The organism is Escherichia sp. MOD1-EC5990, assembly GCF_002965285.1.
GTDB lineage: Bacteria > Pseudomonadota > Gammaproteobacteria > Enterobacterales > Enterobacteriaceae > Escherichia > Escherichia coli_F.
Window position 1 is genome coordinate 230,686 of sequence record NZ_PTRV01000001.1, and the last position, 200,002, is coordinate 430,687.

The window sequence follows — 200,002 nt, forward strand, 5'->3', positions numbered from 1 at the left end:
CTGCCAGCCACTGTTCGCGGAATATGCCCAGGCTACGCGCACTGTTATCCAGCATGATGATTTCTGCTTCTGTTTGCGAAACGAGATCGCGCTCATCATCCCAGTCAGGCATGACACGGTGGGTTAAATCATAAACGCGCTGGAAGTTGCGCCGTTCAATCACCATCACCTTTCCGGCAGTAAATAAACCTTCCAGATGCCGTTTATGCGGCTTCCATTCCCACCAGCCGCTTGCACCTTTACGAGAATGCTCGAAATCGGCTGAACGTACCGGCCCCTTATCATGAATATGTTGAATTAACTGTGCAATTTCTGCCGCATGTTCCTGCATCCAGGCGTCTTTGTATTTCCAGCCCATTTTTTCAGGTGCCAGCATGCGGTGGCGAATAAGACGAAAATCGCTACGTGGCATAAAGCAGGCTTCATGCGCCCAGTATTCCATTAATTCGCCACGCGCCAGAGACTCATCCAACCACTGCGCAGGATAATTTCCCAGACGACTGAAAAGCACCAGATATGGGCTACGGGCAACAATATTGATGGTATCAATTTGCAGCAAGGACATGCGGGAAATCGTTGCCAGAATATCTTCCAACGACGCTCGACGGCGGGGTTTGTTTAACAGGCCTTGCGCAGCAAGGTGAAGATTACGCGCATCAGCAAGGGAGAGGTGCGGCAGCGACATTCATGACTCCATCAATCGAACGCTGCCGCGGCGTAACTAGTTGCCAGAAGCCAGCGAGGTTAGTTGCGCAAGCAGTTTCGCTGGTTCATCGCCTGAAAGCTGTGCGTCAACAGGCAAATACCACCAATTTTCATCTGCAAAGGCCCGGCATTTCACCGCATCTTTTTCAGTCATTACTAGCGTTTGCCCGTCGCTTACCAACGCGCTGACATCCTTATAATTCAAAGACTGATGATCGGCCAGTGGTACACATTTTTCCGGTTGTACGCCGCACATCTTCAGCGTGGCAAAAAAGCGAGGCGGATGCCCAATCCCCGCCATCGCCACCACATGTTCAAGTTGAGCAACGTCACAACGCGTACCGGTACGTAAATTCACCGCCTGCCCCGGCAGCAGATGCATGGGGATTTCACCGCTGCGGGGGACACCGCCGTTGACGATTACCGCATCAACCGACTTTAAGCGCCCCGCTCGCTCACGCATTGGCCCCGCCGGCAACCACCAGCCATTGCCAAAGCGACGCACGCCATCAATAACGACGATTTCCACATCACGCGCCAGACGATAATGCTGTAAACCGTCGTCGGTTACGATGATCTGCACATCAGGGTGTTGCGCCAGAATGGCTTTTACCGCATCAGAACGCACGGGAGAAACCGCAACAGGCGCACCAGTGCGTTGATAAATCAACACAGGTTCATCACCCGCCTGTGCTGTGGTGGTATCTGCCGACAATAACAGCGGATAAGATTCAGCCTTACCACCATATCCCCGCGATACGACCCCCACGTGAATACCGCGCTGTTGCAGCTGTTCCACCAGCCAGACAACGACCGGGGTTTTTCCATTGCCGCCAGCGGTGAGATTACCAACCACGACAACCGGTACGGGGGCACGCCAGGCGCGCTTCAGTTTTAGTTTATAGCAAAGACGGATCGCGCCACTCACCAGACCATACAACCAGGAGAGTGGCAGCAATAGCCGCCACAAAGGGGATTCACCAGACCAGATTTTTTCGATCATTGGCCAAACTGCATTTTGTGAAGTTGCGCGTAAACGCCACGGTGCTCAAGCAAATCGTTATGCGTACCGCGTTCCACAATGACACCATCCTCGACGACCACGATTTCGTCTGCCTTTTCAATAGTAGACAAACGGTGGGCAATCACCAGAGAGGTACGGTTTTTCTGCAACTCATCCAGTGCCGCCTGAATCGCACGTTCAGATTCGGTATCCAGCGCCGAGGTAGCTTCGTCCAGAATCAGAATCGGGCTATCACGCAACAAGGCTCGAGCGATGGCAATACGCTGACGCTGACCGCCAGAGAGCAGCACGCCGTTTTCACCAATCACTGTATCGAGACCGTTATCCATCTTATTGATGAAGTCCATGGCGTAGGCCATACGCGCCGCTTCTTCAATTTGCTCACGGCTGTACTGTTCTGTCCGTGCGTAAGCAATGTTGTTGGCAACCGTATCGTTAAACAGATGGACATTCTGCGACACCAGAGCAACCTGGTTACGTAAAGACGCCAGGGTATACTCGCGCAGATCGTGACCATCCATCAGGATTTCGCCTTCATCAATATCGTAAAAACGTGTGATTAGGCTGGCGATGGTTGATTTACCTGAACCAGAGCGTCCAACCAGAGCGACCGTTTTTCCTGCCGGAATTTTCAGGTTGATGTTACGCAATGCGGGTACATCACGTCCCGGATAAGTAAAGGTGACATTGCGGAATTCTACGTCACCAGTCGCACGTTCGAGCACACGCTTACCTTCGTCTTTCTCCTGCTCACTGTCCAGAATGGTAAACAGCGTCTGACAAGCCGCCATACCGCGCTGGAATTGGGCGTTAACGTTGGTCAGCGACTTCAGCGGACGCATCAGCGCAATCATTGAAGAGAAAACAACGGTAATCGTACCGGCAGTCAGGCTATCCATGACGCTAGGGAAGCTCGCCGCATACAGAACAAACGCCAGCGCTAAAGAGGCGATCAACTGAATGATCGGATCAGAGATAGAAGAGGCTGAAACCATTTTCATCCCCTGAAGACGCATTCGGTTACTGACTTTGTCGAAGCGTTTGGTCTCCACCTCCTGACCACCAAAAATCAATACTTCTTTGTGGCCCTTCAGCATCTGTTCTGCGCTGGTGGTCACCTGACCCATGGTGTTCTGCATGTTTTTACTGATGTTGCGAAAACGCTTCGATACGACACGAATCGCAATCGAAACAATCGGTGCCAGCACAATTAAAATGATCGACAGTTGCCAGCTGTAATAGAACATCATGATGAACAGGCCGATGATCGACGCACCTTCACGCACAACAGTAATCAATGCGCCAGAAGAAGAAGAAGCAACCTGTTCGGAATCGTAGGTGATACGTGACAACAGCGTACCCGTTGACTGTTTGTCAAAGAATGAAACTGGCATTCCCATCATGTGACCAAACAGGCGGCGACGCATGGTCATTACCACCTTTCCTGATACCCAGGAGATACAGTAGCTGGAGACATAGCTGGTGATACCACGTAAAATCATCAGCCCGATCACCACCAGCGGCATCCACACCAGCACGGAGCGATCTGTTTTACCAAAGCCATCATCAAGAAGTGGCTTAAGGAGCGATAACATGAAGGTATCGCTGGCTGCGTTGAGGATTAACGCTACGCCCGCCACGATCAGACCCGCTTTAAAAGGCGCAATGGTTGGCCACAGTCGGCGGAACGTCTGCCACGTAGAGAGATCTTTGTCGTTATGCATTCAAAAAACCAGCATTTGTTGAAATAGCCGCATATTCTACCCGTTATCCACTGGCACGCCAAACCACTGATGATACCAACGAGGTAAAATTTGCTCTCTGAGGCTGCTAATCCGCCAGCCTTGCGCTGAAAAATTGACCGTTATTTGACCCTGATGTGGAGTATCAAGCCACTTATAACCCTGTTGTTGATAGCGATGTTTAACTTTGCTTGAGGGCAGTCGCCATGCGTTATAGCGCGATGCCGATGCGAGTGCCACTTTTCCATTCACTCGCTGAATTAATGGCAACGATGATGAGGTATTACTGCCATGGTGAGGTACCTGAAGTAATATTGCTTGTACTTGCTGCCAGTAACGGCTTAGCATCTTTTGTTCAGCGGGGGCTTCAATATCACCGGTTAGAAGAATGCTATTCGTCCCGTCATCAATCTTAACCACACAGGAATGGTTATTTCCTTTATCGTTGCTACCTTGTAAAGGCCAGTGCGCGCTGAAACGCAATCCTTGCCATTGCCACGCTTCGCCACGCACACAGGGCTGATGATGTTCCCAGTTTAACGGACTTCGGATCCATAACATCGGCCATGTGTGCAATATTGAGTCCAGCCCTCCCCGGTGATCCAGATGTTCATGACTCAAAATAACGCCTTCCGGTTCAAGATTATGCCAGTGGAGCCAGGGGATAATCAGTTGTTGCCCACTATCCCCATCGGGCCAGGCCAGTCCCGTGTCATAGAGAATCGCTTTGCCGTTTCGCGCAATGACCATTGCCAGCCCTTGCCCGACATCAAGCATGTACACTTGCCACTCGTCAGGTCGAGGTTTTTGCCACAGCGGCAAGCACATCAGCAAGCCTACAGCCACACACATTGCTGGCAACGTTCGCCAGGCGTTTAATCGCCATACCACCAGTAAGAACCATGGGGAAAATGTTAGCCATTGCCAACGTTCAGCAATGTTGATCCACCCTTCCGGCAAACTCTTTAACCCCCAGAAAAGTAAAGCCAAAGACCGGTCGGCAAGAAACCATACTCCTTGTTCCACGATTAACGGCCCGCTTAAATGCACAACCATCGCGGCGAGAATCAACGGAACCGTGATAAATGTCACCAGGGGAATTGCAAATAGGTTTGCAATAAACGAGGTCAGACTAATGCCATGAAATATGACGATTTGCACAGGCATTAGCAGGAGCGTGATTCCAAGTTGTAGATGGATGAGGGAAACAACCGCGCGCAATACCGGCGGCAGCTGCCACTCCGGACAGGGAAACCACTGATACCAAAAAATCAGTGCCGCGACCGCAGCGGCAGAGAGCCATAAACTTTGCGAGAGAATGGCAACAGGATCCATCAGCAAAATTGCCGCCAGACAACATATCCATACATCCCAGCCACTCCATTGTCGTCCACTTAACTTAAGCATTCCCCAAATGGCAAGCGCCACCACGGTACGCAATGCAGGAGGTTGCATTCCCGTTAGCCAGGCATAAAAAGCAGCACAGCAGATTCCACCAATTAATGGCATTTGCCAGTGGATCCAGCACCCAGGCAGAAAAACTTGCCCACCGCGAATGAGTCCTGCAGCCAGCAACGCCGCAAAAGCGATGTGCAATCCTGATATCGCCATTAAATGCGCCGTTCCAGTATCACGCATGATATTTTTGATTTCTTTGGGGACGGATAACCGTTCCCCCATACCTAATCCAAGAATAACCGCGTTCCACATATAGGGTTGCAGCGTTGTTTGTAGTGACGCCAGATACTGTGCACGCAGGCTACAATTCGGTTCAATGACACTTGCCTGCAGAAAACGGCCGGTGAGCGGTTGATGCTGGGCAATGGCATAACGCTGGCTATCAAAGCCGCCATCATTAAGTTGGCCATGAACTGCACGAACTTTGAGTTTCATTGACCATACTTGTCCGGCACAAACCGCTTGCGGAAGATATTCGCCATACAGTACGAGGCCTGGCGCAGGGAATATACGTCGACCTTGTAGATGAGTAATTTGACCGTAATGAGTGGTCATGCCGTCAGTAGCAATGATCTCAACAATTGCATCCTGCGTCGAGCCAGTTAAGGTTTCTCCTGCCCACAAAATTTGCTTTGCTGCTAATATGCCCCAAACGAAAAACAGCAACGTCAGCGCGATATAACGGACGGCTTTAACACGAATAAATGCCAGTACGCAGGCGAAGACAGTCAGAAACGCAAGGGTTAATGTCCCAGGCAATTGGGGCAAAACCAGCAACGGAAAAATTCCGCAAATTATGCATACGCCGACTGTCGTTATTTTCATGCACCCCTCCCTGTTTATGGAAAGTGTGCAACTTTGTTGAGCGGTTGTCTGGTGGGAGTTTTGCGTTCCCCGAGGCACGTTCAGAAGAATTTAACGAGAGGGTGAAAACTGTTCAAAACTCTGCGAGGCAGCTTCCAGTTCCAGATTAGAGAAATGAAAAAAGCACCCGACAGGTGCTTTTCTCGCGTTCAAGTTTGAGTAAAAACTTAACCGTAAATATTGGCGCGATCGCGCAGTTCTTTACCTGGTTTAAAGTGAGGAACGTATTTTCCTTCCAGTTCTACTTTATCGCCAGTCTTCGGATTACGTCCGGTACGTGGTGCGCGGTAGTGCAAAGAGAAACTGCCGAAACCGCGGATTTCAATACGCTCGCCCTGCGCAAGAGTCGAGGCCATATGCTCCAGCATCTCTTTTACTGCATCTTCAACCGTCTTGGCGGGAATGTGCGATTGCTGGGTGGCAAGTCTTTCTATCAATTCTGACTTGGTCATGATTCCTCCGGTTCCTTAAAGGCAAATTTAGCGGCTGCTGTTGCTGCATTGATTAAGGGCGGCCGTAGCCGCCCTTAGTGCTTGATTACAGGACGAAACCTGCAATCTGTCAAGTAAACTCAACAAACTTCGGAATAAAAATCCCGAAGAGTCAGAGAATTACTCGCCTTTAGCTGCTTTGAAAGCTTCAGCCATTGCGTTGTTGGAGAAGTTTGCATCTTCCTGTTTGTTAACAGTTGCGATTGCATCTTTCTCGTCAGCTTCGTCTTTCGCACGAACAGACAGGCTGATTGCGCGGTTTTTACGATCAACGCCGGTGAATTTAGCTTCAACTTCGTCGCCAACGCTCAGAACCAGGGTAGCGTCTTCAACGCGGTCACGGGATGCTTCAGAAGCACGCAGGTAACCTTCAACGCCGTCAGCCAGTTCTACGGTTGCGCCTTTAGCGTCAACTGCAGTTACTTTACCGGTTACGATAGCGCCTTTCTTGTTCAGAGCAACCCAGTTGTTGAACGGATCTTCTGCGAGCTGTTTAACGCCCAGGGAGATACGTTCACGTTCTGCGTCAACCTGCAGAACAACTGCAGCGATTTCGTCGCCTTTTTTGTATTCACGAACTGCTTCTTCGCCTGCAACGTTCCAGGAGATGTCAGACAGGTGAACCAGGCCGTCGATGCCGCCGTCCAGGCCGATGAAGATACCGAAGTCAGTGATAGACTTGATTTTACCTTCAACACGGTCACCCTTGTTGTGGGTTTCCGCGAACTGCTGCCACGGGTTAGCTTTGCACTGTTTCAGACCCAGGGAGATACGACGACGTTCTTCGTCGATATCCAGAACCATAACTTCCACGACATCGCCAACGTTAACAACTTTGGACGGGTGGATGTTTTTGTTGGTCCAATCCATTTCGGAAACGTGTACCAGGCCTTCAACGCCTTCTTCGATTTCAACGAAGCAGCCGTAGTCGGTCAGGTTGGTCACGCGACCAGTCAGTTTGGTACCTTCCGGATAACGTTTAGCGATAGCTACCCACGGATCTTCGCCCAGCTGTTTCAGGCCCAGGGATACACGGGTACGTTCGCGGTCGAACTTCAGCACTTTAACAGTGATTTCGTCGCCCACGTTGACGATTTCGCTTGGATGCTTAACGCGTTTCCAGGCCATATCAGTGATGTGCAGCAGGCCGTCAACGCCGCCCAGATCAACGAATGCACCGTAGTCAGTGAGGTTCTTAACGATACCTTTAACTTCCATGCCTTCCTGCAGGTTTTCCAGCAGCTGATCGCGCTCTGCGCTGTTTTCGGATTCGATAACGGCACGACGAGAAACAACAACGTTGTTGCGCTTCTGATCCAGCTTGATTACTTTGAATTCAAGCTCTTTGCCTTCCAGGTGCAGAGTGTCACGCACCGGACGAACGTCTACCAGAGAACCTGGCAGGAACGCACGAATACCGTTCAGCTCAACAGTGAAGCCGCCCTTAACTTTGCCGTTGATAACACCGGTAACAGTTTCAGCATCTTCGTAAGCTTTTTCCAGCGTGATCCAGGCTTCGTGACGTTTAGCTTTCTCACGGGACAGCAGAGTTTCACCGAAGCCGTCTTCTACTGCGTCCAGAGCAACGTCAACTTCGTCACCTACCTGGATTTCCAGCTCGCCCTGGGCGTTTTTGAACTGCTCAGCCGGGATGGCGGACTCAGATTTCAGACCAGCGTCAACCAGTACTACGTCTTTGTCGATAGCAACAACAACGCCACGAACGATAGAACCCGGGCGGGTTTCGATTTCTTTTAAGGACTCTTCAAAGAGTTGAGCAAAAGATTCAGTCATGTTTAATCTTCAGGTTTATATTTAACGTCCACCTGGCTCCATGCCGGATGGGGTTGTTTAACATACCCGCTGTCATTCCATTGCAACGGGGGTACTGCAAATTCGGTCGCTTATGCGAGAGCCAATTTCTGGCGCGCGTATTGTAGCGCTTTTTCAATCACTTGCTCAATGCTTAAGGTGGTGGAATCCAACACTAAAGCATCGGCTGCCGGAACCAGTGGCGCTACCGCTCGGTTACGATCGCGGTCGTCGCGTTCTTTGATCTCGGCCAAAAGGCGCTCAAAGTTAACACTAAAGCCCTTCTCCTGCAACTGTAGCATGCGGCGATGCGCACGTTCTTCCGAGGAGGCGTCAAGGAAAATTTTCACTGGCGCATCAGGGAATACCACCGTTCCCATATCGCGGCCATCGGCAATCAAGCCTGGTAATTCGCGAAACGCGCGTTGGCGACGCAATAATGCTTCACGAACGCGTGGGAATGCCGCGACTTGTGAAGCAGCATTCGCCACTTCCTGAGTACGAATTTCGCCGCTGACATCTTCCCCTTCGAGGATCACTTCCAGATTGCCATTGGTCGACACAAAACGGACATCCAGATGGGATGCCAGCGGCACGAGCGCATCTTCCGATGCAACATCAACATGGTGATGTAATGCCGCCAGTGCCAGTACGCGATAAATTGCACCCGAGTCCAGCAGATGCCATTGCAACGCTTCCGCCATAGCCTTACACAAGGTGCCTTTCCCTGCACCGCTTGGGCCATCAATGGTAATAACCGGGGCAATTGCCGTCATCTTTATCTCCTTAAAACAGGCGTACCGTTAACATAACCGCGCGCATTATACGCGCCGACGCCACAAATCGTTAACGTTGTGTGCAAAAACCAGTTTTGTCTGTATTCAGATGGGGATTTATTGCGCAATTATAGCGGGCTGGCAGAAGACCAGCCCGAAAGATGACAATGATTTACTTACCAGAGGCGATACGATCACGGATGTGTTGCGCACGCTCTGTTGATGGTGGGTGAGAGTCAAACATGGACTGGGTACGGCCGCCATCCAGGCTGGCCAATTTTTCAAAGCTGCCAACCAGCCCCTGGGTGCTGATGCCACGTTTCTTCAACAGATCAAAGGAGAAATCATCTGCTTCGGACTCTTTATCGCGGGAGTATTTAGCATTGATCGCGCCTTCTGCGATATCACCTAATTGTGAGCGAGAAAGCTGGGAAGCCACACCGCTGGTAGCGGAAATCGCATCACGTGCGGCAACGATCGCATAAGAAGCTTTCATTTCAGCCAGCGAGTGACCCAACGCGACGTGGCCCAGTTCATGACCCAGAACGCCTTCAATTTCGTTGTCGTTCATCATGTCCATCAGGCCACTATAGACACGAACACAGCCGTTCGCCATCGCCCATGCGTTGACGTCGCTGGTCATATAAACCTTATAGTTGACCGGCGTGCCATTAATATTGTTACCCAATGCTTTGGCGATTTTTGCCAGACGTTTACCGTACTTGCTGGATTTACTTGCGACTTGATTGCCGCTGTCCATTTCGGCACAGCCCTGATTGGCAATCGCTTTTGCATCAGCATCGCTTAACGTTGCTGCTTTATAGGCATTTAAACCTGAGCTGATAGCCATATTGGTATCAATACCGTGGGTATTCTGACACCCTGTCAGTAAAGCTGCAGAGGCCGCAATCGCCAGCAGTAATTTAGTATTCTTCATGTGAATCATCCGTTGATTAATCATATATAAATATTATGTATCAATAACTTACATTGACAAACGACGCTACCATTAATCAAAATGACTCACAAGGTCCGAAAAAAACGCCGGCAATGTGCCGACGTTTTGATAAAGAAAGATTTGGCTATTTATTGCACGTTGTTCATTCAGGCTGCCTGGCTAATCCGCGCCAGCTGCTCGAAATAATCCGGAAATGTTTTGGCCGTGCATTTGGGATCAAGAATCGTCACTGGTGTATCTGACAACGCCACCAGCGAGAAACACATCGCCATCCGGTGATCATTGTATGTTGCGATCTCGGCAAAGTTCAGTTTTTCCGGTGGAGTGATACGAATGTAATCGTGCCCCTCTTCTACTTCCGCACCAACTTTACGCAGTTCTGTTGCCATCGCAAACAGGCGATCGGTCTCTTTAACACGCCAGTTATAGATATTGCGCAGCGTGGTGGTGCCTTTTGCAAATAACGCCGCCGTGGCAATGGTCATCGCCGCATCAGGAATATGGTTCATATCCATATCAATAGCGTTCAGTTCACCCCGCGTGCAGGAAATATAATCATCGCCCCAGCAAATGGTCGCGCCCATTTTTTCCAGCACATCAGCAAAGCGAATATCACCCTGCATACTGTTGCGTCCAATGCCGGTCACTTTTACAGTGCCGCCTTTGATTGCTGCTGCTGCCAGGAAGTAAGAAGCCGAAGATGCATCGCCTTCGACCAAATAAGTACCCGGAGACTGATAAGACTGCCCGCCTTTTACGACAAATTGTTGATAGTGCTGATTTTCAATTTCAACACCAAACGTCTTCATCAGATTGAGTGTGATGTCGATATAAGGTTTAGAGACCAGATCGCCTTTAATACGAATCACCGTATCTTCCGGCGCAAGAGGCGCAGTCATTAACAGTGCGGTGAGAAACTGACTGGAAACGGAGCCATCAACGTCAACGTTGCCGCCAGTAAAGCCGCCCTGTAAACGCAATGGTGGATAATTTTCTTGTTCCAGGTAAGTGATCTTCGCCCCACCCAGGCGCAGCGCATCCACCAGATGACCAATGGGGCGTTCTTTCATACGCGGTTCACCGGTCAGCACAATATCATTGCTACCCAGACAAAGAGCTGCCGCCAGCGGACGCATTGCCGTTCCGGCGTTACCGAGGAACAACTCCAGGGCACTTTTTGCGTGTAATGGACCGCCGTTACCGATGATTTCGCAACGCGTACGATCGGCTGAAAGTGTATAGCTTACCCCTAACGCTGTTAATGCATTCAGCATATGGCGCACGTCATCGCTATCCAGCAGATTGGTTAATACTGTTTTGCCGTGTGCTAATGCCGCCAGCAATAAAGCGCGGTTAGAAACGCTCTTGGAACCGGGCAGATTAATGGTGCCATCGACACGAGCGATGGGTTGTAACGTCAGGGATTCCATGAACTCAACTCTCTACAACAGAAATAAAAACCCACAGGCTGGCTGTGGGGATTAAGCAAAATTTCGGCATTAGCCGTGACGGCGTTCGAACTCAATCATGAAGTCTGTCAGCGCTTTAACGCCTTCCAGAGGCATTGCGTTATAAATTGACGCACGCATACCGCCGACCACACGATGCCCTTTCAGGGCATGCAGCCCCGCAGCAAAAGACTCTTCAAGGAACAATTTGTCAAGCGCACTGTCCGCCAACTGGAACGGCACGTTCATCCGCGAACGGTTAGCTTTCGCCACGTCATTGCGGTAGAAATCGCTGTTATCAATCACCCCATACAGCAGTTCTGCTTTTTGCTGATTGATTTTATCCATTGCAGCCACGCCGCCGTTCGCTTTCAGCCATTTGAATACCAGACCGGACAGGTACCAGGCAAATGTCGGCGGCGTGTTAAACATGGAGTCGTTATCGTTAAGGATGGAATAATCCAGAATCGACGGACAAGCGATATTCGCTTTACCCAGTAAGTCTTCACGAACGATGACGATTGTCAGGCCCGCCGGGCCGATATTTTTCTGTGCGCCAGCATAAATCACACCGTAACGACTGACGTCAATTGGACGGGAAAGAATCGTTGAAGAGAAGTCGGCTGCAACCACCACTTCTTTACCAAAGTCTGGCGTTTCGTCGATGGCGATACCATCGATGGTCTCATTTGGGCAGTAATGCATATAAGCGGCATTATCAGAGAGCTGCCATTCACGCATTGGCTTAACCGCACGAAGACCATCAACAGTCACTTTGGCGTCAAAGACATTTGGCTTGCAGTATTTTTTCGCTTCTTTAATGGCACTTGCCGCCCAGTAACCGGCATCAACATAATCTGCAGTGGTTTTATCACCAAGAATATTCAACGGTACTGCAGCAAATTGACCGCGACCACCGCCGTGGCAGAACAATACTTTATAGTTGGAGGGGATATTAAGAAGATCGCGAAAATCCTTCTCGGCTTCCTCTGCAACCTGAATGAACTCTTTACCACGGTGGCTCACTTCCATCACCGACGTACCAAGACCGTTCCAGTCGCGCAGTTCCTGTTGAGCCTGTTTAAGCACCTCTGCCGGTAGCATTGCCGGACCAGAACTAAAATTGAAGATTTGAGCCATTTCCCCTCACCACGTTGCGTTGCCATTAACCCACGGACAATCGATTGCGACCGCGGGTAATACATTATTCCTGTGGCTATCGGTTTTATCATTCAGTGGCGCGCATCGCAATGGGTAAAACAGTCGAGGGCAAAAATGCGGCACGCGTCACACAATAGAATCTCTCGGATTATTGTCCAAAAACCGATTTTTTTGCTGTCAGGTCACCCGTTTAGCCCGACTTGCCTTCGTCCATTCTGGATTTGCACAGCGCGGACATAATTGTTTTTCCCCTGCATTCATATGAATGATCTCACTGCAACGGATGCAAGCATAGTCCGCCGACTCAGGCACCACTTTGTAACGCTGAGTACAGTCACTGGGTAAAATAAGTAATCCCGGTTTGACCTTGTCATCTTCAAAGAAATAGACACTGATTTGCCCGTTGGTTTCGAGAATCGCCAGACGTACCTGCCCCAACTGCTCCACTCCACGCAGTCGCAGCTCCATAAAGAACTCAAATTCCGTCATGTTGGAGTTATTAAGTTTCGACCAGGCCAGCTCACCATCCTCAATAATGACAACCGGCTTGCCTTCCAGAAGATCCTCCAGTTTTTCACTGTGCGCCATCAACCACATTACCAGACGGTATAACAACGCCAGAGTAATAAAGACGATAAGCACCGGAACCATCGGCACATCATCATAAAACGCCACATCCCCCGCCGCTGACCCCAGCGTCAGAATGATTAACACTTCAAACAGCGACATCTGCCGCACACCGCGTCTGCCGGTCATTTTGAGGAACAAAAAAACCAGTACAAAGGTATAAAGACTACGTAGTGCAACTTCGCCAAGGAAATCAAAAGGCACTTTATCAAATGCCATACGGTGGAGATCGAATGCCTTCATTTTTATGCTCTTATCGTGGTTTATCCGCTAAAAGCATAGTCAACAGTTCATCTGCCTGGCGGCGGTGATAGCGCCTTTGAGATAAAACCCGTATTATTGCGCGCTTTCCGTACGACTAAAGTGATTTTCATGACGCAAACATTTATCCCCGGCAAAGATGCCGCCCTGGAAGATTCCATCGCTCGCTTCCAACAAAAACTTTCAGACCTTGGTTTTCAGATTGAAGAGGCCTCCTGGCTGAATCCCGTGCCTAACGTCTGGTCAGTGCACATTCGCGACAAAGAGTGCGCACTGTGTTTTACCAACGGTAAAGGCGCAACCAAAAAAGCGGCGCTGGCATCTGCCCTCGGTGAATATTTCGAGCGTCTGTCTACCAACTACTTTTTTGCTGATTTCTGGCTGGGCGAAACCATCGCCAACGGTCCATTCGTGCATTATCCCAACGAAAAATGGTTCCCACTGACCGAAAACGACGATGTACCAGAAGGGCTGCTCGATGACCGTCTGCGCGCATTTTACGATCCGGAGAATGAACTGACCGGCAGCATGCTGATTGACCTACAATCTGGTAACGAAGATCGTGGTATTTGCGGTCTGCCGTTTACGCGCCAGTCCGACAATCAGATCGTTTATATTCCGATGAATATCATTGGTAACCTGTACGTTTCTAACGGTATGTCCGCTGGCAATACCCGAAACGAAGCACGCGTTCAGGGGTTGTCCGAAGTTTTCGAACGCTACGTGAAAAACCGCATTATTGCTGAAAGCATCAGCCTGCCAGAGATCCCGGCAGACGTGCTGGCGCGTTATCCAGCGGTGGTTGAAGCGATCGAAACACTGGAAGCGGAAGGTTTCCCGATCTTCGCTTATGATGCCTCGCTTGGCGGCCAGTATCCGGTGATCTGCGTGGTACTGTTCAATCCAGCTAACGGTACCTGCTTTGCCTCTTTCGGTGCGCATCCTGATTTTGGCGTAGCACTGGAACGTACCGTGACCGAGCTGCTGCAAGGTCGTGGCCTGAAAGATTTGGATGTGTTTACTCCGCCAACCTTTGATGATGAAGAAGTTGCTGAACATACCAACCTCGAAACGCACTTTATCGATTCCAGCGGTTTAATCTCCTGGGACCTGTTCAAGCAGGATGCCGATTATCCGTTTGTGGACTGGAGCTTCTCAGGCACCACGGAAGAAGAGTTTGCTACGCTGATGGCTATCTTCAACAAAGAAGATAAAGAAGTTTATATTGCCGATTACGAGCATCTGGGCGTTTATGCTTGCCGTATTATCGTGCCTGGCATGTCCGATATTTATCCGGCTGAAGATCTGTGGCTGGCGAATAACAGTATGGGCAGCCATTTACGTGAAACGATTCTTTCGTTACCAGGCAGCGAGTGGGAAAAAGAAGATTACCTGAACCTCATCGAGCAACTGGATGAAGAAGGTTTTGATGACTTTACCCGCGTGCGTGAGCTATTGGGTCTGGCAACCGGGCCGGATAACGGCTGGTACACTCTGCGTATCGGTGAATTAAAGGCTATGCTGGCGCTGGCTGGTGGCGATCTGGAACAGGCTCTGGTCTGGACTGAATGGACGATGGAATTTAACTCATCAGTGTTCAGTCCGGAACGCGCCAACTATTATCGCTGTCTGCAAACGTTGTTATTACTGGCACAGGAAGAAGACCGCCAACCACTGCAATATCTGAATGCCTTCGTTCGTATGTATGGCGCAGATGCCGTAGAAGCCGCCAGTGCGGCAATGAGCGGTGAATCGGCGTTTTATGGCTTGCAACCCGTAGATAGCGATCTGCACGCGTTTGCTGCACATCAGTCGTTGTTGAAGGCCTACGAAAAGCTGCAACGCGCCAAAGCAGCATTCTGGGCAAAATAAAATCAAATAGCCTACGCAATGTAGGCTTAATGATTCGTCTGAGTTATATTACGGGGCGTTTTTTTAATGCCCCGCTTTACATATATTTGCATTAATAAAATAATTGTAATTATAAAGTTAAATATAGGTAATTTGTATTTAATAAATACGATCGATATTGTTACTTTATTCGCCTGGTGCTCCCTTTTAATTAACTGTTTTAGCGGAGGATGCGGAAAAAATTCAACTCATTTGTTAATTTTTAAAATTTATTTTTATTTGGATAATCAAATATTTACTCCGTATTTGCATAAAAACCATGCGAGTTACGGGCCTATAAGCCAGGCGAGATATGATCTATATCAATTTCTCATCTATAATGCTTTGTTAGTATCTCGTCGCCGACTTAATAAAGAGAGAGTTAGTGTGAAAGCTGACAACCCTTTTGATCTTTTACTTCCTGCAGCAATGGCCAAAGTGGCCGAAGAGGCAGGTGTCTATAAAGCAACGAAACATCCGCTTAAGACTTTCTATCTGGCGATTACCGCCGGTGTTTTCATCTCAATCGCATTCGTCTTCTATATCACAGCAACCACTGGCACAGGAACAATGCCCTTCGGCATGGCAAAACTGGTTGGCGGCATTTGCTTCTCTCTGGGGCTGATTCTTTGTGTTGTCTGCGGAGCCGATCTCTTTACTTCCACAGTGTTGATTGTTGTTGCTAAGGCGAGTGGGCGCATCACCTGGGGTCAGTTGGCGAAAAACTGGCTAAATGTCTATTTTGGCAACCTGGTCGGCGCACTGCTGTTTGTACTTTTAATGTGGCTTTCCGGCGAGTATATGACCGCGAATGGTCAATGGGGACTAAACGTCCTACAAACCGCCGACCACAAAGTGCACCATACTTTTATTGAGGCCGTCTGCCTTGGTATCCTGGCAAACCTGATGGTATGTCTGGCAGTATGGATGAGTTATTCTGGCCGCAGCCTGATGGATAAAGCGTTCATTATGGTGCTGCCGGTCGCGATGTTTGTTGCCAGCGGTTTTGAGCACAGTATCGCAAACATGTTTATGATCCCGATGGGTATTGTAATCCGCGACTTCGCATCTCCGGAATTCTGGACCGCTGTCGGTTCTGCACCGGAAAATTTTTCTCACCTGACCGTGATGAACTTCATCACTGATAACCTGATTCCGGTTACGATCGGTAATATTATCGGCGGTGGTTTGTTGGTTGGGTTGACATACTGGGTCATTTACCTGCGTGAAAACGATCACCATTAATGGTTGTCGAAGTACGCAGTAAATAAAAAATCCACTTAAGAAGGTAGGTGTTACATGTCCGAGCTTAATGAAAAGTTAGCCACAGCCTGGGAAGGTTTTACCAAAGGTGACTGGCAGAATGAAGTAAACGTCCGTGACTTCATTCAGAAAAACTACACTCCGTACGAGGGTGACGAGTCCTTCCTGGCTGGCGCTACTGAAGCGACCACCACCCTGTGGGACAAAGTAATGGAAGGCGTTAAACTGGAAAACCGCACTCACGCGCCAGTTGACTTTGACACCGCTGTTGCTTCCACCATCACCTCTCACGACGCTGGCTACATCAACAAAGCGTTGGAAAAAGTTGTTGGTCTGCAGACTGAAGCTCCGCTGAAACGTGCTCTTATCCCGTTCGGTGGTATCAAAATGATCGAAGGTTCCTGCAAAGCGTACAACCGCGAACTGGACCCGATGATCAAAAAAATCTTCACTGAATACCGTAAAACTCACAACCAGGGCGTGTTCGACGTTTACACTCCGGACATCCTGCGTTGCCGTAAATCCGGTGTTCTGACCGGTCTGCCAGATGCTTATGGCCGTGGTCGTATCATCGGTGACTACCGTCGCGTTGCGCTGTACGGTATCGACTACCTGATGAAAGACAAATACGCTCAGTTCACCTCTCTGCAGGCTGATCTGGAAAACGGCGTAAACCTGGAACAGACTATCCGTCTGCGCGAAGAAATCGCTGAACAGCACCGCGCTCTGGGTCAGATGAAAGAAATGGCTGCGAAATACGGCTACGACATCTCTGGTCCGGCTACCAACGCTCAGGAAGCTATCCAGTGGACTTACTTCGGCTACCTGGCTGCTGTTAAGTCTCAGAACGGTGCTGCAATGTCCTTCGGTCGTACCTCCACCTTCCTGGATGTGTACATCGAACGTGACCTGAAAGCTGGCAAGATCACCGAACAAGAAGCGCAGGAAATGGTTGACCACCTGGTCATGAAACTGCGTATGGTTCGCTTCCTGCGTACTCCGGAATACGATGAACTGTTCTCTGGCGACCCGATCTGGGCAACCGAATCTATCGGTGGTATGGGCCTCGACGGTCGTACCCTGGTTACCAAAAACAGCTTCCGTTTCCTGAACACCCTGTACACCATGGGTCCGTCTCCGGAACCGAACATGACCATTCTGTGGTCTGAAAAACTGCCGCTGAACTTCAAGAAATTCGCCGCTAAAGTGTCTATTGACACCTCTTCTCTGCAGTATGAGAACGATGACCTGATGCGTCCGGATTTCAACAACGATGACTACGCTATCGCTTGCTGCGTAAGCCCGATGATCGTTGGTAAACAAATGCAGTTCTTCGGTGCGCGTGCAAACCTGGCGAAAACCATGCTGTACGCAATCAACGGCGGCGTTGACGAAAAACTGAAAATGCAGGTTGGTCCGAAGTCTGAACCGATCAAAGGCGATCTCCTGAACTACGATGAAGTGATGGAGCGCATGGATCACTTCATGGACTGGCTGGCTAAACAGTACATCACTGCACTGAACATCATCCACTACATGCACGACAAGTACAGCTACGAAGCCTCTCTGATGGCGCTGCACGACCGTGACGTTATCCGCACCATGGCGTGTGGTATCGCTGGTCTGTCCGTTGCTGCTGACTCCCTGTCTGCAATCAAATATGCGAAAGTTAAACCGATTCGTGACGAAGACGGTCTGGCTATCGACTTCGAAATCGAAGGCGAATACCCGCAGTTTGGTAACAACGACCCGCGTGTAGATGACCTGGCGGTTGACCTGGTAGAACGTTTCATGAAGAAAATTCAGAAACTGCACACCTACCGTGACGCAATCCCGACTCAGTCTGTTCTGACCATCACTTCTAACGTTGTGTATGGTAAGAAAACTGGTAACACCCCAGACGGTCGTCGTGCTGGCGCGCCGTTCGGACCGGGTGCTAACCCGATGCACGGTCGTGACCAGAAAGGTGCTGTAGCATCTCTGACTTCCGTTGCTAAACTGCCGTTTGCTTACGCTAAAGATGGTATCTCCTACACCTTCTCTATCGTTCCGAACGCACTGGGTAAAGACGACGAAGTTCGTAAGACCAACCTGGCTGGTCTGATGGATGGTTACTTCCACCACGAAGCATCCATCGAAGGTGGTCAGCACCTGAACGTTAACGTGATGAACCGTGAAATGCTGCTCGACGCGATGGAAAACCCGGAAAAATATCCGCAGCTGACCATCCGTGTATCTGGCTACGCAGTACGTTTCAACTCGCTGACTAAAGAACAGCAGCAGGACGTTATTACTCGTACCTTCACTCAATCTATGTAATTAGTTTTGACTGAAATCGTACAGTAAAAAGCGTACAATAAAGGCTCCACGAAAGTGGGGCCTTTTTTAGCACGAGAGCCTTTTTTGTCAGCTATCTATACTTTAAGGTGACTGCCAAAACAGACTCGACGTAGCCTTCGAGCTGCGCACCAACACGGCCTCAGATGGGCCACATCTGGAGAAACACCGCAATGTCAGTTATTGGTCGCATTCACTCCTTTGAATCCTGTGGAACCGTAGACGGCCCGGGTATTCGCTTTATCACCTTTTTCCAGGGCTGCCTGATGCGCTGCCTGTATTGTCATAACCGCGACACCTGGGACACGCATGGCGGTAAAGAAGTTACCGTTGAAGATTTGATGAAGGAAGTGGTGACCTATCGCCACTTTATGAACGCTTCCGGCGGCGGCGTTACCGCATCCGGCGGTGAAGCAATCCTGCAAGCTGAGTTTGTTCGTGACTGGTTCCGCGCCTGCAAAAAAGAAGGCATTCATACCTGTCTGGATACCAACGGTTTTGTTCGTCGTTACGATCCGGTGATTGATGAACTGCTGGAAGTAACCGACCTGGTAATGCTCGATCTCAAACAGATGAACGACGAGATCCACCAAAATCTGGTTGGAGTTTCCAACCACCGCACGCTGGAGTTTGCTAAATATGTGGCGAATAAAAATGTGAAGGTGTGGATCCGCTACGTTGTTGTCCCTGGCTGGTCTGACGATGACGATTCAGCGCATCGCCTCGGTGAATTTACCCGTGATATGGGCAACGTTGAGAAAATCGAGCTTCTCCCCTACCACGAGCTGGGCAAACACAAATGGGTGGCGATGGGTGAAGAATACAAACTTGATGGTGTTAAACCACCGAAGAAAGAGACCATGGAACGCGTGAAAGGCATTCTTGAGCAGTACGGTCACAAGGTAATGTTCTAATTTCCCCGTAAAGCGGCAACTTTATTGAGTTGCCGCTTTGTTATTCCGCGCTTCATTCTGCTACAGCGTTTTTAACACATCTTATAGTGCATCTACCATATCCCGTACCTGAGATAATAACGACTGATAATAGCTCGCGTGAAGTTCTTCCCCATCGAATACCACTGTATTACACAAGAAAGTGACATCGGCATCTTCAATACCAAGATAACTGCACATATTTATCAAATATTCGCTTATATTTTTTTCCCAGCCCATCTGGACAAATGATTCTTTGTCTCCTCCAACCAGCGCCACCCAACGAACTTTATTGAATGGTAATTTGTGCCCATCTCCATAAGCCAGCCCATTATTCCATACTCTGTCAATATATCCTTTTAGCATTGCTGGGAAGCTGTACCACCAGAGAGGAAAAACCACCACTAACGTGTCATGTTCAAGCAGCTCTGAATAAAGCTGATGAACCTCTGGAGAATAACGTTTATCCATATTCTTCCAGTCTGGTTCATCTTCCGGCGTCATCACCGGGTTGAAATTACGCCGATATAAATCGAGTTCCGTCACCTGTATTTTCCGCTCCATTGCCCGCTGATGGATCGCATCAGCAATATGTGCGGTCAATGAATCATGACGAGGATGGGCCCATACCAAATAAATACGTTCAGACTGCATAATTTTACCTCCACGTTAAGTTCTGGAGCGCACTTTACGCAGGCGGCATCATCCTGTAAACGTGATGATTCAGGATGAGTTAATGAAGGATTTTCACTAATGCGGATGAATATGTCTGACTTTGCCACTTTCTTTGCCGTGGCCCGTAATCAAAGCTTTCGCGCAGCAGGCGATGAGTTAGGCTTATCTTCGTCCGCCATTAGCCATAGTATTAAAACACTGGAACAACGTCTTAAAATTCGCTTATTCAATCGGACAACCCGAAGCGTATCGTTAACGGAAGCGGGTTCTAATCTCTATGAACGATTGCGCCCAGCTTTCGACGAAATTCAGATCATGTTAGATGAGATGAATGATTTTCGTCTGACACCGACAGGTACGCTCAAAATCAATGCCGCCCGGGTAGCTGCACGTATATTTTTAATGCCTTTACTGGTTGGTTTCACACGTGAATATCCTGATATTAAAGTCGAGCTCACAACTGACGACTCTCTTGTTGATATCGTCCAGCAGGGCTTTGACGCTGGCGTTCGACTTAGTGGCATCGTCGAAAAAGATATGATCAGCGTGGCGATCGGCCCGCCAGTGAAATTATGTGTAGCAGCAACGCCAGAGTACTTTGCAAGATATGGCAAACCCCGCCATCCTCATGATCTGCTTAATCATCAATGTGTTGTTTTTCGTTATCCCAGCGGCAAACCTTTCCACTGGCAATTTGCAAAGGAGCTGGAAATTGCTGTCGCAGGAAATATCATTCTGGATGATGTTGATGCTGAACTGGATGCCGTTTTGATGGGTGCTGGTATCGGGTATCTGCTCTATGAACAGATCAAGGAGTACCTTGATACCGGTCGTTTAGAATGTGTACTGGAAGACTGGATCACAGAGCGTCCAGGCTTCCAGATCTATTACCCAAACCGCCAGTATATGTCCTGCGGCTTGCGCGCATTTCTCGATTATGTAAAAACGGGTCAGATCTGCCAGAGTCAGCGTCACCGACCACAATAATTATTTGCTATTCGCTTTACGCGCCAGCAGCGGGAATATCAGCCCTAATCCCACCAGCACAAACGGCGTTGCAACATTCAGCGCCAACTGGAATGTCCACTCTGCGGTGAAGGCTTCCATTTTCGGGAAAATACCCGTCAGGCAGGCAAAAGCGGTAAAGGCAAAACACCAAATTCCGACGGTCATTGCCAGCGGCTTATTACGAATAAAAACATATTCCGGCTTATATTTCTGCGCCAGGCGAACAACTGCAATAAATGCAACAAATACCCATAAATAACGCAGCGGCATCACTACCGAGTTAAGGTTCAACAGCCATTTATAGAGATTGTTCATATCACCGATGCCGAGAGTCGGCAGCATAATCAGGATCGCCACCAGCACCAGGGTCAGAAAATAGCCATTAACGGGCGTACCAGATGCGTTGGTACGACATAAACTGGCAGGAATATATTTGCTGTCAGCATCGCCTAATAATACTTTAAGCGGCGCATCAATCGAGAATACCAGCGCAGCTACTTGACCCAGAGTATTCGCAATGGCGTAAATCACCATTAAAGTATTACCCATGCTGTAATACTCGCCCAGCTTCTGGAAGGCGTAATACTGGCCGTTGGTCATTAAGTCATCGGGAATATTGCGGGAGTCAAACATCATCCCCATTGCAAGCGATCCAAGGATCGCGCACACCGCAACCATCACCGCCAGGCATAACATCCCTTTTGGAAATTCTTTTCCTGGGTTGCGCGTTTGATTAACGTAGGGAGAAATCTTCTCTGCTCCACCAACCGCAAAGACCAGCATTGAAATAGTGGTAATGTAGGTAAAGTCGATATGAGGAATAAACGTTTCCCAGGTAATGTTTGTGGTCGCAATATGCACTTCAGTAATCGCAGGCGCGGTTACCGCCATCGCCACATACAGGAGCGACATAACAAACATCGCAATCCCTGCCACAGAACCGACGATTTTCAGCGATTTCATACCGCGTGAAGCAACCCACATAAAGAAGACAAACAGCACCAGCGTTAACCCCTGTAACGCTACGACTGAATATTCTTTGATTAGCGAACCGTCGCCTTTCATCGCCCAACCGAGCGCAATCAGTATTGCCTGGGGTTTTTGTGCCAGATAGGGAATATGCACTACCCAGTAGGTCCACGCGGCGAGGTAAGCCAGTCCGGGTCCCATCGTGTGTTTAATCCAGGTACTGACCCCGCCCTTCCCATCTTTGAAGGTCGAGCCTAACTGACCAACAATTAGCGCATAAGGTGTGAAATAGAGCGCAAAGATAAACACCCATGAAAAAACAACCACCAGCCCCTGGTTGGCGTAGTTATTAACAACGTTGCCAAAACCCCAGACAGTGATAAAAGACATCAGCGCAATGTTGTACCATCGCAGCTGTTTTTCCTGAACATTCCCAGCCATAGACAAATCCTTCGCCAAAATTAAAGGGGCATCTGTAAAACGAGGGATTATGCGCGGCAAATAAGAAGTGCGGAAATAGCGAAATGCAAAATTATAACCTGCTGCACATTTTATTTTGAAACGAATAAAATTTTGAAAAAAGCAAGTCAGAGAGAAGAAACAAAAAAGCAGAGTGTGAAACAGTAAGTTCACACTCTGCGTTAATTCATTTACACGTGAGCAACGGGTTTCGGCGTATGACCGGCGTTGCGAAGCAGCATCAGCAAATAGATAAACGATACGCTGGCGATCATGATAAACAATAAATTATCGGAGAAATTCTGCATTAGCATGGCAGTAAATGACGGGCCAAGCAGACTTCCCACAGTATAGCTCAACAGTAAGGCCTGGTTCATCGCCACCAGTTGATGATGTTCAACTTTCTCGCAAGCCCATGCCATCGCCACCGGATATAGCGTAAAGCCAGCGGCACCGAGGATGAATAACGCTGGGGCCATCGCCGCCTGGCTAAGCATCGCGATACTGCCGAGAATGACGACAAAGACCTGAACACGCAACACCAGCAGTCGACCAAACTTATCGACCAGACGTCCAATCGGCCATTGTCCAAGGATACCCGCACTGACCAGTACCGCCATCCAGAAACCAATGCTGGCATTGCTCACCCCTTTGTGATTGAGGTACAGCGGCATCAGGCCATATAGAGATCCCAGAACGATTCCTGAGATAATGCAGCCATTCACGCCAAGCCGCGCCTGACGGAGTTTTAGCATTGACGTAATTGACGTCGAATCATGGTTTTCAGCCTGCTGATTCAGCACACGCGTAAACAACAGCGGTAAGATCCCTGCCAACGTCAAACCTGTAACCCACGGCAATACGGACATCAGCTCGGTTGAAACTTTGCTGACCAGTAACTGGCCTAAAAACGTTCCCACGTAATAAACCATCATATACGCAGCAAGCAAACGACCACGGTTACGTGACGTCCCACTGCACATCAGCGCGCTCTCAACGACCACCCAAATCATGGCACAGCCGACACCCGCTACAAAACGCCACGCCAACCAGCTCCAGAAACCAATCATCAGGCCAAGACCTGCACAGCCAGCGGCAAAAATGAAGGAGGCCAGATAATAGCTGCGGTTAAAGCCAATGCGCTTAATGACATACCCTGTCAGCAATGTACCGACCAGGTTGCCGGTAAAATAGGATGAGCTGACAACGCCTACCTGCCATGTGGACATATGTTCCTGGGCGAGCCAAAGCGGCACGAGTGTATTTAACACTGCGATCGCCAAAGTCAACAAAAGCAGGCCAGACAGCAAAAGCATGACAGGCCGGGTATACGTGGACATGAATTAAAACCGTGAGGAAGTTCAAATTTCATGCGCATCATGCCACCGCCAAAAACATTGTCAATGGGTGAAAATACGCGCATATCGCAGCTGAGGTATTATCGATTTATATTACTCATTCATAACGCTAATGCTGGAGAGACGATTAATCTCATCTGATTGTTTTTATTGATCTAACACAAATTTCATACGCTTCGTTCAGTCGAAAAATTTCATGGTCACAGCAAACTCATATTTCCCGTCTATGCTTTCAGAGCAATGCATCGCGTCTGACCGATTTCAGACGTACCGCTGACTCTCGAAAGGAGAAGAGGATGACCAAACCGTATGTTCGTCTCGATAAAAATGATGCTGCCGTTTTGCTTGTTGATCACCAGGCTGGTTTACTTTCCCTTGTACGGGATATTGAACCCGATAAGTTTAAAAATAACGTGCTGGCGCTGGGTGATCTGGCTAAGTATTTCAACTTACCTACTATTCTTACCACCAGTTTTGAAACCGGCCCTAACGGCCCATTAGTTCCGGAACTGAAAGCACAGTTCCCTGATGCACCTTACATTGCTCGCCCGGGAAATATTAACGCCTGGGATAACGAAGATTTTGTGAAAGCGGTAAAAGCGACAGGTAAAAAACAATTGATTATCGCTGGTGTGGTAACCGAAGTTTGCGTTGCGTTCCCGGCACTTTCGGCAATTGAAGAAGGGTTTGATGTCTTTGTCGTGACTGACGCGTCAGGAACCTTTAACGAAATTACCCGGCACTCGGCGTGGGATCGAATGTCGCAAGCGGGTGCGCAATTGATGACATGGTTCGGCGTGGCGTGCGAGCTGCATCGCGACTGGCGTAATGATATTGAAGGACTGGCGACGTTGTTCTCTAACCATATTCCTGATTATCGTAATTTGATGACCAGTTATGACACGTTAACGAAGCAGAAATAAAAGAGAACCGGGGCCGAAACCCCGGTTGTTATGATTAGCTTGCGACGGCCATTCCCACGGTCATATGCAAACCATAGAATACGCCACGACCGATTAATTCCCCTGCCAGAAGCAGAATGAATGATACGGAAAGTAGCGGAACCGCAGGCTGATAACCTTTTAGCTGTGGGGCAATCCACAAGCACAGGGCAACAGCCAAAAGCACGATCCGCCAGGACATCAGCGCACCATAGTCCGGCACCAGCGCTGCGGCCTGCTGCACAGAGCTATGAATAGTCGCCAGCTCTGCGCCCTGCATCACTGACACCACGCCACTCACTACCAGGGCCAGTACAGAAATAGCTGGCAGCAGACGCATCGCCCAGCCATCGACGCCAGCCAGACTCAGTAACAGGTAACCCAGTAACGGGCCGCCCATGAACATCGTCAGGAAGAAGCCCATCGGTGTCCAGATGCTGTACCAGGTGGGTACGGTATCGATGCTGTTATAGACACGCACCATCATCCAGACAAAGACTACGCCAAGAACCATCGTCACCACCAGCCACAGCGTACGCAATGCCGGTGACAGCTTTTTCAGCATTGCCAGTAACCAGCCGATGCCACCAACAGCAAAAAAGATCGAACCGCTGGCGATTTCGTTACTGAGTGCTGAAGCCCCTACCCGGTTGAGCGAGTTAAAGGCGCGCATCGGTGAACCAAGATGAAGCATAGAGGCGATAAAGCCAATCCCCATCAGCACCCATAAGCCAAACATGCAGGCGATAACACGCTGCTGGGCTTCTGCTCGCAGGTCGCCTTTGAGCAGCGCCAAAGCCAGAACGATAAAACCACCTGCTACACATTGCCCGAAGACCGTGAAGATCATCAGCGGCCATTCATGCCATCCACTTCCCATCTCACACCTCCTTCGGGTTTGCCAGATAGCCAGTGGTATCCCCGGTCGGGCGGCTGTTGGCATTGGGTTTGATCACAATATTCGGTTTGGTAAAGTGAGCTCGCGGCAACGGCGCAACAGCCGCCAAATCGCCATGTTTTTTACGCAGCTCGTCGATAGGGCCGAAATCCAGCGCCCGCAGCGGGCAAGATTCAACACAGATCGGCTTCTTCCCCTCCGCAACACGGTCATAACAACCATCGCATTTGGTCATATGGCCTTTCGTTTCGTTATATTGCGGTGCGCCATACGGGCAAGCCATATGGCAGTAGCGGCAGCCAATGCACACATCTTCATCGACCACAACAAAACCATCTTCACGTTTATGCATCGCACCGCTCGGGCAGACTTTAGTACAAGCCGGATCTTCGCAGTGGTTACATGAAATCGACAGATAGTAGGCAAACACGTTCTGATGCCAGACACCGTTATCTTCCTGCCAGTCACCGCCAGCATATTCATAAATGCGGCGGAAGCTGACTTCCGGCGTCAGATCTTTATAGTCTTTACAGGCCAGCTCGCAGGTTTTGCAACCGGTGCAACGGCTGGAATCAATAAAAAATCCATACTGGGTTGTCATCGGTTACTCCTTACACCTTTTCAACCTGAACCAGGTTTGTATGTGACGGATTCCCCTTAGCGAGAGGAGACGGACGTTGAGTGGTCAGTACGTTAATACAACCGCCCTTATCGACACGTTTTGCATCCGGGTCATACCAGGCACCTTCACCCAGTGCGACCACACCCGGCATCATTCGTGGCGTCACTTTTGCCTCAATGTGAACCTCACCACGGTCGTTAAAGATCCTGACCTTATCGCCGTTGTTGATACCGCGTTTTTGTGCATCAAGCGGGTTGATCCACATTTCCTGACGGCAAGCTGCTTTCAGCACATCAACGTTGCCGTAAGTTGAGTGAACGCGAGATTTGTAGTGGAAGCCAGTAAGCTGCAGCGGATATTGTTTGTTCAGCGGATCCTGATAACTTTCAAAGCCCGGCGTGTAGATCGGCAGTGGATCGATCACGTCGCCTTCTGGCAATTCCCAGGTCGCGGCAATGTCAGCCAGCGCCTGCGAATAAATCTCAATTTTACCCGATGGCGTGGTCAGCGGATTTGCCTGCGGATCTTCACGGAAAGCTTTATAAGCAACGTGATGCCCTTGTGGGTCGCGCTTTTTAAAGATCCCCTGCTTGCGGAACTCTTCAAACGTTGGCAGTTCAGGAATCGCTTCCCGCGACTGGGCATACAGATGCCGCATCCACTCTTCCTGTGTACGGCCTTCAGTAAACTGTTGCTCAACGCCAAGACGTTTTGCCAGTTCGCTGGTCATTTCATAGATGGTCTTACATTCAAAGCGCGGTTTAATCACCTGATCGTTGAAAATCACGTAAGACATATTCCCGCAGGATGCATCCAGTGCAAAGTCCATCTGTTCGGAAGCAGTGCAGTCAGGCAGCAGGATGTCAGCATATTTCGCCGATGAAGTCATGTGGCAGTCGATAACCACAATCAGCTCGCACTTCTTATCATCCTGAAGGATTTCATGGGTACGGTTGATTTCAGAATGCTGGTTAATCAGGCAGTTACCGGCATAGTTCCAGATCATTTTGATCGGCACATCCAGCTTATCTTTCCCGCGCACACCATCACGCAGCGCTGTCATTTCCGGGCCACGTTCAATGGCATCGGTCCACATAAACATCGAAATGCTGGTCTGGATCGGGTTTTCGAGGGTCGGCATACGGACAAAAGGTAAGCTGTATGAACCTTCACGCGCGCCGCTGTTGCCCCCGTTAATACCAACGTTACCGGTCAGAATCGCCAGCATCGAGATAGCACGGGTTGCGATTTCACCGTTAGCGTGACGCTGCGGGCCCCATCCCTGGCTGATAAACGCCGGTTTGGTACTACCGATTTCACGAGCCAATTTGATGATTTTGTCTGCCGGAACACCGGTGATTTGCGAGGCCCATTCCGGCGTTTTAGCCACGCCATCTGGCCCTTCACCCAGAATATAAGCTTTATAGTGGCCATTTTTCGGTGCACTGGCTGGTAGGGTTTTCTCGTCGTAGCCAACGCAATATTTATCGAGGAATGCCTGATCCACCAGGTTTTCGGTGATCATGACATACGCCAGACCGTTAACCAGTGCGGCATCTGTTCCCGGACGAATAGGGATCCACTCATCTTCGCGCCCGGCACCGGTGTCAGTATAGCGCGGATCGATGATGATCATGCGAGCATTAGATTTCTGGCGCGCCTGTTCAAGATAGTAAGTCACCCCACCGCCACTCATTCGCGTTTCGCCAGGGTTATTACCAAACAGCACTACCAGTTTACTGTTTTCGATATCCGACGGGCTGTTACCATCTGCCCAGCCGCCGTAGGTATAGTTCAAACCTTCCGCAATTTGCGCGGAAGAGTAGTCACCGTAATGGTTCAGATAACCGCCGCAGCAGTTCATCAGGCGAGCGACCAGGGTATTTCCCGGCGGCCAGGAGCGGGTCATGGTGCCGCCCAGCGTACCGGTACCATAGTTCAGATAGATAGACTCGTTGCCGTACTCTTTGATCAGGCGCTGCATATTGGTCGCGATGATGTCGTAGGCTTCTTCCCAGCTAATGCGCTCGAATTTGCCTTCACCGCGCGCCCCGACTCGTTTCATCGGATATTTCAGGCGGTCCGGATTGTAGACACGGCGACGCATGGAACGCCCACGCAGACAGGCGCGCACCTGGTGCAGGCCGTCATAGTTGTCATCGCCGGTATTATCCGTTTCAACATATTTAATTTCACCGTCCACAACGTGCATACGTAGCGGGCAGCGGCTACCACAGTTAACTGTACAGGCGCTCCAGATTACCTTTTCGTCTGACTTTGCCGGAAGGGCACTATCAACAGCGTGCGCAATCCGACTAAAAGGTAATGTTAATGCGCTGCTGGCCATTGCCAGGCCGCCGATCGCTGTCGTTTTTACCAAACCACGGCGACTCACCTCAGCAGCCAATACCGCATCAGGGATTTTCGTTTTCATAATGGCTCACTCAAGCTTGCTCACGATTGATTCCAGTAACAAACCGTATTGTGTAATTATTTCTATAGCAGTTCGCTATATAGGCTTGTATATATCGAATGATTTGAAAATCAAAGAGATAGGTAGATTTTCACTCGAAAGTAGTATTACGTGTTAGTGAGGAGTAATTATTGTTCGGTATCAAAGGGAGACAAAAAAAGCGCCCGCAGGCGCTTTTTAGATTCAGAAAAATTGGGTATTAGCCAATATATTCCAGTCCGTTCATATACGGACGTAGAACTTCTGGTACTTCAATACGACCATCAGCCTGCTGATAGTTTTCCATTACCGCAACCAGCGTACGGCCAACAGCCAGACCAGAACCGTTCAGGGTATGAACCAGACGGGTTTTCTTGTCCGACTTGCTGCGGCAACGTGCCTGCATACGACGCGCCTGGAAATCCCAAACGTTGGAGCAGGAAGAGATCTCGCGGTAGGTGTTCTGTGCCGGGATCCATACTTCCAGGTCGTAAGTTTTACAAGCGCCAAAGCCCATGTCGCCGGTACAAAGGATGATTTTACGGTACGGCAGGCCCAGCAACTGCAGGACTTTTTCCGCATGACCGGTCATCTCTTCCAGCGCCGCCATTGAGTCTTCCGGGCGAACGATCTGCACCATTTCAACTTTGTCGAACTGGTGCATACGGATCAGACCACGGGTGTCACGACCATATGAACCTGCTTCAGAACGGAAGCATGGGGTGTGGGCGGTCATCTTAATTGGCAGATCATCTTCATCAATGATTTCACCGCGTACCAGGTTAGTCAGCGGAACTTCTGCCGTTGGGATCAGTGCATAGTTACTGGTGTCTGCTTCTTCTTCCAGCGGACGAGTATGGAACAGATCGCCAGCAAATTTCGGCAGCTGACCCGTACCGTACAGCGTGTCCTGGTTAACCAGGTACGGAACATAGTTCTCACTGTAGCCATGCTGTTCGGTATGCAGATCCAGCATAAACTGCGACAGTGCGCGGTGCATGCGAGCAATCTGCCCTTTCATTACCACAAAGCGGGAACCAGTCAACTTAACTGCGGCTGCAAAGTCGAGGCCAGAGTGCATTTCACCCAGCGTCACATGGTCACGAACTTCAAAGTCAAACTCACGCGGGGTGCCCCAGCGGCTGACTTCAACGTTGTCATTTTCATCTTTACCTACCGGCACTTCATCTGCAGGCAAGTTAGGGATGGTTAGCGCGATATCGCGAATTTCAGCCTGTAAAGCATCCAGCTCGGCTTTTGCTGCATCCAGCTCTTCGCCCAGTTTGTTCACTTCCAGACGTAAAGGCTCGATATCTTCCCCGCGCGCTTTCGCCTGGCCAATGGATTTCGATCGGGAGTTACGCTCCGCTTGCAGGTTTTCCGTTTTGACCTGCAATACTTTACGACGCTCTTCAAGAGCGCCCAGCTTATCTACATCCAGCTTAAAGCCCCGGCGTGCCAGTTTTTCAGCGACTGCGTCTGGCTCATTACGCAGCAGATTGGGATCGAGCATGCTTATCCTGTGCTTATCGAATTAAATGGGAGATGTGGCCACAGCCTGCGACCACAGGGATACAGTAACAACATTACCGCAACGATAACATTAACGGTAGCGTTTTATGGGGCTATTTTGATCCTGTTCAGCCAGCCAGGCGAGCTTTTCGCCAATCTTGCCTTCAAGGCCCCTGTTTGTCGGGAAATAATAGCGTGTTTGTGCTATTTCCGGCGGGAAGTAAACCTCACCGGCAGCATAAGCGTTTGCTTCATCATGAGCATAACGATATTCCTGACCGTAGCCCATTTCCTTCATTAATTTTGTCGGCGCATTACGCAAATGAACCGGCACGTCATAATCCGGACGTTCGCGAGCATCGGCCAGCGCGGCTTTAAATGCGGTATAGACAGCGTTACTTTTTGGCGCGCAGGCCAGGTAAACAATCGCCTGAGCAATGGCACGTTCACCTTCAGCCGGACCAACGCGAGTAAAGCAATCCCAAGCCGCAATTGCCACCTGCATCGCTCGTGGATCAGCATTACCCACATCTTCCGACGCTATCGCCAGACAGCGACGCGCGACATATAACGGATCGCCTCCGGCGGTAATAATTCGCGCATACCAGTACAGCGCCGCATCGGGTGCGCTACCACGTACCGACTTATGCAGTGCGGAAATGAGATCGTAAAAGCGATCGCCTTTGTTATCAAAGCGGGCGCTACGTTCACCGGCGATTTCGGTCAGTAATTCAGGTTTCAGGACCCGCTTACCGCTATCATCGACTTCGGCCATATCCGCCATCATTTCCAACGTATTTAACGCCCGGCGCGCGTCGCCATTCACCAGTTCAGCAATGGCGCGTCGTGTTTCATCTGGCAGAACAATATCCTGACCACCATAGCCACGGGTTTTGTCTTCCATCGCCTGAGTCAGTACTTGCTCAATATCCTCTGTACTGAGGGATTTCAGCAGATAGACACGGGCACGGGAAAGCAGTGCCGAATTAAGCTCAAATGACGGGTTTTCAGTGGTTGCACCAATAAAAGTGATGGTACCGTCTTCAATATGTGGCAGAAATGCATCCTGCTGACTTTTGTTGAAACGGTGAACTTCGTCAACAAAAAGAATAGTGCGGCGACCAGCATTGCGGTTTTGCCGAGCGCGCTCGATCGCCTCACGAATCTCTTTCACGCCAGAGGTGACGGCAGAAATACGTTCCACATCAGCGTTCGCATAACGGGCTATAACTTCAGCGAGGGTTGTTTTGCCGGTACCCGGTGGCCCCCAGAGGATCATAGAATGCAAATGCCCGGCTTCGATAGCGCGCGGCAATGGCTTCCCGGCAGCCAGCAAATGTTGCTGGCCGATATACTGTGCTAAATTTTCTGGCCGCATACGCGCGGCCAGAGGTTGAAAAGTATTATCCGAAAAATCGAGCGACAGATTGCTCACTCAGGTGCCTCTACTTACGTTGATCATCTACCGTGACGCCTTGCGGCGGGGTGAAGGTAAATTTCGCTGCATCCACAGCCCCATTTTGCTGGGATTTCAGCTGATAACTGCTGCGCTGATCGTCCTGCTCCACCGCGCTAAACTGATGGATTGTGCCATCACGCCCTACGTTAATGGTGAACTGCTTCAAATTGCCATTGCTGGCTTTCGGCGTCAGGACAAAGTCATCGCCATTCTGTTTGATATTGTACTGCTGCCAGTCGCTGGACTGGTTGCGGGCAATCAGCATAAACGGCGTATTACCGGTGGCATCTTTCAGCCAGGTTGCCGTAGCTTGCTCAACGAACGGGTTATAGAACCACAGTGTTTTACCGTCAGAAACCAGAATGCTTTCGTCAGGTTGAGTCATATGCCAGTTGAATAAGTTTGGACGTTTCACCCACAGATCGCCCTGACCTTCCTGCACCGCCGCACCGCTACCGTCAGTCACTTTTTGTGTGAAGCTGGCGTGGAAGCTGCTGACTTTATCCAGACGGCTTTTCAGATCGCTTGCGGCATCAGCCCAAACGCTGCTTGCTACTAAGCTTGAGAGTAATGCACAGGTGATGGCAATTTTTTTCATCATTATTCCTCAAATTACGTCACTCCCGACCGGGAGCTCCCTCTACTCTCTATTCCAGGCTAATAATCAGCTTGAGGAAAGAAGAAAATACTGAATTTTCAGTTACCAGATTGCCGGATGCGACGCTACCGCGCCTTATCCGGCATACGATGCATTAATTAGTCAAACGGCGGTGGGGCCAGCACTTCACGATTACCGTTGTGCCCCTGTTCGCTGACAATCCCTTGCGCTTCCATCTGTTCGATAATACGCGCTGCACGGTTATAACCAATGCGGAACTGACGCTGTACGCCTGAAATTGACGCTTTGCGTTTTTCAATGACAAACTGCACCGCCTGATCGAACAACGGATCCAATTCTTCAGCGCCATCGAAACCACCCGCACCACCTTCGCTTTCGCTGTCGGAGGTGATGCCGTCAACATACTGTGGGCGACCACGCGCTTTCCAGTCCTGCACCACGGCATGAACTTCCTGATCGCGAACAAAAGCACCATGAACACGTACCGGCAACGTGGAGTTCGGCCCAGAGTAAAGCATATCCCCCATACCCAGCAGTGATTCCGCGCCAGCCTGATCAAGAATGGTACGTGAGTCAATCTTACTGGATACGGTAAAGGCGATACGGGTCGGAATATTCGCTTTAATCAGACCAGTAATAACATCAACCGATGGACGCTGAGTTGCCAGTACGAGGTGGATACCCGCGGCACGGGCTTTTTGCGCCAGACGTGCTATCAGCTCTTCCACTTTTTTACCTACCGTCATCATCAGGTCGGCAAATTCGTCCACCAACACCACAATGTACGGTTCCTTTTTCAGCACCGGATGCTGCGCATCCATACTGTCACCCGGCTTCCAGTACGGGTCTGGAATCGGACGCATCATGCGATCGGCTTCAGCAATTTTTTCGTTATAACCCGCCAGATTACGCACACCCAGTGCAGACATCAGTTTATAACGACGCTCCATCTCGTTAACACACCAGCGCAGCGCGTTGGCGGCATCTTTCATATCGGTAACGACTTCCGTTAACAGGTGCGGAATGCCTTCATAAACCGAAAGCTCCAGCATTTTCGGGTCGATCATGATGAAACGCACATCTTCTGGCTGTGCTTTATAAAGCATGCTCAGGATCATCGCGTTCACACCGACAGACTTACCGGAACCGGTAGTCCCCGCAACCAACAAGTGCGGCATTTTCGCCAGATCGGCAACCACCGGCTCACCGGCGATATCTTTACCCAGCACCACGGTTAATGGCGACGGATTATCGCGGAATTTGGCGTTATCCAAAACTTCGCGCAGATAAACGGTTTGTCGTTTTTTATTCGGTAACTCCAGACCTACATAGGGTTTGCCAGGAATAACTTCAACGACACGCACCGCCACCGTCGAAAGTGAACGGGCAAGGTCACGAGACAAGTTAGAAATGCGCGCCGCTTTTACGCCCGGTGCCAGGTTTAATTCAAAGCGAGTGATAACCGGCCCCGGAGAGTAATTGACGACATCGGCTTTAATACGGAAATCAGCCAGACGCGCTTCCACCAGACGCGCCATTTGTTCAAGCGCAAAGGTATCTACCGGCTCCACTTCGCTCGGCGGCGGTGTCAGCAAATCCAGAGAAGGCAGCGGCGTCGTCGGTTTATGCAACGGACGGCTGTCGCCATTACGCATCAACAGCGGATGAAGCAGGGTATCCTGCGGCTGCGGCGCAACCGGTTGTTGTGGCTGCTGATACTGCGGCTGCGGCGCAACTGGCTGTTGCGGCTGCTGATATTGCTGCTGTGGTGCAACCGGCTGTTGCGGCTGCTGATATTGCTGCTGCGGTGCAACCGGTTGTTGTGGCTGCTGATATTGCGGCTGCTGATATTGTTGCTGCGGTGCAATCGGTTGTTGCGGCTGCTGTACAGGTTCAACAATTGGCGTAAACAACGGTTCGTGTGGACCATCATCCAGCAACGCTTTCATTGGCGAAAATTCAAAATCATCCAGCGAGAACGGATTCGCCCCAGCCGGTTGTTCGCCCGAATAACGTTGCTGTTGAGTTTGAGCAAACTGACGAGCCAGTTCTGCCTCTGCTGCAGCATCTGTATCTTCTGCGTTGACTGGCACATCATGTTGATACTGTTCGCCATAGCGTTGCTGCTGCGTCTGGGCGAACTGACGCGCCAGTTCATCCTGCTGCATCGCATCGATTTCATCATCGTTATACTGATCGCCGGAATCGTACTGATTGCGCTGGGCTTCACGGGCTTTTTCTTCTGCTGCACGCTGTGAGGGCAGCTTAATACCGTAAGACGCCAGTTCACGACGAGTTGGCACGCGGATGCGTTTCGGTCGTGGCAACTGCGGGCCAATCCCCTCTTTGACCTGCGGACGCGGTCCAGCGCTATTTGCCAGACTGAAAACTGGCGCGGCAACGGTTGCGGCAGCCCCCGTCGCCAGTGTCGCTTTTTTCACACCAGATGCCAGCGGAGAAACAGCGGCAGCGGCTTCTACTGGAGGTACTGCTGCAACAGAAGGTGCTTTCAGCGAAGATTTGATCGATTCCGGTTCTTTAACCGGTTCTGGAATCGGTTGATACCAGGCCGCAAGTTGTTCACGTTCACGGGCTCGCTTCTCTTCCACTTCTTCAAAATAGTAAAGCGGCGGACGCGTGGGTTTTGTCTCTTCTACAACGGGTTCAGGCTCCACAACAGGCTGCTGTTCAACGGGTTGCGGCTGTTGGTACAACGGCTCCTGAGCGGCTGGCTGCTGATAAGTTTGCTCAGTCTGGTATGTAGACTGTGGAGCAAAAGTGGATTGCTGCTCTTCGGCTTGCCAGGCGTTACCTGCCATCGATTGTTCTGGCGCAGGGGCGTAATACGGCTGTTGCGCAGACTGTTCCGCCGCAGTTGTGTAATACGGCTGCTGAACAGGTTGTTCCGCCGCAGGAGCGTAGTAAGGTTGTTGCACAGGTTGTTCCGCCGCAGGCGCATAATACGGCTGCTGTGGCTGTACAGGTTGTTGCAGCGGCTCATTATATTGCACTGCAGGCTGCGCATATTGTGGCTGCTGAGGGTAACCTTCCGGTGCAGGAGCAATAACCGGCTCTCCCGTTTGTGGCCCCGGTACAGGCTGCCAGGCTACTGTAGGTTGCGCAGGTGGAACATCAACAGAGGCAACTGGCGGCGTCTGAGTCACAGGTTCAACCGGTGCAGCCCAGCTTTGTGTCGCCGTGGAAGCAGCAGCTGCTACAGCAACAGGTTCGGTAATTGGCGCACCGTTTAATAATGGATCGTATTCGTCATATTCTGGCTGCGTTGCACGATTGCCCGAAAAGAGGACGTCGTCAGGGTCGGCAGCCACACCGCGTGCAGTGTAGGTAATCTCTTCTTCATCATCCATCCGCTTACCGGAGAACAACGCAGCATCTGTTTGCCGCCCCATCGGATTAATAAATTTTTCCGCCAACCGTTTACGACGCGCTAACGCGCCGCGAAGAATACGGGCACGGCGCGATTCATGCTGTTTGCCGTGATTTTCATCTTCATATTCTTCGTCGTCTTCATACTCATCTTCATCGACCCAGGTATCATCGCGACGGGTACGATTACTGGCGAAGGTGAGAATGTTTAAAATCCAGCCGCCAAGTTTTTCAGCAATGGTCACCCATGACCAACCGGTAAACAGTGTCAGGCCCGCCGCCCAAACGCAGAGCAGCGCAATAGTTCCCCCGCTACTGTGTAGCAGTGGTTGTAGCGTAGTGCTTAGTAAGCTGCCGATGACGCCACCGGAGGCAAAATACCAGATATCGTCAGCGTTGATTGCCGCCAGACCACAAGAGGTAAGGATGAGCGCCAAAACGCCAATGATGCGTAGCGAAACGGCAAAATAATCAATGTATTCGTCACTGGACTGATGACGCCAGGCAAACCAACAGCCGCCGACGATAATGACGGGAATGGTGTAAGCCATCACGCCAAAAATAAAGAACAGCGTATCTGCCAGCCACGCACCGGGCATCCCACCTAAATTATGGATAGGTTCATGCCAGGCCGTTTGCGACCAGCTGGGGTCCGAAGGGTTAAAGCTTAGTAAGGCAGCCATCAACCAGACGGCAAACAGGACAATAAGGATCAGCAACGCCTCCAGAAGGCGGCGGCCGCTACTTAACTTTGTCAATGTGACTTCTTTGTCTTCAGTGTATTCCTGGCTCAAGAAAGGCTCTCCAGGTTACAGGCTTTTCCTGCCCGATGCTAAAACGGACAACAGTACCAGGTTACCCCAGTACTGTTGCTGTATGGATTAACAGGAGTGTAATCAAAATACGCCGATTTTGCACCTGTTCCGTGTTAGCGCGTCTTAATAACCAGACGATTACTCTGCTTGACTTCTTCCATAACAACGTATGTCCGCGTGTCATTGACGCCAGGCAGACGCAGCAGGGTTTCCCCTAGCAACTTACGGTAAGCCGACATATCCGGCACGCGTGTTTTCAACAGGTAGTCGAAATCACCGGATACTAAATGACACTCCTGAATTTCTTCAAGTTTTTGTACAGCGGTATTGAATTGTTCAAACACATCCGGTGCGCCACGATTCAGAGTAATCTCAACGAATACCAGAAGTGATGCATCCAGATAATGGGGGTTCAGCAGCGCTGTATAGCCCTGAATAAACCCTTGTCTTTCCAGCCGACGCACACGCTCAAGGCACGGCGTTGGGGAAAGTCCCACACGTTTAGAAAGCTCGACGTTAGAAATACGCCCATCCTTTTGCAACTCATTAAGAATGTTACGATCGATACGGTCGAGATCTTTGCCAGGGCGCTTCTTGCTATCTACCATTATTATTGTCTCTCTGTATTCCTTCCCTACTCCTGTCTGACCCTGAAACATCACTGTTCAGAGTCGCTACCCGTCACGATAGACCGAAATCATTAAGATTCACGGCGCGCAATGCCTGGTCTACGGTGAGAAGACCGTTGCCTGGTGGCAGCTATCGACATCACGAATGGCGTCTGTCCACGCCATACGTAGATTTCACTAGCACGGTAAACATGGTATTTACATGCATGGTTATGCGCATATAAGAATACTGTTTTTTTTCTTCCTCGAATGTTTTCGCAAAACACCAGGGGATTGTCAAAGCAAAACATCGATTTTTAGTACAACATGCCAGATATTCATTAACAGGGGCGTTTATTCATCATTTAATCGGCTTATAACGCGGGAAATTTAAGTAGCAGAGGTGATAATGCCGGAGGGAGTTTGACCTGCTTATCGATACTGCCGATTGCACAAATTGTTAACAAAATCGTCATACTCTTTTTTTACGTCTGTAAATTCCCTACAATCCTGCCCATTGTCTGCCAACAACTATGGGGATCTCATGGGCACGACCAAACACAGTAAACTGCTTATCCTGGGTTCAGGCCCGGCGGGATACACCGCTGCTGTCTACGCGGCGCGCGCCAACCTGCAACCTGTGCTGATTACCGGCATGGAAAAAGGCGGCCAACTGACCACCACCACGGAAGTGGAAAACTGGCCAGGCGATCCAAACGATCTGACCGGTCCGTTATTAATGGAGCGCATGCACGAACATGCCGCTAAATTTGAAACTGAAATCATTTTTGATCACATCAGCAAAGTAGATTTGCAGAATCGTCCGTTCCGTCTTACTGGCGATAGCGGCGAATACACTTGTGATGCGCTGATTATTGCCACTGGAGCTTCTGCTCGCTATCTCGGCCTGCCCTCTGAAGAAGCCTTTAAAGGGCGTGGGGTTTCTGCTTGTGCAACCTGCGACGGTTTCTTCTATCGTAACCAAAAAGTTGCGGTCATCGGCGGCGGCAATACGGCGGTTGAAGAGGCGCTGTATCTGTCTAACATCGCTTCGGAAGTGCATCTTATCCACCGTCGTGACAGTTTCCGCGCGGAAAAAATCCTCATTAAACGTCTGATGGATAAAGTGGAAAACGGCAACATCATTCTGCACACCAACCGTACGCTGGAAGAAGTGACCGGCGATCAGATGGGCGTCACTGGCGTTCGTCTGCGCGATACACAAAACAGCGATAACATCGAGTCACTCGACGTTGCCGGTCTGTTTGTGGCTATCGGCCACAGCCCGAACACGGCTATTTTCGAAGGGCAGCTGGAACTGGAAAACGGCTATATCAAAGTGCAGTCGGGTATTCATGGTAATGCCACCCAGACCAGCATCCCTGGCGTATTTGCCGCAGGCGACGTGATGGATCATATTTATCGCCAGGCTATTACCTCGGCCGGTACAGGCTGCATGGCGGCACTTGATGCGGAACGCTACCTCGATGGTTTAGCTGACGCAAAATAATTTTACAAATCAGTAACAAAAGTAAAGAAGGCGACACCATGCGACTATGGGTCGCCTTTATTTTTTCCCCGTTGTAACATTGCTCTGCAAATAATTCTGATAACTCACCTGCTAAGCGTGCAATGAATAAATCCCGTCAAAAAGAGTTAACCCGCTGGTTAAAACAGCAAAGCGTCATCTCCCAACGTTGGCTGAATATTTCTCGTCTACTGGGCTTTGTGAGCGGCATATTGATCATTGCCCAAGCCTGGTTCATGGCGCGTATTCTGCAACATATGATTATGGAGAGTATTCCCCGTGAAGCCCTGCTGCTTCCCTTTACGTTACTGGTTCTGACCTTTGTACTGCGCGCATGGGTGGTCTGGTTACGAGAACGGGTGGGTTATCACGCCGGGCAGCATATCCGCTTTGCCATCCGACGTCAGGTTCTCGACCGTCTGCAACAAGCAGGGCCAGCGTGGATTCAGGGTAAACCGGCGGGGAGCTGGGCGACGCTGGTACTCGAGCAAATTGACGATATGCATGATTACTATGCACGCTACCTGCCGCAAATGGCGCTGGCAGTGTCGGTGCCGTTGCTGATTGTGGTGGCGATCTTCCCCTCTAACTGGGCTGCGTCGCTCATTCTGCTGGGCACTGCTCCGTTAATTCCGTTATTTATGGCGCTGGTTGGAATGGGGGCTGCCGATGCTAACCGACGCAACTTTCTCGCTCTTGCTCGCTTAAGTGGGCATTTTCTCGATCGCCTGCGCGGCATGGAAACATTGCGTATTTTTGGTCGTGGTGAAGCTGAAATTGAAAGTATTCGTTCTGCTTCGGAAGATTTCCGCCAACGGACAATGGAAGTGCTACGGCTGGCGTTTTTATCCTCCGGCATTCTCGAATTTTTTACCTCGCTGTCAATTGCTCTGGTCGCGGTCTACTTTGGTTTTTCCTATCTCGGTGAGCTGGATTTTGGGCACTACGATACTGGCGTGACGCTGGCTGCGGGTTTTCTGGCCCTGATCCTTGCGCCGGAGTTTTTCCAGCCATTGCGCGATCTGGGTACGTTTTATCATGCTAAAGCCCAGGCTGTTGGCGCGGCAGACAGTCTGAAAACGTTTATGGAAACCCCGCTCGCCCATCCGCAGCGCGGTGAGGCTGAATTAACGTCGGCCGATCCGGTGACCATTGAGGCCGAGGATCTGTTTATCACGTCGCCGGAAGGTAAAACGCTGGCAGGTCCGTTGAACTTTACTTTGCCAGCAGGCCAACGAGCGGTGTTGGTTGGTCGTAGCGGTTCAGGTAAAAGCTCACTACTGAATGCGCTTTCCGGTTTTCTTTCATATCAGGGATCGCTACGAATCAACGGAATAGAATTACGTGATTTATCACCGGAATCATGGTGTAAGCATCTCTCCTGGGTTGGTCAAAATCCACAATTACCAGCAGCAACACTACGAGATAACGTACTGCTGGCACGACCTGATGCCAGCGAACAAGAGTTACAAACAGCACTGGATAACGCGTGGGTCAGTGAGTTTCTACCGCTCCTGCCACAAGGAGTTGATACGCCTGTTGGCGACCAGGCTGCCCGCCTTTCCGTAGGCCAGGCACAACGTGTGGCGGTGGCGCGTGCATTACTGAATCCCTGTTCGCTATTACTGTTGGATGAACCCGCAGCAAGCCTTGATGCTCACAGTGAACAGCGCGTAATGGAGGCGCTGAATGCCGCCTCTCTGCGCCAGACAACGTTAATGGTCACCCACCAGTTAGAAGATCTTGCGGACTGGGATGTCATTTGGGTAATGCAGGATGGTCAGATTATCGAGCAAGGACGTTACGCGGAATTAAGCGTGGCTAACGGTCCTTTTGCCACATTGCTGGCCCATCGTCAGGAGGAGATTTAAATGCGCGCTTTGCTACCCTATCTGGCTCTGTATAAACGTCATAAATGGATGTTAAGCCTTGGCATTGTGCTGGCAATTGTCACACTGCTCGCCAGTATCGGTCTGTTGACACTTTCCGGCTGGTTCCTCTCCGCCTCAGCGGTGGCGGGCGTTGCAGGACTGTATAGCTTCAACTATATGCTACCCGCTGCAGGCGTGCGTGGCGCAGCAATCACCCGTACCGCCGGGCGTTATTTTGAACGTCTGGTGAGCCATGACGCGACTTTCCGCGTGTTGCAGCATCTGCGCATTTACACCTTCAGCAAATTGCTCCCCCTCTCCCCTGCCGGACTGGCGCGCTATCGTCAGGGCGAATTGCTCAACCGCGTCGTGGCGGATGTTGATACGCTCGATCATCTTTACCTGCGCGTTATCTCGCCGCTGGTGGGCGCTTTTGTGGTGATTATGGTGGTGACAATCGGGTTAAGTTTCCTTGATTTCACCCTCGCCTTTACGCTGGGCGGCATTATGTTACTGACGCTTTTGCTGATGCCACCGCTGTTTTATCGTGCGGGGAAAAGCACCGGGCAAAATCTGACTCATCTTCGCGGGCAGTATCGCCAACAACTGACAGCCTGGCTGCAAGGGCAAGCTGAGCTGACCATTTTTGGTGCCAGCGATCGTTATCGCACGCAATTAGAGAATACTGAAATTCAGTGGCTGGAAGCGCAACGCCGTCAATCTGAACTGACAGCTTTGTCGCAAGCAATAATGCTGTTAATTGGCGCGTTAGCGGTGATCCTGATGCTGTGGATGGCGTCTGGCGGCGTTGGTGGCAATACTCAACCAGGCGCGTTAATTGCCCTGTTTGTCTTCTGTGCGTTAGCCGCGTTTGAAGCACTGGCACCAGTAACGGGTGCATTTCAGCATCTGGGGCAAGTCATTGCCTCTGCCGTACGGATCACCGATTTAACGGATCAAAAACCTGAAGTCACCTTCCCTGATACCCAAACCCGTGTTGCCGATTGCGTTTCGCTGACGTTACGGGATGTTCAGTTCACTTATCCGGAGCAGTCCCAACAGGCACTTAAAGGGATTTCTCTTCAGGTAAACGCCGGAGAACATATGGCGATTCTCGGGCGAACCGGATGCGGTAAATCAACATTGTTACAACTGCTGACCCGCGCATGGGACCCGCAACAGGGCGAGATTTTAATTAACGATAGCCCCATAGCCAGCCTGAACGAAGCAACTCTACGACAGACCATCAGCGTTGTGCCACAGCGAGTGCATCTGTTTAGCGCCACACTGCGTGATAATCTGTTACTCGCCTCGCCTGGCAGTAGTGATGAAGTTTTGGCGGAGATCTTGCGTCGAGTTGGTCTGGAGAAGCTGCTCGAGGATGCAGGTCTCAACAGTTGGTTAGGTGAAGGCGGACGCCAGCTCTCCGGTGGTGAACTGCGCCGTCTGGCTATCGCCCGTGCGCTGTTACATGATGCGCCACTGGTATTGCTGGATGAACCTACCGAAGGCTTAGATGCCACAACTGAAAGTCAGATCCTTGAATTACTTGCAGAAATGATGCGTGAGAAAACGGTGTTAATGGTCACCCATCGACTTCGCGGGCTCTCTCGTTTCCAGCAAATAATAGTGATGGACAACGGGCAAATTATTGAGCAAGGTACTCACGCAGAACTGCTTGCCCGACAGGGGCGTTATTACCAGTTTAAGCAGGGTTTGTAAGCTATTATTGAACGATCCGACTTGCGTGGAGTTTTGCGGTCATGCGCCTGGTTCAGCTTTCTCGCCATTCAATAGCCTTCCCTTCCCCGGAAGGCGCATTACGTGAGCCTAACGGCCTGCTGGCACTGGGGGGCGATCTTAGCCCTGCGCGCCTGTTAATGGCTTATCAGCGTGGTATTTTTCCGTGGTTTTCTCCAGGCGACCCCATCCTGTGGTGGTCGCCCGATCCCCGCGCGGTGCTATGGCCTGAATCATTACATATCAGCCGTAGTATGAAACGATTTCATAAACGCTCACCCTATCGCGTCACGATGAATTACGCCTTTGGTCAGGTCATTGAAGGCTGTGCCAGCGATCGCGAAGAAGGAACCTGGATCACGCGTGGCGTGGTCGAAGCCTACCATCGCCTTCACGAACTCGGTCATGCCCACTCCATCGAAGTCTGGTGTGAAGATGAGCTTGTTGGCGGTATGTACGGCGTGGCCCAGGGAACGCTATTTTGTGGCGAGTCCATGTTCAGCCGGATGGAAAATGCGTCTAAAACGGCGCTTCTGGTATTCTGTGAGGAATTTATTGGTCATGGCGGTAAACTTATCGACTGCCAGGTACTTAACGATCACACAGCGTCGCTTGGTGCCTGCGAAATTCTCCGCCGGGATTATCTGAATTATCTCAACCAAATGCGCCTCGGACGATTGCCGAATAATTTCTGGGTACCACGATGCTTGTTTTCACCACAAGAATGAATGTTTTCGGCACATTTCTCCCCAGAGTGTTATAATTGCGGTCGCAGAGTTGGTTACGCTCATTACCCCGCTGCCGATAAGGAATTTTTCGCGTCAGGTAACGCCCATCGTTTATCTCACCGCTCCCTTATACGTTGCGCTTTTGGTGCGGCTTAGCCGTGTGTTTTCGGAGTAATGTGCCGAACCTGTTTGTTGCGATTTAGCGCGCAAATCTTTACTTATTTACAGAACTTCGGCATTATCTTGCCGGTTCAAATTACGGTAGTGATACCCCAGAGGATTAGATGGCCAAAGAAGACAATATTGAAATGCAAGGTACCGTTCTTGAAACGTTGCCTAACACCATGTTCCGCGTAGAGTTAGAAAACGGTCACGTGGTTACTGCACACATCTCCGGTAAAATGCGTAAAAACTACATCCGCATCCTGACGGGCGACAAAGTGACTGTTGAGCTGACCCCGTACGACCTGAGCAAAGGCCGCATTGTCTTCCGTAGTCGCTGATTGTTTTACCGCCTGATGGGCGAAGAGAAAGAACGAGTAAAAGGTCGGTTTAACCGGCCTTTTTATTTTGTACGAAGAACGTTGGAAGTATAAGTACATAACTTGTCTCGATGTAGATATACTGCACAACTTGTTTACAGTATGAGCAAACGAGAATTGTCAGTAAAATTCTTCTTGACCGTTTTACTCCAACTCCCTATAGTAGCGCCCCGTTGCCCCCCATGAGGTCAGGCAGCAAAACAATTTGGTGAGGTGTCCGAGTGGCTGAAGGAGCACGCCTGGAAAGTGTGTATACGGCAACGTATCCGGGGTTCGAATCCCCGCCTCACCGCCATATTCAAGAAAGAGCTCGTACGAAAGTACGGGCTTTTTTTTCGCATGTTGCACAGTCTGGCGGGGATGAGAAGCCCGGACCGGGGTTCGACAACTGGCGACAGCCAGTTGGACAGACCGCGAACGCAGTGAACGGGCTGCCCGCAGGGCGAGCGAAGCGAGTCAATCCCCGCCTCACCGCCATATTCAAGAAAGAGCTCGTAGGAAAGTACGAGCTATTTTCGCATTTTAGCTGCCTGTCCGGCAGTGAACTCAAATACTACACGCTTAACCCGTTGTTAATAAAGCGAAACCATCAATATTCCCCGCTCAGACCCTTTTTTATCCCTATATCCCAGCGAATATTATTATCAATAACTTACGTCACCCCCACAAAAAAAGGTCAAATCTGCTCCACCGAAGCACAAAAAAAGCCCGTAACCCCATATTGGATTACGGACTCAGATTGTTGACAACGTGCGATTTGTTTATGTCAGATGCGGCGTGTTCACCTTATCCGACCTACAAAATCATGCAAATTCAACAGATTGCAGTTACCTTGTAGGCCTGATAAGCGCAGCGCATCAGGCATTTTTCCTTCGCCATCAGATTAATGCGCTGCTTCCGCCTTGTGCTTTTGTGCACTCTGAAATCCGTAAGTCAGCTCATTTTTCTCTTTATCCAGCGCAACCGTCACCTGACCGCCGTCCACCAGCGAACCAAACAACAGTTCGTTGGCGAGCGGTTTTTTCAGGTTGTCCTGGATGACACGCGCCATCGGACGTGCGCCCATCGCCCGGTCGTAACCTTTCTCGGCCAGCCAGTTACGCGCTTCCTGACTCACTTCCAGGGAAACACCTTTCTGATCCAGCTGAACCTGCAACTCGACGATGAACTTATCCACCACCTGATGGATCACGTCGGTTGACAGATGATCGAACCAGATAATGTTGTCGAGACGGTTACGGAATTCCGGTGTAAAGATCTTCTTGATCTCTTCCATCGCATCGGTGCTGTTATCCTGGTGGATAAGACCAATGGATTTACGCTCAGTTTCCCGTACCCCGGCATTAGTGGTCATCACCAGCACCACGTTACGGAAGTCCGCTTTGCGTCCGTTGTTATCGGTCAGCGTACCGTTGTCCATCACCTGCAACAGAATATTGAACACGTCCGGGTGCGCTTTCTCGATTTCGTCCAGCAGCAGCACCGCATGAGGATGCTTGATGACCGCATCAGTCAGCAAACCGCCCTGATCAAAACCAACGTATCCCGGAGGCGCACCAATCAGACGGCTGACGGTATGGCGTTCCATATACTCGGACATATCAAAGCGCAGAAGCTCAATGCCCAAAGCTTTCGAAAGCTGTACCGTCACCTCTGTTTTCCCGACCCCGGTAGGGCCGGCAAACAGGAACGAACCGACTGGTTTATGTTCGTGACCTAAACCTGCACGCGCCATCTTAATGGCTTCAGTCAGCGCCTCAATGGCTTTATCCTGACCGAAGACCAGCATTTTCAGGCGATCGCTGAGGTTTTTCAGGGTATCGCGGTCACTCTGAGAAACACTCTTCTCTGGAATGCGCGCAATACGGGCCACCACGGACTCAATATCCGCCACATTAACGGTTTTCTTGCGTTTGCTTACCGGCATCAGGCGTGCGCGAGCGCCCGCTTCGTCGATAACGTCAATGGCTTTATCCGGCAGATGACGATCGTTAATGTATTTCACCGCCAGCTCTACCGCTGCACGCACCGCTTTTGCGGTATAACGCACGTCATGGTGCGCTTCGTACTTCGGTTTCAGGCCGTTGATGATCTGTACGGTTTCTTCAATCGACGGTTCAGTAATATCAATTTTCTGGAAGCGACGCGCCAAAGCACGGTCTTTCTCGAAAATGTTGCTGAACTCCTGATAGGTTGTCGAACCAATTACGCGAATTTTACCGCTTGAGAGCAACGGTTTGATCAGGTTAGCCGCATCAACCTGACCACCAGAGGCTGCCCCCGCACCGATAATGGTGTGGATCTCATCAATAAACAGGATGCTGTTAGTGTCCTGCTCCAGCTGCTTGAGCAACGCTTTAAAACGTTTTTCAAAGTCGCCGCGATATTTTGTGCCCGCTAACAGAGAACCGATATCGAGAGAGTAAATCGTACAGTCAGCCATCACTTCCGGCACATCGCCCTGAACAATTCGCCAGGCAAGACCTTCCGCAATCGCGGTTTTGCCGACACCGGATTCCCCCACCAGCAGCGGGTTGTTTTTACGGCGACGGCAGAGAACCTGAATAGCACGCTCCAGCTCCTTCTCACGACCAATCAGTGGGTCGATTCCGCCCACACGCGCAAGCTGATTCAGGTTCGTCGTGAAATTCTCCATACGTTCCTCCCCACCAGCTTGTTCTTCGCTGTTTGGCTGGCTGCCAGGATCAGAAGACTGTGTCGGCTCGTCTTTACGCGTGCCATGAGAGATAAAGTTCACCACATCGAGACGGCTGACTTCATGTTTGCGCAACAGATATGCCGCCTGCGACTCCTGTTCGCTAAAGATAGCGACCAGAACGTTTGCACCGGTAACCTCATTGCGACCGGAGGACTGGACATGGAAGACCGCACGTTGCAGTACACGCTGAAAACTCAGCGTTGGCTGTGTGTCGCGCTCCTCTTCACTGGCAGGCAGAACGGGTGTGGTTTGTTCAATAAAGGCTTCCAGTTCCTGACGGAGCGCAACCAAATCCACGGAACACGCTTCCAGCGCCTCCCGGGCAGATGGGTTACTGAGCAGCGCCAGTAACAAGTGCTCGACGGTCATAAACTCATGACGGTGCTCGCGCGCTCTGGCGAAAGCCATATTTAAACTGAGTTCCAGTTCTTGATTGAGCATAGGCACCTCCCCCAATTTTTATGCCTGCATTCAGGCTTTTTCTAGCGTACACAGCAATGGATGCTCATTCTCCCTCGCGTACTTGTTCACCATCGCCACTTTGGTTTCTGCAACCTCGGCGGTAAAGACTCCGCAAATGGCCTTCCCCTGGTAGTGAACAGCGAGCATCAATTGCGTTGCACGTTCTACATCATAAGAAAAGAATTTTTGTAACACGTCAATAACAAACTCCATCGGAGTGTAATCATCATTGACTAATATCACTTTATACATAGATGGCGGTTTTAGCGCGTCGCGAACTTTTTCTTCCGCCAGTTGATCAAAGTCCAGCCAGTCGTTCGTTTTACCCATTGTCAGTTATCATCTTCGGTTACGGTTATCGGCAGAACGCCCTGCCGCTGACAAGAGCTTATTTGCCTGACCAATCTACTCCACATGATAGATAACTATCATCTATCGTTGGCATCAGCGACATCTGTCACATTCCTGTCAATAGCGTTAACTGCTTCAAATTTTTGATTCATACCTGCCCCCTGGCCCCTGTCAAATGCTTGACGGCTCGCCCTAATTCTCTAAATTGTATTTCTAGAGTTGGCGAGGTTTTGAACAGCCCCCTCTCTGACCCCGGTTTATTCCATCTTACTTGTATAAGATTTGCGAAGGATGTCGAAGCATGGAAAAGGGTACTGTTAAGTGGTTCAACAATGCCAAAGGGTTTGGTTTCATCTGCCCTGAAGGCGGCGGCGAAGATATTTTCGCTCATTATTCCACCATTCAGATGGATGGTTACAGAACGCTAAAAGCTGGACAATCCGTTCAGTTTGATGTCCACCAGGGGCCAAAAGGCAATCACGCCAGTGTTATTGTGCCCGTCGAAGTAGAAGCGGCAGTCGCATAGCTCTTCTGTCTCATTGTGTACATCCTACAGGCAAAATGCCAGCCCGATCGGCTGGCATTTTTATCTCAAAAATTACTCTCGTGCCAAAGCATCTACTGGATCCAGTCGTGCCGCATTTCGTGCGGGTAACCAGCCAAATAAAATCCCGGTGACCGTCGAGCAGAGAAACGCCAGCAGCAGCGCCAACGGTGAAAAACCGATCTCCCAACCGGGTAAGAAAAGCTGCAAGGTGAAAGCAATTAACAGTGACAGTGTTATTCCCAACGCACCGCCGACCAGACAAACCAGCACGGCTTCGATCAGAAACTGTTGCAAAACATCGCTTGCTCGCGCACCTACAGCCATGCGAATGCCAATTTCCCGCGTCCGCTCGGTCACTGACACCAGCATAATATTCATTACACCAATACCGCCCACCACCAGCGAAATCACCGCCACCAGCGTCAGAAACAGTTGTAAAGTACGTGTGGTCTTTTCAACGGTTTTCAAGACGCCGTCCATGTTCCAGGTAAAGAAATCCTTCTTACCGTGGCGCAGTGAAAGTAAACGCGTGAGTTGCTGTTCCGCCTCAGCGCTGTCAAATCCTTCTTTCACCCTGACAGTAATGGAGTTCAGCCACGACTGGCCCATAACTCGCCCGGACATCGTGCTGTAAGGTAGCCAGACACGCAGCACTTTACTGCTACCAAACATCGACTGTTTTTCTTCCGCCACACCAATGACTCTGGCGGGCATATTGCCGACCAGAATCACCTCGCCAACCACATCTGCTTTATGGGGGAAAAGCTGGCGGCGAGTATTACTGTCGAGAACCACCACCTGCGCACGACCGTTCAGCTGCTCCTGATTAAAGGTGTTCCCTTCACTGAAGGTCATGCCATAGACATTAAAATAATCGCCGCTCACGCCATTGGCACTGGCAGCCACATCGACATTGTTATAACGCAGGCGCAGATTTTGCGAGACGGCAGGTGTGGCTGAGGCGACCCACGGTTGTTTTTGGATGGCGATTAAGTCGTCGTACTTCAGCGCCTGCTGATATTGCGGATCGTCATCGCCAAAATCTTTCCCGGGATAGACATCAATAGTATTCGTACCAATAGAACGAATATCCGCCAGCACCATTTGTTTGGCGGCGTCGCCGACCACGACAATGGAAACCACCGACGCAATACCGATAATAATCCCCAGCATGGTCAGTAAAGTACGCATTTTATTCGCTGCCAGCGCCCGCCACGCCATCGTCAGCGCCTCGTTAAAACCGCTGACAAACTGCCGCCAGCCAGACGCCGTATTGATAACAGGCTCCGTCCCGCCAGCAACATTCACTTTTTCAATGGCGGGAGGATTGCGCACAATTTCGCCGTCGCGAATTTCGATCACCCGCTCGGCCTGAGCAGCGACCTGCGGATCGTGGGTAACGATAATCACCGTATGCCCGCGATCGCGCAGCTGATGCAGGATCGCCATCACCTCTTCGCCAGAATGACTGTCCAGTGCGCCGGTTGGTTCATCGGCAAGAATTACCTGACCGCCGTTCATCAATGCCCGCGCGATGCTGACGCGCTGTTGCTGACCACCCGAAAGCTGTGCCGGGTAATACTCTGTACGGTCTTCCAGCCCCAGTCGTTGCAGTAACTCCTGGGCGCGAAGCAACCGCTGTTTCCGCTCAAGACCGGCATAGACGGCGGGTACTTCAACGTTCTGCTCGGCGGTTAAATGTGAAAGCAAATGGTAACGCTGGAAAATAAAGCCGAAGTGTTCGCGACGCAGTTGCGCCAGCGCATCGGCGTCCAGCATGGCAACATCCTGACCGGCGACGCGATAGGTGCCGCTGGTGGCCTTATCCAGGCAGCCGAGAATATTCATCAGGGTCGATTTACCGGAACCCGAAGCGCCGACAATCGCCACCATCTCACCAGCATAAATATCGAGGGTGATGCCCTTCAGCACCTCAACCTGCTCATCACCGGCAGGATAGCTGCGACGAATATCCTTTAATTCGAGCAAGGGCGTCATTGTGCAGCTCCTGGTTTGGCCTCACCAATCACCACTTCATCGCCCGCTTCCAGCCCTTTGACAATCTCAACATCGGTATCGTTACGTGCGCCAATCGTCACTTCACGCTCGCGTGTTTCACCATTACGCAACAATTTGACTTTATAACGATTATCGCCAACCGGATCGCCTAACGCCGACAGAGGGATCGTCAGCACATTTTTCACATCGGTGAGCTGAATATGCACTTGCGCGGTCATATCCAGCCGCAGCAAACCATTGGGGTTGGGTACTTCAAAACGGGCGTAATAGAAAATAGCGTCGTTAACCTTTTCCGGCGTCGGTAGCACATCCTTGATTTGCCCCTCATAGCGCGTCAGCGGATCGCCAAGCACCGTAAACCAGGCTTTTTGCCCCGGCTTCAGGTGGATTACATCCGCTTCAGAAACCTGCGCTTTTACCAGCATGGTGCTCATATCTGCCAGCGTCAGAATGTTCGGTGCTTGTTGTGCGGCAATCACCGTCTGGCCTTGCAGAGTGGTGATTTGCGTGACTTCCCCGGCCATCGGGGCAACGATGCGGGTGTAATCGAGATTGGTTTTAGCCGTATCGAGTGAGGCCTGATTGCGCTTGATTTGCGCGTCAATGGTGCCAATTTGCGCCTGTTTCACAGCCATCTCCGTCGCGGCAGTATCGAGATCCTGCTGTGAAACCGCCTGCGTTTGTGCAAGACGTTGCTGACGGGAATACGTCACCCGCGCCAGTTTCAGCTCCGCTTCCGCCTGCTGCCGCTGCGCGCGTAGCTCCATCAGCGTTGCTTCCACCTCCTTGATCTGGTTTTCAGCTTGTTCAGGATCAATAACCCCTAAAAGCTGGTCTTTTTTTACTTTATCGCCAATCGCCACCGACAGCGTTTTCAACTGACCGCTGACCTGTGCACCCACGTCAACCTTACGCAGCGCGTCCAGCTTTCCGGTCGCCAGCACGCTTTGCTGTAAATCACCGGGGCGCACAATCAGCGTCTGATAAGTCGGCACGGGTGCGTTAAGAATTCTCCATAACGCAATCAGTCCGGCAATGATTATCACCAGCGCAATAACGTAACGCTTCTTCACGGTTTTCCGCTTTTTCATAAATATTCTGAATACTCCATATGCCAATCCGGGTCATTAACTTCAACGAAATATCAACAAAACCCTAAAATTTACGTTAGTAATCACACTATTGATGTTTGGTTAAGATACGCCATGGTGAAATCGACGTTATGTATAACCATTGATTTCATGAATATGTCGCAGCTAACTGAACGGACCTTTACGCCATCTGACTCTCTCAGCAGCCTGTCACTTTTTCTTAGTCTGGCACGTGGACAGTGTCGGCCGGGTAAATTTTGGCATCGCCGTAGTTTTCGCCAGAAATTTTTGCTGCGCTCGTTGATTATGCCGCGTTTAAGCGTTGAGTGGATGAACGAACTTTCCCACTGGCCGAATCTCCATGTGTTGTTAACGCGCCAGCCGCGACTGCCTGTGCGTCTGCATCGCCCTTACCTTGCGGCGAATCTTAGCCGCAAGCAATTGCTGGAGGCGTTACGTTACCATTATGCATTGCTTCGTGCCTGCATGTCGGCAGAAGAATTCAGCTTATATTTGAATACTCCCGGGCTGCAACTGGCGAAGCTGGAAGGCAAAAACGGCGAGCAGTTCACACTTGAGCTGACCATGATGATCTCAATGGATAAAGAAGGTGACAGCACAATCCTGTTCCGCAACAGCGAAGGTATTCCTCTGGCAGAGATCACCTTTACTCTGTGTGAATACCAGGGGAAAAGAACAATGTTTATTGGCGGGCTGCAAGGTGCGAAATGGGAAATTCCACATCAGGAAATCCAGAATGCGACGAAAGCCTGCCACGGGCTATTTCCCAAACGCCTTGTGATGGAAGCGGCCTGTCTGTTTGCCCAACGTTTGCAGGTAGAGCAGATCATTGCCGTCAGCAATGAAACACATATTTACCGCAGCCTGCGTTATCGCGATAAAGAAGGCAAAATCCATGCTGATTACAACGCGTTCTGGGAGTCGGTTGGCGGCGTATGTGATGCTGAACGCCATTACCGCCTTCCGGCACAGATAGCACGAAAAGAGATTGCCGAAATCGCCAGTAAAAAACGGGCTGAATATCGTCGGCGCTATGAGATGCTCGACGCTATTCAGCCACAAATGGCCACGATGTTTCGCGGTTAATCCGCGCGACCGCGCGCCAGCCACAGCACGCGTGAGAACATTTTTTTCAGCAGCGTCGGTACGGAATCCACACCACGACGGCCGGCCTCCATTGCCACTTCAATGGCAAGATCGGGTTTGGAAGAGCGATGGATCGCTTTCGAGATAATTTTGCGCAAATTCATCGGCACATTTTCCGGGATCTGCGCCACGCGGTGGAACACATCAGAAAATCCCTGGCGATACATAAAATGTTCCATATCCAGCGCCGGTAACGCCGTTAAATGTTCTCGTTCGGCTTCCCGATCGTTATTCAACAGGCTGCGTACCGTAGCGGCATACTTCTTCCCGGCTTCATCGCCATCGACCAGCACATGCCATTCAATCCCCATTCGACGGGCGAATTTAACCAGTGGCTTTAGCCCGGACTGGGCAAACTCAATGACCTTGATCCCTTCGGCATCAAAATGATGTCCACACTGACGCGCCAGTTCATTGATAACCCAGGTTTCCGTTTCGCCTTCCACCAGCAGCCAGCAGCGAGCAAACAGCGATGACGGACGGTTAAAACGAATGTGGAAAGAGATACGTCGGCTGTCTTCGGTACTCAAGCCACTCGGACCCAGACGCCAGGCTGCAACGCGAGAGGACTCACGTACCAGACGGCAAACATGCTCTACCGGCGTTAACGAAAGCAACTCACCCGAGTTGGTGGTGGCAATGCGCTGCAATGGCAGAAGATTCAACAGATGCCAGGCAACTGAAAGCATAATGGGGTGTAAACGGGTTTCTGGATCTTCGATCAGCAACAATGGACGGGCGTCTTTATCCAGTCGCAATGTGCCTTTTGCCTGCAATAAAGTAGCAAACAGGCCGAGCAAAATAACCCGATACGAGCGCCCTCCAGGCCGGTCAATCATCCGGTTGATGATATCCAGATAGCGCCAGCTTCGTTGCTCATTACTGGCTCGCCGCCGCATTAAACGATATCGCGCCTGTCCGGCCCCCTGCTCAGAGAAATAATGCTCAAGCAGCTGCACCATTGCGGAAAGTCCCTGACGAATCTGTCCATCAGAGAGATTTTGCGGATGTGAGGATAATTCACGGGCGAGGAAATCGAGCTGGCGCGCGGTGACTTCCACATTAGGGACATTTGGCACCGTGCCGTTACGAATACGGCGCATAAAACGGGCATCACGCAAGCGCAACACCGGCATTAAACGCACCAGATGGCGTGCCTGATCGTTAATATCCTCGACATCAATCGGATGTCCGTCTTTATCGAGAAAACTGCGGAGTGTCATCACACTGCCATCTTCCGCACTCTCCCCTTCCAGGCGATAAAAAATTCGATGATAACCATCGGTGCATGGCGTCCAGCATGCTTCCAACGGTCGATAGCGGCGTACCCGATGACGGCCTGGCAGCGATTCGCGGAAGGTCAAAATAATATGCAGATGATGTTCCCGCCCGTTGATATCTCCCGGCGGAAACCAGAAATCGTCGCGCTCAAAATGGTAGAGATCTGATTCTGGCGATAGCAGCAGGGTTAAGGCGTCCAGCAAGCTGGATTTACCCCACGCGTTCTCCCCAATCAGGACGTTGTTTTGTTCCAGCATCAACGATAAACGGTTGATACCGCGAAAACCCACAATTTCAACGCGCTCAAGAATCATATCCCCTCCAGAAATATGTGACTTATCCTTTACGCTGGCAGTATAACGGGAAAGGCCTTGCTAATACGTGATGACATCACATTTAAGCATGGCAAATGTCTGAAAAATGAGCGAATAATCGCGTTATACTCCCTCTTGCTGATAAGTCTGCAAAAACAACAAAATCAAATAATTAGCATGATAAATTATTTTTTATTACGCCTAAAGGATTAAATCTTTTGCTTGCACTACACTGTCAATCAGACAAATGACTATATGGGGCAACCCGCTGTTGCCCTAAATCAAATTTACTGGATTTATTTATCTGGTGAATGACTCGCCTTCGTTTTTAAAATAGCCGCGCATTATTTCCGTCGTCACTTTTTTACGACGACCCTATAAAACGACCATATTTTTCACAGGGTCAATTTTTAATTGAGGTGGATATGTTCAGAAAATTAGCAGCTGAATGTTTTGGTACTTTCTGGCTTGTTTTTGGTGGCTGTGGTAGTGCCGTACTGGCCGCAGGCTTCCCGGAATTAGGTATTGGTTTTACCGGCGTGGCGCTGGCATTCGGTTTAACCGTTCTGACGATGGCCTTCGCTGTTGGTCATATTTCTGGTGGTCATTTTAACCCGGCGGTCACTATTGGCTTATGGGCTGGCGGACGTTTTCCGGCAAAAGAAGTCGTTGGCTACGTAATTGCCCAGGTTGTCGGCGGTATTGTTGCAGCGGCGCTGCTGTATTTAATTGCCAGTGGTAAAACGGGATTTGACGCGGTAGCCAGCGGTTTTGCTTCTAACGGTTATGGCGAGCATTCACCAGGCGGTTATTCCATGCTTTCCGCGCTGGTAGTTGAACTGGTATTGAGTGCAGGTTTCTTGCTGGTGATCCACGGCGCAACCGACAAATTCGCTCCGGCGGGTTTTGCACCAATTGCCATTGGTCTGGCATTAACGCTGATTCACTTAATCAGTATTCCGGTGACTAACACTTCCGTTAACCCGGCGCGCAGTACTGCGGTTGCCATCTTCCAGGGCGGCTGGGCGTTAGAACAACTGTGGTTCTTCTGGGTGGTGCCAATTGTCGGCGGCATTATCGGTGGTCTGATTTACCGGACTCTGCTGGAAAAACGTAATTAATTAACGCAGAAGGCCTGGCGCAATGTCAGGCCTTTTTTAAATATATTGATTCATCTTCCTGTTGCGCTCCTTGATGTGTTAAGCCACATATAGTCACTGGCGCAGGGAGCGCGCAGGGGGCGGCCAATCGCCGCCGCCCCCTGCACCCCCGGGCTCTGGCGAACAAAATCGCCGCTGCGCGGTGCCCTCGACTTATCCCTTGCGGCTACCGGGTCGGGCGCGAGGTAACATCCCGGTAAAACGCGCCCTCAGCCCACATCCATGTGGGCTGCCCCGGCCTTCAGGGAACACCTCGGCGATTTTGACGCCACCAACACCGGTGCGGTTTGTAATTAAAGCGCAAGAATATCTTTAAATGAAAATGAATACCCTACCGATCCTTATGCATAACATTTCCTTTTAATTGCAACTTTACTCGTCCTTCTGCTTTCAGTAGTGTGTCATCGCGCATTTCGAATCTTCTTTGCAAGGACTGGGTTTTCATGTTTTCTGGGCTGTTAATCATTCTGGTTCCCCTGATTGTGGGTTACCTCATTCCGCTTCGCCAAAAAGCTGCATTAAAGGTTATTAATCAGCTATTAAGCTGGATGGTTTACCTTATTCTCTTTTTTATGGGTATCAGTCTGGCGTTTCTCGATAACCTCGCCAGTAACCTGTTGGCGATTCTGCATTATTCCGCCGTCAGTATTACCGTTATTTTACTGTGTAATATTGCCGCCCTGATGTGGCTGGAGCGAGGCCTACCGTGGCGCAACCACCATCAGCAAGAAAAACTCCCGTCGCGTATTGCGATGGCGCTGGAGTCCCTCAAGCTCTGCGGTGTGGTGGTGATTGGCTTTGCTATTGGCCTTAGCGGATTAGGTTTCTTACAACACGCTACGGAAGCCAGCGAATACACGTTAATTCTGCTACTTTTCCTCGTCGGTATTCAGTTGCGCAATAATGGCATGACCTTAAAGCAGATTGTCCTTAATCGCCGGGGAATGATTGTCGCCGTGGTGGTGGTTGCCAGTTCATTAATTGGTGGTTTAATTAACGCCTTTATTCTTGATCTTCCCATCAATACCGCGCTGGCAATGGCCTCCGGTTTCGGCTGGTATTCTCTTTCCGGTATTTTATTGACCGAATCTTTTGGTCCGGTAATCGGGAGCGCGGCGTTTTTTAATGATTTGGCCCGTGAGCTGATTGCTATTATGTTGATCCCTGGGCTGATTCGCCGTAGCCGCTCGACTGCACTGGGCTTATGCGGTGCGACGTCGATGGATTTCACCCTGCCCGTTCTTCAACGTACTGGCGGGCTGGATATGGTCCCGGCGGCGATTGTTCACGGTTTTATTCTTAGCCTGTTAGTGCCGATCCTCATCGCCTTTTTCTCTGCATAATACCTCTCTGGCGGTAGATCCCTGCCGCCAAAATTGCGCTAAATCAATCTCCCTTAAAGTTGCATGAAAAATCCCTTTTATCCCCGCGTTAAGCGTCTTAACCTTAAACATGTATATTAAATATAACTTTAAAAGGTGTGATCATGTTTTGTGTGCAATGTGAACAAACTATCCGTACTCCGGCAGGAAACGGCTGCTCATACGCGCAGGGGATGTGTGGTAAAACGGCGGAAACCTCTGACCTTCAGGATTTACTCATCGCGGCGCTGCAAGGGCTTTCGGCCTGGGCAGTAAAAGCGCGTGAATACGGCATCATCAACCATGACGTTGACAGCTTCGCGCCGCGCGCATTTTTCTCAACCCTGACCAACGTTAATTTCGATTCTCCGCGTATTGTCGGCTACGCCCGTGAAGCAATTGCCCTGCGTGAGGCGCTGAAAGCACAGTGCCTGGCTGTAGATGCCAACGCCCGCGTCGATAACCCGATGGCTGACCTGCAACTGGTGAGTGACGATCTCGGCGAGCTGCAACGTCAGGCGGCGGAATTTACTCCCAATAAAGATAAAGCGGCGATTGGCGAAAACATTCTCGGCCTGCGTCTGCTCTGCCTGTATGGCCTGAAAGGTGCTGCCGCCTATATGGAACACGCGCACGTTCTCGGTCAATATGACAACGATATTTACGCCCAGTACCATAAAATCATGGCATGGCTGGGTACCTGGCCTGCCGATATGAACGCACTTCTCGAGTGCTCCATGGAAATCGGCCAGATGAACTTCAAAGTGATGAGCATTCTGGACGCAGGCGAAACCGGTAAATACGGTCACCCGACGCCAACTCAGGTCAACGTCAAAGCGACGGCGGGTAAATGCATTCTGATTTCCGGTCACGATCTCAAAGATCTCTACAACTTGCTGGAACAGACCGAAGGCACGGGCGTTAATGTCTACACTCACGGCGAAATGCTGCCTGCCCACGGCTACCCGGAGCTGCGTAAATTCAAGCATCTGGTCGGTAACTACGGCAGCGGCTGGCAGAATCAGCAAGTAGAGTTCGCTCGCTTCCCTGGACCTATCGTGATGACCTCGAACTGCATCATCGACCCAACCGTAGGGGCTTATGACGATCGTATCTGGACCCGCAGCATCGTTGGCTGGCCGGGTGTGCGTCATCTGGATGCTGATGATTTCTCAGCAGTTATTGCCCAGGCACAACAAATGGCGGGCTTCCCGTACAGCGAAATTCCGCACCTGATCACCGTGGGCTTTGGTCGTCAGACGCTGCTTGGCGCGGCGGATACGCTGATTGATCTGGTGAGCCGTGAAAAACTGCGTCATATCTTCCTGCTCGGTGGCTGTGACGGCGCACGCGGCGAGCGCCACTACTTCACCGATTTCGCCACCAGCGTGCCAGATGACTGCCTGATCCTGACTCTCGCCTGCGGTAAATATCGCTTTAACAAACTTGAGTTCGGCGATATCGAAGGTCTGCCGCGTCTGGTAGATGCTGGTCAATGTAACGATGCTTACTCAGCGATTATTCTGGCTGTCACTTTGGCAGAAAAACTGGGCTGCGGTGTCAACGATCTGCCGTTGTCGCTGGTACTCTCCTGGTTCGAACAAAAAGCGATTGTTATTCTGCTGACGCTGCTTTCTTTGGGCGTGAAAAATATCGTTACCGGCCCGACTGCACCTGGCTTCCTGACGCCAGACCTGCTGGCGGTACTGAACGAGAAATTCGGCCTGCGTTCTATCACCACTGTTGAAGAAGACATGAAGCAACTGTTGAGCGCGTAAGGAGTTTGTCGATGACGATGCCAACCAATCAATGCCCGTGGCGGATGCAGGTTCATCACATTACGCAAGAAACGCCGGATGTGTGGACGATTTCCCTGATTTGCCACGATTACTACCCGTATCGCGCCGGGCAATATGCGCTGGTCAGCGTGCGTAACTCAGCGGAAACGCTGCGTGCTTACACCATTTCCTCCACGCCAGGCGTGAGTGAATACATCACTCTGACCGTGCGGCGGATTGATGACGGTGTCGGTTCCCAGTGGCTGACCCGCGATGTAAAACGCGGTGACTACCTCTGGCTTTCGGACGCGATGGGGGAATTTACCTGCGACGATAAAGCAGAAGATAAATTCCTGTTGCTGGCGGCCGGCTGCGGTGTCACACCGATTATGTCGATGCGTCGCTGGCTGGCGAAAAATCGCCCGCAGGCTGATGTGCAGGTGATCTACAACGTGCGTACGCCGCAGGATGTTATTTTCGCCGATGAATGGCGTGACTATCCGGTGACACTGGTGGCGGAAAATAACGTTACCGAGGGTTTCGTTGCCGGACGTCTGACACGTGAACTGCTGACAAGCGTTCCTGATTTAGCCTCTCGTACTGTGATGACCTGTGGCCCGGCTCCGTATATGGATTGGGTAGAGCAGGAAGTGAAAGCGCTCGGCGTGACGCGTTTCTTTAAAGAGAAGTTCTTTACGCCAGTGGCGGAAGCAGCAACCAGCGGTCTGAAATTCACCAAACTGCAACCGGCGCAAGAATTTTACGCACCTGTTGGCACCACACTGCTGGAGGCTTTGGAAAGCAACAAAGTTCCGGTTGTCGCCGCCTGCCGTGCAGGTGTTTGCGGCTGCTGTAAGACGAAAGTAGTTTCCGGTGAATATACGGTGAGCAGCACGATGACGCTGACCGACGCCGAAATCGCAGAAGGTTATGTACTGGCCTGCTCCTGCCATCCGCAGGGGGATTTGGTTCTCGCATAATCGTATTATGCCCGATGATATACCTGTCATCGGGCAGTTTAACCGTTAGTGCCTCATTTTTCTCCCATCTCTTCCCCCTCCGTCAGATGAACTAAACTTGTTACCGTTATCACATTCAGGAGATGGAGAACCATGAAACAAACGGTTGCAGCTTATATCGCCAAAACACTCGAATCAGCAGGGGTAAAACGCATTTGGGGAGTCACGGGCGACTCTCTGAACGGTCTTAGCGACAGTCTTAATCGCATGGGCACCATAGAGTGGATGTCCACCCGTCATGAAGAAGTGGCGGCCTTTGCCGCTGGCGCTGAAGCCCAACTTAGCGGGGAACTGGCGGTCTGCGCCGGATCATGCGGACCTGGCAACCTGCACTTAATCAACGGTTTGTTCGATTGTCACCGTAATCACGTTCCGGTACTGGCAATTGCCGCTCATATCCCTTCCAGCGAAATTGGCAGCGGCTATTTCCAGGAAACCCACCCGCAAGAGTTATTCCGTGAATGTAGCCATTATTGCGAGCTGGTTTCCAGCCCGGAGCAGATCCCACAAGTGCTGGCGATTGCTATGCGTAAAGCGGTGCTAAACCGTGGCGTTTCGGTTGTCGTTTTACCGGGCGACGTGGCGCTAAAACCTGCACCGGAAGGGGCAACTACCCACTGGTATCACGCCCCCTTACCCGTTGTCACACCTGAAGAAGAAGAGTTACGCAAACTGGCGCAACTGCTGCGTTACTCAAGCAATATCGCCCTGATGTGCGGTAGCGGCTGCGCGGGGGCGCATAAAGAGCTCGTCGAGTTTGCCGGAAAAATTAAAGCGCCAATTGTTCATGCCCTGCGCGGTAAAGAACATGTCGAATACGATAATCCGTATGATGTCGGAATGACGGGATTAATCGGCTTCTCGTCAGGTTTTCATACCATGATGAACGCCGACACGTTAGTGCTGCTCGGCACCCAATTCCCCTACCGTGCGTTCTACCCGACCGATGCCAAAATTATTCAGATTGATATCAACCCGGCCAGCATCGGCGCGCACAGTAAGGTGGATATGGCACTGGTCGGTGATATCAAATCGACTCTGCGTGCATTGCTGCCTTTAGTGGAAGAAAAAACCGATCGAAAATTTCTGGATAAAGCGCTGGAAGATTACCGCGATGCCCGCAAAGGGCTGGACGATTTAGCTAAACCGAGTGAGAAAGCCATTCACCCGCAATATCTGGCGCAGCAAATTAGCCATTTTGCTGCCGATGACGCCATTTTCACCTGTGATGTCGGCACACCAACGGTATGGGCGGCGCGTTATCTGAAAATGAACGGCAAGCGCCGCCTGTTAGGTTCGTTTAACCACGGTTCAATGGCCAACGCCATGCCGCAGGCGCTGGGTGCTCAGGCGACAGAGCCAGAACGTCAGGTGGTCGCCATGTGCGGTGATGGTGGTTTCAGTATGTTGATGGGCGATTTTCTCTCAGTGGTACAAATGAAGCTGCCAGTGAAAATTATCGTCTTTAACAACAGCGTGCTGGGCTTTGTAGCGATGGAGATGAAAGCCGGAGGCTACCTGACAGACGGCACCGAACTGCACGACACCAACTTTGCCCGTATCGCTGAAGCGTGCGGTATTACGGGCATCCGCGTAGAAAAAGCCGCTGAAGTCGATGAAGCCTTGCAACGCGCCTTTTCCATCGACGGCCCGGTGCTGGTGGATGTGGTAGTCGCGAAAGAAGAGTTAGCCATTCCGCCGCAGATCAAACTCGAACAGGCCAAAGGATTTAGCCTGTATATGTTGCGCGCAATCATCAGCGGACGCGGTGACGAAGTGATCGAACTGGCGAAAACGAACTGGCTAAGGTAAAAAGGGTGGCATTTCCCGTCATAATAAGGACATGCCATGATTGATTTACGCAGTGATACCGTTACCCGACCGAGCCGCGCCATGCTCGAAGCAATGATGGCCGCCCCGGTTGGGGACGACGTTTACGGAGACGACCCTACCGTTAATGCTCTGCAGGACTATGCGGCTGAGCTTTCCGGTAAAGAAGCCGCCATTTTTCTGCCTACCGGCACCCAGGCTAACCTGGTCGCGCTGCTCAGTCACTGCGAACGCGGCGAAGAGTATATTGTCGGTCAGGCCGCGCATAACTATCTGTTTGAAGCCGGTGGCGCAGCGGTGCTGGGCAGTATTCAGCCGCAACCCATCGATGCTGACGCCGACGGTACGCTACCGCTGGATAAAGTGGCGATGAAAATCAAACCCGACGATATCCATTTCGCCCGCACCAAATTACTCAGTCTGGAAAACACCCACAATGGAAAAGTGCTGCCGCGGGAATACCTGAAAGAAGCATGGGAATTTACTCGCGAGCGCAATCTGGCACTGCATGTTGACGGTGCGCGTATCTTTAATGCCGTGGTGGCTTACGGCTGCGAACTGAAAGAGATCACGCAATATTGTGATTCGTTCACCATTTGTCTGTCGAAAGGTCTTGGTACGCCAGTCGGTTCATTACTGGTCGGCAATCGTGATTACATTAAACGCGCCATCCGCTGGCGGAAAATGACTGGCGGCGGGATGCGTCAATCCGGCATTCTGGCTGCCGCAGGGATGTATGCGCTGAAAAATAACGTCGCACGCTTGCAGGAAGACCACGACAACGCAGCCTGGATGGCGGAGCAGTTGCGTGAAGCAGGCGCGGATGTGATGCGTCAGGACACCAATATGCTGTTTGTTCGCGTCGGACAAGAAAATGCTGCCGCGTTAGGCGAATACATGAAAGCGAGAAACGTACTGATTAACGCCTCGCCGATTGTCCGCCTGGTAACCCATCTTGATGTCTCGCGTGAACAACTGGCAGAAGTCGCAGCCCACTGGCGCGCTTTCCTGGCGCGTTAAGGAGCGAAACGTGCCGCAACGCATTTTAGTTCTCGGTGCCAGTGGCTACATTGGTCAGCATCTGGTGCACGCGCTTAGCCAACAAGGGCATCAGACCCTGGCGGCGGCACGTCACGTCGACAGGCTTGAAAAGCTGCAACTGGCAAACGTCAGTTGTCATAAAGTCGATCTCAGCTGGCCGGATAACCTTCCGGCCCTGTTGCAGAATATCGATACCGTCTATTTTCTGGTGCACAGCATGGGCGAAGGCGGTGATTTTATCGCTCAGGAACGCCAGGTAGCTCTTAACGTCCGCGATGCGCTGCGCGAAGCACCGGTTAAACAATTAATCTTTCTCAGTTCATTGCAGGCCCCGCCTCACGAGCAGTCGGACCATCTGCGCGCCCGTCAGGCTACGGCGGATATTCTTCGTGAAGCGGGTGTCCCGGTGACCGAATTGCGCGCCGGAATTATCGTTGGTGCAGGTTCAGCAGCGTTCGAAGTCATGCGCGATATGGTCTACAACCTGCCAGTGTTAACACCGCCACGCTGGGTTCGTTCACGCACCACGCCCATCGCGCTGGAAAACTTGCTGCACTATCTGGTGGCGCTGTTAGATCATCCGGCCAGCAAACACCGCATCTTCGAAGCCGCCGGACCAGAGGTGCTCAGTTATCAGCAACAGTTTGAACATTTTATGGCGGTGAGCGGTAAGCGCCGCTGGTTAATCCCCATCCCCTTTCCCACCCGCTGGATTTCGGTGTGGTTTCTTAATGTGATTACCTCCGTACCGCCCACCACCGCCAAAGCGTTGATTCAGGGGCTGAAACATGATCTGCTGGCGGATGACACCGCGCTACGTGCACTCATCCCACAACGGCTGATCGCTTTCGATGACGCGGTACGTCGCACGTTGAAAGAAGAAGAAAAGCTGGTCAACTCCAGCGACTGGGGATACGACGCTCAGGCCTTTGCCCGCTGGCGACCGGAGTACGGTTATTTCGCCAAACAGGCGGGGTTTACCGTTAAAACGTCCGCCAGCCTTGCGGCTTTATGGCAGGTGGTGAATCAAATCGGCGGTAAAGAGCGTTATTTCTTTGGCAATATTTTGTGGCAAACCCGGGCGTTGATGGACCGCGCGATCGGTCATAAGCTGGCGAAAGGCCGCCCGGAGCGTGAATATTTGCAGACCGGAGATGCGGTGGATAGCTGGAAAGTGATTGTCGTTGAACCGGAAAAACAACTTACGCTGTTATTTGGCATGAAAGCGCCGGGGCTGGGACGACTGTGTTTTACCCTGGAAGATAAAGGTGACTATCGTACTATCGATGTTCGCGCATTCTGGCATCCGCACGGTATGCCGGGGCTGTTTTACTGGTTACTGATGATCCCCGCGCATCTGTTTATTTTTCGCGGAATGGCAAAACGAATCGCCAGACTGGCAGAACAAAGCACAGATTAATCGACAAAACCTGCGTTATTCTTTCATGTTTCCCATTGCATCAAGGGGGAAATCACGGAAGAATGCGCACGTCATTTTCTCAACAACAGTGGATTGATATGAAGGTACTGGTTACCGGCGCCACCAGCGGCTTAGGTCGAAACGCGGTAGAGTTTTTATGCCAGAAAGGCATCAGCGTGCGTGCGACCGGTCGCAACGAGGCAATGGGTAAATTGCTGGAAAAAATGGGCGCAGAGTTTGTTCCAGCGGATCTGACCGAGCTGGTCTCATCACAAGCTAAAGTGATGCTCGCAGGCATTGATACGTTGTGGCACTGCTCCAGCTTTACCTCTCCGTGGGGGACACAACAGGCTTTCGATCTGGCTAACGTTCGCGCCACTCGCCGTCTGGGTGAATGGGCTGTCGCCTGGGGAGTACGTAACTTTATTCATATCTCTTCCCCCTCCCTGTACTTCGATTATCACCACCATCACGATATTAAAGAAGATTTTCGCCCTCACCGCTTCGCTAACGAGTTTGCCCGCAGCAAGGCGGCCAGCGAAGAAGTGATCAATATGCTTTCGCAGGCGAATCCACAAACACGCTTTACTATTTTACGCCCACAAAGTCTGTTCGGGCCGCACGATAAAGTCTTTATTCCCCGTCTGGCGCATATGATGCACCACTACGGCAGCATTCTGTTACCACACGGCGGCAGTGCGCTGGTCGATATGACCTACTATGAAAATGCCGTGCACGCCATGTGGCTGGCAAGCCAGGAAGCCTGCGATAAGCTGCCTTCCGGGCGAGCATATAACATTACCAACGGCGAGCATCGCACACTGCGCAGCATCGTGCAGAAGCTGATCGACGAGTTGAATATTGACTGTCGTATTCGTTCCGTCCCCTACCCGATGCTGGATATGATCGCCCGCAGCATGGAGCGTTTAGGCCGCAAGTCAGCAAAAGAGCCGCCGCTGACCCACTACGGCGTCTCCAAGTTGAATTTTGACTTTACGCTGGATATTACGCGTGCGCAGGAAGAGTTAAGTTATCAACCAGTCCTCACCCTGGATGAAGGTATCGAGAAAACTGCTGCCTGGCTGCGCGATCACGGGAAACTGCCCCGCTAATCCTGAACGTATTTCTCCAGCAACGCTTCGGCAATCGCCTGAGTTTCTGCATCCGCTTCGCCGTTGTATAACGTCGGGCGGAAATGCATCTGGAACGCCATAATCACGCGCCGCTGCTCGCGCGGTGTCATATCAGGTTTAACGTCATAACCGTAGCGCGCCAAAAGCTCCAGCAATGATGCGGTATCTACCGGTGTGTGCGGCGCGCGCCCGGCAAGGTAAAAGTTCACCCGTTGCGCATCCGGCCAGGCACCAATCCCCTGCTGCGCCAGTTGTTGCCAGGGGAATAACGGCCCCGGATCGTCTTTGCGCTGCGGCGCAATATCCGCATGCGCCACTACGTTTTCCGGCTTGATGTGATAACGGGCAATAATATCTTTCGCCAGCGGAATAAGCGCCTGAATCTGTGCCTGTTCAAACGGGGCAAAATATTTCACTCCGGATGATTTTTGCCAGCCTCGGTTTTCCAGCTCAATGCCAATAGAGGTGTCGTTAAGGCGTGTTGCCCCGCGCCAGGCGCTAATCCCCGCATGCCAGGCCAGTTCCTGTTCCGGCACCAGTTGCCAGATGCGCGGTTTACCGTTGTATCGTGGTGGCACAGCAGGGACCAGATAATGCGAGCTGACCTGTTTATCGGTCAGTGTCGCCAGCGAGCTATCAAAATCATCTGCGGTGTAGTGGATCACCAGCACTTTAATGCGCGGATACGCCGCCTGCGCCTGGCGTCGGGTATCAAGCTGATATCCCTCTTTCTCAACAATGCCTTTTTCGCCTGCACACCCTGCCAGTAACAGAGCGGCGGCGACCAGCCAGAAGACTCTTCTCATCGACGTGTTTTCACCGCCGTTCCGCTGACGCTAACCATCAGCATACTGCCGTTTTGCCCGACCGTTTCGTAGTCGATATCAATACCGACTACGGCATCGGCCCCCAACGCCCGCGCCTGCTCACCAAGTTCCTCAAAGGCTATTTCCCGCGCTTTACGCAACTCTTTTTCGTAGGCACCAGAACGTCCACCAACGATATCGCGGATACCGGCAAAGAAATCACGGAAAATATTGGCACCTAAAATCGCTTCGCCTGTCACCACACCGCAATATTCAACGATGGTCTGGCCTTCCAGAATTGGGGTTGTAGAAAATTGCATGATCGATCTCCTTGTTTGCTAATCCTTCGATCTCAAAGCATTATCGGGCTGATATGCCATGTTGGGAAGAAGGTTTTGATCAGTTTAGGAAATCATCTCATTGTGTCAAAAACAAGCGCATATGCCTTTACGATTACCCGTCTCCTAACCCGATATTGGTTTCATTATGGGATAGCGCTGACCTGCTGTATTATGTTGTACCTGCAACATTAATGAATGGGAAGAGTCACCTTATATTGTAAATTATTCCAAAATTTTTCCGCATCTTGAGGCTGAGGAATATACCTCTGAATTCTTGTTTGATCGGTCTCCGCAAAACATGAAAGTAATGTAACCTCAAGACTTCTATCATTAATATAAGCAAAGATCATTTTTGCAAATTCGTAAATAAATGCCCGATCCTGAGCGCTTAATAGCTTAATACAATATTTATTCTTTAGAGAGTAAAGGATTTCAATGAAAGCATCCGCTGCAACCTTTACGTTATTCCCAACGGTCATATTAAATATATCCCTTACACAGATAGAGTACAGTGATAGTAAACAACCATACAAATAATCATTTATTAATTCTTTTGTCCATTTTACTGGTAACCATGGTTTTATCTTGACATCATGCATACTACACTCATGAAAAAGACATTTATAGAGATTAACTCTTATCATATCAACACTGTAAAAATGGCAATGGACAAATTTTGAAGAATGAGCATTTACATTATTAATTTTAGTCGCTCTAAACGTAAAGTTACTGAATACGTTTTTCGTTAAATTACTATTTGTTATCTTAACATCACCTAAACTGCCGTTCTCAAAACAACATCCCTTCAATATACTTTCATTTACAAGAGAATGTGATAAATACAGATGATTTAAGTTTTTCTTCATTAAACCCACAGCATCAAAATGACTATATTTAATAAAACAACCATCATTGAGTAGCGTTTTTAGATTGACTAAATTACTATCATGTTCACGTGCCATAGTTGTGATAGGGGTTGGAAGAGACATGAAAACCTCTTCATTGACCATCAAGTGAATCATGCATTGCTTGCCTTTTGTCATATCCACACTTACACTACAAATATCGTTGTAATGCGATGAATGCATTTCCGGACACAGATTCAATACAATATTTTGAAAGGAGTAAAATCGTGTTAATACTTCCGAATAAGTAATTGGATTAAACTTAAGATCGTCATTAGCAAAACCAAGTGTTATTGTATGTTCTACATTTAGGTCAGGTTCAGGTGAGTCTTCAAGAGCAATATCATCACTGAAAATTTCACCTGATGTATTATCACTGTTACAAAAGGTGCTCATCAATGCAATGGTATTTATAACGGACTCTTTGTCGATATCCTCACTCATTGTATATCGTCTGCTATAATCATAGAAATGAATAAATGCGTCTTTTATAATTGTTATATATTGTTCCTTATTAAATACAATTCTATTGTATACTTTTTCAAAGATCGCATTCGCAATCTTACAACCAAGGGTATACCTATATAACAATGGATAAGAATCAATAGTAAAATTCTTCTCCAATTCACATTGCAGTTTATTTTCGTAATGCAGAGGAAAAAGAAATTCTTGTCTTTCCATTTTTCCGCTGACTTTATTTCGCACCCCAATGGTGATTCTTTCATTGCCAATTTTTATTTCAACTTCATTGTTTTGTGATGTACCAAGGTATGTTTTAGTACCAGTTTCGAAAGCACTACTAAAAAAAGAATTAAAATAATTATTTGCTGAATAAATAATGTTACCGAGCGACATATCATTTTTAATAGTTTCACTATCAGCATTTATTGCTAATACTAGATTCAAGTAGATGGTGTCCCATGTAGATAACTCATCCTTATGACTGGATTTTAATATGGTAAAAAATTCCCTCAGCGAGGCCATGAGATTATCACTTTGATTCGGTTGTGTGCTTAGAAATGATGACGATTGTTCAGAGACATTATTTATCATATAAAAATCACCCAAAAAAAACGATAACCCACTGTACTCCCTGTGCTTTATAAACATAAAGTCACAACACATTCTATATTCATATTAATTAATGGCGCATTAAAAAAAATTATATTATTCTTAACTCAAATCCATTAGCTAAATAAGATTATATTCTTCACTCACAACCGTAACAATAATAATATTATCGAAAGTTAAAGTTGGGACTATCAAATTTCGCTCATTTCAAACATACATTGTGATTTTTGCAATCATCTTAATCTTAGGGCCTATCATCATATGTTAAAATTTTGTCAATCATAGAAAAGAATCTTGGTCACCTATCATGCGTTATAAATGTGCAACTGGCTTCCTGCAGATGCTCTTAACTTCTACAGCAGGATTTATACCAGCGTTTCAGAACTATCATATTTACCTTAAATGATCATTTCAGTCTTATAACACGCTCAGCCTCACAAATGGTTTACACTGTCTATTGTTTGGGTAATTTAAGTAAGTCAGCTACGATCAACCTTGAATGGGGAGCCAGCAATGGACTTAAGCCTAATCGGGTCTTCAGATTGTTTCAGAATTGTATAAAAAACAATGTATTAAATAATCTGATTGTTTTTGGTCATAGTGTGACGCAGAAAGCAAGCCAATAAGGAAATGATTATGCGCTACCGTTCACTATCTCTACTTATTCCATGTGCACTGCTGCTGAGTGCCTGTACCACCGTCATGCCAGCTTATAAAGATAACGGCCCCCGCACCGGTTCCTGTGTCCAGGGTGGACCTGACAGCGTGGCTCAACAATTCTATGACTACCGCATTCAACATCGCAGCAATGACATTACCGCTCTGCGCCCCTATTTGAGTGACAAACTGGCAACCCTACTTAGCGATGCCAGCCGCGATAATAGTCATCGTGAATTGTTAAGCAGCGATCCGTTCTCCAGTCGAACCACCTTGCCAGACAGCGCCCACGTTGCCAGTGCATCTACTATCCCTAATCGTGATGCCCGTAACATTCCTTTGCGCGTGGATCTCAAACAGGGTGACCAGGGCTGGCAGGATGAAGTGTTAATGATTCAGGAAGGCCAGTGTTGGGTCATCGACGATGTGCGTTACTTAGGCGGTAGCGTTCATGCCACAGCAGGTACACTCCGTCAGTCAATCGAGAATCGCTAACGCCTTGATCAACCAATAACCCCCATAAATTGTCCGGCATTTCGTGAGGAATGCCGACATTTATGCTCGCCGCCCACCGCCCCCGTTATTTTGTGCTATGTTTAGTGAATAATGCGCTTTGCTTTTAACTTTTAAAGCAGAAATATTGCATAATTATTCTGTCAAAGGTACTATCTTCGACCTCAATAGCTATCAGACTGCCAGTATACGAGTGTCAATGAGTATTCAATTAAACGGCATTAATTGCTTTTACGGCGCGCATCAGGCGCTGTTCGATATCACGCTGGATTGCCCACAGGGCGAAACGCTGGTGTTACTTGGCCCCAGTGGCGCGGGTAAAAGCTCGCTGCTGCGTGTACTCAATCTGCTTGAGATGCCGCGCTCCGGTACGCTCAACATTGCAGGCAACCATTTCGATTTCACCAAAACGCCCTCAGACAAAGCGATTCGCGATCTGCGTCGTAACGTCGGTATGGTGTTTCAACAATACAACCTGTGGCCGCACCTCACCGTGCAGCAAAACCTGATTGAAGCGCCCTGTCGTGTACTGGGATTGAGTAAAGATCAGGCGCTGGCCCGTGCAGAAAAATTGCTGGAACGTTTGCGTCTAAAACCTTATAGCGATCGTTATCCGCTGCATCTTTCTGGTGGTCAGCAGCAGCGTGTTGCTATTGCGCGTGCGTTGATGATGGAACCGCAGGTACTGCTGTTCGATGAACCGACCGCCGCGCTGGACCCGGAAATTACGGCACAAATCGTCAGCATCATTCGTGAGCTGGCAGAAACCAATATTACCCAGGTGATCGTCACCCACGAAGTGGAAGTGGCGCGTAAAACCGCCAGCCGTGTGGTGTATATGGAAAATGGTCATATCGTAGAACAAGGCGACGCGCGCTGCTTTACCGAGCCGCAAACCGAAGCATTTAAAAACTATCTCTCTCACTAAGATTCGGGATAACAACAATGAAAAAAGTTCTGATTGCCGCGTTAATTGCAGGTTTTAGTCTTTCCGCCACAGCTGCCGAAACTATTCGTTTTGCCACCGAAGCCTCCTATCCTCCGTTTGAATCAATGGATGCAAACAACCAGATCGTTGGTTTTGACGTCGACCTGGCGCAGGCATTGTGTAAAGAGATTGATGCGACCTGCACTTTCTCTAACCAGGCGTTTGACAGCCTGATCCCAAGCCTGAAATTCCGTCGCGTAGACGCGGTGATGGCTGGTATGGATATCACCCCGGAGCGTGAAAAGCAGGTGCTGTTTACCACGCCGTACTATGACAACTCTGCCCTGTTTGTGGGTCAACAAGGTAAATACACCAGCGTTGATCAGCTGAAAGGCAAAAAAGTCGGCGTTCAGAACGGGACGACGCACCAGAAATTCATTATGGATAAACATCCGGAAATCACCACGGTTCCTTATGATAGCTACCAGAACGCAAAACTCGATCTGCAAAACGGTCGTATCGACGGCGTTTTTGGTGACACCGCAGTGGTAACCGAATGGCTGAAAGATAACCCGAAACTGGCGGCTGTCGGCGACAAAGTAACCGATAAAGATTACTTCGGTACTGGCCTCGGCATCGCGGTACGTCAGGGCAACACTGAACTGCAGCAGAAATTCAACACTGCGCTGGAAAAAGTGAAGAAAGATGGCACTTACGAAACCATCTACAACAAATGGTTCCAGAAGTAATACCTGATGAATGAATTTTTTCCTTTAGCAAGCGCCGCCGGGATGACCGTCGGCCTTGCCGTTTGTGCATTGATTGTCGGACTGGCGCTGGCGATGTTCTTTGCGGTGTGGGAGTCAGCAAAATGGCGTCCTGTCGCGTGGGCAGGTTCAGCGCTGGTGACGATTCTGCGTGGTCTGCCAGAAATTCTGGTGGTGCTGTTTATCTATTTTGGCTCCTCTCAGTTACTGCTGACGCTTTCGGATGGCTTCACCATCAATCTTGGGATCGTACAGATCCCGGTGCAGATGGACATTGAGAACTTCGACGTTAGCCCGTTCCTGTGTGGGGTTATCGCCCTGTCGCTGCTGTATGCCGCCTATGCCTCGCAAACCCTGCGTGGCGCACTGAAAGCGGTACCGGTGGGCCAGTGGGAATCCGGTCAGGCGCTGGGGCTGTCGAAATCGGCTATCTTTTTCCGCCTGGTGATGCCACAGATGTGGCGTCATGCGTTGCCTGGCCTCGGTAACCAGTGGCTGGTACTGCTAAAAGATACCGCATTGGTCAGTTTGATAAGTGTGAATGACTTAATGCTGCAAACCAAAAGCATCGCCACTCGTACCCAGGAGCCATTTACCTGGTACATTGTGGCGGCGGCGATTTACCTGGTGATTACCCTGTTGAGTCAGTACATTCTCAAACGCATTGACCTGCGCGCGACACGTTTTGAGCGGAGGCCTGGCTGATGCTTGAGTATTTACCCGAACTAATGAAAGGGCTACATACCAGCCTGACGCTAACCGTTGCCTCGCTGATTGTGGCGCTGATTCTGGCGTTAATTTTTACCATCATCCTGACGCTGAAAACGCCGGTACTGGTGTGGCTGGTGCGGGGCTATATCACGCTGTTTACCGGTACGCCGCTGCTGGTGCAGATCTTTCTGATTTACTACGGGCCGGGCCAGTTCCCGACGTTACAGGAATATCCGGCACTGTGGCATCTGTTATCAGAACCGTGGTTATGCGCGCTGATTGCGTTGTCACTGAACAGTGCGGCGTATACCACGCAGCTGTTTTACGGTGCAATTCGTGCGATCCCGGAAGGTCAGTGGCAATCCTGTAGTGCCCTGGGGATGAGCAAAAAAGATACGCTGGCGATCCTGCTGCCGTATGCCTTTAAACGCTCACTCTCTTCTTATTCCAACGAAGTTGTGCTGGTGTTTAAAAGTACCTCTCTGGCTTACACCATTACGCTGATGGAAGTGATGGGTTACAGCCAGTTGTTGTACGGACGCACCTACGATGTCATGGTGTTCGGCGCGGCGGGAATTATTTACCTGGTCGTCAACGGCCTGCTGACACTGATGATGCGTTTGATCGAGCGCAAAGCGCTGGCGTTCGAGCGACGGAATTAATGTTATCTACGTGCTAATGCCGGGTGCAGCGTGCACGCCTTATCCGGCCTACATAGTGCATAGATTAATATAATAAAGACGGACAACCCACTAAGTTGTCCGTCTTTTTTTATTTATTATGAATTATTTAATCATATTTATTGCATATAAATTCACTTGATGGCATTGTTATCTCATGCCGCAGACACGGCCAAAAATCATAAGATTGACAGACGGGAGTTCCATCATGAAAAAGTTAGTTCTTGCCGCTTTACTTGCATCCTGTGCATTCGGCGCTTCTGCCGCAGAGAAAATCAATTTCGGCGTATCCGCGACCTATCCTCCCTTTGAATCTATAGGTGCTAATAATGAAATTGTCGGCTTTGATATCGACCTGGCAAAAGCGTTATGCAAACAGATGCAGGCAGAATGTACTTTTACCAATCACGCTTTCGACAGCCTCATCCCGTCACTGAAATTCAGAAAATATGACGCCGTTATCTCCGGTATGGATATCACGCCGGAACGTAGCAAGCAGGTATCATTTACCACGCCCTACTACGAAAACTCAGCTGTTGTGATTGCCAAAAAAGATACCTACAAAACGTTTGCCGACCTGAAAGGCAAACGCATTGGGATGGAAAACGGTACAACGCACCAGAAATATATTCAGGATCAACACCCGGAAGTAAAAACTGTATCCTATGACAGTTATCAAAATGCCTTTATCGACCTGAAAAATGGTCGTATTGATGGGGTATTTGGTGACACAGCGGTGGTAAACGAATGGCTGAAAACCAATCCGCAACTGGGCGTTGCTACTGAGAAAGTGACCGACCCGCAGTACTTCGGCACCGGTCTGGGCATCGCTGTACGTCCGGATAATAAAGCCCTGCTGGAAAAACTGAATAACGCACTGGCAGCGATTAAAGCAGATGGTACGTATCAGAAAATCAATGACCAGTGGTTCCCGCAGTAATCGGGACTGATGACAAAAGTAAGATTGCCTGATGCGCTACGCTTATCAGGCCTACATTTACCCTGCAATGCATTGATTTAGCACGATTTTGTAGGCCGAACAAGGCGCTCACGCCGCATCCGACATGAACAACGCGCACCTTATCAGCAATCTGAAGCCGCACCTGCGGCTTTTTTATTGCTTCACCAACAGTGTCAGCACTTCATAGTGCGCGGTGTGCGGGAACATATCAAAAAGCTGTACCCGTTCAATACGATAACCTGACAGTTCGCGGATATCTTTGGCCATCGTTTGGGCGTTACAGCTGGAGTAGATGATAAAACGCGGTGCCATCGTTGAAAGATAATCACACAGCGGTTTACCAATGCCGCGGCGCGGCGGGTTAACCAGCACCAGCTCCGGCACCTCCCCCTGAGCGGTGGCAAACTGAGTGGAATCCAGCGCCTGAAATTGCAAACGCGTTAAGCCCAGTTCAGCGGCTGACTGCTTCGCACAGGCAATGGCCTCTGGCGCAATTTCGATCCCGGTTAACTGCATGTCAGGCGTCGCGCAGTGTAAACCAAAGCCGCCCACGCCACAGAACAGATCCCACATATGTTTAACCGGCAACTGTCGTACCCAGTCGCGCGCAGTAGCGTACAGCTGGCTGGCGACCACCGGATTAGTCTGGAAGAAACTTTGTGGACGGATCCACAGCGGCACATCGTTAAAACGCTCAGCCAGCGCCTGTTGTTCGCTCAGATAAATCTCCGTCTCCCCTTCCATAATCGCCATATGTACCGGCTGAATATTGACGGTAATAACTTTCAGCTGCGGCAGTTGTGCCTGTAACCACGGCAGCGCCTTACGCAGTTGTGCCAGCTTAGTGTCAGAACGCAGTACAAAGCGCAGCATCATGCCGCCATCACTTTGGCTTTCAGTCAGCAGAATGTATTTCAGTTCGCCACGCTTACGCGCCACGTTGTAGGGTGTTAACCCCGCACGGGCGATAAACGGTTTTAACGCCGCAAAAACGGGCGCAAATGAGGAGGGATAAAGCGGACAATCGCAAAGGTCTTCTGGTGTGCCGTCGCGATGCAGCATACCGAGCAGTGGTTTTTCAACGCTACCACTCACCACCATTTTGGCTTTATTACGAAACCCTTGCTCCGGGCCTGACACCGGCTCGCACCATTCCTCAACCGAAAAGTCGGCGAGCAGATTTTTAAGATCGGCGGTTTTAGCGGAGAGTTGCTCTGGAATCAGCTGCGTTATCCACTGACAGGAACGACAGCGACCCGCGTCGTAAAGTGCGCACTGCATACATTGACCTTCACATCATCAGGGGCGACGATTATACACATTATTGCAACTGGAAGAACCGCCGACTGGTCGAGGGAACGAACAGTAGCAACAGGATGAGCATATCCGGCAACTTCTGCAGCATCAGGCTATGGAAGATTTCACGTTTTGATTCACCGGGAATGCTGAACAGCTCCGGATAACCATACCCCAGCGAAGCCGCCCACAAATAACTGGCGGCCGTGATTTGTGTCAACAGATACAGCCAGCGCGCCCAGCGACGCCCTTTCACCAGTGAAAACGCACACCAGATCTCAATGAAAACCAGCACCAGGCTGCTTAAAAAGACCAGTGTTAAACTCCAGGTTTGTACGCTGCGATGAATGAACTCGCCAATACCGCGCACGCCCAGCGTATTGAAAATCATCAGCACGTCGAGGCCACGGATCATAATAATGGCGAGCGCCGCCACCTGCACCAGCGCAGGCACATTCAGGCGAGCATGAGATGAAGATGTTTTCTTAAAAAATCCCAACGTTTCGTCTTCCATGAAAACAATGCCGCGACATGCGCGGCATTATGTAGCCAGGTTGGCAAATTTTAGTGTCTTCAGCCACGTCTTGCACGCTGGATGTCGCGTATCCGCTGTTTTTCTGCGCGCGCCATCAGATACCAGGCGATAAATCCGACAATTCCGACCGCACCGAGGATCAATGTTGCCAGGGCGTTGATTTCCGGATTCACCCCCATCCGCACGCTGGAAAAGACCAGCATCGGTAACGTGGTGGCTCCCGGCCCGGAAACAAAGCTGGCGATAACCAGATCATCAAGCGACAAAGTAAAAGCCAGTAACCAGCCAGAAATGATCGCGGGCATGATCATCGGTAGCGTAATGACGAAAAACACTTTCAGCGGCGTCGCACCGAGATCCATCGCTGCTTCTTCAATGGAACGGTCCAGCTCCCGCAGACGCGACGAAATAACGACTGCCACATAAGCCGTACAGAAAGTGACATGCGCCAGCCAGATGGTGAGCATGCCTCGCTCCGCAGGCCAGCCGATGGCATGTGCAAGTGCGACGAATAACAACAACAGCGACAAGCCCGTGATCACATCCGGCATTACCAATGGCGCAGTGATCATAAAGGCAAAGCCATTTGATCCGCGAAACCGACCAAAGCGTACCAGTACCACTGCCGCAATCGTCCCGAGGATCGCCGCCGCCGTTGCCGCACAGGCAGCTATTGTCAGGCTTAAACCAACCGCACTCATCATCGCGTCATCGCGCAATAATTCGCCATACCAGCGCGTTGACCAGCCGGCCCACACCGTCACCAGCTTCGAGCTGTTGAATGAATAGATCACCAGCATCAGCATTGGCGCGTAGAGAAAGGTGAAGCCCAACAGCAAAATCACAATTCGCCAGGGCGAACGAACCACCGGTAAATTATTCATCCGTGTTCTCCCACGCTTTTTTGCTGATGCTTGTGGAACCACATTATCGGCACAATTAACAGCAACAACATGATGATCGCTACCGCCGAGGCCACCGGCCAGTCGCGGTTATTGAAAAACTCCTGCCACAGCACGCGCCCGATCATGATGCTGTCCGGGCCACCGAGCAGTTCAGGGATCACAAACTCGCCCACAGCCGGGATAAACACCAGCATCGATCCGGCAATAATCCCGCCTTTGGTCAGCGGCACGATCACAGTAAAGAACGTTTTCAGCGGTCGTGCACCGAGATCCAGTGCCGCTTCCACCAGCGAATAATCAATACGAATCAACGCGGTATAAATCGGCAGCACCATAAACGGTACATAGGCATAAACAATGCCGATATAAACAGCCAGGTTTGTATGCAGAATGGTCAGCGGCTGGTCGATAACTCCCAGCCATAGCAGAAAGTTATTCAGCACGCCGTTATTTTTTAATATTCCCATCCAGGCATAGACGCGGATCAGAAACGAGGTCCACGACGGCAGGATCACCAGCAGCAATAAGATATTGCGGGTCGAAGGCTTACTGTGCGCCACCGCCCACGCCAGCGGATAGCCGATCAGTAAACAACAAATTGTCGAAATCGCCGCCACCTGTAACGACTGGAGATATGCATCGAAATAGAGCGGATCGTCAGTCAGTTGCAGGAAATTACCAAGATTGAGGGTGATGGAAAGTTGCCCGTCAGCCCACTCCATCAGTTCGGTATAAGGTGGAATAGCGCGCGCCATCTCCGCCAGACTTATTTTAAAGACGATCAGAAATGGCAGCAGAAACAGTAAGATCAACCAGATATACGGCAACGCAATGACCAGTTTTCTCCCATGCTTCATTTGCAGCTGCGACAACCACAGCTTAAATCCGCCCGGCGGTTTCGACTGGGCAGCAGGTTCAAGTGTACTCATCTTTGCTCCTTAAACCGTCAGCACCACACAACTGTCCACTTCCCAGCACAAACGCACTTCGTCGCCCCAGGTCGGTAACCCTTTGCGATAACGATGGGCGTTTTGTAGCTGGGCGCTAATCATCTGCCCGCTTTTTAGACGAACGTGATAGACCGAAAGATCGCCGAGATAGGCAATGTGCATCACCTCCCCTACCGCGAAGTTACAACCATTGGCGGGCGGCTCCTCGCAGAGCATGATTTTTTCCGGACGCAGCGCCACATGCACCGGCACGTTATCGACCACCGAAGCATCTACATCAACTTTCAGTGGATGCACCAGCCCCGGCGAATAAAGCACCAGACCATCTTCCTGACGCTCTTTGAGTACACCTTCAAAGACGTTTACCGAACCGATAAATTCAGCGCTATAGCGGGTGGTCGGATGCTCGTAGATCTCTTCCGGCTCGCCAATCTGGACAAATTTCCCACGATTCATAATGGCAATACGCCCCGCCATGGTCATCGCCTCTTCCTGATCGTGGGTGACCATCACACAAGTCACACCAACGCGCTCCAGAATATCCACCACTTCAAGCTGCATCCGGTCACGCAGTTTTTTATCCAGCGCGCCCATCGGCTCGTCGAGCAGTAATAGTTTCGGACGTTTGGCGAGGCTTCGGGCCAGCGCCACACGCTGTCGCTGACCGCCGGAAAGCTGGTGCGGTTTGCGTTTGGCGAACTCCTGCATATGTACCAGGTCGAGCATCTCGTTGACCCGGCTGGCAATTTCTGCTTTCGGCAGTTTGTCCTGTTTCAGGCCAAAGGCGATGTTCTGCTCCACGGTCATATGCGGAAACAGCGCGTAAGATTGAAACATCATATTGATGGGACGCAGATAAGGCGGCACCTGTGACAAATCGACGCCATCAAGCATAATCTGCCCGGCAGAAGGTTGTTCGAAACCTGCCAGCATACGCAGTAGCGTGGACTTGCCACAGCCGGATGCGCCCAGCAGCGCGAAGATTTCGCCTTTATAGATGGTCAGGCTGACATCATCGACCGCATGCTGACCATCGTAAGATTTAGTCAGATTACGGATTTCTAATAGCGGCGTCAGCGCCTTACGGGTTTTCGCCTGGGGGCGAGGGATAGCGTCATTCACGGCTGCTCTCCGGCATTGAATGTGTGCAAGCGCACCCTGATGGTGCGAATTGCCGGCGGGTGTGGTGCGCCCGTCCGGCATCTACGGCTGCGGATTATTTTCCGCTCTTCACTTTGGTCCACGCGCGGGTGCGCACACGGTCGATTTTCGGATCCTGCACTTTCAGAGTGAACAGCTTCGCACGGACATCCGCAGGCGGGTAAATACCGGGGTTATCACGCACTTCCGCGCTTACCAGCGACGTAGCTTCTTTGTTCGCGTTGGCATAGAACACATGGTCAGAGATATGCGCTACGACATCCGGACGCAGCAGGTAATTCAGGAACTGATAAGCTTCGTCTTTATTTTTGGCATCCGCAGGCATGGCAAATACATCAAAGAATGCCATCGCCCCTTCTTTCGGAATCGAGAACGAGACATTCACGCCATTCTTTGCTTCCTTCGCGCGGTTTGACGCCTGCCAGACATCGCCCGCCCAGCCAATAGCGACGCAGATATCGCCGTTTGCCAGGTCGTTAATGTATTGAGATGAATGGAAATAACGAATGTTCGGGCGCAACTTTAACAGCAGATCGGTTGCCGGTCCGGTGTAATCATCTGCTTTAGTGCTGTTGGGATCTTTACCGAGATAATTCAGCACGGTAGCAAACACTTCTTCCGGTGCATCAAGGAAAGAGACGCCGCAGCTTTTCAGTTTTTCCAGATTTTCAGGTTTGAGGATCAAGTCCCAGCTATCGACGGGCGCGTTTTCGCCCAGCACCGCTTTAACTTTATCGACGTTATAACCAATCCCGGTCGTCGCCCACATATAGGGCATAGCAAATTTATTGTCGGGATCGTGTTTGGCGACCAACTTCAGCAGTTCCGGGTCGAGATTCTTCCACTCCGGCAATTTGCTTTTATCCAGCGGCTGGAAAACTCCCGCAGTCAACTGGCGCTCCAGAAAGCTGGCAGATGGAACCACCAGGTCAAAGCCGGTGCTCCCTGCCATTAATTTGCCTTCCAGTACTTCGTTAGAGTCGAAAACATCGTAGACGACTTTAATACCGGTTTCTTTTTCAAAATTGGCCACCGTGTCCGGGGCGATATAATCAGACCAGTTATAAATGTGGAGTGTTTTTTGTTCAGCCGCGAGCGTGCCGACAGAGACGGCCATCAGAGCACCCGCAACCAGACCCGATAGCCATTTTTTATTTAAGGCGGTCATATCTCTTTCCTTCTGAAAGTTCGTTAACAAACGAACAAAAGTTGTCACACTGAAAGATATGCAATATTCGCGCATATTTTTTATCGGCTCGGTGTAAGAAAAGAGAACTCTCTCCCGGCCAGCACTGCTCGCTATATAAAAGCATCGCAAGAATAACTTTAGCCAGGGTTTGAGACTATAGCTCGGATTAAAAAACGGTATTTAACAAATTTTTATGCGTATTTGCTCTATGTGATAAAGCCAAATCGGCACAAGGGAAGTGAAATAATCTTTAAGAAAAGGTTAAAAACAGCAGATAATTTTGCAGCACGCAGTCACTGCGGCAGCGACTGCGTACTCGAAAGGAGTTATCAGTGGAGGAAATAGTTTTCGGTAACGTTGTTTTGCCCTTCATCGTCAGTCGGTAACAGCAGTTGATGGGCATTAGCTTCAAGAATGACCATCGAAATCTGCTCTTCGCTCTGACGCACGAACCATGCAAACTGCTCATAGGTTACGCCCTGCATAACGGATAAAGACTGGCAAACCACCAGCTTTGGCAGATTATCATCCTGCATATCAAGAAATGCTTTCACGGTCAGCGAACTGGCATTGATGGCTGATAAATCCGCCGCCAGCGGCAATACGGCTGAAGGTCGGACTTCCGCCATGGCAGAAAACAGGATCGTGTTATCGATCAGATCGATTTTGGCATCAAAGACACCGTCGAAATTCTGCATATGGGGCAGATGCAGAGCCTGACAGTTATCACATTCAAAAAAACTCATCCCCAGGTCATCGAGCCATTGACGCAACGTATCCAGACCAGGAACGACCAGCGATGTCATAATTTTGTACAACCTCTTCCGATAAAAAGACCGGCACAGCTTACGCAAAAAGCGCAGGCAAAACCATGATCAGTAATGTGATTGCGACTAACCACCCGTTTTCAGGCAATATTCTGTCGTGGCGTGGCGTTCGATCCAACGGATCATTTTACTCGCGATGTCGATACCGGTGGTTTTTTCTATTCCTTCCAGCCCCGGCGACGCATTCACCTCCATCACCAATGGCCCGCGATTAGCACGCAGAATATCCACACCAGCAACGTCCAGCGCCATCGTTCGCGCGGCTTTTATCGCGATTTCACGCTCCTGTGGTGTGATACTGGCGACGCTTGCCGCGCCTCCACGATGCAAATTGGAACGAAAATCGCCCTCTTTCGCCCGCCGTTCAATCGCAGCGACCACTTCATCGCCAACAACCAGACAGCGGATATCGCACCCTTGCGCCTCTTTGATATATTCCTGCACCAAAATATGCGCGTTCAGACCGCGGAAAGCGTCAATCACGCTTTCCGCCGCCTGACGCGTCTCCGCCAGCACGACACCAATTCCCTGCGTACCTTCAACCAGCTTAACCACCAGCGGCGCACCACCGACCATGTCGATTAAATCGCTGGTATCATCCGGCGAATGCGCAATGCCCGTGACAGGCAGGTCGATGCCCTGACGCGCCAGCAGTTGCATGGAACGCAATTTGTCACGCGCCCGGGCAATGGCGACCGACTCATTGAGCGGATAGCTCCCCAGCATCTCGAACTGGCGCAGTGCCGCCGTCCCATAAAAGGTAATGGCGGTGCCAATACGCGGGATCACTGCGTCAAAATGGGGTAACTTGCGGCCTTTGTAGTGAATAGAAGACGCCGCAGGATTTATGTTCATGTAGCAAGAAAGCGGATCAAGAATTTCAACCAGGTGACCACGCTGTATAGCGGCTTCACGCAGCCGCTTACACGAATAGAGCGTTCCATCCCGGGACAATATGGCAATTTTCACCCTGCACCTCTCTGTCAGACCTGGTCAAAAGCCCGCGTATCATACATCGGCGTGGCGGTTTTAGCGCGTAGCCCAACCCTGTTTGTGCAAATAATCCAGTATAAATGGGCGGCTTTCTTTAATGATTGTTCGGCGGATATGATCGCTCCAGGTATCCCGGCGATTATTGCTGCCACGGGTGAGGTAATATTCCGCCAGCTGCTCGTCATACTGCGCCAGTGCGTCTTTATCCAGCGGTTGATAGCTGTTTTCATGCACCAAAATGGAAGCCGGTAAACGCGGCTTAAGATCCGGATTATCCGCAGGCCAGCCAAGGCACAGCCCAAACAGCGGCAGAACATGCTGCGGTAATTTCAGCAGTTCCGTCACCGCTTCAATATTATTGCGCAGGCCGCCGATATATACCCCGCCCAATCCCAGCGATTCCGCTGCGGTTAACGCATTCTGCGCCATCATTGCCGTATCAACGACACCGAGCAACAGTTGTTCCGCCAGGCCAAGTTGTGCATCCGGACAGATCTGTAAATGGCGGTTAAAGTCGGCACAGAACACCCAAAACTCCGCCGCTTTCGCTACGTGTTTTTGCCCGCCGGTCAGCGTCACCAGTTCATCACGTAACGCTTTGTCGGTAATGCGAATAATGCTACTGCACTGCAAAAAACTGGAACTGGACGTCGCACGGGCGCTGTTAATAATCGCCTCACGCTGCGCTTCGGAAATGGGTTCATCAGTGAAATGGCGAATGGAGCGATGGCCACAAATAAGTTCAATGGTTGGCGTCATTATCTTTTTCTCTTTCTGAACGTGAATATTGCGGTGGACGGTTCATCAGCTGTGGGGCAAGACGTTTTGCCACCTGAAGAATAACCACCACCGCAGCGGGAAGCATGAGCAAAACACCGAGAAAAATCATCAGAATCTGCACCTCTGGCCGAGAAAATGGCTCAGGCAGCGACAGGGAGCCGCTTACCGACAGCAGCGCCACCGCCAGCAACATCATTCCGATAAATTCCAGTATCAACACGCTTTTAGGCAATTTACCGATCGCGCGCATACGCTTCCCTCTGCAAAGTGAGCCTTCAGTCTAAAACTTTTCACTGTACTGTGTTTAACAGTTATAGCTTTTAGCAATTAATGCAACAGGTTAAACCTACTTTCAGCGAATACATTTTAGCGTGATCATTACAGGCATAAGTCTATGAGGAGAGAAACAATGCAAACCGTTATTTTTGGTCGTCCGGGTTGCCCTTACTGTGTGCGCGCAAAAGATCTGGCTGAGAAGTTGAGCAATGAACGCGATGATTTTCAGTATCAGTATATAGATATTCGTGCGGAAGGGATCACTAAAGAAGATCTACAACAAAAGGCAGGTAAACCCGTAGAAACCGTGCCGCAAATTTTTGTCGATCAGCAACATATCGGCGGCTATACCGATTTTGCTGCATGGGTGAAAGAGAATCTGGACGTCTGATCGTCTGATAAGCCCTCGTGTTGAGGGCTTCATTGATTTTTTCTGTGCTGTGATTTAAACAAACTGCTGATAAATAAGAAACACAATGCCCCCAACGCACACCAGAACACCGCACTTAATAACCATGCCAGCTCTTGCCAGAATGAGCGCGTTGGTGAAAAAAACAGCCGCATTATGAGCATCGAACAGGGTGCCGCCAGCATTGCGCCAAATAGAGGTTTCAGGACTTCTCTACGCTGTGAAAAGAAGCTGGCAACCGCTCCAGGAAGAATGAAAAACAGCAAGCCAATTTCAGGATGCCCGGCAGCCCGAAAAGCGCCTTTCATGTGCGTCGCCAGAAAAAGGCACACCACAATGAAGAGGACAAAACAGCAGATTGCCCCCGCCCAACGTTGTTTATGTTTCACTCGTTCCTCCTGACACTGCGTCTATCGAACACATTTTTCGCCAGTGTGGCGTTCAGTAAGATAAAGCCGCTTCGCATTCCATGCTAATATAGGCCAACGCAATTCATATAGCCGTTGATACCTAATGTGATTACACTAGTAAAATATATTGTTACTTTACTATCGTTTAGGTGCGCTGAATGAATCTGCGCCCTGAATTCTGGTAAAAAACATTATCGTAAATTACCATTTCTTTCAACAGCTTACTAGTAAACAAGAAGTTAGCCTCCGTGAATATAAACGTCGCCGAATTGTTAAATGGGAATTACATTCTGTTATTATTTGTGGTCCTCGCGCTTGGGCTATGTCTCGGAAAATTACGGCTTGGTTCGATCCAACTGGGTAATTCCATTGGCGTTTTAGTCGTATCGCTGTTATTAGGCCAACAACATTTCAGCATTAACACCGACGCGCTTAATCTTGGCTTTATGCTGTTTATTTTCTGCGTCGGGGTCGAAGCTGGACCGAACTTTTTTTCCATTTTTTTTCGCGATGGGAAAAATTACCTAATGTTAGCACTGGTGATGGTTGGCAGTGCGCTGGTGATCGCCTTAGGGTTAGGTAAGCTGTTTGGCTGGGATATTGGCCTGACGGCCGGTATGTTAGCAGGCTCTATGACCTCGACACCGGTTCTGGTCGGTGCTGGCGATACACTGCGTCATTCCGGCATGGAAAGCAGGCAGCTCTCACTGGCACTGGATAATCTGAGCCTCGGGTATGCCTTAACCTATTTAATTGGTCTGGTGAGTTTGATTGTTGGTGCGCGTTACTTGCCGAAATTGCAGCATCAGGACTTACAGACCAGCGCCCAGCAAATCGCCCGCGAACGTGGCCTGGACACAGATGCCAACCGTAAGGTTTATTTGCCGGTGATCCGCGCCTACCGCGTCGGCCCGGAGCTGGTAGCCTGGACCGACGGCAAAAATCTGCGTGAACTGGGTATTTATCGACAAACTGGCTGTTACATTGAACGTATTCGGCGTAACGGGATTCTGGCAAATCCAGACGGTGATGCCGTGCTGCAAATGGGCGATGAAATAGCGTTGGTAGGCTATCCCGACGCCCACGCCCGACTCGATCCCAGTTTCCGTAATGGCAAAGAAGTTTTTGATCGCGACCTCCTCGACATGCGTATCGTCACTGAAGAAGTGGTCGTTAAAAACCATAACGCTGTTGGCAAACGTCTCGCACAACTGAAGTTGACCGATCACGGTTGCTTCCTTAACCGCGTCATTCGTAGCCAGATTGAGATGCCGATTGATGACAACGTCGTGCTTAACAAAGGTGACGTTTTACAAGTCAGCGGCGATGCCCGTCGCGTAAAAACCATCGCCGATCGCATCGGCTTTATCTCGATTCACAGCCAGGTCACTGACTTGCTGGCATTCTGCGCCTTCTTTGTTATTGGGCTGATGATCGGGATGATCACCTTCCAGTTCAGCACATTCAGCTTCGGCATGGGGAACGCTGCCGGTTTGCTATTCGCCGGAATTATGCTGGGCTTTATGCGTGCTAACCATCCGACATTCGGTTACATTCCGCAGGGTGCGTTAAGTATGGTGAAAGAGTTCGGCTTGATGGTATTTATGGCAGGTGTTGGACTAAGCGCTGGTAGCGGTATTAATAACGGCTTGGGCGCAATTGGCGGTCAGATGTTGATTGCCGGATTGATTGTCAGTCTGGTGCCAGTGGTTATCTGCTTCCTGTTCGGTGCTTATGTATTGCGAATGAACCGCGCACTGTTGTTCGGCGCAATGATGGGCGCACGCACCTGCGCGCCGGCAATGGAGATCATCAGTGATACAGCTCGCAGTAATATCCCGGCGCTGGGCTATGCGGGCACTTACGCAATCGCCAACGTCCTGCTGACGCTGGCAGGGACAATCATCGTCATGGTATGGCCAGGATTAGGATAAAACTGAAGTTGCCCTGAAAATGAAATTTTTTTGCACAACCGCAGAACTTTTCCGCAGGGCATCAGTCTTAATTAGTGCCACTGCTTTTCTTTGATGTCCCCATTTTGTGGAGCCCATCAACCCCGCCATTTTGGTTCAAGGTTGGTGGGTTTTTTGTTATCTAAAATTTATCTACTACCCGGCAACCCTCTCAACCATCCTCAAAATCTCCTCGCGCGATAGCGGCTTACGGTCGGTGACAAAATGCAGCGTCATCCCCTCAATAAACGCATCAAGCGCGCGGGCGGTTCCGGGTTCAAACCATTGTTCGAGCGTTTGCTGACTGCGCTGCATCCAGTTTTGCATTACCGTTTTTAATAGCGGTTTTCGGCTAGCCAGCGCGTAGAGCTGGTACATCAGCTCCATGTTATCCGGCGTTGCAACCTGTGAGCTGTAGATCATATCGGTGATAGCCTGGCATGCGCCCGGAGCATCACTAACATCGCTAAAAAATGCCTGATATTGCCGGGACATGATCTCGGTAAAACTGCTGAACGCCTCCAGCAACAACTCATCAATCCCTGAAAAATAGTAGGTCATCGATCCTAATGGTACCCCGGCAAGGGTAGCGATTTTGCGGTGCGTAACGGCATGTATTCCGTAAAGTTTCACCGCCTCCAGTGTGGCCTGGATGATTTTTTCTCGCCGTTGCGGATCGTTAGCGCGACGCATGTCATTTCCTCTCTCTGCAATTGTGTACAAATGTACACAACCTTGCTAATGTTGTCTTCCCTCTTCTTATTTTGACGTGATCTATGACCGTAAATTCTTCACGTAATGCATTGAAACGCCGAACCTGGGCGCTGTTTATGTTCTTCTTTTTGCCGGGCCTGTTAATGGCGTCCTGGGCAACTCGTACACCTGCTATCCGCGATATTCTTTCTGTTTCGATCGCTGAAATGGGCGGAGTCCTCTTTGGTCTGTCGATCGGTTCAATGAGCGGTATTCTCTGCTCGGCGTGGTTAGTGAAACGCTTTGGGACGCGTAATGTCATCCTGGTCACGATGTCCTGCGCATTGATCGGGATGATGATATTAAGTCTGGCACTCTGGCTGACATCGCCCCTGCTCTTTGCCGTTGGTCTCGGCGTCTTTGGGGCAAGTTTTGGTTCTGCAGAAGTGGCGATAAACGTTGAAGGTGCCGCCGTTGAGCGAGAAATGAATAAGACGGTTTTGCCGATGATGCACGGTTTTTATAGCCTGGGCACGCTGGCAGGCGCTGGTGTCGGGATGGCACTGACGGCCTTTGGCGTTCCGGCAACGGTGCACATTTTATTGGCGGCGCTGGTAGGCATCGCGCCTATTTATATCGCCATTCAGGCAATCCCTGACGGTACGGGCAAAAATGCTGCCGATGGCACCCAGCATGGTGAAAAAGGCGTACCTTTTTATCGCGATATCCAGTTGCTGCTGATTGGTGTCGTGGTTCTGGCGATGGCCTTTGCCGAAGGTTCTGCCAACGACTGGTTACCCTTATTAATGGTTGACGGTCACGGTTTTAGCCCTACTTCCGGCTCGCTGATTTATGCCGGTTTTACCCTGGGGATGACTGTTGGACGCTTTACCGGCGGTTGGTTCATCGACCGTTATAGTCGCGTTGCCGTGGTTCGGGCCAGTGCACTGATGGGAGCGTTGGGTATTGGGCTGATTATTTTTGTCGATAGCGCCTGGGTCGCTGGGGTGTCTGTTGTACTTTGGGGACTGGGTGCCTCGCTGGGCTTCCCGCTGACCATTTCTGCCGCCAGCGATACCGGCCCCGATGCACCGACCCGCGTCAGCGTGGTAGCAACGACCGGTTATCTGGCTTTCCTCGTCGGGCCGCCGCTGCTGGGCTATCTCGGCGAACATTATGGATTACGTAGTGCAATGCTGGTTGTACTGGCGCTGGTTATTCTTGCGGCTATTGTCGCGAAAGCCGTCGCCAAACCCAATACCAAAACGCAGACGGCGATGGAGAATAGTTGATGAGCATTAAATTAATTGCGGTAGACATGGATGGTACTTTCTTAAGCGATCAAAAAACCTATAACCGTGAGCGGTTTATGGCTCAGTATCAGCAGATGAAAGCACAAGGCATTCGCTTTGTGGTCGCCAGCGGGAATCAATATTATCAGTTGATCTCTTTCTTCCCTGAAATTGCTAATGAAATTGCCTTTGTGGCTGAAAACGGCGGTTGGGTTGTAAGCGAAGGCAAAGATGTTTTTAATGGCGAGCTGTCGAAGGATGCGTTTGCTACTGTGGTGGAACATTTACTGACGCGCCCAGAAGTGGAAATTATTGCCTGCGGAAAAAATAGCGCCTATACCCTCAAAAAATATGACGATGCCATGAAAACGGTGGCGGAAATGTATTATCACCGTCTGGAATACGTCGATAACTTTGATAATTTAGAAGATATCTTCTTTAAGTTTGGCCTGAATCTTTCCGATGAACTGATTCCACAAGTGCAAAAAGCATTACATGAGACCATCGGCGATATTATGGTGCCGGTCCACACCGGCAACGGCAGCATCGATCTGATTATCCCCGGCGTACATAAAGCGAATGGCCTGCGCCAACTTCAGAAATTATGGGGAATAGACGACAGCGAAGTGGTGGTCTTCGGCGATGGTGGTAACGATATTGAGATGCTGCGTCAGGCAGGCTTTAGTTTTGCGATGGAAAATGCCGGCAGCGCGGTCGTCGCAGCGGCAAAATACCGGGCAGGCTCCAATAATCATGAAGGTGTACTGGATGTGATCGATAAAGTTCTTAAACACGAAGCGCCTTTTGATCAATAAAAACGGTAGCACGCCCGGCAACACAAAGCCTGAATGAAGGCTGCATAATTCGCAGAAATTAACCCGCTGCATTATTTCAGGCAAAATGATTATGAAAAATTGTCTACTGTTGGGCGCGCTTTTAATGGGCTTTACTGGTGTGGCGATGGCGCAAAGTGTCACCGTCGATGTGCCGAGTGGATACAAAGTGGTTGTGGTCCCTGATTCAGTCAGCGTTCCACAAGCAGTCAGCGTCGCGACTGTGCCGCAAACCGTCTATGTGGCTCCTGCGCCAGCTCCGGCTTACCGCCCGCATCCGTATGTTCGCCATCTTGCCAGCGTAGGTGAAGGGATGGTTATCGAACACCAGATTGATGACCATCACCATTAATTTGAAAATGCCTGATTGCTTTGCGCAACCAGGCATTTTTTTACCCTTCGTGCGAATTACCCATCTGTTTATCTTTTAAAAAGATAACCATCAGCAGCAGCCACAAAATCCCGTTGGCAAGGTTGAAGAGATTAAACAGGCCGTTGCCCCCATTCAGCCAGGCATGTTTGCTGATTTCAATACCGACGGTAAAAATAAGCATTTGCAACATTCCCATCGCCGCAGAAACCGTACCTTTACTCATATCGCTGGCAAACAGGGTCAATCGCACCAATCCCGCATTCGCCAGGCCAATACCGAAAGCATAAATACTTAACCCGGCGGTCATCCACAAATACGCGTGCGATGAGATAACCGTTGCCGCAGCAGCGACCAACAGGCCAATCATAATCGGCCAGCCGCCCATAATAATCAACGAACGTACGGTGCGGCGCGAGGTCAGACGCGCTAGCAGCAAGTTACCCGCAATTAATGCCCCGAAAATAGGCACTTGCAGCAAGCCATATTCATAGCTACTCAACTGCTCGCCGGTAATGATGATAATCGGCGACTGGGCGATCCACGCCAGCAACGGCAGGCTAACAAAACCCAGCGCCAGTGCCCCTGCCACAAAGCGACCGTTCTTCAGCACCAGCTTATAGTCACGACCGAGTTCTTGCAGCGACAGTTTCTCGCCTATACGCGTGGCGGTTTCAGGCATGGCTCGTTGCAGACCGAAAAAGGAGATCGCTGCCAATGAGGCAAACAAGACGAACATCCCTTCCCAGGGCAGCACATGGATCCACGCCGCGCCCACCAGCGGACCAAGTAGCGGAGCAATCAGCGCCACGTTCGCCATCAGCGCGGTGATCTTGATACAAACCGCCTCTTCGAAGGACTCCTGAATTGCGGCGTAACCCACAGCGCCAATGAAACAGAGGCTTATGCCCTGCAAGAAGCGCAACAGCGTGAATTGTTCAATGTTTTGCGCCAGTAATATCGCCAGACAAGTGATGATAAACCACACTACTCCCGCCAGCATCACCGGACGGCGACCAATACGATCCGACAGTGGTCCCAGCAGCCACTGTAAAAACATCCCGCCCGCCAGATACGCGGTCATCGAAGTAGGAACCCAATCAATGCCCGCCTGATATTGTTCCACCACGGCCAACATACCGGGTTGAATCATATCGTTGCCGATATAGGTTGAAAATTCGTAAAGCACCAGACAGAGAGGGAAAAGTAACGCCTGACGTCCAAGCCTGGCACCGGAAGCTAATCTATTTTGCATGCAATTTCTTCGCCAATAATAATCGCGCAAAGTTTAATAAAAGCGCAGCTAACGAGAAAGCGAATTTTGTAGCTGAAACTTCGGTTAAGCACATTCTTACATTATTGCGAGTATAGCTACGCTTTCTTTAAGTTTTATTTAACCTATGCTCGTTACAATCAGCCACCGTAAACAGGGCCGCTTGAGGGAAATAAGACGATGCCGCTTTACCCAGTTTAACCTGCACTTTATTCTCAACGACTTGCCTGTATTGGCTCCCTTTTAATCACTTTGCGTCGGGAAGTTATGCTGGAAAATTTGAATCTCTCTCTATTCTCTCTTATTAACGCGACGCCAGACTCGGCTCCGTGGATGATCTCGTTGGCGATTTTTATTGCTAAAGATTTGATTACCGTGGTGCCGCTGCTGGCCGCAGTACTTTGGTTGTGGGGGCTTACAGCACAACGGCAACTGGTGATAAAAATCGCTATCGCGCTGGCGGTCAGCCTGTTTGTGTCCTGGACGATGGGGCATCTTTTTCCGCACGACCGACCCTTTGTCGAGAATATCGGCTATAACTTCCTGCATCATGCGGCGGATGACTCATTCCCGAGCGATCATGGTACGGTAATTTTCACCTTTGCACTGGCATTTTTATGCTGGCATCGCCTGTGGTCCGGTTCCCTTTTAATGGTACTGGCTGTTGTCATTGCCTGGTCGCGCGTTTATCTTGGCGTGCACTGGCCGCTGGATATGCTCGGTGGATTGCTGGCAGGTATGATTGGCTGCCTTAGCGCTCAGATTATCTGGCAAGCGATGGGGCATAAACTCTATCAACGTCTGCAATCGTGGTATCGTTTCTGTTTTGCATTACCGATCCGCAAAGGCTGGGTGCGTGACTGATCTCTGCTAAAAAGTGTAGTATTGAGCGGCTCGCTTCAATAACTATTCAGAGGGATTATGGAAACACGTCGCGAAGAGCGTATCGGGCAGCTGCTGCAAGAATTAAAACGCAGCGATAAGTTACATCTTAAAGACGCCGCCGCCCTGCTTGGGGTTTCGGAGATGACGATTCGTCGCGATCTGAACAACCACAGTGCGCCCGTCGTTTTGCTCGGCGGCTATATTGTTCTGGAACCGCGCAGCGCCAGCCATTACCTGTTAAGCGATCAAAAATCCCGCCTGGTGGAAGAAAAACGCCGGGCGGCAAAACTGGCTGCGACGCTGGTAGAACCCGATCAGACCCTCTTTTTTGACTGTGGCACCACCACACCGTGGATTATTGAAGCGATTGATAATGAAATCCCTTTCACCGCCGTTTGTTATTCGCTAAATACCTTTCTGGCACTGAAAGAGAAACCTCATTGCCGCGCGTTTCTTTGCGGTGGTGAATTTCACGCCAGCAACGCCATTTTCAAACCCATCGATTTTCAGCAAACGCTGAATAATTTTTGCCCGGATATCGCTTTTTATTCCGCGGCGGGGGTGCATGTCAGTAAGGGCGCTACCTGTTTTAATCTTGAAGAGTTGCCGGTAAAACACTGGGCCATGTCGATGGCGCAAAAGCATGTGCTGGTTGTCGACCACAGTAAATTTGGCAAGGTGCGTCCGGCACGCATGGGTGACCTGAAACGCTTTGATATTGTAGTGAGCGATTGTTGCCCGGAAGATGAGTATGTGAAGTACGCGCAGACGCAGCGTATTAAGTTGATGTATTAACAACGAATAACCGGATGACGTTTCGCGCCATCCGGTTATCAGAAGATTAAGAGAACCAGCTGCCGAACCACTGATGGAATTTCATCATCACGAAATCCCACATCCGACCAAAGAATCCGCCCTCTTCCACATTTTCCATCACGATCAGCGGACGCTGCTCAATGGATTTACCGTTAAGCTGGAAATCAATGGTGCCGACAACCTGACCTTTTTTCAGCGGTGCGGTAAGCTGCGGTTCCGTTAACGTATAACTCGCTTTCAGGTTTTTCAGCTGCCCACGCGGTATGGTCACGGATCCCGCTTCGCCTGCCCCGAGATTCACTTCGCTCTTATCACCAAACCAGACGTGCTGAGTCACAAAGGTGGCATCAGGTTTAATTGGCGTCACGGTTTCAAAGAAGCGGAAACCCCAGGTCAATAATTTCTCAGACTCATTAAAACGGATACGGTCAGTTTTCGCACCCAGTACTACGGAGATCAAACGCATATCGCCCTGGGTAGCCGAAGCAACCAGATTATATCCCGCGCCTGCCGTGGTTCCTGTCTTCATGCCATCAACATTCAGATTGCTGCTCCATAGCAGACGGTTACGGTTAGGCTGACGAATTTTGTTGAAGGTGAACTCTTTCTCTTTATGAATGGCGTACTCTTCTGGCACATCGTGGATCAATGCTTTACCCAGCAATGCCATATCGCGCGCGGTACTGAACTGCCCCGGCGCATCCAGACCGTGCACCGTCTGGAAGGTCGTGTTGGTCAGCCCCAGTTTTTTGGCATAACCATTCATCAAACCAATAAATGACTCCTGGCTCCCGGCAACGTAATCAGCCAGCGCAATACAGGCGTCATTACCGGACTGGATAATCACGCCTTTGTTCAAGTCTGCCACCGAAACCTGATCGCCTGGTTTGAGGAACATTACCGACGAACCACGCAGTGCCGGGTTTCCCGTCGCCCAGGCATCTTTACCGACCGTCACCATATCGGTGAGTTTAATCTTATCGGCCTTAAGCGCCTGCCCAACCACATAGCTGGTCATGATTTTAGTCAGGCTCGCGGGGTCCAGTTTCTCATCCGCATTGCCTTCTGCCAGCACTTTACCGCTGGCGTAATCCATTAAAATCCATGCACGCGCATCCACGCTTGGCGCTTCAACGGTTTGTTCCGCCGCGAATGCCGTTGGGGCAAAAAGGAATAAAAATGCAGAACCCGCTGCAAGACCACGAAGGAGAGAGGAGTATTGCGTCATAAATGCCACCCGAGTATCCATTCAAAAAAAATACGTTATATCGCCGTATGATAAGTTCGGTGATTAATAACGCACACACAAACTTAAAGAAACCGTAAGTTGGTAAAGTTTTTAAAGTTTATGCAATATCCTGCCGCTTCGCTGCTTCTGCCGTCATTTTTTTGTCAGCTGTTGCTTAAAAGTTAACTTTACTTCACCATCAAAGTCCTGTTCAGCCTGTGGCTGCCTGTCGGAAAAGGGGTAAGTATGATTACGCTGTGGGGTCGGAATAATTCAACCAACGTAAAAAAAGTATTGCTGACGCTCGAAGAACTGGAACTACCTTATGAGCAAATTCTCGCGGGCCGTGAGTTTGGGGTAAACCACGATGCTGATTTTCTGGCGATGAACCCTAACGGGCTGGTGCCGTTGTTGCGTGACGACGAAAGTGATCTCATTCTTTGGGAATCAAACGCCATTGTCCGCTATCTGGCGGCACAGTATGGGCAAAACCGCCTGTGGATCGACTCACCGGCACGCCGTGCAGAAGCGGAAAAATGGATGGACTGGGCAAACCAGACGCTCAGCAATGCCCATCGCGGGATCCTGATGGGATTGGTCAGAACCCCCCCCGAAGAGCGCGATCAGGCCGCCATTGATGCCAGTCGCAAAGAGTGCGACGCCCTGTTTGCCCTGCTCGATGCTGAGCTGGCAAAAGTAAAATGGTTCTCTGGCGACGAGTTTGGTGTGGGCGATATCGCTATCGCACCGTTCATCTACAATTTGTTTAATGTTGGCCTGACCTGGACACCGCGTCCAAATCTGCAACGCTGGTATCAGCAACTCACCGAACGCCCCGCAGTGCGCAAAGTGGTGATGATCCCCGTTAGCTAATTGCGTGGGCTAACTTTAAGTAATTCCCCACTGGACTCGTCGGTGAGAACGTATAAATAACCGTCGGGTCCAGTACGAACATCACGAATTCGCTGCCCTCTGTCCGTTAAAATACGGCCATCTTCTGTCACTTTGTCGCCGTTGACGCTCATCACAATGACATCTTTATCTTTCAGCGCGCCAATAAATAATTTTTGCTGCCACTGGGGGAATTTATCGCTGTTATAGAAGGCCATGCCGCTCACGGCGGGCGAATCTTTCCAGTAAAAAACAGGTTGCTCGGTCCCGGCGACGATCTCCCCTTTCGCTTCCGGTATTTTAAAGCCTGAATAATTGATTCCCCAGGTTGCCAGCGGCCAGCCGTAGTTTTTGCCTTTTTGCGGGATATTAATTTCATCACCACCGCGGGGGCCATGTTCATTTAGCCACAGTGCATTACTCCACGGATTCATCGCCATTCCTTGCGGGTTACGAATACCATAAGACCAGATCTCGGCGCGTGCATCGGATCTCCTGGCAAAAGGATTATCATCCGGGATCTCGCCCTGGTCAGTAAGACGCACCAGTTTGCCCTGTAATTTATCCAGATCCTGCGCCGTCGGGCGCTGATTGTTTTCGCCCAGAGCAATAAAAAGATAACCTTTACCGTCGAATACCAGCCGCCCACCAAAATGGTTGCCGGTAGACAGTTTTGGCATCTGGCGAAAAATAGTGCGGAAGTCGGTCACTTTTGAGAGATCATCACTTAAACGACCATACCCCACGGCAGTTCCGGCTTTGCCATCATCGCCAACTTCGGAATAGCTTAACCAGATGCGGCGCGACTGGGCAAAATCAGGTGCTAAAGCCACATCCATTAAGCCGCCCTGCCCGTGCGCCCAAACTTCCGGCACTCCGGAAAGCGGCGCAGATAATCCTTTTCCTGCTTGCCAGCGACGCAACTCACCGCCGCGCAGAGTGATTAACATACCGTGATTATCGGGTAAAAAGGCCAGCGCCCAGGGGTGATCAAGTTTGTCTTGCAGTACTTCGACATTTACCGTTGCAGGAGCTGCCCAGAGAGCAGAAGAAAGACAGATAAGGGGCACAAGGAAAAAGGATTGTCTCTGCATAACGCCTCCAGATTGACTCTGGCTTAAAGCGTAGTCAGTGGAGGAGATAACAAATTCATTTTTACAAAAACTTAAACATGAAGGGGGAGACGCTTTCTCCCCCTTAGTTTTCAGGCCTTCTCAAGCATGGCGTGCTTCTGCAGGCTCTGGATACTCAGCGTTAAGCTCATCAGACAATTTTCAAGCTTATCGGCGTTGACGGTAATAACAGTCGGGCAATCATGGTGCCCACTCATCAAACATACTGCGGCTGTCGCTAATGCTTCTTCAGCATGATGAAGAGCACTCCACTCTTCCTGATCCAGATGAAGATTCAACCGCAGCGATTTATCGTGCAGTTCGCGATTCAGTTTAAAAAAGTTATCTCGTAGATGATTGCTTTCGCTGACGGACATGTATCCTTTTGCCTTCCTCAGTTGCACGTATGCAGCGAGGTCAACGCGTGCGTCGATCAACCGGTTCAGCAGATCGATTCGCTGTCTGTCAACGAACATACTTCGATCCTCCTCTTTCCAGCCTTGTTGCAATTAAATAGTATGGCTATTTTTTGAGCAAAATGCTGTCCAGGATCAATTCTTCACGCCGAATTAACAAAATTTACATTTCCTTCGCCTCCGCCAGCGAATGAGATTGCGATACAAATTTTATCCAGAACTCTGTAGAATCCCTGCCCTGACCTTTCCTGTAACTGAATATTTTTTAAGCTATGAGCAAAGTAACTCCCCAGCCGAAAATCGGCTTTGTTTCCCTTGGCTGTCCGAAAAACCTTGTCGATTCAGAGCGTATTCTCACCGAACTACGCACCGAAGGTTATGACGTGGTACCGAGCTATGACGATGCGGACATGGTGATCGTCAATACCTGCGGCTTTATTGACAGCGCGGTACAAGAATCACTGGAAGCCATTGGCGAAGCGTTGAATGAAAACGGCAAGGTAATTGTGACCGGTTGCCTGGGGGCGAAAGAAGATCAGATCCGCGAAGTCCACCCGAAAGTGCTGGAAATCACCGGGCCTCATAGCTATGAGCAGGTTCTTGAGCACGTTCATCACTACGTACCAAAACCGAAACACAACCCATTCCTGAGCCTGGTGCCAGAACAAGGTGTGAAACTGACGCCGCGTCATTATGCCTATCTGAAAATTTCTGAAGGCTGTAACCACCGCTGCACCTTCTGCATTATTCCGTCTATGCGCGGCGATCTGGTGAGCCGTCCGATTGGCGAAGTGTTAAGTGAAGCGAAACGACTGGTTGATGCGGGCGTTAAAGAGATTCTGGTGATCTCGCAGGATACTTCCGCCTATGGCGTCGATGTTAAACATCGTACTGGCTTCCACAACGGCGAGCCGGTAAAAACCAGCATGGTCAGCCTGTGTGAACAGTTATCGAAACTGGGGATCTGGACACGTCTGCACTACGTTTACCCTTATCCACACGTGGACGACGTCATCCCACTGATGGCGGAAGGCAAAATCCTGCCGTATCTGGATATCCCGTTGCAACACGCAAGCCCGCGCATTCTCAAACTGATGAAGCGTCCGGGTTCTGTAGATCGCCAACTGGCGCGCATCAAACAGTGGCGCGAAATCTGCCCGGAACTGACCCTGCGCTCAACCTTTATTGTCGGCTTCCCTGGCGAGACGGAAGAAGATTTCCAGATGCTACTCGATTTCCTGAAAGAAGCACGTCTGGATCGCGTTGGCTGCTTTAAATACAGCCCGGTTGAAGGCGCAGATGCCAATGCCCTGCCTGACCAGGTTCCGGAAGAAGTGAAAGAAGAACGCTGGAACCGTTTCATGCAGCTACAGCAGCAGATTTCCGCCGAGCGCCTGCAAGAGAAAGTGGGCCGTGAAATTCTGGTGATTATCGACGAAGTGGACGAAGAAGGCGCGATTGGTCGCAGCATGGCAGATGCACCGGAAATCGACGGCGCGGTTTATCTCAATGGTGAAACCAACGTTAAGCCGGGTGATATCCTGCGTGTGAAAGTCGAGCACGCCGATGAGTACGATTTGTGGGGTAGCCGGGTTTAATTAATTCAGGCAGGGCAACATCATTTGCCCTGCCTGCTAATAATGATTACTGCCAGCTAATCTGCGCCCTGCCGTTTTTCTTACTCTTATACAGTCGCTCATCCGCCAGCATTTTCAAACGTTCAACGGTGGTACATTCATTTGAATGCGCTACGCCGATACTGGTGCTCAAGTTAATACTCCCCACCTGGAAATGGACGATTTCTTTTAGAATCGATAGCAACTCCTCCAGCGTTCCGCCAGTATAAATCACCGCAAATTCGTCACCGCCGAAGCGGTAGACTTTACCTTTATCTACCGGGATTTGTGATTTAAGGATTTTCACCACTTTCATCAACACTTCATCGCCCAGCAAATGACCGAAGGTGTCGTTAATGTTTTTGAATTTATCGACATCAAAAAGACACAGATAGCCCCCTTTTTCCGGCAGGGCTTTTAAATCTTCATCAAAGGATTTTCTGCCCATTGCTTTGGTCAGGTCGTCCAGAAACGCCGAGTTATACATACTGTAGAGTTTTTTGACATCGGCAGCCGAGAAGAAAAGCCCACCGTCCAGGACGCGTTCAAAATGGTTATTAATAATGGCTTCTTTCTCCACAATGCCACGATTAATCACTCTGCGCACCAGATAAAGGCAGCTAGCACCCGATATCACTGCCACCAATGCAGCAAAGAAAATAATCAACATACATACCTGAAAATAAACGTCTTTTTTATACGAAAATACGTACAATCCGGTCGGCAAATAGGCGAAGTGCTCCATTGCTTCCGAAACGGTGAAGATGGCGTTTTTAGCATTATATTCATCACCGGTCACCGGTTTACCGTTCTTAAACAGAGAGAACATCAGGTTCTCGCTATCCATCGCCAGCGATTTTGACAGTAAAGAAAAACGCTCCAGACCAAGCAAAAATATCAGACTGCGATTGTGAGTTACCGGATAGAGGTAATAGACGAAGGTTTTACCGTCAAAAGAGATAAACCCTGTATTTTTGACATGTCGATACTTAACAACCTGCATAATATCTGCACAATAATTTTTCTCGAACTCCTTTACCTGAATACATTCGTCACTGGAAATCAGATAAGGACCGACATCGTACAAATAAGAGGGTGAAACCGAGTCGGCGTAAGCTGTGCGCAAGCCAACCAACAGCTGTTCCTCCGTGGGATTTAGCGTGTTGATGAGATCAATTGCCACGCTACGCCGATATTCAGCAATATTTGCCACCGCAAAAGCAGTATCAATAACGGACTGTTTCAGGCCATACACCCGTTCCTTTACCATTTGAGTGTAGATCCCGCAGGCAACTGCTGAAATCATGATAAAAATCAGCAGACTGACTGTAAGTACGAACTTATTGATTCTGGACATACGTAAACTACTCTTTTACTAATTTTCCACTTTTATCCCAGGCGGAGAACGGCATGGGTTTCTGGTACAGATACCCCTGAGCCTGAACACATCCTAATTTGATTAATTCGCGCGCAACGTCTTCGCTCTCTACGCCTTCCGCAATCACCGGGATCCGGTTATAGCGTGCCAGATCGAAAATAATGCGCACAATTTTCCCCGCAGTACCGAAAATATCGCCGGTAAATTGCGAGTCCACTTTTATACTGTCTGGATTAATTTCATAAAAACGTTTCAGGTTTGACAAACCGGTGCCAAAGTCATCAATCGATATCCGTACCCCTTGTTTACGCAGTTGTTCAATATTGAGATAAAAATGTTCATTAATTCGCTCGATCACAGTTTCAGTGATCTCAACACAGAGGCTGTTCGCCTTCAGGCCATTTTCTTTCATGATGGTGGTAAAACGCTCATGAAAGTGTGGTTCGTTTAACTGCCAGGGCGAAACATTAATATGCAGTAAGAAACCGTCCTTCAGCGACGCACGCTGACTAAAATGTCTGAATTCACCCATCGCGGTTTTAATAATTTGATAACCCAGCTCATTGATAAACCCGATATCTTCAGCAATGGTAATGAACTTCAGCGGTGAAATGATCCCCCGCTCCGCAGACACCCAACGGCACAACGCCTCCGCGCCCAGAATGGCGCGGGTGTTAATATCAACAATCGGTTGATAGACCAGGAATAGTTCGCCAATTTCCATGGCATGGCGAATATTACGCGCAATCCAGATATTCTCTTCTATTTCGTTGAGTTTCGCGTCATCACAGAAAATAAACTCTGAGAACATATGGTCACGGATACTGGAAATCGCCAGTTTCAGTTTTTCTGCGTAACTCCAGGCGTTTTCTCCCTTCAACGGTTCACAAATGGCAGACTTATGGATGCGCAGATTGCGGTAGCCAAAGCTGCTGTCAAAATCGTTTATCATCGCTATTTTACGGGTAAATGTCTGTACATTTTCCCGGCACAGAAGTAAATAGAGATCGGCATTGAATGTCACGATATCGCAGCATTGCGCATATTTCTCGGCAATTCGCTGACACAATTTCCTGACGATTTTATTGCGTTCATCAACACCAAACACCGCTTCCACGGCTTCCAGACCACACAGTTTGATGATCCCCACAGCCAGATACTGATTATTGTTTGACTCAATAATCGCCATATTTTTAATAAAACCGCTTTCCTGATCGTAAGAGATCAGTGAGAGCAATTTATTTGACCGTTCAATTTCGGCATCTTTCATTTCCGCGATCGAATTTTTGATGCTGATAATCTCTTTCGCATCGCCTTCGCGAATTTTCAGAGCCTCGATTTGATCCGTTGAGTCGGGCAAAAATGCCAGCGTATTAACCAGCTCGGTCATTTCAGAAAATTGCCGACGGAACACACGAGTGGTCATTAAATAAACCACCAGCAATACGATAATAATGAAAGCAAACGGCAGATAAAAAAGTTTATCTGATGCGTTCAATAAATTACCGCCAGGATAATAAAAATAGATTTCGAATAATGCGTTGTTTGGCACCGCTGATGTTTTTTCGATATATTCAGTATCGACAGAATCAATAATATTATAATTGCCTTCGCTATTATAAATAATCAGTTTTTCACGAGCGAGTTGATTCTTGGCAATGATCTCATGGCCTTGTTTCAAAAATAGAACTTCATCATTAGCGCTGATTTGATCAAGATACTCGTTCAGATATCGCCAGTTTAAATCGACATGAATTTTATCCACCACTAACAAATCGTGATCTTTGCCGTTGATGCGTAGCGTAAAAGAGATACATTTTTTACCCGGACGATCAAAGCAATTGTATGCCGGATTCCAGCTGTTGTTAGAGTCATCTGAAGCCACAGACCACGGTCGTTTCGATGGGTTAAAATCGGCAAAAATAACCCGCCCTGACTCGTCGACAAGCGGTCCATTTACTTGTTCCTGATGATAAACAGCGATTTTATCATTTGCCCTCCGCGAAAAGAGATAATATTTATTATCATCAAGTACCAGTCCCACCGAGTCTAAAAATGGCATCATTTCCATTTTAAGGATCACAGCGCGTTGAATCTCCTCTGTATTTTTTAATAAATACAGTGAGTCCTTTAATGTCAGGGCCGAACGTTCAATATCTTTAAAGAAATAGCCAACGTTTTTCTGAATAAGTTCAAAGCGGCTATCGGCACGTTTTACCGCGCGTTCCGATACCAGTTGATAGTTAATGATGAAAAAAAGACCAATAAATGACAGCGCTGCCAATAAAAATAAAATTATCAACCTTATTTTTATCTTTTCGTATAAACTCAGCATGTTAATACATTTAACAAAATAACTATCTGAACGCCGTGCCGCTGCAAAAACAGTCCCTTGCTGCGGCTTTTTAACCAAATTACCCGATTCTACAAAATCAGCAGAAAGTTACAACACTTGCTTAGGGCAATAATTTCCTGTGAGGTGATTACCCTTTCAAGCAATATTCAAACGTAACTATCCTTTAATTTTCGGATCCAGCGCATCGCGTAAACCATCACCCAACAAATTGAACGCCAGTACGGTCAGAAAAATAGCCAGGGCCGGAAAAACAGCGACATGCGGCGCGATAACCATATCCGCTCGTGCCTCATTGAGCATTGCTCCCCACTCTGGTGTCGGCGGCTGCGCACCGAGGCCGAGAAATGACAGGCTGGCGGCAGAGATAATCGAGGTGCCGATGCGCATGGTGAAAAACACCACGATAGAAGAGACGGTCCCAGGCAGAATATGACGCAATAAAATGGTCATATCGCTGGCACCAATACTGCGTGCTGACTCAATAAAGGTTTGCTGTTTCAACACCAGCGTATTGCCGCGCACCAGTCGGGCAAACGCGGGGATGGAAAAAATGGCAACGGCGATAATCACGTTAGCGATGCCGCTTCCCAACACCGCAACAACAGCGATGGCCAGCAAAATACCCGGGAAGGCAAACAGCACATCGCAAATGCGCATGATCAGCCGATCCCACCAGCCTTCATAATATCCCGCCAGCAAGCCCAGCAACGTCCCGATCGCCGCACCGATAAACACGGCAAACACGCCCGCCGCCAGCGAGATTTGCGCACCAACCAGGACACGGCTGAAAATGTCGCGTCCCAGTGAATCGACGCCAAACCAGTGCTGCAAAGAAGGTCCGTTATTCAGATTGTCATAATCGAAAAAATTTTCGGCGTCATAGGGGGCGATCCAGCGTGCAAAAATGGCCACCACAATCAATAAAATGACGAATAATGCGGCGGCCATCGCCATATGCTGATGGCGAAATCGTCGCCAGAATTCATGCCACGGTGTGCGTACCTGGTCAGGTTTAACCAATGGCATGGCGTTTAACACCGCCTGACGTCGCCAGTTAAATATTCGCATCCTTACTTGTACCTGATAGCCGGGTTAATGGCGGCATAAAGCACATCCACCACTAAGTTGATAAGAATAAATTCCAGCGAGAAAAGCAGAATTTCCGCCTGAATCACCGGGTAATCGCGCATTTCTACGGAGTCGACGAGTAAGCGTCCAAGTCCGGGCCAGTTGAAGACTTTCTCCACCACAATGGAACCACCGAGTAAAAAGCCAAACTGTAAGCCCATCATGGTCACTACCGGGATCATCGCATTGCGTAACCCGTGTTTGAGGATGACCCAGGTTTCGCTCACCCCTTTCGCCCTCGCGGTACGCATATAATCTTCGCTTAAAACGTCGACAAACGATGCGCGGGTAAAGCGCGCCATCACGGCTGCCACTGCCGCGCCGAGCGTCAGGGAGGGTAAAATGTAGTGCTGCCAACTGTCTGCACCTACGGTGGGTAACCAGCCAAGTTCAACTGAGAAAACCTGAATCAACAGTATTCCTAACGCAAATGCCGGGAATGAAATCCCTGATACCGCGATAGTCATACTTAATCGATCCGGCCAACGGTTACGCCAGACAGCGGCGATAATACCAGCCCCCATGCCGAACAGCACCGTCCAGGTCATACTGGTAATAGTCAACCATAGAGTAGGCATGAAGCGGCTGGCAATCTCATTGGCAACGGGACGACGCGACACCATCGACAGGCCAAAATCGCCCTGTACGGCATTGGTGATATAGTGCCAGAACTGGTGATACAGTGGCTGATCCAACCCCAGTTGCTGACGCACCAGTTCTATAACCTGCGCATCAGCTTCGGGTCCGGCAATCAATCGCGCTGGATCGCCGGGGAGCATATGAACAAACAAAAATACCAGCACCGAGACGATAAACAGCGTCGGAATCAACCCCAGTAAGCGTTTGATAACGTAATTAAGCATTCCACTCCCTGCGTTGCTTATTGCAAATCCGCGTCTTCAAAGCTGAAACCGGTGTCTGGCATGATCCAAAAACCGGTCAGGTTTTTACTGTGTGCCGACACCAGTTTTTCTACCACCAGCGGGATCCACGGCGACTCTTGCCAGATGATATCCTGCACCGCCTTATATAAACGGGTCTTTTCTGCCGGATCATTAGTTTTCAGTGCCTGAGCCAGGAAGTCATCCACCTGTTTATTGCTGTAAAACGCGGTATTAAACAGCGTCGGTGGCCAGTTCTGCGAGGCAAACAGCGGCGATAGTGCCCAGTCAGCTTCGCCGGTTGAAGCCGACCAGCCAGTGTAGAACATCCGCACGCCGCTCTCTTTTTGCCCTTTACCTTCAACTTCTGCCGCCCGCTGTCCGGCATCCATCGCAGTCACCTGGGCTTTAATCCCGACCTGCGCTAACTGCTGCTGGGTAAATTGCAGCACTTTCTGCGCGGTGCTGTGGTTATGTGACGACCACAGCGTGGTGCTGAAACCGTTGGGATATCCCGCCTCTTTCAGTAATTCGCGCGCTTTCACTGGATCGTAAGGCCACGGTTTATAACTTTGCGCGTAGGCGATACTCGGCGGTACCACACCAGTAGCTGGCGTTGCATAGCCCGCGAAGGCTACTTTCACCAGCGCCGGGCGGTTAATGGCGTAATTCAGCGCCTCACGGACCTTCGGGTTATCGAACGGCTTTTGCGTCACGTTCATACTGATATAACGCTGCATAATTGACGGACTAGCCATCAGCTCGATATTTTTGTTTTTCTCCAGTAGCGCCGCTTGTTCATAAGGGATGGGAAAAGCAAATTGCGCTTCACCGGTTTGCAGCATTGCCGCACGGGTGTTGTTATCCGCCACCGGACGCCAGGTTATGCTGTCCAGTTTGGGCAATCCTGGCTGCCAGTACCCCGCGAATTTTTTCACCTTCACAAAATCGGTCTGATTCCAGGTATCCAGTTCATACGGCCCGGTGCCAACCGGATGAAAACCAATCTCCTTGCCATATTTTTCCAGCGCTGCCGGTGAAATCATCGCGGTCGCCGGATGGGCAAGAATGTTAATAAACGCGGAGAACGGCTGTTTGAGGGTAATCTTTACCGTTGTCAGATCGAGCGCTTCCGTTTTCGCAATATTCTTATACAGGTTATAGCGTTTAAGATGATTCGCCGGATCGCTGGCCCGGTCGAGATTCGCTTTTACCGCCGCTGCGTTAAAGTCGGTGCCATCCTGGAATTTAATTCCTTCCCGCAATTTCACGGTGTAAGTGAGGCCGTCATCGGAAACGGTATAACTCTCCGCCAGCACGTTTTTCAGTTTCATCTCTTTATCGAGACCGAACAGCCCCTGGTAAAACGATTTCGCTACGGCCTGAGATAACGTGTCATTCGCGTCATATGGATCGAGCGTGGTGAAGTTCGATCCTACCGCCACCACCACATCTTTGGCAGCGAATGCACAAGATGCCATCAACGCTGTCGCAATGCCCAGCGCCACTAACCCACTACGGTGTACAGCTCTTGCCATTTTATTCTCCGCCTGAATGTTATCTACGCATGAATGCGTATTCTGATTGTGGTTGTGCGACGTAATGCCCCGGCCCGACGCATTGCAACGAGACGACTGCAACCTCTTCGCCACGCAGATGAATATTGCTGGGAAGATCGTCCGACAGCAGTACACGCTGCGGTCGTTGTCGGGACGGTTCAGCGACCGGAACTGCCGCCAGTAATTTACGCGTATAAGGATGCTGCGGATTTTCAAAGACCGCGCGCCGTGGACCAATTTCAACAATTTGCCCGAGATACATCACCGCCACACGATGACTAATCCGCTCTACAACGGCCATATCGTGGGAGATAAACAGATACGCAATGCCGAAATCACGCTGGAGATCGAGCAACAAGTTGATAATCTGCCCGCGAATAGATACATCCAGCGCCGAGACGGCTTCGTCGGCAATGATCACTTTTGGATTCAATGCCAACGCGCGAGCAATGCAGATGCGCTGTCGCTGGCCGCCGGAAAACTCATGCGGGTAACGCCACGCATGTTCAGGTAACAGACCCACGCGCTCCAGCAACCACGCAACGCGTGCAGCCGCTTCTTTACCTTGCAATAAACCGTGTACGCGCAACGGTTCGATAATCGAATCACCGATGGTCTGACGTGGGTCCAGCGAAGCGTAAGGGTCCTGAAAAATAAACTGAATATCGCGACGCAATGCCTGAAGTTTGCCGGGTGAAAGGGTATCGATTCGCTGACCGTTAAAGATAATTTCGCCGCCCTGCGATTCGACCAGGCGCAGCAACGCCCGCCCGGTAGTGGATTTACCGCTGCCAGACTCACCCACCAGCGATAGCGTTTCGCCAGGCCAGAGATCAAAACTGACTTTCTCAACGGCATGCACTTCCCGCGTTACGCGATTCAACAAACCGCTGCGCAAAGGGAAACGGGTAACCAGATTACGCACCCGTAAAACAGGTTCGCCATCCACCACCGTTTTCTGCTCGATGGGTGGCTCCTGTTTCGCTGGATGTTCAAGCGATATCAATGGGAAACGTCGTGGATAATCTAACCCTTTCATCGCACCAAGTTGCGGAACAGCAGCTAACAGCGCACGGGTATAAGGATGTTGCGGTGCATTAAAAATCTGTTCGACGCTACCCGTTTCCACCGCCTCGCCCTGATACATCACCAGTACCCGATCGGCAATCTCTGCCACCACACCCATATCGTGAGTGATAAAGATAACGCCCATCGACATCTCTTTTTGCAATACTTTGATTAATTGCAGGATCTGCGCCTGAATAGTGACATCCAGCGCGGTGGTTGGCTCATCGGCAATCAGCACCGCCGGGCGGCATGACAGTGCCATCGCAATCATCACTCGCTGGCGCATCCCGCCAGAGAGTTGATGCGGATAACGTGAAAGAATGGTTTGTGCCTCCGGAATGCGTACCTGATCCAGCATCCGCTTCGCCTCGACCATTGCTTCTTCACGACTGGCGTTTTGATGCAGACGAATTGATTCGGCAATCTGTTCACCCACGGTAAATACCGGGTTCAGCGATGTCATCGGCTCCTGAAATATCATCGCCATATCCGCACCGCGCACATGGCGCATTTGTGCAGCGCTCTGTTCGCTAAGTTCAATCACCTCACGACTGCGCCGCCGCAACAGCATTTGATCGCACTGCACTAAACCGCCCGCCTGTTCCAACAGGCGCATCAGTGCCAGCGCAGTCACTGACTTACCAGAGCCGGATTCGCCAACAATTGCCAGCGTCTCACCGCGTTGCAGGCTAAAAGAGAGATTGCGGACCGCAGCTATTTTCTGCTGCTCCTGCATAAAGGCAATATTCAGATTTTCAACCGCCAGCACATCACCGGCATCAAGTTCATCACTGTGTGGCAACGGTGTCCCCTTTTTCACGGTAGATACCGGTGGTTGGCGTATCGCCTGCGTAGCCCCAGGCGCGATACATTCCTTCGGTGTTAAACGGTAGCGCGACGTTACCTTCATGGTCGATAGCGATTAAGCCACCGCTACCGCCAAGCGCAGGGAGTTTTTCCATTACTACCCGCTCGCAGGCTTCCGCGAGACTTAATCCGCCGTAATCCATTAACGCGGCGATGTCATATGCCGCCAGCGCGCGGATGAAGACTTCGCCCGTGCCGGTACATGAAACCGCCACACTGGCGTTATTGGCGTAGCATCCGGCGCCCACTAAGGGACTATCGCCAACTCGTCCGGGTAATTTATTGGTCATTCCGCCCGTGGACGTGGCTGCCGCCAGATTGCCGTTTAAATCCAACGCCACGGCACCCACGGTGCCCATTTTCTGTTTTTCATCCAGTGGCGCACCGCTATGGTCGAGAACCGTTGCCCCTTCCTCGCGCGCTGCCAGGAGTTGTTCATAACGCAAAGGCGTGGAGAAAATCTCCGGCGAGACGCGCTCCATGCCATGAGCAAATGCAAAATTTTCTGCCCCTTCGCCAATCATCATCACATGCGGGCTTTGATCCATCACCAGGCGGGCAGCAAGAACCGGATTACGCAGATGACTCACGCCCGCCACCGCACCGGCTTTCAGGGTGTTACCATCCATCACACAGGCGTCGAGTTCATGGGTTTCATCTCGCGTAAAGACTGCGCCAATTCCGGCGTTAAACAGTGGACACTCTTCCAGTAGACGCACCGTTTCCGTCACCACATCCAGCGCACTTTCGCCCGCTTCCAGCATTTTCTGCCCGGTTTCAACAATGGCAGACAACGCCTCAATGTAGCGTAATTCCTGTTGCAGACTCATCTGCGCGCGGCTAATTGCACCTGCGCCACCATGAATTGCAATGACTGCTTTGCCCATAGTATTCGTCCATTAAGGGTGGCTCGCCACTTTTGCTATAAATATCAGAATTTTTATGAATTACTCATTCAATTTTTGAATATAGAAAGATGGATATGGCATGTAAAGGCAGGAGCCAGCGCTACGCCCGAGGTGGCATACAGTCTGTGGCGTTTTTCTGACATAATAGGCAAATTCGATTTTGCCTCCGCAGGAGTGTTTTCATGGAATTTACCACCGGATTGATGTCGCTCGACACCGCGCTTAATGAGATGCTTTCTCGCGTTACCCCACTGACCGCCCAGGAAACGCTGCCACTGGTACAGTGTTTTGGTCGTATTCTGGCGAGCGATGTCGTTTCGCCACTGGATGTCCCGGGGTTTGATAACTCCGCTATGGACGGCTACGCGGTGCGTTTAGCCGATATCGCCTCCGGGCAACCGCTGCCCGTTGCCGGTAAATCCTTTGCCGGTCAGCCGTACCATGGTGAATGGCCTGCGGGTACCTGCATTCGTATTATGACCGGTGCGCCGGTGCCGGAAGGCTGCGAAGCGGTGGTGATGCAGGAACAGACCGAACAGACTGACGCTGGCGTGCGTTTTACTGCTGAAGTGCGTAGCGGGCAAAATATTCGCCGTCGCGGTGAAGATATCTCTGCGGGTGCGGTTGTTTTCCCAGCGGGAACACGCCTGACTACCGCAGAGCTGCCAGTAATTGCTTCACTGGGGATTGCCGAAGTTCCGGTGATTCGTAAAGTGCGTGTAGCGCTGTTTTCTACCGGTGATGAACTCCAGTTGCCAGGCCAGCCGCTGGGCGACGGCCAAATCTACGATACCAACCGTCTCGCCGTACACCTGATGTTAGAACAGCTGGGATGCGAGGTAATCAACTTAGGGATTATCCGCGACGATCCCCATGCCCTGCGCGCCGCTTTTATTGAAGCCGATAGCCAGGCAGATGTGGTGATCAGTTCCGGCGGTGTTTCAGTGGGTGAAGCGGATTACACCAAAACCATTCTTGAAGAGCTGGGGGAGATCGCCTTCTGGAAGCTGGCGATTAAACCGGGTAAACCGTTCGCGTTCGGTAAACTCAGCAATAGCTGGTTCTGCGGCCTGCCGGGCAACCCGGTTTCAGCAACGCTGACCTTCTATCAACTGGTACAGCCTTTGCTGGCAAAACTAAGCGGCAATACCGCCAGCGGCCTGCCCGCGCGCCAGCGTGTGCGCACGGCATCGCCTCTGAAGAAATCGCCAGGACGCCTTGATTTCCAGCGCGGCGTGCTGCAACGCAACGCCGATGGCGAACTGGAAGTGACGACCACCGGACATCAGGGTTCACATATATTTAGCTCCTTTAGCCTCGGCAACTGCTTTATCGTACTGGAGCGCGAGCGCGGCAATGTGGAAGTGGGCGAATGGGTGGAAGTAGAACCATTTAACGCGTTGTTCGGAGGCCTGTAATGGCGGAACTCAGCGATCAGGAGATGCTGCGCTACAACCGGCAAATCATTCTGCGTGGTTTTGATTTTGACGGTCAGGAAGCGTTAAAAGATTCTCGCGTGCTGGTCGTCGGGCTTGGCGGTCTCGGCTGCGCAGCCTCGCAATATCTGGCAAGCGCCGGTGTCGGCAACCTGACGCTGCTCGACTTCGACACGGTTTCGCTCTCAAATCTGCAACGCCAGACACTACATAGTGATGCCACGGTCGGGCAACCGAAGGTGGAATCCGCCCGAGACGCACTGGCGCGGATCAATCCACATATCGCGATTACGCCGGTAAATGCGTTGCTTGATGACGTGGAGCTTGCTGCATTGATCGCTGAACACAATCTGGTGCTCGACTGTACGGATAACGTTGCGGTACGTAATCAATTGAACGCTGGCTGTTTTGCCGCAAAGGTGCCGCTGGTTTCCGGGGCGGCAATTCGTATGGAAGGGCAAATCACGGTCTTCACTTATCAGGACGGCGAACCGTGCTACCGCTGCCTTAGCCGTTTGTTTGGCGAGAACGCGCTAACCTGCGTAGAAGCAGGCGTGATGGCACCGTTGATCGGGGTGATTGGTTCGTTGCAGGCAATGGAAGCGATCAAACTGCTGGCAGGTTATGGCAAACCTGCCAACGGAAAAATCGTGATGTACGATGCGATGACTAGCCAGTTTCGCGAAATGAAACTGATGCGTAATCCGGGGTGTGAGGTGTGCGGGCAGTAATTGCCAGCCCCAGGCCTGATAAGTCGCGACAAGCGTCGCATCAGGCATTTGCTCCAGACGCCAGATGCGGCGTGAACGCCTTATCTGGCCTACGGTTCGGGCGCAGATTTCCAGGCGCGGCAAGCGTTGGTGCACTCCACCACTCATCAGCAATTGATGAGGATGCAGAACGTCCTGTTAAATCGACGTTCTGCCAAAAGCTCCCTGCCAGTCCTGCTCAAACTTCGCCACGGCGGCATCAACTGCCGGATAGCTAATCATCTGCTGCGCCACATCCAGTGGCAGCGTGATTGATTCACATCCTGCCAGTAAGCAATCCAGCGCCTGACGCGGGGTTTTGAAACTCGCGGCTAACACTTTCGCCTGCGGCGCATGCATTTTCAATAACTGGTGCAAATCGGTCACAGTTTGAATACCGCTACCGCCCTGAGCATCAATTCGGTTGACGTAAGGCGCAACGTACTCCGCACCTGCCAGCGCCGACAGCAGCCCTTGTGCCGCGCCATATACCGCGGTTCCCAGCGTCGGAATCCCTTCCGCTTTTAACATTTTAATGGCTGCCAGGCCCTCAGCGGTCACCGGGATTTTCACCACGATATCCGCAATGATAGAACGCAGTTGACATGCATCATTCACCATCCCTTCGGCAGTGGTAGCCATTACCTGGGCAAACAGACGCCCCTGACCGCCCATCGCTTCGTGAAGCTCCGGAAGTACCACCTCCAGCGGTTTTTTACCCGCGGCGATAATACTTGGGTTAGTGGTCACACCCGCCAGCGGAAAAATACGTGACAGCGCCTTCACCGCAACAACGTCTGAAGTATCCAGATACAGTTCCATACCATCCTCAAAATGTACTTTTTGTCTGAATGTAGACTATCACGGGAAAACTCTCTGAACAGTTGACGCACATCAATCTAACTTTCATTCGAAAGTATTTTAATGTTTGAACGAAACAGAGAGGCAACTATGATTTTCAATATTCAGCGCTACTCGACCCATGACGGCCCCGGTATCCGCACGGTCGTTTTTCTTAAAGGCTGTTCACTGGGCTGCCGCTGGTGTCAGAATCCGGAAAGCCGCGCCCGCACGCAGGATCTGCTGTATGACGCACGTCTGTGCCTGGAAGGCTGCGAGCTGTGCGCTAAGGCCGCGCCGGAAGCGATTGAGCGCGCGCTGAATGGTTTGCTTATTCATCGGGAAAAGTTAACCCCGGAGCATCTGACGGCGTTAACCGACTGCTGCCCGACACAGGCGTTAACCGTGTGTGGTGAAGTGAAAAGCGTTGAGGAGATCATGGCGACCGTTCTGCGCGACAAACCGTTTTACGATCGCAGCGGCGGCGGCTTAACGCTTTCTGGTGGTGAGCCGTTTATGCAGCCGGAAATGGCGATGGGGCTACTGCAAACCAGCCACGAAGCCGGTATTCATACTGCGGTAGAAACCTGTCTGCATGTGCCGTGGAAATACATCGCCCCTTCTCTGCCCTATATCGATCTGTTTCTTGCCGATTTAAAACACGTTGCCGACGTGCCGTTTAAACAGTGGACCGACGGTAACGCCGCCAGAGTGCTGGATAACCTGAAAAAACTCGCAGCGGCGGGGAAAAAAATCATCATCCGCGTGCCGTTGATTCAGGGCTTTAATGCCGATGAAACCTCTGTGAAAGCCATTACCGATTTTGCCGCCGACGAGCTGCACGTCGGCGAAATTCATTTCCTGCCCTACCACACGCTGGGCATCAACAAATATCACTTACTTAATCTGCCCTATGACGCCCCGGAAAAACCGCTTGATGCGCCAGAACTGCTCGACTTTGCCCTGCAGTATGCCTGCCAGAAAGGGTTAACCGCGACCTTACGAGGATAACAACCATGACCACACTGAAACTGGACACGCTCAGCGACCGCATTAAAGCGCACAAAAATGCGCTGGTGAATATTGTGAAACCGCCGGTCTGTACCGAGCGCGCGCAGCACTATACCGAGATGTATCAACAACATCTCGATAAGCCGATCCCGGTACGTCGCGCTCTGGCGCTGGCCCATCACCTGGCGAATCGCACTATTTGGATCAAGCACGATGAGTTGATCATCGGCAACCAGGCAAGCGAAGTTCGCGCCGCGCCGATCTTCCCGGAATATACCGTCTCCTGGATCGAAAAAGAGATTGATGATCTGGCGGATCGTCCGGGTGCAGGTTTTGCGGTGAGCGAAGAGAACAAACGCGTTCTGCATGAAGTGTGCCCTTGGTGGCGCGGTCAGACGGTACAGGATCGCTGCTATGGCATGTTTACCGATGAGCAAAAAGGCCTGCTGGCGACCGGTATCATTAAAGCGGAAGGTAATATGACCTCCGGCGATGCGCACCTGGCGGTCAATTTCCCACTGTTGCTGGAAAAAGGGCTTGATGGTCTGCGCGAGAAAGTGGCGGAGCGCCGCATGCGTATTAACCTGACCGTGCTGGAAGATCTGCACGGCGAGCAATTCCTGAAAGCGATTGATATCGTGTTGGTGGCGGTCAGTGAACATATTGAACGTTTCGCTGCCCTGGCGCGTGAAATGGCCGCTACCGAACCCCGCGAAAGCCGTCGCGATGAACTGCTGGCGATGGCCGAAAACTGCGACCTTATCGCCCACCAGCCGCCGCAGACTTTCTGGCAGGCGCTGCAACTGTGCTACTTCATCCAGTTGATTTTGCAGATCGAATCTAACGGTCACTCAGTATCGTTTGGTCGTATGGACCAGTATCTCTACCCGTACTATCGCCGCGACGTTGAACTGAACCAGACACTGGATCGTGAACACGCCATCGAGATGCTGCATAGCTGCTGGCTGAAACTGCTGGAAGTGAACAAGATCCGCTCCGGCTCGCACTCAAAAGCCTCTGCGGGAAGTCCGCTGTATCAGAACGTCACCATTGGCGGGCAAAATCTGGTTGATGGTCAGCCGATGGACGCAGTGAATCCACTCTCTTACGCAATCCTCGAATCTTGCGGCCGCCTGCGTTCCACTCAGCCTAACCTCAGCGTGCGCTACCACGCGGGAATGAGTAACGATTTCCTCGATGCCTGCGTACAGGTGATCCGCTGCGGCTTCGGGATGCCGGCGTTCAACAACGACGAAATCGTGATCCCGGAATTTATTAAACTCGGTATTGAACCGCAGGACGCTTACGACTACGCGGCGATTGGCTGTATCGAAACCGCCGTCGGTGGCAAATGGGGCTATCGCTGCACCGGGATGAGCTTTATCAACTTCGCCCGCGTGATGCTGGCGGCGCTGGAAGGCGGTCGTGATGCCACCAGCGGCAAAGTGTTCCTGCCACAAGAAAAAGCGTTGTCAGCGGGTAACTTCAACAACTTCGATGAAGTGATGGACGCGTGGGATACGCAAATCCGTTATTACACTCGCAAATCAATCGAAATCGAATATGTCGTCGACACCATGCTGGAAGAGAACGTGCACGATATTCTCTGCTCGGCGCTGGTGGATGACTGTATTGAGCGAGCGAAAAGCATTAAACAAGGCGGCGCGAAGTATGACTGGGTTTCTGGCCTGCAGGTCGGCATTGCTAACCTCGGCAACAGCCTGGCGGCAGTGAAGAAACTGGTGTTTGAACAGGGCGCGATTGGTCAGCAACAACTGGCTGCCGCACTGGCGGATGACTTCGACGGCCTGACTCACGAGCAGCTGCGTCAGCGGCTGATTAACGGCGCGCCGAAGTACGGCAACGACGACGATACTGTCGATACGCTGCTGGCTCGCGCTTATCAGACCTATATCGACGAACTGAAACAGTACCATAACCCGCGCTACGGTCGTGGTCCGGTTGGCGGCAACTATTACGCGGGTACGTCGTCTATCTCCGCTAACGTACCGTTTGGCGCGCAAACTATGGCAACGCCGGACGGGCGTAAAGCCCACACCCCGCTGGCAGAAGGCGCAAGCCCGGCTTCCGGTACTGATCATCTTGGCCCTACTGCGGTCATTGGCTCGGTGGGTAAACTGCCTACGGCAGCGATTCTCGGCGGCGTGTTGCTCAACCAGAAACTGAATCCGGCAACGCTGGAGAACGAATCTGACAAGCAGAAACTGATGATCCTGCTACGTACCTTCTTTGAGGTGCATAAAGGCTGGCATATTCAGTACAACATCGTTTCCCGCGAAACGCTGCTGGAAGCGAAAAAACATCCGGATCAATACCGCGATCTGGTGGTACGCGTAGCGGGTTATTCCGCCTTCTTCACTGCGCTCTCTCCAGACGCACAGGACGATATCATCGCCCGTACTGAACATATGCTGTAATCTCCTTCGCCCGGTAACGGTTGTTGCCGGGCGAAAATACTCATCCCATCTATATTATTTTAATCCGAAATAAATTTGTGCTCCGCGTCACATTGTCATTACACTGTGGCGGTTTGCATTCATTGTCAGGAGCACATCTATGAGCGTAAAAGTTATCGTCACAGACATGGACGGTACTTTTCTGAGCGACGCCAAAACGTACAACAATGAGCGTTTTATGGTGCAATATCAGTAACTTAAAAAGCGTGGCATTGAGTTTGTTGTCGCCAGCGGTAATCAGTATTACCAGCTTATTTCGTTCTTTCCTGAGCTAAAGGATGAGATCTCTTTTGTCGCAGAAAACGGCGCATTGGTTTACGAACATGGCAAGCAGTTGTTCCACGGCGAATTAACCCGACATGAATCGCGGATTGTTATTGGCGAATTGCTAAAAGATAAGCAACTCAATTTTGTCGCCTGCGGTCTGCAAAGTGCATATGTCAGCGAAAATGCCCCCAAAGCATTCGTCGCACTGATGGCAAAACACTACCATCGCCTGAAACCTGTAAAAGATTATCAGGAGATTGACGATGTGCTGTTTAAATTTTCGCTCAACCTGCCAGATGAGCAGATCCCCTTGGTCGTCGACAAACTGCACGTTGCGCTCGACGGCATTATGAAGCCGGTTACCAGTGGTTTTGGCTTTATCGACCTGATTATTCCTGGCCTGCATAAAGCGAATGGTATTTCGCGGTTACTGAAACGCTGGGATCTGTCACCGCAAAATGTGGTAGCGATTGGCGACAGCGGTAACGATGCGGAGATGCTGAAAATGGCGCGTTATTCCTTTGCGATGGGCAATGCTGCGGAAAACATTAAACAAATCTCCCGTTACGCTACCGATGATAATAATCATGAAGGCGCGCTGAATGTGATTCAGGCGGTGCTGGATAACACCGCTCCTTTCAATAAGTAACCTTTTCCCGGCCGGAGCAATCGTTCCGGCATCTCTCTTTTTTGCTCACTTTGTGCACTTACTCAAGATTTTCATCTTGCGTTAACTTATTTTTAACTTAAAGTATCAATCATAACTATTTTTACTTTCGAACGAAAGTTGTGAGGTTGATATGACTTTTACCTATGAGACACTGCCAACAGATGCGAAAACGGCTATCCGTAAGATGAAAGCGGAGCTGCGACAACAGATCGGCGATTTACAACAGGTCTTCGATAAACTCTCTGCAAAAATCGAAGCACGTGTAGCAGAAATAGACGCCCTCAAAGGGCAAGGATTACCGGTTTGGCCGGAAGTCCCATATAGCGACGTTGCAGCAGGTACAGTGAGTGAAACCACGCGCAATGAAATTAAACGTCGCGGCTGTGCAGTAATTAAAGGCCATTTCCCCCGCGAACAGGCACTGGCATGGGATCGCGCAATGCTTGACTATCTTGATGCCAATCATTTTGATGATGTTTATAAAGGTCCCGGCGACAGCTTCTTTGGATCGCTGGAGGCATCTCGTCCTGAAATCTACCCTATTTACTGGTCGCAGGCACAAATGCAGGCGCGACAAAGTGACAATATGGCGGCGGTGCAATCTTTCCTTAACCGCCTGTGGAAGTCTGAAAGCAACGGCAGGCAGTGGTTTGATCCCGATATTAGCGTGATCTATCCGGACAGGATCCGCCGCCGCCCACCAGGCACGACGTCTAAAGGTCTGGGTGCACACACTGATTCTGGGGCGCTGGAACGTTGGTTATTACCCGCTTATCAGCGTGTTTTTGCCCATGTTTTCAACGGTAATGTCGACGATTACGATCCGTGGGATGCTGCATACCGTACTGATGTTGAAGAGTACACGGTGGATAACACCACAAAATGTTCGGTGTTCCGCACTTTTCAAGGCTGGACGGCGCTTTCCGATATGTTACCAGGACAGGGATTATTGCATGTGGTGCCAATCCCGGAAGCGATGGCGTATGTTTTATTGCGCCCACTGCTGGATGACGTACCGGACGATGAGTTGTGTGGGGTCGCTCCTGGCAAAGTTCTGCCCATTTCAGAGAAATGGCATCCACTACTGATTAAAGCACTCACTTCCATTCCAGCTATTACAGCGGGGGATTCCGTCTGGTGGCACTGCGACGTGATCCACTCCGTCGCACCGGTAAATAATCAACAAGGCTGGGGGAACGTGATGTATATCCCTGCCGCGCCGATGTGTGAGAAAAACCGGGCTTATGCGCATAACGTCAGGAAAGCACTGGAAAAAGGGGCATCACCGGGCGATTTCCCTCGAGAAGATTATGAAGCAAACTGGGATGGCCGATTTACGCTGGATGATCTGAACATTCACGGTAAGCGCGCGCTGGGCATGGATGTTTGAGAGGTGATGGATTAGTAGAAGTGAATTGATGTGAGGTTAAGAAAGCAGGTTCGGTGTTGCTCTGATTGCTGACAAAGTGCGCTTTGTTCATGACGGATGCGGCGTTAACGCCTTATCCGGTCTACAAAGTCCTGAAAATTCAATATATTGTGGTACACTGTCAGGCCTGATAAGCGTAGCGCATCAGGCAATTTTGCATTTGTCATCAGTTTCAGTAGCCCTGACCCTATCAGGGCTACTGATAATAACTTACTCGATCCCTTTACTACGCAGGTAATCTTCGTAATTACCGCTAAAGTCGATCACGCGTTCCGGGGTGATTTCCAGAATGCGAGTCGCCAGCGAGCTTACAAACTCACGGTCGTGAGAAACAAAGATCAGCGTACCCTGATACAGTTCCAGCGCCATGTTCAGCGACTCAATGGATTCCATATCCAGGTGGTTGGTCGGTTCGTCCATGATCAGAATATTCGGCTTCTGCATCATTAACTTACCAAACAGCATCCGCCCTTTTTCTCCACCGGAAAGCACTTTCGCTGGCTTTTTGATGTCGTCCTGGCTGAACAGCAAACGACCGAGAATGCTGCGTACCGCCTGCTCGTCATCGCCTTCCTGCTTCCACTGACTCATCCATTCGAATACGGTCAGATCATTTTCGAACTCATATTCGTGGTCCTGAGCATAGTAACCAATGCGCGCGTTTTCAGACCATTTTACGGTGCCGCTGTCCGGTTGCAGATCGCCCACCAGCGTTTTCAGCAGCGTTGATTTACCGACGCCGTTGGTACCCAGTACCGCCAGTTTTTCACCCACTTCCAGCAGCAGGTTGAGATTTTTAAACAGGGGACCGTTATCAAACCCCTTGGTCAGACCTTCCACTTCCAGCGCGTTACGGAACAGTTTCTTATCCTGTTCAAAACGGATGAACGGGTTCTGACGGCTGGAGGCTTTCACCTCTTCAAGTTTGATTTTATCAATCTGGCGTGCGCGCGAAGTTGCCTGGCGAGATTTCGAGGCGTTGGCGCTAAAGCGGCTAACGAAAGATTGCAGCTCGGCAATCTGCGCTTTCTTCTTGGCATTATCAGCCAGCAGACGTTCACGCGCCTGAGTCGCCGCCGTCATGTACTCATCGTAGTTGCCCGGATAAACGCGCAGTTCACCGTAATCCAGATCCGCCATGTGGGTACAAACCATGTTAAGGAAGTGACGGTCGTGCGAGATGATGATCATGGTGCTGTCACGCTCGTTCAGCACCTGTTCCAGCCAACGAATGGTGTCGATGTCGAGGTTGTTGGTCGGTTCGTCGAGCAGGAGAATGTCCGGATCAGCAAACAGCGCCTGCGCCAGCAGCACACGCAGCTTCCAGCCAGGAGCAACTTCACTCATCGGGCCGTAGTGCTGTTCCACTGGAATTCCCACGCCAAGCAACAGTTCACCGGCGCGAGCTTCCGCAGAGTAACCGTCCATTTCGCCGTATTTCACTTCCAGATCGGCCACTTTATAGCCGTCTTCTTCACTCATTTCCGGCAAAGCATAGATACGGTCGCGCTCCTGCTTCACTTCCCACAACTCTTTATGCCCCATGATCACCGTATCCAGCACGGTGAACTCTTCAAAGGCAAACTGATCCTGACGCAATTTACCAATGCGCTCGTTGGGATCGAGGGAAACGTTACCCAGCGTCGGCTCTAAGTCGCCGCCGAGGATCTTCATAAAGGTGGATTTACCACTACCGTTCGCGCCAATCAGGCCGTAACGGTTGCCGCCGCCAAATTTGACGGAAATGTTTTCAAACAACGGCTTACTGCCGAACTGCATGGTGACGTTACTGGAAACTAACACAGGCGTATCCTGAAAAGAGATATGACAAACCGCGTATTATGCCATAAGTCTGAAAGAAGATCCCGTCCCCCGCTTAAGGTCTACACTCTTCCCAAAGGCAAAAAATGTGATTTCGTACACATCTGATTTCACTGTGAGCTGGAATGAACTTATAATGCGCTTCCAATACTCTAATATTCTCAACCCAATGGCCTGCCAGGCACAAAATCTCGCTTAACATGAATATGAAATTGAAAACATTATTCGCAGCGGCCTTCGCTGTTGTCGGCTTTTGCAGTACCGCCTCTGCGGTAACTTATCCTCTGCCAACCGACGGGAGTCGCCTGGTTGGTCAGAATCAGGTGATCACCATTCCTGAAGGTAACACTCAGCCGCTGGAGTATTTTGCCGCCGAGTACCAGATGGGTCTTTCCAACATGATGGAAGCTAACCCGGGTGTGGATACCTTCCTGCCGAAAGGCGGTACTGTACTGAACATTCCGCAGCAGCTGATCCTGCCGGATACCGTTCATGAAGGCATTGTCATTAACAGCGCAGAGATGCGTCTCTATTACTATCCGAAAGGCAGCAACACCGTTATCGTGCTGCCCATCGGCATTGGTCAGTTAGGCAAAGACACGCCTATCAACTGGACCACCAAAGTTGAGCGTAAAAAAGCAGGCCCTACCTGGACGCCGACCGCCAAAATGCACGCAGAGTACCGCGCTGCGGGCGAACCGCTTCCGGCTGTCGTTCCGGCAGGTCCGGATAACCCGATGGGGCTGTATGCACTCTACATCGGTCGCCTGTACGCTATCCATGGCACCAACGCCAACTTCGGTATCGGCCTGCGTGTAAGTCATGGTTGTGTGCGTCTGCGTAACGAAGACATCAAATTCCTGTTCGAGAAAGTGCCGGTCGGTACTCGCGTACAGTTCATTGATGAGCCGGTAAAAGCGACCACCGAGCCTGACGGCAGCCGTTATATTGAAGTCCATAACCCGCTGTCTACCACCGAAGCCCAGTTTGAAGGTCAGGAAATTGTGCCAATTACCCTGACCAAGAGCGTGCAGACAGTAACTGGTCAGCCTGATGTGGATCAGGTCGTGCTGGATGAAGCTATCAAAAATCGTTCCGGGATGCCGGTTCGTCTGAATTAATCTTCAAAACTTAAATTAAAAGGCGGACTCATAATCCGCCTTTTTTATTTGCCAGCACCTAGCTGGCCGGGAACATAACTAACAAAACGTATCCCACCAGCGCCGCCCACAACAGCATCGGTATCGAATAAAGATGAAAACGCCACCAGATACGGCGATCGTTCGCCATCCGTAATGCAATCAAATTTGCCAGCGATCCGGGTAATAAACCAAAGCCACCGACGTTTACCGCCCATGCCAGTAATAAAGACGGTGGCACATAATTGAGGAGCAAAATCGTGCTCGGCACATTACTGATCACCTGCGATAAACCAATTGCCGTTAACCATAATCCGGGTTCGGATAAATGACTCACGTTACTTAACACCCCCTGCAAAGCTGGCAGTTGGGTCAGTAAATGGACGTCGATAAACATCGCCATAAATACCAGCAGCAGCGTCCAGTCCACACTGAGCACCACGCGACGAGCCAGCAGCGCAAAGCCCGCCGCTACAATCACCAGTCCCCACAGCGCTTGTTTTAACTCCAGCGCCGTCAGAAAGACGATATACAGCCCCAGACAACTCCACACCAGCCGCGGTTTCCACTCAGGTGTTTGCGCCCCCGTATGATATTGCAGCGCCTTTCCAGGGAAACAACACCAGCACAGTAGCAGGAGTGTCAGCATCATTGCGCCAGCCAGCGGTGCCATTTGGGCAATAAACCCGGCAAACGAAAGACCAGAACGACCCCAGATAAGAATATTTTGCGGGTTGCCAATCGGCGTCAGTAGCGAACCCGCATTGACTGCCAGCGCCTCAAAAATAATCAGTCGATTAACCGGGATCTCACACAGTCTTTTTAGTGTGATTGTCAGCGGAACAACAATAAACAGCGCGACATCGTTGGTCAGAAATGTTGAAAGCAACGCCGCCGCCAGCACCATAAACATTGCCAGCCGACGCTCAGTAGCAAAGCGGCGCACCATTTTGCGCCCCAGCACATCAAAATAACCGCTTAACTCCACACCTTTGGTCAGCAGCATCAGGCCACTGAGGGTGATGATAGTGTGCCAGTCGATAGCAGCAAGCCAGGATTTCGGTGCAAAGGGAACGAAAAAACTTAATCCGATGCCAACAAGAATTAATAACTGAAAAAAGCGATCGCCTTGCAGCGTGCGTAAAAAAGGCAGGCTCATTTGGCACCGTGTTTCTGGGTAAACAAACGAAAGGCATCCAGCGTCTCTTCACTAACATGGTGCTCCATGCCTTCCGCGTCGCGACGAGCGATTTCCGGGCTGACACCCAACACTAACAAGAAATTTTCGACTATCTGATGTCGCTCGCGGCTTTCCTGCGCCAGTTTCTCTCCTTCTGCCGTTAAAAACACGCCACGCCAGGGGATCATTTCAATCAGCCCCATGGTTGCCAGTCGTTTGAGCATTTTAGCCACCGTCGGTTGCGAAACGCCCAGACGAGCAGCCATGTCCACCTGACGAGCTTCCCCCACTTCCCTGATCAAGTCAGAAATCAGCTCAACGTAATCATCAATAAGCTCGCGCCGGTGTGCCTCTCTGACCTGGCGGAACCCTTCAACGTGCTCTTCCACATTCACTAACTGCGTCACTTTTTTTGCTGTTGGCGTACCTGCGCGACGACTCATTGTGCTTCCTCATTATGGTGACGCATACATAGCGTTCTCATTTCGTGCGCACATTGTAAACCAGAGTTGCGAAGGTACAAAAAATTAACGTTTTAGCAATAGCTATATAATATAGCCTGTGCTATATCTGTATGTAATGCAATCATCCCTCAAGGATCGACGGGATTAGCAAGTCAGGAGGTCTTATGAATGAGTTCAAGAGGTGTATGCGCGTGTTTAGTCATTCTCCCTTTAAAGTACGGTTAATGCTGCTCTCTATGTTGTGCGATATGGTCAACAACAAACCGCAGCAAGATAAACCTTCCGATAAATAGCGGCGTCGCGGTACGCCGCTTCACTCCTGCTTTTATGCAGGCACAACGCGTTTTGCTCTGAAAAACCCCACTTTTTGTCGGATTTGCAATCCCCTTCGCAAAAGATTTGTTCGTCAGTAGTTGACCTGAACGGCTGCTCGCTCTATCTTCTTGCAGCCCTGCGTATATTGCGGCTCGCGGATGCGGACCCTTTTCCCCTCTTCACGCACTCTTGCAGGTATTGACCCTTGACGCCAGGGTAAGCACATGGCGTTTGTTACGATAGTGGCATATGAATTTAACCCTCAAAGAATCGCTTGTTACCCGTAGCCGGGTATTTAGCCCGTGGACTGCGTTCTACTTTTTACAGTCGCTATTAATTAACCTCGGCTTAGGTTACCCCTTCAGTTTGCTATACACCGCCGCATTTACGGCTATTTTGCTTTTGCTATGGCGAACATTGCCTCGCGTACAAAAAGTTCTGGTCGGTGTCAGTTCGCTGGTGGCAGCTTGTTATTTCCCTTTTGCTCAGGCCTACGGCGCGCCTAACTTCAATACCTTGCTGGCATTGCACTCCACCAATATGGAAGAGTCGACCGAAATCCTGACGATTTTTCCGTGGTATAGCTACCTGGTCGGCTTATTTATTTTTGCACTCGGCGTAATAGCAATCAGGCGGAAAAAAGAGAGTGAAAAAGCGCGCTGGAATACCTTCGACAGCCTGTGTCTGGTATTCAGTGTGGCGACATTTTTTGTTGCTCCCATGCAAAACCTGGCCTGGGGCGGCGTATTTAAACTGAAAGATACTGGCTATCCGGTATTTCGTTTTGCTAAGGATGTCATCGTCAATAATAACGAGGTGATTGAAGAGCAAGAACGGATGGCAAAACTTTCCGGAATGAAAGATACCTGGACGGTCACTGCCGTTAAGCCGAAATATCAGACCTATGTGGTGGTGATCGGTGAAAGTGCGCGTCGCGATGCCCTCGGTGCCTTTGGCGGTCACTGGGATAATACCCCGTTTGCCAGCAGCGTTAACGGTTTGCTTTTTGCTGACTACATTGCTGCCAGTGGCTCCACGCAGAAATCGCTTGGCTTAACACTCAATCGCGTAGTCGATGGCAAACCACAGTTTCAGGATAACTTTGTCACCCTGGCAAATCGCGCGGGCTTTCAGACGTGGTGGTTTTCCAATCAGGGCCAAATCGGCGAATACGATACCGCCATCGCCAGCATCGCCAAACGGGCAGATGAAGTGTATTTCCTGAAAGACGGTAATTTTGAAGCAGATAAAAACACGAAAGACGAAGCGTTACTGGATATGACCGCGCAGGTGCTGGCGCAAGAACACTCGCAACCACAGCTGATTGTTTTACATCTGATGGGCTCACATCCGCAGGCCTGCGACCGGACACAAGGCAAATACGAAACCTTTGTGCAATCGAAAGAAACGTCGTGCTATCTCTATACCATGACGCAAACGGACGATTTACTGCGTAAGCTGTACGATCAGTTACGCAACAGCGGCAGCAGCTTCTCGCTGGTTTACTTTTCTGACCACGGTCTGGCCTTTAAAGAGCGCGGCAAAGACGTGCAATACCTTGCCCATGATGATAAATATCAGCAGAATTTCCAGGTGCCTTTTATGGTCATTTCGAGCGACGATAAAGCGCATCGGGTGATTAAAGCCCGCCGCTCTGCCAATGACTTCTTAGGCTTTTTCTCCCAGTGGACGGGAATTAAAGCGAAGGAAATTAACATCAAATACCCGTTTATCTCTGAGAAGAAAGCCGGGCCGATATACATCACCAACTTCCAGTTACAGAAGGTGGATTACAACCATCTCGGAACCGATATTTTCGACCCGAAACCTTAAAACAAAAAATCCGCCCCGAGAGGCGGATTTTTTATATCACCGAAGTGATTAGAAGCGGTAACCAACACCGGCAATCCAGGTGCCTACGTCAACGCTACGAATACGGCTCTGCTCGTAAGAGAAGTCCAGAGCAACGTTTTCCATCGGGTTGAACTGCAGACCAGCACCGTAGGAGAAACCGTAGTCGCTGGTGTCGTGTTTGTAGGTCGGGTATTCAGTGGTCTGGAATTTACCATAACCCACACCCACTACACCGTAGATGCTTGCCCAGTCGTTAATGCGGTAAGCCGGACCAGCAGTGATGCCGTAGTACTGGTTTTTGTTGTAGTCACCAGAGCTTGCAGTACGGCTTTTCTCGGTGTAAGTGAAAGAACCGATCACACCCAGCGGGCTGTTGTCTTCTTCATAGCGGTATTTCAGGTTGAAACCGCCCATTTTGTTCATTTGGCCCTGAGCGTCGCTCTGTGCGTAACCGCCAGTTACGGTAGAAGTCGCAGCTACGGAAGTACCTGCGGTGAAAGCCAGAACTGCGGCCAGTGCTGAAAGACATGCAATTTTTTTCATAACCACCTCAAATGTGATTCAAATAAGTCCTAAGTTTTAAATATATCAAAAATTAATGGGAAACTCTTCGCGATTTATGATGTCTAACGGGCCATTTCATGTAACAGAACGTTTCCATACACCGCTATCCATCTAAATTTAAATCACTTTTTCAGAGAACTGCGTAAGTATTACGCATGTATTCCCTGTCATTCATCCAGATTATTCCTAATCACCAGACTAATGATTCCATCAATCCTGGCGCATTTTAGTCAAAACGGGGGAAAATTTTTTCAACAAATGCTCAACCAGCATTGGGTATATCCAGTACACTCCACGCTTTACTTAGGTTTAGATATTTGTGGGAGAAAGGATGCCTGGTTCATTACGTAAAATGCCGGTCTGGTTACCAATAGTCATATTGCTCGTTGCCATGGCGTCTATTCAGGGTGGAGCCTCGTTAGCTAAGTCACTTTTTCCTCTGGTGGGCGCACCGGGTGTCACTGCGCTGCGTCTGGCATTAGGAACGCTGATCCTCATCGCGTTCTTTAAGCCATGGCGACTGCGCTTTGCCAAAGAGCAGCGGTTACCGCTGTTGTTTTACGGCGTTTCGCTGGGTGGGATGAATTATCTTTTTTATCTTTCTATTCAGACAGTACCGCTGGGTATTGCGGTGGCGCTGGAGTTCACCGGACCACTGGCGGTGGCGCTGTTCTCTTCTCGTCGCCCGGTAGATTTCGTCTGGGTTGTGCTGGCGGTTCTTGGTCTGTGGTTCCTGCTACCGCTGGGGCAAGACGTTTCCCATGTCGATTTAACCGGCTGTGCGCTGGCACTGGGGGCCGGGGCTTGTTGGGCTATTTACATTTTAAGTGGGCAACGCGCAGGAGCGGAACATGGCCCTGCGACGGTGGCAATTGGTTCGTTGATTGCAGCGTTAATTTTCGTGCCAATTGGAGCGCTTCAGGCTGGTGAAGCACTCTGGCACTGGTCGGTTATTCCATTGGGTCTGGCGGTCGCTATTCTCTCGACCGCTCTGCCTTATTCGCTGGAAATGATTGCCCTCACTCGTTTGCCAACGCGGACATTTGGTACGCTGATGAGCATGGAACCGGCGCTGGCTGCCGTTTCCGGGATGATTTTCCTCGGAGAAACACTGACACCCATACAGCTGCTGGCGCTCGGCGCTATCATCGCCGCTTCAATGGGTTCTACGCTGACAGTACGCAAAGAGAGCAAAATAAAAGAATTAGACATTAATTAAATTTACATTTCTGCATGGTTATGCATAACCATGCAGAATTTCTCGCTACTTTTCCTCCACACCGTCTTTATATATCGAATTATGCAAAAGCATATTTATTCCGAAAATTCCTGGCGAGCCAATAAATAAGAATTGTTCTTATCAATATATCTAACTCATTGAATTTTTATTAGTTTTGTTTTTCACGCTTGTTACCACTATTAGTGTGATAGGAACAGCCAGAATAGCGGAACACATAGCCGGTGCTATACTTAGTCTCGTTAATTACTGGGACATAACATCAAGAGGATATGAAATTATGAGTACCGCTAAATTAGTTAAATCAAAAGCGACCAATCTGCTTTATACCCGCAACGATGTCTCTGACAGCGAGAAAAAAGCAACAGTAGAGTTGCTGAATCGCCAGGTTATCCAGTTTATTGATCTTTCTTTGATTACCAAACAAGCGCACTGGAACATGCGCGGCGCTAACTTCATTGCCGTACATGAAATGCTGGATGGCTTCCGCACCGCACTGATCGATCATCTGGATACCATGGCAGAACGTGCAGTGCAGCTGGGCGGTGTAGCTCTGGGGACCACTCAAGTTATCAACAGCAAAACCCCGCTGAAAAGTTACCCGCTGGACATCCACAACGTTCAGGATCACCTGAAAGAACTGGCTGACCGTTACGCAATCGTCGCTAATGACGTACGCAAAGCGATTGGTGAAGCGAAAGATGACGACACCGCAGATATCCTGACCGCCGCGTCTCGCGACCTGGATAAATTCCTGTGGTTTATCGAGTCTAACATCGAATAAATCCATCGCTGATGGTGGAGAACTTTAGTACCCGATAAAAGCGGCTTCCTGACAGGAGGCCGTTTTGTTTTGCAATCCGCCTCAACGCACTTATTTAGTGCATCCATCCGCTGTCCATGACCATCAAAGTAAATTTTTTGTATCCACATCATCACACAATCGTTACATAAAGATTGTTTTTTCATCAGGTTTTACGCTAAATAATCACTGTGTTGAGTGCACAATTTTAGCGCACCAGTTTGGTGCCCCAGAATGGTGCATCTTCAGGGTATTGCCCTATAAATCGTGCATCACGTTTTTACCGCATCTCGATAAATCAATGAGTTGCAAAACTGGCACGATTTTTTCATATATGTGAATGTCACGCAGGGGATCGTCCCGTGGATAGAAAAAAGGAAATGCTATGAAGTCTGTATTAAAAGTTTCACTGGCTGCACTGACCCTGGCTTTTGCGGTTTCTTCTCATGCCGCGGATAAAAAATTAGTTGTCGCGACGGATACCGCCTTCGTTCCGTTTGAATTTAAACAGGGCGATAAATACGTGGGCTTTGACGTTGATCTGTGGGCTGCCATCGCTAAAGAGCTGAAGCTGGATTACGAACTGAAGCCGATGGATTTCAGTGGGATCATTCCGGCACTGCAAACCAAAAACGTCGATCTGGCGCTAGCGGGCATCACCATTACCGACGAGCGTAAAAAAGCGATCGATTTCTCTGACGGCTACTACAAAAGCGGCCTGTTAGTGATGGTGAAAGCTAACAATAACGATGTGAAAAGCGTGAAAGATCTCGACGGGAAAGTGGTTGCTGTGAAGAGCGGCACTGGCTCCGTTGATTACGCGAAAGCAAACATCAAAACTAAAGATCTGCGTCAGTTCCCGAACATTGATAACGCCTATATGGAACTGGGCACCAACCGCGCAGATGCCGTTCTGCACGATACGCCAAACATTCTTTACTTCATCAAAACTGCCGGTAACGGTCAGTTCAAAGCGGTAGGTGACTCTCTGGAAGCACAGCAATACGGTATCGCGTTCCCGAAAGGTAGCGATGAGCTGCGTGACAAAGTCAACGGCGCATTGAAAACCCTGCGCGAGAACGGAACTTACAACGAAATCTACAAAAAATGGTTCGGTACTGAACCAAAATAATAACGCTACGCCTGTAAAGCGCACTGGCAGTCCCCTCTCCCCTCTGGGGAGAGGATTAGGGTGAGGGGCGCAAACCCGCTCCGGGGCCATTAATTACCCTGAATTTGATTATTTACACCACGGTAACAGGAACAACATATGCAGTTTGACTGGAGTGCCATCTGGCCTGCCATTCCGCTTCTGATTGAAGGTGCCAAAATGACCCTGTGGATTTCGGTCCTCGGTCTGGCTGGCGGCCTGGTGATCGGATTGCTGGCAGGTTTTGCACGCACCTTCGGTGGTTGGATAGCCAACCACGTCGCGCTGGTCTTTATTGAAGTGATCCGCGGCACACCTATCGTCGTCCAGGTGATGTTTATCTACTTTGCCCTGCCGATGGCGTTTAACGACTTACGCATCGACCCGTTTACTGCGGCGGTGGTCACCATCATGATCAACTCCGGCGCGTACATTGCAGAAATCACGCGTGGTGCGGTGCTGTCTATTCACAAAGGTTTTCGTGAAGCAGGACTGGCGCTCGGTCTTTCACGTTGGGAAACCATTCGCTACGTCATTTTACCGCTGGCACTGCGTCGTATGCTGCCGCCGCTGGGTAACCAGTGGATCATCAGCATTAAAGACACCTCGCTGTTTATTGTTATCGGCGTGGCGGAACTGACCCGTCAGGGGCAAGAAATTATTGCCGGTAACTTCCGCGCCCTTGAGATCTGGAGCGCCGTGGCGGTGTTCTATCTGATTATTACCCTGGTGCTGAGCTTTATTCTGCGTCGTCTGGAAAGAAGGATGAAAATCCTGTGATTGAATTTAAAAACGTCTCCAAGCATTTTGGTCCAACCCAGGTGCTGCACAATATCGATTTGAACATTGCCCAGGGCGAAGTCGTGGTGATTATCGGGCCGTCCGGTTCCGGTAAATCTACCCTGCTGCGTTGCATCAACAAACTGGAAGAAATCACCTCCGGCGATCTGATTGTCGATGGCTTGAAGGTTAACGATCCGAAAGTTGACGAGCGCCTGATTCGCCAGGAAGCGGGTATGGTGTTCCAGCAGTTTTACCTCTTCCCGCATCTGACGGCGCTGGAAAACGTGATGTTTGGTCCGCTACGCGTGCGTGGCGCGAACAAAGAAGAGGCGGAAAAACTGGCGCGTGAGCTGCTTGCGAAAGTCGGTCTGGCAGAACGTGCACATCACTACCCTTCCGAACTTTCTGGTGGTCAACAGCAGCGTGTGGCGATCGCCCGCGCGCTGGCGGTGAAGCCGAAAATGATGCTGTTTGATGAACCGACTTCCGCTCTTGACCCGGAACTGCGCCATGAAGTGCTGAAGGTTATGCAGGATCTGGCTGAAGAAGGGATGACGATGGTGATCGTGACACACGAAATCGGTTTTGCCGAGAAAGTCGCTTCGCGCCTGATCTTTATCGACAAAGGCCGGATTGCGGAAGATGGCGATCCGCAGGTGTTGATCAAGAACCCACCGAGCCAGCGCTTGCAGGAATTTTTGCAGCACGTCTCTTAACTTCTCAGCCTCCCTTTCCCCCGAAAGGGAGGCACACCAGATTCCTCTCATTTAAAATCGCCCCTCCCCCAGCATCTATACTTATCTTTTTGCTCTGTTTTCTCACTGGAGGAGTCATGCGGTGGATCCTGTTCATCCTCTTCTGCCTGCTGGGCGCACCTGCCCACGCGGTATCCATACCCGGCGTTACAACCACAACGACAACGGACTCAACGACTGAACCGGCCCCGGAACCGGATATCGAACAAAAAAAAGCGGCCTATGGCGCACTGGCGGATGTGCTGGATAATGACACCTCGCGTAAAGAGTTGATCGACCAGTTGCGCACCGTCGCCGCTACGCCTCCTGCGGAACCCGTACCGAAGATCGTGCCGCCGACGCTGGTTGAAGAGCAAACCGTGCTGCAAAAGGTCACCGAAGTCAGCCGCCATTATGGTGAAGCCCTTTCCGCCCGCTTCGGACAACTTTATCGCAATATCACCGGCTCCCCGCATAAGCCGTTTAATCCACAAACCTTCAGCAATGCGCTGACCCATTTTTCAATGTTAGCGGTATTAGTGTTTGGTTTTTACTGGCTGATTCGCCTGTGCGCGCTGCCGCTGTATCGCAAAATGGGCCAGTGGGCACGGCAAAAAAATCGTGAGCGCAGTAACTGGTTGCAGCTTCCGGCGATGATTATCGGGGCGTTTATTATCGACCTGCTGTTACTGGCACTGACATTATTTGTCGGCCAGGTCTTAAGCGACAACCTGAATGCGGGCAGTCGCACCATCGCTTTCCAACAAAGTTTGTTTCTCAACGCCTTTGCCCTGATTGAATTTTTCAAAGCCGTACTACGCCTGATTTTTTGCCCCAACGTGGCGGAGCTGCGCCCGTTCACGATTCAGGACGAAAGCGCCCGTTACTGGAGTCGTCGCCTGAGCTGGTTAAGCAGCCTGATTGGCTATGGTCTGATTGTGGCTGTGCCGATTATCTCTAATCAGGTGAATGTGCAAATCGGTGCGCTAGCGAACGTCATCATTATGCTGTGCATGACGGTCTGGGCGTTGTACCTGATCTTTCGTAATAAAAAAGAGATTACCCAGCATTTGCTCAACTTCGCGGAGCATTCGCTGGCCTTTTTCAGCCTGTTTATCCGCGCCTTTGCGCTGGTGTGGCACTGGCTGGCAAGCGCCTATTTTATCGTGCTGTTTTTCTTTTCGTTGTTCGATCCGGGCAACAGCCTGAAATTTATGATGGGTGCAACGGTGCGCAGCCTGGCGATTATTGGTATCGCCGCGTTTGTTTCCGGTATGTTTTCCCGCTGGCTGGCGAAAACCATCACTCTCTCGCCACATACTCAGCGTAATTATCCGGAACTGCAAAAACGGCTGAACGGCTGGCTTTCGGCGGCACTGAAAACGGCGCGTATTCTGACCGTCTGCGTGGCGGTGATGTTGCTGTTGAGCGCATGGGGATTGTTCGATTTCTGGAACTGGCTGCAAAACGGCGCGGGGCAGAGAACCGTAGATATCCTGATCCGTATCGCACTCATCCTTTTCTTCTCGGCGGTTGGCTGGACGGTGCTCGCCAGTTTGATCGAAAACCGACTGGCTTCGGATATTCATGGCCGCCCGCTACCGAGCGCCCGCACGCGTACTCTGCTGACGCTGTTTCGCAACGCGCTGGCGGTGATTATCAGTACCATCACCATCATGATTGTGTTGTCAGAAATCGGCGTTAATATCGCGCCATTGCTGGCAGGTGCTGGTGCATTGGGGCTGGCTATCTCTTTTGGTTCGCAAACGCTGGTGAAAGATATTATCACCGGGGTATTTATTCAGTTTGAAAACGGCATGAACACTGGAGATTTGGTGACTATCGGGCCGCTGACCGGCACTGTGGAACGGATGTCGATTCGCTCCGTGGGCGTACGCCAGGATACCGGGGCGTATCACATCATTCCGTGGTCTTCGATTACCACCTTTGCTAACTTTGTCCGCGGCATTGGTTCGGTAGTGGCAAATTATGATGTTGATCGCCATGAAGATGCTGATAAAGCCAATCAGGCACTGAAAGATGCGGTAGCGGAATTAATGGAAAACGAAGAAATTCGCGGGTTGATTATCGGTGAACCGAACTTTGCCGGGATTGTCGGCTTAAGCAATACCGCATTTACACTGCGTGTTTCGTTCACCACGCTGCCACTCAAACAATGGACGGTCCGCTTTGCCCTCGACAGCCAGGTGAAAAAGCATTTCGACCTGGCGGGTGTTCGCGCTCCGGTACAGACTTATCAGGTGCTGCCTGCTCCGGGCGCGACCCCGGCTGAACCGTTGCCGCCGGGGGAACCAACGCTTTAACGCTGGCGATTGACAAAACGGCGGCGCTGCTCGTCGTTCATAAAGGTCCAGGCAATAAAGCGACTCTGCTTTTGCCCCTGGGCCATCTCTTTTTTAACCACTTTCACCGCGCCCACGTCCGTCAGAGCACGATACAACGGCGGTAAGTTTTCGCCACGAGATACCAGCGAGGTAAACCACATCACCTGCTTCGCGAAGCCTTTGCTCTCTTCAATCATCTTTTTGATAAAAGCCACTTCACCGCCTTCACACCACAGCTCCTGTTGCTGACCACCAAAGTTCAGTGCATCGTCTTTGTTCAGCCCCAGGTTACGCCGTTTACGCTCACTACCCGCCCGTGCCGCAGCGGCGGAATCGTGGAATGGCGGGTTACACAAGGTCGCGTCGTATTGCTCGTTTTTGTGGATAATACCGTTAAAAATCGCCCCGCTCTCTTTCTGCCGACGCAGACGAATGGCGCGGTTAAGCCCCGGATTAGCACTGATGATCGCCTGCGCACTGCTTAACGCCTGGCTGCTGGTGTCACTACCGGTAAAACGCCAGCCATATTCATGTACGCCAATCAGCGGATAAATACAGTTCGCACCAACGCCGATATCCAGAATGCTGGCATTAGCTGGAATTGTTCCGCTTGCTTCAGCCAGTAAATCGGCAAGGTGATGAATATAATCCGCCCGGCCCGGTACTGGCGGGCAGAGAAAACCGTCCGGGATATCCCAGTTCGCTACGGCGTAAAAATGGGCCAGCAACGCCTTATTGAGCGCCTTCACCGCCAGCGGATTGGCAAAGTCTACGCTTTGCTCCCCGGCAGGTGTAAGCGTGAGGAATTGCCTGAGTTCAGAATTGACCTGACAAAGCGTGGCAAGATCGTAGCGGCTGTGATGACGGTTGCGCGGATGCAACCCCGGTTTCTGGGCGGACATAGCATTCTCCTTTAAGCAGCGGCGTAAGATACCCGCATAACGCGACAGGGTAAATATCTGGCTGCGTTTATCATTCCCCAAAACCTTAACATGGCTATGGTTTACGGCAATTCATCATAAAAATCAGCATCATGCATGTCATTGATTTGTCTTATTTTGTAAAAATATATCGTTCAAAAAACAAGCACATCTCTGTCAATTTTTTGCGTCATTTTCATCGTCCAGGCGACCTACACTTATCAGGCACTACCCGTTGTATTTATGAGGATGTCATTATGAAAAAGTGCCTCACACTACTGATTGCCACCGTCCTGAGCGGAATCTCTCTCACGGCTTATGCCGCGCAACCGATGAGTAACCTGGACAGCGGTCAGCTACGGCCCGCCGGTACCGTTTCGGCAACTGGCGCATCAAACCTAAGCGATCTGGAGGATAAACTGGCAGAAAAAGCGCGTGAACAAGGCGCGAAAGGTTATGTCATTAATTCCGCGGGCGGAAATGACCAGATGTTCGGTACTGCAACCATCTACAAATAACCCCACCAACGTAACTGCATTCGCCTCTGGATGCAGTTTTCGCCTGTTTTGTAATCAAAAAACATCAAATATGAACGCAATGTAAATAAATGTATTTCTTTTTCGCGCAATGGGTGATAGAAAATCGCGCCAAGTGATAATGCTTATCAAAATTATTATCACTTGCACGAACGCTATCACGGGATTAACAGTGGCATCGCATCCGCAGAGAGGCTTTCTCGTGACAGTGAAAATTTCAACATATAAGAAAAAGTTACCTGCAAAATGGAAAACAATCGCAATTTCCCTGCCAGACAATTTCATTCGCTCACGTTCTTTGCCGGTCTTTGTATTGGCATCACGCCTGTGGCACAGGCACTCGCTGCCGAAGGGCAAGCTAACGCGGATGACACGCTGGTTGTCGAAGCATCAACGCCTTCGCTTTACGCGCCACAACAATCTGCCGATCCGAAATTCTCGCGTCCGGTAGCAGATACTACCCGCACGATGACGGTGATTTCTGAACAAGTGATTAAAGATCAGGGTGCAACCAACCTTACCGATGCGCTCAAAAACGTCCCCGGCGTGGGTGCGTTTTTTGCTGGTGAGAACGGTAACTCCACCACTGGCGACGCCATTTATATGCGCGGTGCCGATACTTCTAACAGTATTTATATTGATGGGATTCGCGATATCGGCAGCGTCTCGCGCGACACTTTCAATACAGAGCAGGTCGAAGTAATTAAAGGGCCGTCCGGCACCGACTACGGGCGCAGCGCACCGACGGGCTCGATCAATATGATCAGCAAGCAGCCGCGCAATGATTCGGGCATTGACGCCTCCGCGAGTATTGGCAGCGCCTGGTTCCGCCGCGGCACGCTGGACGTCAATCAGGTCATTGGTGATACCACCGCGCTGCGCCTGAATGTGATGGGTGAAAAAACGCACGATGCCGGACGCGACAAAGTTAAAAATGAGCGTTACGGCGTCGCCCCTTCTGTAGCTTTTGGCCTTGGCACAGCGAATCGTTTGTATCTTAATTATCTGCATGTCACCCAGCACAACACGCCAGACGGCGGCATTCCAACCATCGGTTTGCCGGGCTATTCTGCCCCATCTGCAGGAACGGCGACCCTGAATCATTCCGGAAAAGTTGATACGCATAACTTTTACGGCACGGATTCCGATTACGACGATTCGACCACCGACACCGCTACCATGCGTTTTGAGCACGACATCAACGATAACACCACCATTCGCAATACCACCCGTTGGTCGCGCGTAAAGCAGGATTACCTGATGACGGCGATTATGGGCGGGGCATCGAATATTACCCAGCCCACCAGCGATGTGAATAGCTGGACGTGGTCACGTACGGCGAATACCAAGGATGTGAGTAATAAAATTCTCACCAACCAGACCAACCTGACCTCGACGTTCTATACCGGTTCTATCGGTCATGATGTCAGTACTGGCGTGGAATTTACCCGTGAAACGCAGACTAACTATGGCGTTAATCCGGTCACGTTACCTGCGGTGAATATTTATCATCCTGACAGCAGCATTCATCCTGGCGGCCTGACGCGTAACGGCGCAAACGCCAATGGTCAGACGGATACCTTCGCAATTTATGCCTTCGATACGCTGCAAATCACCCGTGATTTTGAGCTGAACGGCGGGATCCGTCTGGATAATTATCATACTGAATATGACAGTGCCACCGCCTGCGGCGGCAGCGGACGCGGTGCCGTTACCTGCCCTGCTGGCGTGGCAAAAGGTTCTCCGGTCACCACCGTCGATACCGCCAAGTCGGGCAATCTGGTGAACTGGAAAGCCGGGGCGCTGTATCACCTGACGGAAAACGGCAATGTCTATATTAACTATGCCGTTTCCCAGCAGCCGCCGGGCGGCAACAACTTCGCCCTTGCGCAGTCTGGCAGCGGTAACAGTGCCAACCGCACCGATTTTAAACCGCAAAAAGCCAACACCAGCGAGATTGGCACCAAATGGCAGGTTCTGGATAAACGCCTGTTGCTCACCGCCGCGCTGTTCCGTACTGATATCGAAAATGAAGTTGAGCAAAATGATGACGGAACTTACTCGCAATACGGTAAGAAACGCGTCGAAGGCTATGAGATATCCGTGGCCGGGAATATCACTCCCGCGTGGCAGGTGATTGGCGGCTATACCCAGCAAAAAGCAACCATCAAAAACGGCAAAGATGTTGCCCAGGATGGTTCCTCATCGCTGCCGTATACCCCGGAGCACGCCTTTACCTTATGGAGCCAGTATCAGGCAACCGATGATATTTCCGTTGGTGCGGGCGCACGCTATATCGGCAGTATGCATAAAGGTTCTGACGGCGCGGTGGGAACGCCAGCGTTTACCGAAGGTTATTGGGTCGCCGACGCTAAACTGGGGTATCGGGTTAATCGCAATCTCGACTTCCAGCTAAACGTCTACAACCTGTTTGATACCGATTACGTCGCCTCAATCAACAAGAGCGGCTACCGTTATCACCCAGGTGAACCAAGAACGTTCCTGCTTACCGCCAATATGCATTTCTGATTCAGATGTGGGGCGCAGGCCCCACTTTTTGGAGAACTTGTATGATGTACCACATTCCCGGCGTGTTATCGCCACAGGACGTCGCCCGGTTTCGCGAACAACTGGAACAAGCCGAATGGGTGGATGGACGCGTCACCACCGGCGCACAAGGCGCGCAAGTTAAGAACAATCAACAGGTCGACACCCGCAGTGCGTTATACGCCGCCCTGCAAAATGAGGTGCTGAACGCGGTTAACCAACATGCATTGTTCTTTGCCGCTGCCTTGCCGCGTACCCTTTCCACGCCGCTGTTTAATCGTTATCAGAACAATGAAACTTACGGTTTTCATGTGGATGGCGCAGTACGCAGTCACCCACAAAACGGCTGGATGCGCACTGACCTTTCTGCCACGCTGTTTTTAAGCGATCCAGAAAGCTACGACGGCGGCGAACTGGTCGTTAATGACACCTTCGGACAACATCGGGTAAAACTCCCGGCAGGCGATCTGGTGTTGTATCCCTCCAGCAGCCTGCACTGCGTGACCCCCGTAACCCGTGGCGTACGGGTGGCATCATTTATGTGGATCCAGTCGATGATCCGCGATGATAAAAAGCGCGCCATGCTGTTCGAACTGGACACCAATATTCAGTCGCTGAAAAGCCGCCATGGCGAAAGTGAAGAGATCCTGTCGCTGCTCAATCTTTATCATAATCTGCTGCGGGAATGGTCGGAGATCTGACGCTTGAACTGCCCGAGTTCGTCCCTATATTAGCTACACTTAACTGTACAAGCATTGATATGGGGAGGACGATATGGCATCCGGTTGGGCTAACGATGACGCCGTCAACGAACAGATCAACAGTACAATTGAAGATGCGATTGCCCGCGCTCGGGGTGAAATTCCGCGTGGCGAGAGCCTGTATGAATGTGAAGAGTGCGGCGCCCCCATCCCGCAGGCCCGTCGGGAAGCCATTCCTGGCGTGCGCTTATGCATTCACTGCCAACAGGAGAAAGATTTACAAAAACCAGCTTATACAGGATATAATCGCAGAGGTTCGAAAGACAGCCAGTTACGTTAACTACAACTGGCGGGATGTATAGCGAGTATAATTTGTATTTTGCGTGGCATTCCGTGCCTTTAACGCTGTCGTGACTGCCACGCTGCATAAAACAAGTCCATAAGTTCAACAAATAAATGGATTATCAGTATGTTAGATATCAATCAATTTATTTGAACAAGGCGGTCAATTCTCTTCGATTTTATCTCTCGTAAAAAAACGTGATACTCATCACATCGACGAAACAACGTCACTTATACAAAAATCACCTGCGAGAGATTAATTATGAAAACTATCAATACTGTTGTTGCTGCTATGGCTCTTTCAACTCTGTCCTTTGGCGTGTTCGCGGCGGAACCGGTAACGGCATCCCAGGCACAGAACATGAATAAAATCGGCGTGGTTTCTGCCGATGGTGCATCCACCCTCGATGCCCTGGAAGCGAAACTGGCTGAGAAAGCTGCGGCTGCTGGTGCCAGCGGATACAGCATCACTTCTGCCACCAACAACAATAAATTAAGCGGAACTGCGGTTATCTATAAGTAATTCGTAGGCCGGATAAGGCGTTCACGCCGCATCCGGCAACAGGTGCCTGATGCGACGCTACAGCATCTTATCAGGCCTACAAAATCCGAACCGTTGGACGGATAAGGCGTTGACGCTACGTCCAGCACAAGTATTTCCCTGTCTGTTTGCCGACAGACGCATATGCTCTAACCCTCATTGATCCTATGTTACCCTTGTTTGCCCGTCCGTCACTGGACGGGCTTTTTTTTAGCTGGCTAACTGCTGACAGAAAGCCTGCAACACCTCTTCCGGCATACCAATCTGCCGTGCCGCATCGCAAATGGCCTGCCAGCTTCCCGCATCCAGTGGAATCCCCAACTCCTGCCGTTCGCGACGCGTGTTCACTTCCCACTCGCCCGGTAGCAAAATCGGCTTATCGTCATCATGCGGCGAGGCTTTCACCCACTCGGCAAAGGCTTCGGTCTGCGCACTACAATCCGGCGCGCCGAACAGTTCCGGGTTGATGATGATAGTGGTCATGCAGTTAATAATGGCATCGGGACTGGTTTGTAACGTTTCCTGATGCGTCGTTTTACCGCCGGAAAGCGCCCCGCCAAGAATTTCACACATCGCCGCGAGGGCGTAGCCTTTATGTTCGGCAAAGGTCAACAACGAACCCAACGGCGACTCCTGCATTACCGCCGGATTTGTCGTCGGTACGCCGTTAACGTCAATCAGACAGCCTGGCGGCACGGGGACGCCTTTATGCCAGGCGACGCGAGTTTTACCAAATGCGATGGCGCTGGTGGCGTAATCGAGCAACAGCGGGAAATTATCTTTACGTGGGAAAACCACACAGAACGGGTTGGTGCCAAAGCGGCTGTCGCGACCGTGGAACGGCGCGACCATTGGAATACCGACCACGCTAACAAAGTGGATAGAGACAAACCCCGCCGCTGCACACTGCTCCGCCCAGTAACCGATACGGCCGATATGATGCGAGTTATGTAGCGCCACGGCAGCAATACCGTGCTGATGCGCTTTCTCAATCCCCAGCGCCATCGCTTCATGTGCCGCGACCTGACCAAATGCGCGATCGCCATCGAGCGTGACCGCCGCCCCCGCCTCTTTAACGATTTTGGCATGATGGTTAATTTGCAGGTGCCCCTGACTCCAGGAGCGCACATAGCTTGGGATCATGCCAATACCATGTGAATCATGCCCTGCCAGGTTTGCCGCGATTAAATGATCGGCAACTAATTTCGCTTCTTGTTCCTCGCTACCCATCTGACGAAATACAGCCTGAATAAAACTGTGCAACGTCTGAGCATCAAAGCGATGACCACTTTCCATGGTTAACTCCTGTTTATGTTATGTGTTTGTTGTTTTTTTATGCTGCACGCCGGGCGCGGGAAGGTCAATAAAGATGCAGGAATTTCATATTGCGGTGGGGTAAAAGCCGGATGACGTGGCTCATCCGGCTGAGATAAAAATTAAAATGCCTGATTAACGCGCGCCAGGCCATCGCTGATAGTTGCCGCTTCCCCCGTAGCCACCAGGCAGCAAGCCATCTGGATTTTCAGCGATTCGGGAATCGGTTCGCTGCCAGCCAGGCAACGCTCAATCCACTGCGCCGTGGTTTCCGGATCTTTTGCTTGTGGCAGTAACTCGCTACCAGCAGGGTCCTGTTTTTCATACAGCACCCGCATCCCTTCGCGGTTAATGAGATTGATCTGCGGGCAGCGCTGCGGATTAGCATACACTTCACCTTCAGTACCATGCATTAGTAGCGCCCGCCCGCCGATATCGCTAAAGAACTTCGCGACGCGTCCAATGTATTCCGGATGCGAAACGCTGGAAAGACGCAGCGCCTCACCTTCGGCAAATGGCGTCGCCAGTTTCGCCAGGGTATGTGCACTGTTACGCACGCCCATCCGCCAGCGCATCGCCAGTTGTTTTTCCAGCGGCGGGCAAAACGCGCCGACTGGCATAAACACCGGTTGATGTTCGTCGAGCTTCGCCTGCGCCTGCCCGCCGTGCAACGTTGGCGTAATACCCATCAGTTCGAAAATGGTTTCTGTCAGCACGCGAGTTGGATCTTCGCTAACCCCGTGAACCACCACAGGAAAACCGAGTTTGTGCAGCAGAATCGCCAACAACGGCGTCAGGTTGGCCTGTTTACGCGCGCCGTTGTAACTGGGGATGACAATCGGCATCGGCTTGTCTGCAGGCGGCGTCAGCTTGATGGTGTGATTTTGCATGGCTTCGTAAAAGCCGAGCATCTCTGCTTCCCCTTCCCCTTTGATACGCAGCGCAATCAATACGCCGCCCAACTCAAGGTCAGGGACTTCACCATTGAGCATATGGGCATACAGACCGCGCGCAGTATCCCGGTCTAAATCGCGCGCGTGGTTTTTCCCGCGCCCGATCTCTTTAATGATTTTGCGATAGTCCATTTACGACTCCTTACCTGACTCACATCATTAACGCCGCCGACGGCGTGGGGATTTCGTTTTTTCTTTCTTTTTAACTATACCTTCAGGGACTTCCGGTTGCTCTATCGGAAATACCGGTAATGCATCCAGTAGCCGCTTGCCGTAGTTTTTGGTGAGCAAGCGTTTATCGTAAATCACCACTTCGCCCCAGCAACCGTGGCTTCGAATCAGTCGCCCAACCTGCTGAATCAGGTTAAACGAGGCGCTCGGCAGGCTTTGCACCTCAAACGGATAGCGGTTGAGGCTTTTCAGCCATTCCCCTTCGGTGATCACCACCGGGCTGTCGATGGGCGGAAAAGCGATTTTGTGGATATGCACCTGGCTGAGCAGATCACCTTTCAAATCAAGCCCTTCGGCAAAGGACTGTAAGCCCACCAGCACACTACGCTCACCGTTGGCAACGCGTTTGCGGTGCAGTTCAACTAAGCGATAACGCGGCTGATCGCCCTGCACCAGCAACATCAGGCGTAAATCCGTCACATAGTCGAGAAAGCGCTGCATCGCCCGTCCGCTGGCAAACAGTACCAACATACCGAGATGTTTTTTGCTCTCCACCTGCTTACGGAAAAAGGCCGCCATCTCGGCAATGTGCTGCTCTTCGTTGTCGATGGAAGGCTCAAAGCGCATCCGGGGAATAACAATTTTGCCCTGTTCGCAGTGGTTAAAGGGCGAATCCAGCGCCACAAAGCGGTCACCCGCTTTCTCTTTCAGCCCGCTCATCTCCTGCAAACGCGAAAAACTGTTCAGCGAACGCAAGGTTGCGGAGGTAACAATAATGTGCGGAATACTGCGCCACAGCAGCCTTTCCAGTTGGTCGCTAACACGAATACCCACACAGTGAAACCACAGATGTAGCTGCCCTTCGCGTTCCTCCCGCGTCGCCCATTTGGTCACCGGCGCACCGGAAGATTGCGCCAGAGAAGCCAGCCGCCAGAGTTTGCTTTGCGCCTCGAACATCCCCAACGCGCGGTTCATCTGCAAAATCAACCGATGCAGGCGTACAATGTCATGGCTGCCGGTTTTCTCACTTAAATCGTTAAGAAATAACTCCGCCAGACCACGCAGCATCTCGGTGAGTTTTGCCAGCCGCTGGCAGATCTCCAGCACTTCATCAGGCAGTTCGCCCATCGCAAAACGGTGTTCTGCCTCCTGCCCGGCAGGCATGTAGAGATTGAGAATGTTGTTTAACGAGGCGATAAGCTCATACAACTCTTCACAATGCGCATTCAAACGCTCGGGGATCGCCAGCGGTGGGATGGTCTTCGGGCGAAACTGCTCCATACAGGTAGCAACAAGCTTCGTAAACAAGTCCAGCTGCAGCCGATACCACGGCGCGGTAATTTCGGCGCTCATCTCCAGCGCATCCCGTGCCACATCAGGCAGGTGATGACCTTCATCCAGCACCAGCAGTAAATTTTTCGGGTCAGGCAATACGGCTTCGCTTTCCATCGCCGCCATCACCAGCGCATGGTTTGCCACGACAACTTCGGCTTCCTGAATTTCCCGACGAGCGACAAAAAACGGGCATTCGCGATAGTAATAACAGTTGCGGTTGAGGCAGCTGGCTTTGTCGGTACTCAAACGACGCCAGAGATCGTCATCAATGGCGATATCCGTATGATCGCGCAGACCATCCCATTTATAAGTGTCGAGATCGCCCTTCAACTTCGCACAACGTTTTTGCTCTTCCTGATTGTTCGGCGTCAGTTCGTCGTCAAGAAACGCCAGCAGATCCTGTTGCGTGGGTTCAGTGCTGGCGAGCGCCGTCAGATTACGCGGGCAAACGTAGCGCCCACGCCCGAAAGCGGCGGTAAATTTAAGATCGGGAATGATCTTTTTCAGCAACGGTAAATCTTTGCTGTAGATCTGATCCTGCAAGGCCACGTTAGCGGTACTCACCACCAGCGTTTTTTGCTCTTCGCGAGCAATGGCTATGCCGGGGATTAAATAGGAGAGCGTTTTCCCAACGCCGGTGGGTGCTTCAATCGCCAGATGCCGCCCTTCTTCTCCGGCCAGCGTTTTGGCGACGTCCGCAATCATCTGCCGCTGCGGCGCACGGGGAATAAAGTCGGGGATCTGTTCCTGAAGCGCCTTATACCAGGCGGCAATTTGCGCTTTAAGCGCGGCGGTTAATGCCATGAGAAAACCTGAAATACTGTATAAACAGCCAATATTGTGGCATTTTTCGGTTTTCAGCGGTAATGGTTTTTCTGTTTCTGGAAAGCGGCTCGCAAACACGCCCTCACACAATATATTTGATTGAAAGTTCGACGGCACGGTGAGCGCCAGTCTTCAGGGCAGAAAACAGCAAGTGATACCTCATTTCGTGGTTACACTTGCCGCCGTCATCGCTTCGCAGGAACCGGTATTGCCCGCCCTGGCCTGAGCCAGGGCCATCAATGCCATTATCCTGTTGGGATCTTTACAGCCATGCGTCTGGCGTCCACTCGGATAAAACTTTAGAAAAACGATATTGTGCGTAGCGGACCATATCACGATATAACGAACTTATACGCAGCTGGTTGGCCTCTTCATTAGACAGATTATTGAAATCAAGCAATACCGCTTTGTATGTATTAAAAGTTTGACTGCTTATCATATTTTCATCTAAAGAGTGAGCTTTAGCCAATAAAGCAAATGCATAACGTTTTAAAATTTTTGACGCATCAGGAATACCGTTAAAGACATTACTGTGAGAAATATTTGCAAATACGGCGGACAGACAGAAAAATATTTTAGATTTATCACTTTCACTGGCCTCTTTGAGATCCAGCATCGTTAATAGATTAGTGTAATGTTTTTCTTTCAAAGTATGCTGTTGCCATTGGTCTGAATCGGTCATCAAAGAGGAAAATAATGATTTAAATTCTGTCGATTGATTATCCGATTCTGGCACAAAGTCTGTTTTTCGCATTATTGCTGACATAAATACATCACGAATATAACCTTTCAATCCAAGAGCATTGAGAATCAATTGGTGTTTCTTATTTTTCTGCGCATATTCCCATCCTTTTGCAAATAAAGGAAATGCACACGTACAAATCGTTTCTGGATCATCTCTGACAACTTCATGGGTATCCTGCAAAGATGGATAAATAGAGTAATTATTCCAGATGGTCTTTTTCTTAACTTCTGGCTCAAGCATTGGGATTAACGCCTGGTGCGATAAGCGCATTACTCGCCCAGAGTTATCGGATGATAACAGGATATAACATTTATTATCTTTATCTAACAATCCTTGCAGCTGATTGAAATTCAACTTTATTTCTTCAGTAACGAATTGTTTTATTTCAGGTAATACCTGATAATTGTGATAAAGGTCAAATGCTAAGTTTTTCTCTTCAACACTTCTGTTTTCAAAAAGCAAATCAACAAATTGAATAAATCTATAATTTTCAGAAACCATCAACTCTGGTCTCTTTAAAAAGAGAGCATAGAAAAAATTTATTATTTCCGCATCGTTACTCAGATTTTTATTTCTGAAGTAGCACAGATACGTATCCAGTACGCGCATAACAAGTTCATGATCGATATTAAGTGGGGATTTTAATAGTTTTGCTATTATGGACGATGGGAATGCTACCATGTCCCGCAGCGTGAAGAGTTCCATGCCATCAGTTAATTGCGTTAGCAAATCTTTTACTGTTTTTATGTTATCAGTATTATCATTGAAAGATTCGTCTGCCAGAGATTCTAGTTTTTCTATCATCCCCCCGATTACAAATATATCTTTTTCGCTCTCCACGTCATGATTAGACATATCATCGACGATATCTTTAACTTTACTATCACTTTCATATAGTTTTTCTCTCACAATATTATTAGCGTTTACTGCAGAGGTCGCATCATAATAGGATGGCGGAATAATAACAGAGAATTCGTTAGTGAATATAGAATGATATGCAAGATTATCATCATTCAATTTCTCACCAACGTTAAGCGAATTAATATCCCTCAGAATATGCGTCTCAATCTGACTGTCAAAAAGACTTTTAGAAAAACCACTACCTTCAGTCAGTTCAATTTTCATCCTGAGTATTTTATTTTTGAGGTCAGAAAATGTATTTACATAAGGAATAAAAACATCTGATGAATTAGAGTTATTTTTCTTTCCATTAATATTATCTATTCTGACGGTGATCCCTTTCTCATCACGATGAATTGCATTATTCATATTTATAGAGATCACATTTTCATGTCTGGATTGCCCGGTTTTAATCGTCATATTGATATCATTTGCGCTGATCTCCGAAATCTCACTGACGAATTTTTTAAATGCATTATAGCGCTGGTGGCCAGCATTAAATTTGCCAAATGAAACATAATATGCGAAGTGTTCAAGGAAACCATGTAATTCCAGTAAATTAACCGGGTCAGAACCCTGCACCATATTTAATAACATCGTCGCATAACCATTGCATTTTGAACAATCCATACACCGCTCCTTTGCACATGAATGATCTGCGGATCATAAGCCTGGCAAAATAGGGAATCTTACAGAAATCGCTCATTTTTAACTTTTCGCACAACAAACTCAGGATAACCTGGTTATGAAATTTTGCTGCTGCACGGCTCTAAACAGACTGGCGATCAATCTTTCTATCAATAAGCAGAAATGAGCGATTTTTGATAGTTAATTTAAATTATTTCATTATCTATAGCTTGCACATAATGATTACTTATTATTTTTATCAATTTCAATTTGACGTATTAAAGGAGTTTTATGCGTAATTTGTTTGAGCAGTGGCCATTATTTAAACCTAACACACCAGGCAATTCCAACTATTTCCCTGACAACTTATCCATTACAGATATGGTTTTCTGGTTTGATAATAATGCCAAAAAACTGTTAGATGTTATTAAAAAAACAAAGAACCATGAACAAAAGCAGATGTTCATTCAGCATTTAACATCAACCTTATATAATAATAAGGTATTAAACAACCCTTATCATTTAGAACCGCAAAAAATTTCTAATGAGCAAATAGCCTTACCAATAATTAATATTTTATATGATAATTCTGACGTATTTCATAAAGAAAGTATTTTGTTTTTTTCACAATTATTTATAAAAAATATCAAACTTTTCGATATAAATAGTCCGGAAGATTTAATGATTTTTGATAGCCCCGATGCATCTTCTATTTTTGATACCCGGGGGTACCTCTCGACGTATCATGTTCAGCCAGATTTACTCGATTATAAGAACAAAATAATCATCCTTTTGGTTAAAATTCTTAATCATATTAATGACAAAAATAGCAAATACAACACTGAGGAAAAGAAAGTTTTCTATAACAAGTTATTGGCACCACTACGCCATATAAATAACGACGGAAATAAAATATTGATATTAAATTATCTTATAACGAACATCTTTACCTCCACAAATTCAAATCCTGATAGTTTGCTCTTTGATGCCATACTGGATATTGCACATAACTCTGTTCACAGAGGATATTTAAATCAACATAGTTTAATCAGACATCGCTGCGTCCAACACACACTGATTAACATCATCTCAAAACAAACAGACATTGACTTAAAAATAAAATGGATAAAAGATATAGTTTTAGTGTTGAAGTTACAACATGATGATTTATCGAAATGTATCAGCCCACTGATTTTCGCTATTGAATCGATAAAAACAACTAGCATTAGCGATGCGACAATTAAATCCTCTTCACAAATATTAAAATTGCATAATTATATGGAGATGTGTTATACACTTTTTGATAGCTATCCAAATTTAATAACTGAATATAATGACTTATTCACGGATTGTATTTCTATTGTTACACAATACGATCTGAGAGGATATTTTAGCAGACTGTTTGAGATGATAGAGATTACCGACAATGAAACTAAAAAGAATACAACTGCTTTTTTAATTAGCAGAATTGAATCCCGGCATTTATATCAACCTAAAATTGCCGCTCAATCTTTGAAATTGTTATTGAATACAGATATTCCTTATGCATATTCATCATTGCCAACATTACTTAATATTCTACAAAAAACAGTTTATGAACCGGGGCATCTGGAGTTACTCGATAAAGTGTTAAAGTTATGTGCCAAAAATATTCAGGCGTCAGAATTTGACAGTTTATTGGAACTGCTAAAGATATATGGTAATGAAACGACTGCACACTTTATTTTGCTTAGGGAGATAGTCGGATACACTATAGACAATGAAAATAATAAAATCAGGGACAGAATCAAGCTAATACTGAATCACATATCTCATAATACTTTTCCAGATGATGAACAAACACTTTATGCAATAGCATGTTTATTCCAGACTTTCCCAGAATTTGTTTATGAATATCAACCAATGTTATTAACAATAATTCAGATTGCAAGAAGAAATAATTTCATTGCCATTTTAAATACACTAGATAGATCATAAAGCAAATTTATTAAAAACAATAAAATCAGACATGACATGCATGTCTGACCGTGTTACCTGAATAAAGGGCAAAAGCCTGTGATACTCTTTTGCCCTTACATGGTATTACTGCGCAGCGGCAGGTTTACGCGGACGGCGACGGCGTTGTTGCTCGCCTGCCGGTTTGGCATCGCCGAGACGACGAGATGGTTTTTCTGCAGGTTTTGCGCTTGCAGATTTTGAGCCACCTTCTCCACGGCGTGGTTGCTGTTGACCGCGACCACCACCTTGTCCACGACCGCCGCCGCCACGTTGCTGGCGACCGTTCTGTATCGGTTCGGCTTTGATTGACGGGTCCGGCTCATAACCCGGAATCGCAATGCGTGGAATCTCTTTTTTCAGCAGTTTTTCGATATCACGCAGAAGTTTGTGTTCATCCACACACACCAGCGATAACGCTTCACCAGTTGCCGCTGCACGACCGGTACGCCCGATACGGTGGACGTAATCTTCCGGTACGTTTGGCAGTTCATAGTTGACGACGTGCGGCAACTCTTCGATATCCAGACCGCGCGCAGCGATGTCAGTTGCCACCAGTACACGAATATCGCCCGATTTAAAATCAGCCAGCGCACGGGTACGCGCACCTTGCGATTTATTACCGTGGATCGCCGCACTACGGATGCCATCTTTATTAAGCTGTTCCGCCAGATGGTTAGCGCCGTGTTTGGTACGGGTAAACACCAGCACCTGCTGCCAGTTCCCTTTCCCAATCATGTGCGACAGCAATTCGCGTTTGCGTTTTTTATCAACAAAGTGAACATGCTGGGTCACCTGATCAGACGCGGTATTGCGGCGTGCCACTTCGATTTCCAGCGGGTTGTGCAGCAGTTTTTCCGCCAGGTTTTTAATATCGTCTGAGAAAGTGGCGGAGAACAACAGGTTCTGGCGCTTCGCTGGCAGCTTAGTCAACACACGACGGATATCGTGGATAAAGCCCATGTCGAGCATGCGGTCAGCTTCATCGAGGACGAGAATTTCAACCTGATCCAGCTTCACTGCATTCTGATGTTCCAGGTCCAGCAAACGCCCCGGCGTTGCCACCAGCACATCAACGCCACCGCGCAGCTTCATCATCTGCGGGTTAATGCTCACACCGCCAAATACCACCAGCGAACGAATGTTCAGGTATTTGCTGTAATCACGGACGTTTTCGCCAATCTGTGCTGCCAGTTCACGGGTTGGGGTAAGAATGAGCGCACGGACCGGACGACGCCCTTTGGCGTGCGGCTGGCGAGTGATCAGGTGTTGCAACAGCGGCAGCGTAAAGCCCGCTGTTTTGCCAGTACCGGTCTGGGCACTGGCCATCAGGTCGCGGCCTTCCAGCACCGCAGGGATCGCCTGCTGCTGAATAGGGGTGGGTTCACGGTAACCTTGCTCAGCAACGGCGCGCAAGATATCAGGGCTTAAACCCAAAGAATCGAAAGACATAACTACTCCGAACCGCCCCGACCGTTACCGGTGTAGTTTTCAGGGAGATACTGAAAAGGAAAATGACAAAAACCACAATGTCATGAGGGAGCGGAGTGTAGCAGTTTTTGTGACGCAGCGCATAAATTATCCCTGTGACTGGCGTTGCTAAAATTCCTGGTCATACTGGACAACTCCCATATGGAGTCATAATCTTAATCAATCATTTGATTAAGAATGGACTGTGCGATGAATAATCCTGCCATGACAATCAAGGGTGAACAGGCGAAAAAACACCTGATTGCTGCCGCACTGGCGCAGTTTGGTGAATATGGAATGAACGCCACCACCCGCGAGATAGCCGCCCAGGCCGGGCAGAATATCGCTGCCATCACCTATTACTTCGGTTCGAAAGAAGATCTATATCTCGCCTGCGCCCAATGGATTGCCGATTTCATTGGCGAGCAGTTCCGTCCGCACGCTGAAGAAGCCGAACGTTTGTTCGCGCAACCACAGCCGGATCGCGCAGCTATTCGTGAACTGATCCTTCGTGCCTGCAGGAACATGATTAAGCTGCTCACCCAGGATGACACCGTCAACCTCAGCAAGTTTATCTCCCGTGAGCAACTCTCTCCTACGGCAGCCTACCACCTGGTGCATGAACAGGTGATTAGCCCGCTACACAGCCACCTTACACGCCTGATTGCCGCCTGGACCGGCTGCGACGCCAACGACACCCGCATGATCCTTCATACCCATGCGTTGATTGGTGAGATTCTGGCGTTTCGTCTTGGCAAAGAAACTATTTTGTTACGTACCGGCTGGACCGCGTTCGATGAAGAAAAGACCGAACTGATCAACCAGACGGTGACCTGTCATATCGACCTGATTTTGCAAGGATTATCGCAAAGGAGTTTGTAGTGATGAAAAAACCTGTCGTGATCGGACTGGCGGTAGTGGTACTTGCCGCCGTGGTTGCCGGAGGCTACTGGTGGTATCAAAGCCGCCAGGATAACGGCCTGACGTTATATGGCAACGTGGATATTCGCACCGTGAATCTTAGCTTCCGTGTCGGTGGTCGCGTTGAGTCGCTGGCCGTAGACGAAGGTGATGCGATTAAAGCGGGCCAGGTGCTGGGCGAACTGGATCATAAGCCGTATGAAATTGCCCTGATGCAGGCAAAAGCGGGTGTTTCGGTGGCACAGGCGCAGTATGACCTGATGCTTGCCGGGTATCGCGATGAAGAAATCGCTCAGGCCGCCGCCGCCGTAAAACAGGCGCAGGCCGCATATGACTATGCGCAGAACTTCTACAACCGCCAGCAAGGGTTGTGGAAAAGTCGCACTATTTCGGCAAACGACCTGGAAAATGCCCGCTCCTCGCGCGACCAGGCGCAGGCAACGCTGAAATCAGCACAGGATAAATTGCGTCAGTATCGCTCCGGTAATCGTGAACAGGACATCGCCCAGGCGAAAGCCAGCCTCGAACAGGCACAGGCGCAACTGGCGCAGGCGGAGCTGAATTTACAGGACTCAACGTTGGTAGCACCGTCTGATGGCACGCTGTTAACCCGCGCGGTAGAGCCTGGCACGGTGCTCAATGAAGGTGGCACAGTCTTTACCGTCTCACTGACACGTCCGGTGTGGGTGCGTGCTTATGTTGATGAACGTAATCTTGACCAGGCCCAGCCGGGGCGCAAAGTGCTGCTTTATACCGATGGTCGCCCGGACAAGCCGTATCACGGGCAGATTGGTTTCGTTTCGCCAACCGCTGAATTTACCCCGAAAACTGTCGAAACACCGGATCTGCGTACCGACCTCGTCTATCGCTTGCGTATTGTGGTGACCGACGCCGATGATGCGTTACGCCAGGGAATGCCGGTGACGGTGCAATTCGGTAATGAGGCAGGACATGAATGATGCCGTTATCACGCTGAACGGCCTGGAAAAACGCTTTCCGGGCATGGACAAGCCCGCTGTCGCGCCACTCGACTGTACCATTCACGCCGGTTATGTGACGGGGCTGGTGGGGCCGGACGGTGCGGGCAAAACCACGCTGATGCGGATGCTGGCGGGATTACTGAAACCCGACAGCGGCAGTGCCACAGTGATTGGCTTTGATCCAATCAAAAACGACGGCGCGCTGCACGCCGTGCTCGGCTATATGCCGCAGAAATTTGGTCTGTATGAAGATCTGACGGTGATGGAGAACCTCAATCTGTACGCGGATTTGCGCAGCGTCACCGGTGAGGAGCGGAAGCAGACATTTGCTCGCCTGCTGGAATTTACATCTCTTGGCCCGTTTACCGGACGCCTCGCGGGCAAGCTTTCCGGCGGGATGAAGCAAAAACTCGGCCTGGCCTGTACCCTGGTGGGCGAACCGAAAGTGTTGCTGCTCGATGAACCCGGCGTCGGCGTTGACCCTATCTCACGCCGCGAACTGTGGCAGATGGTGCATGAGCTGGCAGGCGAAGGAATGTTAATTCTCTGGAGCACCTCGTATCTCGACGAAGCCGAGCAGTGCCGTGACGTGTTGCTGATGAACGAAGGCGAGTTGCTGTATCAGGGAGAACCGACGGCCCTGACACAAACCATGGCCGGACGTAGCTTTCTGATGACCAGCCCACACGAGGGCAACCGCAAATTGTTGCAACGCGCCTTGAAACTGCCACAGGTGAGCGACGGCATGATTCAGGGGAAATCGGTACGTCTGATCCTCAAAAAAGAGGCCACGCCAGACGATATTCGCCACGCCGACGGGATGCCAGAAATCGACATCAGCCAAACCACGCCCCGCTTTGAAGATGCGTTTATTGATTTGCTGGGCGGAGCTGGAACCTCGGAATCACCGCTGGGCGCAATATTGCATACGGTGGAAGGTACACCTGGCGAGACGGTGATCGAAGCGAAAGAGCTGACCAAAAAGTTTGGCGATTTTGCCGCCACCGATCACGTGAATTTTGCCGTCAAACGCGGTGAAATCTTTGGTTTGCTCGGGCCAAACGGCGCAGGGAAATCGACCACCTTTAAGATGATGTGCGGCTTGTTGGTACCGACCTCTGGCCAGGCGCTGGTGCTGGGGATGGATCTGAAAGAGAGTTCTGGCAAAGCGCGCCAGCATCTCGGCTATATGGCGCAAAAGTTTTCGCTCTATGGCAACCTGACGGTCGAACAGAATTTACGCTTTTTTTCTGGTGTGTATGGCTTACGCGGGCGGGCGCAGAACGAAAAAATCGCCCGTATGAGTGAGGCGTTCGGCCTGAAAAGTATCGCTTCCCACGCGACCGATGAACTGCCCTTAGGTTTTAAACAGCGTCTGGCGCTGGCCTGTTCGCTGATGCATGAACCGGACATTCTATTTCTCGATGAACCGACGTCCGGCGTTGATCCCCTCACCCGCCGTGAATTTTGGTTGCATATCAACAGCATGGTAGAGAAAGGCGTCACGGTAATGGTCACCACCCACTTTATGGATGAAGCAGAATATTGTGACCGCATCGGCCTGGTGTATCGTGGGAAATTAATCGCCAGCGGCACGCCAGATGATTTGAAAGCGCAGTCGGCCAACGACGAGCAACCCGATCCCACCATGGAGCAGGCCTTTATTCAGTTGATCCACGACTGGGATAAGGAGCATAGCAATGAGTAATCCGATCCTGTCCTGGCGTCGCGTGCGGGCGCTGTGCGTCAAAGAGACGCGGCAGATCGTTCGCGATCCGAGTAGCTGGCTGATTGCAGTGGTGATCCCACTGTTGCTGCTGTTTATATTTGGCTACGGCATTAACCTCGACTCCAGCAAGCTGCGGGTTGGGATTTTGCTGGAACAGCGTAGCGAAGCGGCGCTGGATTTCACCCATACCATGACCGGTTCGCCCTACATCGACGCCACCATCAGCGATAACCGTCAGGAATTAATCGCCAAAATGCAGGCGGGAAAAATTCGTGGCCTGGTGGTGATTCCGGTGGATTTCGCCGAACAGATGGAGCGCGCCAACGCTACCGCGCCGATTCAGGTGATCACCGACGGCAGTGAGCCAAATACCGCTAACTTTGTGCAAGGTTATGTCGAAGGGATCTGGCAGATCTGGCAAATGCAGCGGGCAGAGGACAACGGGCAGACTTTTGAACCACTTATCGACGTCCAGACTCGCTACTGGTTTAACCCGGCGGCGATTAGCCAGCACTTTATTATCCCCGGCGCGGTAACCATCATCATGACGGTTATCGGCGCGATTCTCACCTCGCTGGTGGTGGCGCGAGAATGGGAACGCGGCACCATGGAGGCGTTACTCTCTACGGAGATAACCCGCACGGAACTGTTGCTGTGTAAGCTGATCCCTTATTACTTCCTTGGGATGCTGGCGATGTTGCTGTGTATGCTGGTGTCAGTGTTTATTCTCGGCGTGCCGTATCGCGGGTCGCTGCTGATTCTGTTTTTTATCTCCAGCCTGTTTTTGCTCAGTACTCTGGGAATGGGGCTGCTGATTTCCACAATTACCCGCAACCAGTTCAACGCCGCACAAGTTGCCCTGAACGCCGCTTTTCTGCCGTCAATTATGCTTTCCGGCTTTATTTTTCAGATAGACAGTATGCCCGCGGTGATCCGCGCGGTGACGTACATTATTCCCGCACGTTATTTCGTCAGCACCCTGCAAAGCCTGTTCCTCGCCGGGAATATTCCGGTGGTGCTGGTGGTGAACGTGCTGTTTTTGAGCGCTTCGGCGGTGATGTTTATCGGCCTGACGTGGCTGAAAACCAAACGTCGGCTGGATTAGGGAGAAGAGCATGTTTCATCGCTTATGGACGTTAATCCGCAAAGAGTTGCAGTCGTTGCTGCGTGAACCGCAAACCCGCGCGATTCTGATTTTACCTGTGCTTATTCAGGTGATTCTGTTCCCGTTCGCCGCCACGCTGGAAGTGACTAACGCCACCATCGCCATCTACGATGAAGATAACGGCGAGCATTCGGTGGAGCTGACCCAACGTTTTGCCCGCGCCAGCGCCTTTACCCATGTGCTGCTACTGAAAAGCCCACAGGAGATCCGCCCAACCATCGACACACAAAAGGCATTACTCCTGGTGCGTTTCCCGGCTGACTTCTCGCGCAAACTGGATACCTTCCAGACCGCGCCGTTGCAGTTGATCCTCGACGGGCGCAACTCCAACAGTGCGCAAATTGCCGCCAACTACCTGCAACAGATCGTCAAAAATTATCAGCAGGAGCTGCTGGAAGGAAAACCGAAACCCAACAACAGCGAGCTGGTGGTACGCAACTGGTACAACCCGAATCTCGACTACAAATGGTTTGTGGTGCCGTCGCTGATCGCCATGATCACCACTATCGGCGTGATGATCGTCACGTCACTTTCCGTCGCCCGCGAACGTGAACAGGGTACGCTCGATCAGTTACTGGTTTCTCCCCTCACCACCTGGCAGATATTTATCGGCAAAGCCGTACCTGCGTTAATTGTCGCCACGTTTCAGGCAACCATTGTGCTGGCGATTGGTATCTGGGCGTATCAAATCCCCTTCGCCGGATCGCTGGCGCTGTTCTACTTTACGATGGTGATTTACGGCTTATCGCTGGTGGGATTCGGTCTGTTGATTTCATCACTCTGTTCAACACAACAGCAGGCGTTTATCGGCGTGTTTGTCTTTATGATGCCCGCCATTCTCCTTTCCGGTTACGTTTCGCCAGTGGAGAACATGCCAGTGTGGCTGCAAAACCTGACGTGGATTAACCCTATTCGCCACTTTACGGACATTACCAAGCAGATTTATTTGAAGGATGCGAGTCTGGATATTGTGTGGAATAGTTTGTGGCCGCTACTGGTGATAACGGCCACGACAGGGTCAGCGGCGTACGCGATGTTTAGACGTAAGGTGATGTAACTTCTTATCTTTCGCCAGCAAAGACACTACTGCTGGGCCAGCAAGGATTGCCAGCCCTGCAATTGCCAGCAAAAAGTTGTTTTCCAGTACGCGGGACAACAGCCACAGCACAATCAGCGCTGCGCCAAAATACCAGGTCGTAGTCAGTTCTTCCAGCACATCTGCCACCTCACGCCAGCGTTGCTCGGGGTGGCGCTGAAACACCAGCATCATCACTACCGTGACACAATACAGTGCGCATAATCCCACGCCGACGTGAACCAGAGTCTTACTCATCCAGCCCACCACCAGCAGCGCCACTACCAGTAAATGCAACATAATCTGCCAGCAACTTAGACCCGTTGCGACACGAACACGTTGTTGCCACTTCATGGCTTCTCTCCTGAAGAATTTATCTCTACTTACTCAGAGTACCGAACTTTACGGAAAATTCCGTAAGACCGCACCTTTTTGTGACGCCGACTACACTATTTCAATGAGATAAGAGGCAAAGACAGGAAAATTATGCCCGATCAAACACAACAATTTTCGTTCAAGGTGCTCACCATCAATATTCACAAAGGCTTTACCGCGTTTAACCGACGCTTCATTTTGCCGGAACTTCGCGACGCCGTGCGTACCGTCAGCGCCGATATTGTTTGCCTGCAGGAAGTGATGGGCGCGCACGAAGTTCATCCGCTGCATGTGGAAAACTGGCCCGATACCTCGCACTACGAGTTTCTCGCCGACACTATGTGGAGCGATTTTGCCTACGGTCGCAATGCGGTGTATCCCGAAGGGCATCACGGAAATGCGGTACTGTCACGCTATCCCATTGAACATTATGAGAATCGTGATGTTTCGATCGATGGTGCGGAAAAGCGCGGCGTGCTCTACTGCCGTATTGTGCCGCCGATGACCGGGAAAGCGATTCATGTGATGTGCGTACATCTGGGCCTGCGTGAAGCGCACCGTCAGGCGCAGCTTGCGATGCTCGCTGAATGGGTGAATGAGCTGCCGGACGGCGAACCGATATTAGTGGCGGGTGATTTCAACGACTGGCGGCAAAAAGCTAATCATCCGTTAAAAGTGCAGGCCGGACTGGATGAGATATTTACCCGCGCCCACGGACGCCCGGCGCGCACGTTTCCGGTGCAATTTCCTCTACTACGACTGGACAGGATCTACGTCAAAAATGCCAGCGCCAGCGCGCCAACCGCGTTGCCGCTGCGGACATGGCGACACCTTTCTGATCATGCCCCTTTAAGTGCGGAGATTCATTTATGAAATGTAGCTGGCGTGAAGGCAATAAGATCCAGTTGCTGGAAAACGGCGAGCAATATTATCCCGCGGTGTTTAAGGCGATTGGCGAGGCACAAGAACGCATCATCCTTGAAACGTTTATCTGGTTTGAGGATGACGTCGGCAAACAGCTGCATGCGGCGCTACTGTCAGCAGCGCAACGCGGGGTAAAAGCGGAAGTCTTGCTGGATGGCTACGGTTCACCGGATCTCAGCGATGAGTTTGTCAATGAACTGACTGCGGCTGGCGTGGTATTTCGTTATTACGATCCCCGCCCTCGCCTGTTCGGTATGCGTACTAATGTATTCCGCCGGATGCATCGCAAAATTGTGGTGATCGACGCACATATCGCCTTTATTGGTGGGCTGAATTACTCCGCCGAGCATATGTCCAGCTACGGTCCAGAGGCTAAACAGGATTACGCAGTGCGCCTTGAAGGGCCGATTGTCGAAGATATTCTCCAGTTTGAACTGGAAAACCTGCCAGGACAGAGCGCGGCCCGACGCTGGTGGCGACGTCATCACAAAGCGGAAGAAAACCGCCAGCCGGGAGAAGCGCAGGTATTATTGGTTTGGCGCGATAACGAAGAACATCGCGATGATATCGAACGCCACTATCTGAAAATGCTCACTCAGGCGCGGCGGGAAGTGATTATCGCCAACGCCTACTTCTTTCCTGGCTATCGATTTTTGCACGCCTTACGTAAAGCGGCACGGCGCGGGGTGCGGATCAAACTGATCATTCAGGGCGAACCGGATATGCCCATTGTCAGAGTCGGCGCGCGTTTACTGTACAACTATCTGGTTAAAGGCGGCGTTCAGGTATTTGAGTACCGCCGCCGCCCGCTCCACGGTAAAGTGGCATTGATGGACGATCACTGGGCGACGGTAGGGTCCAGTAATCTCGATCCGCTCAGTTTGTCGCTAAATCTCGAAGCAAACGTCATCATCCACGATCGTAATTTTAACCAGACGCTACGCGATAATCTGAACGGCATCATCGCCGCCGACTGTCAACAAGTGGATGAAACCATGCTGCCGAAACGCACCTGGTGGAACCTGACCAAAAGCGTGCTGGCATTCCATTTTTTACGCCACTTCCCGGCGCTGGTGGGCTGGCTTCCGGCGCACACGCCGCGGCTGGCGCAGGTTGATCCCCCCGCACAACCGACAATGGAAACGCAGGATCGGGTAGAAACTGAAAACACGGGGGTAAAACCCTGATGAGTAAATCACACCCACGCTGGCGCTTAGCAAAGAAGATCCTCACCTGGCTATTTTTTATCGCAGTGATTGTGTTGCTGGTGATCTACGCCAAAAAGGTAGACTGGGAAGAGGTCTGGAAGGTCATCCGCGATTACAATCGCGTTGCGTTGCTCAGTGCGATTGGGCTGGTGGTCGTCAGCTATCTGATATATGGCTGCTACGACCTGCTCGCCCGTTTCTACTGCGGTCACAAACTGGCGAAGCGCCAGGTGATGCTGGTGTCGTTTATCTGCTACGCCTTCAATCTGACGCTCAGTACCTGGGTCGGCGGCATTGGTATGCGCTATCGTTTGTACTCCCGGCTAGGGTTACCGGGCAGCACTATTACGCGGATTTTCTCGCTCAGTATTACCACCAACTGGCTGGGCTATATTTTGCTGGCCGGGATTATCTTTACCGCAGGCGTGGTGGAGCTGCCGGACCACTGGTATGTCGATCAAACCACGCTGCGCATTCTCGGCATTGGCTTACTGATGATTATCGCGGTTTATTTGTGGTTTTGCGCTTTCGCGAAGCACCGCCATATGACCATCAAAGGGCAAAAGCTGGTGCTGCCTTCATGGAAATTCGCCCTCGCCCAGATGCTGATTTCCAGCGTTAACTGGATGGTAATGGGAGCGATTATCTGGCTGTTGCTGGGTCAAAACGTGAACTATTTCTTTGTACTGGGCGTGTTGCTGGTAAGCAGTATTGCCGGCGTAATTGTGCATATTCCAGCAGGAATTGGGGTGCTGGAAGCAGTGCTTATTGCGCTACTGGCAGGGGAACATACATCAAAAGGAACGATTATCGCCGCCCTGCTCGCTTACCGTGTTCTGTATTACTTTATCCCACTGCTGCTAGCGCTGATCTGTTACCTGTTGCTGGAAAGCCAGGCGAAGAAGCTACGGGCGAAAAATGAAGCGGCAATGTGAAGTTCAGTTAAGTTCTTTTGGTTTGTGCAGATTGTTAGCAAAGTGCTATTTATTCATGGCGGATGCGGCGTGAACGCCTTATCCACCCTACAAAACCGGACTAAGTTAATAGTTTACAATTCCAGTCAGTACCAGCTAAGCATAATGGATCAGCCTCATTACATTTCTTCAGGATTTTATTCATGAGGTTATATAAAAACGATTAACACGCATTTTCCAAAAAGAGAAACTTATCTATTTTTTACGGCTAATGAAAAAACCGCGTATGCCTTTGCCAGACAAGCGTTATAGCTATAGCGGCAAGAATCCCAAAGAAGCCGATAAAATAGTAATAGAGTGTTAATGCACCTATAAAAGCACAACGAACCGGACTCCATAATTCTTCACTATGGCTTTTTCCTGTCAGTTCAAGGAGCTTATTTCGTCCATGCGAGATAATGCCTGACCATAAGACAATCATTAAGCAACTTATTACCCAAACAGGCCGTTCACTCATTAATGCGGTATTCACGATGATCACTAGGGCCAACCCTGTCAACGTCATCATAATGATGAAACGGTGAGAACCAGGATCAACATTAAATAATAAACTGGCCAGCATACTGATTAAAAACATCGCGCCCGCAGTGCTGAACACAAGGATAATGGCAGATACAGGAGCTAAAATAGCAACGACAATCGCCACCAAAGAGATTAAAAACAGATACATTACGCCTGCGATGGCGGCATTTATCTTGTTGATATCTTTACTTAAGCCATACATACAAAGTAATAATAATCCTATGACAACATACATTGGTGGTGAATCATATTTGGTTGCCGTAATTTCGAGATAATTAGCTATCCAGGCCAGTCCTGCGGTTGCCGCCAAACCGACAGCGGTAATGAGCCATATGGCATTTAATATCCTGGCCTCGTACTGAAAATCATTAGTTATGTTTTTTGATGAGTACGATTTCATTATTTTTATATCCTTAAGTTGAATATCAATATCTATTGCAATTAACGCAAAAAACTCATCAATTCACGCTACCACACTAAACCATTAATAAAGTCAAGAACCGTTACAGCAAGTCTAAAAAGGACGCTTAGGATACTGAAATAGAGTGTTATTGCCCCTACAACAATACAGCGAAGAACACCTGAAAATTCAGAGTTGTCGGCAACACGGATCAAATCTTCCAGTGTTGTTGCTTCACAGGCAGCCGTAACGCCCCAGATAACGACAGTCAAAATACTCGCTAACCATACGGAAAAACTGCTGGTAAGAATCAGGTTAACAACAAAAGCAATACTCAAACCACAGAAGATATATAAACATAACTGTCTTACTGGTGGGATAACCCTATTAATACAACAGCATATTAGCGCCATAGCGGCAAACATCCCTCCCGTAATTCCCATTACCCTCGCTATGCTCGAAAAGGTAAAAAGTCTGGAGAAGAGAAAGCCATTAAGTAGGATTATTAGCAGATAGACCAGACATGCGCCTGATGCCTCGAGCCTTTTCAGGGCATCGTTTAACCAGAAACCAATTATTATCAGCGCAGATAAAGCGAAGACAAACGCGCCTGGAGATTCTAGTGAAGCAACCCAATGCAAGTGCTGAAATATCCAGGCACAGCCTGCCGTAGCCCATACTCCAGCAGCTGTTAACCACCAAATTAGGAACAGCATTTTGCTGAGCGAAGCGCTTTTTTGCTGTAATTGAGTAGCAGTGGATCGTCTGTTCAATTGCGTTATCTGCCCCTGAAATTGCGTAGTGGACATAGTCTGGCATTTGCGGCGATTCAGTTCTCATGTAAATGAGCGGAATAGTCTTTATAAAATCCGAAAAAAATCCCGACACATGGCCGGGATATTGATGGTGAAAAAGAATTAACGGCGGTTGCCGAAGATCCTCAACAACATCAGGAACAGGTTGATGAAGTCCAGATATAAGGTTAACGCGCCAAGAATGGAATATTTGCGCAGATTTGACGTGTCGCGGGTATCAATCTGCTCACCCATATTTTTCAATTTCTGAGTGTCATACGCCGTCAATCCGACAAAGACAATCACGCCGATATAGGTAACTGCCCACATCAATGCTTCGCTTTTCAGCCAGAAGTTGACCAGCGATGCCAGCACAATGCCGATTAACGCCATAAACAGCATATTGCCAAAGCCGCTTAGATCACGTTTGGTGGTGTAACCGTACAGGCTCATTGCGCCGAACATCCCGGCAGTAACGACGAAAGTACTGGCGATAGAAGCAGCAGTATAGACAATGAAAATACTGGAAAGCGTAAGACCCGTCAGCGCCGAATAAAGCATAAAGAGCATCGTCGTTACACCTGCGCTCAGCTTTTGAATCATCGCTGATAACACAATAACCAGTGCTAATTGCGCGATGATCAGACCGATTAAAAAAACACGGTTAGTGAACAATAGCTCCATCACGGCCGCAGAATTAGCCGCATACCAGGCAACAAATGCGGTCAGCAACAAGCCAACGGTCATCCAGCCATAGACTTGCGCCATATAAGTTTGCAAGCCAGCCCGGGGTTGTACGATTGAATCAGAACGTGGGAATCTGTCCATGACGATCTCCTGAAGATATAAGGAATATCTTAAGGATACTGCAAATGATGAGGCTGTGCATCGACGCAGCGTAAACGCATGTACTGAGTGGTGAAATTGCCGGACGCAGCGGTGCCTTATCCGGCTAACAAAAAACTACCAGCGTTTTGCCGCCTGCTGATCGCTCTCCCGGGCTTCAACCCAGCGGTCGCCTTCCGGCGTGGCTTCGCGCTTCCAGAACGGTGCGCGGGTTTTGAGATAGTCCATAATAAACTGCCCGGCTTCAAACGCACTGCTACGATGCGCACTGGTGACGCCGACAAAAACGATTTCATCGCCCGGCCATAATTCCCCGATGCGGTGAATCACCGTGACGCGCCCCAGCGGCCAGCGGTTACGCGCTTCATCGACAATTTCTGCCAGTGCTTTTTCAGTCATCCCCGGATAGTGTTCGAGGGTTAATGCTTTGACGCTGTCGCCAAGGTTATGGTTGCGCACCTTACCGGTAAAGGTGACTACCGCACCGTCTTCGTCACGCTCAGCCAGCCACGGATACTCTTCTCCTACGCTGAATGGCTGCGGGCCGACAACAATTTTGGTTTCTGCCATCTTAACCTCCGGTTACCGGCGGGAAGAAAGCCACTTCGTCGCCGTCAGTCAGCGGATGGTCAAAACTCACCAGCGTCTGGTTGACAGCAGCCAGCAATTTGCCATCTTCCAGCGCCAGCGCCCAACGATCGCTCTGTACAGCCAGGTGCTGGCGTAACGCTTCTACGGTTGGGAAATCCGCAGCCGCTTCGGTTGCATCTGTTCCCACCAACTCGCGCACCTGGGCGAAAAAAAGAACTTTAATCATCCGCTTCCACCTTAAAGTCACCTGACTTGCCGCCGCTCTTCGCCAGCAAACGTACCGGACCAATTACCATATCTTTTTGCGCCGCTTTGCACATGTCATAAATGGTCAGCGCCGCCACCGAGGCCGCGGTTAACGCTTCCATTTCAACGCCGGTTTTCCCGGTCAGGCGGCATAAGGTTTCTATACGCACCCGATTGTGCTCCGGCTCGGCCTGCAAATTGACTTCAACTTTACTGAGCATCAGCGGATGACAAAGCGGGATCAAATCCCATGTGCGTTTTGCTGCCTGAATACCGGCAATACGCGCAGTGGCAAATACGTCGCCTTTGTGGTGGCGACCATCAATGATCATCGCCAGCGTCTCGCTGCGCATGGTGACAAAGGCTTCGGCGCGCGCTTCACGCACGGTTTCCGCTTTGGCGGAAACATCCACCATGTGCGCTTCGCCAGCGGCGTTGATATGAGTCAGTTGCGACATACTTATTTCTTCAAATGTGGATGGAAATTACACGGACGCGTACGGGCATCCAGCTGCGGTGCGATGATATTTTCCCAGGCGGTACGGCACGCTTTGGTTGAACCGGGCATGGCGAAAATTAGCGTTTTGTTAGCGACGCCCGCTACCGCACGAGATTGCAACGTTGAGGTGCCAATCTCTTCGAACGACAACATCCGGAACACTTCACCAAAACCTTCAACTTCACGGTCGAACAACGGCAGCAGTGCTTCGGGAGCCTGATCACCTTCCGTCAGGCCAGTACCCCCCGTAATCAACACCACTTGTACATCGTCGCTGGCGATCCACGCAGATACCTGAGCGCGAATAGCGTAGCGGTTTTCTTTCACAATGGCTTTATCGACAACGTGATGGCCCGCTTCTTGCGCCGAATCGCGCAGATAGTGACCGGAGGTATCGTCTTCTTCACCGCGACGATTAGAAACCGTAAGAATAGCAATACGGGTCGGGATAAATTCAGTGCTTACCTGACTCATCTGATCTCTCCTTTTGACGTTTTAGCCGCCAATGTACGATAAGTTTTGCGTAATACCGGTGTTATTTTGATGCAGGAAATGGGTCTGTTTCTTCTCCCGCAGCGCCGCTGAAATACGCGCTTCCAGCGCCTGTTGCTGGGTATCGTCTTCCAGCAGATCGCGCAGGTTAACGCCGCCTTCACCGAACAGGCAGAGATGGAGTTTACCAATGGAGGAGACGCGCAGGCGGTTGCAAGTGGCGCAGAAGTCTTTTTCATACGGCATGATAAGGCCAATCTCTCCGGCGTAATCCGGATGACAAAAGACTTGCGCGGGACCGTCGCTGCGTTGACGTAATTGGTGGATCCAGCCGCGACGCAGTAACTCGTCACGCAGAACCTGACCAGAGATGTGATGCTTACGGAAGAGCTCGCTGCCCTCGCCCGTTTCCATCAGTTCGATGAAACGCAGCTGGATAGGGCGATGCTGGATCCAGTTCAGAAAGGTGTCGAGCTGATGATGATTAACATCACGCATCAGCACGGTATTGACTTTGACCTTCTCAAAACCGGCCTCAAATGCAGCATCGATCCCTGCCATGACCTGGTTGAATTTATCCTGTCCGGTAATAGCCTGAAACTGGCGAGCGTCGAGGCTATCGACACTAACGTTGATACCAGTAAGACCAGCATCACGCCAGTTCGCCACGTCGCGTTCCAGACGGTAACCATTGGTGGTGACCGCTATCTGGCGAATAGCGTCGTTTTCTCGCACAGCGGCGATGATATCGGTAAAGTCGCGACGCAAAGACGGCTCTCCGCCCGTCAGACGGACTTTTTCGGTGCCCAGACTGGCGAAGGCGCGCGTAACCCGGCGAATTTCATCGACGGTAAGAAAGCCTTTATTGGTGACGCCGCTCGGTTTGTAGCCATCCGGCAGGCAGTAGGTGCAACGGAAGTTACACACATCGGTAATCGACAGGCGCAAGTAGTAAAACTTACGCGCAAATGCATCAGTCAGTTGTGAAGCCATGTACACCTTTCCAGATACGGGAGGCGAAGTCATTTCTTCCTTCGCCCTGGTGGCAATCTTTGTAAGCATTGTCACGGCCAAAGCACCGTATCAGTTGACCCAGGTGCAGAGGCTAGAGTGTTTAGTGGTTAAGCCGATACTAGCGTGTAAATGTGATTTTTACCATCCACACTTTCGCTATGTAATCATATATATAGCGTCATGATCGTGCTATTTCGCTACAGAATAAGGGAAAATAGCGGTTTTACTTTGATATACATCATCACGGATGCATAGCGTACATCGTCCTTTAGAGGTAGAAGAAAATAGTTTGTATCCTCAATATTGGCAGGTTAATTGCTGTTTCCCCGCAATTTGCGCTACTGTAGCGCGGAAAATCTGACTCCAGGAAACTATAATGCGCAATCGTACGTTGGCTGACCTTGATCGTGTCGTTGCTCTCGGCGGAGGGCATGGACTGGGACGCGTTCTCTCATCACTTTCGTCTTTGGGTTCTCGTTTAACGGGTATCGTGACCACCACGGATAACGGTGGCTCGACGGGGCGTATTCGCCGCTCAGAAGGTGGAATTGCCTGGGGCGATATGCGCAATTGCCTTAACCAGTTGATAACGGAACCCAGCGTCGCTTCCGCAATGTTTGAATATCGTTTCGGCGGTAATGGCGAACTTTCCGGCCACAACCTTGGAAACCTGATGTTGAAGGCACTGGATCACCTTAGCGTGCGGCCTCTTGAAGCGATTAATCTGATTCGCAATCTGTTGAAAGTGGACGCACATTTGATTCCGATGTCGGAGCATCCTGTTGATTTAATGGCGATTGACGATCAGGGGCATGAAGTATACGGCGAGGTCAATATTGACCAGCTCACCGCGCCGATACAGGAGCTACTCTTAACCCCCAACGTACCTGCCACACGTGAAGCGGTGCTGGCGATTAATGAGGCGGATCTGATCATTATTGGGCCAGGGAGTTTTTATACTAGTCTTATGCCCATTCTGCTGCTCAAGGAAATGGCTCAGGCATTACGCCGAACGCCTGCCCCGATGGTGTATATCGGTAATTTGGGGCGAGAATTAAGCCTGCCTGCTGCAAATCTCAAGCTGGAAAATAAGCTGGCGATTATGGAGCAGTATGTTGGTAAAAAAGTGATTGATGCGGTAGTTGTTGGACCGAAAGCTGATGTATCCGCAGTTAACAACAGAATTGTGATTCAGGAAGTACTGGAGGCCAGCGATATTCCTTATCGTCATGACCGCCAGTTGCTGCATAACGCACTGGAAAAGGCATTACAGGCACTAGGTTAAGCGCCTGTGCCGGGGGCAGAAAAATACGACTGTGACTATGGCGTTTTAAATTATAGAAGGCCATAGTCACCTTTTTTTGGCACAACCCCATTGTTAGCAGCTCATTTATCTTTCCACTTTCTGGAATTTAGTTTTGCTTCTTGATGTTTCTTGTGCCATGACTATTCTAAAAATGTTATAATCCCCATGCTTTGGGAGCCACCGAATCTAAATATTTATCAATACGATGAGAACGAGTATAATCTGCTATATTTTTTGATAAAATGGCCGTGCAATTTAAACCAGAGCCTAATCCCAGTAGTACCGTTAACCAGTTATCCAGAGCTTCAGATTCAACAATCGAGTTTTCCAGTTCATATGCTTTTAGTAAAAGAGCAGCAGAGTAAACTCTGAGGATTTGCGGAGAATTGTATTCCGTTCCTAAACTTGAAGCTGAAGAATATCTTGCGAACACGACAGCAAAACTTATCAGAAGCATTGCTTGTTCCGTTTTATTTGCATTTTCCATTCTGCAAGCCTTCATTAAATCTTTATAATGGTTTCCCTTAATATTTAAACAAGACTTATACTTCACTAGTTCGCTAACATTCTTTTTTTGTTTTATCTTTTTATTTTTACTTAACATTTCATAACCCGCACCTTCTATAGATTGCGCCTGCAATGAGTAATTATCTATGAGTTTCATAAGAGGCGCAAAAATTTCATTTAATTTTATTTGTTCATCAATACCATCCATTTTGGTTTGAGAACAACAACTTTGTGATGCAGTGACAAATGGTTCGTATAGATCACCAAGCTGAAGGATTTTGAGATAATTTTTTAATAAAATATTATGTTGTGACCGTTTCCATGGGTAGGAAAACACTGGGAATTCGGTCATCAATACGGTATTAAGATTAATATCTGCAAGCGAGCACACTTGTTCTGGTGCTGCATATAGATAAAAATGGTCCCAGTCCTTATTTTTAATAGTGGTATCCAACATTTTATTTAAGGCATTAGATGAAAGACGCATTGCACGATTATTTTGCTGTGCTGAAAACAATACGTACCAAGCATCATCATGATCTTGTTGTTTACGCCATTCCGAGAAGTCTGGATAATCATTTCCTTCAGTATAAGGTTTAACATCCTTATGTTGTAAATATGTTTTATAAATATTATATGCTTTTTCTGCCAATATATTATTTTTACTTTTTAGTGCCAGGTCAGTCATCATTACATATGCAGTACTAAATGATAACATTAATGTAGGTTGTTCTGTAAAGCGATCTAAATAATAATTAATCCTCTCTTCACTAAGATTAAACAAAAAAGAAGAAGAGATACAGCAATCAACTGTAATTAATGACAAAATAAAGTTATCAAATATATTTATATCATCATTTTGCAATATATCATTTAATCCCTCTGGTGGTCTGTTAGACGTATAGTATTTTGCTAAGCAATTAATTTCTGATACATCCTTTTTTAATTTTGCAAGGTCATAGATACAATTTTTTGTACTCAGTTCGTTGGCGAGGATTTTTTTTATTTCAGGCATTGAATCTTCAGAGATATCTTCAAAGATTTGATAAATTTTCTGGATATGTTCTTTTGCTTTACATATATCAACCCTGATTAAATCTTGTAATGGAGGAGTATCGTCAAAGAAAAATTTCCGCATAGATCCCGTATGCATTTTTATTATTTTCGCTTCACGCAACACTATATTTTTTAAAATACAAGTACTAAAGTCACCTCTCTCTATAGTTGCGTATTCAAAATTTACCCCCGACATATTCGTACCAGCAACATCACAGGAAAATAAAGTGGCATTCTTGAATGAACTATTTTCAAACTGTGCGCCATTCAATATGGCATACTCCATATAACATCCTGAAAAATCTGCACAACCCTTGGCTTCTGTTAGATCTGTCCTTACAAAACTAGCACCGCTCAATTTGCAATCCATGAGTGTTGCTCTCTTCATATTAGCATCATTAAAATTAACGTTAGAAAAATTTGATTCACCGAATTCAGTATCTTCAAAATTGAGCCTCGAAAAATCAAAGCGCCCATTGGGATCCTGCAAAATAATTAGTTGTCGAGTTCTGACTGGTTTATCTCCAATAAAATAAGTTGTTGTCATCACACTGTCTGAAAATTCTATCTTGCACTTAAAAAGCTCATGCATGTGCGGAGGACAAAAATTTTTCAGGGTCAAAAACTCATTACGTTCTTTATTATATTCTTTTTTTTCATCGGTAAGGTAAGGTGATAAAAACAATCCATAGCGAGAATGGATATCATTATACATTCTACTTAAAAAATCTTTTTTCGTTTCGAAACCCAAAATGAATCGCAGCACATCAAAAAGCCGCTCCCATTTACTCATATAAAAAGCATGGTCATTGTCAGCAAGAAGCAATTGCTCTGCGCGCTTTTCATCAATTTCAAAAGATGACTGTCGATGATTAACTGATAACATCATGCTGCCTCCATCAGATAAACAATTAATTGCTGCAGTCTTCCTGAATACAGTTTATTTACTATCAAAAATCGCTCATTTCAAATAGGCTTGTTCCCGATTACACAAATAAAAGCATATTATTTATTAACTTTTAAATAATTACACCTATAATTATAACAATTAATATATATGCATTATCATTATATTAAACTTAAGATAATTGAGATAAAGAGTATTGTCGTTAATATAAATTGAGTCCATTGGATAAACTTGACTCATGTTATGTCTTGCGTAGAAGGATCTAAACACACTTAACTTCGAACTTTCATTAACACATTAATTTTGTCCGACTAAATGAGCGATTTTTGATAGAAAAATATCTTTACTTGTTTAAAAAATTACTCAATTTGATAACAAACGATTGAGTAAGTAAGTACCCTCAAAAAGCAACGATTATCTTATTATGCGGCGAATTTAGTACTTTAACATTAAAAGGAAATAATTATGCACCCTAGATTTTTTACATCATGCACTCCCCGTCTTCCGGAAAGATTTCCAGAAAAATGCCCCCCAAAAGTTTTGCATTCATGGTTTGATAATGGCGCAAAAAAATTTAATGAGGAATTTGCACGCTGGAAAGAGCTCGGGCGTGAAAATGATTTCAATAATCAGTTTATAAGTTCATATATAAATAATAATATCAGCACCTACCAGAATATATCAAATGGTTTACATAATAATATTAATACAATACATGATTTATTAATTGAAAACACATCAAGAATGCCGCTTTCGGAAAGTTTAGACACATTATTAGTTATGGGACAGTTATTTGAAAGTGAATATAACAGAATATTCGCAAATATACCTTTGTTTGCAAACCTCTTTAAAGCAGCCCTAATACAATATATAACAAACAATAACACACTACTAATTGAAATATATAAAAACGCTCTAAATAAAATTCATAATAAAGAGGCCATAAGTTTCATTATTCAGAATATTTTTACTCAATCGATAGATGATCCCTGCTTTTACGAACCGTGCAATTTACATTTTTTACTTGATATCGCTAACAATTATGTCTTTTCTTTTAAAAAAGAGATGTTATTATCAGAACCACACTTACAAAACTCATTCCTGGAAATAATCAATCATTTTAATAATGATGAAGACAAAATAAGAGGTATTATTTTATTTATTTCTTATCTTGAAAATCTAGCTATTAAAATCAAGATTAACTTAAAGGATTTCCTGGAGAAGCTAAGATTTTCTAATATAAAAATTAAGATTGAACTCTATACCCATTTATTCAAAGCATTACCTGAAATAAAAGGGAGCGATATTATATCACTATATTTTACTATTGAATCAGCCTATAAAGAAGATATGCCAAAACAATTAACTGAACTGTTAAATTTAGTTACAAACATTCCTGACATTGAAGATAAATTTCAATTCATAACTAAATTGGGTCATGCATACTGCCTCTCCGGAATTAATCTTTCAGATTACTCAACCTTTCTTTTAAAATTATTTCAGGATACTAAAGTAAACAGATTATGTGATTATTATAAGTTAAGAGTTCCTGGTGAACCAGAGTATCAACTTAGAATACCTTTAGATGGGTTGACATTTCAAATGCTTAGTGAACTGTACAGAGTATCGCCAGAAAACGTTTTCATTTTCGATGAACTTTTTCGAGAAATGATTGATTTCAGCACATTCGAAGGACGAGTGAGTTATTACAACACCATACTTTATTTAATAAACCAGAATACCGAAAGCATCAATAAAATAAATCTATTTAGCCATTTGATTAAACGTCTTCCATTATGTAATTTCAAAACTCAAGACTTTGAAACAAGATTAATACTTGCATTGCCTGAGTTAACAATCGAGCATGTGAATAAAACCGTATTAGAATATTTAAACGAGCTTACTGATATGTACAAAAGAAAACCATATTTAATTCTCACTGACCATGATAAATATTTTAGCTTTATCAAATATGCATTTAACAATGGAAATATTAAGATATCAAATGCCTTGATTGACGTCATAGAGAAAATAAATACAGAAAATCCTACTTCCCAGAGAACAAAAAGAAATCTTTCTGTATTAACGCAACCATTCAAAACATGCCAAATTTTATGAATAACGTAAATAAGTAATGAGTTTTAGTTTAGCACATCAACGTACCAGAGCCGCTTGCAACTCTGGTACGCTTCCTTTTTCACCAGTGTAACTGCACTATGCATGTTAACTGCTTTTGAACATAACAAGCGAAACCGAGCATTTTCCCATCTCCAACATCACGAAGCCGCAATGAACAATTCACGCAGCTGATGCAACTGGTCACGAATTTGCGCCGCTTCTTCGAACTCCAGATTCTGCGCGTGTTGCATCATTAGCCCTTCCAGTTCATGGATTTTCTGCTGCAACGCTTTAGGCGACATATCCATCGGCACATTATCCGGCTCAACAATCGGTCGCGATTTTCCTCTGCCCTTCGCTTTGGTTTTAGCAATGTTCTGCCCCAGCGCCAGGATATCGACCACTTTCTTGTTCAAGCCTTGCGGCGTAATGCCGTGTTCCTCGTTGTACTTCTGCTGTTTCTCGCGGCGACGTTCGGTTTCGCCAATCGCTTTCGCCATTGATGGGGTGATCTTATCGCCGTAGAGAATCGCTTTACCGTTAACGTTACGTGCCGCACGACCAATGGTCTGGATCAACGAACGTTCGGAACGCAGGAAGCCTTCTTTGTCGGCGTCGAGGATCGCCACCAGCGAAACTTCCGGCATATCCAGACCTTCGCGCAGTAAGTTGATCCCTACCAGCACGTCGAACTCACCCAGACGCAAGTCGCGGATGATTTCCATGCGCTCGACGGTATCGATATCTGAGTGAAGATAACGCACACGCTCGCCGTGTTCTTCGAGATATTCCGTAAGATCTTCCGCCATCCGCTTAGTCAATGTTGTGACCAGTACACGCTCGTTAATTGCCGCTCGCTGGCGAATCTCCGAAAGAAGATCATCAACCTGTGTTGCCACCGGTCGCACTTCGATAATCGGGTCAAGCAATCCGGTTGGACGTACGACCTGATCCACCACATCACCACCGGATTTTTCCAGCTCGTAATTACCCGGCGTCGCCGAAACATAGATGGTTTGTGGCGCTAATGCTTCGAACTCTTCAAACTTCAGCGGACGGTTATCCAGCGCTGATGGTAGGCGGAAACCGTACTCCACCAGCGTCTCTTTACGCGCCCGGTCACCACGATACATACCGCCAATTTGTGGAATGGTGACGTGAGATTCATCGACGACCAGTAGCCCATCGGCAGGCAGGTAATCAAACAGCGTCGGCGGTGGCTCACCTGGTCCACGGCCGGAGAGGAAGCGTGAGTAGTTTTCAATGCCCGAGCAATATCCCAGTTCGTTCATCATCTCCAGATCAAACTGGGTACGCTGGGTCAGCCGCTGCTCTTCCAGCAGTTTGTTATTCTCCAACAGCACTTTGCGTCTGGCGGCCAGTTCTTCTTTGATCTCTTCCATCGCCTGTACGATGCGCTCGCGCGGCGTGACGTAGTGCGTTTTCGGGTAGATGGTAAAACGTGGAATAGTAGAGACAATCTGCCCGGTTAGCGGGTCAAATAACGACAATCGTTCAACTTCCTCATCAAACAGCTCCACGCGAAGTGCAATGTCATCCGATTCTGCCGGGAAGATATCAATCACCTCGCCACGAACGCGGAAAGTGCCACGCTGGAAGGCTTGATCATTCCGGGTGTATTGCAGCTCCGCCAGTCGACGCAGGATCGCGCGCTGATCGATAATCATACCGACCGTAAGATGGAGCATCATCTTGAGATATAAATCAGGATCGCCCAGACCATAAATCGCGGAAACCGATGCCACCACAACCACATCACGCCGCTCCAGCATCGCTTTGGTGGCGGACAAACGCATCTGCTCGATATGTTCGTTTACCGAGGCATCTTTCTCAATGAAGGTGTCGGAACTCGGTACATAGGCTTCCGGCTGATAATAGTCGTAGTAGGAGACGAAATATTCCACCGCGTTTTCCGGGAAGAACTCTTTCATTTCGCCGTACAGCTGGGCCGCCAGCGTTTTGTTGGGCGCCAGTACCATGGTTGGGCGCTGAAGGTCAGCAATGACATTGGCAATGGTGAAGGTTTTCCCGGAGCCAGTCACGCCAAGCAACGTCTGGTGCGCCAGGCCATCTTCCAGCCCCTCTTCGAGACGTCGAATCGCCTCTGGCTGATCGCCAGAAGGTTTAAAAGCGGAATTCAGTTTGAACGGTTTACTCATGAGTCGCTACCTGAAGGAGTTGGGCGGGCAGGTATGTAATTTTACTCGTCGTACTTAATTATGCCAACAAATTATACTGGATAAAAAAACAGTTCCCCACCATAATATTTCTGTTACAGCGTAAACTCCGCTGTCAATCATGAGCAAAATTTACTCTGTGGCGAGATAAAACTCCGGCCTTACGGGGTTATCCCCAAAGCAACGGCTTTTTTAACATTTGTCAAGATGAGTGATGACAGTTTTATGGCAAGAGATGCCTCTTCAGTGACTGCCATTGCAATTATCTAACCAGTTAAAAAATAAAAGATATTTCTTTGAGCCGTCTTTAACGCCAATTCGCGTGCAAGCCGCGTATTCTCTCGCTTGCCTCGTGTTTTCTAACTCTAATACACATGGTTATCCACAGGAATAGTGGATAACTGTCTGCAGCCCCTATCCCCCGCCGCCTGGGCAATTCCCACATTCACCGCATGATGCGGAAGTAAAATTTTTTTCGTGATTATTTTAGAATTTAATTGGTTAAATTGCAGTCAACCGAAGACGCGATCTCGCTCGCAATTTAACCAAATACAGGATGGCTACAACAAGGCAAGGTTTATGTACTTTCCGGTTGCCGCATTTTCTGGATTTTCTGCAAGCCAGGGAATTTCGCCCAGCAGCGGCGCGGGAATCATGCGGGTGAGCGTGGTCATATATTCAGCGTGACGTTTTCCAGGAGGCGTGACATCATTCGCCACCCAACCCGCCAGAGTGAGTCCGGCGTGTTGTATTGCCTGTGCCGTCAACATCGCGTGATTAATACAGCCGAGTTTCACACCAACTACCAGTATCACCGGCAGTTGTTCCTGTGTTACCCAATCCGCAAAAGTGAAAGTGTCAGAAAGCGGCGTAAACCAGCCGCCAGCACCTTCCACTAACACCCAGTCAGCCTGTTGTTCAAGCGCGCGTAATCCAGCGCTCATTACCGATGATTCTATCGGCCTGCCCTCTAGCGCGCTAATGATGTGCGGCGAAGTGGGTTCTGCAAAGGTGTAAGGATTTACCGTTGCGTAATCCAGCTGCAGGCTGCCGTTGTGCTGTAACGCCAGCGCGTCACTATTACGTAAGCCGTCCGGGGTCTTTTCGCTGCCAGAGGCGACCGGTTTATAACCTGCCGTCCGATAACCTGCTGCCTTCGCGGCTTGTAAAAGTGCACAACTGGCGACAGTTTTCCCCACTTCGGTATCCGTTCCGGTGACAAAATAACGTTTACTCACGAGCAATCACTCCCAAAAAAAGATGATACGTCAGAGGATATCGCCCCTGTTGTTGCGGCCAGGCCAGTTGCAATCGCTGCAACTGCGAACGCGTTAATATTCGTGGGTAGCGCCCTTCATGAAGATGCGTTGCACCGATGCCTTTCAGCGAACGCATGGCACTGAGCGCATCATCAAACCAAAGCGTGATGGGCAGAATATGGTGTTGATAATTAACGCCGTTCAGCGACTGTTCGATTTCATCTGGCGGTAAAAAGCGATTAGCATGCGGGCGCTCGTCCACCGCCTGCCACGCCTGATGCAGTTCGGGGAGCGATCCCTGCACCAGCGTGGTAAACGCGACCACGCCTCCGGGGCGCACCACGCGATACAGCTCGCGAAGTGCCGTGGATAAATTACCGCACCACTGCACCGCGAGATTGCTCCATGCAAGATCGAAGGTTGCAGTCGCTAACGGCAGGGATTCGATATCTCCCGCCAGATAATGGTCTGCGGCATCCTTCTGGCGTGCCTGAACAAGCATTGGCGGCGAGAGATCTAACGCTGTCACCTGCGCGTGACGTTCCCGCCAGTGGCGACTCATCCAGCCAGGTCCACAACCCGCATCCAGTACGTGGGTGTATTTACGCTGTGGGAGCATTGCCAGTAAGACGTCAGCACTCTGGCGCTGTAGATCCGCATGTTGCTCATAATGTGCGGCTGCCCGACCAAATGCCGCAGCAATGGCTTGTTTATTAACCGTTGCCATGCAGCACCTCCAGCAGACGGTCGATATCCTGCATTTCATGCGCGGCGGTTAGCGTTAAGCGCAGTCGCGCAGTACCAGCGGGTACGGTTGGCGGGCGAATCGCCGTGACCCAGCAGCCTTGCTGGCGCAGTTTTTCTGCCAGTTGTAACGCACGGCTGTTATCACCGACAATCAATGGCTGGATGGCGCTGTATGAATCAGCAAGCGTAAACGGCAAATCCTGTACTCCGGCACGAAAACGCGTAATGAGTGCCGCCAGTTTTTCGCGCCGTGCATCACCCTCATCACTGCGAATGACCGCCAGCGACGCACGTAATGCCTGCGCCTGAGCGGGCGGCATACTGGTGCTGTAAATAAGATGGCGGGCAAATTGCAGTAGATAATCCGCCACCGTATCGGAGCAAAGCACCGCTGCCCCGCTGACGCCAAATCCTTTGCCAAAAGTCACCACCAGAAGTTCCGGTTTCACCTGCTGTTGCCAGCAGCTACCGCGCCCCTGTTCACTGATCACGCCCGTGCCGTGGGCATCGTCGACCATCAACCAGCCGTTGTGCTGTTGCGTTACCTGCTGGATTTCCGCCAGTGGCGCACTATCGCCGTCCATGCTGAACACGCCTTCTGTCACCACCAGTTGCTGCCCCGGACAGGGGGAAGCAAGCAGTCGCGCCAGATGAGCGACATCGTTATGGGTAAAACGGCGAAGCTGCGACGGGCTTAAACTGGCAGCTTCCAGCAATGAGGCGTGACTCAGCCGATCGGCAACAATACGGTCCTCTTTCGCCGTCATCGCGGTAATGACTGCCTGGTTAGCGGCAAAACCAGAGATAAACAGCAGTGCCCGCGAATAGCCCAGCCACTCGGCCAGTTCTTCTTCCAGCGCCTGATGCGCCACGCTATAACCGCTGACGTGACCGGAACCGCCGCTACCGACGCCAAATTGCTCCGCACCCTGCTTCCATGCACGGATGATGTGCGGATGATGACTTAAACCTAAATAATCGTTACTGGAAAAGTTCAGATACTGGCATTCATCCGCCACCAGCCAGCGTCCGGCCCCTTGCGCCACCGGATAACGGCGACGCAGGGCATCGGCAGCACGCCGCGCATCGAGCGCCGCGTTGATTTTCTCCTGCCAGCTCATAGTGCTGCCGCGTTGTAATATTCGTCAGTGTCCGGGGTCATCAGCGCCTGTTCAAGACGTTGCTGTTGTTCGTTATCGCCCGCCAGCACTGCGGTTTGCTGCGGATTTAACCCCAGTTTGCGGAACAGTTGCAGGTCTTTATCTTCTTCCGGATTCGGCGTGGTCAGCAATTTGCAACCGTAGAAAATCGAGTTTGCGCCAGCCATAAAGCACATCGCCTGAGTCTGTTCGTTCATCTGCTCGCGTCCGGCAGAAAGGCGCACGTAAGAGGTCGGCATCATGATCCGCGCGACTGCAATAGTGCGAATAAAATCAAAGGCATCGACATCATCGTTATCCGCCAGCGGCGTGCCTTTCACCTTCACCAGCATGTTGATTGGTACGCTTTCCGGCGGCGTCGGCAGGTTTGCCAGTTGCAGCAATAATCCAGCGCGATCTTTTACCGTTTCGCCTAAACCCACAATGCCACCTGAGCAGACTTTGATCCCGGCATCGCGCACTTTTTCCAGCGTATCGAGACGTTCCTGATAAGTGCGTGTGGTGATGATATTGCCGTAAAACTCCGGCGAGGTATCGAGGTTGTGGTTGTAGTAATCCAGCCCGGCATTCGCGAGGCGCTGCGCCTGAGATTCACTCAACGTGCCCAGCGTCATACACGCCTCCAGGCCCATCGCTTTTACCCCCTGCACCATCTGTTCCAGGTACGGCATATCGCGTTCGTGGGGATTCTTCCACGCCGCGCCCATGCAAAAACGCGTCGATCCCGCCGCTTTCGCTTTGCGCGCCGACTCCAGTACCTGTTCAACTTCCATCAACCGCTCAGCTTCCAGTCCGGTTTTATAACGCGAGCTTTGCGGACAGTATTTGCAATCTTCCGGACAAGCTCCGGTTTTAATTGACAGCAAAGTACTGACCTGCACCTGACGAGGATCGAAATGCTGACGATGCACCTGCTGCGCTTCAAACAGCAGATCCAGCAACGGTTTTTCAAATAATTCTGTGACTTGCGACAATGTCCAGCGTGGGCGGTGAGCCATGGGGCTTCTCCAAAACATGTTTTTTGTTGTTAATTCGGTGTAGACTTGTAAACCTAAATCTTTTCAATTTGGTTTACAAGTCGATTATGACAACGGACGATCTTGCCTTTGACCAACGCCATATCTGGCACCCATACACATCCATGACCTCCCCGCTACCGGTTTATCCGGTGGCGAGCGCCGAAGGTTGCGAGCTGATTTTGTCTGACGGCAGACGCCTGATTGACGGTATGTCGTCCTGGTGGGCGGCAATCCACGGCTACAATCACCCACAACTTAATGCCGCGATGAAGTCGCAAATTGATGCCATGTCGCATGTGATGTTTGGCGGTATCACCCATGCGCCGGCCATCGAGCTATGCCGCAAACTGGTGGCGATGACGCCGCAACCGCTGGAGTGCGTTTTTCTCGCGGACTCCGGCTCCGTAGCGGTGGAAGTGGCGATGAAAATGGCGTTGCAGTACTGGCAAGCCAAAGGCGAAGCGCGCCAGCGTTTTCTGACCTTCCGCAATGGTTATCATGGCGATACCTTTGGCGCGATGTCGGTGTGCGATCCAGACAACTCAATGCACAGCCTGTGGAAAGGCTATCTGCCAGAAAACCTGTTTGCTCCCGCGCCGCAAAGCCGCATGGATGGCGAATGGGATGAACGCGATATGGTGGGCTTCGCACGTCTGATGGCGGCGCATCGTCATGAAATCGCGGCGGTGATCATTGAACCGATTGTTCAGGGCGCTGGCGGAATGCGCATCTACCATCCGGAATGGTTAAAACGAATCCGCAAAATGTGCGATCGTGAAGGTATCTTGCTGATTGCGGACGAGATAGCCACCGGTTTTGGTCGTACCGGCAAACTGTTTGCCTGCGAACATGCGGGGATCGCGCCGGACATTTTGTGCCTCGGTAAAGCCTTAACCGGCGGTACGATGACCCTTTCCGCCACGCTCACTACGCGCGAAGTGGCTGAAACTATCAGCAACGGCGAAGCCGGATGCTTTATGCACGGGCCAACCTTTATGGGCAATCCGCTGGCCTGCGCGGCAGCAAACGCCAGCCTGGCCATTATCGAATCTGGCGACTGGCAGCAGCAGGTAGCGACTATTGAAGCACAACTGCGCGAGCAACTGGCTCCTGCCCGTGACGCCGAAATGGTTGCCGATGTGCGCGTGCTGGGAGCGATTGGCGTGGTCGAAACCACTCGTCCGGTGAATATGGCTGCGCTGCAAAAATTCTTTGTCGAACAGGGTGTCTGGATCCGACCTTTTGGCAAGCTGATTTACCTGATGCCACCCTATATCATTCACCCGCAACAGTTGCAGCGCCTGACCGCAGCGGTTAATTGCGCGGTGCAGGATGAAACATTTTTTTGCCAATAACGAGCAGTCAGCGTGAGGTTTTCTGGCTACACTTTCTGCAAACAAGAAAGGAGGGTTCATGAAACTCATTAGTAATGATCTGCGCGATGGCGATAAGCTGCCGCATCGCCATGTCTTTAACGGCATGGGTTACGATGGCGATAATATTTCGCCGCATCTGGCATGGGATGATGTTCCTGCGGGAACCAAAAGTTTTGTCGTCACCTGCTACGACCCGGATGCGCCAACTGGCTCTGGCTGGTGGCACTGGGTAGTTGTTAACTTACCCGCTGATACCCGCGTATTACCGCAAGGGTTTGGCTCTGGTCTGGTAGCAATGCCAGACGGCGTTTTGCAGACGCGAACTGACTTTGGTAAAACCGGGTACGATGGCGCAGCGCCGCCGAAAGGCGAAACCCATCGCTACATTTTTACCGTTCACGCGCTGGATGTAGAACGTATTGATGTCGATGAAGGTGCCAGCGGCGCGATGGTCGGGTTTAACGTCCATTTCCACTCTCTGGCAAGCGCCTCGATTACTGCGATGTTTAGTTAATTGCTCAACCAGATGGCGCAATGCCATCTGGTATCACTTAAAGGTATTAAAAACAACTTTTTGTCTTTTTACCTTCCCGTTTCGCTCAAGTTAGTATAAAAAAGCAGGCTTCAACGGATTCATTTTTCTATTTCATAGCCCGGAGCAACCTGTGAACACATTTTCAGTTTCCCGTCTGGCGCTGGCATTGGCTTTTGGCGTGACGCTGACCGCCTGTAGCTCAACACCGCCCGATCAACGTCCTTCTGATCAAACCGCGCCTGGTACCTCTTCTCGCCCGATTCTGTCGGCAAAAGAAGCGCAGAATTTCGATGCTCAACACTATTTTGCATCCCTGACACCAGGTGCGGCAGCGTGGAATCCTTCCCCGATTACCCTGCCTGCGCAACCTGACTTTGTTGTCGGCCCGGCGGGTACTCCGGGTGTAACGCATACCACGATTCAGGCGGCGGTAGATGCGGCAATTATCAAGCGCACCAACAAGCGCCAGTATATTGCCGTGATGCCTGGTGAATATCAGGGAACGGTGTATGTCCCTGCCGCTCCGGGTGGAATTACTCTGTACGGTACAGGTGAAAAACCGATTGATGTGAAGATTGGGCTTTCCCTTGATGGGGGCATGAGCCCTGCCGACTGGCGTCACGACGTCAACCCGCGCGGCAAATATATGCCAGGTAAACCAGCGTGGTATATGTACGATAGCTGCCAGAGCAAACGCAGCGACAGTATCGGCGTTCTCTGCTCTGCGGTCTTCTGGTCACAAAACAATGGCCTGCAACTGCAAAACCTGACCATCGAAAACACGCTGGGTGATAGCGTAGATGCGGGTAACCATCCGGCGGTGGCACTGCGTACTGATGGCGACAAAGTGCAGATCAATAACGTCAACATTCTCGGTCGTCAGAATACATTCTTTGTCACCAACAGTGGTGTGCAAAACCGTCTGGAAACCAACCGTCAGCCGCGTACTCTGGTGACCAACAGTTACATTGAAGGGGATGTGGATATCGTTTCTGGTCGCGGCGCAGTGGTGTTCGATAATACCGAATTCCGCGTGGTGAACTCACGTACTCAGCAAGAAGCGTATGTGTTTGCACCGGCTACGCTGTCTAACATCTATTACGGTTTCCTCGCCGTAAACAGCCGCTTCAATGCTTCCGGTGATGGCGTGGCGCAACTGGGCCGCTCGCTGGATGTTGATGCCAATACCAACGGTCAGGTGGTGATCCGTGATAGCGCCATCAACGAAGGTTTTAACACGGCTAAACCGTGGGCCGATGCGGTGATTTCCAATCGTCCGTTTGCGGGTAATACTGGCAACGTTGATGATAACGACGAAGTACAGCGTAATCGGAATGACACTAACTACAACCGCATGTGGGAATACAATAACCGCGGCGTGGGTAGCAAAGTGGTTGCAGAGGCGAAGAAGTAAAAGCGATTAACTTTTTGCCGGATGCGGCGTAAACGCCTTATCCGGCCTACAGTTCGATGCGATTCGTAGGTCAGATAAGATACGTCAGCATCGCATCCGACAATAAGTGCCGGATGCGGCGTAAACGCCTTATCCGGCCTACGGTTCGATGCGATTTGTAGGTCGGATAAGATGCGTCAGCATCGCATCCGACAATAAGTGCCGGATGCGACCAACATTTACATGGCGCTTTTTAAAGCTGACGATTTTTATTGAAGTTAATCAAACTACCCGCTTTGATAATCTCGCGCTCTTCAGCAGTCAGACTTTCCATATAGAGCGTAATCTCTGTTACCGGCGCATCTTCATGGATCACATAACCTTTAAACGTCGTACCTGGATTATCCAGCGCCATTTTAATGCCAGGGATGTAAATGTAATCGCCCACTTCAAAGTTCGGTACTTCCGCCATCTGCAGCGGTAACATTCCCCAGTTGATGACGTTAGAACGGTAGCGTTTAGTCGCGTACTCCTCAGCAATATTCGCCAGACCGCCAATCACACGCTGGCAGCTCGCCGCCTGCTCACGCGCAGAACCATCGCCTGGTTTCACCGCATAGACCATGCTGCCAATTTCAGTTTGCAGCGGATCAATATGCTCCTGACCAGCAATCTGCTTAATGCGCGCAAACACCTCTGTCAGCTCGCTGACATTGCCCGCCAGACGCTGATTTTCCAGCTCGGCAGTCGCTTTACTTCTGCCAACATAGCCCGGATCACGGCGTGACAGGGTAAACTCCGCCAAACCAATCGGATTTGAACGATAAGAAGAGGTTTCACCGGAAGGAATCAATTCGTCGGTGGTGGTCACTTCGTCGAGGATCTTCGAGCACACTTTGAGGACGATATTGTCAGTCAGCGCCCCCAATTCCGGCCAGTCTTTGATGTTCGGTCCGTAGATCAGCGATTGCTGGGTCGCCCCTTTCACAAAGCCCTGATAGACGCGATTTTTATACGGCGTGACATCGAAGGCATACTCCGGCACGATGTCCCAGCAGTCCAATTCACTTGCAGAGGTTAAATAACCACCGTTTGCGGCTGTTGCAGCGATAGAACGGGCATCCATCAACGCCACCGCTGACATCTGACCGTTGGCTGGCTTAGAGCCTTCGCGATTCGGGAAGTTACGCGTGGTGTGGCGAATACTCAAACCGTTGTTGATTGGCGTGTCGCCCGCGCCAAAGCATGGGCCGCAAAACGCAGTTCTGATGATTGCGCCTGCGCCAATCAAATCTGCTACCACGCCTTTTTTGGCTAAATCCATAAACACCGGCTGTGATGATGGATAAACCGCCAGCGAGAAGGTGTCATTGCCACAGGATTGACCGCGCAGCGCATTAGCTGCAGCGATAACGTTTTCATAGTTACCGCCAGAACAGCCCGCGATAATCCCCTGCTGCACTTTCAGGCGACCATTTTCTACTTTATCCAGCAGCGAGAGTTTGGCTTTACCGTGCGCCACGCGTTCGGACTCAATTTCAATCTCACGCAGAATGTCGGTCAGGTTCTGGTTAAGCGTGTCGATTTCATACACGTTGCTCGGGTGGAACGGCAGCGCAATCATTGGTTTGATGGCGCTTAAATCAACGCTGATGCAACCATCGTAGTACGCCATCGGTTGTGGATTAAGCTGGCAATAATCCTGGCCGCGACCGTGCAGCGCCAGCCAGTTATGCACTTCTTCATCAGTTTGCCAGACGGAGCTTAAACAGGTGGTTTCAGTGGTCATCACGTCAACGCTGTTACGGAAATCGGTAGAGAGCGCGCTAACGCCCGGTCCAACAAACTCCATGACTTTGTTTTTGACGTAACCGTTTTTGAACACCGCGCCAATGATCGCCAGCGCCACATCCTGCGGTCCAACATAGGGGGCAGGTTTTCCGGTCAGATGCACCGCAACAACTCCCGGATAGTCGATATCCCAGGTGTCATTAAGCAGCTGTTTTACCAACTCACCGCCACCCTCACCGACTGCCATTGTCCCTAATGCACCGTAACGGGTGTGGCTGTCTGACCCGAGGATCATTTTGCCGCCGCCTGCCATCATTTCACGCATATATTGATGGATTACAGCAATATGCGGAGGCACAAAAATACCGCCATAACGCTGCGCTGCCGATAAACCAAAAATATGGTCATCACCGTTAATAGTGCCGCCGACGGCGCAGAGTGAGTTATGGCAGTTGGTCAGCACATACGGCAGCGGGAAACGTTCCATTCCGGACGCTTTAGCGGTCTGTACAATACCAACAAAGGTAATATCATGAGAGGCTAATGAATCAAACTTAATTTTAAGTTTGTCCATATTTCCGGACGTATTATGAGAAGAAAGAATAGACCAGGCAATAGTGCCTTTTTTGGCTTCTTCTTTTTTAATTTCGCCGCTGAAATGTTCTTCGGCAATTATTTCGTTATTACTGGCGAGAAACACGCCTTTTTCAGATAACTTGATCATCAAATGCTCCAGATATCTGCGCACCGTTAAGTGCGCAGAAAGATAATAAATGGATATACTCTAAATAATTCGAGTTGCAGGAAGGCGGCAAGCGAGTGAATCCCCAGGAGCTTACATAAGTAAGTGACTGGGGTGAGCGAACGCAGACGCAGCACATGCAACTTGAAGTATGACGAGTATATTTACAGCATGTTCCAGCCGATCAGCATATTCCACCACCACACGCCGAGGGTGATATGTACCAGGAAGGTTAATATCGTCAGTACCGCACCGACCAACCACCAGGATTTAATATCGTTATAGCCTACGCCGAAGATGACCGGACCTGCCGCACCGCCATAGTGAGTAACCATGCCGCCATAGGAGTTGGAGAAAAGCAGCGCCAGCGCAGTTAACATTAACGGTGCGCCGGAGACGTTCGCCAGCATGGCAAATACCGGTAACATGGCAACGATATAGGCACTACCGGAAGCAAAGAAATAACGCACGATGATGCTAAGGAAAATAATAACGAAGAAAGCTACGTTACCATGGCCGTCAAATGCCAGGTTATTTTTAAAGACTTCAGCTAACCATTCGAAGAATTTAACTTTCGATAATAAGGAGCTTAAGCCGATAATACCGCCGTACCAGATTAAGGTATTCCAGCCGCCTTTATTTTTCACCACGTCTTCCCAGGTAACGATCCCCAGCAGCAGCATGGTCGCCATAACAACGATTGCCACAGTGGATTCATCTACCCCGAGCGTTTTACTGAAAATCCAGCCCAACAGCGCCAGCACAAAGACACCGAGCAGCATTTTTTCGCGAATTTTCATCGGGCCCAGTTCGGCAAGGCCCGCTTTAGCGATAGTTTTGTTATCCACCTTTTTAATTTCTGGCGGATACATGGTGTAAATCACCAGCGGAGTGACCAGCAGCATAATGATGCCCGGTAAACCAGCGGCCAGTGCCCATCCACCCCAGCTAATTTGCAGGTGCAGAATGTCGTTGATCATTTTCAGCGCCAGAATGTTCCCCGCCATTGCAGTAAAGAACATATAGCTGGTGGTTTTAGTAACCATGTAAATGGACATCATCAGGTAATGTCCAACACGACGTGGGCTTTTTTCAGGTTCTGACCCCAAAGCCACCGCCACGCTGTTGATGATCGGTAACACAATGCCGCCCGCACGCGCGGTGTTAGACGGTGTTGCCGGAGCCAGTACCAGATCGAGGAATACCGTAACGTAACCCAGCCCCAGGGTAGTGCTACCAATTTTGCCAATCAATAAATAGGCAATACGTTTACCTAACCCTGTGGTCACAAATGCGGCGCTTAAGGTAAACGCCGAGAACACCAGCCAGGTGGTACCTGAAGAGTAACCGCTTAATACGGCGGTGGTCTTAAATGCACCATCGGATAAATTACCGACCACCACCATTGAGGCAGCAACGGCAATTAACAGTACGACAGGTTCCGGGAAAGGCTTGATAACCAGCCCGACGATTGCTGCCAGGTAAATACCAAAAAGCACCCACGCCAGTTCGCTTAATCCTGCCGGAGCTGGCATAAAGCCAATAATACATGGGATCGCTAATATCAGAATTAGCTTCCATAACGATTTTTTATTCATTTAAAATCCTGTTCTTTCTGTATGACTTATACAGAAGTCCTTTGTTAATTGCCCTTATCACGACAACGACCTTTTCAGGGAAGATAAACTTCACCGGAAAATATTTTTCTGGTCGTCCGAATAACAGATGCGCGTAAGGTTGTGGCATCCTGACCTTCATTGCTTAAATGAACGTCGAGCGCACCACTGGGATGTTCAATATTGATATTGCCATATCCTACAGAAGGGACGATTTGTCGGGTGACGGTGCCTTCCAATGCACAGCTACTGGAAATGGCAATAGCACCGGTTATCGCCAGCGCACGATGGCAGGAGTGCGGCATAAAATAACGCACATTAATTGCCCCGCCTTTCTGTGCTGGAGAAATAAGCACAGGCTTAGGGATAACCATATTACTGACATCACCTAAGCCCATTGCTTTACCCGCTTGTAGGCGGATAGATTCAATGCGGGCTAATAATGTTTTGTCGGCATCCAGTTCCGCCGGTAATTCATAGCCTGTTTTACCCAGATATTCAGCCGGAATAATGACGACTGGCATCGCCATATCAATACAAGTCACTGGAACATCGTCAAAATAATCAATCTGATTATCAGTCGGGAAGACTTTTCCAGTTTTTGTTCCGGCGGCATTCAGGAAAGTGAGCGCAACTGGTGCGGCAGTACCCGGTACACCGTCAATCCTGGCACTACCTTCATATTCGACAACACCATTTGGCGTTTGCACATCAGCTTCGATGAACGTACCCGTATTGACGTTGCGGATACGTACGCGGGTAACTGGCGAAGTCGCTGCAATCAAACCATTTTCAATGGCGAATGCCCCAACGCCAGACAGCATATTGCCGCAGTTAGGTGTTGTGTCGACACGTTGCTCATGGACGATAACCTGAGCAAACAGATAATCGACGTCAGCACGCGGATCGCTGGAACGGCTAATTATGGCGACTTTACTGGTCAGCGGATTACCGCCGCCAATACCGTCAATTTCCAGATCGTTACCGGAACCCATAATTGCCATCAATATTTTATCGCGCTGCGTTTGATCTTCGGGTAGATGTTCCGCTAACAGGAACGCGCCCCTCGAGGTTCCACCTCGCATCATCACGCAGGGTATTTTTTTCATAATAATGCCCTCAATTTAAAAACATAACTTATTGCGATATGGTTACATTAAGGGCAAAGCATCTCTAATGACTTTAGCTCAACGATTAATAACATTTTTTCATTAATTTAAGTTGGCTAAATGCAGTTAAAATTTTTAACTGCCTGTCATCCAAAATCGTCGCATCCATTTTTCGGAGTAATAATGAAGCATGAATTATCAAGTATGAAGGCATTTGTCATACTGGCAGAGTCCAGTTCATTTAACAATGCTGCTAAATTACTCAATATTACGCAACCTGCATTAACGCGAAGAATAAAAAAGATGGAAGAGGATTTACATATTCAACTATTTGAGCGTACAACTCGCAAGGTTACGTTAACAAAAGCAGGAAAAAGGTTGCTCCCGGAGGCGCGGGAATTAATAAAGAAATTCGATGAAACGCTTTTTAATATTCGTGATATGAATGCTTATCATCGTGGTATGGTGACGTTAGCGTGTATTCCGACCGCAGTATTTTATTTTTTACCACTGGCAATCGGTAAATTTAATGAGCTGTATCCCAATATTAAAGTGCGGATTCTGGAACAAGGCACGAATAATTGCATGGAATCGGTGCTGTGTAACGAATCAGACTTTGGCATAAACATGAACAACGTCACAAATTCATCCATTGATTTTACCCCACTGGTCAACGAGCCGTTTGTGCTGGCCTGTCGGCGTGACCACCCATTAGCCAAAAAGCAGCTTGTAGAATGGCAGGAGTTAGTGGGTTACAAAATGATTGGCGTACGCTCCTCCAGCGGCAACCGACTTTTGATAGAACAACAGCTGGCCGACAAGCCCTGGAAGCTGGACTGGTTTTACGAAGTGCGTCATCTTTCGACGTCATTAGGACTGGTGGAGGCGGGACTGGGGATTTCGGCGCTTCCTGGTCTGGCAATGCCCCATGCACCCTATTCTTCGATTATTGGTATCCCGCTGGTGGAACCGGTTATACGTCGGACATTGGGGATTATTCGCCGCAAAGATGCCGTGCTTTCTCCGGCTGCAGAACGCTTTTTTGCCTTGCTGATTAATTTATGGACCGACGATAAAGACAACTTGTGGACCAATATCGTCGAACGCCAGAGACATGCGTTACAGGAAATGGGGTAATACTCCGGCGCAGGAGATACTGCGCCGGGTAAATCAGCGGTTAGTGTGCGTTCACCACTACCCACATTGGCCCCTGCCCGACCGCATAACGGCCTTTTTCATGCAGTAGACCCTGCTCGCCAACAATTTCGTATACCGAGATGTGGTGAGATTTTTGCCCGGCGGCAATCAGATACTTGCCGCTGTGATCAACATTAAAGCCGCGCGGCTGGGTTTCCGTTGGCTGGAAGCCTTCTTTACTCAACACGCTGCCATCTTCCGAAACGCTGAAGACAGTAATCAGGCTGGCAGTACGGTCACAGGCATATAAGTGACGCCCATCCGGGGTGATATGAATATCAGCCGCCCAACGGGTGTCGGAGAAGTTTTCCGGCATCATATCCAGCGTCTGGACACATTCGATATTGCCGTGCGGATCTTTCAGTTCCCAGACATCCACTGAGCTGTTTAACTCATTGACGCAATACGCATATTGTTCGTTTGGATGGAATACCATATGACGCGGGCCGGCCCCTTCAACGGTAGTCACTTCCGCAGGGTCCTGCGCCACCAGATGACCATCATCGCTGACCGTAAACAGGCAAATGCGATCCTGCTTTAATGCCGGAACCCACAACGTACGGTTGTCCGGTGAGATATTGGCGGAATGGCAACCGTCCAGCCCCTCGACCACATCGACGACGCCCACTGGCAGGCCATCTTCCAGACGCGTTACGCTCACGTTACCCGCATTGTAAGAACCTACAAAGACAAACTGCCCCTGGTGATCGGTGGAAATATGCGTCGGACTACCCGGCAGCGCAGACTCTGCGGCAAAGGTCAGTGCGCCATCGTCCGGGGCGATACGATACGCCAGGACGCGAAACTCAGGGCGAACACCAACATAGAGATAACGTTTGTCCGGGCTGACCACCATCGGCTGCACCTGCCCCGGCACATCGACAACCTGTGTCAGCGTCAGTGCGCCTTCATGATTCAGGTTCCAGACGTGAATTTGCTGGCTCTCAGGGCTGGCGATATAAACTGTTTGCTTCATGAATGCTCCTTTGCATTTAGCAACTGACTGTAACAGCTAAAATTAGTCGCTTTTGGCGGTGAATGCTGAATTAAAACGCAGAATTTTGTCCGATAGTGGTATCGGTGTACCATTCGCGCAGACGAAAATTCTTAACCTTAATCTGGAATACGCCATGACCACACGCGTGATTGCACTCGACTTAGACGGCACCTTATTGACCCCGAAAAAAACCTTGCTTCCTTCATCGATAGAAGCCCTGGCCCGCGCTCGCGAAGCAGGCTATCAATTAATCATCGTCACGGGCCGCCATCACGTCGCTATTCATCCTTTTTATCAGGCGCTGGCGCTGGATACACCTGCTATTTGCTGTAATGGCACCTATTTGTATGATTATCATGCAAAAACAGTGCTTGAAGCCGATCCAATGCCCGTTAATAAAGCCCTGCAACTCATTGAGATGCTGAATGAACACCACATTCACGGTCTGATGTATGTGGATGATGCAATGGTCTATGAGCACCCGACCGGGCATGTCATTCGCACGTCTAACTGGGCGCAAACCCTGCCGCCGGAACAGCGTCCGATCTTTACCCAGGTTGCTTCACTGGCCGAGACAGCGCAGGAAGTTAACGCAGTATGGAAGTTCGCCCTGACACACGATGACCTGCCGCAATTGCAGCAATTTGGTAAGCATGTTGAACATGAATTGGGACTGGAGTGTGAATGGTCCTGGCACGATCAGGTTGATATTGCCCGCGGTGGTAACAGTAAAGGTAAACGCCTGACGAAATGGGTTGAGGCGCAAGGCTGGTCGATGGAAAACGTCGTCGCATTCGGCGATAATTTTAATGATATCAGTATGCTGGAAGCCGCTGGTACAGGCGTGGCGATGGGCAACGCTGATGACGCAGTAAAAGCGCGTGCCAACATTGTGATTGGTGATAACACCACCGACAGCATTGCCCAGTTCATTTATAACCACCTGATTTAATCAGGCGGTTATCGAGACACTTTTAATTTGCGCGTATAGCCATAGGCCAGGTTTGATCGCCAGTTCATCCCAGGCCCACGGGCTTATTCGCGCCCACAGCGTTTTACCGCCGACTTCCAATTCCACTTCCACCTGACCGTTGTCGTCATAGCTATTGACGACTTTGGCGCGCAGCACATTGCGGATGCTGGTTTGTTGCGGCGGTTGTAAAACCAGAGAAACATCGGAAGCCTGGATGCGGATGCGTAGCGCGGCTTGCAGCGGTTCATCCAGCTTATTGACCCACAAATGCTGATCGCCCAGCGCCAGCGCGGTCATCGCGTAACGCGGATGATGTTCCAGTACCGTTACTTTCAGAATGCTGCTTTGTTGCTCTTTCGGCAACCATGGATTCATTACGCTACTGCCCCAGACTTCTTCCAGCGCACCGAACGCTTTCACCTGGCCGTTTTCCAGTACCATCACTCGGTCTGCCAGATGGAGGATCTCATCCAGCGAATGGCTGACATAGAGCATCGGAATGTTGATTTCCCGCGTCAACCGTTGCAGATAAGGCAATAGCTCGCGTTTTCGCGGAAGATCCAGCGAGGCCAGTGGTTCATCCAGCAACAGCAATTCCGGTGCTGTCAGCAAAGCCCGCCCAATCGCCACACGCTGTTTTTCGCCTCCGGACAGGCTGCCTGGTAAACGGTCAAGCAACGGTTCAATGCCTAAAAGCGCCACCAGCTTATCGAACTGATCGGCCATGCTTTTCGCCATGCCGTAGCGCAGATTTCCACGTACTTTGTAATGCGGAAACAGCCGCGCATCCTGAAACACATAGCCTACGCGACGCTTTTCTGGCGTCAGGCAGATACCTTTATCGGCGTCATTTAGTACCCGACCATTGAGGACAATCCGCCCTTTTTGTGGACGTGTCAGCCCACTGATGGCGTTAATCAGCGAGGTTTTTCCGGCACCAGAGACGCCAAAGATAGCAGTGATACCATTGGCGGGCAGCGTTTCATTAATGGTCAGGCAATGGTTGCCCAACGTCTGGGAAAAATTCAGTTCCAGCATGATTAGCGCCCCGCCCGTTCACGGCTGATTCTGGCCAGCCATTCAGAAATCAACAGGGAGATCATCGCCAGCGCAATAGAGATAATGCACAGTCTCGCCGCGCCACTTTCCCCGCCGGGGGTCTGGATCAGGGTATACATGGCTGAAGGAATGGTTCGCGTTTCGCCAGGAATGTTAGAAACAAAGGTGATGGTTGCACCAAACTCACCGAGCGAACGAGCGAATGCCAGTACCGTACCGACGATAATTCCCGGTAAGGTCAGCGGTAACGTGATAGTAAAGAACACGCGCCAGCGCCCTGCCCCCAATGTTCTTGCGGCCTGTTCCAGTTTGACATCAACCCCTTCCAGCGCCAGACGAATTGCCCGCACCATCAACGGAAACGACATCACGGCGGCAGCGAGAACCGCGCCACGCCAGCTAAAGGCGAAGGTAATGCCAAACCAGTCATACAGACGTTCACCGATAAATCCGCGCCGTCCCATCGAAACTAATAACAAGTAACCGACGACCACGGGCGGTAACACCAGCGGTAGATGCAGTACGCTGTCGAGCAGAGCTTTGCCCGGAAATGTGCAACGCACCAGTAACCAGGCAAAAAAGATCCCAAACGGCAGGCTAAACAGCACAGCCAGGGAAGAAACTTTCAGGCTTAATAAAACCGCCTGCCATTCTGGATCGGTCAGTATCATTACTTGGTTGTAAATCCGTAGCGTTTAAAAATTTCCGCAGCCTGCGGTCCCTTCAGATAATCATAAAATGCTTTTACTGTCGCATTGTTATGTCCTTCCACAACAGCAACCGGATATTCCACTTTTTTATGTGAATCTTCCGGGAAGGTGGCAACCACTTTTACCCCTTTGCTGGCAACAGCGTCAGAACCGTAAACAATGCCCAGCGGTGCTTCATTGCGTTCGACCAGCGCCAGCGCGCCACGAACATCTTCCGCCGGAGCCAGTTTCGGGGAGAGCGTATCCCATGCGCCCAGTTTTTGCAGTGCTTCTTTGGCATAAATGCCAGCGGGAACATGTTCCGGATCGCCAACCGCCAGGCGACCGCCATTCAGCAGCGAAGTCCAGTTGGTTTTGCTGTCGATGGTGAAATCTTTCTGCTCGCTGGCTTTCGGTGCTACAACGACCAGGCTATTGCCGAGCAGTGTCTGGCGCGAAGCTGTATCGATCGCTTTTTTATTAACCGCATAATCCATCCATTTCTGATCGGCAGAGATAAACAGATCCGCAGGCGCTCCCGCTTCAATCTGACGGGCCAGGGTAGAAGACGAGGCGAAAGAAGAGACGACATCTACGCCTTTCTCTTTTTTATACTGCGTAGCGATGTCCTGCATTGCGTTAGTCAGTGATGCGGCGGCGAATACCGTGATTTTCCCTTCATCTGCCAGTACATTGCCAGCAGCAGCGAAAGAGAGTGCCGCCCCGGCAAACAAGTTCAACCATTTACGAGCCATTGGTAACCCCTTAATGCAACGTTATGTAGGCGATAATATAACGGCTAGCTCAGAATTTTCCCAGCAGTTATTGCTAACCTTTGTGAGGTAGATGAGAAAAATATCGGCAGGAAAAGCAGGAAGTTGAGAACAAGAAAATGCCCGACTAAGCGGGCATTCAGGGAATCAATGATTTTGTCCGGGCTGGTCTTTTTTACCAACACCAGAAAAGATGTTGAATACTTCACCAAGACCGTAAATCAGACCCAGGATGATGGCCATCACGACAGGTACCATGATTACGGCGAATACCAGACTTTTTAATAACTCTAACATGGTCAACTCCAGATATAGTCATGAGACTATTCTAACCGCTAAGCACAGAAAAGCACTCCCCTTTTGTGCGGTCAGCTTTGCGTGGCGTTCGTTTTCCGTCACAATAAGACTTTTGCCAGGACATTGTTATGCAGGCCGAAATCCTTCTCACCCTTAAGCTCCAACAAAAATTATTCGCCGACCCGCGCCGCATTTCGTTACTAAAACACATTGCGCTTTCCGGTTCCATTAGCCAGGGAGCGAAAGATGCCGGTATCAGCTATAAAAGCGCCTGGGATGCCATTAACGAGATGAATCAGTTAAGTGAGCATATTCTGGTTGAGCGCGCAACAGGCGGTAAAGGTGGCGGCGGCGCAGTACTGACCCGCTATGGTCAGCGACTGATTCAGCTCTATGATTTACTGGCGCAAATCCAGCAAAAAGCCTTTGATGTGTTAAGTGACGATGACGCCTTGCCGCTGAACAGCCTGCTGGCCGCGATCTCACGTTTTTCACTGCAGACCAGTGCCCGTAACCAGTGGTTTGGCACCATCACCGCCCGCGATCATGATGACATTCAACAACATGTTGATGTCTTACTGGCCGATGGCAAAACACGCCTGAAAGTCGCGATTACCGCACAAAGTGGCGCACGTCTGGGACTGGATGAAGGCAAAGAAGTGTTGATTCTGCTGAAAGCGCCGTGGGTGAACATTACTCAGGATGACACTGTCGCCCAGGGTGCCGACAACCAATTGCCGGGCATTATTCGTCATATAGAGCGCGGTGCAGAACAGTGCGAAGTATTAATGGCGTTACCTGACGGGCAAACTCTGTGCGCCACGGTGCCGATAAATGAAGCAGCTTCTCTTGAACAAGGGCAGAATGCCACGGCTTACTTTAACGCCGACAGCGTGATTATCGCTACGCTTTGCTAAGCGTGTTGACAATTTGTTATGAAACACGTATCCCTGTCAGTAATCGCTGCAAAAAATGGGATATAAAATGTCATCGTTGCAAATTTTGCAAGGCACGTTTCGTCTTAGCGACACAAAAACGCTGCAATTGTCTCAGCTAACGTTAAACGCGGGTGATAGTTGGGCGTTTGTCGGTTCGAATGGAAGCGGGAAGTCGGCGCTGGCCCGCGCGCTGGCGGGGGAACTTCCGCTTTTGAAAGGTGAACGACAAAGTCAGTTTTCCCACATCACTCGTCTCTCCTTCGAGCAATTGCAAAAGCTCGTCAGCGACGAATGGCAACGGAATAACACCGATATGCTCGGCCCTGGCGAAGATGACACCGGACGCACTACGGCTGAAATCATTCAGGATGAAATTAAGGATGCACAGCGTTGTGCGCAGTTGGCGCAGCAGTTCGGCATTACCGCCCTTCTCGACCGACGCTTTAAATACCTTTCCACTGGCGAGACGCGAAAAACCCTGCTGTGTCAGGCGCTGATGTCGGAGCCAGACTTGTTGATTCTTGATGAGCCGTTCGATGGCCTGGATGTTGCCTCACGTCAGCAGCTGGCTGAGCTGCTCGCCTCGTTACATCAGTCCGGTATTACCCTGGTACTGGTGCTCAATCGCTTCGATGAGATCCCGGAATTTGTCCAGTTTGCTGGCGTGCTGGCGGATTGCACGTTAGCGGAAACTGGCGCTAAAGAGGAACTGCTCCAACAAGCACTCGTCGCGCAACTGGCGCATAGCGAACAGCTTGAAGGTGTGCAACTGCCGGAGCCAGATGAACCTTCAGCACGTCACGCCTTACCCGCCAACGAACCGCGCATTGTGCTGAACAACGGCGTGGTTTCTTATAACGATCGCCCCATTCTTAATAACCTTAGCTGGCAGGTGAATCCAGGCGAACACTGGCAAATTGTCGGGCCAAATGGCGCGGGAAAATCGACGTTATTAAGCCTGATTACTGGCGATCATCCGCAAGGTTACAGCAACGATTTGACGCTTTTCGGACGACGTCGCGGCAGCGGCGAAACCATCTGGGATATCAAAAAACATATCGGTTACGTCAGCAGTAGTTTGCATCTGGATTACCGGGTCAGCACTACTGTGCGTAATGTGATTCTTTCTGGCTATTTTGATTCGATTGGCATTTATCAGGCCGTTTCGGATCGCCAGCAAAAACTGGTACAGCAGTGGCTGGATATTCTCGGCATTGATAAACGCACGGCTGACGCTCCTTTCCATAGTCTTTCTTGGGGACAGCAGCGTCTGGCGCTGATTGTCCGCGCACTGGTGAAACATCCGACGTTGCTTATTCTCGATGAACCACTACAGGGGCTTGATCCGCTCAATCGCCAGCTTATCCGCCGTTTTGTTGATGTGCTGATTAGCGAAGGTGAAACGCAATTGTTGTTTGTTTCGCACCACGCTGAAGATGCGCCTGCCTGTATTACCCATCGTCTTGAGTTCGTGCCGGACGGTGACTTTTATCGCTATGCGCTGACAAAAATAAACTGAGTCGGTAATGCTGACTGTACCGGAGGCGGCCTTAGCGCCCTCTCCGGCCTAAAGTTCGACGCATCCAGGCATGAAACCGCGACTTTTTTCAGATAAAAAGCGCAATCATTCATAAACCCTCTGTTTTATAATCACTTAATCGTGCATAAAGAACGGCTAAATTCTTGTGTAAACGATTCCACTAATTTATTCCATGTCACACTTTTCGCATCTTTGTTATGCTATGGTTATTTCATACCATAAGCCTAATGGAGCGAATTATGAGAGTTCTGGTTACCGGTGGTAGCGGTTACATTGGAAGTCATACCTGTGTGCAATTACTGCAAAACGGTCATGATGTCATCATTCTTGATAACCTCTGTAACAGTAAGCGCAGCGTACTGCCTGTTATCGAGCGTTTAGGCGGCAAACATCCAACGTTTGTTGAAGGCGATATCCGTAACGAAGCGTTGATGACCGAGATCCTGCACGATCACGCTATCGACACCGTGATCCACTTCGCCGGGCTGAAAGCCGTTGGCGAATCGGTACAAAAACCGCTTGAATATTACGACAACAATGTCAACGGTACTCTGCGCCTGATTAGCGCCATGCGCGCCGCTAACGTCAAAAACTTTATCTTTAGCTCCTCCGCCACCGTTTATGGCGATCAGCCCAAAATTCCATATGTTGAAAGCTTCCCGACCGGCACACCGCAAAGCCCTTACGGCAAAAGCAAGCTGATGGTGGAACAGATCCTCACCGATCTGCAAAAAGCCCAGCCGGACTGGAGCATTGCCCTGCTGCGCTACTTCAACCCAGTTGGCGCGCATCCGTCGGGCGATATGGGCGAAGATCCGCAAGGCATTCCGAATAACCTGATGCCATACATCGCCCAGGTTGCTGTAGGCCGTCGCGACTCGCTGGCGATTTTTGGTAACGATTATCCGACCGAAGACGGTACTGGCGTGCGCGATTACATCCACGTAATGGATCTGGCGGACGGTCACGTCGTGGCGATGGAAAAACTGGCGAACAAGCCAGGCGTACACATCTACAACCTCGGCGCTGGCGTGGGCAGCAGCGTGCTGGACGTGGTTAATGCCTTCAGCAAAGCCTGCGGCAAACCGGTTAATTATCATTTTGCACCGCGTCGCGAGGGCGACCTTCCGGCCTACTGGGCGGACGCCAGCAAAGCCGACCGTGAACTGAACTGGCGCGTAACGCGCACACTCGATGAAATGGCGCAGGACACCTGGCACTGGCAGTCACGCCATCCACAGGGATATCCCGATTAAGGAACGACCATGACGCTATTTAATCCCGTTGATCATCCACATCGCCGCTACAACCCGCTCACCGGGCAATGGATTCTGGTTTCACCGCACCGCGCTAAGCGCCCCTGGCAGGGGGCGCAGGAAACGCCAGCCAAACAGGTGTTACCTGCGCACGATCCAGATTGCTTCCTCTGCGCAGGTAATGTGCGGGTGACAGGCGATAAAAACCCCGATTACACCGGGACTTACGTTTTCACTAATGACTTTGCGGCCTTGATGTCTGACACGCCAGATGCGCCAGAAAGCAACGATCCGCTGATGCGTTGTCAGAGCGCGCGCGGTACCAGCCGGGTGATCTGCTTTTCACCGGATCACAGTAAAACGCTGCCAGAACTGAGCGTTGCGGCATTGACGGAAATCGTCAAAACCTGGCAGGAGCAAACCGCAGAACTGGGGAAAACATACCCGTGGGTGCAGGTCTTTGAAAACAAAGGCGCGGCGATGGGCTGCTCTAACCCGCATCCGCACGGACAGATTTGGGCAAATAGCTTCCTGCCTAACGAAGCTGAGCGCGAAGACCGCCTGCAAAAAGAATATTTCGCCGGGCAGAAATCACCAATGCTGGTGGATTATGTTCAGCGCGAGCTGGCAGACGGTAGCCGTACCGTTGTCGAAACCGAACACTGGTTAGCCGTTGTGCCTTACTGGGCTGCCTGGCCGTTCGAAACGCTACTGCTGTCCAAAGCCCACGTTTTGCGGATCACCGATTTGACCGACGCCCAGCGCAGCGATTTGGCTCTGGCGTTGAAAAAGCTGACCAGTCGTTATGACAACCTCTTCCAGTGCTCCTTCCCCTACTCTATGGGCTGGCACGGCGCGCCATTTAATGACGAAGAGAATCAACACTGGCAGCTGCACGCGCACTTTTATCCGCCTCTGTTGCGCTCCGCCACCGTACGTAAATTTATGGTTGGTTATGAAATGCTGGCAGAGACCCAGCGAGACCTGACCGCAGAACAGGCAGCAGAGCGTTTGCGCGCAGTCAGCGATATCCATTTTCGCGAATCCGGAGTGTAAGAAATGAGTCTGAAAGAAAAAACACAATCTCTGTTTGCCAACGCATTTGGCTACCCTGCCACTCACACCATTCAGGCGCCTGGCCGCGTGAATCTTATTGGCGAACACACCGACTACAACGACGGTTTCGTTCTGCCCTGCGCGATTGATTATCAAACCGTGATCAGTTGTGCACCACGCGATGACCGTAACGTTCGCGTGATGGCAGCCGATTATGAAAATCAGCTTGACGAGTTTTCCCTTGATGCACCTATTGTCGCACATGAAAACTATCAATGGGCTAACTACGTCCGTGGCGTAGTGAAACATCTGCAACTGCGTAACAACAACTTTGGCGGTGTGGACATGGTGATCAGCGGCAATGTGCCGCAGGGTGCAGGGTTAAGTTCTTCCGCTTCACTGGAAGTCGCGGTCGGAACCGTATTGCAGCAACTTTATCATCTGCCGCTGGACGGCGCACAAATCGCACTTAACGGCCAGGAAGCAGAAAACCAGTTTGTTGGCTGTAACTGTGGGATCATGGATCAGCTGATCTCCGCGCTCGGCAAAAAAGATCATGCCTTGCTGATCGATTGCCGCTCACTGGGCACCAAAGCGGTTTCCATGCCGAAAGGTGTGGCTGTCGTCATCATCAACAGTAACTTCAAACGTACCCTGGTTGGCAGCGAATACAACACCCGTCGTGAACAGTGCGAAACCGGCGCGCGTTTCTTCCAGCAGCCAGCCCTGCGCGATGTCACTATTGAGGAGTTCAACGCTGTTGCACATGAACTGGACCCGATCGTGGCGAAACGCGTGCGTCATATCCTGACTGAAAACGCCCGTACCGTTGAAGCAGCCAGCGCACTGGAGCAAGGCGACCTGAAACGTATGGGCGAGTTGATGGCGGAGTCTCATGCTTCTATGCGCGATGATTTCGAAATCACCGTGCCGCAAATTGACACTCTGGTAGAAATCGTCAAAGCTGTGATTGGCGACAAAGGTGGCGTACGCATGACCGGCGGCGGATTTGGCGGCTGTATCGTCGCGCTGATCCCGGAAGAGCTGGTGCCTGCCGTACAGCAAGCTGTCGCTGAACAATATGAAGCAAAAACAGGTATTAAAGAGACTTTTTACGTTTGTAAACCATCACAAGGAGCAGGACAGTGCTGAACGAAACTCCCGCACTGGCACCCGATGGTCAGCCGTACCGACTGTTAACTTTGCGTAACAACGCAGGGATGGTAGTCACGCTGATGGACTGGGGTGCGACTTTACTTTCCGCCCGTATTCCGCTTTCCGATGGCAGCGTCCGCGAGGCGCTGCTTGGCTGCGCCAGCCCGGAATGCTATCAGGATCAGGCCGCGTTTCTGGGGGCCTCTATTGGTCGTTATGCCAACCGCATCGCCAATAGCCGTTATACCTTTGACGGTGAAACCGTGACGCTTTCGCCAAGTCAGGGCGTTAACCAGCTGCACGGCGGCCCGGAAGGGTTCGACAAACGTCGCTGGCAGATTGTAAATCAGAACGATCGTCAGGTGCTATTTGCCCTGAGTTCAGAAGACGGCGATCAGGGCTTTCCGGGTAATCTCGGCGCGACGGTGCAGTATCGTCTGACCGACGATAACCGTATCTCCATTACTTATCGCGCCACAGTTGATAAACCTTGCCCGGTGAATATGACTAATCACGTCTATTTCAACCTCGACGGCGAGCAGTCTGACGTGCGCAATCACAAGTTGCAGATTCTGGCGGACGAATATCTGCCGGTTGATGAAGCCGGTATTCCGCACGACGGTCTGAAATCTGTCGCCGGAACATCTTTTGATTTCCGCAGCGCCAAAATCATCGCCAGTGAGTTTCTTGCCGACGACGAACAGCGCAAAGTGAAAGGTTACGATCATGCGTTCTTGTTACAGGCCAAAGGCGATGGCAAGAAAGTGGCGGCGCATGTCTGGTCAGCAGATGAAAAATTGCAGCTGAAGGTCTACACCACCGCTCCGGCTCTGCAATTCTACTCCGGCAACTTCCTCGGCGGCACACCGTCGCGGGGAACCGAACCTTACGCTGACTGGCAAGGGCTGGCGTTGGAAAGCGAGTTTCTGCCGGACAGCCCGAACCACCCTGAATGGCCGCAACCGGACTGTTTCCTGCGTCCTGGCGAAGAGTATTCCAGCCTGACGGAATATCAGTTTATTGCTGAGTAATGTTAAGCCCTCGTCATGAGGGCTTTATCCTCATATTGCTCAAATCACCAGCAAACACCGACATATTTGCAACTCAATATTCACAACAACCTTACACTGCGACACTATTTTCGCTATGGTTATGCGTAAGCATTGCCGTTGCTTCGTCACGGCAATATAATGAGAATTATTATCATTAAAAGATGGTTTGAGGAGTAAGTATATGGCTGTAACTAAGCTGGTTCTGGTTCGTCATGGCGAAAGTCAGTGGAACAAAGAAAACCGTTTTACCGGTTGGTACGACGTGGATCTGTCTGAGAAAGGCGTAAGCGAAGCAAAAGCAGCTGGTAAGCTGCTGAAAGAGGAAGGTTACAGCTTTGATTTTGCTTACACCTCTGTGCTGAAACGCGCTATCCATACCCTGTGGAATGTGCTGGACGAACTGGATCAGGCATGGCTGCCCGTTGAGAAATCCTGGAAGCTGAACGAACGTCACTACGGTGCGTTGCAGGGTCTGAACAAAGCGGAAACTGCTGAAAAGTATGGCGACGAGCAGGTGAAACAGTGGCGTCGTGGTTTTGCGGTAACTCCGCCGGAACTGACTAAAGATGATGAGCGTTATCCGGGTCACGATCCACGTTACGCGAAGCTGAGCGAGAAAGAGCTGCCACTGACGGAAAGCCTGGCGCTGACCATTGACCGCGTGATCCCTTACTGGAATGAAACTATTCTGCCGCGAATGAAGAGCGGTGAGCGCGTGATCATCGCTGCACACGGTAACTCGTTACGTGCGCTGGTGAAATATCTCGATAATATGAGCGAAGAAGAGATTCTTGAGCTGAATATCCCGACCGGCGTGCCACTGGTTTATGAATTCGACGAGAATTTCAAACCGCTGAAACGCTATTATCTGGGTAATGCTGACGAGATCGCGGCGAAAGCAGCGGCCGTTGCTAACCAGGGTAAAGCGAAGTAAACGTCATTCGCTTAAAAATAAGAAAGCCGACTGCAAATGAGTCGGCTTTTTTATCGCTAACAATGGAGCACATTGCCTGATGCGACGCTGCGCGTCTTGTCAGGGCTACGGTGATTCATCAGATACGCCACTCTGACGGCGCATCCGACAATTAAACCTTACCCGCGACGCGCTTTTACTGCATTCGCCAGTTGACGTAACAGAGCATCGGTATCTTCCCAGCCGATGCAGGCATCAGTGATGCTCTTACCGTAGGCCAGCGGCTCCCCGCTCTCGAGGCTCTGATTGCCTTCCACCAGATGGCTTTCCACCATCACGCCAATAATGGCCTTTTCGCCACCGGCAATCTGCTGGCAAACGTCAGCACAAACATCCATCTGCTTTTTGAATTGTTTCGACGAGTTAGCATGGCTGAAATCGATCATCACCTGTGCTGGCAGGCCTGCTTTGTTCAGCCCTTCTTTCACTTCAGCAACGTGCTTCGCGCTGTAGTTAGGCTCTTTACCGCCGCGCAGAATGATATGGCAATCGCCGTTACCGCTGGTATTCACAATCGCCGAATGCCCCCATTTCGTTACGGACAGGAAGCAGTGCGGCGCACCGGCGGCATTAATAGCATCGATAGCCACTTTAATCGTACCGTCGGTGCCATTTTTGAAGCCGACCGGACAAGAAAGCCCTGATGCCAGTTCGCGGTGCACCTGCGATTCCGTGGTACGTGCGCCAATTGCGCCCCAGCTCATCAGGTCAGCGAGATATTGTGGGGTGATCATATCCAGGAATTCACCCGCCGCTGGCAGACCGCTGTCGTTAATATCGAGCAGCAATTTGCGGGCAATACGCAGACCGTCGTTGATCTGGAAGCTGTTATCCATATGCGGATCGTTAATCAGCCCTTTCCAGCCCACCGTGGTACGCGGCTTTTCAAAATAGACGCGCATCACGATCTCCAGCTCATCTTGCAGCTCTTCACGCAGCGCCAGCAAGCGAGTGGCATACTCTTTAGCCGCGACGGGATCATGAATAGAACACGGACCAATCACCACCAACAGGCGATCATCATTACCTTTCAGGATCTTATGGATCGCTTTTCGGGCATGGGCGACCGTATTCGCGGCATTTTCAGTAGCGGGGAATTTTTCCAGCAATGCGACAGGAGGAAGTAACTCTTTGATTTCTTTGATTCGTAAATCGTCGTTCTGATAATTCATGTCTGTTCCAGAGTTGCCATACTTATCTTAGTGAATGCAATACTTCCAATCTATATCTTCCGTCAGAATGTGTAAACGGGGTTTTACACTATGAACGGATTAATCCTGGAATTAGCAAGAAAAACGCCAGATTGTCGCGAAAAACGAGATCTCTCCTACAATTTCTAACTGTAACTCCTTTGTTTGTTAATTATTTCAAGATTCTCTGCTGGGTATCTTTGCCTGGCTGAAATCTTAAACCATTGCCTTATATTCACCTGCAAATGCACTGTTGGAAGAGGTTATCCGACATAACGACCATAACAGGAGCATCCTATGAAAATGACAAAACTGGCCACACTATTTTTGACTGCCACTCTAAGCCTTGCCAGCGGTGCCGCACTGGCTGCCGATAGCGGAGCGCAAAGCAATAACGGCCAGGCAAACGCCGCAGCTGATGCGGGCCAGGTAGCCCCTGATGCCCGTGAAAATGTCGCGCCAAATAACTTCGACAATAACGGGGTAAATACCGGTTCTGGCGGCACAATGCTGCATCCGGATGGTTCTTCAATGAACAATGACGGCATGACCAAAGATGAAGAGCACAAGAACACCATGTGCAAAGATGGTCGCTGCCCGGATATCAATAAAAAAGTCCAAACCGGTGATGGCATCAACAATGATGTCGATACCAAAACCGACGGTACCACGCAGTAAGCCTGCGAAATAGCCAATAATGGGAGAGCGGAGTCTCTCCCTTTTAATTTTTCCCTTCTAAAAGCAGTATGATGTCATAAAGTTAAGTGAGAATAATTAAGGGATGACTCGTCATGGCGCACTCACACTCACACACTTCCTCACACCTGCCAGAAGATAATAATGCTCGTCGCTTGTTGTATGCTTTCGGCGTGACTGCCGGGTTTATGCTCGTAGAAGTCATTGGTGGTTTTCTTTCCGGTTCTCTGGCATTGCTGGCCGATGCGGGTCATATGTTGACCGATACTGCCGCCCTGCTTTTCGCCCTACTCGCAGTGCAATTCTCCCGTCGTCCTCCCACCATTCGCCACACTTTCGGTTGGCTAAGATTGACCACGCTCGCGGCGTTTGTGAATGCCATCGCCCTGGTGGTGATTACTATTTTGATTGTCTGGGAGGCGATAGAACGCTTCCGCACGCCGCGTCCGGTCGAGGGCGTCATGATGATGGCAATTGCCGTGGCTGGGCTACTGGCAAATATACTTTCTTTCTGGTTACTTCATCACGGCAGCGAAGAGAAAAACCTCAACGTGCGCGCAGCGGCACTGCATGTCCTCGGGGACCTTCTGGGTTCGGTTGGAGCTATTATTGCCGCGTTGATTATTATCTGGACCGGCTGGACACCTGCTGACCCCATTCTCTCAATACTGGTGTCGCTTCTGGTTCTGCGTAGCGCGTGGCGCCTGTTGAAAGATAGCGTGAATGAATTACTTGAAGGTGCACCGGTATCGCTGGATATCGCCGAACTGAAGCGTCGTATGTGCCGGGAAATCCCGGAAGTCCGCAATGTGCACCATGTACATGTATGGATGGTAGGCGAGAAGCCGGTGATGACGCTGCATGTGCAGGTGATCCCGCCACACGATCACGATGCCTTGTTAGATCAGATCCAACACTACCTGATGGATCACTATCAGATTGAGCACGCCACTATTCAGATGGAATATCAACCTTGTCATGGGCCAGACTGCCACCTGAATGAAGGGTTGTCTGGCCATTCACATCATCATCATTAATGGGACAGCGCGCGTGAACCTCTTTCGCGTGCGCTGTTGATCCACATCCGGCTGCCGTTGAGGGCAATAAAGGTCAGGATGATGTACTCCAGAGACATGGCGTAAACGCCCTGAAGTGCAAAAATAACGACGCTAATCACGTTAATAATCACCCACAATAGCCAGTTTTCCACATACTTACGCGTCATCAGAATCATTGCCACGATAGATAACACCATCATGCATGAATCCCAGAACGGGAAAGCGTCCGGCTGTAGTTCAGGCATCGCAACCTGTAATCCTAATGCTTGCATGATCATGACTGCCACGCGGGTCAAAAATGCAAACACCGGATTGATAAATACCGTCATCAGACCAATCGAAACAACGCAAACCGCCAACCAGCTGAGCGCCTTCGGCAATGGCAACCAGCGAATTTTCAACTCCGCCTCGTTCTGACTGGTTTGTCGCGACCACGCATACCAACCGTAAATATTCGCGGCAAAGAAAAACACCTGTAATAGCAGGCTGGCATACAGCTGAATCTGAAAGAAAATAATGCCAAACAAGGTGACGTTGATCAGGCCAAAGAAGTAGTTGCTGATCTTCTCCAGACTGGCAAGGCCAATACACAGCAACCCGGCGATCGTGCCTACCGCTTCGATCCATGAGAGATCATAACCGCCTGCTCCTATTGGTATATGTACCAGGATATTCTGCACACTAAAAAAATCCATCTTTCCCCCAAAGCGTAACGTGACGCCTTATTATTAGTTATCCACGTAGTGTAGCCGCAAAATCCAGCATACGATTGAGCGGCACCAGCGCCTTCTCTCGCAGCTTTTCCTCAACATGAACCTCGTGATTGCTTCCTTCCTGTTCTAATGCCTCTGCGATGGCCTGAAGGCCATTCATGGCCATCCACGGACAATGCGCGCAGCTGCGGCAGGTTGCGCCCTCACCCGCGGTTGGTGCTTCCAGTAACTCTTTATCTGGCACCGCCTGCTGCATTTTGTAGAAAATACCCCGATCGGTTGCCACGATAAGTCGCTGATGTGGCAATGTTTTCGCAGCAGCGATCAGTTGACTGGTGGAACCGACCGCATCCGCCATATCTACAATAGCTTGCGGTGATTCTGGATGCACCAGTATGGCAGCATCCGGGTATTCTTCTTGCAAGCGGGTTAACGCCTGAGTCTTAAACTCATCATGCACAATGCAGGCACCCTGCCAGCATAAAATGTCTGCGCCCGTCTGTTTTTGCACGTAACGCCCCAGATGTTTGTCGGGTGCCCAGATGATTTTTTCACCCAAACTATCCAGATGCTCAATAAGTTCGACGGCAATGCTTGAAGTTACCACCCAATCTGCGCGCGCTTTTACCGCAGCAGAAGTGTTGGCGTAGACGACGACAGTACGATCGGGATGGGCATCGCAAAATGCGTTAAATTCTTCAACAGGGCAGCCGAGATCCAGTGAACATTCAGCCTGAAGTGTCGGCATCAGAATTGTTTTTTCCGGACTGAGAATTTTGGCGGTTTCTCCCATAAATCTCACCCCAGCGACTAACAACGTAGAAGCGGGATGCTTTGCACCGAAGCGCGCCATTTCCAGAGAATCAGAAATACAGCCACCGGTTTCTTCTGCCAGTTGTTGAATTTCGGGATCGGTATAGTAGTGGGCAACCATCACCGCATTACATTCTTTTAGCAGACGTTTTATCTTCTCGCGGTAATACGCTTTTTCATCAATGCTTAACAGCGTCGGCTTCGGGGGGAAAGGATAAATCGCCGTGTCTGGATCAAACATCACGCTCATCTTACCATCTCGTTTTACAGGCTTAACGTTAAAACCGACTTAAGCGTGACATTCGCTATTATCGGAGTAATTTGTTTTATATGCTAAACAAGATAGTCGAATGGTGAGGAAAAGTCACTCGAATTACGTATGAGATGCCGAATGCCACACTTTGCGTCTTATTCCTCCGAAGTAGAGTTGTTTATGCAGCAAGCGCGGAGTATGTCATCTGGGTTAAGAATTGAAAATGAGAGATGCCTGAATAGCAAAAAAGCGCCTTTAGGGCGCTTTTTTACATTGGTGGGTCGTGCAGGATGACTCACTTCGCTCGCCCTTCGG

171 protein-coding genes, 1 tRNA gene, 2 pseudogenes and 1 riboswitch (1 of these 175 cut by a window edge) are annotated in these 200,002 nt (G+C 50.0%); of the genes and pseudogenes, 82 read left to right on the forward strand and 92 right to left on the reverse strand.

From position 1 onward, the window contains the following. The 11 genes from ycaQ to BEB42_RS01270 form a co-directional block, all read right to left on the reverse strand. Window positions 1-685 carry the 5' portion of a crosslink repair DNA glycosylase YcaQ gene (gene ycaQ / locus BEB42_RS01220; protein ID WP_000056506.1) on the reverse strand. Its footprint begins 548 nt before the window's first position, so only the first 685 of its 1,233 coding nucleotides appear in the window; the start codon lies at window positions 683-685; its stop codon lies beyond the left edge, outside the window. A gap of 36 nt (window positions 686-721) precedes the next feature. After that, window positions 722-1,708 carry a tetraacyldisaccharide 4'-kinase gene (gene lpxK, locus BEB42_RS01225; RefSeq protein WP_000570524.1) on the reverse strand — a complete coding sequence of 329 codons (987 nt, stop codon included), beginning with the start codon at window positions 1,706-1,708 and terminating at the stop codon, window positions 722-724. Next, window positions 1,705-3,453: a lipid A ABC transporter ATP-binding protein/permease MsbA gene (gene msbA, locus BEB42_RS01230; RefSeq protein ID WP_000551273.1), complete on the reverse strand. Its 1,749-nt coding sequence runs from the start codon at window positions 3,451-3,453 to the stop codon at window positions 1,705-1,707. The genes lpxK and msbA overlap by 4 nt, the downstream gene beginning before the upstream one ends. Window positions 3,454-3,489: 36 nt before the next feature. Next, entirely contained in the window at window positions 3,490-5,754 is a 2,265-nt protein-coding gene (locus BEB42_RS01235) for a ComEC family protein (protein ID WP_000705747.1), read from the reverse strand. A gap of 206 nt (window positions 5,755-5,960) precedes the next feature. Continuing rightward, entirely contained in the window at window positions 5,961-6,245 is a 285-nt protein-coding gene (gene ihfB / locus BEB42_RS01240; RefSeq protein WP_000167336.1) for an integration host factor subunit beta, read from the reverse strand. Window positions 6,246-6,404: 159 nt separating this feature from the next. Next, the gene (gene rpsA / locus BEB42_RS01245; protein ID WP_000140327.1) at window positions 6,405-8,078 is read right to left on the reverse strand and encodes a 30S ribosomal protein S1; all 1,674 of its coding nucleotides are present in this window, start codon (window positions 8,076-8,078) and stop codon (window positions 6,405-6,407) included. A 110-nt stretch (window positions 8,079-8,188) separates the two neighbouring features. After that, window positions 8,189-8,872, reverse strand: a complete 684-nt coding sequence (cmk, locus tag BEB42_RS01250) for a (d)CMP kinase (RefSeq protein WP_000125016.1) — start codon at window positions 8,870-8,872, stop codon at window positions 8,189-8,191. A 172-nt stretch (window positions 8,873-9,044) separates the two neighbouring features. Beyond that, window positions 9,045-9,809, reverse strand: a complete 765-nt coding sequence (ycaL, locus tag BEB42_RS01255; protein WP_001353317.1) for a metallopeptidase YcaL — start codon at window positions 9,807-9,809, stop codon at window positions 9,045-9,047. 167 nt (window positions 9,810-9,976) lie between these two features. Next, window positions 9,977-11,260 carry a 3-phosphoshikimate 1-carboxyvinyltransferase gene (gene aroA / locus BEB42_RS01260; protein WP_000445247.1) on the reverse strand — a complete coding sequence of 428 codons (1,284 nt, stop codon included), beginning with the start codon at window positions 11,258-11,260 and terminating at the stop codon, window positions 9,977-9,979. A 69-nt stretch (window positions 11,261-11,329) separates the two neighbouring features. Continuing rightward, window positions 11,330-12,418: a 3-phosphoserine/phosphohydroxythreonine transaminase gene (serC, locus tag BEB42_RS01265; protein WP_000057129.1), complete on the reverse strand. Its 1,089-nt coding sequence runs from the start codon at window positions 12,416-12,418 to the stop codon at window positions 11,330-11,332. Window positions 12,419-12,616: 198 nt separating this feature from the next. Further along, window positions 12,617-13,309, reverse strand: coding sequence for a DUF421 domain-containing protein (locus BEB42_RS01270; protein ID WP_000642852.1), 693 nt, complete (start codon window positions 13,307-13,309; stop codon window positions 12,617-12,619). A gap of 129 nt (window positions 13,310-13,438) precedes the next feature. On the opposite strand from BEB42_RS01270, the gene ycaO reads away from it, so the two are divergent. The 4 genes from ycaO (at window position 13,439) to pflA (ending at window position 19,731) form a co-directional block, all read left to right on the forward strand. Next, window positions 13,439-15,199, forward strand: a complete 1,761-nt coding sequence (gene ycaO / locus BEB42_RS01275; RefSeq protein WP_001353318.1) for a 30S ribosomal protein S12 methylthiotransferase accessory factor YcaO — start codon at window positions 13,439-13,441, stop codon at window positions 15,197-15,199. A 405-nt stretch (window positions 15,200-15,604) separates the two neighbouring features. Further along, window positions 15,605-16,462, forward strand: coding sequence for a formate transporter FocA (focA, locus tag BEB42_RS01280; RefSeq protein WP_000642546.1), 858 nt, complete (start codon window positions 15,605-15,607; stop codon window positions 16,460-16,462). A 54-nt stretch (window positions 16,463-16,516) separates the two neighbouring features. Further along, window positions 16,517-18,799 carry a formate C-acetyltransferase gene (gene pflB, locus BEB42_RS01285; RefSeq protein ID WP_001292812.1) on the forward strand — a complete coding sequence of 761 codons (2,283 nt, stop codon included), beginning with the start codon at window positions 16,517-16,519 and terminating at the stop codon, window positions 18,797-18,799. A gap of 191 nt (window positions 18,800-18,990) precedes the next feature. Then, window positions 18,991-19,731 carry a pyruvate formate lyase 1-activating protein gene (pflA, locus tag BEB42_RS01290; protein ID WP_105267117.1) on the forward strand — a complete coding sequence of 247 codons (741 nt, stop codon included), beginning with the start codon at window positions 18,991-18,993 and terminating at the stop codon, window positions 19,729-19,731. Between the two features lie 81 nt (window positions 19,732-19,812). On the opposite strand, the gene BEB42_RS01295 is transcribed toward pflA, so the two are convergent. Beyond that, window positions 19,813-20,403 carry an NAD(P)H oxidoreductase gene (locus BEB42_RS01295; protein ID WP_001190366.1) on the reverse strand — a complete coding sequence of 197 codons (591 nt, stop codon included), beginning with the start codon at window positions 20,401-20,403 and terminating at the stop codon, window positions 19,813-19,815. Between the two features lie 99 nt (window positions 20,404-20,502). Between BEB42_RS01295 and BEB42_RS01300 the strand changes: the two genes are divergently transcribed. After that, window positions 20,503-21,411: a LysR family transcriptional regulator gene (locus BEB42_RS01300; RefSeq protein ID WP_001242673.1), complete on the forward strand. Its 909-nt coding sequence runs from the start codon at window positions 20,503-20,505 to the stop codon at window positions 21,409-21,411. On the opposite strand, the gene BEB42_RS01305 is transcribed toward BEB42_RS01300, so the two are convergent. Both BEB42_RS01305 and BEB42_RS01310 read right to left on the reverse strand, forming a co-directional pair. Next, complete coding sequence (locus BEB42_RS01305; RefSeq protein ID WP_000918528.1) at window positions 21,412-22,842, reverse strand: APC family permease; 1,431 nt, start codon at window positions 22,840-22,842, stop codon at window positions 21,412-21,414. 209 nt (window positions 22,843-23,051) lie between these two features. Continuing rightward, the gene (locus tag BEB42_RS01310) at window positions 23,052-24,200 is read right to left on the reverse strand and encodes an MFS transporter (protein ID WP_105267118.1); all 1,149 of its coding nucleotides are present in this window, start codon (window positions 24,198-24,200) and stop codon (window positions 23,052-23,054) included. Window positions 24,201-24,514: 314 nt separating this feature from the next. On the opposite strand from BEB42_RS01310, the gene ycaC reads away from it, so the two are divergent. After that, entirely contained in the window at window positions 24,515-25,141 is a 627-nt protein-coding gene (gene ycaC / locus BEB42_RS01315; protein ID WP_000165876.1) for an isochorismate family cysteine hydrolase YcaC, read from the forward strand. A 34-nt stretch (window positions 25,142-25,175) separates the two neighbouring features. Here the strand turns inward: ycaC and dmsC are convergent, their stop codons facing one another. The 8 genes from dmsC to lrp all read right to left on the reverse strand — a co-directional run bounded on the left by dmsC (window position 25,176) and on the right by lrp (window position 37,531). Beyond that, window positions 25,176-26,039 carry a dimethyl sulfoxide reductase anchor subunit DmsC gene (dmsC, locus tag BEB42_RS01320; RefSeq protein ID WP_000534649.1) on the reverse strand — a complete coding sequence of 288 codons (864 nt, stop codon included), beginning with the start codon at window positions 26,037-26,039 and terminating at the stop codon, window positions 25,176-25,178. 1 nt (window position 26,040) lies between these two features. Next, window positions 26,041-26,658: a dimethylsulfoxide reductase iron-sulfur subunit DmsB gene (gene dmsB / locus BEB42_RS01325; protein ID WP_000213098.1), complete on the reverse strand. Its 618-nt coding sequence runs from the start codon at window positions 26,656-26,658 to the stop codon at window positions 26,041-26,043. 10 nt (window positions 26,659-26,668) lie between these two features. After that, window positions 26,669-29,113: a dimethylsulfoxide reductase subunit A gene (gene dmsA / locus BEB42_RS01330; RefSeq protein WP_000850333.1), complete on the reverse strand. Its 2,445-nt coding sequence runs from the start codon at window positions 29,111-29,113 to the stop codon at window positions 26,669-26,671. Between the two features lie 238 nt (window positions 29,114-29,351). Further along, window positions 29,352-30,644, reverse strand: a complete 1,293-nt coding sequence (gene serS, locus BEB42_RS01335; protein ID WP_000886683.1) for a serine--tRNA ligase — start codon at window positions 30,642-30,644, stop codon at window positions 29,352-29,354. A gap of 90 nt (window positions 30,645-30,734) precedes the next feature. After that, window positions 30,735-32,078: a replication-associated recombination protein RarA gene (rarA, locus tag BEB42_RS01340; RefSeq protein ID WP_000067755.1), complete on the reverse strand. Its 1,344-nt coding sequence runs from the start codon at window positions 32,076-32,078 to the stop codon at window positions 30,735-30,737. Window positions 32,079-32,088: 10 nt separating this feature from the next. Next, window positions 32,089-32,700 (reverse strand): outer membrane lipoprotein chaperone LolA, encoded by a 612-nt coding sequence (gene lolA, locus BEB42_RS01345; RefSeq protein ID WP_001295343.1) that lies wholly within the window; start codon window positions 32,698-32,700, stop codon window positions 32,089-32,091. Window positions 32,701-32,858: 158 nt separating this feature from the next. After that, the gene (ftsK, locus tag BEB42_RS01350; protein ID WP_074501054.1) at window positions 32,859-36,902 is read right to left on the reverse strand and encodes a DNA translocase FtsK; all 4,044 of its coding nucleotides are present in this window, start codon (window positions 36,900-36,902) and stop codon (window positions 32,859-32,861) included. Window positions 36,903-37,036: 134 nt separating this feature from the next. Beyond that, complete coding sequence (gene lrp, locus BEB42_RS01355; RefSeq protein WP_000228473.1) at window positions 37,037-37,531, reverse strand: leucine-responsive transcriptional regulator Lrp; 495 nt, start codon at window positions 37,529-37,531, stop codon at window positions 37,037-37,039. Between the two features lie 544 nt (window positions 37,532-38,075). Here lrp and trxB point away from each other — a divergent pair. From trxB to BEB42_RS01390, 6 genes are all read left to right on the forward strand, one after another. Continuing rightward, a complete protein-coding gene (gene trxB / locus BEB42_RS01365) occupies window positions 38,076-39,041 on the forward strand; it encodes a thioredoxin-disulfide reductase (protein ID WP_000537408.1) in 966 nt (321 codons plus the stop codon). A gap of 122 nt (window positions 39,042-39,163) precedes the next feature. Then, window positions 39,164-40,930 carry a heme ABC transporter permease/ATP-binding protein CydD gene (gene cydD, locus BEB42_RS01370; protein ID WP_105267119.1) on the forward strand — a complete coding sequence of 589 codons (1,767 nt, stop codon included), beginning with the start codon at window positions 39,164-39,166 and terminating at the stop codon, window positions 40,928-40,930. Beyond that, the gene (gene cydC, locus BEB42_RS01375) at window positions 40,931-42,652 is read left to right on the forward strand and encodes a heme ABC transporter ATP-binding protein/permease CydC (RefSeq protein WP_001202212.1); all 1,722 of its coding nucleotides are present in this window, start codon (window positions 40,931-40,933) and stop codon (window positions 42,650-42,652) included. A gap of 41 nt (window positions 42,653-42,693) precedes the next feature. Further along, window positions 42,694-43,398 (forward strand): leucyl/phenylalanyl-tRNA--protein transferase, encoded by a 705-nt coding sequence (gene aat / locus BEB42_RS01380; protein WP_001241666.1) that lies wholly within the window; start codon window positions 42,694-42,696, stop codon window positions 43,396-43,398. A 284-nt stretch (window positions 43,399-43,682) separates the two neighbouring features. After that, entirely contained in the window at window positions 43,683-43,901 is a 219-nt protein-coding gene (gene infA / locus BEB42_RS01385; RefSeq protein ID WP_001040187.1) for a translation initiation factor IF-1, read from the forward strand. Between the two features lie 246 nt (window positions 43,902-44,147). Further along, a tRNA-Ser gene (locus BEB42_RS01390) sits at window positions 44,148-44,235 on the forward strand. Between the two features lie 588 nt (window positions 44,236-44,823). Here the strand turns inward: BEB42_RS01390 and clpA are convergent. The 3 genes from clpA to yljB all read right to left on the reverse strand — a co-directional run bounded on the left by clpA (window position 44,824) and on the right by yljB (window position 47,624). After that, window positions 44,824-47,100: an ATP-dependent Clp protease ATP-binding subunit ClpA gene (clpA, locus tag BEB42_RS01395; protein WP_000934050.1), complete on the reverse strand. Its 2,277-nt coding sequence runs from the start codon at window positions 47,098-47,100 to the stop codon at window positions 44,824-44,826. 30 nt (window positions 47,101-47,130) lie between these two features. Beyond that, window positions 47,131-47,451: an ATP-dependent Clp protease adapter ClpS gene (gene clpS, locus BEB42_RS01400; protein ID WP_000520781.1), complete on the reverse strand. Its 321-nt coding sequence runs from the start codon at window positions 47,449-47,451 to the stop codon at window positions 47,131-47,133. Between the two features lie 98 nt (window positions 47,452-47,549). Continuing rightward, on the reverse strand, window positions 47,550-47,624 hold the full coding sequence (gene yljB / locus BEB42_RS26610) for a protein YljB (RefSeq protein ID WP_001406719.1): 75 nt from the start codon (window positions 47,622-47,624) through the stop codon (window positions 47,550-47,552). A gap of 149 nt (window positions 47,625-47,773) precedes the next feature. Here yljB and cspD point away from each other — a divergent pair, with 149 nt between their 5' ends. Further along, window positions 47,774-47,998 (forward strand): cold shock-like protein CspD, encoded by a 225-nt coding sequence (cspD, locus tag BEB42_RS01405; RefSeq protein WP_000410785.1) that lies wholly within the window; start codon window positions 47,774-47,776, stop codon window positions 47,996-47,998. A gap of 72 nt (window positions 47,999-48,070) precedes the next feature. Here cspD and macB read toward each other — a convergent pair whose 3' ends face one another. Further along, window positions 48,071-50,017, reverse strand: coding sequence for a macrolide ABC transporter ATP-binding protein/permease MacB (gene macB / locus BEB42_RS01410; protein ID WP_000188164.1), 1,947 nt, complete (start codon window positions 50,015-50,017; stop codon window positions 48,071-48,073). Continuing rightward, complete coding sequence (gene macA, locus BEB42_RS01415; RefSeq protein WP_000746440.1) at window positions 50,014-51,129, reverse strand: macrolide transporter subunit MacA; 1,116 nt, start codon at window positions 51,127-51,129, stop codon at window positions 50,014-50,016. Before macA ends, macB begins: the two co-directional genes overlap by 4 nt. Before the next feature lie 150 nt (window positions 51,130-51,279). On the opposite strand from macA, the gene BEB42_RS01420 reads away from it, so the two are divergent. Continuing rightward, complete coding sequence (locus BEB42_RS01420) at window positions 51,280-52,236, forward strand: VirK/YbjX family protein (protein WP_138984021.1); 957 nt, start codon at window positions 51,280-51,282, stop codon at window positions 52,234-52,236. On the opposite strand, the gene BEB42_RS01425 is transcribed toward BEB42_RS01420, so the two are convergent. Next, window positions 52,233-53,891 carry an ATP-dependent endonuclease gene (locus tag BEB42_RS01425; protein ID WP_000599806.1) on the reverse strand — a complete coding sequence of 553 codons (1,659 nt, stop codon included), beginning with the start codon at window positions 53,889-53,891 and terminating at the stop codon, window positions 52,233-52,235. The genes BEB42_RS01420 and BEB42_RS01425 overlap by 4 nt on opposite strands. Before the next feature lie 425 nt (window positions 53,892-54,316). On the opposite strand from BEB42_RS01425, the gene aqpZ reads away from it, so the two are divergent. The 8 genes from aqpZ to BEB42_RS01470 all read left to right on the forward strand — a co-directional run bounded on the left by aqpZ (window position 54,317) and on the right by BEB42_RS01470 (window position 64,612). After that, window positions 54,317-55,012 (forward strand): aquaporin Z, encoded by a 696-nt coding sequence (gene aqpZ / locus BEB42_RS01430; protein WP_074501056.1) that lies wholly within the window; start codon window positions 54,317-54,319, stop codon window positions 55,010-55,012. A 482-nt stretch (window positions 55,013-55,494) separates the two neighbouring features. Continuing rightward, the gene (gene lysO, locus BEB42_RS01440; protein ID WP_000491128.1) at window positions 55,495-56,394 is read left to right on the forward strand and encodes an L-lysine exporter LysO; all 900 of its coding nucleotides are present in this window, start codon (window positions 55,495-55,497) and stop codon (window positions 56,392-56,394) included. A gap of 143 nt (window positions 56,395-56,537) precedes the next feature. Further along, window positions 56,538-58,190: a hydroxylamine reductase gene (gene hcp / locus BEB42_RS01445; RefSeq protein WP_000458808.1), complete on the forward strand. Its 1,653-nt coding sequence runs from the start codon at window positions 56,538-56,540 to the stop codon at window positions 58,188-58,190. Window positions 58,191-58,201: 11 nt separating this feature from the next. Beyond that, a complete protein-coding gene (hcr, locus tag BEB42_RS01450; RefSeq protein ID WP_000178670.1) occupies window positions 58,202-59,170 on the forward strand; it encodes an NADH oxidoreductase in 969 nt (322 codons plus the stop codon). Between the two features lie 132 nt (window positions 59,171-59,302). After that, a complete protein-coding gene (gene poxB, locus BEB42_RS01455) occupies window positions 59,303-61,021 on the forward strand; it encodes a ubiquinone-dependent pyruvate dehydrogenase (RefSeq protein ID WP_000815345.1) in 1,719 nt (572 codons plus the stop codon). Between the two features lie 36 nt (window positions 61,022-61,057). Further along, entirely contained in the window at window positions 61,058-62,059 is a 1,002-nt protein-coding gene (ltaE, locus tag BEB42_RS01460) for a low-specificity L-threonine aldolase (protein WP_000566406.1), read from the forward strand. A gap of 10 nt (window positions 62,060-62,069) precedes the next feature. Beyond that, window positions 62,070-63,500: an SDR family oxidoreductase gene (locus BEB42_RS01465; protein ID WP_001136503.1), complete on the forward strand. Its 1,431-nt coding sequence runs from the start codon at window positions 62,070-62,072 to the stop codon at window positions 63,498-63,500. A gap of 98 nt (window positions 63,501-63,598) precedes the next feature. Further along, window positions 63,599-64,612, forward strand: a complete 1,014-nt coding sequence (locus BEB42_RS01470) for an NAD-dependent epimerase/dehydratase family protein (RefSeq protein WP_105267137.1) — start codon at window positions 63,599-63,601, stop codon at window positions 64,610-64,612. Here BEB42_RS01470 and amiD read toward each other — a convergent pair. The 3 genes and pseudogenes from amiD to BEB42_RS26455 all read right to left on the reverse strand — a co-directional run bounded on the left by amiD (window position 64,609) and on the right by BEB42_RS26455 (window position 67,770). Next, the gene (amiD, locus tag BEB42_RS01475) at window positions 64,609-65,439 is read right to left on the reverse strand and encodes an N-acetylmuramoyl-L-alanine amidase AmiD (protein WP_001255178.1); all 831 of its coding nucleotides are present in this window, start codon (window positions 65,437-65,439) and stop codon (window positions 64,609-64,611) included. The genes BEB42_RS01470 and amiD overlap by 4 nt on opposite strands. After that, window positions 65,436-65,759, reverse strand: coding sequence for a heavy metal-binding domain-containing protein (locus BEB42_RS01480; protein ID WP_105267120.1), 324 nt, complete (start codon window positions 65,757-65,759; stop codon window positions 65,436-65,438). Before BEB42_RS01480 ends, amiD begins: the two co-directional genes overlap by 4 nt. 209 nt (window positions 65,760-65,968) lie before the next feature. Beyond that, window positions 65,969-67,770, reverse strand: a pseudogene (locus tag BEB42_RS26455) (pentapeptide repeat-containing protein). A 622-nt stretch (window positions 67,771-68,392) separates the two neighbouring features. Between BEB42_RS26455 and BEB42_RS01500 the strand changes: the two are divergent. The 6 genes from BEB42_RS01500 to artJ all read left to right on the forward strand — a co-directional run bounded on the left by BEB42_RS01500 (window position 68,393) and on the right by artJ (window position 72,952). Continuing rightward, window positions 68,393-68,908, forward strand: a complete 516-nt coding sequence (locus BEB42_RS01500; RefSeq protein ID WP_074497309.1) for a lipoprotein — start codon at window positions 68,393-68,395, stop codon at window positions 68,906-68,908. 217 nt (window positions 68,909-69,125) lie between these two features. Beyond that, window positions 69,126-69,854 carry an arginine ABC transporter ATP-binding protein ArtP gene (gene artP, locus BEB42_RS01505; RefSeq protein ID WP_000027204.1) on the forward strand — a complete coding sequence of 243 codons (729 nt, stop codon included), beginning with the start codon at window positions 69,126-69,128 and terminating at the stop codon, window positions 69,852-69,854. 17 nt (window positions 69,855-69,871) lie between these two features. Then, a complete protein-coding gene (gene artI / locus BEB42_RS01510) occupies window positions 69,872-70,603 on the forward strand; it encodes an arginine ABC transporter substrate-binding protein ArtI (RefSeq protein WP_000756580.1) in 732 nt (243 codons plus the stop codon). A gap of 6 nt (window positions 70,604-70,609) precedes the next feature. Beyond that, window positions 70,610-71,326 carry an arginine ABC transporter permease ArtQ gene (gene artQ, locus BEB42_RS01515; RefSeq protein ID WP_001001698.1) on the forward strand — a complete coding sequence of 239 codons (717 nt, stop codon included), beginning with the start codon at window positions 70,610-70,612 and terminating at the stop codon, window positions 71,324-71,326. Further along, the gene (artM, locus tag BEB42_RS01520) at window positions 71,326-71,994 is read left to right on the forward strand and encodes an arginine ABC transporter permease ArtM (protein WP_000895401.1); all 669 of its coding nucleotides are present in this window, start codon (window positions 71,326-71,328) and stop codon (window positions 71,992-71,994) included. The genes artQ and artM overlap by 1 nt, the downstream gene beginning before the upstream one ends. 226 nt (window positions 71,995-72,220) lie before the next feature. Further along, on the forward strand, window positions 72,221-72,952 hold the full coding sequence (gene artJ, locus BEB42_RS01525; protein ID WP_001353326.1) for an arginine ABC transporter substrate-binding protein ArtJ: 732 nt from the start codon (window positions 72,221-72,223) through the stop codon (window positions 72,950-72,952). A gap of 174 nt (window positions 72,953-73,126) precedes the next feature. Here the strand turns inward: artJ and rlmC are convergent, their stop codons facing one another. The 10 genes from rlmC to BEB42_RS01580 all read right to left on the reverse strand — a co-directional run bounded on the left by rlmC (window position 73,127) and on the right by BEB42_RS01580 (window position 81,859). After that, window positions 73,127-74,254: a 23S rRNA (uracil(747)-C(5))-methyltransferase RlmC gene (gene rlmC / locus BEB42_RS01530; RefSeq protein WP_001149690.1), complete on the reverse strand. Its 1,128-nt coding sequence runs from the start codon at window positions 74,252-74,254 to the stop codon at window positions 73,127-73,129. 40 nt (window positions 74,255-74,294) lie between these two features. After that, the gene (locus BEB42_RS01535) at window positions 74,295-74,783 is read right to left on the reverse strand and encodes a YbjO family protein (protein ID WP_000389258.1); all 489 of its coding nucleotides are present in this window, start codon (window positions 74,781-74,783) and stop codon (window positions 74,295-74,297) included. A 59-nt stretch (window positions 74,784-74,842) separates the two neighbouring features. Continuing rightward, complete coding sequence (potI, locus tag BEB42_RS01540; RefSeq protein WP_001061668.1) at window positions 74,843-75,688, reverse strand: putrescine ABC transporter permease PotI; 846 nt, start codon at window positions 75,686-75,688, stop codon at window positions 74,843-74,845. Continuing rightward, entirely contained in the window at window positions 75,685-76,638 is a 954-nt protein-coding gene (gene potH / locus BEB42_RS01545) for a putrescine ABC transporter permease PotH (protein WP_000105436.1), read from the reverse strand. The genes potI and potH overlap by 4 nt, the downstream gene beginning before the upstream one ends. A 9-nt stretch (window positions 76,639-76,647) precedes the next feature. Further along, on the reverse strand, window positions 76,648-77,781 hold the full coding sequence (gene potG, locus BEB42_RS01550) for a putrescine ABC transporter ATP-binding subunit PotG (protein ID WP_000995995.1): 1,134 nt from the start codon (window positions 77,779-77,781) through the stop codon (window positions 76,648-76,650). Between the two features lie 94 nt (window positions 77,782-77,875). Further along, on the reverse strand, window positions 77,876-78,988 hold the full coding sequence (gene potF, locus BEB42_RS01555; protein ID WP_000126076.1) for a spermidine/putrescine ABC transporter substrate-binding protein PotF: 1,113 nt from the start codon (window positions 78,986-78,988) through the stop codon (window positions 77,876-77,878). Window positions 78,989-79,338: 350 nt separating this feature from the next. After that, window positions 79,339-79,815, reverse strand: a complete 477-nt coding sequence (locus BEB42_RS01565) for a YbjN domain-containing protein (RefSeq protein WP_000203025.1) — start codon at window positions 79,813-79,815, stop codon at window positions 79,339-79,341. An 87-nt stretch (window positions 79,816-79,902) separates the two neighbouring features. Continuing rightward, window positions 79,903-80,805 (reverse strand): 30S ribosomal protein S6--L-glutamate ligase, encoded by a 903-nt coding sequence (rimK, locus tag BEB42_RS01570; protein ID WP_000684325.1) that lies wholly within the window; start codon window positions 80,803-80,805, stop codon window positions 79,903-79,905. A 60-nt stretch (window positions 80,806-80,865) separates the two neighbouring features. After that, window positions 80,866-81,588, reverse strand: coding sequence for a nitroreductase NfsA (gene nfsA / locus BEB42_RS01575; RefSeq protein WP_000189133.1), 723 nt, complete (start codon window positions 81,586-81,588; stop codon window positions 80,866-80,868). Next, window positions 81,572-81,859: a DUF1418 family protein gene (locus BEB42_RS01580; RefSeq protein WP_001201580.1), complete on the reverse strand. Its 288-nt coding sequence runs from the start codon at window positions 81,857-81,859 to the stop codon at window positions 81,572-81,574. Before BEB42_RS01580 ends, nfsA begins: the two co-directional genes overlap by 17 nt. 159 nt (window positions 81,860-82,018) lie before the next feature. On the opposite strand from BEB42_RS01580, the gene grxA reads away from it, so the two are divergent. Continuing rightward, a complete protein-coding gene (gene grxA, locus BEB42_RS01585) occupies window positions 82,019-82,276 on the forward strand; it encodes a glutaredoxin 1 (RefSeq protein ID WP_001195228.1) in 258 nt (85 codons plus the stop codon). Window positions 82,277-82,305: 29 nt separating this feature from the next. Here the strand turns inward: grxA and BEB42_RS01590 are convergent, their stop codons facing one another. Further along, window positions 82,306-82,683 carry an inner membrane protein YbjM gene (locus BEB42_RS01590; RefSeq protein WP_000681110.1) on the reverse strand — a complete coding sequence of 126 codons (378 nt, stop codon included), beginning with the start codon at window positions 82,681-82,683 and terminating at the stop codon, window positions 82,306-82,308. Window positions 82,684-82,952: 269 nt separating this feature from the next. Here BEB42_RS01590 and BEB42_RS01595 point away from each other — a divergent pair, with 269 nt between their 5' ends. After that, window positions 82,953-84,638: an aspartate:alanine antiporter gene (locus BEB42_RS01595; RefSeq protein WP_001024876.1), complete on the forward strand. Its 1,686-nt coding sequence runs from the start codon at window positions 82,953-82,955 to the stop codon at window positions 84,636-84,638. A gap of 174 nt (window positions 84,639-84,812) precedes the next feature. Here BEB42_RS01595 and rcdA read toward each other — a convergent pair whose 3' ends face one another. Beyond that, window positions 84,813-85,349 carry a DNA-binding transcriptional regulator RcdA gene (rcdA, locus tag BEB42_RS01600; RefSeq protein ID WP_001295289.1) on the reverse strand — a complete coding sequence of 179 codons (537 nt, stop codon included), beginning with the start codon at window positions 85,347-85,349 and terminating at the stop codon, window positions 84,813-84,815. Between the two features lie 83 nt (window positions 85,350-85,432). On the opposite strand from rcdA, the gene BEB42_RS01605 reads away from it, so the two are divergent. The 3 genes from BEB42_RS01605 to ybjH all read left to right on the forward strand — a co-directional run bounded on the left by BEB42_RS01605 (window position 85,433) and on the right by ybjH (window position 87,826). Next, a complete protein-coding gene (locus BEB42_RS01605; protein WP_000217860.1) occupies window positions 85,433-86,641 on the forward strand; it encodes an MFS transporter in 1,209 nt (402 codons plus the stop codon). Further along, the gene (gene ybjI / locus BEB42_RS01610) at window positions 86,641-87,456 is read left to right on the forward strand and encodes a 5-amino-6-(5-phospho-D-ribitylamino)uracil phosphatase (RefSeq protein WP_001353328.1); all 816 of its coding nucleotides are present in this window, start codon (window positions 86,641-86,643) and stop codon (window positions 87,454-87,456) included. Before BEB42_RS01605 ends, ybjI begins: the two co-directional genes overlap by 1 nt. Window positions 87,457-87,541: 85 nt before the next feature. After that, complete coding sequence (gene ybjH, locus BEB42_RS01615) at window positions 87,542-87,826, forward strand: protein YbjH (protein WP_000605480.1); 285 nt, start codon at window positions 87,542-87,544, stop codon at window positions 87,824-87,826. 40 nt (window positions 87,827-87,866) lie between these two features. On the opposite strand, the gene mdfA is transcribed toward ybjH, so the two are convergent. Continuing rightward, the gene (mdfA, locus tag BEB42_RS01620; RefSeq protein ID WP_105267121.1) at window positions 87,867-89,099 is read right to left on the reverse strand and encodes a multidrug efflux MFS transporter MdfA; all 1,233 of its coding nucleotides are present in this window, start codon (window positions 89,097-89,099) and stop codon (window positions 87,867-87,869) included. 285 nt (window positions 89,100-89,384) lie between these two features. On the opposite strand from mdfA, the gene ybjG reads away from it, so the two are divergent. Beyond that, window positions 89,385-89,981, forward strand: a complete 597-nt coding sequence (ybjG, locus tag BEB42_RS01625; RefSeq protein WP_000892317.1) for an undecaprenyl-diphosphate phosphatase — start codon at window positions 89,385-89,387, stop codon at window positions 89,979-89,981. Between the two features lie 57 nt (window positions 89,982-90,038). Continuing rightward, window positions 90,039-90,797, forward strand: a complete 759-nt coding sequence (gene deoR / locus BEB42_RS01630; RefSeq protein ID WP_000450121.1) for a DNA-binding transcriptional repressor DeoR — start codon at window positions 90,039-90,041, stop codon at window positions 90,795-90,797. 46 nt (window positions 90,798-90,843) lie between these two features. On the opposite strand, the gene dacC is transcribed toward deoR, so the two are convergent. Further along, on the reverse strand, window positions 90,844-92,046 hold the full coding sequence (dacC, locus tag BEB42_RS01635) for a serine-type D-Ala-D-Ala carboxypeptidase (protein ID WP_024218656.1): 1,203 nt from the start codon (window positions 92,044-92,046) through the stop codon (window positions 90,844-90,846). A 246-nt stretch (window positions 92,047-92,292) separates the two neighbouring features. Between dacC and gstB the strand changes: the two genes are divergently transcribed. Beyond that, on the forward strand, window positions 92,293-92,919 hold the full coding sequence (gstB, locus tag BEB42_RS01640) for a glutathione S-transferase GstB (protein WP_000631898.1): 627 nt from the start codon (window positions 92,293-92,295) through the stop codon (window positions 92,917-92,919). Here gstB and yliI read toward each other — a convergent pair. Together yliI and bssR are read right to left on the reverse strand one after the other, a co-directional pair. Beyond that, window positions 92,916-94,031: an aldose sugar dehydrogenase YliI gene (gene yliI / locus BEB42_RS01645; RefSeq protein WP_001189553.1), complete on the reverse strand. Its 1,116-nt coding sequence runs from the start codon at window positions 94,029-94,031 to the stop codon at window positions 92,916-92,918. The two genes, gstB and yliI, sit on opposite strands and share 4 nt — an antisense overlap. Window positions 94,032-94,141: 110 nt before the next feature. Further along, window positions 94,142-94,525, reverse strand: a complete 384-nt coding sequence (bssR, locus tag BEB42_RS01650; RefSeq protein ID WP_000497137.1) for a biofilm formation regulator BssR — start codon at window positions 94,523-94,525, stop codon at window positions 94,142-94,144. 212 nt (window positions 94,526-94,737) lie between these two features. Between bssR and rimO the strand changes: the two genes are divergently transcribed. Then, window positions 94,738-96,063, forward strand: a complete 1,326-nt coding sequence (gene rimO, locus BEB42_RS01655) for a 30S ribosomal protein S12 methylthiotransferase RimO (RefSeq protein WP_000049367.1) — start codon at window positions 94,738-94,740, stop codon at window positions 96,061-96,063. A gap of 46 nt (window positions 96,064-96,109) precedes the next feature. Here the strand turns inward: rimO and BEB42_RS01660 are convergent, their stop codons facing one another. The 7 genes from BEB42_RS01660 to iaaA form a co-directional block, all read right to left on the reverse strand. Beyond that, window positions 96,110-97,438, reverse strand: coding sequence for a GGDEF domain-containing protein (locus BEB42_RS01660; protein WP_000086878.1), 1,329 nt, complete (start codon window positions 97,436-97,438; stop codon window positions 96,110-96,112). A 7-nt stretch (window positions 97,439-97,445) separates the two neighbouring features. Beyond that, window positions 97,446-99,794 (reverse strand): sensor domain-containing phosphodiesterase, encoded by a 2,349-nt coding sequence (locus BEB42_RS01665; protein ID WP_105267122.1) that lies wholly within the window; start codon window positions 99,792-99,794, stop codon window positions 97,446-97,448. 177 nt (window positions 99,795-99,971) lie between these two features. Next, entirely contained in the window at window positions 99,972-100,883 is a 912-nt protein-coding gene (gene gsiD, locus BEB42_RS01670) for a glutathione ABC transporter permease GsiD (protein ID WP_001218007.1), read from the reverse strand. Between the two features lie 2 nt (window positions 100,884-100,885). Next, on the reverse strand, window positions 100,886-101,806 hold the full coding sequence (gene gsiC / locus BEB42_RS01675; protein WP_105267123.1) for a glutathione ABC transporter permease GsiC: 921 nt from the start codon (window positions 101,804-101,806) through the stop codon (window positions 100,886-100,888). Window positions 101,807-101,823: 17 nt separating this feature from the next. After that, entirely contained in the window at window positions 101,824-103,362 is a 1,539-nt protein-coding gene (gsiB, locus tag BEB42_RS01680; RefSeq protein WP_000090169.1) for a glutathione ABC transporter substrate-binding protein GsiB, read from the reverse strand. A gap of 19 nt (window positions 103,363-103,381) precedes the next feature. Then, window positions 103,382-105,253 carry a glutathione ABC transporter ATP-binding protein GsiA gene (gsiA, locus tag BEB42_RS01685; RefSeq protein ID WP_001353331.1) on the reverse strand — a complete coding sequence of 624 codons (1,872 nt, stop codon included), beginning with the start codon at window positions 105,251-105,253 and terminating at the stop codon, window positions 103,382-103,384. After that, window positions 105,240-106,205, reverse strand: a complete 966-nt coding sequence (gene iaaA / locus BEB42_RS01690) for a beta-aspartyl-peptidase (RefSeq protein ID WP_000513791.1) — start codon at window positions 106,203-106,205, stop codon at window positions 105,240-105,242. Before iaaA ends, gsiA begins: the two co-directional genes overlap by 14 nt. Window positions 106,206-106,408: 203 nt before the next feature. On the opposite strand from iaaA, the gene moeA reads away from it, so the two are divergent. Together moeA and moeB are read left to right on the forward strand one after the other, a co-directional pair. Then, on the forward strand, window positions 106,409-107,644 hold the full coding sequence (gene moeA / locus BEB42_RS01695; RefSeq protein WP_000397343.1) for a molybdopterin molybdotransferase MoeA: 1,236 nt from the start codon (window positions 106,409-106,411) through the stop codon (window positions 107,642-107,644). Further along, window positions 107,644-108,393: a molybdopterin-synthase adenylyltransferase MoeB gene (gene moeB / locus BEB42_RS01700; RefSeq protein WP_000829245.1), complete on the forward strand. Its 750-nt coding sequence runs from the start codon at window positions 107,644-107,646 to the stop codon at window positions 108,391-108,393. Before moeA ends, moeB begins: the two co-directional genes overlap by 1 nt. A 177-nt stretch (window positions 108,394-108,570) precedes the next feature. Here the strand turns inward: moeB and fsa are convergent, their stop codons facing one another. Then, complete coding sequence (gene fsa, locus BEB42_RS01705; protein ID WP_000424892.1) at window positions 108,571-109,233, reverse strand: fructose-6-phosphate aldolase; 663 nt, start codon at window positions 109,231-109,233, stop codon at window positions 108,571-108,573. Window positions 109,234-109,362: 129 nt separating this feature from the next. Here fsa and BEB42_RS01710 point away from each other — a divergent pair, with 129 nt between their 5' ends. The 4 genes and pseudogenes from BEB42_RS01710 to BEB42_RS01725 all read left to right on the forward strand — a co-directional run bounded on the left by BEB42_RS01710 (window position 109,363) and on the right by BEB42_RS01725 (window position 115,066). Continuing rightward, entirely contained in the window at window positions 109,363-110,262 is a 900-nt protein-coding gene (locus BEB42_RS01710) for a glycyl-radical enzyme activating protein (protein WP_001353332.1), read from the forward strand. 5 nt (window positions 110,263-110,267) lie between these two features. Further along, a complete protein-coding gene (locus tag BEB42_RS01715; protein ID WP_000209384.1) occupies window positions 110,268-112,700 on the forward strand; it encodes a glycyl radical protein in 2,433 nt (810 codons plus the stop codon). A 139-nt stretch (window positions 112,701-112,839) separates the two neighbouring features. After that, window positions 112,840-113,655 (forward strand): annotated as a pseudogene (ybiV, locus tag BEB42_RS01720) (sugar-phosphatase YbiV). Between the two features lie 151 nt (window positions 113,656-113,806). Further along, window positions 113,807-115,066, forward strand: a complete 1,260-nt coding sequence (locus BEB42_RS01725; RefSeq protein ID WP_000144776.1) for a DUF1479 domain-containing protein — start codon at window positions 113,807-113,809, stop codon at window positions 115,064-115,066. 249 nt (window positions 115,067-115,315) lie between these two features. Here the strand turns inward: BEB42_RS01725 and BEB42_RS01735 are convergent, their stop codons facing one another. Then, window positions 115,316-116,908 (reverse strand): ABC-F family ATPase, encoded by a 1,593-nt coding sequence (locus BEB42_RS01735; protein ID WP_000961458.1) that lies wholly within the window; start codon window positions 116,906-116,908, stop codon window positions 115,316-115,318. A 218-nt stretch (window positions 116,909-117,126) separates the two neighbouring features. On the opposite strand from BEB42_RS01735, the gene ldtB reads away from it, so the two are divergent. Next, the gene (gene ldtB / locus BEB42_RS01740; protein ID WP_001056376.1) at window positions 117,127-118,047 is read left to right on the forward strand and encodes a L,D-transpeptidase; all 921 of its coding nucleotides are present in this window, start codon (window positions 117,127-117,129) and stop codon (window positions 118,045-118,047) included. Window positions 118,048-118,105: 58 nt separating this feature from the next. Here ldtB and BEB42_RS01745 read toward each other — a convergent pair whose 3' ends face one another. Next, a complete protein-coding gene (locus tag BEB42_RS01745; RefSeq protein ID WP_105267125.1) occupies window positions 118,106-119,224 on the reverse strand; it encodes an anion transporter in 1,119 nt (372 codons plus the stop codon). Next, complete coding sequence (gene mntR, locus BEB42_RS01750; RefSeq protein ID WP_000091016.1) at window positions 119,221-119,688, reverse strand: manganese-binding transcriptional regulator MntR; 468 nt, start codon at window positions 119,686-119,688, stop codon at window positions 119,221-119,223. Before mntR ends, BEB42_RS01745 begins: the two co-directional genes overlap by 4 nt. A 185-nt stretch (window positions 119,689-119,873) precedes the next feature. Here mntR and mntS point away from each other — a divergent pair, with 185 nt between their 5' ends. Both mntS and opgE read left to right on the forward strand, forming a co-directional pair. After that, the gene (mntS, locus tag BEB42_RS01755; RefSeq protein WP_001001761.1) at window positions 119,874-120,002 is read left to right on the forward strand and encodes a manganase accumulation protein MntS; all 129 of its coding nucleotides are present in this window, start codon (window positions 119,874-119,876) and stop codon (window positions 120,000-120,002) included. A 271-nt stretch (window positions 120,003-120,273) separates the two neighbouring features. Further along, window positions 120,274-121,857, forward strand: coding sequence for a phosphoethanolamine transferase (opgE, locus tag BEB42_RS01760; RefSeq protein WP_001054691.1), 1,584 nt, complete (start codon window positions 120,274-120,276; stop codon window positions 121,855-121,857). 48 nt (window positions 121,858-121,905) lie between these two features. Here the strand turns inward: opgE and ompX are convergent, their stop codons facing one another. Together ompX and BEB42_RS26130 are read right to left on the reverse strand one after the other, a co-directional pair. Then, window positions 121,906-122,421: an outer membrane protein OmpX gene (gene ompX, locus BEB42_RS01765; RefSeq protein WP_001295296.1), complete on the reverse strand. Its 516-nt coding sequence runs from the start codon at window positions 122,419-122,421 to the stop codon at window positions 121,906-121,908. Window positions 122,422-122,473: 52 nt separating this feature from the next. After that, window positions 122,474-122,539 (reverse strand): protein YliM, encoded by a 66-nt coding sequence (locus BEB42_RS26130; RefSeq protein WP_120795379.1) that lies wholly within the window; start codon window positions 122,537-122,539, stop codon window positions 122,474-122,476. A 234-nt stretch (window positions 122,540-122,773) separates the two neighbouring features. On the opposite strand from BEB42_RS26130, the gene rhtA reads away from it, so the two are divergent. The 6 genes from rhtA to ybiO all read left to right on the forward strand — a co-directional run bounded on the left by rhtA (window position 122,774) and on the right by ybiO (window position 129,472). Then, a complete protein-coding gene (rhtA, locus tag BEB42_RS01770) occupies window positions 122,774-123,661 on the forward strand; it encodes a threonine/homoserine exporter RhtA (protein ID WP_001295297.1) in 888 nt (295 codons plus the stop codon). Between the two features lie 298 nt (window positions 123,662-123,959). Then, a complete protein-coding gene (gene dps / locus BEB42_RS01780) occupies window positions 123,960-124,463 on the forward strand; it encodes a DNA starvation/stationary phase protection protein Dps (RefSeq protein WP_000100800.1) in 504 nt (167 codons plus the stop codon). Between the two features lie 403 nt (window positions 124,464-124,866). Further along, window positions 124,867-125,613: a glutamine ABC transporter substrate-binding protein GlnH gene (gene glnH / locus BEB42_RS01790; RefSeq protein WP_000843866.1), complete on the forward strand. Its 747-nt coding sequence runs from the start codon at window positions 124,867-124,869 to the stop codon at window positions 125,611-125,613. Between the two features lie 138 nt (window positions 125,614-125,751). Beyond that, entirely contained in the window at window positions 125,752-126,411 is a 660-nt protein-coding gene (gene glnP, locus BEB42_RS01795) for a glutamine ABC transporter permease GlnP (RefSeq protein WP_001159065.1), read from the forward strand. Beyond that, the gene (glnQ, locus tag BEB42_RS01800; protein ID WP_000569080.1) at window positions 126,408-127,130 is read left to right on the forward strand and encodes a glutamine ABC transporter ATP-binding protein GlnQ; all 723 of its coding nucleotides are present in this window, start codon (window positions 126,408-126,410) and stop codon (window positions 127,128-127,130) included. The genes glnP and glnQ overlap by 4 nt, the downstream gene beginning before the upstream one ends. Before the next feature lie 116 nt (window positions 127,131-127,246). Next, window positions 127,247-129,472: a mechanosensitive channel protein gene (ybiO, locus tag BEB42_RS01805; RefSeq protein WP_001267257.1), complete on the forward strand. Its 2,226-nt coding sequence runs from the start codon at window positions 127,247-127,249 to the stop codon at window positions 129,470-129,472. On the opposite strand, the gene rlmF is transcribed toward ybiO, so the two are convergent. Beyond that, window positions 129,469-130,395: a 23S rRNA (adenine(1618)-N(6))-methyltransferase RlmF gene (rlmF, locus tag BEB42_RS01810; protein WP_001353333.1), complete on the reverse strand. Its 927-nt coding sequence runs from the start codon at window positions 130,393-130,395 to the stop codon at window positions 129,469-129,471. The genes ybiO and rlmF overlap by 4 nt on opposite strands. A gap of 275 nt (window positions 130,396-130,670) precedes the next feature. Here rlmF and mcbA point away from each other — a divergent pair, with 275 nt between their 5' ends. From mcbA to ybiJ, 5 genes are all read left to right on the forward strand, one after another. Further along, entirely contained in the window at window positions 130,671-130,931 is a 261-nt protein-coding gene (gene mcbA / locus BEB42_RS26135) for a DUF1471 family periplasmic protein McbA (RefSeq protein ID WP_000710619.1), read from the forward strand. Window positions 130,932-131,195: 264 nt separating this feature from the next. Beyond that, the gene (locus tag BEB42_RS01820) at window positions 131,196-133,478 is read left to right on the forward strand and encodes a catecholate siderophore receptor Fiu (protein WP_000429997.1); all 2,283 of its coding nucleotides are present in this window, start codon (window positions 131,196-131,198) and stop codon (window positions 133,476-133,478) included. A 41-nt stretch (window positions 133,479-133,519) separates the two neighbouring features. Further along, on the forward strand, window positions 133,520-134,197 hold the full coding sequence (gene ybiX / locus BEB42_RS01825; RefSeq protein WP_000990168.1) for a PKHD-type hydroxylase YbiX: 678 nt from the start codon (window positions 133,520-133,522) through the stop codon (window positions 134,195-134,197). A gap of 73 nt (window positions 134,198-134,270) precedes the next feature. Next, entirely contained in the window at window positions 134,271-134,537 is a 267-nt protein-coding gene (ybiI, locus tag BEB42_RS01830; protein ID WP_000146357.1) for a C4-type zinc finger protein YbiI, read from the forward strand. A gap of 264 nt (window positions 134,538-134,801) precedes the next feature. After that, window positions 134,802-135,062 carry a DUF1471 family protein YbiJ gene (gene ybiJ, locus BEB42_RS01835; RefSeq protein WP_000849301.1) on the forward strand — a complete coding sequence of 87 codons (261 nt, stop codon included), beginning with the start codon at window positions 134,802-134,804 and terminating at the stop codon, window positions 135,060-135,062. A 228-nt stretch (window positions 135,063-135,290) separates the two neighbouring features. On the opposite strand, the gene hcxB is transcribed toward ybiJ, so the two are convergent. From hcxB to BEB42_RS01860, 4 genes are all read right to left on the reverse strand, one after another. Continuing rightward, window positions 135,291-136,376, reverse strand: coding sequence for a hydroxycarboxylate dehydrogenase HcXB (hcxB, locus tag BEB42_RS01840; RefSeq protein ID WP_000443506.1), 1,086 nt, complete (start codon window positions 136,374-136,376; stop codon window positions 135,291-135,293). A 140-nt stretch (window positions 136,377-136,516) separates the two neighbouring features. After that, a complete protein-coding gene (gene ybiB / locus BEB42_RS01845) occupies window positions 136,517-137,479 on the reverse strand; it encodes a DNA-binding protein YbiB (protein ID WP_000386518.1) in 963 nt (320 codons plus the stop codon). 27 nt (window positions 137,480-137,506) lie between these two features. After that, on the reverse strand, window positions 137,507-139,657 hold the full coding sequence (dinG, locus tag BEB42_RS01850) for an ATP-dependent DNA helicase DinG (RefSeq protein ID WP_001218655.1): 2,151 nt from the start codon (window positions 139,655-139,657) through the stop codon (window positions 137,507-137,509). 283 nt (window positions 139,658-139,940) lie between these two features. Further along, window positions 139,941-141,953, reverse strand: coding sequence for a type III effector (locus BEB42_RS01860; protein ID WP_105267126.1), 2,013 nt, complete (start codon window positions 141,951-141,953; stop codon window positions 139,941-139,943). Window positions 141,954-142,241: 288 nt separating this feature from the next. Between BEB42_RS01860 and BEB42_RS26365 the strand changes: the two genes are divergently transcribed. Then, entirely contained in the window at window positions 142,242-143,927 is a 1,686-nt protein-coding gene (locus tag BEB42_RS26365) for a hypothetical protein (RefSeq protein ID WP_157942747.1), read from the forward strand. 105 nt (window positions 143,928-144,032) lie between these two features. Here the strand turns inward: BEB42_RS26365 and rhlE are convergent, their stop codons facing one another. Continuing rightward, on the reverse strand, window positions 144,033-145,397 hold the full coding sequence (gene rhlE / locus BEB42_RS01865; RefSeq protein WP_000007133.1) for an ATP-dependent RNA helicase RhlE: 1,365 nt from the start codon (window positions 145,395-145,397) through the stop codon (window positions 144,033-144,035). Between the two features lie 228 nt (window positions 145,398-145,625). Here rhlE and cecR point away from each other — a divergent pair, with 228 nt between their 5' ends. Genes cecR through BEB42_RS01890 form a run of 5 tightly spaced genes read left to right on the forward strand, consistent with a single transcriptional unit; the run spans window position 145,626 to window position 151,267 of the window. After that, complete coding sequence (gene cecR, locus BEB42_RS01870) at window positions 145,626-146,297, forward strand: DNA-binding transcriptional regulator CecR (RefSeq protein ID WP_001353335.1); 672 nt, start codon at window positions 145,626-145,628, stop codon at window positions 146,295-146,297. A gap of 2 nt (window positions 146,298-146,299) precedes the next feature. After that, window positions 146,300-147,295, forward strand: coding sequence for a secretion protein HlyD (gene hlyD / locus BEB42_RS01875; RefSeq protein ID WP_001353336.1), 996 nt, complete (start codon window positions 146,300-146,302; stop codon window positions 147,293-147,295). Further along, window positions 147,288-149,024, forward strand: a complete 1,737-nt coding sequence (locus BEB42_RS01880; RefSeq protein WP_000997113.1) for an ATP-binding cassette domain-containing protein — start codon at window positions 147,288-147,290, stop codon at window positions 149,022-149,024. Before hlyD ends, BEB42_RS01880 begins: the two co-directional genes overlap by 8 nt. Next, window positions 149,017-150,150, forward strand: a complete 1,134-nt coding sequence (locus BEB42_RS01885) for an ABC transporter permease (RefSeq protein WP_105267127.1) — start codon at window positions 149,017-149,019, stop codon at window positions 150,148-150,150. The genes BEB42_RS01880 and BEB42_RS01885 overlap by 8 nt, the downstream gene beginning before the upstream one ends. Before the next feature lie 10 nt (window positions 150,151-150,160). After that, window positions 150,161-151,267 (forward strand): ABC transporter permease, encoded by a 1,107-nt coding sequence (locus tag BEB42_RS01890; RefSeq protein WP_000469031.1) that lies wholly within the window; start codon window positions 150,161-150,163, stop codon window positions 151,265-151,267. Here the strand turns inward: BEB42_RS01890 and BEB42_RS01895 are convergent. Further along, a complete protein-coding gene (locus tag BEB42_RS01895) occupies window positions 151,229-151,639 on the reverse strand; it encodes a YbhQ family protein (protein ID WP_000871982.1) in 411 nt (136 codons plus the stop codon). The two genes, BEB42_RS01890 and BEB42_RS01895, sit on opposite strands and share 39 nt — an antisense overlap. Before the next feature lie 132 nt (window positions 151,640-151,771). On the opposite strand from BEB42_RS01895, the gene BEB42_RS01900 reads away from it, so the two are divergent. The 3 genes from BEB42_RS01900 to BEB42_RS01910 are packed head-to-tail and all read left to right on the forward strand — an operon-like array spanning window position 151,772 to window position 154,727. Next, on the forward strand, window positions 151,772-152,533 hold the full coding sequence (locus BEB42_RS01900) for an endonuclease/exonuclease/phosphatase family protein (protein ID WP_001113341.1): 762 nt from the start codon (window positions 151,772-151,774) through the stop codon (window positions 152,531-152,533). Continuing rightward, the gene (gene clsB, locus BEB42_RS01905; RefSeq protein WP_000650353.1) at window positions 152,530-153,771 is read left to right on the forward strand and encodes a cardiolipin synthase ClsB; all 1,242 of its coding nucleotides are present in this window, start codon (window positions 152,530-152,532) and stop codon (window positions 153,769-153,771) included. Before BEB42_RS01900 ends, clsB begins: the two co-directional genes overlap by 4 nt. Beyond that, window positions 153,771-154,727 carry a lysylphosphatidylglycerol synthase domain-containing protein gene (locus tag BEB42_RS01910; RefSeq protein WP_074501065.1) on the forward strand — a complete coding sequence of 319 codons (957 nt, stop codon included), beginning with the start codon at window positions 153,771-153,773 and terminating at the stop codon, window positions 154,725-154,727. The genes clsB and BEB42_RS01910 overlap by 1 nt, the downstream gene beginning before the upstream one ends. A 247-nt stretch (window positions 154,728-154,974) precedes the next feature. On the opposite strand, the gene BEB42_RS01915 is transcribed toward BEB42_RS01910, so the two are convergent. The 8 genes from BEB42_RS01915 to moaA all read right to left on the reverse strand — a co-directional run bounded on the left by BEB42_RS01915 (window position 154,975) and on the right by moaA (window position 160,149). Beyond that, window positions 154,975-155,688, reverse strand: a complete 714-nt coding sequence (locus tag BEB42_RS01915; RefSeq protein WP_105267128.1) for a Bax inhibitor-1/YccA family protein — start codon at window positions 155,686-155,688, stop codon at window positions 154,975-154,977. 68 nt (window positions 155,689-155,756) lie between these two features. Continuing rightward, entirely contained in the window at window positions 155,757-156,497 is a 741-nt protein-coding gene (locus BEB42_RS01920) for a Bax inhibitor-1 family protein (protein ID WP_236942399.1), read from the reverse strand. A gap of 108 nt (window positions 156,498-156,605) precedes the next feature. Beyond that, entirely contained in the window at window positions 156,606-157,310 is a 705-nt protein-coding gene (locus BEB42_RS01925) for a Bax inhibitor-1/YccA family protein (RefSeq protein ID WP_000373624.1), read from the reverse strand. Between the two features lie 135 nt (window positions 157,311-157,445). After that, window positions 157,446-157,898 (reverse strand): molybdopterin synthase catalytic subunit MoaE, encoded by a 453-nt coding sequence (gene moaE, locus BEB42_RS01930; protein WP_000852287.1) that lies wholly within the window; start codon window positions 157,896-157,898, stop codon window positions 157,446-157,448. Between the two features lies 1 nt (window position 157,899). After that, window positions 157,900-158,145: a molybdopterin synthase sulfur carrier subunit gene (gene moaD, locus BEB42_RS01935; protein ID WP_105267129.1), complete on the reverse strand. Its 246-nt coding sequence runs from the start codon at window positions 158,143-158,145 to the stop codon at window positions 157,900-157,902. After that, on the reverse strand, window positions 158,138-158,623 hold the full coding sequence (gene moaC / locus BEB42_RS01940; RefSeq protein ID WP_105267130.1) for a cyclic pyranopterin monophosphate synthase MoaC: 486 nt from the start codon (window positions 158,621-158,623) through the stop codon (window positions 158,138-158,140). The genes moaD and moaC overlap by 8 nt, the downstream gene beginning before the upstream one ends. Window positions 158,624-158,625: 2 nt before the next feature. Then, a complete protein-coding gene (gene moaB / locus BEB42_RS01945) occupies window positions 158,626-159,138 on the reverse strand; it encodes a molybdenum cofactor biosynthesis protein B (RefSeq protein WP_000084639.1) in 513 nt (170 codons plus the stop codon). Between the two features lie 21 nt (window positions 159,139-159,159). Further along, entirely contained in the window at window positions 159,160-160,149 is a 990-nt protein-coding gene (gene moaA / locus BEB42_RS01950) for a GTP 3',8-cyclase MoaA (protein ID WP_002432387.1), read from the reverse strand. After that, window positions 160,137-160,281, reverse strand: a riboswitch (molybdenum cofactor riboswitch). (Overlaps the previous gene by 13 nt.) A gap of 265 nt (window positions 160,282-160,546) precedes the next feature. On the opposite strand from moaA, the gene yvcK reads away from it, so the two are divergent. Next, window positions 160,547-161,455, forward strand: a complete 909-nt coding sequence (gene yvcK, locus BEB42_RS01955; RefSeq protein ID WP_001246025.1) for a uridine diphosphate-N-acetylglucosamine-binding protein YvcK — start codon at window positions 160,547-160,549, stop codon at window positions 161,453-161,455. A gap of 175 nt (window positions 161,456-161,630) precedes the next feature. Here the strand turns inward: yvcK and BEB42_RS01960 are convergent, their stop codons facing one another. Next, window positions 161,631-163,928, reverse strand: a complete 2,298-nt coding sequence (locus BEB42_RS01960) for a pentapeptide repeat-containing protein (RefSeq protein ID WP_105267131.1) — start codon at window positions 163,926-163,928, stop codon at window positions 161,631-161,633. A gap of 483 nt (window positions 163,929-164,411) precedes the next feature. Between BEB42_RS01960 and BEB42_RS01965 the strand changes: the two genes are divergently transcribed. Further along, complete coding sequence (locus BEB42_RS01965; RefSeq protein WP_000553521.1) at window positions 164,412-166,064, forward strand: hypothetical protein; 1,653 nt, start codon at window positions 164,412-164,414, stop codon at window positions 166,062-166,064. A 158-nt stretch (window positions 166,065-166,222) separates the two neighbouring features. Here BEB42_RS01965 and uvrB read toward each other — a convergent pair whose 3' ends face one another. From uvrB to bioB, 5 genes are all read right to left on the reverse strand, one after another. Next, the gene (gene uvrB, locus BEB42_RS01970) at window positions 166,223-168,244 is read right to left on the reverse strand and encodes an excinuclease ABC subunit UvrB (protein WP_000042541.1); all 2,022 of its coding nucleotides are present in this window, start codon (window positions 168,242-168,244) and stop codon (window positions 166,223-166,225) included. A 578-nt stretch (window positions 168,245-168,822) separates the two neighbouring features. Further along, on the reverse strand, window positions 168,823-169,500 hold the full coding sequence (gene bioD, locus BEB42_RS01975; protein WP_000044826.1) for a dethiobiotin synthase: 678 nt from the start codon (window positions 169,498-169,500) through the stop codon (window positions 168,823-168,825). Beyond that, window positions 169,493-170,248 carry a malonyl-ACP O-methyltransferase BioC gene (gene bioC, locus BEB42_RS01980; protein WP_000246779.1) on the reverse strand — a complete coding sequence of 252 codons (756 nt, stop codon included), beginning with the start codon at window positions 170,246-170,248 and terminating at the stop codon, window positions 169,493-169,495. Before bioC ends, bioD begins: the two co-directional genes overlap by 8 nt. Continuing rightward, window positions 170,235-171,389, reverse strand: coding sequence for an 8-amino-7-oxononanoate synthase (gene bioF / locus BEB42_RS01985; RefSeq protein WP_000118849.1), 1,155 nt, complete (start codon window positions 171,387-171,389; stop codon window positions 170,235-170,237). Before bioF ends, bioC begins: the two co-directional genes overlap by 14 nt. Beyond that, window positions 171,386-172,426 (reverse strand): biotin synthase BioB, encoded by a 1,041-nt coding sequence (gene bioB, locus BEB42_RS01990; protein ID WP_000951213.1) that lies wholly within the window; start codon window positions 172,424-172,426, stop codon window positions 171,386-171,388. The genes bioF and bioB overlap by 4 nt, the downstream gene beginning before the upstream one ends. An 86-nt stretch (window positions 172,427-172,512) precedes the next feature. Between bioB and bioA the strand changes: the two genes are divergently transcribed. The 3 genes from bioA (at window position 172,513) to BEB42_RS02010 (ending at window position 175,772) form a co-directional block, all read left to right on the forward strand. Further along, window positions 172,513-173,802, forward strand: a complete 1,290-nt coding sequence (bioA, locus tag BEB42_RS01995; RefSeq protein WP_010364894.1) for an adenosylmethionine--8-amino-7-oxononanoate transaminase — start codon at window positions 172,513-172,515, stop codon at window positions 173,800-173,802. A gap of 58 nt (window positions 173,803-173,860) precedes the next feature. Further along, entirely contained in the window at window positions 173,861-174,337 is a 477-nt protein-coding gene (locus BEB42_RS02000; RefSeq protein WP_000767391.1) for a kinase inhibitor, read from the forward strand. 151 nt (window positions 174,338-174,488) lie between these two features. Further along, window positions 174,489-175,772, forward strand: coding sequence for a putative acyl-CoA thioester hydrolase (locus BEB42_RS02010; protein ID WP_001091545.1), 1,284 nt, complete (start codon window positions 174,489-174,491; stop codon window positions 175,770-175,772). 232 nt (window positions 175,773-176,004) lie between these two features. Here the strand turns inward: BEB42_RS02010 and BEB42_RS02015 are convergent, their stop codons facing one another. The 3 genes from BEB42_RS02015 to BEB42_RS02025 form a co-directional block, all read right to left on the reverse strand. After that, complete coding sequence (locus BEB42_RS02015; RefSeq protein ID WP_000593879.1) at window positions 176,005-178,266, reverse strand: hydratase; 2,262 nt, start codon at window positions 178,264-178,266, stop codon at window positions 176,005-176,007. A gap of 182 nt (window positions 178,267-178,448) precedes the next feature. Further along, window positions 178,449-179,882: an anion permease gene (locus BEB42_RS02020; RefSeq protein ID WP_001036488.1), complete on the reverse strand. Its 1,434-nt coding sequence runs from the start codon at window positions 179,880-179,882 to the stop codon at window positions 178,449-178,451. 74 nt (window positions 179,883-179,956) lie between these two features. Then, entirely contained in the window at window positions 179,957-181,009 is a 1,053-nt protein-coding gene (locus tag BEB42_RS02025; RefSeq protein ID WP_000723659.1) for a 4-oxalomesaconate tautomerase, read from the reverse strand. 183 nt (window positions 181,010-181,192) lie between these two features. On the opposite strand from BEB42_RS02025, the gene BEB42_RS02030 reads away from it, so the two are divergent. Further along, window positions 181,193-182,146: a LysR family transcriptional regulator gene (locus BEB42_RS02030; protein WP_010361054.1), complete on the forward strand. Its 954-nt coding sequence runs from the start codon at window positions 181,193-181,195 to the stop codon at window positions 182,144-182,146. Between the two features lie 40 nt (window positions 182,147-182,186). Here BEB42_RS02030 and pgl read toward each other — a convergent pair whose 3' ends face one another. Then, entirely contained in the window at window positions 182,187-183,182 is a 996-nt protein-coding gene (pgl, locus tag BEB42_RS02035; RefSeq protein ID WP_000815435.1) for a 6-phosphogluconolactonase, read from the reverse strand. Window positions 183,183-183,336: 154 nt separating this feature from the next. Between pgl and ybhA the strand changes: the two genes are divergently transcribed. After that, complete coding sequence (ybhA, locus tag BEB42_RS02040; RefSeq protein ID WP_105267132.1) at window positions 183,337-184,155, forward strand: bifunctional pyridoxal phosphate/fructose-1,6-bisphosphate phosphatase; 819 nt, start codon at window positions 183,337-183,339, stop codon at window positions 184,153-184,155. Here the strand turns inward: ybhA and modC are convergent, their stop codons facing one another. From modC to acrZ, 4 genes are all read right to left on the reverse strand, one after another. Beyond that, the gene (gene modC / locus BEB42_RS02045) at window positions 184,156-185,214 is read right to left on the reverse strand and encodes a molybdenum ABC transporter ATP-binding protein ModC (RefSeq protein WP_105267133.1); all 1,059 of its coding nucleotides are present in this window, start codon (window positions 185,212-185,214) and stop codon (window positions 184,156-184,158) included. It lies immediately after the preceding gene. A 2-nt stretch (window positions 185,215-185,216) separates the two neighbouring features. Beyond that, the gene (gene modB / locus BEB42_RS02050; protein WP_000604034.1) at window positions 185,217-185,906 is read right to left on the reverse strand and encodes a molybdate ABC transporter permease subunit; all 690 of its coding nucleotides are present in this window, start codon (window positions 185,904-185,906) and stop codon (window positions 185,217-185,219) included. Beyond that, window positions 185,906-186,679 carry a molybdate ABC transporter substrate-binding protein gene (gene modA, locus BEB42_RS02055; RefSeq protein ID WP_032183732.1) on the reverse strand — a complete coding sequence of 258 codons (774 nt, stop codon included), beginning with the start codon at window positions 186,677-186,679 and terminating at the stop codon, window positions 185,906-185,908. The genes modB and modA overlap by 1 nt, the downstream gene beginning before the upstream one ends. Window positions 186,680-186,844: 165 nt before the next feature. Beyond that, window positions 186,845-186,994: a multidrug efflux pump accessory protein AcrZ gene (gene acrZ, locus BEB42_RS02065; protein WP_000891515.1), complete on the reverse strand. Its 150-nt coding sequence runs from the start codon at window positions 186,992-186,994 to the stop codon at window positions 186,845-186,847. A gap of 128 nt (window positions 186,995-187,122) precedes the next feature. Here acrZ and modE point away from each other — a divergent pair, with 128 nt between their 5' ends. From modE to gpmA, 7 genes are all read left to right on the forward strand, one after another. Next, a complete protein-coding gene (gene modE, locus BEB42_RS02070) occupies window positions 187,123-187,911 on the forward strand; it encodes a molybdenum-dependent transcriptional regulator (protein WP_001147432.1) in 789 nt (262 codons plus the stop codon). 67 nt (window positions 187,912-187,978) lie between these two features. Further along, a complete protein-coding gene (gene modF / locus BEB42_RS02075) occupies window positions 187,979-189,451 on the forward strand; it encodes a molybdate ABC transporter ATP-binding protein ModF (protein WP_105267134.1) in 1,473 nt (490 codons plus the stop codon). 260 nt (window positions 189,452-189,711) lie between these two features. Continuing rightward, entirely contained in the window at window positions 189,712-190,728 is a 1,017-nt protein-coding gene (gene galE / locus BEB42_RS02080; protein WP_001265443.1) for a UDP-glucose 4-epimerase GalE, read from the forward strand. A 9-nt stretch (window positions 190,729-190,737) separates the two neighbouring features. Continuing rightward, a complete protein-coding gene (galT, locus tag BEB42_RS02085; protein WP_105267135.1) occupies window positions 190,738-191,784 on the forward strand; it encodes a galactose-1-phosphate uridylyltransferase in 1,047 nt (348 codons plus the stop codon). A gap of 3 nt (window positions 191,785-191,787) precedes the next feature. Continuing rightward, window positions 191,788-192,936 (forward strand): galactokinase, encoded by a 1,149-nt coding sequence (gene galK / locus BEB42_RS02090; RefSeq protein ID WP_032183726.1) that lies wholly within the window; start codon window positions 191,788-191,790, stop codon window positions 192,934-192,936. Further along, window positions 192,930-193,970 (forward strand): galactose-1-epimerase, encoded by a 1,041-nt coding sequence (galM, locus tag BEB42_RS02095; protein WP_088541601.1) that lies wholly within the window; start codon window positions 192,930-192,932, stop codon window positions 193,968-193,970. The genes galK and galM overlap by 7 nt, the downstream gene beginning before the upstream one ends. A gap of 202 nt (window positions 193,971-194,172) precedes the next feature. Then, window positions 194,173-194,925 (forward strand): 2,3-diphosphoglycerate-dependent phosphoglycerate mutase, encoded by a 753-nt coding sequence (gene gpmA / locus BEB42_RS02100; RefSeq protein WP_001295305.1) that lies wholly within the window; start codon window positions 194,173-194,175, stop codon window positions 194,923-194,925. Window positions 194,926-195,083: 158 nt separating this feature from the next. On the opposite strand, the gene aroG is transcribed toward gpmA, so the two are convergent. After that, window positions 195,084-196,136, reverse strand: a complete 1,053-nt coding sequence (gene aroG / locus BEB42_RS02105; RefSeq protein ID WP_089575663.1) for a 3-deoxy-7-phosphoheptulonate synthase AroG — start codon at window positions 196,134-196,136, stop codon at window positions 195,084-195,086. Between the two features lie 315 nt (window positions 196,137-196,451). On the opposite strand from aroG, the gene BEB42_RS02115 reads away from it, so the two are divergent. Beyond that, window positions 196,452-196,832 carry a YbgS-like family protein gene (locus BEB42_RS02115; protein ID WP_000784340.1) on the forward strand — a complete coding sequence of 127 codons (381 nt, stop codon included), beginning with the start codon at window positions 196,452-196,454 and terminating at the stop codon, window positions 196,830-196,832. 113 nt (window positions 196,833-196,945) lie between these two features. Beyond that, the gene (zitB, locus tag BEB42_RS02120) at window positions 196,946-197,887 is read left to right on the forward strand and encodes a CDF family zinc transporter ZitB (RefSeq protein ID WP_000951282.1); all 942 of its coding nucleotides are present in this window, start codon (window positions 196,946-196,948) and stop codon (window positions 197,885-197,887) included. Here zitB and pnuC read toward each other — a convergent pair. Both pnuC and nadA read right to left on the reverse strand, forming a co-directional pair. Continuing rightward, window positions 197,884-198,603: a nicotinamide riboside transporter PnuC gene (pnuC, locus tag BEB42_RS02125; protein WP_000345406.1), complete on the reverse strand. Its 720-nt coding sequence runs from the start codon at window positions 198,601-198,603 to the stop codon at window positions 197,884-197,886. The two genes, zitB and pnuC, sit on opposite strands and share 4 nt — an antisense overlap. 37 nt (window positions 198,604-198,640) lie before the next feature. Then, window positions 198,641-199,684 (reverse strand): quinolinate synthase NadA, encoded by a 1,044-nt coding sequence (nadA, locus tag BEB42_RS02130; protein WP_105267136.1) that lies wholly within the window; start codon window positions 199,682-199,684, stop codon window positions 198,641-198,643. Window positions 199,685-200,002 lie beyond the last annotated feature (318 nt).

Coding starts and splice junctions, on each gene's coding strand:
- lpxK (WP_000570524.1), bottom strand. CDS start 1,708: ATGATCGAAAAAATCTGGTCTGGTGAATCCCCTTTGTGGCGGCTATTG.
- msbA (WP_000551273.1), bottom strand. CDS start 3,453: ATGCATAACGACAAAGATCTCTCTACGTGGCAGACGTTCCGCCGACTG.
- BEB42_RS01235 (WP_000705747.1), bottom strand. CDS start 5,754: ATGAAAATAACGACAGTCGGCGTATGCATAATTTGCGGAATTTTTCCG.
- ihfB (WP_000167336.1), bottom strand. CDS start 6,245: ATGACCAAGTCAGAATTGATAGAAAGACTTGCCACCCAGCAATCGCAC.
- rpsA (WP_000140327.1), bottom strand. CDS start 8,078: ATGACTGAATCTTTTGCTCAACTCTTTGAAGAGTCCTTAAAAGAAATC.
- cmk (WP_000125016.1), bottom strand. CDS start 8,872: ATGACGGCAATTGCCCCGGTTATTACCATTGATGGCCCAAGCGGTGCA.
- ycaL (WP_001353317.1), bottom strand. CDS start 9,809: ATGAAGAATACTAAATTACTGCTGGCGATTGCGGCCTCTGCAGCTTTA.
- aroA (WP_000445247.1), bottom strand. CDS start 11,260: ATGGAATCCCTGACGTTACAACCCATCGCTCGTGTCGATGGCACCATT.
- serC (WP_000057129.1), bottom strand. CDS start 12,418: ATGGCTCAAATCTTCAATTTTAGTTCTGGTCCGGCAATGCTACCGGCA.
- BEB42_RS01270 (WP_000642852.1), bottom strand. CDS start 13,309: ATGAAGGCATTCGATCTCCACCGTATGGCATTTGATAAAGTGCCTTTT.
- ycaO (WP_001353318.1), top strand. CDS start 13,439: ATGACGCAAACATTTATCCCCGGCAAAGATGCCGCCCTGGAAGATTCC.
- pflB (WP_001292812.1), top strand. CDS start 16,517: ATGTCCGAGCTTAATGAAAAGTTAGCCACAGCCTGGGAAGGTTTTACC.
- pflA (WP_105267117.1), top strand. CDS start 18,991: ATGTCAGTTATTGGTCGCATTCACTCCTTTGAATCCTGTGGAACCGTA.
- BEB42_RS01295 (WP_001190366.1), bottom strand. CDS start 20,403: ATGCAGTCTGAACGTATTTATTTGGTATGGGCCCATCCTCGTCATGAT.
- BEB42_RS01300 (WP_001242673.1), top strand. CDS start 20,503: ATGCGGATGAATATGTCTGACTTTGCCACTTTCTTTGCCGTGGCCCGT.
- BEB42_RS01305 (WP_000918528.1), bottom strand. CDS start 22,842: ATGGCTGGGAATGTTCAGGAAAAACAGCTGCGATGGTACAACATTGCG.
- BEB42_RS01310 (WP_105267118.1), bottom strand. CDS start 24,200: ATGTCCACGTATACCCGGCCTGTCATGCTTTTGCTGTCTGGCCTGCTT.
- ycaC (WP_000165876.1), top strand. CDS start 24,515: ATGACCAAACCGTATGTTCGTCTCGATAAAAATGATGCTGCCGTTTTG.
- dmsC (WP_000534649.1), bottom strand. CDS start 26,039: ATGGGAAGTGGATGGCATGAATGGCCGCTGATGATCTTCACGGTCTTC.
- dmsB (WP_000213098.1), bottom strand. CDS start 26,658: ATGACAACCCAGTATGGATTTTTTATTGATTCCAGCCGTTGCACCGGT.
- dmsA (WP_000850333.1), bottom strand. CDS start 29,113: ATGAAAACGAAAATCCCTGATGCGGTATTGGCTGCTGAGGTGAGTCGC.
- serS (WP_000886683.1), bottom strand. CDS start 30,644: ATGCTCGATCCCAATCTGCTGCGTAATGAGCCAGACGCAGTCGCTGAA.
- lolA (WP_001295343.1), bottom strand. CDS start 32,700: ATGAAAAAAATTGCCATCACCTGTGCATTACTCTCAAGCTTAGTAGCA.
- lrp (WP_000228473.1), bottom strand. CDS start 37,531: ATGGTAGATAGCAAGAAGCGCCCTGGCAAAGATCTCGACCGTATCGAT.
- trxB (WP_000537408.1), top strand. CDS start 38,076: ATGGGCACGACCAAACACAGTAAACTGCTTATCCTGGGTTCAGGCCCG.
- cydD (WP_105267119.1), top strand. CDS start 39,164: ATGAATAAATCCCGTCAAAAAGAGTTAACCCGCTGGTTAAAACAGCAA.
- cydC (WP_001202212.1), top strand. CDS start 40,931: ATGCGCGCTTTGCTACCCTATCTGGCTCTGTATAAACGTCATAAATGG.
- aat (WP_001241666.1), top strand. CDS start 42,694: ATGCGCCTGGTTCAGCTTTCTCGCCATTCAATAGCCTTCCCTTCCCCG.
- infA (WP_001040187.1), top strand. CDS start 43,683: ATGGCCAAAGAAGACAATATTGAAATGCAAGGTACCGTTCTTGAAACG.
- clpA (WP_000934050.1), bottom strand. CDS start 47,100: ATGCTCAATCAAGAACTGGAACTCAGTTTAAATATGGCTTTCGCCAGA.
- clpS (WP_000520781.1), bottom strand. CDS start 47,451: ATGGGTAAAACGAACGACTGGCTGGACTTTGATCAACTGGCGGAAGAA.
- cspD (WP_000410785.1), top strand. CDS start 47,774: ATGGAAAAGGGTACTGTTAAGTGGTTCAACAATGCCAAAGGGTTTGGT.
- macB (WP_000188164.1), bottom strand. CDS start 50,017: ATGACGCCCTTGCTCGAATTAAAGGATATTCGTCGCAGCTATCCTGCC.
- macA (WP_000746440.1), bottom strand. CDS start 51,129: ATGAAAAAGCGGAAAACCGTGAAGAAGCGTTACGTTATTGCGCTGGTG.
- BEB42_RS01420 (WP_138984021.1), top strand. CDS start 51,280: ATGAATATGTCGCAGCTAACTGAACGGACCTTTACGCCATCTGACTCT.
- BEB42_RS01425 (WP_000599806.1), bottom strand. CDS start 53,891: ATGATTCTTGAGCGCGTTGAAATTGTGGGTTTTCGCGGTATCAACCGT.
- aqpZ (WP_074501056.1), top strand. CDS start 54,317: ATGTTCAGAAAATTAGCAGCTGAATGTTTTGGTACTTTCTGGCTTGTT.
- lysO (WP_000491128.1), top strand. CDS start 55,495: ATGTTTTCTGGGCTGTTAATCATTCTGGTTCCCCTGATTGTGGGTTAC.
- hcp (WP_000458808.1), top strand. CDS start 56,538: ATGTTTTGTGTGCAATGTGAACAAACTATCCGTACTCCGGCAGGAAAC.
- hcr (WP_000178670.1), top strand. CDS start 58,202: ATGACGATGCCAACCAATCAATGCCCGTGGCGGATGCAGGTTCATCAC.
- poxB (WP_000815345.1), top strand. CDS start 59,303: ATGAAACAAACGGTTGCAGCTTATATCGCCAAAACACTCGAATCAGCA.
- ltaE (WP_000566406.1), top strand. CDS start 61,058: ATGATTGATTTACGCAGTGATACCGTTACCCGACCGAGCCGCGCCATG.
- BEB42_RS01470 (WP_105267137.1), top strand. CDS start 63,599: ATGAAGGTACTGGTTACCGGCGCCACCAGCGGCTTAGGTCGAAACGCG.
- amiD (WP_001255178.1), bottom strand. CDS start 65,439: ATGAGAAGAGTCTTCTGGCTGGTCGCCGCCGCTCTGTTACTGGCAGGG.
- BEB42_RS01480 (WP_105267120.1), bottom strand. CDS start 65,759: ATGCAATTTTCTACAACCCCAATTCTGGAAGGCCAGACCATCGTTGAA.
- BEB42_RS01500 (WP_074497309.1), top strand. CDS start 68,393: ATGCGCTACCGTTCACTATCTCTACTTATTCCATGTGCACTGCTGCTG.
- artP (WP_000027204.1), top strand. CDS start 69,126: ATGAGTATTCAATTAAACGGCATTAATTGCTTTTACGGCGCGCATCAG.
- artI (WP_000756580.1), top strand. CDS start 69,872: ATGAAAAAAGTTCTGATTGCCGCGTTAATTGCAGGTTTTAGTCTTTCC.
- artQ (WP_001001698.1), top strand. CDS start 70,610: ATGAATGAATTTTTTCCTTTAGCAAGCGCCGCCGGGATGACCGTCGGC.
- artM (WP_000895401.1), top strand. CDS start 71,326: ATGCTTGAGTATTTACCCGAACTAATGAAAGGGCTACATACCAGCCTG.
- artJ (WP_001353326.1), top strand. CDS start 72,221: ATGAAAAAGTTAGTTCTTGCCGCTTTACTTGCATCCTGTGCATTCGGC.
- rlmC (WP_001149690.1), bottom strand. CDS start 74,254: ATGCAGTGCGCACTTTACGACGCGGGTCGCTGTCGTTCCTGTCAGTGG.
- BEB42_RS01535 (WP_000389258.1), bottom strand. CDS start 74,783: ATGGAAGACGAAACGTTGGGATTTTTTAAGAAAACATCTTCATCTCAT.
- potI (WP_001061668.1), bottom strand. CDS start 75,688: ATGAATAATTTACCGGTGGTTCGTTCGCCCTGGCGAATTGTGATTTTG.
- potH (WP_000105436.1), bottom strand. CDS start 76,638: ATGAGTACACTTGAACCTGCTGCCCAGTCGAAACCGCCGGGCGGATTT.
- potF (WP_000126076.1), bottom strand. CDS start 78,988: ATGACCGCCTTAAATAAAAAATGGCTATCGGGTCTGGTTGCGGGTGCT.
- BEB42_RS01565 (WP_000203025.1), bottom strand. CDS start 79,815: ATGACATCGCTGGTCGTTCCTGGTCTGGATACGTTGCGTCAATGGCTC.
- nfsA (WP_000189133.1), bottom strand. CDS start 81,588: ATGACGCCAACCATTGAACTTATTTGTGGCCATCGCTCCATTCGCCAT.
- BEB42_RS01580 (WP_001201580.1), bottom strand. CDS start 81,859: ATGCGCGCGATCGGTAAATTGCCTAAAAGCGTGTTGATACTGGAATTT.
- grxA (WP_001195228.1), top strand. CDS start 82,019: ATGCAAACCGTTATTTTTGGTCGTCCGGGTTGCCCTTACTGTGTGCGC.
- rcdA (WP_001295289.1), bottom strand. CDS start 85,349: ATGCGTCGCGCTAACGATCCGCAACGGCGAGAAAAAATCATCCAGGCC.
- BEB42_RS01605 (WP_000217860.1), top strand. CDS start 85,433: ATGACCGTAAATTCTTCACGTAATGCATTGAAACGCCGAACCTGGGCG.
- ybjI (WP_001353328.1), top strand. CDS start 86,641: ATGAGCATTAAATTAATTGCGGTAGACATGGATGGTACTTTCTTAAGC.
- ybjH (WP_000605480.1), top strand. CDS start 87,542: ATGATTATGAAAAATTGTCTACTGTTGGGCGCGCTTTTAATGGGCTTT.
- mdfA (WP_105267121.1), bottom strand. CDS start 89,099: ATGCAAAATAGATTAGCTTCCGGTGCCAGGCTTGGACGTCAGGCGTTA.
- ybjG (WP_000892317.1), top strand. CDS start 89,385: ATGCTGGAAAATTTGAATCTCTCTCTATTCTCTCTTATTAACGCGACG.
- deoR (WP_000450121.1), top strand. CDS start 90,039: ATGGAAACACGTCGCGAAGAGCGTATCGGGCAGCTGCTGCAAGAATTA.
- dacC (WP_024218656.1), bottom strand. CDS start 92,046: ATGACGCAATACTCCTCTCTCCTTCGTGGTCTTGCAGCGGGTTCTGCA.
- gstB (WP_000631898.1), top strand. CDS start 92,293: ATGATTACGCTGTGGGGTCGGAATAATTCAACCAACGTAAAAAAAGTA.
- yliI (WP_001189553.1), bottom strand. CDS start 94,031: ATGCAGAGACAATCCTTTTTCCTTGTGCCCCTTATCTGTCTTTCTTCT.
- bssR (WP_000497137.1), bottom strand. CDS start 94,525: ATGTTCGTTGACAGACAGCGAATCGATCTGCTGAACCGGTTGATCGAC.
- rimO (WP_000049367.1), top strand. CDS start 94,738: ATGAGCAAAGTAACTCCCCAGCCGAAAATCGGCTTTGTTTCCCTTGGC.
- BEB42_RS01660 (WP_000086878.1), bottom strand. CDS start 97,438: ATGTCCAGAATCAATAAGTTCGTACTTACAGTCAGTCTGCTGATTTTT.
- BEB42_RS01665 (WP_105267122.1), bottom strand. CDS start 99,794: ATGCTGAGTTTATACGAAAAGATAAAAATAAGGTTGATAATTTTATTT.
- gsiD (WP_001218007.1), bottom strand. CDS start 100,883: ATGCGAATATTTAACTGGCGACGTCAGGCGGTGTTAAACGCCATGCCA.
- gsiC (WP_105267123.1), bottom strand. CDS start 101,806: ATGCTTAATTACGTTATCAAACGCTTACTGGGGTTGATTCCGACGCTG.
- gsiB (WP_000090169.1), bottom strand. CDS start 103,362: ATGGCAAGAGCTGTACACCGTAGTGGGTTAGTGGCGCTGGGCATTGCG.
- iaaA (WP_000513791.1), bottom strand. CDS start 106,205: ATGGGCAAAGCAGTCATTGCAATTCATGGTGGCGCAGGTGCAATTAGC.
- moeA (WP_000397343.1), top strand. CDS start 106,409: ATGGAATTTACCACCGGATTGATGTCGCTCGACACCGCGCTTAATGAG.
- moeB (WP_000829245.1), top strand. CDS start 107,644: ATGGCGGAACTCAGCGATCAGGAGATGCTGCGCTACAACCGGCAAATC.
- fsa (WP_000424892.1), bottom strand. CDS start 109,233: ATGGAACTGTATCTGGATACTTCAGACGTTGTTGCGGTGAAGGCGCTG.
- BEB42_RS01710 (WP_001353332.1), top strand. CDS start 109,363: ATGATTTTCAATATTCAGCGCTACTCGACCCATGACGGCCCCGGTATC.
- BEB42_RS01715 (WP_000209384.1), top strand. CDS start 110,268: ATGACCACACTGAAACTGGACACGCTCAGCGACCGCATTAAAGCGCAC.
- BEB42_RS01725 (WP_000144776.1), top strand. CDS start 113,807: ATGACTTTTACCTATGAGACACTGCCAACAGATGCGAAAACGGCTATC.
- ldtB (WP_001056376.1), top strand. CDS start 117,127: ATGAATATGAAATTGAAAACATTATTCGCAGCGGCCTTCGCTGTTGTC.
- BEB42_RS01745 (WP_105267125.1), bottom strand. CDS start 119,224: ATGAGCCTGCCTTTTTTACGCACGCTGCAAGGCGATCGCTTTTTTCAG.
- mntR (WP_000091016.1), bottom strand. CDS start 119,688: ATGAGTCGTCGCGCAGGTACGCCAACAGCAAAAAAAGTGACGCAGTTA.
- mntS (WP_001001761.1), top strand. CDS start 119,874: ATGAATGAGTTCAAGAGGTGTATGCGCGTGTTTAGTCATTCTCCCTTT.
- opgE (WP_001054691.1), top strand. CDS start 120,274: ATGAATTTAACCCTCAAAGAATCGCTTGTTACCCGTAGCCGGGTATTT.
- ompX (WP_001295296.1), bottom strand. CDS start 122,421: ATGAAAAAAATTGCATGTCTTTCAGCACTGGCCGCAGTTCTGGCTTTC.
- rhtA (WP_001295297.1), top strand. CDS start 122,774: ATGCCTGGTTCATTACGTAAAATGCCGGTCTGGTTACCAATAGTCATA.
- dps (WP_000100800.1), top strand. CDS start 123,960: ATGAGTACCGCTAAATTAGTTAAATCAAAAGCGACCAATCTGCTTTAT.
- glnH (WP_000843866.1), top strand. CDS start 124,867: ATGAAGTCTGTATTAAAAGTTTCACTGGCTGCACTGACCCTGGCTTTT.
- glnP (WP_001159065.1), top strand. CDS start 125,752: ATGCAGTTTGACTGGAGTGCCATCTGGCCTGCCATTCCGCTTCTGATT.
- ybiO (WP_001267257.1), top strand. CDS start 127,247: ATGCGGTGGATCCTGTTCATCCTCTTCTGCCTGCTGGGCGCACCTGCC.
- rlmF (WP_001353333.1), bottom strand. CDS start 130,395: ATGTCCGCCCAGAAACCGGGGTTGCATCCGCGCAACCGTCATCACAGC.
- mcbA (WP_000710619.1), top strand. CDS start 130,671: ATGAAAAAGTGCCTCACACTACTGATTGCCACCGTCCTGAGCGGAATC.
- BEB42_RS01820 (WP_000429997.1), top strand. CDS start 131,196: ATGGAAAACAATCGCAATTTCCCTGCCAGACAATTTCATTCGCTCACG.
- ybiX (WP_000990168.1), top strand. CDS start 133,520: ATGATGTACCACATTCCCGGCGTGTTATCGCCACAGGACGTCGCCCGG.
- ybiI (WP_000146357.1), top strand. CDS start 134,271: ATGGCATCCGGTTGGGCTAACGATGACGCCGTCAACGAACAGATCAAC.
- ybiJ (WP_000849301.1), top strand. CDS start 134,802: ATGAAAACTATCAATACTGTTGTTGCTGCTATGGCTCTTTCAACTCTG.
- hcxB (WP_000443506.1), bottom strand. CDS start 136,376: ATGGAAAGTGGTCATCGCTTTGATGCTCAGACGTTGCACAGTTTTATT.
- ybiB (WP_000386518.1), bottom strand. CDS start 137,479: ATGGACTATCGCAAAATCATTAAAGAGATCGGGCGCGGGAAAAACCAC.
- dinG (WP_001218655.1), bottom strand. CDS start 139,657: ATGGCATTAACCGCCGCGCTTAAAGCGCAAATTGCCGCCTGGTATAAG.
- BEB42_RS01860 (WP_105267126.1), bottom strand. CDS start 141,953: ATGGATTGTTCAAAATGCAATGGTTATGCGACGATGTTATTAAATATG.
- BEB42_RS26365 (WP_157942747.1), top strand. CDS start 142,242: ATGCGTAATTTGTTTGAGCAGTGGCCATTATTTAAACCTAACACACCA.
- rhlE (WP_000007133.1), bottom strand. CDS start 145,397: ATGTCTTTCGATTCTTTGGGTTTAAGCCCTGATATCTTGCGCGCCGTT.
- cecR (WP_001353335.1), top strand. CDS start 145,626: ATGAATAATCCTGCCATGACAATCAAGGGTGAACAGGCGAAAAAACAC.
- hlyD (WP_001353336.1), top strand. CDS start 146,300: ATGAAAAAACCTGTCGTGATCGGACTGGCGGTAGTGGTACTTGCCGCC.
- BEB42_RS01880 (WP_000997113.1), top strand. CDS start 147,288: ATGAATGATGCCGTTATCACGCTGAACGGCCTGGAAAAACGCTTTCCG.
- BEB42_RS01885 (WP_105267127.1), top strand. CDS start 149,017: ATGAGTAATCCGATCCTGTCCTGGCGTCGCGTGCGGGCGCTGTGCGTC.
- BEB42_RS01890 (WP_000469031.1), top strand. CDS start 150,161: ATGTTTCATCGCTTATGGACGTTAATCCGCAAAGAGTTGCAGTCGTTG.
- BEB42_RS01895 (WP_000871982.1), bottom strand. CDS start 151,639: ATGAAGTGGCAACAACGTGTTCGTGTCGCAACGGGTCTAAGTTGCTGG.
- BEB42_RS01900 (WP_001113341.1), top strand. CDS start 151,772: ATGCCCGATCAAACACAACAATTTTCGTTCAAGGTGCTCACCATCAAT.
- clsB (WP_000650353.1), top strand. CDS start 152,530: ATGAAATGTAGCTGGCGTGAAGGCAATAAGATCCAGTTGCTGGAAAAC.
- BEB42_RS01910 (WP_074501065.1), top strand. CDS start 153,771: ATGAGTAAATCACACCCACGCTGGCGCTTAGCAAAGAAGATCCTCACC.
- BEB42_RS01915 (WP_105267128.1), bottom strand. CDS start 155,688: ATGAAATCGTACTCATCAAAAAACATAACTAATGATTTTCAGTACGAG.
- BEB42_RS01920 (WP_236942399.1), bottom strand. CDS start 156,497: ATGTCCACTACGCAATTTCAGGGGCAGATAACGCAATTGAACAGACGA.
- BEB42_RS01925 (WP_000373624.1), bottom strand. CDS start 157,310: ATGGACAGATTCCCACGTTCTGATTCAATCGTACAACCCCGGGCTGGC.
- moaE (WP_000852287.1), bottom strand. CDS start 157,898: ATGGCAGAAACCAAAATTGTTGTCGGCCCGCAGCCATTCAGCGTAGGA.
- moaD (WP_105267129.1), bottom strand. CDS start 158,145: ATGATTAAAGTTCTTTTTTTCGCCCAGGTGCGCGAGTTGGTGGGAACA.
- moaC (WP_105267130.1), bottom strand. CDS start 158,623: ATGTCGCAACTGACTCATATCAACGCCGCTGGCGAAGCGCACATGGTG.
- moaB (WP_000084639.1), bottom strand. CDS start 159,138: ATGAGTCAGGTAAGCACTGAATTTATCCCGACCCGTATTGCTATTCTT.
- moaA (WP_002432387.1), bottom strand. CDS start 160,149: ATGGCTTCACAACTGACTGATGCATTTGCGCGTAAGTTTTACTACTTG.
- yvcK (WP_001246025.1), top strand. CDS start 160,547: ATGCGCAATCGTACGTTGGCTGACCTTGATCGTGTCGTTGCTCTCGGC.
- BEB42_RS01960 (WP_105267131.1), bottom strand. CDS start 163,928: ATGATGTTATCAGTTAATCATCGACAGTCATCTTTTGAAATTGATGAA.
- BEB42_RS01965 (WP_000553521.1), top strand. CDS start 164,412: ATGCACCCTAGATTTTTTACATCATGCACTCCCCGTCTTCCGGAAAGA.
- uvrB (WP_000042541.1), bottom strand. CDS start 168,244: ATGAGTAAACCGTTCAAACTGAATTCCGCTTTTAAACCTTCTGGCGAT.
- bioC (WP_000246779.1), bottom strand. CDS start 170,248: ATGGCAACGGTTAATAAACAAGCCATTGCTGCGGCATTTGGTCGGGCA.
- bioF (WP_000118849.1), bottom strand. CDS start 171,389: ATGAGCTGGCAGGAGAAAATCAACGCGGCGCTCGATGCGCGGCGTGCT.
- bioB (WP_000951213.1), bottom strand. CDS start 172,426: ATGGCTCACCGCCCACGCTGGACATTGTCGCAAGTCACAGAATTATTT.
- bioA (WP_010364894.1), top strand. CDS start 172,513: ATGACAACGGACGATCTTGCCTTTGACCAACGCCATATCTGGCACCCA.
- BEB42_RS02000 (WP_000767391.1), top strand. CDS start 173,861: ATGAAACTCATTAGTAATGATCTGCGCGATGGCGATAAGCTGCCGCAT.
- BEB42_RS02015 (WP_000593879.1), bottom strand. CDS start 178,266: ATGATCAAGTTATCTGAAAAAGGCGTGTTTCTCGCCAGTAATAACGAA.
- BEB42_RS02020 (WP_001036488.1), bottom strand. CDS start 179,882: ATGAATAAAAAATCGTTATGGAAGCTAATTCTGATATTAGCGATCCCA.
- BEB42_RS02025 (WP_000723659.1), bottom strand. CDS start 181,009: ATGAAAAAAATACCCTGCGTGATGATGCGAGGTGGAACCTCGAGGGGC.
- BEB42_RS02030 (WP_010361054.1), top strand. CDS start 181,193: ATGAAGCATGAATTATCAAGTATGAAGGCATTTGTCATACTGGCAGAG.
- pgl (WP_000815435.1), bottom strand. CDS start 183,182: ATGAAGCAAACAGTTTATATCGCCAGCCCTGAGAGCCAGCAAATTCAC.
- ybhA (WP_105267132.1), top strand. CDS start 183,337: ATGACCACACGCGTGATTGCACTCGACTTAGACGGCACCTTATTGACC.
- modC (WP_105267133.1), bottom strand. CDS start 185,214: ATGCTGGAACTGAATTTTTCCCAGACGTTGGGCAACCATTGCCTGACC.
- modB (WP_000604034.1), bottom strand. CDS start 185,906: ATGATACTGACCGATCCAGAATGGCAGGCGGTTTTATTAAGCCTGAAA.
- modA (WP_032183732.1), bottom strand. CDS start 186,679: ATGGCTCGTAAATGGTTGAACTTGTTTGCCGGGGCGGCACTCTCTTTC.
- acrZ (WP_000891515.1), bottom strand. CDS start 186,994: ATGTTAGAGTTATTAAAAAGTCTGGTATTCGCCGTAATCATGGTACCT.
- modE (WP_001147432.1), top strand. CDS start 187,123: ATGCAGGCCGAAATCCTTCTCACCCTTAAGCTCCAACAAAAATTATTC.
- modF (WP_105267134.1), top strand. CDS start 187,979: ATGTCATCGTTGCAAATTTTGCAAGGCACGTTTCGTCTTAGCGACACA.
- galE (WP_001265443.1), top strand. CDS start 189,712: ATGAGAGTTCTGGTTACCGGTGGTAGCGGTTACATTGGAAGTCATACC.
- galT (WP_105267135.1), top strand. CDS start 190,738: ATGACGCTATTTAATCCCGTTGATCATCCACATCGCCGCTACAACCCG.
- galK (WP_032183726.1), top strand. CDS start 191,788: ATGAGTCTGAAAGAAAAAACACAATCTCTGTTTGCCAACGCATTTGGC.
- gpmA (WP_001295305.1), top strand. CDS start 194,173: ATGGCTGTAACTAAGCTGGTTCTGGTTCGTCATGGCGAAAGTCAGTGG.
- aroG (WP_089575663.1), bottom strand. CDS start 196,136: ATGAATTATCAGAACGACGATTTACGAATCAAAGAAATCAAAGAGTTA.
- BEB42_RS02115 (WP_000784340.1), top strand. CDS start 196,452: ATGAAAATGACAAAACTGGCCACACTATTTTTGACTGCCACTCTAAGC.
- zitB (WP_000951282.1), top strand. CDS start 196,946: ATGGCGCACTCACACTCACACACTTCCTCACACCTGCCAGAAGATAAT.
- pnuC (WP_000345406.1), bottom strand. CDS start 198,603: ATGGATTTTTTTAGTGTGCAGAATATCCTGGTACATATACCAATAGGA.
- nadA (WP_105267136.1), bottom strand. CDS start 199,684: ATGAGCGTGATGTTTGATCCAGACACGGCGATTTATCCTTTCCCCCCG.